This window comes from Cellvibrio sp. UBA7671 (genome assembly GCA_002483145.1).
In the GTDB taxonomy this organism is placed as follows: domain Bacteria; phylum Pseudomonadota; class Gammaproteobacteria; order Pseudomonadales; family Cellvibrionaceae; genus Cellvibrio; species Cellvibrio fibrivorans.
Window position 1 is genome coordinate 1 of the sequence record DLHJ01000019.1, and the last position, 230,686, is coordinate 230,686.

The 230,686-nt window shown below is 48.1% G+C and carries 185 protein-coding genes, 1 other RNA gene and 1 riboswitch; of the genes, 105 read left to right on the forward strand and 81 right to left on the reverse strand.

Translation table 11 applies throughout. The annotated features are described in order from the left end of the window. The first annotated feature begins 207 nt into the window (after window positions 1-207). Genes B4E62_RS19100 through rimI form a run of 3 tightly spaced genes read left to right on the forward strand, consistent with a single transcriptional unit; the run spans window position 208 to window position 3,028 of the window. The gene (locus B4E62_RS19100; protein WP_331353183.1) at window positions 208-1,758 is read left to right on the forward strand and encodes a 2-isopropylmalate synthase; all 1,551 of its coding nucleotides are present in this window, start codon (window positions 208-210) and stop codon (window positions 1,756-1,758) included. Between the two features lie 7 nt (window positions 1,759-1,765). After that, window positions 1,766-2,515 (forward strand): hypothetical protein, encoded by a 750-nt coding sequence (locus B4E62_RS19105; protein ID WP_331353184.1) that lies wholly within the window; start codon window positions 1,766-1,768, stop codon window positions 2,513-2,515. 27 nt (window positions 2,516-2,542) lie between these two features. After that, window positions 2,543-3,028 carry a ribosomal protein S18-alanine N-acetyltransferase gene (gene rimI / locus B4E62_RS19110; protein ID WP_331353185.1) on the forward strand — a complete coding sequence of 162 codons (486 nt, stop codon included), beginning with the start codon at window positions 2,543-2,545 and terminating at the stop codon, window positions 3,026-3,028. Between the two features lie 15 nt (window positions 3,029-3,043). On the opposite strand, the gene B4E62_RS19115 is transcribed toward rimI, so the two are convergent. Then, window positions 3,044-3,583 carry a response regulator transcription factor gene (locus B4E62_RS19115; RefSeq protein WP_331353186.1) on the reverse strand — a complete coding sequence of 180 codons (540 nt, stop codon included), beginning with the start codon at window positions 3,581-3,583 and terminating at the stop codon, window positions 3,044-3,046. Next, entirely contained in the window at window positions 3,580-4,887 is a 1,308-nt protein-coding gene (locus B4E62_RS19120; protein ID WP_331353187.1) for an ATP-binding protein, read from the reverse strand. Before B4E62_RS19120 ends, B4E62_RS19115 begins: the two co-directional genes overlap by 4 nt. A 197-nt stretch (window positions 4,888-5,084) precedes the next feature. On the opposite strand from B4E62_RS19120, the gene B4E62_RS19125 reads away from it, so the two are divergent. From B4E62_RS19125 to B4E62_RS19140, 4 genes are all read left to right on the forward strand, one after another. Then, window positions 5,085-6,443, forward strand: a complete 1,359-nt coding sequence (locus B4E62_RS19125) for an MATE family efflux transporter (RefSeq protein ID WP_310075392.1) — start codon at window positions 5,085-5,087, stop codon at window positions 6,441-6,443. Window positions 6,444-6,552: 109 nt separating this feature from the next. Next, window positions 6,553-8,130 (forward strand): peptide chain release factor 3, encoded by a 1,578-nt coding sequence (locus tag B4E62_RS19130; protein ID WP_310075390.1) that lies wholly within the window; start codon window positions 6,553-6,555, stop codon window positions 8,128-8,130. Between the two features lie 3 nt (window positions 8,131-8,133). Continuing rightward, window positions 8,134-8,463: a hypothetical protein gene (locus B4E62_RS19135; RefSeq protein ID WP_310075388.1), complete on the forward strand. Its 330-nt coding sequence runs from the start codon at window positions 8,134-8,136 to the stop codon at window positions 8,461-8,463. A 71-nt stretch (window positions 8,464-8,534) separates the two neighbouring features. Then, on the forward strand, window positions 8,535-9,095 hold the full coding sequence (locus tag B4E62_RS19140; RefSeq protein WP_310075386.1) for a hypothetical protein: 561 nt from the start codon (window positions 8,535-8,537) through the stop codon (window positions 9,093-9,095). 75 nt (window positions 9,096-9,170) lie between these two features. Here the strand turns inward: B4E62_RS19140 and B4E62_RS19145 are convergent, their stop codons facing one another. Continuing rightward, window positions 9,171-10,277 (reverse strand): TonB family protein, encoded by a 1,107-nt coding sequence (locus B4E62_RS19145; RefSeq protein WP_310075384.1) that lies wholly within the window; start codon window positions 10,275-10,277, stop codon window positions 9,171-9,173. Between the two features lie 340 nt (window positions 10,278-10,617). Between B4E62_RS19145 and B4E62_RS19150 the strand changes: the two genes are divergently transcribed. Continuing rightward, window positions 10,618-11,307: a cyclic nucleotide-binding domain-containing protein gene (locus B4E62_RS19150; protein WP_331353188.1), complete on the forward strand. Its 690-nt coding sequence runs from the start codon at window positions 10,618-10,620 to the stop codon at window positions 11,305-11,307. Window positions 11,308-11,403: 96 nt separating this feature from the next. Next, window positions 11,404-12,078, forward strand: a complete 675-nt coding sequence (locus tag B4E62_RS19155) for a flagellar brake protein (RefSeq protein ID WP_310075379.1) — start codon at window positions 11,404-11,406, stop codon at window positions 12,076-12,078. Window positions 12,079-12,142: 64 nt separating this feature from the next. Here the strand turns inward: B4E62_RS19155 and B4E62_RS19160 are convergent, their stop codons facing one another. Beyond that, window positions 12,143-13,048 carry a hypothetical protein gene (locus B4E62_RS19160; RefSeq protein WP_331353189.1) on the reverse strand — a complete coding sequence of 302 codons (906 nt, stop codon included), beginning with the start codon at window positions 13,046-13,048 and terminating at the stop codon, window positions 12,143-12,145. A 1,714-nt stretch (window positions 13,049-14,762) separates the two neighbouring features. Here B4E62_RS19160 and B4E62_RS19165 point away from each other — a divergent pair. Next, a complete protein-coding gene (locus B4E62_RS19165; protein ID WP_310075376.1) occupies window positions 14,763-15,188 on the forward strand; it encodes a biopolymer transporter ExbD in 426 nt (141 codons plus the stop codon). A 75-nt stretch (window positions 15,189-15,263) separates the two neighbouring features. Here the strand turns inward: B4E62_RS19165 and B4E62_RS19170 are convergent, their stop codons facing one another. The 8 genes from B4E62_RS19170 to B4E62_RS19205 form a co-directional block, all read right to left on the reverse strand. Then, the gene (locus tag B4E62_RS19170; protein ID WP_331353190.1) at window positions 15,264-15,788 is read right to left on the reverse strand and encodes a YbaK/EbsC family protein; all 525 of its coding nucleotides are present in this window, start codon (window positions 15,786-15,788) and stop codon (window positions 15,264-15,266) included. A gap of 337 nt (window positions 15,789-16,125) precedes the next feature. Next, on the reverse strand, window positions 16,126-17,409 hold the full coding sequence (locus tag B4E62_RS19175; RefSeq protein ID WP_310075372.1) for an aminotransferase class I/II-fold pyridoxal phosphate-dependent enzyme: 1,284 nt from the start codon (window positions 17,407-17,409) through the stop codon (window positions 16,126-16,128). A gap of 126 nt (window positions 17,410-17,535) precedes the next feature. After that, complete coding sequence (locus tag B4E62_RS19180) at window positions 17,536-19,479, reverse strand: M48 family metallopeptidase (protein ID WP_331353191.1); 1,944 nt, start codon at window positions 19,477-19,479, stop codon at window positions 17,536-17,538. 120 nt (window positions 19,480-19,599) lie between these two features. After that, window positions 19,600-20,193 (reverse strand): LemA family protein, encoded by a 594-nt coding sequence (locus tag B4E62_RS19185; protein WP_310075369.1) that lies wholly within the window; start codon window positions 20,191-20,193, stop codon window positions 19,600-19,602. Window positions 20,194-20,376: 183 nt separating this feature from the next. Beyond that, a complete protein-coding gene (locus B4E62_RS19190; protein ID WP_331353192.1) occupies window positions 20,377-20,982 on the reverse strand; it encodes a BON domain-containing protein in 606 nt (201 codons plus the stop codon). A gap of 1 nt (window position 20,983) precedes the next feature. Next, on the reverse strand, window positions 20,984-21,568 hold the full coding sequence (locus B4E62_RS19195; RefSeq protein ID WP_414633274.1) for an SIS domain-containing protein: 585 nt from the start codon (window positions 21,566-21,568) through the stop codon (window positions 20,984-20,986). Between the two features lie 77 nt (window positions 21,569-21,645). Then, complete coding sequence (locus B4E62_RS19200; RefSeq protein WP_331353193.1) at window positions 21,646-22,089, reverse strand: YraN family protein; 444 nt, start codon at window positions 22,087-22,089, stop codon at window positions 21,646-21,648. A 9-nt stretch (window positions 22,090-22,098) separates the two neighbouring features. Next, a complete protein-coding gene (locus B4E62_RS19205) occupies window positions 22,099-24,009 on the reverse strand; it encodes a penicillin-binding protein activator (protein WP_331353194.1) in 1,911 nt (636 codons plus the stop codon). Between the two features lie 87 nt (window positions 24,010-24,096). On the opposite strand from B4E62_RS19205, the gene rsmI reads away from it, so the two are divergent. Then, complete coding sequence (gene rsmI / locus B4E62_RS19210) at window positions 24,097-24,951, forward strand: 16S rRNA (cytidine(1402)-2'-O)-methyltransferase (RefSeq protein ID WP_310075363.1); 855 nt, start codon at window positions 24,097-24,099, stop codon at window positions 24,949-24,951. 174 nt (window positions 24,952-25,125) lie between these two features. Then, window positions 25,126-27,231 carry a TonB-dependent receptor family protein gene (locus B4E62_RS19215; protein ID WP_331353195.1) on the forward strand — a complete coding sequence of 702 codons (2,106 nt, stop codon included), beginning with the start codon at window positions 25,126-25,128 and terminating at the stop codon, window positions 27,229-27,231. Window positions 27,232-27,283: 52 nt separating this feature from the next. Here B4E62_RS19215 and B4E62_RS19220 read toward each other — a convergent pair whose 3' ends face one another. From B4E62_RS19220 to B4E62_RS19235, 4 genes are all read right to left on the reverse strand, one after another. Then, window positions 27,284-27,709: a DCC1-like thiol-disulfide oxidoreductase family protein gene (locus B4E62_RS19220; protein ID WP_331353196.1), complete on the reverse strand. Its 426-nt coding sequence runs from the start codon at window positions 27,707-27,709 to the stop codon at window positions 27,284-27,286. 274 nt (window positions 27,710-27,983) lie between these two features. Next, complete coding sequence (locus B4E62_RS19225) at window positions 27,984-28,700, reverse strand: tRNA (adenine(22)-N(1))-methyltransferase (RefSeq protein WP_310075356.1); 717 nt, start codon at window positions 28,698-28,700, stop codon at window positions 27,984-27,986. A gap of 72 nt (window positions 28,701-28,772) precedes the next feature. After that, a complete protein-coding gene (locus B4E62_RS19230; protein WP_331353197.1) occupies window positions 28,773-29,687 on the reverse strand; it encodes a DMT family transporter in 915 nt (304 codons plus the stop codon). 141 nt (window positions 29,688-29,828) lie between these two features. Next, window positions 29,829-32,177, reverse strand: a complete 2,349-nt coding sequence (locus tag B4E62_RS19235; protein WP_331353198.1) for a TonB-dependent receptor — start codon at window positions 32,175-32,177, stop codon at window positions 29,829-29,831. Between the two features lie 241 nt (window positions 32,178-32,418). On the opposite strand from B4E62_RS19235, the gene rnpB reads away from it, so the two are divergent. Continuing rightward, window positions 32,419-32,801, forward strand: an RNA gene (rnpB, locus tag B4E62_RS19240) — RNase P RNA component class A. Window positions 32,802-32,845: 44 nt separating this feature from the next. Here the strand turns inward: rnpB and B4E62_RS19245 are convergent. Beyond that, window positions 32,846-33,544 carry a hypothetical protein gene (locus tag B4E62_RS19245; RefSeq protein WP_331353199.1) on the reverse strand — a complete coding sequence of 233 codons (699 nt, stop codon included), beginning with the start codon at window positions 33,542-33,544 and terminating at the stop codon, window positions 32,846-32,848. Window positions 33,545-34,082: 538 nt separating this feature from the next. Here B4E62_RS19245 and mraZ point away from each other — a divergent pair. From mraZ to B4E62_RS19345, 20 genes are all read left to right on the forward strand, one after another. Beyond that, the gene (mraZ, locus tag B4E62_RS19250; protein ID WP_331353200.1) at window positions 34,083-34,529 is read left to right on the forward strand and encodes a division/cell wall cluster transcriptional repressor MraZ; all 447 of its coding nucleotides are present in this window, start codon (window positions 34,083-34,085) and stop codon (window positions 34,527-34,529) included. Window positions 34,530-34,537: 8 nt separating this feature from the next. After that, window positions 34,538-35,467 (forward strand): 16S rRNA (cytosine(1402)-N(4))-methyltransferase RsmH, encoded by a 930-nt coding sequence (gene rsmH / locus B4E62_RS19255; protein ID WP_310075344.1) that lies wholly within the window; start codon window positions 34,538-34,540, stop codon window positions 35,465-35,467. Window positions 35,468-35,547: 80 nt separating this feature from the next. Further along, on the forward strand, window positions 35,548-35,904 hold the full coding sequence (gene ftsL / locus B4E62_RS19260) for a cell division protein FtsL (RefSeq protein WP_331353201.1): 357 nt from the start codon (window positions 35,548-35,550) through the stop codon (window positions 35,902-35,904). Next, window positions 35,901-37,724, forward strand: a complete 1,824-nt coding sequence (locus B4E62_RS19265) for a peptidoglycan D,D-transpeptidase FtsI family protein (RefSeq protein ID WP_331353202.1) — start codon at window positions 35,901-35,903, stop codon at window positions 37,722-37,724. Before ftsL ends, B4E62_RS19265 begins: the two co-directional genes overlap by 4 nt. Continuing rightward, window positions 37,724-39,301 carry a UDP-N-acetylmuramoyl-L-alanyl-D-glutamate--2,6-diaminopimelate ligase gene (locus tag B4E62_RS19270; RefSeq protein WP_331353203.1) on the forward strand — a complete coding sequence of 526 codons (1,578 nt, stop codon included), beginning with the start codon at window positions 37,724-37,726 and terminating at the stop codon, window positions 39,299-39,301. The genes B4E62_RS19265 and B4E62_RS19270 overlap by 1 nt, the downstream gene beginning before the upstream one ends. After that, a complete protein-coding gene (locus B4E62_RS19275) occupies window positions 39,298-40,689 on the forward strand; it encodes a UDP-N-acetylmuramoyl-tripeptide--D-alanyl-D-alanine ligase (protein WP_331353204.1) in 1,392 nt (463 codons plus the stop codon). The genes B4E62_RS19270 and B4E62_RS19275 overlap by 4 nt, the downstream gene beginning before the upstream one ends. Then, the gene (gene mraY / locus B4E62_RS19280) at window positions 40,689-41,771 is read left to right on the forward strand and encodes a phospho-N-acetylmuramoyl-pentapeptide-transferase (protein WP_310075331.1); all 1,083 of its coding nucleotides are present in this window, start codon (window positions 40,689-40,691) and stop codon (window positions 41,769-41,771) included. The genes B4E62_RS19275 and mraY overlap by 1 nt, the downstream gene beginning before the upstream one ends. A 74-nt stretch (window positions 41,772-41,845) precedes the next feature. After that, window positions 41,846-43,186: a UDP-N-acetylmuramoyl-L-alanine--D-glutamate ligase gene (murD, locus tag B4E62_RS19285; protein WP_331353479.1), complete on the forward strand. Its 1,341-nt coding sequence runs from the start codon at window positions 41,846-41,848 to the stop codon at window positions 43,184-43,186. Then, window positions 43,183-44,382: a putative lipid II flippase FtsW gene (ftsW, locus tag B4E62_RS19290; protein WP_331353205.1), complete on the forward strand. Its 1,200-nt coding sequence runs from the start codon at window positions 43,183-43,185 to the stop codon at window positions 44,380-44,382. Before murD ends, ftsW begins: the two co-directional genes overlap by 4 nt. Beyond that, the gene (murG, locus tag B4E62_RS19295; protein ID WP_331353206.1) at window positions 44,379-45,485 is read left to right on the forward strand and encodes an undecaprenyldiphospho-muramoylpentapeptide beta-N-acetylglucosaminyltransferase; all 1,107 of its coding nucleotides are present in this window, start codon (window positions 44,379-44,381) and stop codon (window positions 45,483-45,485) included. Before ftsW ends, murG begins: the two co-directional genes overlap by 4 nt. A 37-nt stretch (window positions 45,486-45,522) precedes the next feature. Further along, on the forward strand, window positions 45,523-46,911 hold the full coding sequence (gene murC / locus B4E62_RS19300; RefSeq protein ID WP_331353480.1) for a UDP-N-acetylmuramate--L-alanine ligase: 1,389 nt from the start codon (window positions 45,523-45,525) through the stop codon (window positions 46,909-46,911). Window positions 46,912-46,925: 14 nt separating this feature from the next. Next, window positions 46,926-47,897, forward strand: a complete 972-nt coding sequence (locus B4E62_RS19305) for a D-alanine--D-alanine ligase (protein ID WP_331353207.1) — start codon at window positions 46,926-46,928, stop codon at window positions 47,895-47,897. Between the two features lie 25 nt (window positions 47,898-47,922). Continuing rightward, a complete protein-coding gene (locus B4E62_RS19310) occupies window positions 47,923-49,032 on the forward strand; it encodes a cell division protein FtsQ/DivIB (protein ID WP_310075319.1) in 1,110 nt (369 codons plus the stop codon). Between the two features lie 56 nt (window positions 49,033-49,088). Continuing rightward, window positions 49,089-50,327 (forward strand): cell division protein FtsA, encoded by a 1,239-nt coding sequence (gene ftsA / locus B4E62_RS19315; protein ID WP_310075316.1) that lies wholly within the window; start codon window positions 49,089-49,091, stop codon window positions 50,325-50,327. A gap of 50 nt (window positions 50,328-50,377) precedes the next feature. Then, on the forward strand, window positions 50,378-51,559 hold the full coding sequence (gene ftsZ, locus B4E62_RS19320) for a cell division protein FtsZ (protein WP_331353208.1): 1,182 nt from the start codon (window positions 50,378-50,380) through the stop codon (window positions 51,557-51,559). Between the two features lie 132 nt (window positions 51,560-51,691). Beyond that, the gene (gene lpxC, locus B4E62_RS19325; protein WP_331353209.1) at window positions 51,692-52,603 is read left to right on the forward strand and encodes a UDP-3-O-acyl-N-acetylglucosamine deacetylase; all 912 of its coding nucleotides are present in this window, start codon (window positions 51,692-51,694) and stop codon (window positions 52,601-52,603) included. Between the two features lie 334 nt (window positions 52,604-52,937). Continuing rightward, complete coding sequence (locus tag B4E62_RS19330) at window positions 52,938-53,867, forward strand: peptidoglycan DD-metalloendopeptidase family protein (RefSeq protein WP_310075305.1); 930 nt, start codon at window positions 52,938-52,940, stop codon at window positions 53,865-53,867. A 155-nt stretch (window positions 53,868-54,022) separates the two neighbouring features. After that, on the forward strand, window positions 54,023-56,755 hold the full coding sequence (gene secA, locus B4E62_RS19335) for a preprotein translocase subunit SecA (RefSeq protein ID WP_331353210.1): 2,733 nt from the start codon (window positions 54,023-54,025) through the stop codon (window positions 56,753-56,755). 96 nt (window positions 56,756-56,851) lie between these two features. Next, a complete protein-coding gene (gene argJ / locus B4E62_RS19340; RefSeq protein WP_331353211.1) occupies window positions 56,852-58,072 on the forward strand; it encodes a bifunctional glutamate N-acetyltransferase/amino-acid acetyltransferase ArgJ in 1,221 nt (406 codons plus the stop codon). 16 nt (window positions 58,073-58,088) lie between these two features. Next, complete coding sequence (locus B4E62_RS19345) at window positions 58,089-59,042, forward strand: Nudix family hydrolase (protein ID WP_331353212.1); 954 nt, start codon at window positions 58,089-58,091, stop codon at window positions 59,040-59,042. 28 nt (window positions 59,043-59,070) lie between these two features. On the opposite strand, the gene yacG is transcribed toward B4E62_RS19345, so the two are convergent. The 5 genes from yacG to pilB are packed head-to-tail and all read right to left on the reverse strand — an operon-like array spanning window position 59,071 to window position 63,830. Beyond that, on the reverse strand, window positions 59,071-59,283 hold the full coding sequence (gene yacG / locus B4E62_RS19350) for a DNA gyrase inhibitor YacG (protein WP_331353213.1): 213 nt from the start codon (window positions 59,281-59,283) through the stop codon (window positions 59,071-59,073). A gap of 6 nt (window positions 59,284-59,289) precedes the next feature. Next, entirely contained in the window at window positions 59,290-59,904 is a 615-nt protein-coding gene (gene coaE, locus B4E62_RS19355) for a dephospho-CoA kinase (protein ID WP_331353214.1), read from the reverse strand. An 11-nt stretch (window positions 59,905-59,915) separates the two neighbouring features. Continuing rightward, window positions 59,916-60,812 (reverse strand): A24 family peptidase, encoded by an 897-nt coding sequence (locus B4E62_RS19360; protein WP_331353215.1) that lies wholly within the window; start codon window positions 60,810-60,812, stop codon window positions 59,916-59,918. A 2-nt stretch (window positions 60,813-60,814) separates the two neighbouring features. Beyond that, on the reverse strand, window positions 60,815-62,101 hold the full coding sequence (locus B4E62_RS19365) for a type II secretion system F family protein (protein ID WP_331353216.1): 1,287 nt from the start codon (window positions 62,099-62,101) through the stop codon (window positions 60,815-60,817). A gap of 4 nt (window positions 62,102-62,105) precedes the next feature. After that, window positions 62,106-63,830 carry a type IV-A pilus assembly ATPase PilB gene (gene pilB / locus B4E62_RS19370; RefSeq protein ID WP_331353217.1) on the reverse strand — a complete coding sequence of 575 codons (1,725 nt, stop codon included), beginning with the start codon at window positions 63,828-63,830 and terminating at the stop codon, window positions 62,106-62,108. Between the two features lie 316 nt (window positions 63,831-64,146). Between pilB and B4E62_RS19375 the strand changes: the two genes are divergently transcribed. The 3 genes from B4E62_RS19375 to B4E62_RS19385 all read left to right on the forward strand — a co-directional run bounded on the left by B4E62_RS19375 (window position 64,147) and on the right by B4E62_RS19385 (window position 66,218). Beyond that, entirely contained in the window at window positions 64,147-64,680 is a 534-nt protein-coding gene (locus B4E62_RS19375; RefSeq protein WP_331353218.1) for a pilin, read from the forward strand. A gap of 78 nt (window positions 64,681-64,758) precedes the next feature. Further along, a complete protein-coding gene (gene tfpZ, locus B4E62_RS19380) occupies window positions 64,759-65,508 on the forward strand; it encodes a TfpX/TfpZ family type IV pilin accessory protein (RefSeq protein ID WP_331353219.1) in 750 nt (249 codons plus the stop codon). 179 nt (window positions 65,509-65,687) lie between these two features. Continuing rightward, the gene (locus tag B4E62_RS19385; RefSeq protein ID WP_331353220.1) at window positions 65,688-66,218 is read left to right on the forward strand and encodes a pilin; all 531 of its coding nucleotides are present in this window, start codon (window positions 65,688-65,690) and stop codon (window positions 66,216-66,218) included. Between the two features lie 20 nt (window positions 66,219-66,238). Here the strand turns inward: B4E62_RS19385 and nadC are convergent, their stop codons facing one another. Further along, complete coding sequence (gene nadC, locus B4E62_RS19390; RefSeq protein ID WP_331353221.1) at window positions 66,239-67,093, reverse strand: carboxylating nicotinate-nucleotide diphosphorylase; 855 nt, start codon at window positions 67,091-67,093, stop codon at window positions 66,239-66,241. Between the two features lie 217 nt (window positions 67,094-67,310). Here nadC and B4E62_RS19395 point away from each other — a divergent pair, with 217 nt between their 5' ends. Further along, entirely contained in the window at window positions 67,311-69,848 is a 2,538-nt protein-coding gene (locus B4E62_RS19395; RefSeq protein WP_331353222.1) for a DUF1631 domain-containing protein, read from the forward strand. A 62-nt stretch (window positions 69,849-69,910) separates the two neighbouring features. Here B4E62_RS19395 and uca read toward each other — a convergent pair whose 3' ends face one another. From uca to B4E62_RS19425, 6 genes are all read right to left on the reverse strand, one after another. Next, on the reverse strand, window positions 69,911-73,516 hold the full coding sequence (gene uca / locus B4E62_RS19400; RefSeq protein WP_331353223.1) for an urea carboxylase: 3,606 nt from the start codon (window positions 73,514-73,516) through the stop codon (window positions 69,911-69,913). Between the two features lie 73 nt (window positions 73,517-73,589). Further along, window positions 73,590-74,231, reverse strand: a complete 642-nt coding sequence (locus tag B4E62_RS19405) for an urea amidolyase associated protein UAAP2 (protein WP_331353224.1) — start codon at window positions 74,229-74,231, stop codon at window positions 73,590-73,592. A 27-nt stretch (window positions 74,232-74,258) separates the two neighbouring features. Further along, entirely contained in the window at window positions 74,259-74,993 is a 735-nt protein-coding gene (locus tag B4E62_RS19410; protein ID WP_310075266.1) for an urea amidolyase associated protein UAAP1, read from the reverse strand. 3 nt (window positions 74,994-74,996) lie between these two features. Then, entirely contained in the window at window positions 74,997-75,773 is a 777-nt protein-coding gene (locus B4E62_RS19415) for an ABC transporter ATP-binding protein (RefSeq protein ID WP_310075407.1), read from the reverse strand. Window positions 75,774-75,841: 68 nt separating this feature from the next. Next, the gene (locus B4E62_RS19420; RefSeq protein WP_310075265.1) at window positions 75,842-76,663 is read right to left on the reverse strand and encodes an ABC transporter permease; all 822 of its coding nucleotides are present in this window, start codon (window positions 76,661-76,663) and stop codon (window positions 75,842-75,844) included. A 129-nt stretch (window positions 76,664-76,792) separates the two neighbouring features. Next, the gene (locus tag B4E62_RS19425) at window positions 76,793-77,851 is read right to left on the reverse strand and encodes a putative urea ABC transporter substrate-binding protein (RefSeq protein WP_310075263.1); all 1,059 of its coding nucleotides are present in this window, start codon (window positions 77,849-77,851) and stop codon (window positions 76,793-76,795) included. A 70-nt stretch (window positions 77,852-77,921) separates the two neighbouring features. Further along, window positions 77,922-78,062, reverse strand: a riboswitch (guanidine-I (ykkC/yxkD leader). 526 nt (window positions 78,063-78,588) lie between these two features. On the opposite strand from B4E62_RS19425, the gene B4E62_RS19430 reads away from it, so the two are divergent. Continuing rightward, on the forward strand, window positions 78,589-81,018 hold the full coding sequence (locus tag B4E62_RS19430) for a DUF1631 family protein (protein WP_331353225.1): 2,430 nt from the start codon (window positions 78,589-78,591) through the stop codon (window positions 81,016-81,018). Further along, window positions 81,015-81,377, forward strand: coding sequence for a PilZ domain-containing protein (locus B4E62_RS19435; RefSeq protein ID WP_310075260.1), 363 nt, complete (start codon window positions 81,015-81,017; stop codon window positions 81,375-81,377). Before B4E62_RS19430 ends, B4E62_RS19435 begins: the two co-directional genes overlap by 4 nt. Window positions 81,378-81,398: 21 nt before the next feature. On the opposite strand, the gene B4E62_RS19440 is transcribed toward B4E62_RS19435, so the two are convergent. Then, the gene (locus B4E62_RS19440; RefSeq protein WP_331353226.1) at window positions 81,399-82,457 is read right to left on the reverse strand and encodes a phospholipase A; all 1,059 of its coding nucleotides are present in this window, start codon (window positions 82,455-82,457) and stop codon (window positions 81,399-81,401) included. Window positions 82,458-82,521: 64 nt separating this feature from the next. Next, the gene (locus B4E62_RS19445) at window positions 82,522-83,490 is read right to left on the reverse strand and encodes a hypothetical protein (RefSeq protein WP_310075254.1); all 969 of its coding nucleotides are present in this window, start codon (window positions 83,488-83,490) and stop codon (window positions 82,522-82,524) included. Between the two features lie 248 nt (window positions 83,491-83,738). Between B4E62_RS19445 and B4E62_RS19450 the strand changes: the two genes are divergently transcribed. From B4E62_RS19450 to B4E62_RS19475, 6 genes are all read left to right on the forward strand, one after another. Beyond that, window positions 83,739-85,229, forward strand: a complete 1,491-nt coding sequence (locus B4E62_RS19450; RefSeq protein ID WP_331353227.1) for a tryptophan halogenase family protein — start codon at window positions 83,739-83,741, stop codon at window positions 85,227-85,229. A 210-nt stretch (window positions 85,230-85,439) separates the two neighbouring features. Beyond that, the gene (locus B4E62_RS19455; protein WP_331353228.1) at window positions 85,440-87,863 is read left to right on the forward strand and encodes a glycoside hydrolase family 95 protein; all 2,424 of its coding nucleotides are present in this window, start codon (window positions 85,440-85,442) and stop codon (window positions 87,861-87,863) included. Between the two features lie 55 nt (window positions 87,864-87,918). Further along, complete coding sequence (locus tag B4E62_RS19460; RefSeq protein WP_331353229.1) at window positions 87,919-90,882, forward strand: TonB-dependent receptor; 2,964 nt, start codon at window positions 87,919-87,921, stop codon at window positions 90,880-90,882. 81 nt (window positions 90,883-90,963) lie between these two features. Further along, window positions 90,964-92,697, forward strand: a complete 1,734-nt coding sequence (locus tag B4E62_RS19465) for a DUF5597 domain-containing protein (protein WP_331353230.1) — start codon at window positions 90,964-90,966, stop codon at window positions 92,695-92,697. Window positions 92,698-92,841: 144 nt separating this feature from the next. Next, on the forward strand, window positions 92,842-95,826 hold the full coding sequence (locus tag B4E62_RS19470; RefSeq protein ID WP_331353231.1) for a TIM-barrel domain-containing protein: 2,985 nt from the start codon (window positions 92,842-92,844) through the stop codon (window positions 95,824-95,826). Window positions 95,827-96,209: 383 nt separating this feature from the next. Then, complete coding sequence (locus B4E62_RS19475) at window positions 96,210-97,115, forward strand: RluA family pseudouridine synthase (RefSeq protein WP_310075243.1); 906 nt, start codon at window positions 96,210-96,212, stop codon at window positions 97,113-97,115. 98 nt (window positions 97,116-97,213) lie between these two features. Here B4E62_RS19475 and B4E62_RS19480 read toward each other — a convergent pair whose 3' ends face one another. Continuing rightward, window positions 97,214-98,896 carry a carbohydrate-binding protein gene (locus B4E62_RS19480; protein WP_331353232.1) on the reverse strand — a complete coding sequence of 561 codons (1,683 nt, stop codon included), beginning with the start codon at window positions 98,894-98,896 and terminating at the stop codon, window positions 97,214-97,216. 359 nt (window positions 98,897-99,255) lie between these two features. Further along, window positions 99,256-99,792 carry a pyridoxamine 5'-phosphate oxidase family protein gene (locus B4E62_RS19485; RefSeq protein WP_331353233.1) on the reverse strand — a complete coding sequence of 179 codons (537 nt, stop codon included), beginning with the start codon at window positions 99,790-99,792 and terminating at the stop codon, window positions 99,256-99,258. A 206-nt stretch (window positions 99,793-99,998) separates the two neighbouring features. Between B4E62_RS19485 and B4E62_RS19490 the strand changes: the two genes are divergently transcribed. The 9 genes from B4E62_RS19490 (at window position 99,999) to B4E62_RS19530 (ending at window position 110,239) form a co-directional block, all read left to right on the forward strand. Then, a complete protein-coding gene (locus B4E62_RS19490) occupies window positions 99,999-100,178 on the forward strand; it encodes a DUF6435 family protein (RefSeq protein ID WP_310075234.1) in 180 nt (59 codons plus the stop codon). A 297-nt stretch (window positions 100,179-100,475) separates the two neighbouring features. Continuing rightward, window positions 100,476-100,916 carry a BON domain-containing protein gene (locus B4E62_RS19495; RefSeq protein WP_331353234.1) on the forward strand — a complete coding sequence of 147 codons (441 nt, stop codon included), beginning with the start codon at window positions 100,476-100,478 and terminating at the stop codon, window positions 100,914-100,916. 17 nt (window positions 100,917-100,933) lie between these two features. Continuing rightward, a complete protein-coding gene (locus B4E62_RS19500) occupies window positions 100,934-101,464 on the forward strand; it encodes a hypothetical protein (RefSeq protein ID WP_310075230.1) in 531 nt (176 codons plus the stop codon). Window positions 101,465-101,581: 117 nt separating this feature from the next. Next, entirely contained in the window at window positions 101,582-102,334 is a 753-nt protein-coding gene (locus B4E62_RS19505; RefSeq protein ID WP_331353235.1) for a DUF72 domain-containing protein, read from the forward strand. A gap of 148 nt (window positions 102,335-102,482) precedes the next feature. Next, entirely contained in the window at window positions 102,483-103,475 is a 993-nt protein-coding gene (locus tag B4E62_RS19510; RefSeq protein WP_331353236.1) for an LLM class flavin-dependent oxidoreductase, read from the forward strand. A gap of 244 nt (window positions 103,476-103,719) precedes the next feature. After that, on the forward strand, window positions 103,720-105,402 hold the full coding sequence (locus tag B4E62_RS19515) for a carbohydrate-binding protein (protein WP_310075224.1): 1,683 nt from the start codon (window positions 103,720-103,722) through the stop codon (window positions 105,400-105,402). A 534-nt stretch (window positions 105,403-105,936) separates the two neighbouring features. Next, the gene (locus B4E62_RS19520) at window positions 105,937-107,568 is read left to right on the forward strand and encodes a methyl-accepting chemotaxis protein (RefSeq protein ID WP_310075222.1); all 1,632 of its coding nucleotides are present in this window, start codon (window positions 105,937-105,939) and stop codon (window positions 107,566-107,568) included. A gap of 17 nt (window positions 107,569-107,585) precedes the next feature. Continuing rightward, a complete protein-coding gene (locus B4E62_RS19525) occupies window positions 107,586-108,281 on the forward strand; it encodes a response regulator transcription factor (protein ID WP_331353237.1) in 696 nt (231 codons plus the stop codon). A gap of 275 nt (window positions 108,282-108,556) precedes the next feature. Then, window positions 108,557-110,239 carry a methyl-accepting chemotaxis protein gene (locus B4E62_RS19530; RefSeq protein WP_331353238.1) on the forward strand — a complete coding sequence of 561 codons (1,683 nt, stop codon included), beginning with the start codon at window positions 108,557-108,559 and terminating at the stop codon, window positions 110,237-110,239. Between the two features lie 118 nt (window positions 110,240-110,357). On the opposite strand, the gene B4E62_RS19535 is transcribed toward B4E62_RS19530, so the two are convergent. From B4E62_RS19535 to B4E62_RS19545, 3 genes are all read right to left on the reverse strand, one after another. After that, a complete protein-coding gene (locus tag B4E62_RS19535) occupies window positions 110,358-111,452 on the reverse strand; it encodes an NADH:flavin oxidoreductase/NADH oxidase (protein ID WP_331353239.1) in 1,095 nt (364 codons plus the stop codon). 191 nt (window positions 111,453-111,643) lie between these two features. Continuing rightward, window positions 111,644-112,543: a LysR family transcriptional regulator gene (locus B4E62_RS19540; RefSeq protein ID WP_310075213.1), complete on the reverse strand. Its 900-nt coding sequence runs from the start codon at window positions 112,541-112,543 to the stop codon at window positions 111,644-111,646. Between the two features lie 15 nt (window positions 112,544-112,558). Further along, on the reverse strand, window positions 112,559-113,710 hold the full coding sequence (locus tag B4E62_RS19545; protein ID WP_331353240.1) for an L-lactate dehydrogenase: 1,152 nt from the start codon (window positions 113,708-113,710) through the stop codon (window positions 112,559-112,561). 193 nt (window positions 113,711-113,903) lie between these two features. On the opposite strand from B4E62_RS19545, the gene fucP reads away from it, so the two are divergent. The 11 genes from fucP to B4E62_RS19600 all read left to right on the forward strand — a co-directional run bounded on the left by fucP (window position 113,904) and on the right by B4E62_RS19600 (window position 128,143). Next, on the forward strand, window positions 113,904-115,172 hold the full coding sequence (gene fucP, locus B4E62_RS19550) for an L-fucose:H+ symporter permease (RefSeq protein ID WP_331353241.1): 1,269 nt from the start codon (window positions 113,904-113,906) through the stop codon (window positions 115,170-115,172). Further along, window positions 115,169-116,014: an amidohydrolase family protein gene (locus tag B4E62_RS19555; RefSeq protein ID WP_331353242.1), complete on the forward strand. Its 846-nt coding sequence runs from the start codon at window positions 115,169-115,171 to the stop codon at window positions 116,012-116,014. Before fucP ends, B4E62_RS19555 begins: the two co-directional genes overlap by 4 nt. 140 nt (window positions 116,015-116,154) lie before the next feature. Next, on the forward strand, window positions 116,155-116,961 hold the full coding sequence (locus B4E62_RS19560; RefSeq protein ID WP_310075202.1) for an IclR family transcriptional regulator: 807 nt from the start codon (window positions 116,155-116,157) through the stop codon (window positions 116,959-116,961). Window positions 116,962-117,248: 287 nt separating this feature from the next. Then, window positions 117,249-118,247 (forward strand): aldo/keto reductase, encoded by a 999-nt coding sequence (locus B4E62_RS19565; RefSeq protein ID WP_331353243.1) that lies wholly within the window; start codon window positions 117,249-117,251, stop codon window positions 118,245-118,247. A gap of 37 nt (window positions 118,248-118,284) precedes the next feature. Beyond that, window positions 118,285-118,632 (forward strand): UxaA family hydrolase, encoded by a 348-nt coding sequence (locus B4E62_RS19570; RefSeq protein ID WP_310075197.1) that lies wholly within the window; start codon window positions 118,285-118,287, stop codon window positions 118,630-118,632. Next, window positions 118,629-119,846, forward strand: a complete 1,218-nt coding sequence (locus B4E62_RS19575; RefSeq protein ID WP_331353244.1) for a UxaA family hydrolase — start codon at window positions 118,629-118,631, stop codon at window positions 119,844-119,846. Before B4E62_RS19570 ends, B4E62_RS19575 begins: the two co-directional genes overlap by 4 nt. A 10-nt stretch (window positions 119,847-119,856) precedes the next feature. Then, window positions 119,857-120,585, forward strand: coding sequence for an SDR family oxidoreductase (locus B4E62_RS19580; protein ID WP_331353245.1), 729 nt, complete (start codon window positions 119,857-119,859; stop codon window positions 120,583-120,585). A 15-nt stretch (window positions 120,586-120,600) separates the two neighbouring features. After that, window positions 120,601-121,449 carry a fumarylacetoacetate hydrolase family protein gene (locus B4E62_RS19585; protein ID WP_331353246.1) on the forward strand — a complete coding sequence of 283 codons (849 nt, stop codon included), beginning with the start codon at window positions 120,601-120,603 and terminating at the stop codon, window positions 121,447-121,449. 203 nt (window positions 121,450-121,652) lie between these two features. After that, a complete protein-coding gene (locus tag B4E62_RS19590; protein ID WP_331353247.1) occupies window positions 121,653-124,862 on the forward strand; it encodes a glycoside hydrolase family 3 N-terminal domain-containing protein in 3,210 nt (1,069 codons plus the stop codon). 118 nt (window positions 124,863-124,980) lie between these two features. Then, window positions 124,981-127,455: a glycoside hydrolase family 95 protein gene (locus tag B4E62_RS19595; RefSeq protein ID WP_331353248.1), complete on the forward strand. Its 2,475-nt coding sequence runs from the start codon at window positions 124,981-124,983 to the stop codon at window positions 127,453-127,455. Between the two features lie 70 nt (window positions 127,456-127,525). After that, window positions 127,526-128,143: a DUF3617 domain-containing protein gene (locus tag B4E62_RS19600; protein WP_331353249.1), complete on the forward strand. Its 618-nt coding sequence runs from the start codon at window positions 127,526-127,528 to the stop codon at window positions 128,141-128,143. Window positions 128,144-128,196: 53 nt separating this feature from the next. Here B4E62_RS19600 and chrA read toward each other — a convergent pair whose 3' ends face one another. Next, on the reverse strand, window positions 128,197-129,540 hold the full coding sequence (gene chrA / locus B4E62_RS19605; RefSeq protein ID WP_310075179.1) for a chromate efflux transporter: 1,344 nt from the start codon (window positions 129,538-129,540) through the stop codon (window positions 128,197-128,199). A gap of 186 nt (window positions 129,541-129,726) precedes the next feature. On the opposite strand from chrA, the gene B4E62_RS19610 reads away from it, so the two are divergent. Further along, window positions 129,727-131,454 (forward strand): phosphate ABC transporter substrate-binding/OmpA family protein, encoded by a 1,728-nt coding sequence (locus B4E62_RS19610; protein WP_331353250.1) that lies wholly within the window; start codon window positions 129,727-129,729, stop codon window positions 131,452-131,454. A gap of 88 nt (window positions 131,455-131,542) precedes the next feature. Here B4E62_RS19610 and B4E62_RS19615 read toward each other — a convergent pair whose 3' ends face one another. The 5 genes from B4E62_RS19615 to purE form a co-directional block, all read right to left on the reverse strand. Continuing rightward, complete coding sequence (locus B4E62_RS19615) at window positions 131,543-133,048, reverse strand: methyl-accepting chemotaxis protein (protein WP_331353251.1); 1,506 nt, start codon at window positions 133,046-133,048, stop codon at window positions 131,543-131,545. Between the two features lie 266 nt (window positions 133,049-133,314). Continuing rightward, the gene (locus tag B4E62_RS19620; RefSeq protein ID WP_310075170.1) at window positions 133,315-133,689 is read right to left on the reverse strand and encodes a hypothetical protein; all 375 of its coding nucleotides are present in this window, start codon (window positions 133,687-133,689) and stop codon (window positions 133,315-133,317) included. A 23-nt stretch (window positions 133,690-133,712) separates the two neighbouring features. Then, on the reverse strand, window positions 133,713-134,393 hold the full coding sequence (locus B4E62_RS19625) for a glutathione S-transferase family protein (RefSeq protein WP_310075167.1): 681 nt from the start codon (window positions 134,391-134,393) through the stop codon (window positions 133,713-133,715). Window positions 134,394-134,527: 134 nt separating this feature from the next. After that, entirely contained in the window at window positions 134,528-135,604 is a 1,077-nt protein-coding gene (gene purK, locus B4E62_RS19630) for a 5-(carboxyamino)imidazole ribonucleotide synthase (RefSeq protein ID WP_331353252.1), read from the reverse strand. Window positions 135,605-135,657: 53 nt separating this feature from the next. Next, a complete protein-coding gene (gene purE, locus B4E62_RS19635) occupies window positions 135,658-136,149 on the reverse strand; it encodes a 5-(carboxyamino)imidazole ribonucleotide mutase (RefSeq protein WP_331353253.1) in 492 nt (163 codons plus the stop codon). A 326-nt stretch (window positions 136,150-136,475) separates the two neighbouring features. Between purE and B4E62_RS19640 the strand changes: the two genes are divergently transcribed. Continuing rightward, complete coding sequence (locus B4E62_RS19640; protein WP_331353254.1) at window positions 136,476-137,162, forward strand: hypothetical protein; 687 nt, start codon at window positions 136,476-136,478, stop codon at window positions 137,160-137,162. A gap of 67 nt (window positions 137,163-137,229) precedes the next feature. After that, window positions 137,230-138,144 carry a hypothetical protein gene (locus B4E62_RS19645; protein ID WP_331353255.1) on the forward strand — a complete coding sequence of 305 codons (915 nt, stop codon included), beginning with the start codon at window positions 137,230-137,232 and terminating at the stop codon, window positions 138,142-138,144. A gap of 307 nt (window positions 138,145-138,451) precedes the next feature. Here the strand turns inward: B4E62_RS19645 and cysD are convergent, their stop codons facing one another. Together cysD and B4E62_RS19655 are read right to left on the reverse strand one after the other, a co-directional pair. Then, window positions 138,452-139,372: a sulfate adenylyltransferase subunit CysD gene (cysD, locus tag B4E62_RS19650; protein WP_331353256.1), complete on the reverse strand. Its 921-nt coding sequence runs from the start codon at window positions 139,370-139,372 to the stop codon at window positions 138,452-138,454. Window positions 139,373-139,408: 36 nt separating this feature from the next. Then, on the reverse strand, window positions 139,409-140,344 hold the full coding sequence (locus B4E62_RS19655) for a sodium-dependent bicarbonate transport family permease (protein ID WP_331353257.1): 936 nt from the start codon (window positions 140,342-140,344) through the stop codon (window positions 139,409-139,411). 126 nt (window positions 140,345-140,470) lie between these two features. On the opposite strand from B4E62_RS19655, the gene B4E62_RS19660 reads away from it, so the two are divergent. Then, a complete protein-coding gene (locus tag B4E62_RS19660) occupies window positions 140,471-141,430 on the forward strand; it encodes a LysR family transcriptional regulator (RefSeq protein ID WP_310075141.1) in 960 nt (319 codons plus the stop codon). Here the strand turns inward: B4E62_RS19660 and B4E62_RS19665 are convergent. The 3 genes from B4E62_RS19665 to B4E62_RS19675 are packed head-to-tail and all read right to left on the reverse strand — an operon-like array spanning window position 141,413 to window position 143,656. Next, window positions 141,413-142,285, reverse strand: coding sequence for an endonuclease/exonuclease/phosphatase family protein (locus B4E62_RS19665; protein ID WP_310075139.1), 873 nt, complete (start codon window positions 142,283-142,285; stop codon window positions 141,413-141,415). The genes B4E62_RS19660 and B4E62_RS19665 overlap by 18 nt on opposite strands. Next, window positions 142,282-142,599 carry a DUF2007 domain-containing protein gene (locus B4E62_RS19670; RefSeq protein ID WP_310075137.1) on the reverse strand — a complete coding sequence of 106 codons (318 nt, stop codon included), beginning with the start codon at window positions 142,597-142,599 and terminating at the stop codon, window positions 142,282-142,284. The genes B4E62_RS19665 and B4E62_RS19670 overlap by 4 nt, the downstream gene beginning before the upstream one ends. Before the next feature lie 22 nt (window positions 142,600-142,621). Further along, entirely contained in the window at window positions 142,622-143,656 is a 1,035-nt protein-coding gene (locus B4E62_RS19675; RefSeq protein WP_310075136.1) for an FAD:protein FMN transferase, read from the reverse strand. A 90-nt stretch (window positions 143,657-143,746) separates the two neighbouring features. Here B4E62_RS19675 and dauA point away from each other — a divergent pair, with 90 nt between their 5' ends. Beyond that, the gene (dauA, locus tag B4E62_RS19680; protein ID WP_310075134.1) at window positions 143,747-145,567 is read left to right on the forward strand and encodes a C4-dicarboxylic acid transporter DauA; all 1,821 of its coding nucleotides are present in this window, start codon (window positions 143,747-143,749) and stop codon (window positions 145,565-145,567) included. Here dauA and eptB read toward each other — a convergent pair. From eptB to B4E62_RS19700, 4 genes are all read right to left on the reverse strand, one after another. Continuing rightward, window positions 145,523-147,229, reverse strand: a complete 1,707-nt coding sequence (eptB, locus tag B4E62_RS19685) for a kdo(2)-lipid A phosphoethanolamine 7''-transferase (RefSeq protein WP_331353258.1) — start codon at window positions 147,227-147,229, stop codon at window positions 145,523-145,525. The two genes, dauA and eptB, sit on opposite strands and share 45 nt — an antisense overlap. A gap of 124 nt (window positions 147,230-147,353) precedes the next feature. After that, complete coding sequence (rdgC, locus tag B4E62_RS19690; protein WP_331353259.1) at window positions 147,354-148,271, reverse strand: recombination-associated protein RdgC; 918 nt, start codon at window positions 148,269-148,271, stop codon at window positions 147,354-147,356. A 198-nt stretch (window positions 148,272-148,469) separates the two neighbouring features. Then, entirely contained in the window at window positions 148,470-149,090 is a 621-nt protein-coding gene (locus tag B4E62_RS19695; RefSeq protein ID WP_310075128.1) for an FKBP-type peptidyl-prolyl cis-trans isomerase, read from the reverse strand. Between the two features lie 45 nt (window positions 149,091-149,135). After that, a complete protein-coding gene (locus B4E62_RS19700; protein ID WP_331353260.1) occupies window positions 149,136-150,236 on the reverse strand; it encodes an AI-2E family transporter in 1,101 nt (366 codons plus the stop codon). 156 nt (window positions 150,237-150,392) lie between these two features. On the opposite strand from B4E62_RS19700, the gene B4E62_RS19705 reads away from it, so the two are divergent. Next, on the forward strand, window positions 150,393-151,316 hold the full coding sequence (locus B4E62_RS19705; RefSeq protein ID WP_310075125.1) for a transporter substrate-binding domain-containing protein: 924 nt from the start codon (window positions 150,393-150,395) through the stop codon (window positions 151,314-151,316). Between the two features lie 43 nt (window positions 151,317-151,359). Here the strand turns inward: B4E62_RS19705 and B4E62_RS21435 are convergent, their stop codons facing one another. The 4 genes from B4E62_RS21435 to B4E62_RS19720 all read right to left on the reverse strand — a co-directional run bounded on the left by B4E62_RS21435 (window position 151,360) and on the right by B4E62_RS19720 (window position 156,231). Further along, a complete protein-coding gene (locus B4E62_RS21435; protein WP_310075122.1) occupies window positions 151,360-151,530 on the reverse strand; it encodes a FeoB-associated Cys-rich membrane protein in 171 nt (56 codons plus the stop codon). 20 nt (window positions 151,531-151,550) lie between these two features. Then, the gene (feoB, locus tag B4E62_RS19710) at window positions 151,551-153,410 is read right to left on the reverse strand and encodes a ferrous iron transporter B (RefSeq protein ID WP_331353261.1); all 1,860 of its coding nucleotides are present in this window, start codon (window positions 153,408-153,410) and stop codon (window positions 151,551-151,553) included. A 12-nt stretch (window positions 153,411-153,422) separates the two neighbouring features. Then, on the reverse strand, window positions 153,423-153,725 hold the full coding sequence (locus B4E62_RS19715) for a FeoA family protein (RefSeq protein ID WP_310075118.1): 303 nt from the start codon (window positions 153,723-153,725) through the stop codon (window positions 153,423-153,425). A 109-nt stretch (window positions 153,726-153,834) separates the two neighbouring features. After that, the gene (locus tag B4E62_RS19720) at window positions 153,835-156,231 is read right to left on the reverse strand and encodes a fatty acid cis/trans isomerase (RefSeq protein WP_331353262.1); all 2,397 of its coding nucleotides are present in this window, start codon (window positions 156,229-156,231) and stop codon (window positions 153,835-153,837) included. A 172-nt stretch (window positions 156,232-156,403) separates the two neighbouring features. Between B4E62_RS19720 and B4E62_RS19725 the strand changes: the two genes are divergently transcribed. The 9 genes from B4E62_RS19725 to nagB all read left to right on the forward strand — a co-directional run bounded on the left by B4E62_RS19725 (window position 156,404) and on the right by nagB (window position 168,626). After that, window positions 156,404-157,243, forward strand: coding sequence for a DUF3014 domain-containing protein (locus tag B4E62_RS19725; RefSeq protein WP_331353263.1), 840 nt, complete (start codon window positions 156,404-156,406; stop codon window positions 157,241-157,243). A 367-nt stretch (window positions 157,244-157,610) separates the two neighbouring features. Then, window positions 157,611-160,319, forward strand: coding sequence for a TonB-dependent receptor (locus B4E62_RS19730; RefSeq protein ID WP_331353264.1), 2,709 nt, complete (start codon window positions 157,611-157,613; stop codon window positions 160,317-160,319). A gap of 118 nt (window positions 160,320-160,437) precedes the next feature. Next, the gene (locus B4E62_RS19735; RefSeq protein WP_331353265.1) at window positions 160,438-161,937 is read left to right on the forward strand and encodes a tryptophan halogenase family protein; all 1,500 of its coding nucleotides are present in this window, start codon (window positions 160,438-160,440) and stop codon (window positions 161,935-161,937) included. An 87-nt stretch (window positions 161,938-162,024) separates the two neighbouring features. After that, window positions 162,025-162,705, forward strand: a complete 681-nt coding sequence (locus B4E62_RS19740; protein WP_331353481.1) for a DUF6445 family protein — start codon at window positions 162,025-162,027, stop codon at window positions 162,703-162,705. Window positions 162,706-163,198: 493 nt separating this feature from the next. Continuing rightward, window positions 163,199-164,125 (forward strand): N-acetylglucosamine kinase, encoded by a 927-nt coding sequence (nagK, locus tag B4E62_RS19745; protein ID WP_310075105.1) that lies wholly within the window; start codon window positions 163,199-163,201, stop codon window positions 164,123-164,125. Between the two features lie 15 nt (window positions 164,126-164,140). Then, the gene (gene nagP / locus B4E62_RS19750; RefSeq protein WP_331353266.1) at window positions 164,141-165,445 is read left to right on the forward strand and encodes an N-acetylglucosamine MFS transporter NagP; all 1,305 of its coding nucleotides are present in this window, start codon (window positions 164,141-164,143) and stop codon (window positions 165,443-165,445) included. 45 nt (window positions 165,446-165,490) lie between these two features. Continuing rightward, window positions 165,491-166,579 carry an acyltransferase family protein gene (locus B4E62_RS19755; RefSeq protein ID WP_331353267.1) on the forward strand — a complete coding sequence of 363 codons (1,089 nt, stop codon included), beginning with the start codon at window positions 165,491-165,493 and terminating at the stop codon, window positions 166,577-166,579. A gap of 46 nt (window positions 166,580-166,625) precedes the next feature. Next, window positions 166,626-167,783 carry an N-acetylglucosamine-6-phosphate deacetylase gene (nagA, locus tag B4E62_RS19760; protein ID WP_331353268.1) on the forward strand — a complete coding sequence of 386 codons (1,158 nt, stop codon included), beginning with the start codon at window positions 166,626-166,628 and terminating at the stop codon, window positions 167,781-167,783. 48 nt (window positions 167,784-167,831) lie between these two features. Further along, a complete protein-coding gene (gene nagB, locus B4E62_RS19765; RefSeq protein ID WP_331353269.1) occupies window positions 167,832-168,626 on the forward strand; it encodes a glucosamine-6-phosphate deaminase in 795 nt (264 codons plus the stop codon). A gap of 82 nt (window positions 168,627-168,708) precedes the next feature. Here the strand turns inward: nagB and B4E62_RS19770 are convergent, their stop codons facing one another. Next, entirely contained in the window at window positions 168,709-169,761 is a 1,053-nt protein-coding gene (locus B4E62_RS19770) for a LacI family DNA-binding transcriptional regulator (protein ID WP_310075095.1), read from the reverse strand. Between the two features lie 288 nt (window positions 169,762-170,049). Between B4E62_RS19770 and B4E62_RS19775 the strand changes: the two genes are divergently transcribed. Further along, window positions 170,050-170,889 (forward strand): GTP-binding protein, encoded by an 840-nt coding sequence (locus B4E62_RS19775; protein ID WP_331353270.1) that lies wholly within the window; start codon window positions 170,050-170,052, stop codon window positions 170,887-170,889. 165 nt (window positions 170,890-171,054) lie between these two features. After that, on the forward strand, window positions 171,055-175,599 hold the full coding sequence (locus B4E62_RS19780) for a two-component regulator propeller domain-containing protein (RefSeq protein WP_331353271.1): 4,545 nt from the start codon (window positions 171,055-171,057) through the stop codon (window positions 175,597-175,599). Window positions 175,600-175,626: 27 nt separating this feature from the next. On the opposite strand, the gene B4E62_RS19785 is transcribed toward B4E62_RS19780, so the two are convergent. Then, window positions 175,627-175,938 (reverse strand): DUF1244 domain-containing protein, encoded by a 312-nt coding sequence (locus B4E62_RS19785; protein ID WP_310075091.1) that lies wholly within the window; start codon window positions 175,936-175,938, stop codon window positions 175,627-175,629. A gap of 275 nt (window positions 175,939-176,213) precedes the next feature. On the opposite strand from B4E62_RS19785, the gene motA reads away from it, so the two are divergent. Together motA and motB are read left to right on the forward strand one after the other, a co-directional pair. Then, window positions 176,214-177,071, forward strand: coding sequence for a flagellar motor stator protein MotA (motA, locus tag B4E62_RS19790; protein WP_310075089.1), 858 nt, complete (start codon window positions 176,214-176,216; stop codon window positions 177,069-177,071). 12 nt (window positions 177,072-177,083) lie between these two features. Beyond that, entirely contained in the window at window positions 177,084-178,085 is a 1,002-nt protein-coding gene (motB, locus tag B4E62_RS19795) for a flagellar motor protein MotB (RefSeq protein ID WP_331353272.1), read from the forward strand. A 94-nt stretch (window positions 178,086-178,179) separates the two neighbouring features. On the opposite strand, the gene ybaL is transcribed toward motB, so the two are convergent. After that, entirely contained in the window at window positions 178,180-179,889 is a 1,710-nt protein-coding gene (gene ybaL, locus B4E62_RS19800; protein WP_331353273.1) for a YbaL family putative K(+) efflux transporter, read from the reverse strand. 223 nt (window positions 179,890-180,112) lie between these two features. On the opposite strand from ybaL, the gene B4E62_RS19805 reads away from it, so the two are divergent. The 3 genes from B4E62_RS19805 to B4E62_RS19815 all read left to right on the forward strand — a co-directional run bounded on the left by B4E62_RS19805 (window position 180,113) and on the right by B4E62_RS19815 (window position 182,797). Continuing rightward, window positions 180,113-180,625, forward strand: coding sequence for a DUF1993 domain-containing protein (locus B4E62_RS19805; RefSeq protein WP_331353274.1), 513 nt, complete (start codon window positions 180,113-180,115; stop codon window positions 180,623-180,625). Between the two features lie 70 nt (window positions 180,626-180,695). After that, the gene (locus tag B4E62_RS19810) at window positions 180,696-182,351 is read left to right on the forward strand and encodes an NINE protein (RefSeq protein ID WP_331353275.1); all 1,656 of its coding nucleotides are present in this window, start codon (window positions 180,696-180,698) and stop codon (window positions 182,349-182,351) included. Then, window positions 182,351-182,797: a hypothetical protein gene (locus tag B4E62_RS19815; RefSeq protein WP_331353276.1), complete on the forward strand. Its 447-nt coding sequence runs from the start codon at window positions 182,351-182,353 to the stop codon at window positions 182,795-182,797. Before B4E62_RS19810 ends, B4E62_RS19815 begins: the two co-directional genes overlap by 1 nt. Before the next feature lie 39 nt (window positions 182,798-182,836). Here B4E62_RS19815 and B4E62_RS19820 read toward each other — a convergent pair whose 3' ends face one another. From B4E62_RS19820 to B4E62_RS19835, 4 genes are all read right to left on the reverse strand, one after another. Continuing rightward, window positions 182,837-184,924 (reverse strand): VWA domain-containing protein, encoded by a 2,088-nt coding sequence (locus tag B4E62_RS19820; protein ID WP_331353277.1) that lies wholly within the window; start codon window positions 184,922-184,924, stop codon window positions 182,837-182,839. Next, on the reverse strand, window positions 184,921-185,478 hold the full coding sequence (locus B4E62_RS19825; RefSeq protein WP_331353278.1) for an RNA polymerase sigma factor: 558 nt from the start codon (window positions 185,476-185,478) through the stop codon (window positions 184,921-184,923). The genes B4E62_RS19820 and B4E62_RS19825 overlap by 4 nt, the downstream gene beginning before the upstream one ends. A gap of 90 nt (window positions 185,479-185,568) precedes the next feature. Beyond that, window positions 185,569-186,885 (reverse strand): NAD(P)/FAD-dependent oxidoreductase, encoded by a 1,317-nt coding sequence (locus B4E62_RS19830; RefSeq protein WP_331353279.1) that lies wholly within the window; start codon window positions 186,883-186,885, stop codon window positions 185,569-185,571. 19 nt (window positions 186,886-186,904) lie between these two features. Further along, window positions 186,905-187,309, reverse strand: a complete 405-nt coding sequence (locus B4E62_RS19835) for a hypothetical protein (RefSeq protein ID WP_331353280.1) — start codon at window positions 187,307-187,309, stop codon at window positions 186,905-186,907. A gap of 319 nt (window positions 187,310-187,628) precedes the next feature. Between B4E62_RS19835 and B4E62_RS19840 the strand changes: the two genes are divergently transcribed. Then, window positions 187,629-188,240: a hypothetical protein gene (locus B4E62_RS19840; protein WP_331353281.1), complete on the forward strand. Its 612-nt coding sequence runs from the start codon at window positions 187,629-187,631 to the stop codon at window positions 188,238-188,240. A 102-nt stretch (window positions 188,241-188,342) separates the two neighbouring features. Here B4E62_RS19840 and B4E62_RS19845 read toward each other — a convergent pair whose 3' ends face one another. The 4 genes from B4E62_RS19845 to B4E62_RS19860 form a co-directional block, all read right to left on the reverse strand. Beyond that, a complete protein-coding gene (locus B4E62_RS19845) occupies window positions 188,343-190,355 on the reverse strand; it encodes a DUF3488 and transglutaminase-like domain-containing protein (RefSeq protein ID WP_331353282.1) in 2,013 nt (670 codons plus the stop codon). Continuing rightward, window positions 190,345-191,334 carry a DUF58 domain-containing protein gene (locus tag B4E62_RS19850; RefSeq protein WP_331353283.1) on the reverse strand — a complete coding sequence of 330 codons (990 nt, stop codon included), beginning with the start codon at window positions 191,332-191,334 and terminating at the stop codon, window positions 190,345-190,347. The genes B4E62_RS19845 and B4E62_RS19850 overlap by 11 nt, the downstream gene beginning before the upstream one ends. 3 nt (window positions 191,335-191,337) lie before the next feature. Further along, window positions 191,338-192,252 (reverse strand): AAA family ATPase, encoded by a 915-nt coding sequence (locus B4E62_RS19855; RefSeq protein WP_310075065.1) that lies wholly within the window; start codon window positions 192,250-192,252, stop codon window positions 191,338-191,340. Between the two features lie 108 nt (window positions 192,253-192,360). Continuing rightward, window positions 192,361-193,338, reverse strand: a complete 978-nt coding sequence (locus tag B4E62_RS19860) for a GGDEF domain-containing protein (RefSeq protein WP_331353284.1) — start codon at window positions 193,336-193,338, stop codon at window positions 192,361-192,363. Between the two features lie 198 nt (window positions 193,339-193,536). Between B4E62_RS19860 and B4E62_RS19865 the strand changes: the two genes are divergently transcribed. Beyond that, the gene (locus B4E62_RS19865; RefSeq protein WP_310075062.1) at window positions 193,537-194,379 is read left to right on the forward strand and encodes a TatD family hydrolase; all 843 of its coding nucleotides are present in this window, start codon (window positions 193,537-193,539) and stop codon (window positions 194,377-194,379) included. On the opposite strand, the gene B4E62_RS19870 is transcribed toward B4E62_RS19865, so the two are convergent. Together B4E62_RS19870 and B4E62_RS19875 are read right to left on the reverse strand one after the other, a co-directional pair. Further along, the gene (locus B4E62_RS19870) at window positions 194,362-195,693 is read right to left on the reverse strand and encodes a GGDEF domain-containing protein (RefSeq protein WP_331353285.1); all 1,332 of its coding nucleotides are present in this window, start codon (window positions 195,691-195,693) and stop codon (window positions 194,362-194,364) included. The two genes, B4E62_RS19865 and B4E62_RS19870, sit on opposite strands and share 18 nt — an antisense overlap. 154 nt (window positions 195,694-195,847) lie before the next feature. Further along, window positions 195,848-196,978 (reverse strand): glycoside hydrolase family 18 protein, encoded by a 1,131-nt coding sequence (locus B4E62_RS19875; protein ID WP_331353286.1) that lies wholly within the window; start codon window positions 196,976-196,978, stop codon window positions 195,848-195,850. 253 nt (window positions 196,979-197,231) lie between these two features. Between B4E62_RS19875 and B4E62_RS19880 the strand changes: the two genes are divergently transcribed. Next, entirely contained in the window at window positions 197,232-197,594 is a 363-nt protein-coding gene (locus B4E62_RS19880) for a SufE family protein (protein ID WP_331353287.1), read from the forward strand. A gap of 13 nt (window positions 197,595-197,607) precedes the next feature. On the opposite strand, the gene tcdA is transcribed toward B4E62_RS19880, so the two are convergent. Then, complete coding sequence (tcdA, locus tag B4E62_RS19885; RefSeq protein WP_331353288.1) at window positions 197,608-198,432, reverse strand: tRNA cyclic N6-threonylcarbamoyladenosine(37) synthase TcdA; 825 nt, start codon at window positions 198,430-198,432, stop codon at window positions 197,608-197,610. Between the two features lie 158 nt (window positions 198,433-198,590). Between tcdA and B4E62_RS19890 the strand changes: the two genes are divergently transcribed. From B4E62_RS19890 to B4E62_RS19920, 7 genes are all read left to right on the forward strand, one after another. After that, on the forward strand, window positions 198,591-199,214 hold the full coding sequence (locus B4E62_RS19890; RefSeq protein ID WP_310075050.1) for a response regulator transcription factor: 624 nt from the start codon (window positions 198,591-198,593) through the stop codon (window positions 199,212-199,214). A 318-nt stretch (window positions 199,215-199,532) separates the two neighbouring features. Then, on the forward strand, window positions 199,533-200,375 hold the full coding sequence (locus B4E62_RS19895; RefSeq protein ID WP_331353289.1) for a protein-glutamate O-methyltransferase CheR: 843 nt from the start codon (window positions 199,533-199,535) through the stop codon (window positions 200,373-200,375). A gap of 84 nt (window positions 200,376-200,459) precedes the next feature. Next, window positions 200,460-201,734 carry an EAL domain-containing response regulator gene (locus tag B4E62_RS19900; RefSeq protein ID WP_331353290.1) on the forward strand — a complete coding sequence of 425 codons (1,275 nt, stop codon included), beginning with the start codon at window positions 200,460-200,462 and terminating at the stop codon, window positions 201,732-201,734. After that, complete coding sequence (locus B4E62_RS19905; RefSeq protein WP_331353291.1) at window positions 201,713-204,784, forward strand: ATP-binding protein; 3,072 nt, start codon at window positions 201,713-201,715, stop codon at window positions 204,782-204,784. The genes B4E62_RS19900 and B4E62_RS19905 overlap by 22 nt, the downstream gene beginning before the upstream one ends. Before the next feature lie 37 nt (window positions 204,785-204,821). Beyond that, window positions 204,822-205,106 carry a hypothetical protein gene (locus B4E62_RS19910; RefSeq protein ID WP_310075041.1) on the forward strand — a complete coding sequence of 95 codons (285 nt, stop codon included), beginning with the start codon at window positions 204,822-204,824 and terminating at the stop codon, window positions 205,104-205,106. Window positions 205,107-205,109: 3 nt separating this feature from the next. Further along, window positions 205,110-206,285, forward strand: a complete 1,176-nt coding sequence (locus tag B4E62_RS19915; RefSeq protein WP_310075039.1) for a low temperature requirement protein A — start codon at window positions 205,110-205,112, stop codon at window positions 206,283-206,285. Between the two features lie 169 nt (window positions 206,286-206,454). Beyond that, complete coding sequence (locus tag B4E62_RS19920) at window positions 206,455-207,114, forward strand: hypothetical protein (protein ID WP_331353292.1); 660 nt, start codon at window positions 206,455-206,457, stop codon at window positions 207,112-207,114. A 79-nt stretch (window positions 207,115-207,193) separates the two neighbouring features. Here B4E62_RS19920 and B4E62_RS19925 read toward each other — a convergent pair whose 3' ends face one another. From B4E62_RS19925 to B4E62_RS19945, 5 genes are all read right to left on the reverse strand, one after another. After that, complete coding sequence (locus B4E62_RS19925) at window positions 207,194-208,051, reverse strand: YciI family protein (RefSeq protein ID WP_331353293.1); 858 nt, start codon at window positions 208,049-208,051, stop codon at window positions 207,194-207,196. 92 nt (window positions 208,052-208,143) lie between these two features. Further along, the gene (locus tag B4E62_RS19930) at window positions 208,144-209,424 is read right to left on the reverse strand and encodes a DUF445 domain-containing protein (RefSeq protein WP_310075034.1); all 1,281 of its coding nucleotides are present in this window, start codon (window positions 209,422-209,424) and stop codon (window positions 208,144-208,146) included. Window positions 209,425-209,450: 26 nt separating this feature from the next. Beyond that, window positions 209,451-210,341, reverse strand: a complete 891-nt coding sequence (locus B4E62_RS19935) for a DMT family transporter (RefSeq protein WP_331353294.1) — start codon at window positions 210,339-210,341, stop codon at window positions 209,451-209,453. Window positions 210,342-210,393: 52 nt separating this feature from the next. Continuing rightward, window positions 210,394-211,005: a YigZ family protein gene (locus B4E62_RS19940; RefSeq protein ID WP_331353295.1), complete on the reverse strand. Its 612-nt coding sequence runs from the start codon at window positions 211,003-211,005 to the stop codon at window positions 210,394-210,396. A 333-nt stretch (window positions 211,006-211,338) separates the two neighbouring features. Then, complete coding sequence (locus B4E62_RS19945) at window positions 211,339-212,406, reverse strand: class I SAM-dependent methyltransferase (RefSeq protein ID WP_331353296.1); 1,068 nt, start codon at window positions 212,404-212,406, stop codon at window positions 211,339-211,341. Between the two features lie 202 nt (window positions 212,407-212,608). On the opposite strand from B4E62_RS19945, the gene B4E62_RS19950 reads away from it, so the two are divergent. The 4 genes from B4E62_RS19950 (at window position 212,609) to B4E62_RS19965 (ending at window position 217,072) form a co-directional block, all read left to right on the forward strand. Continuing rightward, complete coding sequence (locus B4E62_RS19950; protein WP_331353297.1) at window positions 212,609-213,634, forward strand: GlxA family transcriptional regulator; 1,026 nt, start codon at window positions 212,609-212,611, stop codon at window positions 213,632-213,634. 164 nt (window positions 213,635-213,798) lie between these two features. Then, window positions 213,799-214,635, forward strand: a complete 837-nt coding sequence (locus B4E62_RS19955) for an alpha/beta hydrolase family protein (protein ID WP_331353298.1) — start codon at window positions 213,799-213,801, stop codon at window positions 214,633-214,635. A gap of 255 nt (window positions 214,636-214,890) precedes the next feature. After that, entirely contained in the window at window positions 214,891-216,180 is a 1,290-nt protein-coding gene (locus tag B4E62_RS19960; protein ID WP_331353299.1) for a cation:proton antiporter, read from the forward strand. 94 nt (window positions 216,181-216,274) lie between these two features. Beyond that, window positions 216,275-217,072 carry an EcsC family protein gene (locus B4E62_RS19965; protein ID WP_331353300.1) on the forward strand — a complete coding sequence of 266 codons (798 nt, stop codon included), beginning with the start codon at window positions 216,275-216,277 and terminating at the stop codon, window positions 217,070-217,072. 51 nt (window positions 217,073-217,123) lie between these two features. Here B4E62_RS19965 and B4E62_RS19970 read toward each other — a convergent pair whose 3' ends face one another. Both B4E62_RS19970 and B4E62_RS19975 read right to left on the reverse strand, forming a co-directional pair. Beyond that, window positions 217,124-217,528, reverse strand: a complete 405-nt coding sequence (locus B4E62_RS19970; RefSeq protein WP_331353301.1) for an MAPEG family protein — start codon at window positions 217,526-217,528, stop codon at window positions 217,124-217,126. 121 nt (window positions 217,529-217,649) lie between these two features. Then, entirely contained in the window at window positions 217,650-217,916 is a 267-nt protein-coding gene (locus B4E62_RS19975; RefSeq protein ID WP_331353302.1) for a DksA/TraR family C4-type zinc finger protein, read from the reverse strand. Between the two features lie 266 nt (window positions 217,917-218,182). Here B4E62_RS19975 and B4E62_RS19980 point away from each other — a divergent pair, with 266 nt between their 5' ends. Together B4E62_RS19980 and B4E62_RS19985 are read left to right on the forward strand one after the other, a co-directional pair. Further along, window positions 218,183-218,467: a hypothetical protein gene (locus tag B4E62_RS19980; protein ID WP_310075019.1), complete on the forward strand. Its 285-nt coding sequence runs from the start codon at window positions 218,183-218,185 to the stop codon at window positions 218,465-218,467. A 97-nt stretch (window positions 218,468-218,564) separates the two neighbouring features. After that, the gene (locus tag B4E62_RS19985; protein ID WP_310075017.1) at window positions 218,565-219,464 is read left to right on the forward strand and encodes a YihY/virulence factor BrkB family protein; all 900 of its coding nucleotides are present in this window, start codon (window positions 218,565-218,567) and stop codon (window positions 219,462-219,464) included. A gap of 14 nt (window positions 219,465-219,478) precedes the next feature. On the opposite strand, the gene B4E62_RS19990 is transcribed toward B4E62_RS19985, so the two are convergent. After that, window positions 219,479-221,494: a hypothetical protein gene (locus B4E62_RS19990; protein ID WP_331353303.1), complete on the reverse strand. Its 2,016-nt coding sequence runs from the start codon at window positions 221,492-221,494 to the stop codon at window positions 219,479-219,481. A gap of 402 nt (window positions 221,495-221,896) precedes the next feature. On the opposite strand from B4E62_RS19990, the gene B4E62_RS19995 reads away from it, so the two are divergent. Continuing rightward, window positions 221,897-222,949 (forward strand): M23 family metallopeptidase, encoded by a 1,053-nt coding sequence (locus B4E62_RS19995; RefSeq protein WP_310075013.1) that lies wholly within the window; start codon window positions 221,897-221,899, stop codon window positions 222,947-222,949. Window positions 222,950-223,012: 63 nt separating this feature from the next. Here B4E62_RS19995 and B4E62_RS20000 read toward each other — a convergent pair whose 3' ends face one another. After that, window positions 223,013-225,199 (reverse strand): sensor domain-containing phosphodiesterase, encoded by a 2,187-nt coding sequence (locus tag B4E62_RS20000; RefSeq protein WP_331353304.1) that lies wholly within the window; start codon window positions 225,197-225,199, stop codon window positions 223,013-223,015. Window positions 225,200-225,545: 346 nt separating this feature from the next. After that, entirely contained in the window at window positions 225,546-225,932 is a 387-nt protein-coding gene (rnk, locus tag B4E62_RS20005) for a nucleoside diphosphate kinase regulator (protein ID WP_331353305.1), read from the reverse strand. Window positions 225,933-226,216: 284 nt separating this feature from the next. Between rnk and B4E62_RS20010 the strand changes: the two genes are divergently transcribed. Then, on the forward strand, window positions 226,217-226,636 hold the full coding sequence (locus tag B4E62_RS20010) for a cupin domain-containing protein (RefSeq protein WP_331353306.1): 420 nt from the start codon (window positions 226,217-226,219) through the stop codon (window positions 226,634-226,636). A 201-nt stretch (window positions 226,637-226,837) separates the two neighbouring features. On the opposite strand, the gene B4E62_RS20015 is transcribed toward B4E62_RS20010, so the two are convergent. Both B4E62_RS20015 and B4E62_RS20020 read right to left on the reverse strand, forming a co-directional pair. Beyond that, window positions 226,838-228,016 (reverse strand): lytic polysaccharide monooxygenase auxiliary activity family 9 protein, encoded by a 1,179-nt coding sequence (locus B4E62_RS20015; RefSeq protein WP_331353307.1) that lies wholly within the window; start codon window positions 228,014-228,016, stop codon window positions 226,838-226,840. 291 nt (window positions 228,017-228,307) lie between these two features. Beyond that, the gene (locus tag B4E62_RS20020) at window positions 228,308-230,314 is read right to left on the reverse strand and encodes a TonB-dependent receptor (protein ID WP_331353308.1); all 2,007 of its coding nucleotides are present in this window, start codon (window positions 230,312-230,314) and stop codon (window positions 228,308-228,310) included. Between the last annotated feature and the right edge of the window lie 372 nt (window positions 230,315-230,686).

Sequence of the window (230,686 nt, forward strand, 5' to 3'; positions counted from 1 at the left end):
TCAGGTAACTGCAGGGCGTTTTTTTTGATCCGCCGTTTTGTTACGCAATCTTTTTATAGCTTCAGCATCAGGCGCAGAGATTCCAACCTCTCTCATTGCGCTTTTAGGGGCTGCAGAATCACGCTGCCTTAATTACCCGAAGACTTAGTGCTTGTTCTTTCCTATATTGATTTATAATTAATCAGATTTTCCTTCTGGCAAAACTATATGACACAGAAAGATAAACTCGTCATTTTTGATACCACTTTGCGTGACGGAGAGCAAAGTCCCGGTGCATCTATGACCCGCGATGAAAAAGTGCGTATCGCAAAGATGCTGGAAAAAATGCACGTCGATGTTATTGAGGCAGGTTTTGCAATTGCGAGCCAAGGAGATTTTGAGTCGGTTCGTGCTGTGGCAGAAGTTATTAAAGATTCAACTGTGTGCAGTTTGGCGCGTGCGATAAAGGGCGATATTGAGCGCGCTGGCGAAGCAATAAAACCTGCAAACGCTGGCCGTATCCACACTTTTATTGCAACATCACCGATTCATATGAAATACAAGCTGCAAATGGAGCCTCCCAAAGTATTGGAGCAGGCGGTGGCGGCGATTAAATTAGCACGGCAATTTACCGATGATGTTGAATTCTCCCTCGAAGATGCCAGCCGTTCCGAATTCGATTTTATGTGTCGCATCATTGAGTCGGTAATTGATGCAGGCGCTCGCACAATCAATTTACCGGATACTGTCGGCTACGGGGAACCAGGTGAATATGGATTCTTATTTCGCCGTTTAATTGAAGCTATCCCTAACTCGGATAAAGCTATTTTTTCCACTCATTGCCATAATGATCTTGGCCTTGCCGTTGCTAATTCACTCTCTGCTGTTATGCATGGTGCAAGACAAGTTGAATGCACGATTAATGGTCTGGGTGAGCGCGCTGGCAACGCTGCGCTTGAAGAAATTGTCATGGCGGTTAAAACGCGCACGGATTTAGTGCCCGTTGAAACCTGTATCGATATCAGTCACATAGTGCCTACATCGCGCTTGGTTTCCAGTATTACAGGCTTTCCTGTCCAACCCAATAAAGCCATTGTTGGCGCTAATGCATTTGCACATGAGTCAGGTATTCATCAAGATGGTATTTTAAAACACCGTGAAACTTATGAAATCATGCGTGCAGAAGATGTGGGTTGGAATACCAATAAACTGGTGCTGGGAAAGCACTCCGGGCGAGCGGCGGTAAAAGCGCGTTTTGAAGCACTGGGGATTAGCTTTGCAGACAATGATGCGCTCAATGCTGCGTTCGTAAAATTCAAAGACCTCGCTGATAAAAAACATGAAATTTTTGATGAAGATTTGCAGGCGTTGGTCAGCGATACCCAAGCACATACCCTGGTTGATGTTTATGAATTAGGTGAGATGGAGGTGGTTTGTAAAACAGGCCAGAGCCCTCGCGCGAAAGTGGAAGTAAAAATACGGGGTAAATCTGTCAGTGCGGATGCTATAGGTTCTGGTCCGGTTGACGCTACATTTAAAGCGATAGAAAGTTTGGTAAATAGCGGCTCACATTTACAGCTTTATTCAGTCAATGCTATTACCCAGGGAACTGATTCACTTGGCGATGTCACTGTGCGCCTGGAACATGATGGCCAAATTGTTAACGGTGTTGGTGCTGATACTGATATTGTTACTGCATCGGCAAAGGCATATTTGCACGCACTTAATTTGTTAAGCGCTCATGCCGCCAAAGCCCATCCACAACACGACGGAATCTGATCTGGTTATGAATGAATTGCAGCGGCAAGCCTATTTATCGGCGCTCGGCATAGAAAATTATGCCCCGCGCTGGCTCATGCCTTCTGGCCCTGTTTCAGTTGCCTGTGTGCTACCAGTGTTTGATATTCCTGTTGCTGCAACTCCTGCGTCTTTGGAGGCTGTAACAATAGAAACTAGGATCGAAAGTAAACCCTCTGCACCGAATGTATTAACGGCAATGGCCGATTTGGGCGAGCAAAAAAAGGCGCCTCTGGCAATCAATGCTGCAGTGATTCTGCAGCAATTGGAAGAAAAAAAAGCGCCGGTTGTACAACCTTTTTCACTGAGTGTTTATCGCCCCCAGCCTGGTTTTTTAATTATAGATTCGCGTAACACGAAGCTGGCATTGCCTACTGAGGTTCTGCTTAATAATCTTTTACGTGTGCATCTAAAGGCAGTACAGCCTGCGCTTGGCGAAGAGGTCTTGCGTTGGCCGATGATTGAGAACCGGTTTGTATCGCGCACTGAGGATGATGCGCGCAATGAATTGCAGACTTGGCTTGCGGTAGAAAATGAATTGCGCCCTATTCATAACCTATGGTTGATGGGCGAAAGTGCTGCGCGCTATTGGTTGGATGCAAGTAGCGATTGGGCGGCAATATGTTGGACAGCGCAACCTATCAAGGATATGTCTTTGCAAGCATTGATCTTGCCGAGCCTTAATCAGCTGCTGCAAAACCCTTCACAAAAATCCAGATTATGGGCTTGTCTGCCGTAGTTTTGCTTTTACACCGAAATTAAAACAATGACCGAAGAACTTTCCCTCGCGTGCGAAACCCACACTGGCTTGGCATTGCAATTCCGTTTAATCACGGCGGAGGATATTCCGCACGTAATGGCGCTTGAGCGTATCGCTCATTCTCACCCTTGGCGACAATCCAGTTTTGAAGACTGCTTAAACGGTCGGCAAAAATGTTGGTTGGCAGAACATAAGGGAATTTTGGTGGGTTATGTGGTTGTTACTCATGGTGGCGGCGATGCTGAGTTGCTGAATATTTCAGTTGCACCGGCTTATCAGCGCAAAGGAATAGGTCAGTGCTTATTGGCTCATGCTGTGAATTGCGTTAAAGCAAAAGCGGATATGTTGTTTTTGGAGGTGCGTATGTCTAATCGCAAGGCAATTGCACTTTATGAAAGAGAGGATTTTTTCGAAGTTGGTCAGCGCAAAAATTATTATCCTACTGTTAATGGCCATGAAGATGCACTTTTAATGGCGCGGCAGCTTTTGTAAAAACATCCACGGAATTTATTGCTTCACAGGACGCTTATGAAGTTTGCGTTGTAGTGTGCGGCGATGCATACCCAATGCCCTTGCTGTTGCGGAGATATTGCCATCATTTTCCTGCAGTATTTTTTGAATGTGCTCCCACTCCAAACGGTCAATTGAGAGCGGTGTATAAGTTGGCTCAATAGCGGATTGCTGTTTTTGCTCTCCAAACGCAGCAAGGATTTCATCGGCATCTGCGGGCTTGCATAAATAATTTACTGCACCTAATTTTACCGCTTCGACGGCGGTTGAAATACTCGAATACCCGGTCAGCATTACTATCGCCAGTTCCGGTTGACGCAATTTTAATTCATGTATTAGTTGCAGGCCTGAATCACTACCTAATTTCAAATCGACAATAGCCCGTGCAAAATCAACACTGCTAGCTAGTTGTAGCGCCTGGGTTGCATTGCTTGCTGATATTGTTGAAAAACCGCGTCTATGCAGTACGCGCTCAAGCATGCCCGCCAGGGTTTGGTCATCATCTACAATTAAAAAATCCGTGGTCGTTGCGCTCATATTGCGAGTGGCTCTGTCGGTGATACAAGTGTGATAGGTAATTCGAGACGTGTAATAGTGCCACGCGGTACGCGATTATGGAGCGATACAGTTCCGCCGTAGCGATTAATCGTAGCCTGCGTCAACAGCAAACCAATACCGAGTCCTTTGGTTTTAGTTGAGATAAATGATTTACCCAAATGAGCAGTCACTTCTTCGGCAATTCCCGCACCGCTATCTTTAATAGTCCACAGCATATTTTGTGCAGTCCAGTGGATATCAATTTCGATATCTTGCGGACTGGCATCGGCCGCGTTATTCAATAGATTGATAATTGCCTGGGCAATAGTTGGATGAAATTGCACAATCATTTCCGGTTGATCAGGTGCAATATTAATTGTAGCGATGACATCGGGGCGCATAATTTTCCAGCGCTCGATTAAGGTGTTGCAGTAGTTGCTGATATTGTCGCTGGGTAATTGCCCGTCTTTGGTTTGCTCCGCAGTGGCAACCAATTCGCGCAAGGTGTTGGCACATTGGTTGACCTGTTCCTGCAATAATTGCAAATCTTTTTGCAGTGGATCAACGTTTTTGTATTCGGTGCGCAACTCACTGAGCAAGAGTTTCATTGTCGATAAAGGCGTGCCCAGTTCATGGGCAGTTCCCGCCGCAAGTGTAGCTACAGCCATTACTTGCTCATCGCGCAATTGGTCTTCGCGCCAGCGATTTAATTGCGCTTCTTGTGCGCGCAGGTCGCGCGCCATTTTCACAATAAAGTAAGTAATCAGACAGGCGCTGATAAAAAAATTCAGCCACATACCGAGCACATGCAAATTGATTGAGTGGTCGGCTTGGTGGTGATGGGGAGAGAGGATGGGCAAGGGGATGTGGAAAAATAGTAGCAGCGAATAACTCATAACACTTAAACCGGCAATGGCGAGTGTATAGCGGCCACTTAAGGTTGCTGCACAAATACAGATAGGTACTAAAAAATAGGAAACAAATGGATTGTTGGCGCCGCCGCTAAAGTAAAACACCGCAGTTAAACAGGCTAAATCTACCAGTAGCTGGATAAAAAACTCCATCTGGGTGACGGCTAATGGTTTGCGCAAACGCACAAACGTGAGCAGGTTGACACTCGTCAGAATAACCAGTGCAGTGAGAATTTCAGTAAACGGCAAGTTGACCGTACCATCCCACAAAAAGATAACGGCGGCGATACCGAGGCAAATCAAAATCAAGGTGCGGATAATCACCCAATAACCCAAATGCTGCGCGTGGCCAGCCAAGGTGAAGGGCGCATTGATCATAGTCTTTTGAGGCATTGGAGTCCGGGTAAGCAGTGGCTGGAGAGGTGGATTATAGCGAACTGATGCCGCGCAAACTGCTTTAGCGGGAAATCGGTGGTGCGACACTTTGTCGCGCTTCACTCTGCTCAAAGCGGAGCCGCGCATAGGGACTGGTGTATACTGCACGCCATTTTTTGATCGCCTTTTCTTGGTTACAACAGCCGGCAGCGTTTATGACAACCCCCTTACCAGCAACCCTTACCGAAGGACGGGTCTCTGAACAGCTAAAAACCCTGGCTTTGCCTCTGGTCTGGGGGCTGATGGCGACCATGTCGCTCAATGCGATAGAAACCTTTTTCATCGCCCAATTGGGGCGCGAACCCCTGGCCGCCCTGAGCTTTACCTTTCCGATTATTATGGTGCTCACCAGTCTGGGTATTGGTCTGGGGGCTGGCACATCATCGGCTGTCGCCCGCGCAATTGGCGAGGGCGATTCCAGCAAGGCGCGGCGGCTTGCTACCGACGCCATGAGCCTCACGTTCATCATCTCGGCGAGTGTGTGCTTATTGGGATGGATCACACTTGAACCCCTGTTTCTCGCGCTGGGCGCTACACCGGATTTGATTCCGCTGATTCGCTCCTACATGTCCATTTGGTATTTCAGTGCGCCCTGTTTGATGGTGCCTATGGTGTGCCTATCGGCGCTCCGGGCAATGGGCATGAGCCAGGTGCAGGGCTATTTGATGGGGGGCGCTGCACTGCTCAATGTGCTGCTCGATCCTATTTTGATTTTCGGTTTGTTCGGTTTTCCAGCATTGGGTCTACAAGGCGCAGCGTTAGCCACACTGTTTACTCGTGCGTTAATGCTGGTAGTTGCCCTTTATATTTTGCATGCGCGTGTGCACATGTTAGTCAATCCATTTTTGCCTTGGGAAAAGCTAAAGAAATCCTGGATGACAATTGTTGAAGTGGGCGTACCCGCCATGGTCGCCAACGTCATTATCCCTTTTGCCAGTGCGATTGTGGTGGCGATGGTCGCTGCCTATGGTACCGATGCGGTAGCAGCACTGGGAATTGCAATGCGTATCGAACCTCTGGCGCTGATAGTTTTCTATGCGCTTTCCGGTGTGGTAGGGCCGTTTTTCGGGCAGAACTTCGGTGCAGGAAAACTGGACCGTTTATATGAAGCCCTGCGCGTGCTCACGGTTTTTTGTTTGGTTTTTGGTGTGATATTAGCGGTCGTACTTGGCTTTTTAGGGGCAGAAATTGCGGGGTTATTTGGCGATCACGCCGAAGTGGTTACCATTACCGCAACCTATCTTATGATTGTGCCGATCAGCTACGGCGCCTATGGTTTGGTGATGGCGGTCAACGCGGCTTTCAATGGTTTGGGGCGCCCTTGGCCAGCGATGCTGATATCTGCCGGCCGCGTGCTTTATGTGTATTTACCGCTGGCTTGGCTTGGACAACATTGGTGGGGCATGACGGGGCTTTTTGTCGCGACTGCACTCGCCAATCTTTTGCTGGGCCTATGGGCGTGGCTGTGGCTAAGAAAACATATCCACCAGCAAGCAGCTTCTGCTGAGCCATAGCACGCTGAGAATTCTCCGCCGAAGCTTCCCACCAAGGGATAACTCACAGGGTATAATTCCCGCACTTCTTTTGTATCTTTTTATTTTTCTCTTTTGACGCGATATTTTTATGATTAATTTAACTGCTGAACTCGCCAAGCGTCGCACCTTTGCGATTATTTCCCACCCGGATGCCGGTAAAACCACGGTGACGGAAAAATTATTGCTGTGGGGCAATGCCATTCAATTAGCGGGCTCGGTTAAAGGCAAGCGCGGTCCCCATGCCAAATCGGATTGGATGACCATGGAGCAGGAACGCGGTATTTCCGTGACCTCCTCGGTGATGCAGTTTCCCTACAAGGATCGCATCGTCAATTTGCTTGATACCCCCGGCCACGAAGATTTCTCGGAAGATACTTATCGCACACTTACCGCAGTAGATTCTGTGTTGATGATGATCGACGGCGCGAAAGGTGTAGAGGATCGCACGATTAAATTGATGGAAGTCTGCCGCCTGCGCGACACTCCAATTTTAACCTTCATCAATAAAATGGATCGCGAAAGCCGCGATGCCGTTGAGCTACTTGATGAAATTGAAAACGTGTTAAAAATTACCGCAGCGCCAATCAATTGGCCGTTAGGTAGCGGTAAAGAATTTGTCGGCGTTTATAATTTTTATACCGATGTGATTCATGTTTATCAGCAGGGGATGGGTCACACGATTCCCGACGATATCCAAATCAAAGGCCTCGATAGTGCAGAAGCCACAAAATTGCTCGGTGCCTATGCGCAGGATGTGCGCGACCAAATTGAATTTGTACGCGGCGCAACGAACCAATTTGATTTGGAGGAATACCTCGCTGGCCGTATGACGCCGGTATTTTTTGGTACTGCGCTGGGCAACTTTGGTGTGCGTGAAATGCTGGATGGTTTTGTTGAATGGGCTCCGACACCGCGCGCGCGCGCCACTCATGAACGATTGGTTGAACCGGGCGAAGAAAAATTCAGCGGTTTTATTTTTAAGATTCAAGCCAACATGGATCCCAAACATCGCGACCGCATAGCGTTTATGCGTATCTGCTCCGGCACTTATTCGCAAGGCATGAAGATGAAGCATGTGCGTCTGGGCAAGGATGTGAAAATTGCCGATGCAGTGACGTTTATGGCGGGTGACCGCAGTGCTGTTGATGAGGCTATTGCAGGCGATATTATCGGGTTGCACAACCACGGTACCATTCAAATCGGCGATACTTTCACTGAAGGCGAAAATTTGAAGTTCACTGGTATTCCGCACTTTGCACCGGAATTATTCCGCCGCATCCGCTTGAAAGATCCACTTAAAATGAAACAGCTGCAAAAAGGTTTGCAGCAGTTATCGGAAGAGGGTTCCACGCAAGTATTTTTTCCCATTAACAATAACGATATCGTTGTGGGCGCAGTGGGCGTTCTGCAATTTGAGGTGGTCGCCTATCGTTTGAAAGATGAATATAAAGTGGAAGCAGTTTATGAACCGGTCAACGTCACCACCGCGCGCTGGTGCGATTGTATTGATCCGAAAAAGCTGGAAGAGTTTAATCGCAAATGTGCTGAAAATTTGGCATTGGATGGCGGTGGCCACCTCACCTATCTCGCGCCGTCACGGGTAAATTTATCCCTTACCCAAGAGCGGCATCCTGATGTGGTCTTCCGCGCGACTCGCGAGCACTAATAGATGCTCGTTTTTTTTATCACCTTGGCCGTATTCCTGAGTGTTATAGGGGTATTGCTGTGGGTAAAAACTCCGCGTTACCAGATGACCAGGGAAGACTTGGTCGAGCTGTTGCAAAAGGTATTGGTGGGGCAGGCCAGCGAAAATGATTGGGCGATTTTTTTGTCCTCGTCGTTTCGCCATTGCCCGGAGCTAGAACCCTTTCGCGATGCCTGTGCAGCGATTGATGAAAAAGAATATCTTGGCCATACGCGCACTGGTTTTTTACTGAGTGAAAGTGGTTTAACTCAAATTCGTTGGATTTTGGCGAAGGTTGAGGCACTGGACTGCTAAGCTGGATGTTAGGCGCCCTTCGCTCGGTTATACTCAGACCATTACTATTATCAACTAAAACAGGCGCAACTTTGACAGCAGCTTCCGACAATAAGGATCTTATTTGGGATCTGGATGCATTTAACCAGCGCCAGCGTGCGGTGGATTTTGTTATGGGGTTTGAAAATAAACTCTGTGTCTATTCCAGCTCAGTGGAACAGCTCTATACAAACTACAATATTTTCTTTCCCAAGGAAGAAGATCGAAAGTTGGTGATTTTGCCGAATCCCTATATGCCGCACGATACCTTCAATGGTATCCCCCCCAATGCAGTTACACCCACCGGGATGGAAATTATTCCCGGCATTTACCAATCGCGTCCCTGTTTGTTTTTGCGTATTCCCTTTCGAAGTGGCACCGTTAAATATCGTGCTGTACCACTGCAAATGGGCTTGAATATTGTTCGTCAAAAACTCCCGCCGCATAAACCCTTTCTACCGGTGTTAATGAAAGGGGATTTGCGTGAATTGGATGCCTCAACCCCTTGCTTGCACTTACATGCCATCCATCTGGATCGTTTGGCAGAGCACTCAACCTTGGAGCGCAGTGGAATCCATAAGGTGATAGAGCAGCGCTTGCGTCAACTGGGCTAGTGATTTGATTTCAGTTGCAATAAAAAAGCCACCGCAGAGGGTGGCCTTTTTATTGGTATCAAGATGGTGCAGATTTTATTTCGGCAGGGTCCAACGCATAGGTACCGTAAACTCAAATCGCGAGCCCGCTATTTCTGCCGGTAAAGCGGGGAAAGGTGCTGAGCGTTTTATCGCTTCAAGGGCTTCTTTATTTAGCATATCAAACTTGCTGGTTTCCAAAATGTTGGTGCTGAGAACAGTGCCTTCACGATCGATAACGATAGCAACACGCACGCTCCCTTCCTGATCTCGATCCAATGCGCGTTGCGGATATTTGGTTTTGCCGCGGATTTTTTTGATGACATCAGATACATAAAACTGACGAGCCAACAGACTTTGTGCCGTTAGTGCCGGGCCTTCTTCCTCTTCTTCCTCAACTTTTGCAGCAGCAACCGCCACTGGTTTAGCAGGTGTGCTAGCAGCGGCGGCTGTAACAGGCGCAGGCTTTTCTGCTTGTGGCGCAGGAACTGGAATATCCAAGGCTGGTTTTTCAAGCGCGGGAACCTCCAATTTTGGCAGCTCGGTTTTTGCTATCGTTGCCACCTCGACTTTCGCGTTGACTGAAGATTTGGATGATGAAGCTGCTGCTGTTTTTACTTCGACTTGAGCGCCAGTCCAGGTTTTAACCTCTGCTGTGCGCGCAGCCGCTGGTGATATCGCGCTGAAGCGGCTACGTAAACCTGCATCAACATCGCCCACTTTAAGAAGGCTATCGCGGTAATCGGATGAGAGTGGAATTTTGCCAATCCAGGTTGATAACAGCATAGAAAAAAAGGCGTTGTCATCAATGTTGCCCAGCAGCACACCATTCACTGCAATATCGACGCCCTTGCCGGGATTATTAATAAAGCTGATGAAATCATCTTTTAGAAAACGGCCTTTAAACAAACCATCAAACTTCACCATGTTATCGGCTTGTGCAGTGAGCGCATCCGCTTTGCTGTTGACGGCCATGCCTTCAATCCACATGCGGCTGAAGCGGCGAGTCGTTAACCCATCAGGTGCCACTATTTTCAGTTCCATGCGCATCGGCTGGACATTATTCATAAGAGTATCGGGATCATTGCTGAGCGACTCAGAGTAGAGTGCGCCGATAAACACTTCCCGGCCTAATTCCTGATGTACGCCAATACCATTGAGCATGGGTTCAGCGCGAGTGAGTTGGCATAACATTAATAGCGAGATACAGGTGAGAACTCGGAATAGATGGTTGAAGCGCATAGTCTTACTACTCTCTATCTTTAGGGACTTTGTGGTTTTGGTTTGGTTTATCGTCCAGTGGTGTAGGCTGAATCTTATACGTTGTACGGGGATATAATATAGAAAAAAAGTGTTAGAGCGTACTTCAGAGATAATTTGACTATAGTTGTTATATAAATTTTCGGTAGTATCATGCCTATCCAAGGAGTTTTACGGCAGGATTAGTCACTCTGGTTTGATTCGTAGTGAATTAATGATAAAAAACATATATACATACGGGTAGATGATGGAAACGAAACCTCTGCACAAGGTACCGCGAGATACACTCGATCATTTATTATCGGGTATCCCCTTCTTCAAAGCAGTAAGGCAGCAGGATCTAAAACAGTTTGAGTTGTTACTGCAAGCCTCGCGGGTTGTCTCTTACCTACCTGGCGAAATTGTTTTGCAAAAAGGTGATACCGGTAATTGGCTCTATTTCTTGCTTAAAGGGAAACTGGCAGTTTATGTCGATCAGGCGTTACAAGGCGACCTTGTTAATTATGTTACGCCAGGTGAAGTGTTCGGTGATTTGGCACAGTTAATGGGACAGGCGCGAACGGCAACCGTAATTGCTGATGCTGCGGCAAAAGAATCTATGGTGCTGGCGTTGGATTTTAATGTGTTTGGCCCATTAAATTCAGTGAGCCCAATATCTCGGCAAACCAAACTTTCCTATTACCGCAATACTGCGCATAACTTGCGATGGAAGCTCGAAGTTTACCGGTCCCAGCATTTACAGCATGAGTTGGCCAATAAACATCGGCAAATAAAGCTGTATCTTGGTCCTAAAGATACGCATGAGGAGTTGGTGTCACTCCATGAGCAATCCCAGGCATTGGCATTGTTGCTGTTAGAGTGGAATAAAGAATTTGGTGTATTGTCTGCCGACACGCTCAATCAAAACCAGCATATCGTCGAACGTGAATCCTAGGCGTATTGATTGATCGCCCCCCGCCCTTGCGGCAAGAGTTTTTTCTACTGCTACACTTACTAAAATAACATTCCAATAATTAGTGTAGTAGCGGCAATGAAATTTGAAGAGCTAAAACTCACCTATGGCTACCCATTACAGTTGCAAACTGCCACCTTGGCAGGGCAACCGGAGCGCTTTTCCTGTCGATTAATTGGTTGTTTACCTGGACGCAGTATTTTGCTGTCAGTGCCCAAGCAGGCAGGTAAGCTGATCAAGTTCAGGGCAGGGCAAAAAATTGTAGTCCGCTTAATGATCGATAATGGGATTGGCATTTTTGCCGGTATTGTTGAGAGCCAAACACAAGATCCCTATCCCATATTACATCTCAGTTATCCTGAAACAGTGACCTTCAAAGGCATTCGTGGTGCAACACGCGTTGCTGTTCGCGAAAAAATTGAAGTCACCAATATCAGTGTGGAAAGTAAAATTAAAGCCTCTGGATTTATCTCGGACATGAGTATAAGCGGCACCCGGATAGAGTTGAGTGATGATATTGCTGAAATTGGCGATATTCTTGAGCTAAGGGCACAGGTAGATATACGCGATGTGAAAAGAGACCTGATATTAACGGGTGTGATTCGGTCGCGTGTTGATCCGACAGATAATCTCGGTGAAGGAGTATTGGTTAGCTACGGATTGGAGTTTACAAGTCAAACTGATGAGCATCGACTGGTAATGTACGCCTATGTATTTAACCAAATCGCGCTGCAGGAAAACTCAGTCCCATAATTGTTGTTTGAGTATCCAATAAAAAAGGCACCCGAAGGTGCCTTTTTTATTGGGGCGATAGCAATTAAGCAGCGGCTACAGGAGCAGCAGCTTTTGGCTTGCGACCACGTTTAGCTGGTGCAGCACCGGCTGGCTTTTTAGCAGCAACTTTTTTCACAGCTGGTTTTTTGGCTGCCACAGCTTTCTTGGCTACTGGCTTTTTAGCTACAGCTTTTTTCGCAGCTGGTTTCTTAGCTACAGCTTTCTTCGCTGCTGGTTTTTTGGCAACTACAGCTTTCTTGGCGGCAGGCTTCTTAGCTGCAACTTTAGCTTTAGCTGCAGTTTTCTTGGCTGCAGCTTTAGCTTTAGCTGCGGCTTTCTTGGCAGCAACTTTAGCTTTAGCAGCAGCTTTCTTGGCTGCGGCTTTATTTTTCAAAGCAGCTTTCTTTGCAGCCGCTTTTGCTTTAACAGCTTGCTTCTTCGCAGCTATTTTCGCTTTAGCAGCAGCTTTCTTAGCAGCTAACTTGGCTTTAGCAGCAGCTTTTTTCTCAGCTACTTTACTTTTTGCAGCAGCTTTCTTAGCTGATGCTTTCAAGCGCTTGGCAACAGCCGCTTCTGCTTTTGCAACTGCTTTGTCGTGAGCGGCAGCAAGTTTAGCAGCAGCTTTTGCAGCGGCAGCTTCTTTCTTGGCAGAGGCAACAGCCGCTTTAGCAGCAGTAGCATCTTTCTTTGCTGCAGCAACAGCAGCTTTAGCTGCAGAAACTTGCTTAGCTGAGCCTGGGGTTTTCTTTTTAGCAGCAGCGGCCAATTTGCTTTGCGCGGCTTTCAATGCAGCAGTTGCTTTAGCAGCATCTTTTGCCAAACCAGCAACAGCTTTACCGGCATCAGCCGCTTGAGCTGCGCGAGCTTTTGCCAGTTGTGCTTTCAGTTGAGCCAATTGCTGTTCCAAACTTGCAACAGTATTAACAGCGGTTTGTTTACGTGCAGCCATGGTGTGCTTCCTTTATAGTTTTCGACAAGTCGATAAATGGATTAAAAAGTACAACATGTATAAGTTAAAACTTTATTAAAAAAATTCAAGTTTTTTGCGTTAAATAGTCAATAAAAATGCGTTTTTTTGATGATTTTTAGTAAAAAAATGTGTTTTTGTGAATTTTTCGGAAAGTTTTTCTATGAGTTACTCTCTGCGTTAGAAAAAACAAGCCATGCATCACTCGCTCTTTTTTGCCCTTTCAATGTCCAAAATTTATTTGGTTGCGATATTTTCAATCCATTTTTCAGGTTGTGTTTAGGTTGTGAATGGTTGTTTTGGTTTTGTCTGAAACTCTTTCCGGGTCTCGTTAACGGTTGATTTAACGCATATCAATAATTCAAAGCCGGCGATTTTAGAAAATATAATAGTGATTACCGTCGTTTTTAGTCGCTCAATTGGTTTCCCTAACGCAGAGTATTGCCCTGTGCCCAATTCTGTTTTAGCGAGAGAGGATCTTTTGCGTATTGTTTTCGACGGTTTGTGTTGGCTGGATGGCGACAAAAAACAGCTGTTATGTAGAACAATACCCCACTCAACAGTATTTAGGATTGTTTAGGTGTGAGTGCGGGATGCTAGAGAAGCATTTACACCCATTTGCGTGCTAATTTTTCGTATAACCGCAATTGATCGAGGAGCAAGGTAAAAATGTTGTCGGATAGGCCACTTATGGCTAATAAGGCTTCAAGTCGTGCTCACGTGAGCGGAAGAAATTGCCGATGTTAATGCTGCGTGTCAATTTTTAATGATCAGGATTGGTGTTTATCAATCTTTCTGCATCTGTAAATTGTGTTGCATGAGGGTATCGCCTGCATTGACGGAGGATCGGTAATTTTATTTATCGCATGATGGGTTGAGTCCCTATGTTCGGCGCGGCGCCAGGAATAAGCCGGATTTTATTTGTTCTTTAAAGCAGTCGATGATTGAGTGATATACACGACTAATTCCAATTTTTTGACGCGGGCGAATAGGCACCTTGCAGCTAAAGGAAATATTGTCGTGCTTGGTGATTTACTTTTCTTCGCAGTAAAAGCCTTAGTTGCTCCTCTGGTTTATCTACTGGACGTGAGTGCACTTAATGATGGGAGAAAAGTCAGGGTTAATGTTGAATGCCGGTATACAAAATATCTTTTTATGTTGAGCGTGTTGCTCAATTGCTCATGGAGCTGTTCTTGGTTTCCAGGGAGTAATATTGGAGCGAGTTGTTGGTTTGGATCAATCGCTTCAACGACAAGCAATGCATAAAATTGGTCGCAGTGGCGACGCAGGTTTGTATCGCAATCGGTGACGTGAATAAGTCTGGCGGTATCGTGTTTAGGTGTTACGCATCCGCTTATTTGGGTTTTGTATTGGAGTTATGTTTTTAGAGGTATGCCTGCGTGGCTACGCCGAAGGCATTCAGTGATTGGATTCAATCAGATTAGCTTGCAACGGATCAGCTGGATTCGTGCTTTGGTCCCGGCACATGACTGATTTTTGACACATGCGGAAAGATTTTGATGGGGCTTATGGTCTGGTCAATAATTGAGCATGCATTCTGGGTTGCCTGAATATTTCGCGTAAATTCCCAAAAGGGACAGGTAAAGGGTTGGTTTTTGTTTTGCCAAAACTGCTAGAATTGGCGTTTTACCACAGACTTACTATAACGTTCCAAATAACACGAGGAGTACCCGCAGTGAGCCGCAGACATAAAAGCCGTGCCGTCGATGATACTAACGAGATTGACTTGACGCCGATGCTCGACGTGGTTTTCATCATGTTGATTTTCTTTATCGTGACCGCATCCTTTGTGAAAGAGGCTGGTATCAACCCCAACGTGCCGGAGCCGAACAATAACCCTCCACCAGAAGATGCCGAACCTAACATCCTGGTGCGCATCTCTGCAGACGATCAGATTTGGCTGATGGAGAAAGAAGGCGAGCGTCGCGTTGATGGTCGTGCTATTCGCTCAAATATCGAGCGTCTGCGTGCCGAGTTCCCCAAAGCTGCAGTGATTATCCAGGCAAGTGGTCGTGCTAATACCAGCACTTATGTCACCGTTGCAGATGCTGCGCGCGAAGCCAAAGCGCCTAACGTTGTTCTCGTGCCGACCGACAATTAATTAATCGGTACTTGGAAATAAAAAAACCGCCTTGGAAACATGGCGGTTTTTTTATGTCTGTGATTTGGTGGATGGTTATAGTTCGTATTCGTGGCGGATGTACTTTTTGGGCAGTGTGCTGTGCCGTGGACGTTCGGCGCTAAAGTGATCGTGGAGTTTGTCTTGCATGAGCTGGGCGAAGTCAGGTTGCTTTAAGCGGATCAGATGGCGGTGATCGCCAGCTTCTATATAAACTTCCTCAACCCCCATCAATTCTTCGTCCCATATCACATCTATACCGTATGCTTCACCTAATGCAGGTATAGCGCCTTCAGCGCAGTCTTTGAAGATTTCAGTTAGTTCCTCTTCTTCAACCAGCTCCATGTGCCGATCAAAAATTTGGTTCAGTGTGTGGCGGAGGATTTTATTGCGTGTGGGTAAGACACAAAGCGTGTAATGAAAATCTTCATCGCGTAACAGAACGCCTTTGGCAAGGCAGTGGTCGTCAATGCGTGCGACACGTGCGGTGTTGTATGAACCTTCGCAGTAGTCATGTTCCAGCAGCGTGAAGTCGATTTGTTTTGCTTTTAGATATTTTTCTACAGTTGCAGCAACACCCATACAAATATCTCCTGTGGCGAAATGCGCAGAGAAAGGGTTAAACACTATTTGTTGGTTATGGCATCCATCACCGCTATCAAATACGTAAGCAATCCATAAATAGTTAAAAGGATGGTTGATAAAACGTTTAGCAATTAACTTCTTGCTAATTGGAGTATAGGAAGGATTTTTACGAGCGGGGCAAGCGTTTTGGAATTAATCCTGATTTGTTAGAACGCTTTGTTGTGAGGCGGTAGCTCTAACTTTTTATTGGTAGTGAGGTTCTGCTTGTATATGCGCAATAAAACAAAAAGCCGCTATAAAAGCGGCTTTTTGTTATGTGGTATCTAATGTTTTATTAGCTGAGGCTCGCGAGCTGTTGTTTTACTGATGCCAGTTTTACGCAGGTCACGAATACTTCCATCGCACCAACGACTTCCGATACGGTAGGTACTGAAGGTGCGATACGAATATTACGATCTTCAGGGTCTTTACCATAGGGATAGGTAGCGCCTGCGGGCGTTAATTTCACACCTGCTTCTGCTGCAAGGCGAACGGTTTCTTTTGCACAATTTTTGCGAGTATCAAAAGAAACGAAGTAGCCACCAACTGGTTTTTCCCATGCGCCTAAATCGGTGCCTTCGAATGCTTTGCTCAATGCTGTGAGTACTGCATCAAAACGTGGATTCAAAAGTGCGGCGTGTTTGCCCATGTGTGCCATTAATGCTTCTTTGTTTGGCAGCAAACGGGTGTGGCGAATTTGGTTTACTTTGTCCGGGCCGATAGTGCAGCTGTTCAAAAACTTTTTGAAGCCAGCGAGGTTCGCAGCGCTAGCAGCAACAAAGGCGACACCAGACCCCGCATGAGTAATTTTTGAAGTCGATGCAAATTGCACAACTGAGTCTTCAGTGCCGTTGCGACGTGTTGCTTCGAGAATACTGGCAAGCTGCGGCGCATTGGCGGTTAAGTCGTGGACTGAATAAGCGTTATCCCAGAATACGCGGAAGTTAGCGCTGGCGATTTGGCCGAGTTTGGCGATACGCTCAACGGTTTCGTCGCTGTAGACCACACCCGTTGGGTTGGAGTACTTGGGAACACACCACATACCCTTGATGGATTTGTCCGCTTTGAGCAATGTTTCAACCGCGTCCATATCCGGGCCAGTTGAGGTCATCGGCACATTGATCATCTTGATGCCGAGTTGCTCGCACACGGTGTAGTGACGGTCATAACCGGGAACCGGGCAGATGAATTTAACTTCACCTTCGTTTTTCCAAGCGCTTGACGCATCTTTGAGACCGAACTGATGAGCTGTCAGCATCATCTGGAACATCAGGGTCAGACTAGAGCTCCCGCCTACCAACACGTTGGCTGGCTCAACACCCATGATGTTGGCGCCCAGTTGTTTGGCTTCGGGCAGGCCGTCGAGGCCGCCGTAGTTGCGGGTGTCGGTGCCGTCAGCGGCGATGTAGTTGCCCTTGAGCAGGCCATCAAGCTCATCCGACAGATTTAATTGCTCTGCCGAAGGCTTGCCACGGGTCAGGTCAAGATTGAGTTTTTTGGCGAGGATAGCCTGATATTGTTCAGTCAGTTGGCTTTCCCATTCGCGCAGTTGCGCTACAGATGCGTTATCCAGTTGCAAGGTGATTACCTCATGGTGGTTGGCGGGATTCGTCTTAAGTTAGCAAGCTAAAGTTGGGCGCATTATACCCGCTCGCACTCCAATTGTTGTAGACAGTTTGGTGTAACTGCAGGCTTGGCAGGATGATTAGTTGCGCATCTCGGTGATGAGCGGGGGAATAGGGCAGTCGAGGCTATCGGCGATAGCGCGGAAGAGTTCGGCTTCGGCAATACTCAACTGGCCATCGTGCAATACACATTCACTCAGGGCTTTCAGCAGTTGGGGTTTTTGCAACGGCTTGGTGAGGTTAAGTTGTTCCAGCGCTTTATCGGCGTCGGCCAATTTAATGCTCGCGCGCGGCAATAATGTGAGCGTGGAAAAGTTCAGTACCTTTTGCGCTTGCGCAAATGCTGCCGCTGCATCCTGCTCGGTGCGAGCACCGGCATAGGCCAGCAGCGATAATAATAATTCACACTCTGCGCGCATTTCGCTGAGTTGGCGATTGCGCACCAGCTTAATATTGGTAACCGTATTGTGCAGCACGATACGATAGATTGCCCATTCCATCAGGCTGACTTTTTGATCGGCACTGATCAATACATTCAGGCAGCGTATAAATGCTGCATGTTGATCTGGCGATAATTGTTTGAGTGCAGCCAGGCATAATTCAATTACCGGCAAGCGCAGGTTTGCATCCAGGTCGGCAGCGGTAGTAATAATATTATTCAGGTCATCCAGATCCGCAGCGGTTAGATGTTCGCTGAGGAGCGCGAGTTGTTGACTGCGTAAATCGCATTGGCGATCCAGCAACAATCCAAACACCAATCCGCGCGCACTAGCGGGTACTTGTGCTGCTTCTTTTAATAGTGGCGGGATTTCGGCGATACGATCGCGTGCGTAAATAACGTGCGGCTGTGTTGGCCGAGCGATTTGGTTTAAGGTCGCATCAATATCAACGGCAACGCGAGTTGTTGCATCCTTATAGGTTGTTGCTCCTTCACTAAAGCCCATCGCACCGGTGTCGTCATGTGAAGTCTTCCTTCTTATATAAGTCGTTTCTGCAAACTCTCCATCCCAATTGGGCTGAATACGTTTAATCCTGTCTTCCAGTGGTGGATGGGTCGCCATCAAGTTGAAAAAGGATTTTACGCCCTGCCCAAAATACATGTGGCTGAACTCGGCAGCATGTTCATTCTGCAATTGCGAGCCATAACTACTACCGCCAATTTTTTTCAGCGCACCGGCGATACCATCCGGGTTGCGGGTAAATTGTACTGCTGAGGCATCGGCAAGAAATTCCCTCTGGCGGCTTACGGCGGCTTTGATCAAATTGCCAAAAAATATTCCGCTGTAACCAATTATTAACAACCCAAGGCCCAATCCCATAATCGCTGCAGGAGAATTATCTTTACTGGAGCGCCGAATGTTGCGGTTGCTTGCGCTGCGAATTAAGAACTCGCCAATCAAACCGATGACTAAAATGCCGTGCAAGAGAGCAATCAAGCGCATATTGATGCGCATATCACCATGAAAAATATGGCTGAACTCATGGGCGATCACCCCTTGTAACTCATCGCGATTCAATGTGTGTATGCAGCCGCGTGTAATACCGATGATCGCGTCCTGGGGGTGATAACCTGCGGCAAAGGCATTAATTGCATCGTCTTCAATTAAATATACCGGTGGAACAGCGGCGCCGGATGCAATTGCCATTTCTTCAACAACATTCAGTATTTTACGCTCGTCAGGATCGACAGTATTGCCGGATAACAAACGGCCGCCCATTGCCTCTGCAATACTTTTGCCGCCCGCGCGCAATTGGAAAAAGCGAAATAAACTTCCGAGCAGCACAACACTGCTAACCCCCAGAGCGATCAAGATAAAAGTTTCCAGGCTCAGTGCGTTAATAATTCCCTGCCACAAACCGACGGTTTCCCCTACATCGGCAGAATAGTGTTCTTGCGTAAAATAAGCGAATGCTGCAAATAACAATGTGGTAATGACAACAAGGGAAAGTACTGCAAGTATTAACAGCAGGATCAGATGATTGGTATTGCGCCTCGCGCGATCCTGATGCTCAAAGAAATTCATGCGCAACCTGTCAATAAAAAGTGAGCTAGTGCTCTATATAAAGAAGGAAGATGTAATGGCAGCGACCAGCGTTAAAAGTCTTCCTTCTATATATAGAAGGAAGACTTTAGTTGTGCATGGTTAAAACTGTACTTTGGGTGCAGCCTGAATCTCGGCACTATCGGCAAACACCAATAAACTGGCGTCGTCGACATGGCCAAAACTTTTTGCAAACACAACCGGAGGGAAGCTTTGTTTGTAGGTGTTGTAGGCGGTGACCGCATCGTTAAACGCCTGACGCGCGAACGCGACTTTATTTTCGGTACTGGTCAGCTCTTCGGAAACCTGCATCATATTTTGTGAGGCTTTCAAATCCGGATAGGCTTCCATCACGACATTCAGACGGCCCATCGCGCTGGTTAATAAACTTTCGGCGCCCGCGAGCTCATTCATGGCGACCGCACTACCGGGATTTGCGGCGGCAGCTTGTAAACCATTCATCGCCTGATTGCGCGCATTGATGACCGCTTCCAATGTTTCGCGCTCATGTTTGATATAGCCCTTGGCGGTCTCAACCAGGTTAGGGATCAAGTCATAGCGGCGTTTTAACTGTACTTCAATTTGCGAAAACGCATTTTCAAAACGATTTTTCAACGCTACTAACTGGTTGTAAATCCCGATCACGTAAAACACCAGTGCAGCAATAATCACGAGAAGAATGATGGTAGAGATCATGGGTGTTTCCTTTGCATGGGGATGAAATAACGCTTTCGCCGTTTTATCCAAGTGATGTTTATAAAACCGGATCTGCGGTGCGCATGATACTAGCAGGATGTACAGAGAATGCCAGAGGCTGCGCTGGCTGGGTGACAATCGTCAATAAAGAAGGGACAAAAGGTGTTGCGGTAAAAACAGTGCTTAATCGATGTATTCAAATACCTTAACCACTTGCTTTACACCATCCGTATTTTTGGCAACGTTGGTGATGCGATCGGCTTCGTATCGCGACACCAATCCCATTAAAAATACAGTTTGCGCCTCGGTAATAATCAGAATGCGGCGGCTTTGGATGCTGCTGGCGACCAGTTTGGTTTTAATTTTGGTAGTAATCCAACTGTCTCTACTGCGCGCTTGAAATCCAGTAGGAGCACCTAAGGTCAGCTCGTTGTGCACTTGCCGCACTGAATTTATTTTTCCGACGGTGTCGCCTGCGAGGTTGCGGAGTTGTTCGTTCGGCACCTGACCCGTTAAGAGCACCAAGCCATTAAAACTATCGATATTGATGTGTGCAACTTCAAGTTGTTCGCTGGCTTTATTGAGGTTGACGCGCGCAAAAGTTTCCAGTTGTTGGTCATTAATTTTAGTTCCGAGTGTGCGTTTGTTGGTGCTGATCTGGATCGGCTCACTCGTGGTAACACTAATAATTTTGGCGCAGCTGCTTAGCAGCATTAAGGCGATGACTACAATTGCCAACACTTTGCCCATGTGAATAAGATCGGGGGTGAGAGTGCGGGCAATAAACATTTTAAAAGCCTCCAAACAATTGCTGATCGATTAAATCGCATAGGCAAAAAATGCTGAGCAGATGAACCTCGTGGATACGGGGTTTGGCCACGGAAGGCACGCGAAGTTCCAGGTCGCGGTTGTCGAGCAAGGCAGCAACATCGCCGCCATCGCCCGCGGTGAGTGCAATAACTTGCATTTCCTTATCATGTGCGGCGCTAATGGCCTGCAATAAATTGCTTGCTTTACCCGTGCTGGTGAGGAGTAGCAAAACGTCTCCCGGTTGGCCGAGCGAGCGAATTTGTTTAGCGTAAACATCATTAAAGCTGTAGTCGCTACCAATCGCAGTTTGGGTGGTGAAATCAGCGCCCAGATTAAATGACGGCAAACTCGGGCGTTCCTGTTCAAAGCGATTGATCAAGCTGGCGGTAAATATTTGCGCTTGTGCAGCGGAAATTCCGTTGCCGCAGGTGAGGATTTTTTTCTCGCTTAGTAGCGCGTGGACAATCAGTTGGCTGGCTTGCGCAATTAGTGGCGCAAGTTCTTCACCCGCGTGCATTTTTGCTTCGATACTTTCATGAAACAGGGTGATAACGCGTTGATCCATAGCAATTCTACTTGTGATGATGTTGTGTGGTGATGCAGGTTCCATGCGGAGTCAATAATTGCTGACGCAACTGCAGCTCAAGCCCCGAATGCATTTTGAATCCATTGAATGGGTGGGGCAGTACCGGTTTGATCTAATGCTATCACATCAAAACGACAGGCGACTTTATCAAACAGCCGCTGCTCTTGTAAAAAACGGGTGGCGGTGCGAATAATTTTTTGTTGCTTGCGGTAATCCACGGTTTCAATTGCAGGGGCAAAACGCTTGTTGGTACGGAGGCGCACTTCAACAAACACAAAGCAGGTCCCGCGCGCAGTTTTTTGCAGCATGATCAGATCAATTTCACCGAGTTTGCAGCGATAATTTTTAGTGCGAGTCACCAATCCTTGCTGCTGTAAAAATGCTTCCGCTTGTGCTTCGGCTTGCGCACCCATACTAATGGTGTTGTGCGCGCTAATGGTGTTGTGTGCATGGCCATCGCTACTAGCCGCAACTGCATCATCCTTGTCGCGTTTAAACATAGTCAATCCTTAATATTGAACATCATTTTCGTTGATTACCATCGGCAGCGGTTGCGCTTCACCATTGCGAAATCTCACCCAGATTTGCTCGCGCTCGATGCGTCTGTCACTCAGCATATGCAGCGCACCTGTAGCGCCGTAAATGCGCATATCGGGCACTTGCTCCAGTTGCGGCAAACGCGCGTAAAGACGAAATGCATCGGCGCCCAGCGCATGTAAGCGGCCGTAAACCGCAGCGGATTTTGTGTGCTGTGCAACTGCTTGTTTTTCGCGGCTGGTGGTGTCGAACAGCCACGGCATAGTGTTAAAGCGAATGCCATTTAAATCACGATCCGCTTTCGGATTGGGTTGGCCAGAATAGACCTGGCTAGTGGAGTACACCGGAATTTTTCCGGCGTAGTGAAAGGCAAATGTCGGTTTTATTTGACGCGCTTGCGCGGGATCGGCAATTAAAAAAATCATATCCACATCGCCACGGCTACGTGGCGATGACTGCAGCGGGATGCCCAATAATTCTTGCATTTCGCGGGTGCGTATTTGGCTTTGCTCAATCAACATCGCATCTTTTACCAAACCGGAATAATTCACGCCGGTTTGAAATTGTGTGCGGTTGACCACTGCACCGCCGAGCTTTTCCCACTCATCGGCAAAGGCGCGCGCACTGCGCTCGCTCCACTCTTGCGTTGGAATAATCACCATCGCCTGGCGATGTCCCTCCAAAAATGCCTGGCGCGCAACCTGGCGCGCTTCATCTTCAACGGCTAAACCAAATTGATAAAAACCTTTAAGCGGTTCTGCGGGGGGAGTGTCCGGATAATTGAGCGATAGCACTGGCACTTCCAGTGAAGGCATCAAACTTATTTCGGTGACTTTTTCTTTATCGATAGGGCCAATGACCAAATCGGCACCATCGGCGATAGCTTGTTGGTAGGCTGTAATTGCATCGCCGCTGCTATCGTATTGGCGCACTTCAGGGGTATTCCGACCATTGCTCAATGCTTCGTAATAAGCCGCAAAAAAACCATCACGCACAGCTTCGCCTGCTTCAGCGAGTTTGCCTTGCATTGGCAGTAGCAGCGCCACTTGTTGCGGTTGTTGTTCAATCAAACTTTGCAATAGACGCAAATCGCTCGGCAAGTTGTCATGTGCGGGATGTTGCCGCCACACGCCCAACCATTGCTGTAATTGTTCGCGCTGTTGCTCTAAATCGATTTGGTTGTTTTTGTTGATGGCAGCGAGGCTGTACCAACCGCGCGCTGCCTGGCCGTTTTCATCCTGACTGAGTTGCTGTAATTCAGCAAAAGGGATGCTCATCAAATTCTGCCAGAGCACTTCCTGATTAGCCTGGCGTTGGTTTTTATTGTCGATCAATCCACTCAGTTGAATCCGCTCGGCCACGCTATTTTGCGCTTCGCCCAGAAGTGCAAATACCTGGGCGCGCTTTTCGCGCAGCGACACTTCGGTCTGTGGCTCCATGTTTGACCATTGTTGTTCGAGGCGCGGCTTGGTTAGAATGCCGTGCGCTAAAAAGTTGGAGCCCTGATGCAGGGCGACGGTGCTGAGCAGGTCGGTGTGTTTGATGTAATCCTGATCGGGCAGTGCATCGGAGTTCATATCGACCAGCAAATCCCGCGCGCGATTGTATTGGCGTGCATCGATATAGGCTTGCACCGCCTCCAACAGCAAACTCTCTCGCTCGGGCGACTGCAATTGATTTGCCTGATTTAGCAGCTTGGCGGCGCTTGGCTTGGCTGCTTGGGTTTTGACAGCGGTGGATTTGCGCTTCTCGGACTGGGGTGGATTGCTACTGCAGCTCGCCAGACTCAAGGTCAGTGTTGCGATCATCAGCGTGGCTAGGGTATTGGTTGATAAGTTGCGCGACTTGGTCGATAAAGTGCACAAAAAAGGCCGTATCGGCATGAAAACCTCGGTGAAAACCTGCAGTGAATATTCAACATCCAAAGCCGTAAACCTGGCGTGGATTCTACCCCTTTTCCGGAGTTCGGTATGACAACAGTAGCCTCCAACCAAGGCATTCTTTATGTCGTGGCGACCCCGATTGGCAATTTGGGCGATATGGTACCGCGAGCGGTGGAAACACTACAAACGGTAGCGGTAATCGCCGCTGAAGATACGCGACACAGTTCCCGTCTGTTGGCCCATTTCGATATCAAAACCCCCTGCATCGCTTACCACGACCACAGTGATGAGACGCGCGTTGAGCAGCTTATTGCCCGCATACAAGCCGGCGATTCAGTCGCCCTGATTTCCGATGCGGGCACCCCGCTGGTATCCGATCCCGGCTATCGCTTGGTGCGCTCTGCTCGCCAAGCGGGTGTTAAAGTCGTTCCTATTCCTGGCGCCTGCGCGATGATCGCCGCTTTAAGTGCTGCCGGTTTGCCGTCTGACCGTTTTGCGTTTGAAGGTTTTTTGCCCGCCAAACAAGTCGCCCGCTGCACCCAGTTACAGTCGCTGGCTGCTGACCCGCGCACACTGATTTTTTACGAAGCCCCCCACCGTATTTTGGAAACCCTGCAAGACATGGCGCAGGTGTTTGGCGCGGAGCGCGAAGTGGTGATGGCACGCGAGCTGACCAAAACCTTTGAGACGATAAAAGGCAGTAACGTCAGTGAGTTGGCGGCATGGGTTGAGAGCGATAGCAACCAGCAGCGCGGAGAAATTGTGCTCTTGGTCCATGGCGCGCCCAAGCCTGAAAACGAAGCCATGACGCCCGAGCACATGCATATCATGAAAGTGTTGCTGGATGAATTGCCGGTAAAACAAGCGGCGGCAATAGGCGCAAAACTCACCGGTTTGAAAAAGAATTTTCTGTACGATTGGGCGTTGCAGCAGGCTGAGTAGTCTTGCCGTGGTTGGCAGATTAGCGCTTATTTTGATGTAAGTTTGATGTAAATTATTCCTGTTTGTTATAGTGGCGCATCTGAAAAAGCATGACACACGTATTTGATTGCCATAATCGGCTGTATTCAGCTGTGTTTATGCGACTGTTAACCACTGGAACCCAAGGAACTTCACATGCGTCATTCCGTCACTCCCGCTGCTCGCGCAGCCCGTTTTTTACCTAATCCACTCGCCGTTGCTATGACACTTGCTTTGGGTGGTGCTGCTTTGCCTGCCACCGCCGAAGCAGAGGCCAAGGTGCTGCCGAAGGTGGTGGTTGTGGGTACAGAAGAGGGTGATAGCGAGCGTCAGCCAGGCGCAGTTGCGATTGTCACTGAAGAGGAGCTGCAGATTCGTCAACCCCGTTCAACAGAAGAGGCCTTGCGTTCAGTGCCCGGTGTGGCCATCAAGCCTGAAGAAGAAAGTGCGATTGTTGCCAACATTGGTATACGTGGCTTGAGCTCTGCCGATTATAAAACCCTGATTCTCGAAGATGGTGTGCCCATTGCACCCGGTTTGTTTGTGGGCAATGGTCGTTACTACAACCCACGCATCCAGCGCATGGAAACAATTGAAGTCCTCAAAGGTGCCGCTTCTTTGCGATACGGCCCCAGTACTATTGGCGGTGTGATCAACTACATCACCAAGCAACCTGAAGATGGTGTTCAGCTTGAGGCGCGCGCTGGCTCATTCAACAGCCGCGAGGCAACACTGGAAGTCGGTGGTTCAACGCCGTCGCAAGAAGCGCAGTTTGGCGCTTTCATCACCCATGCCAGCAGCGATGGATTTATGGACAAGGGTTATGACATGACTGACGTTATGATCAAAACGGGCATGGCGTTGGGCGACAATCAGTGGCTGAGCCTGAAGTTCAGCGATTACGACAGCGAGGCCAATATCTCCTACCGCGGGGTGTTTTTGCAGGCTTACAAAGATGGCGCCGACTACAATCCTGCGCCGGACGATTATTTTATCAGTGGCCGTCGCTCACTGGATTTGAACCACGAGTGGGACATCAGCGCTACCGCCAAGCTGACTACGTTGGTGTACGGGAGCGAAACCTATCGCGACTACTGGCGCTATGCCACCAACAATGCTGCATCTGCGGCAGCCGGCCGCTGGGTTTACACCGATAGTTTGAACGGCAACAACCGCAGCTTTGATCGTTTTGGTTTCGATAGCCGCCTCAAGCTGCAGCATCAATTGTTTGGTCTGGCGAACGAGGCGGAAATTGGTGTGCGGGCAATGAATGAATCCATGGATGACGTGACTGTCGCTGCCACTCGCGCTACTCCGCGCACTGGCACCATCAGCAGGGATGCGGTTGAATCCGCAGATAGTCTCGCTTTGTATGCGCAAAACCGGTTTGCCGTGTCTGACCGTTTTGCCGTGACCGCAGGCTTGCGTGCCGAGAGTTACGAACAAACCAGCAAAAACAAACGCGCTGCCACCAATAATGAGGCTGACACCTCCAACACCGAGATACTGCCTGGGCTGGGTGCTACCTATCAGATCAATCCTGCGCTGCAAGGTTTTGCAAGCGTCTACAAAGCCTTTTCGCCCGCGCTCAATAGCGATGCACTTAACGGCTTGGAAGATCAGCAGCTCGACGCCGAGCGTTCGGTGAATATCGAGGCGGGTGTTCGTGGCGCGCGCGCGCAGTTGACCTACGAGTTGACTTTCTTCCGCATGGATTTTGACAATCAGATTATCCCGGCTAACTCAAACAGTCAGTTTCAGCGTACCAATGGTGGTGAGACGCTTCATCAAGGCCTTGAAGCGGCATTAGGTTGGGAGTTGGGCGCTGGTTTTACCCTCAAATCCAGCGCCACCTACATTCCAGATGCGGAGTTTGTGGGCGCGCGCCGCGATGCGAATGGCAACATCACTACACCCGATGGCAATCGCGTGACCTATGTTCCTGAGTGGGTGACCAACCTGAGCCTGGAGTACAAAACCGGCAAGTTGCGCACCGCGCTCAGTGTGCATCATACGGGTGAGCAATATACGGACGTGCTTAACACCAAGCCTATCACTGAGAGTACATCCGGCTTTTTCACCGGCCAAATCGATGGCTACACGCTGCTGGATTTGAACGCGATCTACGAGTTCAGCAAGGATTTGAGCCTGAGCGCCAGCGCCAAGAACCTGACCGATGAGCAGTACATCGCCAGCTTGCGTCAGGGCATTTACGTAGGTACTGAGCGCAGCATTGATGTGGGGGTGAAACTCAAGTTCTAACAACCGCTTACCGGTGCTGTCTAATAATCCCGCTCTGTGCGGGATTATTTTTTTATGAAACCGACGTTTTAGAATTTTTTTTCAAGTTTTCAATACGGCGGATGCCAAGCAATTTCAGCAAAAGTGTACGAAAGGCTTTGCCGATTGGGTAGAAGATTTTAGAACCCACTTGGGTACTGAACACATAATAATTAATGCGATTAAAAACTCCGGAAGGTGTGCTGAGTAGCGTAAGCATATGAATTGCATCTGACCCATAATAGATGGCGTCTTTAAATTTCAGCACCATTCCCTGATCGATATCCAGCCCCAAGCGGGTTATCTCATCCATCAGCTCACCTGGCTGCCGTGCATCAACCAAATGCAAATTGCCAACCGCTGCGCGTATGCGAATATATTTACAGTAGGTTTTGCATACGGGGCATTCGCCGTCGTATACCAGCCATACGTCTTCTTTGGGATTTACGTCTGGAGTCATATTTGTTGCCATTTTGATTTACATTTTGCTATTGCAACATCAGAGCAAACTTAAGAAGTCTTTAATGCCTGAATTGGAAAGACATCGCTCGCGAGTATATATACCACTAATACTTCGGCTATGACTAATATCAATTAATGGATTTTTATCTAACAAAATAATGTTGGCGCGGGCAGCAACCTGATGAGAAAAATCTTTTTGGGGTGTGTGGTGTGTGGTGTGTGGTGTGTGGTGTGTGGTGTGTGAGGGGGGGGAGTACTGTTTGGTGTTTTGGCTATAGATAAAATGATTGTGCAGTTATAGTGCTATAGGCATCAATAATATGCTGCACTTCAGCTTTACGACTTAATTGAGCCCTCTTGTAGTGATCCATTGTTTTCTTTAGGTAATCAGCGGCGATTTTTGCTTGTTCAGGTGTATTGCTTTGCCAGATGAGGCTGCCGAAGGGATTTATTTTTGAACCGGAGTTTTTTGCTGTTGAGACTAATAAAATTTCATAAAAGCGTTTGTTTTCAACAATCAATGTTTCATTTAGTAAGCTGCAGTCAAGTTGGATGAGTTGTTGTCTTAGCGTGAATTGATGTTGTACGGGGCAAAGTAAAAAATCGATATCTGATGCAGGATTTTTTTGATAAATCGCGCGAACTAACTCCGTCATTAAATCGCCGCCAACTCCTGCAATTATCACGAGATGTTTTCCGCTGAATTGTTGTAAGGGAAGGGCTGTTACGTCTATACAGTGCGCTTGCCATTGAGTGTGCGGGTCAGGCTTTTTTGGAAAAAACTGTTTCAGTTTATGTTCCAGTTCATGCATAAGATCGGGAACTATATCCACAAAATGAATGTTAGGTGCTGCGTGCCGCGAAAGCAGTGCAGCGCCTAACAAACCATGGTCGCAGCAGCAATCCCAAATGTGATCGTATTGCTTGGTTACCATGAGTTCAATGTGTTGCAGGCGTTTGCCAAGTTTGATTTTTTTGCTGGTACTCATTTGTTAGGAGGTCTTTTTTTAAGTGTTCCAGCACCATTTAACAGGTTAACCTGGCGGAGTTGGTCCGGGTTTCTAGTGGGATTTGAACGCAATAATTAGGCCTGAGGCCGCCACAATCGCCATACCGATCAAGCTCATGCTGTCGGGGATGGTGTCGAAAATAATCCAGCCCAACAATCCAGCCCAAAGCAGTTGCAAATAGGTAGTGGGAGCTAACATGGATGCGGGCGCATGCCGATAGGCAAGGGTAAACAAGTAGTGTCCCAAGCCGCCGCTAACCCCCATGCTCAGCAGTAAAATCACCTCTAGCTCACTTGGAGCTTCATTTTCCCAGAACCAGGGCAGGGCGATGCCAAAGATAATCGAGCCAAGCAGCGCGGTGTAAAACAGCAAGGCGATGGCTTTTTCGGTGCTGGCTAGCAAGCGCGATAACAGCTGATAGGTCGCGTTGGCTGCCGCTGCACCCAGCGCAAACATAATGCCTACAGCATCCAGTCCACCCCCGGGGCGGGCAATCAGCAGCACGCCGATAAAGCCAGTGACGATCGCCGCCCAGCCCCAGCCGCCAATTTTTTCACCCAGCATGGAGCCGGCGAGTAACGCTACCAGCGTGGGCGCGAGAAAGTTGATCGCCGTGGTTTCTGCCAGCGGCATGCGATGTAATGCCATACCCATACAGAGCGATGCGATAGTCAATACCACCGCGCGCGCGACCACTAATCCGGTGCGCTGGGTGTAAACCAGCTGAGCTGAATGGCGCGGGGCGAGGATCATCACCATCAGCAAAAAATGGACGATATAGCGCATCGCTACCACAAAGGGAACGTTGTAATGGGTGGTCAGGTATTTGGTGGTGCTGTCCATGCAGGCGAAGAGAAATAAGCCGGCGGCGGCGAGGAGGAATCCTTTAAGGGCATTGTGTTGCAGCAGGGTTATGGTGTGCGGGGCGTTTTTCGGTGCAGGTTGCCCAGCGGGTGAATCGCTCATTACTGTTAATCCGATAGGTGAAGCAAAAATAAGTCATATTAATGGTAGCAGCAATGTGGGTGAAGGATTAACGCGAGAAGTCAAAAAGACAAACCCCAGCACTGGGCTGGGGTTTATTTAGGCGTTTGTTACTCTCGCGGATTAAAAGCGAATGGTTCCCTGTAGGGCTATATTTCTTGGGCGTTCGTAGAAGGCGTAATAACCTGTGCCGCTCGATACTGTAGTCGCTACTGGTAAACCGTTGGCATAGGTAACTACCGATTCGTCCGTCAGGTTTTTGCCGATCAATGCCAATTCCCACATGTCATCGTTACCGCTCAGCGCAATACGAGCATTAATTTTGGTGTAGGACGGCTGCTCAAACTTGGGATCCAATGACGGTGTGGTCAGGTACTCAGTGCTATAAATGACGTCCAATGTGTTAACTAATTTGAGGCCATTGCTGAAGTTCAAGGTGTAATCTATGCCCATATTGCCCTGAATTTCCGGGGTGAATTCACGGCGTTTGCCGGTGGCATCACACACAGTTGGGTTGTTTGGGTTGCGCTCGGATGCAGGTTGACCAAAGTAGCATTGCGAGTTGGGGAAATCGGTGTATTCAAAATCGATGTAGGCTGCGCCACCGCGCAACATAACGTTATCAATGACTGCCCAGCGGCCATCAACCTCAAGGCCTTGCACTACAGCTTCACCCGCATTGGTCACGTTGAAGCTGAGGCTGCCATCGAACTGGCTGGTTTGCATATCTTCGAATTCGGAGCGGAAAGCTGCGACATTCAACTCTGCGGCGCCATCAGCCAATACAAGCTTGGCGCCTGCCTCGAAGTTTCTGACCTTTTCCTCTTCAAATTCCCAAGTGCCCTCAATATTCGGGTAAATACCATCCAATGCATTAGGCGCGGCGTTGGCACGGACATCAAAACCACCGGATTTAAACCCTGTGGTGTAACTGAGGTAGACCATGTCGGTACCCCAGAAATCGTGTTGGAATGTGATAAGTGGCGTAAAGCCGGATTCATCTCGATCACCTTTAACTGCATGAGGATCGATCTTGAATTGGCTCCAGATCAGGTTGTAAGGCTGTGCTGTCGTGCCCTGAGGTAGCGTCACGCCAGTATTGCTAACGTGATACTGGTGACGACTAGCTTCTTTGGTTTCCTGGGTATAGCGAGCTCCCACGATCAATCGCGACAAATCGGTGAAATTCCATGTCCCCTGGGCGAATATTGCGCCCAGATCCGTATCTTGTTCGAAGTCGCGCTGGGTTGACGCACCGCGCAGTAAATTGGCGGCTTGGGCCCCGAGTAGTGAGGAGAAAGCGGTGGCGATAAAGCTGTCAGTGGGAACGCGCACTGCATCATGGAATTTCAGCGAGCTGCTCTGGAAAAACACGCCTCCGAGATAGCTGATAGTTTCATCTTCTGGTGATGCGATACGCAGTTCCTGACTGACCTGGCTGTAATCTTCGTCTGAAAGGATGTTAAAGCCGGACGCACCGGTAAAATCACAATCGCACAACTCTTGATAGGTGTAGGCGTTGTAGCCGGTAACCGAGGTAATTGTGTGCTCGCCCAGTTCCCGCTCGATGTTGAGTGTGATGTTTTCAGTATCGTTATAGCTGTAGTCGCCGTTCGATTGGCGCTTCCAATCGTGGGTCGTATCAAGTTGATAGGCGCCTTGGGTGAAGAACGATAAGGCATTCGCGTAAGATCCACCTACCGGTTTAACAACTTCAATGTTGCGCCCATTGCTGTCGAAAGATCCATCTTCCATCTTGAGGGTAATGTCCCACAGGTCGCTCGGTTGCCACTGCAAGGTCGCACGGATCACACGATTTTTATCACCGGATTCATCGCGATCCAGCGTGGTGTTCTCCATGTAGCCATCGAGGCTGCTTTGCAAAATGGCAAGGCGGCCACCGACGGTATCGCTGATTGGGCCTGACAATATCAAGCGCACATCCTGCTCGCCGTGTTCCGGCTCATAGAGCGCACTGAGTTTTCCTTCCAGCTCATCACCCGGTTTGGCGGTGGTAATGCTGATCGCACCTGCAGTAGAGTTTTTGCCGAAGATAATACTTTGCGGGCCGCGCAGGACTTCTACGCGTTCGATATCCAAAAAGGGCGCGCGCGACAATTGCGCACGACCATAATGAATACCGTCGATAAATTGTGCCGCAGACTGCTCAAACCCCTGGTTTACACCGGAGCTGATGCCGCGGATAGCAATGTTGGTGCCTATACCGGTCTGGGTCATATTGAAGCTGGGGATGTAGTCCGCCATGGTTTCGATATTCGTGATACCGGCAGATTCGATTTTCTCCCCCCCTAGTGCATTCACCGACAATGGAACATCGCGCAGGCTTTGCGGACGTTTTTGAGCGGTTACCATCACCTCTTCAAGTGCTGGGCTATCATCTTGGGCGATTGCAGGTGCAGTCAGAGATAAAGCTATAGCCGCTGCGAGAAGGTTGTGCTTGTGCGCTTTCACGGGAGAGTCTCCTTGGCTTTTATTGTGAAATTTGTGCGTGAAGAGTATTTATTGCCCAAAGTTGGGCAATAAATACTTGTTAATTAATAGCTTAAAGTGGCAAAAATACCAGTTAATGAAAAGCTTTGCTCCAAAGTGGGAATAAGGCTGCCACTTTTGGTGACGAAGTTCGCAAAAAAAGTGTTTTTTGTTCAAAGGCTGAACTTGCGCTTGTTGATTCTGGCGAGTAATGTGCGACCTCGGAGTCGGCCCGACAGTCGCTCTGGTGTTAACTGAATAGCTCTCTTGAGTGTTATCTGGTGCATCGGGGAGGAAAGTCCGGGCTCCATAGGGCAGAGTGCCAGGTAACGCCTGGGAGGCGCGAGCCTACGGAAAGTGCAACAGAGAGTAGACCGCCTAAGCGTTCGCAAGAATGCCGGTAAGGGTGAAAGGGTGCGGTAAGAGCGCACCGCGCAACTGGCAACAGGCTGCGGCATGGTAAACCCCACTCGGAGCAAGACCAAATAGGAATCCATTGGTGCGGCCCGCATCGGATTCGGGTAGGTTGCTTGAGGCTAGCGGTGACGCTAGTCCCAGATGAATGACTGTCCACGACAGAACCCGGCTTATAGGCTGACTCCGTTTTTATCCATTCTTTGCATTGATTATGTTTTTTTATCGCACCTTGCCTAAGGTGTGATGCATCGCAAACTGACTGTCTTTATCTGTTTAATCCTCAACAAAGTTAGCCCCAGAACCAGCATTAAGATGCTTGATGGTTCGGGCAGTTTCGTATCAATACTAAGCTTGTAGTAGTAAGTTGCAGAGCTCCACGACCCAAGGATAATTGAACCAACATTTTGACTGGTTAAATCAAATGTATGTTTGTACCCCGAAATAGGAGCGCCAAAGTCTCCTGTAATACCTAAGGGTATAATTGTCTCGCGTCTGATCAGGTTACCTTGTGGTGTGAAAAGGAAAGCAAATTGCTCGTCCCCGTTAAAGTTCTCTGCCTCAAATCCGAAGCTCAATACGGGTTGCGTAAATGTGATTGCGATGGCGCTATAAATTGCGTTTTCTTCAGGATAGTTTGCCGGGTCATTAAGGGTATCCTGTAAATTGCCAAGGCCATAAGTATCAGATTTGCCATTGATTGAGCCAAAGTACTGGGAGTAATTTCCCAAAAACTCGGTGTTTGCCTGATTCACAATGAGTGGGCTCATAATAGCTTGCTTGTTTTGCTCTTTGCTTACCCAATGCAGTATTGCTGAGCTGCCAAAGCTGTTGGTGATGTTCTCGCCAGTCTTCAAGTCATTGGCATTAATAAATCCACCGAAAGCGTTGGCGGCGAATATGATTGAGAGCAAGAAAATGAGTGTCTTGTTCATTATAAAAACTTCCTAGTTTGATGAAGGCTTATTGTCCCACGGGGATAGCTTCAGATTCTGTTGCATCGATCATACATATCGATCATTTTCGGTGCAATGAGGCGGGACTTGCATTAAAAGTGCCCTCTAGGTTAGGCTGCCTGCTTTGGCATGTACCGCTACTTTTTTAGGTACGATGCTCCTAAATTCCAGCCTTTTACTGCTCGCAGATCCTGATTTGTGCTTTCTTGCCTGCTGTATAGATCTAATCCTTATATAAATCCCTAATTTTCACTGCAAAATAATTCCAAACTTAATGTTTTACATTAAGTTTGGTTTCTATCATTTTGTTTTTGTTGTTTAAGTTGGTTTTTGTGGGCGTTTGCTTTTGTATTTTCCCTTCTTGTTTGCCGACGTTTGCCGATTTTTCCCGTGATTTTATGCGCCTTTTGGCAATTGCTTGCTTGACTTTGCATCCCCCCGATTTATAGTGGGCGTCGTGGGGAAATGTGGGTAATTGTGGATTTTTGTGGAAAATAAACCCGGCAAGTGGTGAAACGTGTCCGATTTAACAGGTAGTCATTCGATCAGCATGGACCCTAAGGGTCGCATGGCGATTCCAGCGCGCATCCGCGACTCGCTGGCAGCGTCTGGTGCTGCGCGTCTATGGGTGACTGCTCACATGTATGAACGCTGCTTGCTGGTTTATTCCGAAGCCGAATGGCAGCCAGTACTTGCCAAGGTTCAAGCACTTCCCGCCGGTAATGAGCATGTTCGCCGGATTCAGCGCCGTTTTATCGGGCAGGCAGTGAATCTTGAGATGGATGCGAACGGCCGTGTTCTGGTTCCCCCCACCCTGCGCGAATTTGCGCATCTGGATAAAAAACTCATGTTGGTTGGTCTGGGTAATAAGTTGGAGCTGTGGGATGAAGACAGCTGGAACGCCCTGATGGATCAGCCGGCTGAAGGCGATATGCCAGCCGACTTACAAAACCTCTCTTTCTAGGTGCCGGCGTGGCTGACTCACAACATATAACCGTGCTCTTGAATGAGGCGGTCGCGGCGCTAGTTACCGATACATCGGGCTTTTATGTAGATGGCACCTTCGGGCGCGGCGGTCACAGTGCACTGATTATGAAGCAGTTATCTGTCGATGGTCGGCTTCTCGGAATCGATAAAGATTTGGCTGCGATAGCCACTGCCAATGCCCGCTTTGCGGATGATGACCGTTTTTCCATTGCCCATGGCTCTTTCGCAGAGCTGGCGCAGTTAGTTGCTGAGCGCGATATGACCGGGAAAGTCGCTGGTGTATTGCTGGATTTGGGGGTGTCGTCACCACAGTTGGACGAGGCCGAGCGCGGTTTCAGCTTTATGCAGGATGGCCCACTCGATATGCGAATGGATCAGACCCGCGGCCAAAGTGCGGCGGAGTGGGTTAATACTGCAAGTGAAGACGATATCACCTGGGTGTTTAAAGAGTATGGAGAGGAGCGTTTTGCCAAGCGGATGGCGCGAGCCATTATCGCCGAGCGCCAAAAGACTCCATTCACGCGCACCAAGCATTTGGCGGAAGTGATTAAAGAGGCGAATCCAGCGTGGGAAAAAGGTAAGCATCCCGCAACGCGCGCCTTCCAGGCAATTCGTATTCAGGTCAACAGCGAGTTGATCGATCTTGATTCGGTGTTGGAGCAGGCTCTCGCCGTTCTCGCTCCCGGTGGTCGCTTGGTAGTAATTAGCTTTCACTCGCTGGAGGATCGTGCGGTCAAGCGCTTTATTCGTCGTCAGGAGTTGGGAGATCCTGTACCCAAAGGCCTGCCGATTCGCGATGACCAATTAAATAAACGTATGCGCTCGCTCGGCAAGGCGATCAAAGCGAGCGACGAAGAGGTGAATGCCAACGTGCGCTCGCGCAGCGCCGTTATGCGTGTGGCGGAGAAGTTGTAAATCCCGGTTTTGCGTCACTAGCGGTAACCCGATCTACCAGTACGAGATCACTCGATAAATTTATAAACTCCAGGGATTCCATGAACAGAAGTCACCCATCACAACCAAAGCCGCTATCACCAGGTGTCATCTTGGTTGTGGCGTTTTTGTGGGTGGCAACAGTAGCGTCTGCGATAGGGGTGGTCGCCACGACACAAGTAGTCCGTCGCGATGTAAACAGCCTTGAAACCCTGCGTCGTGAAGCATCCCAACTGCAAGTGCAGTGGGGGCAATATCTGCTCGAACAAAGTACCTGGGCGGCCTATGGCCGTGTAGAAAATGCAGCAGTTTCTGAACTCAATATGATGGCACCAACGCCGGAAGAGATGGTGATGATCTCCGGTAACCATGTGATTGAAAAGCACAGCCAGGCAGAGCCTGCGGCAGGTGGACAATGAATCGCCCCTCGGCATTCGAGCCGCGTACTGCGCGCCCACCAGTGCAGCCTGCACGCAAGCCGCTGAAGGTTGCGCGCTGGCGCTTCTATGGTGTCGGCATTCTGTTGGTGCTGTTGGTGATGGTGCTAATTGGTCATGTTGCCAGCCTGCAAGTTTTACCCAATGCCGATAAAGGCTACGAATTCCTGCAGGATCAAGGTGAGTCACGCACCCTGCGCACGGAAGTTATCCCTGCGTATCGCGGCGTGATTACCGATCGCAATGGCGATCCGCTAGCGGTGAGCACGCCGGTATCCACGCTCTGGGCAAATCCCAAAGTGTTATTGCAAGCCCCGCATCGCTGGGGTGAATTGGCGCAGGCGCTAAAGCTCAATAAAGCCGAATTGGAAACACGCCTTGCACGCTACGGTACAAAAGAATTTATGTACTTGCAGCGTCAAATGTCTCCCGAAGCCGCGCAAGCGGTTTTGGTATTAGATATCCCCGGTGTTTACGAGCAAATTGAATACCATCGTTATTACCCCGCTGCAGAAGTTGCTGCGCATTTAGTCGGAATGACGGATGTGGATGATCGCGGTCAGGAAGGGATGGAGCTAGCTTACGATGCATGGCTCACCGGTGAGAACGGCGCGAAAGAAGTTGTGAAAGACTTACGTGGCCGCACCGTAAAAGAGTTGCGTCTGGTGAAAGCGGCGCGTCCGGGGCAAAACCTCACACTCAGCATTGATCTGCGTTTGCAATATCTCGCTCATCGCGAATTAAAAAAAGCAGTGGAAGATGCTGGTGCAGTTGCCGGTTCGATCGTGATTCTGGATGTGCTCACTGGCGAAGTGCTCGCCATTTCCAATTTACCCTCTTATAACCCGAATGATCGCACCCGCGCGCGCGGTGCTGGTTTGCGCAATCGCGCGATTACTGATTTGTATGAGCCGGGTTCTACAGTGAAACCCTGGGTAATTCTCGCTGCGCTGGAAAGTGGCAAATTTAAATCGGAAGATATTATTGATACCAACCCCGGTTACTTTATGGTTGGTAGTAAGCCAATCAAAGATCATCAAAACTATGGCGCGATGGATTTGGCAATGGCAATTGCAAAATCATCCAACATTGCGATGACTAAAATTTCCTTTGCATTAGATACCAATACCGTGCGCGACATGTATGAACGCCTGGGTGTTGGCCAACCTATAGGTACCGGGTTTCCCGGCGAATCTGCCGGGCATTTACCTGTGTTGAAGCCCGCGCAAAAAATTGAGCGCGCCAATTTTTCTTATGGCTATGCGCTCAGCAGCACGGTGCTGCAAACCGTGCAAGCGTATGGAGTGATAGCAACTGGCGGTGTTAAGCGTCCGGTTTCATTATTGCGCGTGGATACACCGCCGGACGGCCAGCGTGTTGTTGAGCAAAAATACACCAACCAGGTAAAAGAAATGCTTAAGCGCGTGGTATCTGCTGAAGGTACTGGTAGTAGAGCGCGTGCGATTTCCTATTCGGTAGCGGGAAAAACCGGCACTGCTTACAAGGCTGTAAATGGGAAATATTCCAGCTTACAAATTAGTTCGTTTATAGGCATGGCGCCGGTCGATAATCCGCGCATTGTGGCTATGGTCGTGATCGACGAACCCAAGGGCGGCGGCATTATGGGAAACGGTGGTATTGTTGCGGCGCCCGCATTCTCCAAAGTAGCGGAAGATGCGCTGCGTATGTTGCAAGTTCCGCCCGACAATATTCGCGGTGCAGATGATAAAGCCTTAACTGCAGAGCCTGCGATTAAAGCTGCACCTAAAAATCCTGTTCATGACGAGAGGTCAGAAACCTGATGGCCACTCATTATCAAACTCACAGTGTTGCGCTTGCCGATCTATTACCCGACCTGGTTCTGGATAAAGCGGCCAGTATTATGGTGCGCAATTTATGTCTCGATACCCGCCAATTAAAAACAGGTGATGCATTTATAGCGTTGGCGGGAATTAAGGTTGATGGCCGTAATTTTATTGCTAAAGCGATTGAGTTGGGCGCCGCAGCAATTTTGGTTGAGGCTGATAAAAACTGGCAGGGTACTGCGTGGATAGGCGCGGTGCCCGTTATTGCAATCGATAATTTGCCTTCCCGTGTGAGCGAAATTGCCGGTCACTTTTTCGGTGAGCCGAGCAAAAAAATTCAATTGATTGGTATTACTGGCACTAACGGTAAAACCACGTGCAGTCTGCTGGCAGCACAATTGCTTGCACGGTTGCAAAAAAAATCGGCCGTTGTTGGGACTATCGGTTACGGTTTGCTGGATACCTCGGTAATCGCACCGCTTGCGCAACAAATCGGCTTGCTCACATCAACAGGTCTAACAACGCCTGACCCAATTACGTTGCAGCGTATTTTGAGCGAATTGGTTGGTGGTGGTGCTGCTTCGATTGCGATTGAAGTGTCATCACACAGTTTGCAACAAAAGCGTGTTGCTGGTTTACATTTTACCAGTGCGATTTTTACCAATCTCACCCAGGATCACTTGGATTACCACGGTGATCTAAACAGCTACGGCAATGCAAAAGCGCAGCTATTGCAAATGCCGCAGTTGAAAACAGCCATTATTAATCTTGATGATGATTGGGCAAGTAGTTTGGTGAAAAAAGCCCCGACCAATGTAAACATCATTAGTTACTCAACCGAAAAAATAGCCGACGTTTACGCAACAAATGGTGAACTGCATGCACAAGGTGTGCGTGCACATTTGCATACTCCCTGGGGTGAAGCCGATATAGATTCGCCATTATTGGGGCAATTTAATCTTAGTAATTTGCTTGCCGTGATTGCTGCTTTGGGAGCACAAGGATTTAAGTTAGAACAATTGTTGCCACTAATTGCGCAATTAGAACCTGCTCCTGGCCGCATGCAGTTAGTCACGGTCGATCAATCTGCGCAAGAAATTCAAGTCATTGTCGACTATGCCCATACGCCGGATGCGCTCGAAAATACCTTGAATGCAATTCATCAACACAAAGCCGGCCGCGTGTGGACTGTGTTTGGATGTGGTGGTGATCGCGATAGAAGCAAGCGCCCGCAAATGGGAAAAATCGCTGAGCGCTTGAGTGATTATGTAATCGTCACGAATGACAATCCACGTTCAGAAGAGCCTTCAAGTATTGCGGCAGAAATTGTGCGCGGTATGAATCACCCAAGCGGTTGTTTGGTGATTGCCGATCGCGCTCAGGCAATTGATTTTGCCGTACAACAAGCCAAGGCGGGCGACATAGTGTTAATTGCGGGTAAAGGTCACGAGGATTACCAAATTTTCGCAACCCAAACCCTTCCCTTCAGCGATAGCAAACACGCGCGCTTGTCGTTGCAACGCCGTATCGCCAAACATGAAAATGACAATCAGTCACCCGAGGCTCACTCATGATCAAGCCTCTTACTTTAAAGTGGGTTGAAGAATTTATTGCTACCAATAAACCCTTGCGTGCAGTTACTGCACAGCTGAAACAGGGCGATGTGGAATTTACCCGTGTGAATACTGATTCGCGCACCCTGGCAGAAGGCGAATTATTTATTGCCCTGCGCGGTGAGCGTTTTGATGCGCACGATTTTATCAATGATGCTGTTGCGAAAAAACCTTGTGCCCTGGTGGTTGAGCGGTTTTTCCCCGACATCAAATTGCCGCAATTAGTTGTCAGCGATTCGTTGCTGGTACTTGGCCAGATTGCAGCGCTCAATCGCAGTTTATTCTTACGTCCGATTATTGCGATTACGGGTAGCAGTGGCAAAACCACCGTTAAAACCTTGCTCTCCGGCATTCTTGCCGAGTGCGGTTCAACGCACGCGACCAAAGGTAATTTTAATAATCATATTGGTGTGCCTTTAACGCTGTTGCAGTTGGAAGCGCATCATGAATTTGCGGTGATTGAAATGGGCGCGAGTGGCCCGGGCGAAATTGAGTACCTTTGCTCACTCGCCAAGCCGCAAATTGCGATGGTGAATAATGTGATGGCTGCGCATATCCAGGGCTTTGGTTCCTTGCAAGGTGTGGCGCGTGCAAAAGGTGAAATTTATGCAGCACTGCCGACTACCGGTACTGCAGTCGTCAATATCGATGATCGTTTTGCCCCGGATTGGTTGGCGACCTTAACCAATCGTCGAATTATTCGTGTTTCCTTTCAAAATCGCGACGCTGATTGTTTTGCGCAGGATATTGAACCTAGTGCTAACAGCATTGAGTTTTCTATTAATTTGCATGGTGCATCTACGCAGGTCAGCGTCAATGCACAAGGTGAGCATAACGTGCGCAATGCGTTAATGGCTGCTGCCTGTGCGTCGGCCGTGGGCGCAAATTTGCAACAAATTAAACAAGGCTTGGCGAGTTTTGCTCCCGTTGCCGGCCGCATGAGTCGTCACATTGGCTTCAATGAAGCGCAAATTATCGATGATAGTTACAACGCTAACCCAGGTTCAGTGCGTGCCGCTATAGATGTGCTCGCGCAAAAATCACAAGGTATTTTGGTGTTGGGTGATTTGGGTGAGTTGGGACCGGAAGCGCCGCAGTTACACACTGAATTAGGTGAGTATGCCCGTGCAAAAAAAATCGCCAACGTATTTACCGTAGGCAAGCTCAGTGAAAATGCCTCGCGCGCGTTTGGTAAAGGCGCGCTGCATTTTGCCGATCAATCGAGCTTGGTCGAACATCTGAAAAAAATTGCCAATAAGGATACCACTTTACTTATAAAAGGCTCGCGCAGCGCCGCTATGGATCTAGTTGTGCGCCAGCTCTGTGATTCAGCGGGGGGCTCACACTAATGCTGTACTGGCTATCAGAATACTTACAAGAATATCTGCGCAGCTTTGCAGTGTTTCAATATTTAACCGTGCGCGCCATTTTAGGTGTGCTTACCGCATTAGGTATTTCGTTATTACTCGGCCCTTGGTTCATTCGCCGGTTAACCGAATTACGTATCGGCCAATCGGTTCGCAACGACGGTCCGCAATCCCATTTGAGTAAATCCGGCACACCGACCATGGGTGGTGCATTAATTTTATCGGCCATTTTTATCAGCACCTTGTTGTGGGCTGATTTATCCAACCGTTATGTGTGGGTTGTGTTGATTGTCACTGCGATTTTTGGTGCGGTAGGTTGGGTCGATGATTATCGCAAAGTCGCAAAGCGCGATTCACGTGGATTGCCAGCGCGTTGGAAATATTTTTGGCAATCCATAGCCGGTTTTGGCGCGGCGATATTCTTGTATTACACCGCGCAGAGTCCAGCGGAAACTCAATTGTTTATTCCCTTCTTCAAAAATGTCGCGCTCGATTTAGGTTTGTTCTACATCGTCTTCACCTATTTCGTGATCGTTGGTACCAGCAATGCGGTTAATTTAACCGATGGCTTGGACGGCCTTGCGATTATGCCAAGTGTGATGGTGGCCGGTGCTTTGGCATTGATCGCCTACCTTTCGGGTCATTCACAATTTTCACAATATTTGAATATTGCCTACATCCCCGGTGCGGGTGAATTAGTGGTGTTTTGCTGTGCATTAGTGGGTGCCGGTCTGGGATTTTTATGGTTCAACACTTACCCCGCCCAAGTATTTATGGGTGATGTAGGCGCGCTGGCATTAGGTGCTGCATTGGGTTTGATCGCAGTAATCGTTCGCCACGAAATCGTACTATTTATTATGGGCGGTATTTTTGTACTGGAAACCGTGTCAGTGATTTTGCAGGTAGCTTCATTCAAATTAACCGGTCGCCGTATTTTTCGCATGGCGCCTATTCATCATCACTTTGAATTAAAAGGTTGGCCGGAGCCGCGTGTGATTGTGCGTTTTTGGATTATCACCTTGGTGCTGGTGTTGATTGGCCTGGCGACATTAAAGCTGCGTTAGATAAAGCCTGATGAAGGCCGTGAAATTTATTAACTGTTAAACAAGAATGCGAGAGAGAAAACACAGTGAGCCAAATGATTGCCACCAGTAAAGTAAAAGCGATTATCGGCACCGGTATCACCGGGTTGTCGGTGGCGCGCTTTTTGGCGGCACAAGGGCAGGCGTTTGTGTTGATGGATACGCGCAGCAATCCGCCCAATCTTGAAAAAGTCAAACACGAGTTTCCCGGTGCCACCATTATTTGTGGTGAATTGGATCTGCACACCTTGTTGGCATGCGATGAAATTATTGTCAGCCCCGGTGTGGCAATTGCAACTCCGGCAATTGAGCAAGCCAAAGCTGCGGGCATTTCTGTTGTTGGTGATATCGAATTATTTGTGCGCGCGGCGAAAGCACCGATTGTCGCGATTACTGGGTCCAATGCCAAAAGTACAGTTACAACGCTAGTGGGTGAGATGGCTAAGGTGGCAGGCATGAATGTTGCCGTGGGCGGCAACTTGGGTACACCAGCACTGGAGTTGCTAAATGATGCAGTTGAACTTTATGTAATGGAATTATCCAGTTTCCAATTGGAGACGGTTACTAAGCTCAATGCCAAAGTGGCCACCATTTTAAATCTCAGTGCTGATCATCTGGATCGTTACGAAAACATGCGCGCTTACATTCTTGCGAAGTTGCGCGTGTATTTTGGTGCTGAGCATATTGTGGTAAATCGCAAAGACATTCTGACCCATCCACCTTTGGCTGCGGGTGTTAAACCTGTTTATTTTGGTGGTAATGCCGACTTTGGCAGCTTCGGTTTGATTCAAGATAGTGATGGTGAATTTCTCGCAAAAAATCTTACGCCATTAATGGCAACAAAAGAATTGAAAATTCGTGGTCGCCATAATGTCGATAACGCGCTTGCCGCCTTGGCATTGGGGGATGCAGCAGGCATTCCTATGGATGCCATGCTTGCCACCTTGAAATCGTTTAGTGGTTTGCGTCACCGCTGCGAATATGTCGCAGAAAAAAATGCAGTGGAATTTTATAACGATTCCAAAGGCACCAACATAGGCGCAACCCTTGCAGCTATCCAGGGCTTGGCGCGCGACCCACAACAATTAATCGTTATCTTGGGTGGCGAAGGTAAAGGGCAGGATTTTACTGAGTTGACGCCTGCCTTGCGCTCAATTAATAGCAAAGTCGTTTTAATTGGTCGCGATGCACCGATTATTGCCGAGGCTATTGGTGATGCGGCGAGAATTATTTATGCCGATTCAATGCAAGATGCGGTCAACAAAGCCTTCACAGCTGCAAAATCTGGCGATGCAGTGTTGTTGTCTCCCGCTTGCGCCAGTTTCGATATGTTTAAAAACTATGAAGATCGTGGTGAAAAATTCTGCCTCGCCGTGCAGGAGTTAGTTGCATCATGATTAACGCGACCACCCATTTCAATCAATTGCCCCTGAGCCAACGTATCGATTGGCCGTTGTTGTGCTTATGGTTAGCACTTATGTCAATTGGTTTGATTATGGTGGCTTCCGCTTCAGTTTCTTTTGCGGCGCTGACCTATAACGATGCCTGGTTTTTTGCCAAACGCCACGCGGTGTATATGTTGCTCGGTATCGTGCTAGCGATGTTTGTGGTGTGTGTACCAATGAGTGTATGGCAGCGTTATTCAGGACATTTTTTATTACTCACTTTTTTCTTGCTGGTAATTGTATTGATTCCCGGTATTGGTAAAAAAGTGAATGGAAGCCAGCGCTGGTTCAGTCTTGGTGTGATATCCATTCAAGTGTCTGAGATCGCCAAATTTTGTGCAGTGGTATTTTTTGCCAGTTTCTTTGCGCGCCGTTATCAAGAATTACATTTTGGCTGGCAAGGTTTTCTGAAGCCCTTAATGGTTGTCGGTGTATTTGTGGGCTTATTGTTGTTGGAGCCAGACTTTGGTAGCTCGGTAGTCTTGAGTGCAACCGTATTCGCCATGATGTTTATTGCCGGTGTGCGCATGCTGCACTTCCTGCTATTAATTGTTATCGGTGTCGGTGGCTTGGCAGCTGTTGCTGTACTTTCCCCTTACCGTATGCAGCGTTTGATTACCTTCCTTGACCCTTGGGCTGACCAATTTAATACCGGCTACCAACTCACCCAGTCGCTGATTGGTTTTGGCCGGGGTGAATGGTTTGGGCTGGGCTTGGGTAATAGTTTGCAAAAGCTGTTCTTTTTACCTGAAGCGCACACCGATTTTATTTTTGCAATTATCGCGGAAGAATTTGGTCTGATTGGTGCGATTGTTTTATTGGGCATATTCGCTGCGTTGATCCTGCGTATTTTTAATGTGGCTAAACAAAATTTAGCCGCTGGAAAAATGTTCCCGGCTTTAGCCACATTTGGTATTGCGATTTTGTTTTCGTTCCAGGTCTTTATCAATATGGGCGTTTCCTCAGGGTTACTCCCGACAAAAGGTCTGACCTTGCCTTTTATTAGTTACGGTGGCAGTAGCTTGTTAATTTGTTGCGTGTTAATGGCATTTGTAATGCGCGTCCAATGGGAACTTGCTGGATATGTTCCTGCCGTGCCGGAAGTTGCAAAAACTCCCCGTAGAAGTTTGGTGGAGGCGGCGACATGAATACCCCTGCCGCAAAAAATCTCTCGGTGTTAATCATGGCCGGTGGTACCGGTGGCCATGTGTTTCCCGCATTGGCTGTAGCCGAGGAATTGCGCACGCGCGGTGCAACGATCAATTGGTTAGGAACTGGGCGCGGAATAGAAAATCGTTTGGTTCCTGCAGCAAATATCAAATTGCATCTTATTAAAGTAGAGGGTGTGCGCGGTCGCGGTCTGATCGGACTAGTAAAGGCACCATTCCTGATTATGTATGCATTGCTGCAAGCCTTGGGTGTCATGCGCCAGATTAAACCGGATGTAGTCTTAGGTTTTGGTGGCTTTGCATCTGGCCCTGGTGGGTTAGCAGCAAAATTATCCGGTATACCTTTGGTTATTCATGAGCAAAATGCAGTAGCAGGAACAACCAATCGTTTGCTTACAAAGGTTGCAAATAAAGTGCTCGCTGCATTTCCTAATGCTTTTGGTGATGCTGGTAGTGAGCAGGTTGTCGGCAATCCGGTGCGTGAACAGATCAAAAATCTTTCTGCCGTACAAGATCGGTACGCTGAAAAGGCGCAACAAAAGCTGCCGTTACAACTGTTAGTTGTTGGCGGCAGTTTGGGTGCAAAAGCGATCAACGAGTTGGTGCCGAAAGCGTTGGCAGAACTGCCGCTCGATGCACGTCCACAAGTCTGGCATCAAACTGGTAAAGGTCATGCGGAAGCGACGACGGCTCTATATATGCAGCATCAAGTCAATGCCAAAGTCACCGAGTTTATTGATGACATGGCGGCTGCTTATGCCTGGGCTGATGTAGTGATTTGCCGTGCAGGTGCGTTAACTGTATCGGAATTAATGATGGCTGGTGTTGCCTCTATATTAATTCCATTGCCGAGTGCGATTGATGATCACCAGACATTTAATGCAAAAAATTTAACCGAAGCCGGTGCTGGTATCGCGCTGGTGCAAAAAGATTTAACGGCAGCAAAATTAGCTGCTTTGTTGTTAACCGAATTAGCTGACCGCAATCACTTGATGTCGATGGCGGAAAAAGCGCAGCAATTGGCCAAGCCTGATGCTGCTGTGCAAGTGGCTGATATTTGTGAGGAGGTAGCCCGTGGATAAATCTACACACACGTCCATAGGTCATTGTGTTCCAGAAATGCGCCGTATTCGCCGTATTCATTTTATTGGAATTGGCGGTGCAGGTATGAGTGGCATCGCTGAAGTGTTGTTGAATCAGGGCTATGAAATTTCCGGTTCTGATATTAAAGCGTCCAGCGTTACCGAGCGTTTGGTCAGTAAGGGCGCGACGGTATTTATTGGCCATTCAGCAGATAATGTTCGCGGTGCGGATGTCGTGGTGAATTCCAGCGCAGTGAATGCGAGCAATCCGGAAATGCTGGGGGCGCGCGAATTGCGTATCCCAATCGTGCGCCGCGCGGAAATGCTGGGCGAGTTGATGCGCTATCGCCACGGTATTGCAGTAGCGGGCACCCATGGCAAAACCACCACTACCAGTTTGCTCGCATCAATTCTTGCGGCGGCAAAACAGGATCCAACGTTTATTATTGGCGGCTTGGTCAATAGCACAGGTACCAATGCACAATTAGGTGCGAGCCGTTATTTGGTTGCTGAAGCCGATGAAAGCGACGCATCGTTTTTGCATTTACAGCCAATGGTCGCAATTGTTACTAATATCGACGCTGACCATATGGAAACCTATGGTGGCGATTTTTCCAAGTTGAAAAAAACCTTTATCGAATTTTTACACAACCTGCCGTTTTACGGCTTGGCAGTACTCTGCGGCGAAGACCCCGTGATTCGCGACATTATTCCGGAAGTGTCGCGCCCGATTCTGACTTACGGTTTTGGCGATCATTGCGATTTCCGGGCGATCAATATCAAGCAAGACAAAATGCATTCCGAGTTTGATGTGCTTCGTCCAGGGCACGACAAACCATTGCATATCCGCATCAATATTCCTGGCATTCACAATGTATTGAATGCAACGGCGGTAATTGCAGTAGCAACCGATGAAGGTATTAGTGACGAAGCAATTCAATCTGGCCTTGAAAACTTTCAAGGTGTTGGCCGCCGCTTTCAAGTCTACGGTAATTTTCCGGTGGGCGACGGCGAAGCAATGTTGGTCGATGATTACGGCCATCACCCACGTGAAGTGGCTGCCGTTATTAAAGCGGTGCGCGATGGTTGGCCGGAGCGTCGCTTGGTAATGATTTATCAGCCACACAGGTACACGCGTACGCGCGATCTGTATGAAGATTTTGTTGAAGTACTTTCGACGGCGGATGCGCTGATTATGTTGGAAGTCTATAGCGCAGGTGAAGATGCGATTCCCGGGGCTGACAGTCGCCATCTCTGCCGTAGTATTCGTGCGCGCGGTGTTATCGAACCCATTTTCGTGGAAACGGTTGATGGCGTTCCGGCAATAGTGAAAGACATAGTGCGCGCGGGTGACATAGTGATCACACAAGGCGCAGGTAATGTGGGTGTTCTCTCCCCTGAATTAGCAAAACGACAATTGCGTTAGAGGTTAATCAAGTGATGCAAGCAGTAACTCTGCCGATCAGTGAAACATTGAAAAAACAATTGGGCCGCGTAGGTGTGCTCTTTGGTGGTTTGTCGGCTGAACGTGAAATTTCCCTGCAAAGCGGTGCGGCGGTTATCGCTGCTTTAGTTGAAGCGGGTGTTGAACATGTTGCTATTGATGTGGGCGATAACATTATTGCAGATATTAAGGCTGCAAATATTGATCGCGCGTTTCTGATTTTGCATGGCCCTGGTGGTGAAGATGGCCGTATTCAGGCGCTGCTCGAATTTTTAAATATTCCTTACACCGGCAGTGATGTTGCTTCATCGGCGTTGGCGATGGATAAGTTGCGTACTAAACAATTGTGGCGCGGCGTAGATATCAATGGGGTGCAAGGTTTACCTACACCGGAATTTGCGGTACTAACCCAGGGTTCTGATTTTGCAAAAGTACTGGCAACTCTGGGCGGTGAAGTCATGGTGAAACCGGCCAATGAAGGTTCAAGCATTGGCATGTCTCGGGTGAATAATGCTTCAGATCTGGAGCTTGCGTTTCAAAAAGCCGCGCAATACCAAGGCAGTGTGTTGGTGGAACGCTTGATTGTGGGAGCTGAATACACAGTTGCGATTTTGGATGGTGAGGCTCTGCCACCGATTAAGTTGGAAACTGATCACACGTTTTATGATTTCAATGCGAAATATATTGCCGACGATACTCGCTACCTTTGCCCCTGTGGTTTGCCTGCTGAAAAAGAACAGGAATTAAAAACGCTCGCACTTAATGCTTTTACTACGGTGGGTTGTCGCGGATGGGGGCGCGTCGATGTGATGGCAGATGCGCAGCAAAACTTTTATCTGTTAGAGGTCAATACCGCACCGGGTATGACCAGCCACAGTTTGGTCCCTATGGCAGCAAAAGCGATTGGGTTGTCATTTGCAGAGTTGGTGCTCACCGTTTTGCGCGCAAGCCTCGCGGTGAAAGTATAAATGCGCAGTGGCTATGTGAATAAACATGCGTGATATGAAAGGCGAGCGCATCGAACCGAGGATTGGTAACGAGCGAGACGATGCCGAGGTGGCAAAATCGACGCGCCGCAATCGCGCCGCTGAAACTGCGCGCGATAGTCGCAGTGAATCTGTAGCGACCAGCCGAATAGTGCGCGATGTGTTACTGGATAGTCCATCATCGCGTTATGTTCCACCGGATTTGCCGGTTGCCCCACAAGATGGAACGGTAAAACGTGAGCGCGGTTATACCAAGGCATCACCTCAAGGGCGCAGGGAGCGTGAAACGAGACAAAAAACAGGGCGCGCTGAAAAGAAGTTTTGGCAAAAATGGAACTTCTCTTGGGTCAATCGCAAATTAGGTGCAGTTATTTTTGTGATTGGGCTGTGTTTCGGGATTTATTGGGTCAGTGGTCCCGTTGCCAAAGTATTTGAGCGGCCAATTAAAAGTGTAGTTGTGGAAGGCGATTTTAATTTCATCACCAAACAGCGTGCGACTGAGCTGATCGGCAATGAAATCGATGGCGATTTTTTGCAGTTGGATTTGATGCAGCTGAAAAATGCGTTGCTAGGTGATCCCTGGGTAGAAAAAGTGACGTTGAATCGTCGCTGGCCGGATACCTTGGTCGTTAAGATTTCTGAACAAAAGCCAATTGCCCGCTGGGGTGATGGATTTTTAAATCAGCGTGGAGAAATTGTCCTTGTTGATGAAGCAAGCAAACTTTCCGGCTTGCCTTGGTTGCAAGGAAGTGAAGCCGATGCACCGGAAATTTTGCAGCAATATCAGGATTTATCCCAACTTTTGCGTTCACGTGGGTTGGAAGTTATCGCATTAAAGTGCGATAACAAAAAATCATGGCGATTAACGATAAAAAATCACGTAGAAATTGCACTTGGACGCGATCAAGTGATGGAAAAAATGCGTAGATTTGTTACTGTATACGACACGCATTTAAGTAATGTTTGGTTGGATGTAAAAGCAATAGATTTACGATACACAAATGGAGTTGCAGTGCGTTGGGTAGCTGACTCGGCAACGGCAAAAAAGTACATAAAAAGCCAAGCTCAAGTAAAGCTACCTAGTCCAGCGGCTCCGAATACTCCACAGATTAATTGAACAAGAAAATCGCCAGTTGCTTGAATTGGCTCACTACTGGCAAATGAGGTTTATGAATGGCAAACGCTAGCGACAACAAAATGATTGTAGGCCTGGATATAGGCACATCCAAGGTTGTCGCTATCGTTGGCGCGATCACCCCGGAAGGACAATTGGAAATTGTTGGAATTGGTTCGCACCGTTCTAATGGTTTGAAAAAAGGCGTGGTTGTGAATATTGAATCGACCGTGCTGTCGATCCAACGTGCTATCGAAGAAGCAGAATTGATGGCAGGTTGCCAAATTCACTCGGTTTATGCGGGTATCGCCGGTAGCCATATTCGCAGTTTGAACTCACACGGTATTGTGGCGATTCGCGATCGCGAAGTATTTTCCCAGGACTTGGAACGCGTAATTGATGCGGCGCAAGCAGTGGCAATCCCCGCGGACCAAAAAATCCTGCACATTTTGCCGCAAGAGTTTTTGATTGATGACCAGGATGGCGTAAAAGAACCCTTGGGTATGTCAGGTGTGCGCCTGGAGGCCAAAGTGCATTTGGTCACTTGCGCGGTGAATGCGGCACAAAATATTGAAAAGTGTATTCGTCGCTGCGGACTGGAAGTGGAAGACATCATTCTTGAGCAGTTGGCTTCCAGCTATTCGGTGTTAACCGATGACGAAAAAGAATTAGGCGTGTGTGTAGTGGATATCGGCGGTGGTACCACCGATATCGCCATTTTTAAAGACGGTGCAATTCGTCACACTGGCGTTATCCCGATTGCAGGCGATCAAGTGACCAATGACATCGCCATGGCATTGCGCACTCCAACACCTAACGCAGAAGAAATCAAAATTAAGTATGCCTGTGCGCTCGCGAAATTAACCAGCCCGGATGAGACCATCAAAGTGCCAAGTGTTGGTGATCGTCAACCGCGCGATTTGTCCCGTCAGGCGCTCGCTGAAGTTGTTGAGCCGCGCTACGACGAATTATTTACGCTGATCCAAGCAGAGCTGCGTCGCAGTGGTTATGAAGATTTAATTGCGGCGGGGATTGTATTGACTGGTGGGACTTCCAAAATGGAAGGTGTTATCGAGTTAGCAGAAGAAATTTTTCATATGCCCGTTAGGCTCGGTGCCCCACAGAACATTCGCGGTTTATCCGATATCGTAAACAATCCCATTTATTCGACGGGTGTAGGTTTGTTGATTTACGCCATGAAGCAACAACAGGGTAGTAGCCGCTCATCGACTACGACCAAAGAATCGCAAGGTTCAATTTTTAGCAAGATCAAAAAAATATTCCAGAGCAATTTTTAACCAAATTTTATTTCACAGATTGAGTCAAGGGAAACAAAAGGGGTGTGGCCATGTTTGAATTAGTTGATAGCATTCATCAGAACGCAGTAATCAAAGTGATCGGTGTTGGTGGTGGCGGCGGAAACGCGGTCAAACACATGATCGCCAGTAAAATTGAAGGCGTAGAATTTATTTGCGCCAACACCGATTCGCAAGCATTGAAAGATATAGATGCGCGCACCGTATTGCAGCTTGGCAATTCCATGACCAAAGGTCTGGGGGCTGGCGCTAATCCGGAAATCGGTCGTCAAGCCGCGATGGAAGATCGCGAGCGCATCGCTGAAGTATTGCGCGGCGCAGATATGGTATTTATCGCCGCCGGTATGGGTGGTGGTACAGGTACGGGCGCTGCGCCAGTTGTTGCTGAAGTCGCGCGTGACTTGGGCATTTTGACTGTTGCGGTGGTGACCAAGCCTTTCCCATTCGAAGGCCGCAAGCGCATGGTAATTGCGGATGCCGGTATTAAAGAGCTGAGCGAACGTGTTGACTCGCTGATTACAATTCCTAACGAAAAATTGTTGTCAGTTTTGGGAAAATCAACCAGCTTACTCGACGCTTTCAAAGCGGCAAACAATGTATTGCTCGGTGCAGTACAGGGTATTGCAGACCTGATTATTCGCCCGGGTATGATCAACGTAGACTTTGCTGACGTAAGAACAGTTATGTCGGAAATGGGTATGGCGATGATGGGTACCGGTCGTGCGACTGGTGAAAATCGTGCACGCGAAGCAGCTGAAGCGGCGATTCGCAGTCCATTGCTGGAAGATGTGAACCTGCAAGGCGCGCGCGGTATTCTGGTTAACATTACCGCTGGTATTGATCTGTCTTTGGGTGAGTACTCTGAAGTGGGCAGCATCATTGAAGAATTTGCTTCAGGTGATGCGACTGTGGTCGTGGGCACGGTTATCGATCCTGAAATGACTAACGAGCTGCGCGTTACTGTGGTTGCAACGGGTTTGGGGATTGCAAAAGCGGCTGCGGCGGCGAAGGAAGTAAAACCAGCGCCAACCAAAGTGATCGACAATACCCGTCGTCCGGCAACTCCACCCGTAGATTATGCAGCGCTTGATCGCCCTGCACATCTGCGTGCTAACGCGCATTCATCCAACGCGGCTGCTTTGGCTGCACCTTTGGGTGATAAGGAATTGGAATATCTTGATATTCCTGCTTTCCTGCGTCGTCAGGCGGATTAATCGGCTTTTGGCTATAGGGGAGATTGCCAGTTTTAACTGGTTGGTAGTTTCCCTGATTGGTAACATGCCCATGAAAATCAAGCCGTACCTGCTGTGCGGTGTTGAAACGGTAAGACGAGTAAGGGGTAGAAAATGATCAAACAGCGCACGCTTAAAAATGCGATACGTACTACCGGTGTCGGTTTGCATACAGGGGATCAGATCCATCTGACCCTTTTGCCAGCCCCCGTTGATACGGGCATAGTCTTTCGCCGTGTGGATTTGAATCCGCCGGTAGAGATCAAAGCAACCGCGAAAAATGTAGGAGAAACGACACTTTCTACCTGCCTGATCAAAGATGACGTCCGTGTTTCAACTGTTGAACACTTGATGTCGGCTATGGCCGGGTTGGGTATTGATAATGCGATTGTCGAATTAAATGCGCCTGAAATTCCGATCATGGATGGCAGCGCCGGTCCCTTTGTGTTTTTGATTCAATCTGCCGGTGTCCAGGAACAGAATGCGCCTAAAAAATTCGTCCGCATTAAAAAGGAAGTATCCTTGAGGGATGGCGACAAGTTCGCCAGTTTTATCCCTTTTGATGGCTTCAAAGTGTCTTTTTCTATCGAGTTTGATCATCCCGTATTTAAAGATCGTCGCCCGCAAACTGAACTTGAGTTCTCCAGCTCGACCTTTGTGAAAGACATCAGCCGTGCACGCACCTTTGGGTTTATGCATGAGATTGAATATTTGCGCTCCAAAGGCTTGGCTCGTGGCGGCAGTATGGATAACGCGATTGTGGTGGATCAATACAAGATTCTTAACGAGGATGGCCTGCGTTTTGAAGACGAGTTTGTGAAGCACAAGGTGCTGGATGCCATCGGCGATTTATACATGCTGGGTAATAGTTTGATCTGCGAATACAAGGCGCATAAGTCGGGGCATTCATTAAATAATCGGGCATTGCGATTGCTAATTGAGCAGCCGGATGCCTGGGAGTTGGTCACATTTGAGGAAAACCAGCAATTACCTATTACTTATATGCAGCCCATAGCGGCAGCTTGATTCCATTTGGCGCAGTGTTCGTTTTGTGAACGCTGCCTAAATTTCTACTTGTTAAAACCTTCCTATCTGTGCGATATTTCGGACATGCACTCGTTTGGGTGTGTTGCAAGGAATTTCCGCACTGCCATATTTCCTTCGTGAAATTTGTGTAACTGGCTGTTTTAAAACACTTTTTATTAGCAGCTCAATAACCTGAAAGTGTTTTTATTGGATGTCAAACTGCGTCTCGCCTGGAAGTGAGCCGCGATCTGAAAGTCGAAATTTTTATCGAAAATCCTATCGGGTAAAGCCCGAAGCGAACGGTTTTTTAACCTATAAAAAAGTAGATTTCTGAATGAAGATTATTATCGTCAACAAAGATCATGCGCAGGCTCGCAGTTTTACCCTGGGTGGGTGGACTCGTGCGTTCCTGTCCGTATGTCTGCTGGGGATTCCCACCTTTGTTGGCGCTTGGGGTTATAGCTGGCTGGTATCTGACGAGCGCGATGGCTTCTTTAATACTGACACCAAAGCTTGGATGGATATTCTTTCTGCACGTGAATCTGAAATTGAACAGGAGCGTGAAGCCTCCGAAGCACAGATAGCGGCGCTGACGAGTAAGATGGGAGAATTGCAGGCGCGCTTGATGCGGCTTGATGCCCTTGGTGAAAAGCTCACCTCGGCTGCCAACCTGGAGCAGGGGGAATTTGATTTCAGCCAAGTCCCTGCACTTGGTGGCCCCTCCAAAGCGAGTCCGGATACTCTTTACGCCACCCCCGATTTTTTTGCTGCAATAGATCAGCTATCCCAACAAGTCGACAGCCGCGAGCAACAACTCAATACCATAGAAGCATTGCTTACCAACCGCAGCTTACAGCAGGAGACTTTGGTTTCCGGTGCGCCTGTTGCCAATGCATGGGTTTCGTCGCGCTATGGTTATCGCAAAGATCCCTTCACGGGCAAGACCGAGTTTCATTCGGGGATAGATTTCACTGCTCGCAAAGGCAGTAAAGTCAGTACGGTTGCCGCAGGTATTGTCAATTGGTCCGGCCGCCATCCTGAATATGGCAACATGGTTGAGATCAAACACGGCGATGGTTTGGTTACCCGCTATGCGCATAACACCTCTAATCTTGTTAAGGCAGGTGACGTCGTAAAAAAAGGGCAAGTGATTGCCCTGTCGGGGTCGACCGGGCGATCGACAGCACCCCATGTCCACTTTGAAGTTTATAAAAATGGCCGCGTGGTCGATCCTGCCAGTTATATCCGCCGCACCAACCGCTAAGTTTTTCCCTCCAGCTGACAGCAGATTTCACACTTGCTTTAGTTAGCACCTTCCTATTTACTTGCCAGCCTTGCCTTCAGGCACATTCAGGTTGTTTTGCCTGTATTCGCTGAGCAAAATTTATTCAGTCTATTGGATTTTCACGGTATTAAAAAATGATCGGTAAGTTAATCAAAGCAGTTTTTGGTTCAAAAAATGAGCGTGAATTAAAGCGCATGAATAAAGTTGTGATGCGTATTAATGCACTTGAGCCGGATATGCAAAAGCTCAGTGATGAGCAGCTCAAGGCAAAGACAGCAGAATTTCGCGAACGTTATCAAAAGGGTGAAACCCTCGACCAATTGTTGCCGGAAGCGTTTGCAACCGTGCGTGAAGCAGGACGCCGTGTGTTAGGTATGCGTCATTTTGATGTGCAGATGATTGGTGGTATGACTTTGCACGAAGGCCGCATTGCAGAGATGCGTACCGGTGAAGGTAAAACCTTGGTGTCTACACTGCCGAGTTATCTTCATGCTTTGGCAGGTAAAGGTGTACACATTGTTACCGTGAACGATTACCTCGCAAGCCGTGACGCCAACTGGATGATGCCGCTCTATGAATTCTTGGGAATGACGGTTGGTGTCATTCAATCCATGCAGCCACAAGCGGTTAAGCGAGCTGCGTATGCTGCTGATGTTACTTACGGCACCAACAATGAATATGGTTTTGATTATCTACGCGATAACATGGCGTTGAGTAAGCGCGATAAGGTTCAGCGCGATCTTAATTTCGCTGTGATCGACGAAGTGGATTCGATTCTTATTGATGAAGCGAGAACACCGCTGATTATTTCCGGCGCAGCAGAAAATAGTGCGGAAATGTATAAGCGTGTTAATCAGTTAGTATTAAAACTGAAACGCCAGATTGATAACGGTGAAGACGGTGATCGTCGCGTTATTACTGACCCAGGCCATTTTAGTGTTGATGAAAAATCGCGTCAGGTTGAACTAACGGAAGATGGCCATCAAAAAGTAGAAGATTTATTGATTCAAGCGGGCTTGTTACAGCCCGATCAAAATCTTTATGCGGCGAATAATCTGTCGCTATTGCATCATGTTAACTCTGCTCTGCGCGCTCATGCACTTTTCCATCTGAATGTGGAATACATCGTTCAGGAAGGACAGGTGGTATTAATTGATGAGCACACTGGTCGTACCATGCCCGGTCGTCGCTTGTCGGAAGGTCTTCATCAGGCGATTGAAGCCAAAGAAGGCGTTGCGATTCAAAGTGAGAGCCAGACTCTTGCATCAACTACATTCCAAAACTACTTCCGTCTCTATCCAACCTTGTCCGGTATGACCGGTACCGCAGATACCGAAGCTTATGAATTCCGTGAAATTTATGGCTTGGATGTGGTGGTAATTCCTACAAACAAAACTGTATTGCGTTTGGATATGAACGATAAGGTTTTCCTGTCGCTCGAAGAAAAATATCTCGCAATTGTTGAAGATATTAAATTGTTCCAAGCGAAAAATGCCCCCATTTTGGTGGGTACCGCATCGATTGAAACTTCAGAAGAAATGTCGCGTCGTTTGACTGCTGCAGGCATTAAACATCAAGTGCTCAATGCAAAATTCCATGCACAGGAAGCTGAAATTATTGCGCAGGCTGGTCGCCCAGCGACTGTGACAATTGCAACGAACATGGCTGGTCGCGGTACTGATATTGTATTGGGTGGACGTTGGGAATCTGATGTGGCCAAGCTTGAAAACCCAACACCAGAGCAGATTGAGGCTGTTAAAGCTGAGTGGAAAATTCGCCATGAAACTGTGCTGGCTGCCGGTGGTTTACACATTATCGGTACTGAGCGTCATGAATCGCGCCGCATAGACAACCAGTTGCGCGGTCGTGCCGGTCGTCAGGGTGACCCCGGTCTTACGCGTTTTTATTTGTCACTGGAAGATAATTTAATGCGTATCTTTGCCTCCGAGCGCGTGCGTAATTTTATGCAAGCATTGGGTATGGAAAAGGGTGAGGCAATCGAGCATCGCATGGTGAATAACGCTATCGAAAAAGCCCAGCGTAAAGTTGAAGGCCGCAACTTTGATATTCGTAAACAACTGCTTGAATTTGATGATGTAGCTAACGATCAGCGTCAAATTATTTATCATCAGCGCAATGAATTATTGGATGCCGACTCAATCCGCGAAACCATCACTGCAGTTCGCGAAGAAGTGGTAGATGATTTGGTGAATGGATTTATTCCGCCACAATCCATTGAAGATCAATGGGACGTTCCTGGTTTGGAAAAGCAAATTGAAACCGACTTTGGTTTGCGCTTGCCTATTGCCAAATGGTTGGAAGAAGACACTCGTTTGCATGAAGAAACTTTGCGCAAGAAAATTCTGTCAGAAATACAGGGTGTCTATGATGCGAAATGTGAGCGTGTTGGCGAGATAATGCTGGAAATTGAAAAGCAGGTTATGCTGCAAGTGCTTGACAATGCGTGGAAAGATCACCTCGCTACTATGGATCATCTGCGTCAGGGGATTAACTTGCGTTCGTATGCGCAAAAAAATCCAAAGCAAGAATACAAACGTGAGGCGTTCGAACTTTTCCAAAGTTTATTGATGACTGTGAAGCGAGAGACTGTCCATTTGATGGCGCGTGTTGAGCCGATTTCGCGCGAACAAATGGAAGAGATGGAGAATCAGCGTCGCGAAGAATTGGCACGTCAAAAAATGCAGTTGCGCCACGATGAGCTTTCTGCGCTTGGGCAGCCAGAGGAGCCACAAGCAGCAGCTCCTCGTGCGCAAGTGGTGCGCGAAGGGCGTAAGATCGGGCGCAATGATCCCTGTCCTTGTGGCTCTGGTAAAAAATACAAAAGTTGTCACGGTTCTTTAGAATAATGTTTACTGCCAGAGCCTCGCAATTGCGAGGCTCTGTGTATTTAAGTCGTGTTGATCGAAACAACCTGGTCATGAACAAATATCGAGATTCATATTATGGCAGTTGGTGAATATCCTTTTCCGCACATGCATCCTGTAAAGGGTGTGAAGTTAACCGCTGTGAGTGCGGGTATCAAAAAAGTGGGGCGTCGCGATGTGGTTTTATTTGAACTCGCTGAAGGCAGTGCTGTTGCCGGAGTGTTCACTAAAAATGCATTTTGCGCAGCGCCGGTTACGGTATGCAGGGAGCACCTTGCTGCTGCGCCGATTCGCTTTTTAGTTATTAATTCAGGTAACGCTAACGCCTGTACTGGTGAGCAAGGCCTGCTTGATGCAAAGGCCACTTGTGCTGCGATTGCACAGTTAAAAGGTGTTAAACCTGAGCAGGTGCTGCCGTTTTCAACCGGCGTTATCGGTGAGCCGTTGCCAGTGCAAAAAATTATTGCTGTAGTGCCAGAGGCGTTGGAAAAAGCGAATGAAAATGGCTGGGATGACGCCGGCGCAGGTATTATGACTACTGATACCCGCCCCAAAGGTTTCAGCCAGCAATTTGAATATCAGGGCAAGATTATTACAGTAAACGGCATATCTAAAGGTGCCGGTATGATTAAACCCAATATGGCAACTATGCTGGGTTATATCGCAACTGATGCAAAAGTCTCACAAGCGTTGTTGCAAGAATTAGCGCGTGAAGCCGCTGATAAATCATTCAATCGCATCACAATTGATGGTGATACATCTACTAACGACTCGTGTATTTTAATGGCCACAGGTCAAGTGGATCTGCCTGAGATCAATCAAGCAAGCGGTGAATTTTATGAAAAATTGCGCGACGTTATTATTGCTGCACACATCCATCTTGCCAAAAGTATTGTGAGTGATGGTGAAGGTGCAACCAAATTCGTAACTGTTGCAGTCAGTGGTGGCGCCAATCGCGATGAGTGTCTGGATGTTGCCTACGCCGTGGCGCATTCACCGCTGATTAAAACTGCGCTCTTTGCTTCTGATCCTAACTGGGGGCGCATTGTGGCGGCAATTGGTTATGCTGGTGTTCCGGGTTTGGATGCAACAAAGGTTCGTGTTCACCTAAACGATACGCTGATTGTTGAGCATGGTGGCCGTGCAAAAACCTATACAGAAGAGCAAGGGCAGGCAGTAATGAGCCAGCCTGATATCGCAATTAATATCAATTTGGGCCGTGGTGAGTTTGCAGAAACGGTATGGACTACTGACCTCTCATATGAATATGTTCGCATTAATGCTGACTATCGCTCTTAGTTTTTTGTAGATTATCGTGGCTAAATTAGTTCGTGTTGCTGTCGGAGTTATCGTTAATGCCGACGGCAAAATTCTTATAGCCAAACGCCCGTTGAGCGCTCACCAAGGTGGCTTGTGGGAGTTTCCTGGCGGTAAGGTTGATGCGGGTGAGACCATCGAGCGCGCACTTGTGCGTGAGTTGTACGAAGAGCTCGCGATTGATGTGCTTGCCAGTCAACCATTGATTCATATTCGCCACCATTACCCTGATAAATCCGTTCTGCTTGATGTCCATAAAATCACCCAATTTCTGGGCACTCCTGTCGGCAACGAAGGTCAACCAATCCAGTGGGTTGATGCTAAAGAGCTGAACAAATTTGCGTTTCCTGCAGCTAATCGACCCATTATTTCAGCAATTAATTTGCCGGAAAAATATGCGATTACGGGGGCTTATCTTAATAGCGTTGATTTTATGGTGCGCCTGAATCGCGTTTTGGCGATGGACCTTCGTATAGTGCAATTCCGTGTTGCTGATTTTTGTGTGAATACGCATAAATCCTTATTGGATGAAGCAATTCACGCGGTCAACCAATCAAATGCACGTTTGGTAATTAATAGTTCGCTTGCGGAATTTAATCACCTAGCTCATTCCCTTGCGGAAAAAAAATTAGGATTACATCTCAATCGCCATCATGCGGCAGAAATTAATGCGCGCCCGGTTGGGCAGGACGTATTGTTTGGTGTTTCTTGCCACAACGCTGAAGAGATTGTGCATGCGCAAAATATTGGAGCTGATTATTTACTTTTATCGCCCGTATTACCGACAGATTCACATCCATCTGCCAAGTTGCTTGGGTGGGAGTCATTTTCTGCTTTGGTCGAGCTAGCCAATATTCCGGTTTATGCGTTGGGCGGTGTAGGTGAAGAGCATATAAAAACTGCCCAGTCTTGCGGCGCACAAGGTGTGGCTGGCATCAGCGCCTGGTGGTGATTTCCAATGCAATCACAAGCAAAATCTGTTAATGATTTGTCTCATCCTCTGAATTGGTATCCAGATTGTCCCCCGCAATTCGGTGGCTTTCACTGGCCCATTCACCTAAATCAATCAAACGGCAACGGTCGCTGCAAAATGGTCGGTGCGGAAATTCGTCATTCCATAGCACTGTATTTTTGCACGTAGGGCAAGCGAGTTTGAGTGACGTTAAATCAGAGTTCAGTGTGGTATTTTGCATAAATAATCAGTTCGTTTTTGCAGTGGATTGCGCTAATTCGAGATAAAGCAGGTGGAGTTTTTCAACCTGGGCATCCAGCTCATCAATACTGCCATGGTTTTGGATAAAGTCAGTCGCCCGCGCGCAGCGCTCCTGCCGCGAGAGTTGGGTTTGCATAATGGCCTTTATCTGCGCTTCATTGCTTTTATCGCGGTGGCTTGCGCGTTCAAGTTGGTGTTGTTCACTGGTGTCGATTACCAATATGCGGTCAACTAACTGAAATTGCTGCGTTTCCAGCAGTAACGGCGATGCAAGAATGGCGTAAGCAGTCATTGCCCCTGCGAGCTGCCTGCGAATCTCTGTATTAATTATCGGGTGGAGTAGCGATTCAAGCCATCGTTTTTCAGTGGGATTAGAAAAGATAATTTCACGCAGTTTACTGCGTTGCAGATTGCCTGTTGAATCCAGAATGTCAGGTCCAAAATGTGCAGCAATTTGTGTTAATGCCGGTGAGCCCGGCTCAACTATTTCGCGTGCAACTACATCTGCATCGACAACCAGTATGCCGCGCTCAACAAATCGCTTGCTGGCTTCTGACTTACCACTCCCAATGCCGCCAGTAAGTCCAATAATCAGAGGCATTTTTTTACAGCCTAATGTGTTACAAAAAGTTTTAAGTAGGATTGGTTTATGGTGTCACCCCAGATAAATGCAATCCAGCCAGCAATAGCTAGGTAGGGGCCAAAGGGGATGGGAATATTTTTATCTCGGCCGCGGATAACAATCATGCTGATACCAATAACGGCACCAACCAGAGACGATAACAAAATAATTTGCGGCAACATTTGCCAGCCCATCCAGGCTCCGAGCGCGGCAAGTAATTTAAAGTCGCCGTAGCCCATTCCCTCTTTGCCGGTTAGAAGTTTAAAAACTTTATAGACTGACCAGAGTGCCAAATAACCCGCTATCGCGCCCCAGACAGCGCTGGGCAGGTCGGTAAATGTACCAAAACTATTTGCTATCATGCCGAGCCAGAGCAGCGGAAGCGTTATGTCGTCGGGTAACAGATAGGTATCAAAATCAATCATGGTCAACGCTATAAGCGACCACGTAAATATCAACGCGGCCATTCCACTCCAATTAACACCAACACAATAAATAACCGCGACAGACAGCAAGCCGGTTGCCAATTCGATTATAGGGTAGCGAGCGGAGATCCCTGCTTTGCAGTTGGAGCATTTACCGCGTAAGAACAAATAGCTAATAACTGGAATATTTTCCCAAGGTTTAATCTTGTGACCGCAGTGAGGACAGCGGGAAACAGGAACCATCAAATTAAATGGTTCCTGTTTTGAATCGTTTGCGGGAAGGGCGGCTATGTCGCCATCATTAGTTATAAAATCACGACATTGGTTTTGCCAATCGCGTTCCATCATTTTTGGCAGGCGATAAATAACAACGTTTAAAAAGCTGCCGACGAGTAAGCCAAGAACTAAGGTGCAAGCCAAACCCAATAGTGGATAGACTTGCAGAGCTGAAAAAAATGTCACGTTTATACAACCTGACCAATCTGAAATATGGGCATGTACATTGCGATCATTAGACCGCCTACAAGTACACCCAACACTGACATGATTATAGGTTCGAGTAATGATGTGAGGCTGTCCACCATGTTATCAACCGCTTCCTCATAATAAATGGCAACTTTGTCTAGCATTGCATCAAGAGCCCCCGACTCCTCTCCGATTGCAGCCATTTGAATTAGTAAAGTTGGGAAAATGGCTTTTGCTTTAAGAGCGGTGTTTAACTGTATGCCGGTTGAAACATCGTCGCGTACTTTTATTATTGCATCCGAATAGATTCTATTGCCGGCCGCACCGGCAACCGATGTCAGTGCATCAATCAGTGGGACGCCTGCAGCAAATGTTGTAGCTAATGTGCGAGCAAATCGTGCCATGACTGAAAGATATAGAATTTGGCCTACGATAGGAAATTTCAGCATATATTTATCAACTGCGTATGCAAAACTGGCTGATCGTTTAATTCCCTCCTTGAATGCAAATACGGATGCAATTATTCCTATTAAAACCATGAACCAATAAGCTTGAGCAAGCTCTGATAAGTGCAATACAAATAGTGTGAATGCGGGAAGCTCTGCTCCGAAGCTGCTAAAAGTCGCAGCAAATTGAGGTACTACTTTGACCAATAAAATTCCAGTTACAATGATGGCCACAGCGACAACAGCAATGGGGTATGTCATTGCTTTTTTGATTTTACCTTTCAGTGCTTCCGTTTTTTCTTTATAAGTCGCGATGCGATCCAGCATGGTTTCCAGCGCACCTGACTGCTCTCCTGCATCGACAAGATTGCAAAAAAGATCATCGAAGTATTTGGGGTGTTCCCTTAGTGAGTTTGCAAAGCCTCCGCCAGCGGCAACACTATCGCGGATCTGTAATACAAGCTTGCGCAAATTAGGGTTCTCTAGCCCATCGGCAACAATATCGAAAGCTTGGACCAGAGGCACACCTGCTTTCATCATAGTTGCCATTTGGCGAGAAAAAATAGCTATATCTGCAGGCTTGATTGCCTTGCCACTAGATCCGAATAAAGGCTTCGCCTTTTTCGACACGGATCGTGTAGTGATCCCTTGTTTAGCCAACAGGGTTTTTACAATAGTCGGGCTGCCACCGTTAATTTCGCCCTGAATCTTATTCCCTTTCTTATCTACACCTTTATACACATAGGTATTGGTTGTTGGGATTTGTTTTGCCTTTGCTACTGCGGCTTTCGATTTTGCTGCAGACGAGCTGGCTGATTTTGTTGTAGATGCTAATGCCATGGAATTAATCCTTGGTGACTCGGTTGGCCTCTTCGAGGCTGGTTAATCCCATTGCGGTCTTGCGCAATGCGGATACCCTAAGATTATTAAAGCCAGCTTCCTTAGCAGCACGCGCAATTTGAAGTGAATTGCCTCCTTCCATTATAAGGTTGGCAATCAGGGGGGTGATGCGAACCACTTCATATACGCCCACTCGCCCTTTATAGCCACCATTGCATTTTTCACAACCAGCAGGGTGAAAGAGCTGGAATTCTGCGCGCGGAATACCTATTTCGTCAAATCCCTCCTGAGTGAGAATGTCTGCCGGAATATCAGTTGCAGGCTTTTTACACGCGGGGCACAAACGGCGTGCGAGTCGTTGGGCAATAATAAGGCTTACGCTGGTAGCCACGTTAAATGCAGGTACGCCCATGTTAAGCAAGCGAGTCAACGTCTCTGGTGCTGAGTTGGTGTGTAGGGTGGACAGCACTAAGTGACCAGTTTGCGATGCTTTAATTGCAATCTCAGCTGTTTCCAAGTCGCGAATCTCGCCGACCATGATGATATCCGGGTCTTGCCGCAAGAATGAGCGCAGCGCTTCTGCAAACGTAAGGCCCACGCGAGCATTCATTTGTACCTGGTTAACGCCCTCCAAGTTAATTTCCACAGGATCTTCTGCCGTTGAAATATTTACCTCGGCGGTATTAAGAATATTTAGGCCGGTATAAAGCGATACGGTTTTACCGCTACCCGTTGGCCCTGTAACCAGAATCATACCCTGCGATTGCGCCAGTGCATCCATGTAGAGTTTTTTCTGGTCATCTTCATATCCAAGAGCATCAATCCCCAGTTTCGCTGAGCTTGGGTCAAGGATACGCAGTACAATTTTTTCGCCAAACAGTGTTGGCAGAGTGTTTACACGGAAGTCGATCGCACGTGTTTTGGACACTTTCAATTTAATACGTCCATCTTGTGGTAGGCGCCGCTCGGAAATATCCATTTGCGACATTACCTTCAAGCGTGCTGCCATTCTAAATGCCAGATTCACAGGTGGGCGTGACATTTCATGCAGAACTCCATCAGTTCTAAATCGGATGCGATAACTTTTCTCGTAGGGCTCGAAATGAATATCGGAAGCTCCACCTTTTATTGCATCCAATAGAACTTTGTTAATGTACTTAACAATAGGAGCTTCATCTGCCTCATTTGTATCGTCTGCAGTGGGTGCTGTATCTATAGCCTGTACATTTAGGTCATCAAGGTCATCATCCAGTCCACCTAATGCATCGCCTAATGTCTCTTCTTGGGCATTGAGATATTTATCTATTGCTATGCGTAATTTGTCGGCCTCTACCAGGACAGCTTCTGTGTTAATGCCGGTATTGAATTTAATTTCATCCAAAGCATGCAAGTCGGTTGGGTCTGTCACTGCAAGAAACAAGCGGTTGCCGCGTCTTGCTATGGGCAGTGTGTGGTGCTTGCGTATTAACTTGTCATCTACCAGTTTTTGAGGAAGCAAATCTTTGTTGAGGGCATCCAAGTCGAAGACAGGTGAACCGAACTCCTCAGATGCAACCCGAGCAAGTGTGCGGGCATCAACAATGCCGTTGTTGACCAAATGCATAGCCAGTGGAATTTTGTCCCTTTTGGCTTGCGCTGCTGCGTTGTTTGCGAGCTCTGCCTCAAGAATATTGTCGGCAACAAGTCTGCGTGCAAGCCCGTTTAGCGTTGTGTGGGTCGGTGTGTTCATCTGTGTTTGCCAGTAAGTCATTTATGAGGTTAATGGTTATAACTACCATTCATAGTACATTAACTTTAGCAACTTAGTAGTGGCCGTGGTGATTGAGTGAATCGAATCCCAGATGAAGTAGGTGCGTGACCAAAAATGTCACATACTGCCTATTTGTGTGGGTGGTTTTCTTGATCCGTTTAGCTCGCCATGATGAAAGTAGGCATTATCATCAGCTAAACATAGAAGCGCGCCTGGTTCTTGCTGGCTGGCATAGCTATTGCTTTAAAGTACTCGTGTTCTGTTAATTTTCTCGTTAATCTTTTGGAGTTTTAGTATGAAAAAGTCATTGCAGAAAGGTTTTACTTTGATTGAATTGATGATTGTAGTAGCGATTATCGGTATTCTGGCTGCAGTTGCGTTGCCTGCATATCAAGATTACACCGTACGTACCCGTATCGTAGAAGGTTTGAATTTGTTTGCCGGTGCAAAACAAATGGTAGGTGAAGTAGCAACTATGGCAGATCTTGATGTTGCTGTTGATACCTGGAATGCACAGGCATCGGCTACCGGTGCAAACAGTAAATATGTAACTTCTGTGATTGGTGTTGACACTACTGGCGTGTTCACTGTCACCTACAATGCTGCAGCTGTGGGTTTGGCTGCGGGTGCAAATACTTTGGTAATGACACCATCTGTCAGAACTACAAATGGTAACCCAATTGCTTTAGCTGCTGCATTAGCTGCAGGTACTCCGGGTTCTTTGGACTGGGCTTGTGGTTCAGCTACTACCGCTGCAGCAACTGCGCGTAACATGCCTGTTGCAGCAGGGACCGTTTTGGCACGTTTTGCGCCTGCTGAATGCAGATAATTCTTAGTGATTTGGCACGAAAAGGCGCTTCGGCGCCTTTTTTGTTGTGCGTAATTATCGTAGTCCGGTGAGTACTAGATGAAGCTGCGTCTTATTGCCTCATTAATACATTTTGGCCTATCGGCATTAGTTGCTATGGTTTTTAGTGGTGTTGTATTTGGTTTGTGGTATCCCAATCAGCTTGATATCGCTACGGGTGTTACATCAATTTTTTTGTTGGTGTTGGGAGTTGATGTGGTGCTCGGGCCATTGCTTACCTTAATTGTGTTTAATCCTCTCAAAAAAGAATTGAAGCGAGACCTTTTTATTATTGTCATGATTCAGTTGGCAGCACTTTTTTATGGTGTGCGGTCTGTTTACCAGGGCCGACCAATTTATGTGGCATTCAATATCGATCGGTTTGATTTGGTTCAGGCCAGCGATATAACGCCAAAAAGTTTCGCTGATGCCAAGCTGGAACAATTTAAGTCAGTGCCCCGGTGGGGGGCCGAGCTTGTTTTTGCCAGGCGTCCAGATGATCCTGATGAAAGGCGGGAGTTGTTGTTTGGTGCATTAAGTGGCGGTGCGGATCTCGCCTATATCCCCAAATATTATGACAGCTACAGTAATAATGCTGCTTTCGTAAGTGCAAAAATTCGGGAACTCAATGAATTGATCGGCTTCAATCCCGATAGTAAAGCGCAGGTTGAGCGCCTTATAGAAAAGTACCCGCCAGCTGAGTTCGGTTATCTCCCGCTGAGAGCTTCAAGGCAGGATATGACTCTGATCTTGAATAAGAAAACGGCAGCAATTGTTGAATATGTCAGCTTAAAGCCATGGGATTATTAGTGTGAATGGCGTATTCGTTTTTTGCTTAAAATCGACGTAAATTGTCATGTTTACAGTGTCGATGATGGTAAAAAATTGCGGTATAACTGAATTCGCCAGTTATTATCCTACTCTGTATTACTGGCAAGTTTATTGCTCTATTTAGAGATATTGTCGTTGATTGATACGGGAAGGCAAACATGAAAAAGCAGTTAGGTTTTACTCTCATAGAGCTAATGATTGTTGTTTCAATTGTGGGTATTTTAGCTGCTATCGCGCTCCCTGCTTATCAGGATTACACAGTGAGAGGTCGGGTTTCTGAAGGGATGAATTTGGTTTCTGCCGCTCAAAAATATGTGTCCGGTGGGGTGGCAACAATTAATGATTTAGGGACAGCTGCTAATAGTTGGAACGCACAAAGTGGTGGCCTTGGAGCTACCAGCAAATATGTTTCTCAGTTGCTTATTGACCCTGTATCAGGAGAAATAACAATTACCTTCAACAGTGCCACCGTTGGTTTAATACCCGCAAATGCCAGTTTGATATATACGCCATATGTGCGGTCAGGAGCCGGCGCTGCGACGGATTTTGCAACTGCAATATCTACCGGGGTGTCTGGAAGTATTGACTGGTCTTGCTCCTCAGACAGTAACAACACGTCTGTTGCTAGAGGTATGCCTTCTGTTCTGGGGACTTTACCCTCGAAATATGTTTCGAGCGAGTGCCGCTAGTAAGCATATTGTTGATGGAATTAAGTAATCCTCATCGACAAATCCACCGCCCGGCAATGCTTCGTCAATCCACCAATAGAAATATAATCCACCCCAGTCTCTGCTGTCGGAATTAATGTTTGCTCATTAATATTTCCCGAAGCTTCCAGCTTTGCGCGACCAGCATTAATCGCTACTGCTTTTTTCATATCATCATTACTGAAATTATCCAACATGATGATATCCACTTTCGCTGCCAGTGCTTGATCTAACTCAGCAAAGTTTTCCACTTCCACTTCAACTGGTTTGCCTGGCGCAATAGCCCGTGCAGCAGCGACGGCCTTGTCAATTCCACCGCAGGCAGCGATGTGATTCTCTTTGATCAAGAATGCGTCATATAAACCAATACGATGATTATGGCAGCCGCCGCAGGCAACTGCATATTTTTGTGCGGTGCGCAGGCCAGGGATGGTTTTGCGGGTATCGAGCAGTTTCACCCCGGTGTGGGCGACTTGATCCGAGTATTGTTTGCTGATGGTTGCGGTGCCGGAGAGAGTTTGCACAAAATTCAGTGCGGTGCGCTCCCCGGTGAGAAGGCTGCGGGCGCTACCTTGTAAGGTAAATAACAGGCTATTGGCTGCTGCGTTTTGGCCATCTTCTACATACCAAATGATCTGAACCCGCGGATCCAGCTGGCGAAATACCTCTTCAACCCAGGCTTTACCGCAAAAAATACACTGTTCACGGGTGATTATGTTTGCTTTGGCGGTTTGCTCAGTGGGAATTAATTGGGCGGTGATATCGCCCGGGCCTATGTCTTCAGCAAGGGCTATTGTTACGCTTTTGGCGATATTTTCAGCTAGATTTGGTAGGTTTTTGCTATATATAGGATTCATGTTGTATGTCGAATAATTGAACATTGTGAGGTGGAAAATCGGCAGTTTTGGCGCTGAACTCTTCGGCTAATTCCAAAATCTACTTAGAAAACCATAAGATGATGCGTTGGTTATAGCCTTTTGTGATATGGCTCTCGATCTTATCATTTGCCTACTTGATGTGTCTTTCCCTTAGTTATACTTCAACTACGCAAGTTTTTACTAATGGTAATCCGCCATGTCCGAACATATGAAATCCGACCCCAAAAAGGTTGTTCACTTAAATGTAGAGCGCAATTCCGCTGCTAATTCGCAAGTGGCACTTGCTCGTTTGCCTGCCGCTATGCACACCCTGCGTGATAAGGCGCGGCAGCAGTTGCAATTATTTCTACGTGAATTGTTCGATAAAGTCGATGATGCCATGTTTGAATTGGCCGACAAAGCTAACAATAACCACGATCAAAATATCTTTTTTGACTCAATGCGCGAGGTGCGCATCCGTCGTCGTGCGATGGAGACTTCATTTTTCCGCAGCATTGATATCAGCTTTGCCCAGTTACTTGATCCAAGTGCTTATCGCGATGAAAAGCCATCCGGTGAAAAATCGGTCTCGCTGGACGATTTGTCATTGGTTAAGAATGATGAACTGGAAGAGATGGTTGCGGTTGATGGCATGGTCAACAAAGCCAATGAACAATTTGCTGAGCCTATCCAACATTTGACCCTGCGTATTGATCATCTGGTTCCCACCAAGGTTTATCAAAAGAATAACCCTCTGGGCGTTGATGTGATTTGCAATGCATTTACCGATGCAACTAAAGCGTTAAATGTCGATGTAAAAGCCAAGTTGGTATTGTTCAAGCTGTTCGACAATATTGTGATGACCAAGCTGGGCAAACTATTTGAAGTGCTCAACCAAACCTTGATTGATGCCAATATTTTGCCTTCATTGAAACAAGATGTGCGCGTCAAAAAGCCCTCAACTAGCCCAACTGCTGATCACTATGGCCAAGGCATCAGTGCGCACTATGGTTTGGGTGTGCAAAAAGCGGGGGGCGAGACCGGCGGATTGGTGCAAAGTTATGACGACCAAACCAACCAGGTTTTGCATCAGCTGCGCGACCTGTTGGGAGCCAACCGCAGTGCGCCGCGCGTGCAATTACCCGGTGAAGAAATTACTACCCAGGACTTGATCAAGATCCTGTCGCTGGCTCAACAGCAAAATACAGTTAATGCTCCCGTTACCAGCGGAGCGCCAGCTAGCTTGCGCAATTTACTGAGTGATTTGCTGCGCAACGAAACCCACACTGCTGCCGCGATTAATCAAGTTGATGATGATGTCATCAATTTGGTAAGTATGATGTTCGAATTTATTTTGGATGACCGTAACCTCGCGGCACCAATGAAAGCCTTGATTGGCCGTTTACAAATTCCGATGGTTAAAGTGGCGATTGCCGATAAAACTTTCTTCAGCAAAGGTGGCCACCCGGCACGTCGTTTGTTGAATGAAATGGCAATGGCCTGTCTGGGATGGCAGGAATCCAGCGAAGAAAATCAACGCAAAGACAGTCTCTTTAACAAAATGGAAGAAACTGTGCGTTCGATCCTGACTGATTTTGATACCGATATGAGTATCTTTGAACGATTGCTGGTCGATTTTCGCTCGTTCCTTGATAAAGAAAAGCGTCGTGCACAAATTCTTGAGCAGCGCACTATTGATGCGGAAGATGGCAAGGCTAAATCTGAACGCGCACGCGCGCAGGTTGATGCAGAATTAAATCGCATTTGTGCCGGTAAGGAGTTGCCTCTGGCGGTCACTAAGTTGCTGCGTGAAGCTTGGGCGAATGTGATGTTTATTACCTCACTCAAACAAGGTGTGGAGAGTGATGAGTGGCGCAACTGTTCTGCAACAGCACAGCAGCTCGTTTGGAGTGTTACAGCGGCGATGGATAAAGATAATCGCCAACGCTTATTAAAGTTGGTACCCGAGCTGTTGCAAAAATTGCGCACCGGTTTGGAAAGTATTTCGTTCAGTCCGTTTGAAACCACCAATTTGTTTAAACAACTTGAAGGCGTTCATTTGGCGCGCTTACGCGGCGAAGTAAAACCTTCGGTTGAGGCTGCGCCATCCGTATCCGCAGCAGATTTGGCAGCCAAGGCCAGTGAAATGGCGGCGAAAAATGCCAACATGAAGGCGGCCATGGTGGAGGCGCAAATGCGTGCGCAACAAGCAGCGAATGCTGCGGCGCAAGCTAAAAAGGTACAAAATGCGGCACCCGCGCCGGTTATTGAGAATGTAGCGGAAGTTGTCGAAGCTGCGTATGAACCAGTAGTCGAAACCGCAGACGTTAAACCAGCTGACCAAGCGATAATTGAGCCGGTTGCTGATACTGTAGCTGAAGTTGTTGCGGTGGCAGAAGTTGCAACGGCTGCAGAAGCAGAACAACTTTTTGTGGTAGAAGAAACCATCAGCGAAAGCGTTCAGGCAGATCCGCAACATTTAGCCTTGGTCAATAATATTACCCAGGGCACCTGGTTTGAAATGCAAGGTGAGGCCGGTGAAAAATACCGCTGCCGTTTGGCTGCCATTATTCGCTCGGTAGGTAAATATATCTTTGTAAACCGCTCAGGTATGAAAGTCGCAGAAGAAAGCCGTGAAAGCTTGGCGGTTGCACTGCAGACCAAGCGTCTGACAATTTTAGATGACGGTATGTTGTTTGACCGTGCACTTGAAGCAGTAATTGGGACTTTGCGTGAGCAGCGCACCTTAAGTTAGTTTTCTCCTCAGATGTTTAACCCGGCCTTGCGCCGGGTTTTTTTATTTGGAGTGACGAAAAGTTATATTGCTTCCAAAACCACCAATGTTTGTCCTGCCTGCACGCGTGCTCCATCTGCTTTTAACAGATGTGTTACTTTGCCCGCGCTACTTGCCGTTATATTGATTTCCATTTTCATGGATTCCAGAATCAATAACACATCTCCTGCTTTCACTGTTTGCCCCACTTGTACCTGCGTTTGCCAGACACTGCCGGAGACCGAGCTGTCAACGCGGATTGCATCCTCTGGCAATTCTGCTTCTTCATTTTCGTCGACAATTTCTTCCTGTGCATAATTGAATTGTCCGTTGGCGTGCCAGAGAGCCAATTCCTCTTCAAATGCCTGCTCGCGTTGCGCGGTAAATGTAGTGATGGAATCCAGATGGGCGGCAATAAATTCTTGGTATTCACTTAAACTGAAATGACTTTCTTCAATTTTGATGGGATAACGACCCTGTGGAAAATCGCGACGAATTTTTTGTAGTTCGTTTGCACTGACTTCATAAAAACGGATTTGGTCAAAGAAATTTAATAACCAGGGTTGTTTAAATTCCTTGGTTTGGCGATAGCGATTCCACATTTGCAAGGTGCGCCCGACAAATTGGTAGCCACCAGGGCCTTCCATACCGTAAACACATAAATAAGAACCGCCAATCCCAACCGAGTTTTCAGCCGTCCAAGTGCGTGCAGGATTATATTTGGTGGTGACCAAACGATGGCGCGGGTCAATTGGAGTGGCAACAGGCGCACCCAAATACACATCGCCCAGACCCATCACTAGATAGGAGGCACTGAAGAGAATATTTTTTACATCGGCGATAGAATTCAAACCATTAATGCGGCGAATAAATTCCAGATTGCTGGGGCACCAGGGTGCGTTGGAGCGCACTGACTGCATATATTTTTGGATCGCAAATTGGCAGGCTTCGTCATCCCAGCTCAAAGGAACATGCACTATACGTGAAGGAACGCTTAGCTGTGCAAGTTGCAAAATCAATTCGCGTTCACCGCGTTCAAGATGTGCCAACAGATTTTCGAGTGATAATTGCTGACTGTCATAGTGTACTTGTAGCGAACGAATTCCCGGTGTCAGTTCGCGTAAACCATACAAGGCATTTTGTTGTAACCATTGCATAAGTGCGTGGGCGCGAAAACGCAATTTAATATCCAGTTCCAGCGCGCCGTATTCGACCAATAAAAAATGGTCACCTGCAGCGCGGTACACAATATTTTCACCAAACTCGGCAGCGGCCAAGGTTTTTACAATGGGTGATGTTAATTCGCTTTCACTCCAAGTATGCGCAATCTTTTCCAGCGTTCGCAACGATTGGTTTTGTGTTTTTTCAATCGCTACTGCATCGTCAATCGATACGGGTAGGAAACGAATTTTATCGCCCGCTCGTACTTGCCCGAGTTTCCATAAATCCGCGCTGATAACTGTTGCCGGGCAAACAAAACCGCCGAGTGAAGGGCCGTCTGGCCCTAGGATCACTGGCATATCGCCGGTAAAATCAACTGTGCCAAACGCGTAAGCATTATCGTGAATATTTGATGGGTGCATTCCTGCCTCACCGCCGGAGCTACGCGCCCACTCTGGTTTGGGTCCAATCAGGCGCACACCGGTGCGACTGGAGTTGTAATGTACTTCCCAGTCGGTATTAAAAAATATGCTTATGTCATTGGCGGTAAAAAAATCCGGGGCGCCATGGGGGCCGTATATAACACGCAACTGCCAAAGGTTATTAATCTGCGGCTTTAATTCGTCGTTGATTGTTACAGGAGCAATTGTCGCATTGCAGTTGTTTGCATCTAGTGCGAGCACATCGCCGGCACGCAATGCGCGGCCATTGTGGCCGCCGAATTGGCCGAGCGTGAAGGTAGATTTTGAATTTAAATAACCCGGGCACTGAATTCCGCCGGCAATTGCTAAGTAGGTGCGAGCGCCCTTATCGGTGATGCGCCCGAGTTGCAATTGTTGCCCTGCAGCTACTGAAATAATTTCATAAATCGCAATCGCATTGCCGTCGAGTTTTGCATCAATCGCTGCGCCGGTTAAAACTATTTTTGTTGCGCAGCCAAATTTTAATGTGGGACCTTGCAAGGTAATTTCCAGCCCCGCTGCTGTTTCATCGTTGTTGAGCAGGCGATTGCCCAAACGGAATGAGTAGCTATCAAAGGGGCCGGAAGTAGGTACGCCTACATGCCAATAACCGGAGCGGCCGGGATAATCCTGAATGGTGGTTTGGGTTCCGCCCTGAATCACGTCGATACGTGCAGGTTGATACACAAAGCTATTTAAATAGCGCGTAGTCATCCTACCTTCCAACAAAATTGGATCTTGCAGGAGTGCGCGTAAATAACCGACATTGGTTTCAATGCCATAGAGATAAGTGTTCGCCAGTGCGTTTGATAATTGGCTTAGCGCCTTTTCACGATCAGCACCACGCACAATAATTTTAGCGAGCATTGGATCAAAAAAAGCAGGTACCTCAATACCACTGTCAATCCAGTGGTCGATCCGCAGATTGCTGTGTAATTCAGGGAATGACACTTTGCTGAGCAAGCCCGCACAGGGTTGGAAATTCAGTGCAGGATCTTCTGCATACACACGCACTTGAATGGCGTGTCCGGCGGGAGAAAGTTGGTCGCGCAATGACTTGATGTTGCCGAGGTCGCCCGCTGCCTGGCGTAACATCCACTCAACTAAATCGACACCGTAAACTTCTTCGGTAACGCCGTGCTCTACTTGTAAGCGTGTATTGACTTCGAGGAAATAAAATTTTTCGTCAATGGAATCGTAAATAAATTCTACCGTACCCGCATTGCGATAGCTGACCGACGCCAACAGCTGCTCCGCAGTTTTTTGCATGGCTTTGCGTTGTGGCTCGGGTAAGTTGGGTGCGGGGCATTCCTCAACAACTTTTTGGTTGCGTCTTTGACTTGAGCAATCGCGCTCTCCAATCGCAACAGCAGTTCCTTTGCCATCGCCAAATACTTGTACTTCAATATGGCGAGCAGCGGCAATAAACTTTTCCAGAAACACACCATCATCGGCAAAGTTATTTTTGCCCAAGCGTTTTACTGAATCAAAAGCGGCGATGAGTTCGGCTTCGCTATTGCACAATTGCATGCCAATACCACCGCCACCGGCGGTACTTTTAAGCATTATTGGGTAACCAATATTTGCTGCAGCAGCTATTGCCTCGTCGAGGTCTTTTAATAAATCAGTGCCGGGGCAGAGGGGTACATTGGCTGCCTGTGCCAATTCGCGTGCTTTATGCTTTAAACCAAAGGTAATCATTTGTTCCGCAGTAGGGCCGATAAACACTAAACCTGCTGCTTCGCACTCCGCAACAAAGCTGGAGTTTTCGCTTAGAAAACCGTAGCCGGGGTGAATCGCCTGTGCACCGGTTTGCTGTGCAATCGCGATAATTTTTTTGCGATCAAGATAGGTTTGTGCGGCCGCACCTTCGCCTAAAGAAAACGATTCGTCGGCAATGCGCACGTGTAATGAGTCTGCATCAGATTCGGCATAGACAGCGACGGATTTTATATTGAGTTTTTTTAAGGTGCGAATAATGCGTGTTGCGATGGCGCCGCGATTGGCAATTAACACTTTGGTAAACATGTTCTGCTCCGGCAGGTCGTCCTGCTGGGATTAATTTACAACAGTGGCCGTCCACTGAGGATATTGAATTTAATTAATTCCAAACGATAACTTCAATCGGCGTTGGGTTATAACCATTGCACGGGTTGTTTAATTGCGGGCAATTGGAGATCAGCATCACGATATCCATTTTCGCTTTCAGCTCAACATATTTTCCGGGTGCAGAAATGCCATCTTCAAAGGTGAGTCCACCATCTGCGGTGACGGGAACATTCATAAAGAAGTTTATGTTGTGGATGATGTCACGTTTGCTAATACCAAATTCGGGATGTTCTGCAATTGCGAGCATCCAGCTGTCGCGGCAGGCGTGCATGCAGCGCTTTTCCAAACTGTAGCGAACGGTATTGCTTTCTGTTGCGCAGGCACCACCGAGGGTGTCGTGGCGGCCGCAGGTATCGGCGACGATTTCCAGTAATTCGCGATTGGCATTGGACATTAATTTAGTGCCCGCCGATAAATACAAATTGCCCTGGCTGCGGATAGTATCCATCGCGCTGTAGCGCTCGCTTGGATCTTTGGCGTTATAAAATAAAACGTCAGCGGCTTGATTGCCTTTTAAATCGACAATACGAAAAGTTTGCCCTTGTTTTATTTCGCCGAGAAAATAATCGCCTGCGGGCACATAGTGTGTAGAGAACGCAGTTTCAGGGTGTAGGTTGCTTTGGATATGTGACATGTCTTCCTCAACTATTTCGCAGCTAAACTATTTTGCAGACAGGTAATAAAGCGCGTTGTTTTGAAAACCGCGCTGGTTTTCTTCGCGGAAGTTTTTACAGTAGTCATCGTCGCTGACTGGTTCTGCTTCCCCTAATTCAATTTCCACTGAAGTAAACGGATAGGTTTTCGATTTATTTAATGGATGTGGACAGGCGTGCATAATAACCATGGTGTCCATTTCAAAACGCAAGGTGACACTGTTGCCAGCCGATTGGTTTTTAGTGTCGAGCCGGATATTGCCATGATCATCTGCGATGACTTTGCTAAACCAGTTGATATTGGACGCCATATCGGCGCGCCCCAAACCGTATTTTGCAAGTTCAACTAAAAAGGCGTCATAGCCATTTTGTTTCCACTGATTGCGATGGGTTTGGTAATCGCGTTTCCCCCACTGCTTTTCGATCAGTTCGGCAGTGCTATTGCCGCAAATAGTATCGTGCCAATTACCTTCGCCGTTCGCGGAATAGTCTTCAACAATCGAAGCAAAAATTCTGCCCATATCAGAATACAAGCAATTGCCGCGTTGCAATTTAAACGTGTGTTGGCATTTGAGTGTGTCGGGCGCGTTGTAGCGTTCCAATAAATTGCGCGGGTTGTAAAACAGCATGCCAACGTTGGCGCCGCCTTCGATGTCAGTAATTTTCATCAGGCTGCCGCGGCGCAACTCCAGTGACCAGTGGCCGTTGCCGGGCAGGGTAGTGGTGTACAACATCTTACTCATGAGTTAAAAATCCTGTGATTCTTGGGCAATCGTTTGTAATTCATAAGGCACTTCACTTTTGCGACGGGTAACCGGTAGGTCATAGGTAATATTTGCACCGTAAGCACCAGGGGCTTGATTGTCGCGCCGCAATTTGTCGAACACCCACAGGCGTGTGCCTAAATAAAATCCTTCGCTTAAATCGTGCGTCACCATAAACACGGTGAGCTGGTGTTCGCGCCAGAGTTCCAAAATTAATTGATGCATGTCGGCGCGAATACCCGGGTCGAGTGCACCGAAGGGTTCGTCGAGTAATAAAATGCGCGGCTGGCGGATAAGCGCTTGGGCGATGGCTAACCGCTGTTTCATGCCGCCCGATAACTCATGCGGATAACGATTTATTGCGTGGGTTAATCCAACCGATTCCAGCAGCGCTTTGGCTTCATCAACAACTTTGCGTTTTTTACTGCCGAATAATTTCCCCAATATTGGGGAGTGCTCAAATTCGCGCGCGATAATCACGTTTTCTAACACGGTGAGATGAGGGAACACGGAGTATTGCTGAAACACTATGCCGCGCGATTGATCGGGTTCGCTGCGAATCGATTTCCCATCCAACAGTAATTCACCGGACGTGGGCGACTCCATGCCCAACAACATTTTTAAAAAGGTACTTTTGCCGCAGCCGGAAGTGCCCACCATGGTAATAAATTCACCGGCTTTTACGCTCACATTCATGCGTTCCAACACCACGTTGTCGCCGTATTTTTTCCACAGGTTTTTTGCCTGAATCATGGGCATAGCTTTGGCTCTTTTTTCATCTATGTATTTTTTATCAAAAGGGATAATGGTCATTGGGTGGCCGCCTGTCACTTTGTTGTTGCTTGATAGTGCCAGGGGAAACATGTGGTGCTGAGCTTGACGAGTAACCAATCCACTAAAAAGGCGAGTAAGGTAATCCAGGCAACATAGGGCAGGATCACATCCATGGACATATAACGGCGTACCAGAAATATGCGATAACCCAGACCGTCGGTAGAAGCAATTGCTTCTGCGGCAATTAAAAATAACCATCCGGCACCGAGCGATAAACGCACGGCATTAATCAAACGTGGCAGCAATTGCGGAATTAATACGCGCACCAAGATTTGCCAGGTAGATGCGCCTAGGGTTTGTGCTTTAACTAATTGTTCAAGCGGAATTTCCTGGGTGCAGCGCTGAATATCGCGCGCGATAAATGGCGCAACGCCGATCACAATCAACGCCACTTTGGATAATTCACCCAAACCAAAGACGATAAATAACACCGGCAAAAGCGCCATGGGCGGAACCAGTGAAATAATGGTTAACAGCGGCGCTATGGGCGAATAGATGGTGGGAATCGCGCCGGTTAATATGCCGATAGTGAAGCCTAAAATAGCGGCGATAAAAATGCCGAGCGTTAAGCGATACAAACTGCTGAGCGTATCTTGCCAAAATAAATATTCACCACTGCGTTTACTCGGTTCAAACGCGAGGTTGCCAATTGCATCGCCCATTTGTGCAAAGCTGGGTAGCAGTTTGTCGTTGGCATTTTCGGCGAGGCGTGCATCGGAAGCGATCAAATAAACAACGAGCAGCAGAGCAAACGGCAGAATCCCCAGTAAAAGTTTGAGCGGTTTTGAGGGCGTTAGATTAATTAATCGTTTCATGGGCATCTTCTTTATAGTGTGGTCGTCACTCCCGCGCACGCGGGAGTCCAGCTTTCAATTTGATTACGCGGTGTGTGGATCCCCGTTTGCGCGAGGATGACGACTCACTGATTAATCAGTGTCAGACAATTAAAGTTTTTTATCTGCTGCCATTTGCATATAAGTCGCATCAAAACGCAGCTTCACGTTTTTCTTATCACCGTACACACCTTTAGGGCCTTCTACGCCGATGTATTTAGCATCGGGTGCACCCTCACCTAACAGGCCGTGATCAAACGAAAACTCAGCAACTTTCTGCATGGTTTTTAACAGTTCTTCGCTATTGATAAGAGCAAGAGCTGAAGCGGGTGTGTAAAACATTTTTGTGCTGGCGAGTTGCGATTCAAAACCGGCGAGGTCAGTCCCTGAGGCAACAGCCATAGCGGTTTTGGCAGCAGCAGCGGCTTTGTCTGATCCGCTCATTACGCCCATAATTTCGTACCAGGCGCCAACAAGGGCTTTACCGAGTGCAGGATTCTTTTTCAGGGTTTCGGTGTTCACTATCATCAAATCCATAATTTCACCAGGAATTTGTGATGAGTCGAAAACTTTGGTGCTGTTAGGTTGTGCGAGGATTTCGCTTAGCAGTGGATTCCAAGTGGTAACCGCGGTGACATCTTTAGTGCCGTACACGGCGACCATATCGGCGTCAGAGGTGTTAACGACTTTGACATCGGACTCTTTCAAACCGACAGTTTCCAAACCGCGCGCAAGCAGGTAATGAGATACGCTCAGTTCAACCAGATTGACTTGCTGGCCTTTAATGTCTTTCAGCGTTTTACCACCTTTGAGTACAACGCCATCGTTACCGTTGGAGAAGTCGCCGACGATCAATGCGGTTGAATCTACACCGCCAGCAGCGGGGATGGTGAGCGCATCCATGTTTGTCATTACACAGCCATCAAATTGGCCTGCGGTGTATTGGTTAATGGATTCGACGTAATCGTTGATTTGCACAACTTCAATTTCGATGCCGTATTTTTTTGCCCATTTATCGACAATTTTTTGTTCGGCCCCGTAGCCCCACGGCATCCAACCAACATAGATGGACCAGCAGACTTTGAATGGTTCAGCAGCGCTGGCACAAGCGGCGGAGAGGGAGAGTGTAATGGCCAGTAATACTTTTTTAAGGCGGGATTGACGCAACATGAATAACCTCCAGCGGTTTTGGTGACATCGGCGCAAGCAAATGGGAGCACTCTGGCGATTAGGCCATTCCATCTCCCGGGCTTTTATCCCGCCGTGTAACCTCAAGACAGTTGCGGGCGTTTAGCCTTTTGCCTGCCTTGGGAGGTCGGAAGCTCTCGGACCAGACATCGCTTGATAAAATCAAGTGACCGGAACCCTAGCCTCCTATTAACAAATTGTGTGTACAGATTTGTTGAATAGCTAAAACCACCCAGAGTGCGAATCAGTTATTACGGGGGGGCTATCGCAATATGAGTGCCAATTTTTTAATTGCCTGATTTTGAAAGGGATTTGGGAGTTTCATGGAGGGAAGTTATGCCTATATGTGTTCCATGGTGGGGCGCGATACTGTGCGTGCTGGATTATTTTGGTGCGCCGGGCGTGCGGTTGCTCAAGGAACATTTATCCAAATATTGAAAAATCAGGATTTACTTATCTTTCGAACGGCTGGAAAGGCATCTTTGCGGCGATTTGCGTAGATCGTGCTATTTTTAATCTAACTGTGAGCCAATAGTCTTATTGGCTGGAAGAAATCTCACAAGCTGTTAAGATTGTCGCTCAGGACAACCTATATAGAAGATTCACTCATCTAGTCTCTAGGTTCGCAGGCACTGATTCCAAGCGCGGTTAGCGCAAAACCAGCTTGGTAATAATAGGCGCTAGGGAATATGAAATTCATGGAAAAACACGGAATAATTATGCATAACTCAGGCTTACCTGGTTCTGATATTAATAAGTCTTCTCCGTATTCTGCGGTAGCCATGTCAGAGCAATTGGTCATTCAATATTTAAAACATTGCCGCGATTTAACGCGCGGTTTTGCGTACCGTGTTTTCCCTAATTTTTGGCGGCAGTGGTGTAAGCAGGTTCTGGAAGTTGCTGAACAGGCTAAATCTAATAAAGACCAGATAGCCCTCTATGAAACCCAAAATTTACTTGCAGCTGTACAGCAAGCGGCTGAACAAGAGTTTTGCCAGCATCTGGCCAACGGTTTTGTAAAATTCAAGAATAAATCCCTTAATACCCTGACGGGCGAAGAGCGTTTTAGCGGCGATATTCTTTCGTTGGTGGAACATTCAGACCTTGAAGAAACCATCGCTATTACCTCTATTACGCATCGCGCCGACAATTTTTTTGCCGAGCAGCTCTGGGCATTGCAGCAGCGTTTGGCGCTGTTAAATGATGGCGAAAAGATTGATGAGCGCGCCAACCCTGCCAGCCCGGTACAATTTTGTGAATCGCTGCGCAAGCTGCTCGCCAATCTGGATATTGATGTCAAAACCAAAATCATCGGCTACAAGTTGTTCGATCAAGACGTGATTGGCATGCTCGATGGGCTATACGATGAGCTGAATGATTACCTGATCCGCCAAAACCTGTTGCCCAATCTCCGCTTTGTTCCCGCCAGTGACAAGCCGGCTGACCACAAAACGGATGAGGCGATGCAGGATGATCCCTTCGAGCGCAACGACGGGCCAGTTGACGAGCAGCAACAAGTCGAAGAAGAACAGCAGCATCAGCGCCGTGCGAGCGATAAATTGCTCAGTGGTGCGCTCAACCCCAATGATATCCAGTACCAAAACAGCCTGTTGAACGCGATCCGCCTGTTGCAAACCCATGTAACCCAGGCATTGCCTGCAATCCAGGCTGCACATTTCAATCCTCAAGCGGTGGTTGCTGGTCAGGCGGCGAATAGCCCGGTGATCAACCCCAATGGAGCAGTTGTCGCTACCCCTGCTGTGCCTACAGCGTCACCCGCTAATTTACAGGTCTACACCCAAAATCAATTGGTGAGTGTGCTGGAACAGATGCAAACCCAGGCCTTTAGTGTGACCCAGCAGGTGCTGGCTAACCATGAGTCGGGCCCTGTGCCTATTGCACCGCAAATGGTGGCCGAGGTTGGCCGCAAGATGATGGAGCAGATCGCCAGCGAAAACGAAAATGGCGCAGTAGAAGCGGGTGATATGCAGACCATTGACTTGGTCGGTATGTTGTTTGAGTACATGCTGTCTGATGATCACTTGCCCGATTCTGTCAAAGCATTGCTCAGTTATTTGCATACGCCGTTTCTGAAAATCGCCTTTATCGACAAGGGTTTTTTTGAGCAACCTGAGCACCCCGCGCGCGTGCTGCTCAACAGTCTTGCCGAAGCCGGTGTGCGCTGGGTGAGTAATGATGGCAGCGACCAATACGATATCTTTACCAAGATCAAAACCACGGTGTTTCGCCTGCTGCAGGAATTCAAGAATGATGTGCGCATCTTTGCCGAATTGCTGATTGAGTTTAATGCCTATACCCACAATGTGGCGCGTCGCCAGGAATTGATGGAGCGTCGCGCGCTGGAAAAAGCCCAAGGCGAAGAAAAACTGCGCGAAGCGAAGATCCAGGTGAATAACGAGGTGCGAGGCCGCACCGATAATCGCGATATGCCCTCGGCGATATTGCTGTTGTTGTTGCAACCCTGGTCGGACTACCTGTCGTTTGTGCTGCTGCGCTACGGCGATAAATCCGACAGTTGGAAGCGCGCCCTGCAAGTGATCGACGATTTGCTCTGGACGCTGGAGCCCAAAACCAAGCAGCCGGACAAAGTAAAACAAATGGAGCTGCAGGATGGGCTGCTCGCCGCCCTTGAGCGTGGTTTTGAAACCATCGGTTATGAGCAGGCCAAAGGTCGCAAGCTTTTGGATGCGGTTGTCTCGCTCCAGCGCATGGCGCTGTTGAGCCGCAAAGCCGAGCCTGCCCCAGCGCCCATGCGCACCAAGTTGGAATCGTTGGCGGCAGAAAAAGCCGGACATATGGTGGCGCAGTTGCAGCCGGTGTTGCCGGAAGAGGCCAAGATTGTTGATAGCTTGAAGATGGTGGAGTTTGGTACCTGGTTTGAATTTGATGGTGGCAAGCGCCTGAAAGTGGCCTGGTACAATAAAAAGACCCAACACTACATGTTGGTCGATCAGCAGGGGCGCAAAGTGTCGCTCGCGGCTGGCCTCCAATTGGCGCGCGATATGCTCGCGGGCCGCGCCCGGATTATCGCGGGCAGCACCAAACCGTTTTTCGAGCGCGCCTTGGAAAACATCTATCACACCCTCAATGAACGAGCCGATACTCTTAAAACCGGTAATACATCATGACCCACAACTGCTCACGTGAACACGACAGGGAGTTGGAGCGCCATACAATCAATGGCGATGTAGATGTGTACGATAACCTGCGCGACCAATACATCGGTCGCTTGGTCAATATTCACACGCAGGGATTAATGATTGTAGGTGACGTCGCCATGGAGGAAGATCGCCTTTACACTCTGGATTTGCATGTGCCGGAGCCTGTTAATGGACAGATGGTGATCCAACTGGGTGCTGACTGCCTCTGGGCGCGCGATGCAGATTTGTCGGGTAAACACTGGACCGGATTTTCGATTATCGATGTATCACCGCAGGCGACCGAGTCTATCCGCACCCTTGTTGATTTGTTGGGCGAAGCCTATTAGCCTTGCCCTTTGCGGTATCAGCTAAAACAAGTCGGTAAACACAATACCCAGTGCAAACACTTCCATATCGGTGTTGTAATCAATCAGACTATGGCCATAGCCGTTAAAGTATTTCAGCTGGCCGCGCAAATTGGAGCTGATCGGAAAACTCCAGCCCAGCTCCAGCGCCCCCTTGTTATCGGCATGTAAATTGTTGCGCAGCATAATGCTGTAGATGTCATCGCTGTGTTGATAGGCACTGTTAAGTTCAAAATTCCCCATGTAATCAGTGATGTCTGGATTGTCGTCTCCATCAGGATCACCTGGAAATTCTTGCTCTGGCTCAGGAATGCGGTACCAGGGACTGAGCGCGAACGCAAAATTGCCGCGTTCAAATACCGTGTTCAGCATTACCCGATTCCAGCTGCGCGATAGCAACCCACCTTGACCATTGGATTGATGGTTCAGCACAACCTCGTTCAGCGCATTGCGAAACCCCAATATTTCCCAATCATTGGAAAAGCTCAGAATCAATTCGGGTTGGTGGTCAGTTTCGCGAAAGGGGGCTGAATCCTTATCGCTATACACCTGCCAAAGTGAATGGTTGGTGTAGCCGAGGTAAAGATGGCCATTGTCGCCAAACAGGTCTTCACGCAGCAGAATCTTGATGCTGAGTTGGAAGTCCACCTCCGTCTTGCTCAGGTCAAGCAGCGGTGATTCATCCTCCCTTTGGTAAGGACCGGTGTTGGGGTGTTCGGTAAAGCTTAAGGGGAACAAATAGTTGCGTTTATGCGGGGTAAGCACAAAACGGCTGGAGCGGTTGAGCGCCTCCAGAGTCAGGCGCTTTTGTAGTACCCAGTTGGTTTCTTCCTTCTCGTCCGCTACCGGCGTTTCAATTACTCGCTGGCGCTGCTCGTGCAGCAGCAGGCAGGCCTGTTTTAATTCCGCTACCGTCATGGATTCTGCAGCACCCACCACTGAGGCTTGCAAGCAGTGGTTCATTGCTTCGGTGCTGAGTTCAATAGTTGGGGCTGTGGTATCGGCAGCGAGTGCAGACAAAGGGATAGAGGCAAATACCCCGATTAACCAGAGTTGACGCATAGAGGTTCCCTAAAATAGACAGAGCCCATTGTAGGGAGTGAGACCCAAGAGGCAAGTACTTTGATTAGTAGGATTGCACCCAGACTTCGATATCCTGCTCATGCCATTGGGTAAGGAGTTGCACACCTTCATCTACAACCTTCAAATACACATCGATAATATCGGTTGCCAGGCTGAACAGGCGGCTACTGTCGGTGTTGATTTGATGTGCATTTACCACATCGCTCTCCACCATCGACAATAAAAACTCCAGCTTAATCTCATAGCTTTTGAGTTGGCCAAGCAGACTCAGATCGCTGTCCAGCAGGCCTTCAAGGCGCTTGGTCTGATGGCGCAGTTTCTCGTTGTTTACCCGTGTGCATTGGATAACGTAGCGCAGTTTGCTGGCGAAATCTTTGTCGCAGTAGCCGAGTGCCGAGGCGTAAGTCGCCAGCGCACGGATACGGCCAATCTGCTCCGCCACTGCCGGCATCAGGCGCGTCGCAAAATGCAGCACCTCGAGGTATTTAAAGCGGTTGGGATAGAGGGTTTCATCGGCGTGGATAACCTTGGGTTCGACCATCTCCGGCATGGATTGGGAGGTAGGTTGTTCCAGTTGTTTACCCAGCGCTGCCACCATGCTCAGCAACTGTTCGATCAGATGGCAATGCAGTTCGTAGTTATCGATCACCGCATCTTCCTGCCAATCGCGGCTAATTGTCAGCCAGGCATTGCTCAGATTTTCCTGATCACGCGGGCTAAGCAGGGCAGAGCTGCGAGAGGAAAATGCCTGCAGCAACTCCAGCCGACGCTCCAATTGCACCTGCAAATGCGCCAGCTCGTCCCGGAACTGTTGGTTGCCTCCAAGGGTGCCCATGGTCATACCGCGATGGCGCTGTACTGCCTTGATCATATGGATCAGCTGCTTCGCGAGCGTCAATGCATCCAATCGTTGGTGATAAAGGTCGCAGAAGTGTGCAAATTGGCTTGAGCCTTTGCTGCGAGATGGTGCAATCGGGGTTGCCCCCTGTCTGTTGATGGTGCTTGCTGCCATTCTTTGCTTTACTCCAAATACCTGAAAACGCGGGATTGAATGCAGTTGATGCGCTTATCTGGCGCGCTCTAATACTTTGCCCGTTATTGACTTAAGACTACAGCAACAGCTATGCCAGACCATCCTGATGCATGGTGCGTAGGCAGCCAAGCTCCATTAATATATGATTAATGAGACTAGTGGCTCTGGCGTGGGGCCAAGATCCATTCCTTCATAACAATGATAACAATGCCGCAATGGGAGTTTTGATGACGACTAATCCTGTAAAAAAAATCCTGATTGTTGGTGGTGGCACTGCGGGCTGGATGACCGCCGCCTATTTGGCGCGTTGGCTTGAAAAGGTCGATATCCAAGTCACGCTGATTGAATCCGAACTCATTGGCACTATCGGCGTGGGCGAGGCAACTGTCCCCGGCATCCATCAGTTCATTAAGGATCTTGCAATTAAAGAAAGTGAGTTTATCAAGGCAACCAATGCGACATTTAAGTTGGGTATTGAGTTCGATCAGTGGGCGGGAATAGATACCCGTTTTTTCCATCCGTTTGCCGGCTATGGAGTTGAAATTGAAGATCGCCCTTTTTATAAAACCTGGTGGTGGGCAAAAAATCAGGGCTATTCAGAGGGGTTAGATAAATTTTGCCTGTGCACTCAACTGGCACAAGCGGGCAAATTTGCGCAACCCAGCTTTGACGAAAAAAGCCGTTTGGCCTGGTACAACTACGCTTACCATTTTGATGCTTCATTATTCGCGAAATTTCTACGCCGCTATGCAGAACAAAGAAATGTGCAGCGCATTGAGGGCAAAATCAATCACGTCCAATTGGATGGAGCCAGCGGATTTATCCAGTCTGTATCGATGGAGTCAGGGCTGGTAGTCGAGGCCGATTTATTTGTGGATTGCACGGGAATGCCAGCACTGCTGATAGGCAAAACACTCGGTGTTGGCTACGAAGATTGGAGCCACTGGCTGCCGTGTGACAGCGCCCTCGCAGTGCAAACCAAAAGTGTGGTGGAGCCTGATCCCTTTACTCGTTCATCGGCGCGCACGGCTGGGTGGCAGTGGCATATTCCGCTGCAACATCGCGTTGGTAATGGGTACGTTTATTCCAGCCAGTTTATTTCCCATGAGCAAGCGCGCGAAGAGTTGCTGAATAATTTAACTGGCGAGCGAGTGACTGAGCCAAAACTGATTCGTTTCACCACGGGAATGCGCAAGGATTTTTGGTCCAAAAATTGTGTCGCGATTGGTTTATCGAGTGGTTTTTTAGAGCCGCTTGAATCGACCAGCATTTCGTTGATCCAAACCGGCATCAACAAAATGACGGGCTTCATGGTGAACTTTGAAATTGATGAAAAACACGTTGCCGAGGCTAATCGCCTGAATCGTTTGGAATACGAGCGCATTCGGGATTTTATTATCCTGCATTACAAACTAAATGGCCGATCCAATCCGTTTTGGCAGCATGTCAGGGCGATGCCAATACCTGCAAGCCTGGAAGGAAAAATGTCACTGTTCCGCGCATCTGGCGATATCAAAATGTTGGAGCAGGAGTCGTTTAAAGAGGATAGCTGGGTGAGCATGTATTACGGTTTCGGGGTGCAGCCCCATGCACCGGCGTCATTAACTGACCCCGAAAGAATCCAGATGATCATGAATAAAATGAAAATCGCCGTTGCAAAGGGGGTGCAGCTCGCCCCCTCTCATGCGGAATTTATCCAAACTATTGGCACGCCATAAATCGGCACGGCATCGCCGATACCCATTCCCACCTGTTTCCTGCATCGGACACTAGTCTCAATTGCCATTGGCAAGTGACGCCTTAATCATGGTTGTTTCCTTTTGTAGCAGGTGTTTTGCGCTATTCGATGTCATAGGTAATAAATCTTGCACGTATAAAAACATTGGCTTAACATTGGTCGTAATAGTCATATATACCATATTAAAACCATGACAAGCCCTTGCAGAACTACAACAATTCGCGAGCGTATCCGCTCCACTTTGGGGCACGGCATTTATGCTGTGGCGATTATGCTGTGCCTGTTTGTTTCACAGTGGGTATCTGCGGCCGCGCCTTTATCGATCTGGTTTGACCAGCCCGCCAGCGATTGGGAAAAAGAAGGCTTGCCGATTGGCAATGGCGCTATGGGCGCAGTCATAGCCGGTGGCGTGCAGCGCGACCTTATTCAATTCAATGAAAAGACCTTGTGGACTGGCGGGCCGGGTGCAGAGGGTTATGATTTTGGCTGGCCGGAACAGCCCCAAACAGCAGCCTTGAATCAGGTCAGAAAAACCATCGCCACTGATGGTGCTATAGCGCCGGAAGCTGCGGCTAAATTAATGGGGCGCAAAGTCACGGCCTACGGCGACTATCAAACCTTCGGCGATCTGGTTTTAGACTTTGCTAGAAATGACAGCGATGTCACTCATTACAAGCGCGAGCTATCGCTTGCCGATGCACAAGTTACGGTGGCCTATGTGCAGGGCGGTGTGAATTACAAGCGCGAGTATTTGGCGAGTTATCCCGCCAGTGTGATTGCGATAAAACTCAGCGCCGATCAACCGGGAAAAATATCTTTCACTGCTGGTGTCAGCACACCAGACAATCGATCGCTTATCACCCATGTTAATCAAGGTCGCATTACTGCTGCAGGTAAATTAAATAGCAACGGTTTGCAGTTTGAAGCGCAAATACAACTGCTTAATCAAGGCGGCGTGCTGGAAGTCATCGACAACAAAAAGATTCGCATTACTGATGCCGATTCGGTGGTGATTTTGTTGGCCGCGGGCACAGACTATCAACAGCAATATCCCCGGTATCGCGGTGCACATCCCCACACACAATTACAACAGCGTGTAGATGCAGCAGCGGCAAAAGAATTTACGCAATTGCAAACCGAGCATCGCGCTGATTACCAATCCTTATTTAACCGTGTGAAGCTAACCATTGGTCAAGCAGCGATTGAGCAGCCAACGCCAGTGTTGCTCTCGCAGTATAAAAAAGGCAATGCAAGTCTTGATCGCACACTTGAAGCGACTTATTTCCAATTTGGCCGCTATTTATTAATTGCCTCATCGCGCGCCGGTTCATTGCCAGCGAATTTGCAAGGCGTGTGGAATAACTCGATTACGCCGCCCTGGAATGACGACTACCACGTCAATATCAATTTGCAAATGAATTACTGGTTGGCAGAAACCACCAATCTTCCTGAATTGATGACACCCTATTTTGATTTTGTTGATAGCCTGGTTGAGCCCGGAAAAATCGCCGCACAAAAAATTGCCGGTGTCGATAAGGGTTGGATACTGTTTTTAAATACTAATATTTGGGGCTTTACCGGTGTGATTGAATGGCCTACGGCCTTTTGGCAACCGGAAGCTTCCGCTTGGTTGGCGCAACATTATTACGAACACTACTTATTTTCGGGCGATGAAAAATTCCTGCGTGAGCGCGCTTATCCGCTTATGAAAAGCGCCGCTGAATTTTGGTTGGCATTTTTAATAAAAGACCCGCGCGATGGAAAATTAATTGTCTCTCCAAGTTTCTCGCCAGAGCAAGGCAACTTCACCAACGGCGCCGCTATGAGCCAACAAATTGTATTTGATTTGTTACGCAATACCCGCGACGCAGCTGAAGTGCTGGGAGATAAAAAATTCACCCAACAAGTGGCAAAAAAACTAGCGCAACTCGACGCTGGTATCCGCATTGGTTCATGGGGGCAGTTGCAGGAATGGAAAGAAGATATCGACGATCCTAAAAACGATCACCGCCATATCTCTCATTTATTTGCATTGCATCCCGGCAACCAAATTAATGTCCATAAAAATCCTGAGTTATTGCAAGCGGTACGCAGCACACTGAACGCGCGAGGCGATGGCGGTACCGGTTGGTCGCAAGCCTGGAAAGTAAATATGTGGGCGCGCGCACTCGATGGCAATCGCGCGCACAAAGTACTGGGTGAGCAATTGCAGCGCAGCACGCTCAGCAATTTGTGGGACAACCATCCTCCCTTCCAAATAGACGGCAACTTTGGCGCAACCGCAGGCATTGCAGAAATGCTGTTGCAAAGCCACAACGGTGAATTGCATTTGTTGCCCGCATTGCCAGCGGCTTGGCCAACTGGATCAGTCTCTGGTTTGCGCGCACGTGGCGGTATTACCGTTGATATGAGTTGGGCAGATGGGCAACTAATTTCAGCACGAATTCACACTGTTAAAAGTGGAAAAATGTATTTAAGAACCGGGGTTTTGTCAGAAAAATATTCTCTGGCATTAGCGCAGGGTGGTACCGCCGTCGCACTAAAACGCAAAGGTACAAGTGGAAGTTTTACCGCGCAGGGAGGAAGCACATATCTCTTAAACGTTCGTCAATAGAAAACAGCGGGAGATAGCTTTAGGGGTAGTTCAATTATTCTAACTGGAGAACATCATGACAACTAACAATAAACATGTAATTAAAAAACCGTTCCTGAAAAAACAATTGCCAATGTACATCAAAATGGCATCGAGCCTTTCGCTCGTTGTTGGTGCAATGGGTATAGGCTCCCATGCTTTCGCACAAGAGCCGGCAGCCGATGAGCAAGTTGAAGAAGTAATCGTCAGTGGGCAGCGTGCGAGTATTCAATCAGCGCAAGACATTAAGAAAAACTCTTCCACTATTGTAGATTCTATTGTTTCAGAAGATATAGGTAAATTACCGGATCGCAGCGTAACTGAGGCACTTCAACGTGTTCCAGGTGTAACTGTAGGTCGCTACACTAACAATGATGCCGAGCATCCTGCTGCTGAAGGTAGTGGTGTTGCTGTGCGTGGTTTGTCGCAAGTTCGTGCAGAATTAAATGGTCGCGATGTGTTCTCTGCTGCTAGTGGCCGTGGTCTTAGCTTTGAAGATGTTCCAGCCGAATTGATGTATGCGGTTGATACTTATAAAAGCCCTTCCGCCGATATGATCGAAGGTGGTTTGGGTGGTACGGTAAACCTGCGCACTCGTATGCCATTTGATGCCGATGGCCAATTGGTGAGTGTGTCTGCCAAGGGTAACTACGGCGATCAAATTAAAGAGACCAACGGCGAATATTCCGGGTTGTACAGCAATCGTTGGGAAACCGGTGTTGGTGAATTTGGTGTTTTGATTAATGCATCAACTTCTGATTTATCGAGTCGTTCTGATCAGGTGTATACACGAGCATTTTTGCCGCGCGAAATTAATGGCGATGATGTGTGGGTTTCCAAAGGAGTGGACTGGCGCCGCAACGACTACGAAAGTACACGTCAAGGCGGATACCTCGCATTGCAGTGGGCGCCAAATGATGAAACAGAACTTTATTTCACCGTGTTCCAAAGTAAACACGACACAACTTACGATGAAAACGCCTATTTCCTCGAAGGTGCCAACGGTGATCAAGCCTTGTTTCCCACAGCTGAAGATGATTGGGAGTATGACGCCAACGGTGCATTACAGTCTGGTACTGTAACTGTTTCCAATCCTGCACAATGGGGCCTGGATTTTGGCACCAGTACACGTTGGGCAAATAACGTTTCAGAAACCACCGACTATTCGAGCGGTATTAAGTGGAGTCCGGATGACAATTGGAAATTTTCTGCCGATCTTCAATATGTAAAAGCGGATGCAACAGTCGACGATTTTACCCTGGGTTTGAAAGTGATTCCGGAAGAAGGGTACATGGCTGGTATTGGTACTGAGACACCATCTATCCAGTTAGATCCGGAGTTCATGGCTGATTATTCCAATTACAGCTTGGGTCAGGAAATGACTCACTTCGAGCGCAATGAAGCTGAAGCAAAAACGGCACGGTTCGATGCTGAATACAATTTCGATGATTCGGTTATTAAATCGGTAAAAGCGGGTGTGAGATACTCGGACAAATCTGCGGATAATATCAACACAGATTACGATTGGAACACGCGTTACGCCACTTGGTTTACCAAGCTTGATTGGAGTGGCTATGATAAAAATTCGTTGCCAAAAGTCACTGCTGATGAAGCGTCAAAATATTTGAATCTCTATTCGTTCGATAACTTCCAGCGTGGAGATGTCGCGGTTCCTGCGGCGGGTTATTTGTACTCAAGCGCAGCAGTTAAAGATTTTATGGCAACCACAAATGCGATTAATGGTGACCGCGCTACTACTTGCGCTGTGTATCAATCCTGGATTTGTGATGCCATTTATCCTGATGCAAATCGTTTGACGGATCCTCAGTATCGCAACCAACAGAGCGAAACCAGCTTTGCTGCCTACATGATGGCTAACTTTGGTTTCGATGATTTAGCAATGCCAATTGATGGTAATCTTGGTGTGCGTGTAGTTGAGGTTGACAACGAAGCTGATGGTTACGAAGGTTGGAATAGACTGGAAGGCGCGCCTCCGGGGGTGGGTTTTGAAAGCAAGGTTAATCCCTATCATGTGCAACATAGCCGCAGTTACGTATTGCCTAGTTTGAACCTTAGATTAAAAGCCACAGATGATTTCTTTATTCGCTTTGCTGCATCCGAGGCTATGTGGGCTCCCAGCTTTGCTGAGCTTCAAGCAAAACGAATTATCACCAATAGTAAGAAAGACGGCGTAAACAATATCGCCACTATTAATGACGTGAAGTTTGCTCAAGATCAATTCAGTAACCCTGACTTAACGCCAATGAAAGCCACCCAGTTTGATCTTACTGCGGAGTGGTACTTCGATGATAACGGCGGTATGGCACATGCGGCGTTGTTCAGTAAGCAAATTGACGATTTCTTCCGCCGCGACAATGTGGTGTCAGATGTCGAAAACCCCAATGGGGTTGTGGTTCCTGTGAACTCAACCAAGCTGACTAATATTGGGTCGGGGGACATCAAGGGTGCTGAAATTGGGGTCAGTAAATTCTTTGACTTCTTGCCCGCACCGTTCGATGGTTTGGGTATTCAAACCAGTTACACCTACATTGATAGCGAGGCAAAAATCCCCGCGAGTGCTGATGGTGTGAGCCCAATCGATACGGATCGCTCGCGTTATGGTCAGATGCCTCTCGATCAACTTTCTAAAAATGCCTATAACATTGTGGGTATGTATGAGAAAGACGGTTTCTCTGCGCGGTTAGCTTACACTTGGCGTAGTGAATACTTGATTACTTGGGGTGGTAACGGGTTTGATCCAGACTTCAACTTCGGTAGCAGCGGTAAGGCTCGCCTGCCAGTCTACAACGATGACTACGGTCAATTGGATGCGTCCGTTAGCTACACCTTCCTCGACAATTACACAGTAACTGCTGAAGCTTCAAATCTCTTGAAGGAAAAAACAGTGGGTATTATCGATCAGAATGGTGCTGGCGATCATGTCGCATACTCCTATGCACAAGATGCCCGCTTTGCAGTTGGTATCCGTGCCAAGTTTTAATTAGTGTGTGTTTAACCTTGCCCCCATCGGGGCAAGGTTTTTTGTTTTTGTCCTATATGAAATTTACCCTGGTGAGGTTTTATGAACGTTGGCATTTCACATTATTGGTGCGCATTGAAACGTTTTTTTGCGTTTACCTTAATTCTATCTGCGCCGATTGTATCGTTGCCAGTTTTCGCTGAAGCTTTGCCCGAACTCGTCACCAAAAATGGTCGCCACGCTTTATTGGTGGATGGGGCACCCTATTTAATGCTTGGAGCACAAACCAATAACTCCAGCAATTATCCCGCGGCATTAAAAGATGTCTGGCCGTCGGTTGAAAAAATGCATGCCAATACCTTGAGTATTCCCGTCGCTTGGGAACAAATCGAACCGGTTGAAGGCCAATTCGATTTCTCTTTTGTCGATGTATTGCTAAAACAAGCGCGCGAGCGCGATGTAAAAGTGGTGCTGCTCTGGTTTGCGACTTGGAAAAACAACGCTCCTCACTATGCACCGGCATGGGTGAAGTTGGATAACAAACGTTTTCCGCGTGTAGTGAAACAAGATGGCGATACGCTCAATTCAATGTCGCCGCTGGGTAAGAACACCTTGGAGGCGGATAAAAAAGCCTTTGTTGAATTAATGAAGCATTTAAAGAAAACCGATAAAGACCATACCGTCATTATTGTGCAGGTAGAAAACGAAGTGGGTACCTATGGCGCCGTGCGCGATTACTCCGCTGTTGCCCAACAGCAATTCAACTCCCCCGTGCCTGCTGATTTGATTGAAAAGCTGAAATTAAAATCCGGTAGTTGGGCGCAAGTGTTTGGTAAAGATGCCGACGAATTTTTTCACGCCTACTACATCGCCAAATATTGCAATGAAATTGCCGAAGCAGGTAAGGCGGTAAAAAATCTGCCGATGTATGTGAACGTGGCATTGCGCAATCCCTTTAATCCCGGTTTGCCTGGGCAGTATTCCAGTGGTGGAGGCACCGATAACGTGCTGCATATTTGGAAAGCGGCAGCGCCAGCGATTGATTTAATCGCCCCGGATATTTATTTCCGCGATCACAAAACAGTTAGCAAAGTATTGGATTTGTATGCACGCCCCGACAACGCATTATTTGTTGCCGAGATTGGTAATGATCAACCTTTTGCGCGCTATTTCTATCCCACCTTGGGCAAAGGCGGAATTGGTTTCTCGCCTTTCGGCATGGATAATACTGGCTATACCAATTATCCACTCGGTGCAAAAGAATATAACGATGAGGTGATCGAATATTTTGCCCAGCACTATCGCGCTATTGCACCGGGCATGCGCCCATGGGCAAAGCTGTTATTTGAAAATAACAGCTGGGGTTTAGCCGAACCACTGGATACCACTGGCGATACACAAAAAATCTGGAATGCAGAAGCAACTCCCGCTGAAAAAGAACAACACAGCAAGGACCGCGCTGCAGCACTCACCCAATTGGTTGATGCAGGATTATGGGATATAGAAGTGACCTATGGTCGCCCCATGTTTTGGATTGCGCCACCCGAAGGAAATACCCCGGCGGCTGGCGGCGCACTGGTTGTGAAGTTGAGTGATAACGAATATTTGGTTACAGCACACAAAGCACGTGTGGAATTTAAACCATCAGCAGAATTGGTTGGTAAAAAATATATGATCGAACGCGTGGAAGAAGGCCACTTCTCAACCATTCCTGATGAAAAAGGTGAGTGGAGGATGGATCGTGTTTGGAATGGCGATCAAACCGACTGGGGTATGAATTTCAGTGATCGCGCGGTTACGTTGAGGGTCAAAATGGCTGCGTATACAACGAATTAAAAAACCAGGGCGAAGAGAAAAGGGCGCGGCAAGCAGCGCCCCTACAAATTGCACCCGTAGAGGCGCTGCTTGCCCCGCCCTGTTTTTCGTCCTGTCTCTATAAAATATTCAAATTTTTAAAATCGTAAAACGAGGAAAACAAAAATGCTATCTGCATTAAAACGGCTTTCACACAAAGCCATGATCAAGCATTGCATTATCGGTGTTGCATCGGTCGCGCTTTTGCAAGCTTGTTCCAAACAGTCAGGCAATGAATCAACATCCAACACTACAGCGCCTACCCAACAAGTTAAAGCCTTGGCGCAAGTTGAAAAAACTGCAGAAGGTGTAGTGATTACGCTTGCAGAAGGTGCAGTAAAAAAGGTGCGTTTGCAGGTAATGAGCGAAAAAATTATTCGTGTGACTGCATTGCCCGGAACGGATTTTTCGGTATTGCCCGAATCCATTCAGGTTGTTGCCAAACCAATAACTGCAGTTCCGTTTACGGTTGATGAGACAGGTGAAAAGCTCGTCCTAAAAACGGCGCAAGTCGCTGCTGAAGTTTCGTTAATCGATGGCACTGTGAGTTTCCGCGATGCAAAAGGTAATCTGTTATTACAAGAAGAAAATCGCGGTACTTTTTCACCGGTGACTGCAGATCCGATCAAGCCGGATGCGGACTCTTTTGCAATCCGCCAGGAATTTAACCGCGACACCGATGAAGGCTTTTTTGGTTTGGGTCAACACCAAAATGGTCAAGTGAATTACGCGGGTGAAAACGTGGAACTTACCACCTACAATCTGGTGATTTCAATTCCTTATGTCGTTTCCAGCCGCAACTATGGTGTGCTCTGGGATAACAACTCTGTCACCCGTTTTGGCGACCCACGCGAAACCCAGCCATTAAATGTTTCACTGAAATTGTATGATGCAGAAGGTAAAGAAGGTGGTTTGACTGCGCGCTATTACGATGGCAATGAGTTAAAACTCACTCGCGTGGAAGCCGATTTGAATTATCAATTCTTCAGCGACAACAGTGTGCGTGAGGTGCCATTCCCGGATGAAGTGAAAGATGCAAAAAATCTGCGCATCGAGTGGGAAGGCAGCATTCAAAGCGATGAGTCAGGCACTCATCATTTCAAAATGTACAACTCCGGTTACGCAAAATTATTTGTCGATGGCCAGCTGGCGCTGGATCGCTGGCGTTTGAACTGGAACCCCTGGTACCACACCTACAAAATGGATATGAAGGCGGGCGAGAAAAAAGCCGTTAAAGTGGATTGGACGGTGAGTGGCGGTTTCTTCCGCTTAACGCACCTGGATCCTATGCCAGTGGAAGAGCAAAAAGAATTGTCACTGACGTCTGATACGGGCAAAGCCATTGATTACTATTTTGTAGTCGGCAACAACAAAGATGAAGTCGTGGGTGGTTACCGCGAATTAACGGGCAAAGCCGTCATGTTGCCAAAATGGGTTTATGGTTTCTGGCAAAGCCGCGAGCGCTATAAAAATCAGGACGAAATCGTCAACACCTTTAAATACTATCGCGAGAAAAAAATCCCGATTGATAACATCGTGTTGGATTGGTCTTACTGGCCAGAAAATGCCTGGGGCAGCCACGATTTTGATCCGGCACACTTTCCTGATCCAAAAGCCATGACCGATAAAATCCACGCAATGAACGGCAATATTATGATTTCCGTGTGGCCTAAATTTTACCCCACCACCGAAACTTATAAAGAATTGAATGCAAAAGGTTACATGTTCAATAAGAACATTGAAGAAGGTAATCTGGACTGGATTGGAAAAGGTTATTTGAATGCGTTTTACGATCCTTACCCAAAAGAAGCGCAGGAAATTTTCTGGAAGCAAATCAACGAGAAAATTAAATCCAAAGGTTTTGATGCATGGTGGTTGGATGCGGCTGAGCCGGATATCCACTCGAATTTGTCATTCACCAAACGCAAAGAATTAATGAGCCGTGAAGGTGGAATTGCATCGGGTGCAGAGAATTTCAACTCTTACGCAATTCCCAATGCATCGGCGGTATATAACGGCGAGCGCGCAACCAGCCCGGAGAAACGTTCATTTATTTTGACTCGCTCAGGTTTTGGCGGCATCCAGCGTACCGGCGCAGCCATTTGGAGTGGTGACACTTCATCGGATTGGAATAATTTGAAAGACCAAATTGCCGCAGGTGTCAGCACCGGTATTGCCGGTATGCCTAACTGGAGTTTTGATATCGGTGGTTTTACACCGGAAGATAAATATCGTTGGGGCAATAAAAATGGTGGCGAAGCACTGAAAGTGCAGGACTTAAGACCTGAATTGGTTGCTGATTGGCAAGAGCTGAACGTGCGTTGGTTCCAATTCGGCGCTTTCGTGCCACTGTTCCGTTCACACGGCCAGTATCCTTACCGCGAAATTTTCAGTCTCGCCGATGAGGGTACCGAGGTATACAACACACTCGAATCCTACATTAAATTGCGCTATCGATTGATGCCTTACATTTACACATTAGCGGGCGATACTTATCACAAAAACGGAACTATTATGCGTCCGCTGGTGATGGATTTCCCGAACGACAAAACGGGTTGGAATATCAATACGCAATACATGTTTGGCCCTGCATTTTTAGTTAACCCTGTATATGAAAACAAAGCGCGCAGTCGCGATGTGTATTTGCCTGCAGGTGCAGACTGGTTCAATTTTTACACCGGTGAGAAATTTATCGGCGGTCAAACCATTAAAGCCGACGCACCTTTCACGCAAATGCCCTTGTTTGTTAAAGCCGGTTCAATTGTTCCCACCGGCGCCGCCATTCAACATGTCGACGAAGGTTTGAATACACCATTAACGCTGAATGTTTACGCAGGTGCAAACGGCAACTTCGAAATTTATGAAGACGATGGCCGCTCAACCAAATACGAATCGGGTGAGTGGGCGCGCATTCCAGTTAGCTACGACGATGCAACGGGCACTGTCACCGTCGGAGACCGCGTCGGCGGTTTCACTGGTATGGCCAATGAACGCAAGATCAGTGTTCGCTTTATCAGTGGCGTCAATAAAGATGCTGCAAATTTTGATGTAGGTGTGCAAGAGACAATTACCTATGCAGGTAAATCAGTTACGGTGAAATTAACAAAATAATTCCTTAGTTTCTTCGCGAAATAAATGGCGTTAAAACAAAAAGCCCGGTCATTGCAAAATGGTCGGGCTTTTTGTTTTTGGATGATAAGGGCGCAGCAAGCGGCGCCCCTACACACAGCATCGCACCAGTAGGGGCGCTGCTTGCTGCGCCCTATTTGGGATATCAATTATCTTTCGCAGCGGATAATAGTAGAAAGCCGTCACAGAAATGTTAATTAGCTATAGGATGCAATTGGGTGTTATTCTGGCGACCTACTGAATATTTTTCCTGCCTCGTCTGAGCCTTCATCTCAGCTCTTCCGACTATGGTCAAGCATTCTTGACCATCCTTTTTAAGCTTGTTACGCGCCGCGCCCAAAGAGCTTAAATTCAGAGCGAACGCTATGTCGGAAAAATTGCACGTTAGTGAGCCTGCGGGTCTTATGGTGTTTCTCAGTACGCAACTGCAGGGTTGGGCGCGCAGTAAAATTAAGCAGCGGTTACAAAGCGGTTGCGTCAGTGTCAATGGCACTACCATTACACAGCATGATTACGCGCTTCAAAACGGTGATCTGGTTGAAGTAGGAGCAACTGCCAAGGCAGCTAGTAGCTCACCCTCACAATTGGAAATTTTGTATTCTGATCGCGATATTATCGCCATCAATAAACCTGCTGGTTTGTTGTCGGTAGGCAATGCGAAAGAAACTCAGCAGCATGCTCTGGCCATTTTGCGCAATCAATTATCGCGCCGCACGCACGCCGTAAAGTTGTGGCCGGTAAACCGGATTGATCGCGATACTTCAGGGGTTTTATTATTCGCCACTTCACGCGAAATGCGCGAAGCCGTAATGGATAAATGGGATCAAGCCGAGAAAACCTATTTGGCGATTGTAGAAGGTTGCCCAGACCCGGCGCAGGGAACAATCGATCAACCCTTACGTTTGGATGAAGTGGAATACCGCGTTCACGTAGGTGCGCATCCAGATGCAAAACCCGCCATCACCCATTTCAAAACAGAACGCACCAACACCACACGCACGCTTTTGCAGGTTCAAATAGACACTGGGCGACAGCATCAAATCCGCGCGCATTTATCCTGGCTGGGTTATCCCGTAGTCGGTGATGAACGCTACGGCACCAACGGCGATCGCATGGGTTTACATGCGTTGCGGTTAAAAATAATTCATCCAAAAACCGGCAAAGAATTAGTGTTTGAAACACCTGCTCCTGCGGATTTTTTTGCGTTGATGAATCAAAATTCTTCTACTACGAGAGGAAAAAAATTAACTAAACCGGTTTCTAGAAGGTGAAATAAATCTGTTGTTTATTAATCGATTCGTTGAGCCGCTATTAACTAAAAATGCCCGGCCGCTGTAAAGCGACCGGGCATTTGCATTCTCACAGTCGATCAGTCTTTCGCCACATCTATCTTGCCCGCACCTGCATAAGTTGGCACCAGGATTGGCAATACCGATGCGCTATTAATCGTGTACTGATAAAAATTGCGTGGATTAAATGCCAAACCGTTGTCTACGTGTAATATCCATTCTGCGTTTGGGTTAAACAATTTCACAATATTGTCATTGGTAAATGTCACCTTGGCACTTTGCTCGCTGTCTTCACTGACTACGTAAAGCTCTCCGCTATCCACATAAATATTATTCGCTTCCAGATACAACTCTGCTTCCGGGCCAGCTAATGCGATGTAGGAAATCTGGCGGCTGGGGCCAGTGCGGTCGTTGAAAAAATAATTATTGTAGACATGTGCCTTACCAAAACGTACGCGGGGATGGCGTTGATAGGTATTTTCAAAATAATTGTGGTGATAAGTCACGTGCAGGCGCCCTGAATCCTGAACGGCATTACTATCAACGTGCCCTAACAGCATGGTCTTGTTGTAGTGATAAAAATGGTTCCAGGAAACTGTCACCCAATCGCCACCGCGTTTTACATCCACAGCACCATCAATGCGTCCCGCGAGCGTGGAGTTAGGGGCACTGTAAATAAAGGTGTTGTGGTCTACCCACACATGGTGAGAAAAACATTCAACCGTTACACCATCGGCATCGGGGTTTGAACCTGCGTCATACACATCGCGGAAAGTTAAATTGCGAATAACGACATTGGATACATAAGTGTTACTCGTGTTGTACGCTTCAAGGCATCCGGTAGTGCCGCCGACACGGAAACCTATTTGCCGCAAAATCGCAGTATTGCCAACACCAACAATTGTTTTGTTGGACGCTACATTAAATTTTACGTACCCCGTCGGTGGTTGAATCGTGCCTTCTACCTGAATCACATAAGGCTCGCTCGCCGTAATATAGGTTTGCAGTTGCTCAAAGGTCGTTACCCTCACAACCGCACCGCCCGCACCGCCCGTTGTTGTTGGAACACCCAACGCTGGAACGGTAGCAAAACCTGTCAATGAAAAATCAGGTGTTTCACTAATCGGTATGCTGGATGCGGAGCTACTGGAAACTGACTGCACCGACGAGCGCGATGAACTCAATATTGGAGTGGAAGAATTACTACTCGGCGAACTGCTGGAAACACGGCTGGACGATTGCACAGACGCAACAGAAGAGGGAGCTGATGAATTGGGTACTGAGGATGCAGCTCCGCAATTGCCCGCCACTGCATTTCCACCGACGGTCAAAGAATCAATATTGGCAATTTCTTGCGAACCCGTTGCGCGCAATCGCAGCTGGTTTGCACCTGCCATTAAATTGATATTTTTGGTCACCGTGCTCCATGTTGATAGCGACGCAGTACGCGGAAATGACAAGCTGCCCGATGAGCCATTCACTGTTAAGCCCGCACTGGTTGATCCCACATTCGCATAACGAAAACTAATGGAATAACTACCGCTCGCAGGTACATTTATCTGGTAATTAATTCCCTGCCCGCCGGAGTTATTGATATCGACATAACCGGCACCGGTGTAACCGTTGTTAGCGGTGCTGATAATGCCGTCGTAACTGCAAAATCCCGGATCATTTTCCTGGATGGTGACGGCAGCGGAGACAAGCGATGAAATAGATGTGGAAGCCAGTGCCAGAACAGCAGCTGACGCAATTTTAGTAAACATAAAAAATCCTCGGCAATTAGTTATTGTTTATTGACCGAATATTTTTTGCAGTTTCTTATTATTAATTTAAACAGCAGCGCAGGAATGGCAGATTCGTCACTCCTGTTGCGCGTAGATAGTATAGTTTGAAAACTGGGCTGTAGAAAAATAAAACGCGATTTGGCGAAATAAATCACTTTTACGGTTTACACAATATTAAAAATTATCTTTTAATTAAATTGAGTTAGAAGGGCGAGTGGACAAATGAATTTCACATGTTGACAAGTGTCCGGGAATTGATCGCAAATTAAGTTGAGTTCAATGCCATTTTCTAACCAGGCATTAATCCCCGCAAGTACGGTTGTGTGTCCACCTTGCTTTTACATTTTTACTTTCCCTTCGATAGAATCATCCAGTGTTTTACCTATCAACGCGCCAATAGCCATTTTAATTCCCGCCACAGCAAAACCATGTTTGATATCCCAGTAATAGCCTTCGGTTGGCGTCACTTTGATAACAGAGATACGCGGATCATTTTCGCCTTCAGTAAACCAGGTTTTAAATATCGGCTTCCATAATTCTTTAATTCTGTTTTCATCGCGTGAAGCAGTGGCAGTGCCTTTAATGACTAAAAAGTCAGAATGAGCCGAGCCTTGAAAATGCAAAGTAACACTGGGGTTTATCGCAATTTCCTGATCTTTGTGGCTGTCATTTGCACTCAGGAACCAAATATTGCCCTCGTCGTCCACCTCTTGCACTCCCATAGGGCGCGTTCCACAAGATTCTGCAACTGCAATAGCAGTGCTGAAAAAGCAACTCTCTGCCTTATCAATAATCTGTTTTATTTTCTCAACAGCGGCAACGCCGCTCAGGTCTTCATGGTTATGTTCGGTTTGGTTTTCATTAATTGAATTCATAATAATCTCGCATGGGTAATGTTAGAAACGTCAGGCGCTGCTCTTACAGCGTGGTTCTCACCAGCTTAAATGATGCGAACCTGACGAACTGTTCGGTAAGCAACCTAGCGAGGTTTTTTTGGGAGGAGGACTAGTGAGTGGGTAGATTGAACCAAAACCTGTTGGCAACCGTAATAGCTGACTAAAGAAATTAACGGATAATTACTATGTTTTCCTTTTTCAAAAAAGATCCGCTTAAAGAGCTCAATAAACAATATCTGCAAAAATTAGAAGAGGCCATGTATGCACAGCGCAATGGCGATATCAGGTCTTATTCGATGCTCACGAGTGAGGCGGAGGATATTTTGAAGAAGATCGAAACTATGGAGAAACCAACAGAAAAGTAATTTGCACCATGAAAATGAGAGTATCAATTCTCACCTATGTGGGAAGATTTTCATTTAGAGACCATGCACAAAAATCCTCAGGTCGCCCATCTCGTATCGCAATGCTTAAGCATCTCGACTGTCTCTTAAAGTGATGTGCTTGACTACTCCTCCCCCAAACCAGCTCTATATCGTTTTAAATTCTTAATAGAAAATTAGCTCCAATGTGTGCTACCAAACAATCAAATGAAATTTCTCGGCATAGACTGCGCACAGCAGGTTGCGAATTGGCGGCCACTTATTAACTACCGGAGAGAAATGATGCGAACATCAATAAAACTTTTAGGATTTACTCTTGTGCTTGGTAGCGCAACAGCGATAGCGGCAAATGGCGTTCTCCATAGCTCGTCTTCCTCTATGTCGTCAGCGACATCATCTGCTATGAAACCAGCTTTGGCAAAAGATGCTGATAATACGGATTTGAACACTCGTGACAAAAGTGGCGATACGCTGACCCCACAAAATCAGTCGAACTCCGAGTCAGACCTTAAAGTTCTCGCGGCGGTGCGCAGTGCAATCGTAGAAGACGACAATCTTTCGACTGCCGCTCACAATGTAAAAATTATGGTGGCGAATGGCGCGGTTACATTGCGCGGTCCAGTAAAGAATACAAGTGAAAAAGCAAGGGTAGAGGGACTCGCGCGTAAAGTTGCGGGAGTTGTAAGTATTGATAACCGATTAGATATTGACACTAAGTAAACCTTTGGAGATTTATTATGAAAAACGCTGTTTATTGTATTGCCCAAACTCGCGAACAAGCTGAAACCATCGTCCATAGTTTAAAAGATGCTGGTTTTCCTAATACGCAAATTTCTGTACTTTTCGCCGATAAATCAGGTACACGCGATTTCTCTCATGAACAAAATACGAAAATGCCTGAGGGAGCGACCACAGGTGGTATTGCGGGAATGGGGGCAGGTGCCGCTCTGGGTTGGTTGGCTGGCATTGGTAGCTTGGCCATTCCTGGTGTAGGTCCTTTCATTGCTGCGGGCCCCATAATGGCTGCGCTCGGAGGAGCTGCTGTCGGTGGCGCAACGGGTGGGATGATAGGTGGTTTAATCGGCATGGGCATTCCTGAATATGAAGCCAAATTATATGATGGCAAAATTCAAGGCGGTAATTCCCTGATCTCGGTTCACACCGAAAATTCTGACCAGGTTGACGCTGTGAAAGAGATTTATAAGCGTGCCGGTGCTGAAGATATTCATTCCACGTCAGAAGGCAGTGCACCGCATAAAGCGGCTTAATAGTAATTTGTCCTAAAAAAGCGCGACTTTCCTCGCGCTTTTTTATTGGCAGCCTCGCACGGAAAAATTTTGGCGGGAGATGACCAGCGATTATGCACCAGCCTGGTTTGAGGTGATATGAAAGCGAATGAATCACCAATTTACATTGGAACCAGTGGTATTGCATTGCCCGGTAACAAAACCAGTTTCCCCGAACAATTTCGTTCAGGTACCCGGTTGCAATATTACAGCTCAATATTTAATTCGTTGGAAGTGAATAGCTCGTTTTATAAGCTTCCTCAGGCCAAAACATTTTCTAAATGGGGTGGCGAAGTTACGGACAACTTTATTTTCAGTGTAAAGCTATCAAAATCGATAACGCATGCAAAGCAATTGAATTTTGAGGTCGCTGATATCGCTAATTTTATCTCCGCAACAAAAGAATTGAACGGGCATAAAGGCGCGCTATTAATTCAATTTCCGGCAAGCATAACCATAGCTTATGCGGAGAAGGTACTAAGCATTCTGCACCATTTAACATCGATAACAACGCTGCCTTTTTGGCAATTAGCGGTCGAGGTTCGCCATAACAGTTGGTATACAAATGACTTCTATACTGCGCTGCAAAAATATCAAGCATCGCTCGTATTTCATGATATGCCTAGCGTTAAAACCCCCTTGGATCACACTGCAACTGACGTTATCTATTTACGTTTCCATGGGCCATCAGGGAACTACACCGGTTCCTATGATTACCAAATAATTGAAGCGTATGCACAAAGGATTCGACAGTGGCACATCGGTGGGAAAACGATATTTGTCTACTTCAACAATACCATAGGCGATGCGTACAATAATGCGCTTACACTTCAGAGGTTGTTGAATCTATAAGCCCTGGATTACATTAAGTACAACAATCAATTTATGTCATATTCACAGAGTGCAAACGGTAAAGAATTACTAAACTACCTTCGCACAAACCCATCACCTGATCTTTTACCCGTAAAATACATCCCTATCCATAGGATGAGGTTGTGCTATGTCTGTTGAATTCTCTCTGCTTGAACTCGCGTCTGTGCGAATCGATGAAACTCCCTGTGACAGCTTTACGCATGCCGTGGCTTATGCCAAGGCGGCGGATGCCTTGGGGTTTAAGCGGTTTTGGTTGGCGGAGCATCATAATATGCAGGGTATTGCCAGTTCAGCGACGGCGGTGTTGATTGGGCATATTGCGGGGAATACGCGGCAGCTGCGCGTGGGTTCCGGCGGGATTATGTTGCCCAACCATTCGCCGCTGATAGTGGCGGAACAATTTGGCACGCTTGCATCGCTTTATGGCGACCGTATCGACTTGGGGTTGGGGCGCGCGCCAGGGACTGACCCGGTTACCAGCCGTGCATTAAAACGCGATGATACTGCTGCGGAAAATTTTGCGCAGGAAGTGCAAGTGATCCAACAATTATTGCAGCCGAGTTCACCGCAACAGCGGTTGCGCGCTGTGCCGGGTGAAGGTACGCAAGTGCCAATCTGGATTTTAGGTTCCAGCCTTTACAGTGCGGGGCTTGCGGCACAATTGGGATTGCCTTATTCATTCGCCGGGCATTTTGCGCCCTCCTATATGCGTGCTGCACTTAAACGGTATCGCGCAGAATTTCGCCCATCAGCATATTTGGATAAACCCTATTTTATGTTGGGATTGCCGGTTATTTGGGGCGAGACAAATGAGCGGGCGATGTTTAATGCATCCACCGGATTTCAGAGGATTGTGGCGTTGTTTCGCGGTGAGCCTATGTGGTTGCGGCCGCCGGTTGATATTGCGCAAATAGATTGGTCCGCTGGCGAAAAAAATAATGTGGAGGAATTTTTAGCGCTCGCACAAATTGGTGATGAACTTCAAATTTTGGATGGCTTGCAGCAATTGCGCGATGAACTCGCCATCGATGAATTTATGTTTACGATCGATGTGTATGACCGCGACTTGCGCATTAAAACTTTATCCACTCTCGCGCGCCTTAAAGAACATCTGCGTTAATAGAAAATCCCATCTGAATTAAACACTAATAAAATCATTATGATAGGTCAGGTGTGCCACTTTTTAACACGCCTGGCACTCCCGCTGTTCCCAGTCACTTTATCGCCCAACTGAAACTGACTAGCAAATCATTCTCCATCGGGGCTAGGCTCCCGCACTCGCGTATTGCTGTTACATAACGTTGCGCGTGTTTCCCATACTAATAATGAATTCAACCTTTCCCTATGATCATCGGAGAATCTCCATGCACCCCTGCTTAAAACGTCCTTCACTATTATTGCCTTTTATTTTATTGGGCAGCCTTAACTACGCAGCCATTTGTGCGGCTGCACCTTATCAAGCCGAGGATTACGCGGCTGCCTTTGATACCACCACCGGCAATACGGGCAATGTGTATCGCACCGGTAATGTGGATATTCAAGCGACCACCGATACTGGTGGCGGTTTTAATGTGGGTTGGATTGAACCCACCGAGTGGCTCAGCTTTAACAATTTAGTTATTCCCGCAACGGGCGATTATTTAATAAGTGCACGTGTTGCGAGCGCGAGTGGTGGCACCTTGTCGCTGGATTTAAATGGCGGTTCTATTCCATTGGGCGCGCTCGCCATAACTGGCACTGGCGGTTGGCAAACCTGGAAGACTTTTTCCAAAGTGGTGAAAATAAATGCGGGCACTTATAGCCTGGGTGTTTATGCTACCACCGGCGGATGGAATTTAAATTGGGTTGATGTGGTGTCTTGCCAGCAAACCGATTGCGGTCATGCCATTCCAGGGCGTGTAGAAGCCGAGCGCTACAATAGTTTTCTGGATACAACGGCGGGCAATACCGGCGGCCAATTGCGCACGGACAATGTAGATATTGAACTCACTACAGATTCAGGCGGCGGCTACAACGTGGGTTGGATTGACGCGGGTGAATATTTGCGTTACCGAGTGAATGTGAGTATGAAGGGCCGCTATAAAATGACGGCGCGGGTTGCATCGCCCAACAGCGGCACCTATTTCAAATTAAAACTCAACGGCAGCGACCTTGGCAGCCGCATTAATGTTCCTACTACCGGCAATTGGCAAACCTGGCAGAATGTAAGTGTCGAGGTATCGCTCGACCAAGGCGCGCATGAATTGGAAGCCTATTTTGAAACCGGCAATTTCAATCTGAATTATGTGGATTTTGAATACCTTGGCCCCAACGATAATTCCAGCAGTAGTTCAAGCAGTAGTTCCAGCAGCGCCGGAACTTTAAAAGTAATGACCTACAACGTGCGCACTACACCCGCCGGTGATGTGGGCGAACGCTTTTGGGATAACCGCAAAGCTGAGTTGATTACCGCCATTAAAACCCAATTGCCGCAAGTGATTGGGTTTCAGGAGGCCACCACTGAGCAGCACGATTATATTAAAGGCAGCCTCGGCGGTAATTGGTCTTCATCGCCACAGCGCCAAATTATTTATCGCAATGATGCGTTTGATCTAGTGCAAGGCGGCATTATTGAATTGGTGGCCGATGTCTGGGGCAGACGTACCAGTGAATGGATAAAGTTGCGCAGAAAATCTGACAGCCGCGAATTTTTGTTTTTGAATAATCACTGGGGTGTTGATGGTAATTCGCAACAAGGTTCTGCAAATATTTTGCGTGATACCCTACCAAGCTTGAACCAGAGTTGGTCGCTGCCAACTATTTTATTGGGCGATTTAAATGCAGCGCCGGGTAGTGGCCCGATCAATACGCTGATGAACCAAACACAACTCATCAGCCTATTTACCGGTAACACGTTTAATGGTTGGAATCCAACGCCTAACGTGCAATTGGATTATATTTTTGCCAGCAAGTTTACGCTGTCTGGCTGCAACCTGATTACCTATCGCGAAGGCACTACGCCACCATCGGATCACTATCCGATTTTCTGTGAGGTGAAGTTTTTGTAAGGCGACGTATTTATATGTCTGTATCCATACAAAGTTGACCTTACAGTTACTTGAGTTGACACCTACAATTTTTCAGACGATTTAATTGATCCCGGCTTTTACAGGCCGGGATTTTTTTCATAGGCAGGCCCTGATTCGTGATCTGGAATTTCTTATGGTGCGTATCGGGTTGCTTATAGATCTGATGTGCAAAAATAATGAGTTGATTGCGAATCTTTCTTACTGGCGTTCATGCGCCGTCATGCATTTTTTATCAGTGTCCCACTTCTTTCTATATAACCATTTTGTCGCGCCTTGAAAATTACCGAGCAATTTTTGTTGGTGGCTTGGTGATTGCTCATTTTTTAACGCGAAATCAAATTAAAAACTCGCAGAATGGTTTCTTGTTGCTATGGTTACTGATACGGAATTCATTGCGCAGACTTGGTTTTTATCAGGCGATTTGTTGCAAATGAACGATCTTCTCCTGAACTGCCAGGTTAAAGGATTAGTAATACTAAATATCCTCTAACGAACTACGGGTCCAATTGCTCTATGAAAGTTATTAATCGCTTGTATATCGGCTTCGTTTTATTGTTGCTACTGATGATTTTAACTACCGTGATGGGGGTTCTTAAAATCAGAAAAGCAGACCAGATACTTACGACTGTCGCCGAACAAACCTCTGTTGAGCAACGTCAGGCGATTAATTTTCGCGGCAGCGTACATGATCGTGCCATATCCATTCGCGACGCGGTACTTGAAGGTAATTTGACCGCCAGCCAAAAACACTTGGGCGATATCGTCAAGCTCGATAAATTTTATCAAGACTCAGCGGTTTTGCTTGACCGGCTGTACAGCTCCAAACAAGGCAACAATCCTGAAGAGCAGCGATTATTGGCTGCGATCAAAACTATCGAAAAACAAACCTTGGAAATTACAGCTCAATGTATCCGCTTACTGAATGCGAATGATTATGATCAGGCGCGGAGCTTTTTGTTGTCGGATGTTTCCCCTTCTTACGCGGAATGGTTAAAGCGTATTAATGCGCTGATTGATCTTCAGGAAAAAGAAATTCAGCAAAGTGTTAAATCAGTGCGTGATGAAACCCATAGTTTTCAATTGTTTATGATGATTGTAACCGCTTTTTCGCTGGTGATCGGCGCTGCCTTTTCTGTGCTGACGGTAAAAAGATTGTTACAAATTCTCGGCGGAGAACCTGAACAAGCAGCTGAAATCATTAATCAAATTGCCGATGGTGATCTGCGCTTAACCGTTGAAGCATCTGCGCCCAACAGCATTATGAGCGCCTTGCATAAGCTTAATAGCCAGCTGAATCAAATGACGGCTAGTACAACAAAAGCAGCAGCAGATCTGATGTCTGCCTCTACGGATTTGCTTAACACATCAAAGCAAAACGAAAAATTAATTGGCCAGCAAAAACATGAAACCGAACAAGGTGCTTCGGCTATACAGCAAATGGCCAATAGCGTAATCGATGTGGCGCATCACACAAATCAGGCGGCGATTTTAGCGCAAACAGCCATGAAGGAATTTACAGCGGGCCAGCAGGAAGTTGATAAAACGCAACAAACTATTTCGCAGTTGGCGAGTAAAGTGGGTGAGGCTGCTGTGGTCATTGATAATCTGTCGGAAGGCAGCCGTGAAATTGGTTCGGTGTTAGACGTGATACAAGGTATCGCAGAGCAAACCAATTTGCTCGCATTAAATGCAGCCATTGAAGCGGCGCGCGCGGGCGAGCAAGGACGGGGTTTTGCGGTGGTTGCCGATGAGGTGCGTAGCCTCGCTGGTCGCACCCAACAGTCAACACGTCAGATACAAGAAGTTATCAAGCGAATGCAGGATGGTTCGCAAAAAGCAGTAGAAGTAATGAAGCAGGGGCAGGAGCAGGCCAGCCTGAGTGTTGATCAGGCGCATCGCGCTGGTGATGCATTGAAAGCAATTAACTCCTCGGTGACACGCATTAATGATATGAATACACAAATCGCCGCGACTGCTGAAGAGCAATCTGTAGTAGCTGCTGACATCAACAAAAACTTCGATCGTATTACGCATTCTGCCAATTTGGCGGAGCAGGAAGCACGCAAGATTACCCAGTCAAGCAATGCATTAGATGGTTTAGCGACTATACTGGGCTCTGCAGTAAAACAATTTAAAGTCAGTTAAATGGAAGGTTTACTCACTTGCTCGCCGTCGCCATCGTTGAAGATGATAAATCTGTCGCACAACTGGTCAGCTTATGGCTCGCGCCTTACGGTTACGAGTGTCATTGTTTTGAGTCGAGTGAGGCGTTTTTGGCTTCCAATTGGCAAGCGCAAGGAATATCGCTGCTGTTAGTCGATTGGCAGTTACCGGGCATCAGTGGTATTCAACTGACCAAGCAGTTGATCAATGAACCCGATTGCCCGGCGATTATCTTCGTTACCAGCTTCGGGCGGGCGGACGATATTGCGCAGGCTTTGCATTTGGGGGCAGACGATTTTGTCACTAAACCGGTGAATAAAAGTGTGTTGCTTGCTCGCATAAGAGCGGTAATGCGTCGTCGGGGTAAAGACCTCAATGCGTTGAGTCCCGGGCTTGAAGTTACCTTGCTTCCCTCGTCGTTGGAGATAATCATTCGCAATGGTGGCCGTTGTCGCCTTTCACCCTCTCAATTTCGAACGCTTGAATTTCTGCTACGCCACGAAGGGCAAGTGGTAAGTCGCGAGGTTTTGAGCGAGGCCATTTGGGGGGCGGCCGAACCAAGTCAGCAGGGCAGGGCGTTGGATCTGTTAATAAGCCGACTCCGCCTCAAGTTAGAAACTCTTCCTGATAACCCTGTGTCAATTGTCAGTCACTACGGCTTGGGTTACGCCTGCCATCGTGGTGTCGCGCATTAATTCTGACGATTGAACTGATTTATTTCTGACAATGTATCCAATTGTATTGCGCGAAGGTGATTTTTCTTGCGCGCTTTATTGTATACAAAACTCCTCCCTCTACACTCTCAACTGAGAGCATCTAAGATCATTAAATTCTTGAACGTATCTTCGTGAATAAGTAACTCGACGTAGATACTGCCCAATCTTTTATTCTATCTGGAAGAAGAATTTAATAACTCACATAACAGTAAAGTTTGTATCGCTGTTAATTATTAATACAGGAATGATTCACAATGAAAACCTTTCACAAGCTTGCATTGATTGCTTTATTGCCCTGTATATTTTTGATATTTCTCGGCTATCGTTCCATTTCGGTACTCGATGCGGAACACGCCAGTATCACCACAATTTATAAAGATCGTGTTATTCCGCTGCGAGACTTAAAATTAGTAGCCGATGCTTATGCGGTTGCAGTGATCGATACAGTGAACAAACTCAATGCAGGATTGGTGCATCCTGATAGCGCCAGTAAATCGTTAATGCAAGCCAAAATAGATGTGGAAAAACTGTGGAGTGGCTACAAAAAAACCTATCTAACGCGAGAAGAAACGTTCCTCATGGAAGCAGTGGATCGCTTGTTGCCTGCTGGCAATATTGAAATAGACCGTGTGCTTGCAAAAATCGGAAATCTGAACGGAGAAGCGGCAGGACAGTTTAATGAGTTTGATGGGGAACTATACTCCGCCATAGATCCTATTAGCGAAGGTTTGACCAAGCTAATCGAATTGCAATTGACTATTGTAGATGAAGAATTCCAGCGATCCGAGAAAGCGCTAAGAACTACAGAACTCATAACGATATTACTCACATTGATAAGCATTGTTGCCAGTATTAGCTTGGGTGCTACGATTGCCAAACAGTTAGTGCGTCGTATTGGCGGTGAGCCTGATGAGGTTGCCTTGAACGTGCAGAAAGTTGCTGATGGATGGCTTGTGTTAAATCTCGCCTATCAGCCACCGGCAAATAGCATTATGCGTGCAGTGTTGGATATGAGTAAGAAGCTTCAGGAAACAGTACACGAAATCAGACGTTCATCGACAGAGCTTCAGGAAGCTTCGCACGAATTAGCCGAAAGTAGTCGTCGCACCGCAGAGGAGTTGGATATCCAACAGCAGCAGACACAGCAAGTAGCAGCGGCGATGAATGAAATGACGGCGACCGTAGCTGAGGTCGCCTTAAATGCGCAAAATGCGTCAAACGCAACACACTCAGCTGATGAGCAAACCAGGATTGGCGAAGCCGCCGTTCTTCGCTCTATTCAAGCTGTTTTGGATTTATCTAATGAAGTAGAACAAACGTCAGGCGTTATTACTCAACTGGCGATAGACAGTAGTGAAATAGGAAAAGTGTTGGAAGTCATTCGCAGCATTGCTGCACAGACCAACTTGCTTGCGTTAAATGCCGCAATTGAAGCTGCACGTGCCGGAGAGCAAGGTCGAGGGTTTGCGGTGGTAGCTGATGAGGTTCGCACATTAGCAAGCCGGACGCATAGCTCTACTCAAGAAATTCAGGCTATGATCAGTAAAATACAAACTGGTATTAGCAATGCTGTAACTGTAATGGAAACTAGCCGAGGCGAAGCGGCAGAGACTGTAGGGCATGTAAAACACACGCAACAAATACTGGCTGATATAAAACAGTCTGTTTCACAAATTAACGGAATGAATTTACAAATTGCGACAGCAGCGGAAGAGCAAAGCATGGTGGCGGAAGATATCAATAGAAATGTGGTCAGCATTAACAACGTTACTGACGTTGCCGTTAGTGCAATTGGGCAAGTCGAAAATTATGCTCAAACATTGGCTGTAGTTTCTCAGCATCTGCATCAACGTGTAAACTTTTTCAAGCTGGAAGGGCAACCGAAAGAAAAAAGAGTATTCGAAACATTTTCACGAACCAGAATGGTAAGTGTGTGAAATATAGTTCGCCGCTTGTAATTTAAAAATTGATATTCAACCTGCCGCAATAATCCCGCTGATGTTCAATCAGCGGGATTTTATTTTCTATCTTGCAAATATAAATGTTACAACTCGATCAGGTTCTGTAGCGCTCAAGCCAATGCGCATAAGGTGCAGGTAAAACCCAGGAGGGCTTGTCCACGCCTAATTCTTTCGCCGCAAAATAGGGCCAGTGTGGATTCGCCAAATGCGGGCGACCAATCATCACTAAATCCAATTGTTTATTGGCAATGGCGTGTTCCGCTAATTGTGGCGTACTGAAACCCCAGGCAGATGACACTGGCAAGTCTGCTTCATTACGAACTTTCTCTGCGATGGGTGCGAGGAACGCCGGTGCCCAAGGGATGTTTGCATCGGGGGTGGAAAAGCCGACACTTACGCTCAGCATATCCAAACCATTTTTGCGCAACTGTTTGGTGACTTCGATGGATTCTGCGAGTGTTTCTTCATCGCGACCATCATATTCAATTACACCGAAACGCGCCGTCAGTGGCAAATTTTCTGGCCAAACGCTGCGGACGGCGGCGAGTGTTTCCAATAAAAAGCGGCTGCGGTTTTCGAGGCTACCACCGTATTCGTCGGTGCGTTTGTTGGCGTGCGTTGAGAAAAAACTTTGCGCTAAATAGCCGTGCGCAAAATGCAATTCCAGCCATTCAAAACCAGCGTCACGGGCGCGTTTTGCCGCTGCAGCAAAATCCGCGCATACGCGTTTGATATCGACGATGCTCATCTCGCGCGGTGTTTTATCCAGATCGCCACCGAAGGCGACGGGCGACGGAGAAATGGTTTCCCAGCTGCGCGGATCATTTGCGGGAATGTGATCGTCGCCTTCCCATGGGCGGTTGGCGCTGGCTTTGCGGCCGGCGTGTGCAATCTGGATTCCGGGAACAGCGCCAGCTTTTTTAATTGCACTGGCGATTTGGGCGAGACTTCCGGCGTGCTCATCACTCCACAAGCCGAGGCAGCCGGGAGAGATACGGCCCTCAGGCGATACTGCTGTTGCTTCAACAATCACCAAGCCCGCACCACCGCGCGCAATGCTGGTGTAGTGTGCAAGATGCCAGTCGTTGCTGAGGCCGTCGGTCGCCATATATTGGCACATTGGCGGCACGGCGATGCGGTTGCGCAATTCAACACTCTTTAATTTAAAGCGGGTAAATAACTCAGACATGTGTGTCTCCAAAAAAGCAGGCGTTGCTGCAAGTGTTCGTCGAATCAAATTCGTGAGTGCAGAGTAACCGCTCTTCAGGTATATAAAAATTTCTATTTTCTTATGATTGCCATCATGAAATTTTATATCTGGAGTTGATGATCAATGATGAGTGATTAATAGGTGGCCGATGGGAGATAAAAAGTGGCGGGTTAATCAGTAATAAATAATTCAAACAACAGGTCGCGAATCCAGCGCTGCGCTGGGTCTTTGTGGGTTCGCTCATGCCATGCCGCGACCAGTGCAAAACCCTCAACCGGAAGTGGTGTTTCTTGTGTTGCCAGTCCGTCGAGGTGTTCAACTAAACGTTTGGGTACGACGGAAATCAAATCGCTGGCGCGGACGATATTGGTCATCACCAAAAAGGATTTTACCGAGAGCATTACTTGTCGTTCGCGCCCGATTTTTGCCAAGGCTTCGTCGGTTGCGCCGCTGAAGCAACCGCCGTTGTAAGAGAAAAGTGCGTGTTCGAGGCGGCAGAATTCGTCGAGCGATAAAGATGTTTGCGCAGCGGGATGTCCGTCGCGCATCACGCACACATATTCTTCGTCGAATAGGCGGCGCGCATGCAAATCGGGTGGGCTATTCGCCGGGCTTAACAACACTAATTGGATATCGCCGCGTTCCAGTTGCGAATGCAAATTTTCGTTTTCAATCGGCAAGAGCGCCACGCGGATATTCGGAGCGCGCTTTTTCAATTCCAACACAAAAGGCACGGCGACCGCTTGTAAGGCATAGTCGGTCGCGGCGATGGATAGCGTCATGGTTGCGGTGAGCGGATCAAACTCGGTGGGTGTGAGCAGTACAGCGATTTCTGCCAGCACTTGTTTGACGGGCGCCGCTAATTCCAGTGCGCGCTCGGTGGGCACAACGCCGCGCTGTGAGCGCACAAACAGCGGATCATTAAAGCTTTCACGCAAGCGCGTCAGCATGCCACTCATCGCCGGTTGCGTGAGCGAGAGCCGCTCTGCTGCGCGGGTTACGCTGCGCTCATCCAAGAGGGCATCCAGCGCTTTCAATAAATTGAGATCGATATTTTTTATATCGCGCATGCTGCCACGCCCTGTTTATGTCTGGTGATTTTCCAGCATGCTAGCACTTATATCTTCCACGCGCGTACAGCCCGATAAGGCCATCGCCACGCGCATTTCTTTTGCAAAAATATCGATCACTTCTTTCACGCCGCGTTTTTGTCGTGCTGCCAATGCGTAAACCCAGGGGCGGCCGATCATCACCATTTTGGCGCCCAGCGCCATGGCGCGGACGATATCCAAGCCCGAGCGCACGCCAGAATCAAGGATCAGGCTGAGGTCATCGCCTATGGCATCGGCGATGCGCGGGAGGGCTTTGATTGAGGAGAGTGCACCGTCCAGCTGGCGACCGCCGTGGTTGGAGACGATCAACCCATCGCAGCCGATAGCTGCGGCTTGTTTGGCGTCGTCGGCGTCGAGAATACCTTTGATGATGAAGTGACCATCCCACTCAGCGCGGATGCGGTCGATATCGGCCCAGGTGACGGTGGGGTCAAAGTTGGCGCCCAGCCAACTCCAGAATTCGTCGATACCGGCTTTGTCACCGAGGATCGGGGTGATGTTGCCAAGTGAATGGGGGCGACCGAGCAGGCCGACATCCCAAGCCCAGTGTGGTTTGGTAAGCACTTGGCCAACGCGGGTCAGTTTGCGCTGCAACAGGCTGCCGCCCGATAAACCCGAGCGCATATCGCGGTAGCGGGTGGCGGGCACGGGCATATCGACGGTGAATAGAAGCGTGTTGGTGCCTGCGGCTTTGGCGCGCGCGAGCATTTCGCGCAGAAAGCCGCGGTCGCGGACCATATACAACTGGAACCAGAAGGGGTTGTTAACACCGGCGCGCACTTCATCAATCGAGCAGGCCGATACGGTCGATAAACAAAAGGGGATACCGGCTTCTTCTGCCGCCTGCGCTGCTTGTACTTCGCCGCGCCGTGCATTTAAACCAGCGATACCAACGGGCGATAGACCCAACGGTAGTGAAAACGTTTGGCCAAACAGCGTAGTTTTGGTTGATATGCTGGATATATCGCGCAATACCCGCTGACGTATGGCGATCTGTTGCAGGTCAGATTGGTTATTGTGCAGGGTTGCCTCGCTAAAGGCGCCACCGTCTATATACTCAAAGAGGAAATGCGGTAAACGTTTGCGGGCGAGGGTGCGATAGTCGTCGATATTAGCGAGGATCATGGCGATTAACCTAGTGTAAAAAAATGTTATAGTTTGATTGACTCTATGTTAGCATCTTTTATGTATAAACCATTTTTTATATGCAATCTAAGTTGTGTGGGAATGGTGTATTGCTAAAGTAACTAAAAAAGTTGCTATAAGCCTGATCAATAACAGGCACTCTCCATCCTAATAATGACAATGTGGAGTCTTGATGAACAATAACGATAAATCCGTAAACCTGTTGTTGCCACTGATCCTGATCATCAGCCTATTCTTCTTGTGGGGTATGGCAAACAACCTCAACGATATCCTGATCACCCAGTTCAAAAAGGTATTTACCCTGTCGGATTTCAAAGCTGGCTTGGTGCAGTCTGCCTTTTATACTGGTTATTTTGTGTTCTCGATTCCTGCTGCCCTTTGGATGAAACGCTTCGGCTACAAAGCGGCGGTGGTCTTTGGCTTGCTGCTCTATGCGGCTGGGGCCTTTCTGTTTTATCCCGCCGCCGCCCAGCGCGAATATGTGCTGTTTCTCGGCGCGCTCTTTGTGATTGCCAGCGGCCTGGCATTTCTGGAGACCTCGGCTAATCCGTTGATTGTCGCTATGGGCGACCCCGCGACCGCCGAGCGGCGCCTGAACTTTGCCCAGTCATTTAACCCTTTTGGTTGTATTGCGGGGATTATGATCGGGCGCGAGTTTATCCTCTCCGGCAACGAGCCGACGACGGAAGAGTTGGCGGCGATGAGTGCTGAGCAGCTGGAGCATTTTTACCAGTTTGAATCCCATGCAGTGCAGGGGCCTTATCTGGTGATTGGCTTGTTGGTGCTGGCTTGGGCGCTGCTGGTATTGATCGTCAAGTTTCCGCGTATCGCCACGCAACCCGCTATCGATGAAACCGGCAGTTGGGCGGATTACAAAACCCTGCTGCGCAATGGCGAGTTTATGTTTGGAGTGGCCGCGCAGTTCTTTTATGTGGGCGCGCAGGTGTGCATTTGGAGTTTCCTGATCCGCTATGGGCAGGAGGCGGTGCCGGGCACTGGCGAGAAAACCCTCGCAAATTATCTGATGGGCTCACTGGTGGTGTTTATGGTTGGCCGTTTTGTCGCGACGGCGCTCATGGGTCGTTTCCGCGCTGCCTGGTTGATGTGGCTGTATGCGCTCGCCAATATCGCCCTCTGCACCTATGCGATGCTGGTTCCCGGGCACACCGGATTGCTGGCGCTCGCAGCGACCAGCTTTTTTATGTCGCTGATGTTTCCCACTATTTTTGCTTTAAGCATTAAAAACCTGGGGGGACGTGCCAAAGCCGGGTCATCGCTGGTGATCATGGCGATTATCGGCGGTGCCGTACTCACGGCGGTGATGGGGCTGGTATCGGATCTGACCAGTATTCATTCCGCCGTGGGCGTTCCGCTGGTGTGTTTTGCGGTGATTGCGCTCTATGCACGCAGCCGCGATAAAGCAGAGGTGGTCGCCAAGTGATCGACGCGCACCAACATATCTGGCAACTCGGCGAGCATGATTGCTGTTGGCCGACGCCGGATTTGGTTGCGATCTACCGCAATTTTGGTGTGGAGGATGTGCTGCCGCTGGCCAGGTTTGCGGGGGTGACGGGTTCAGTGTTGGTGCAATCGCAAGAGAGCGATGCGGATACCGATTATTTATTGGCGGTGGCGGAGCAATCCGATTTTGTCAAAGCCGTTGTCGGTTGGGTGGATTTGGCGGCGGAGTCGGCGTCTGCACGTATCGCCCATTTGGCAGGGCATCCCAAATTGCGTGGTTTGCGCCCCATGTTGCAATCCCTTCCAGACGATGACTGGATCTTGCGCCCGGAACTGGAACTAGCGATCGCGGCGATGAAAGGGCACAAATTGAGCTTCGATGCACTGGTCTACACCCGTCATTTGCCACATTTGGAGCAATTTGCGCGGCGCCATCCGGATCTGCCAATAGTGATCGATCATGCTGCCAAGCCAGCGGTTATCGCTACTGATCGTCCTGCCGACGACTGGCGTAATGCCATCGCCAGCATCGCAAGATTACCGAATGTACATTGCAAAATTTCAGGCCTGCCGGCTGAATCGGGCAAAGACCAGGGGCAGGCAGAACTGGCCCCTTATATTCAATATTTACTCACGGTATTCGGAGCTGAGCGATTGATGTGGGGGAGCGACTGGCCTGTCATTGGTTTGGCGCCAAACAAGCAGCTCACTATCTATAAAAATTGGCTTAATCTTGTCCAGCATGCACTTACAGGATGCAAACTGGGCGAAATTGAAAGTGTTTTCATAGGTACAAGTTTGCGTTTTTATCGAATTGCGTAAAGTGGAACGCCTGATGTGGGAGTGTGTGAGTAGAATCCTGTGACAACAAGGACAAAGTTTAGCCTTAGGTTGCATCCTGACTTGACCTGAGCGCTATAAGCCAATAATGGACACGGGGAAACAATAACGAGAAAAATACTATGACTTCTATTATGACTAAAGAACTCGACAGCGCTTTTTTGGAAAACGGTGACGACGCCGAACGTAAATATCGTGCCCCTGCCTTGGAGAAAGGCTTGGACATTCTTGAATTGCTCGCGCGCAATTCGTCGCCCATGACGACCTCGCAAATGGCCGCTGCACTCGGGCGTTCAGTAAGCGAACTCTTCCGCATGGTGCTCGCGCTCGAATATCGCGGATTCATCACCCAGATGCCCGATGGTCGCGACGGCTACATGCTCACCAACAAACTCTTCACGCTCGGCATCTCCCAAGGCACGGCCAAAACCCTGCTCGAAGTCGCCTTGCCGGTGATGAAAGAGCTGACCCGGGAGCTGGGGCAATCCTGCCATTTGGTGGTGCCCTCAGGCGACCAAATTGTGGTGGTCGCCCGCCTTGAAAGCCCGATGGATCTCGGTTTTTCAGTGCGTGTTGGCTATCGCCGCCGCCTGATAGATACCAACTCCGGTGCCTTGCTCTACGGTTTCGCCACGCCCGATGTACAAGCTGGTTGGCTGCCGCTGCTGTCGGCAACGGTGGATCTGGAGCGCATCGAGCGCTTCCTCGCCAAGGCGCGCAAAGGGGTGGATCAGGGCTATATCCAACTCGCCAGTGATTTTGTCGATGGCGTGACTGATTTCTGTGTACCGATCATTGGTGTCCACGGTGCGGCAGCGGTATTGATCATTCCTTTTATCCATATCAAATCCCAGGCGATCAGCACTGAGCGGGTGTTGGAGCGTTTGCTGCAGGCCTCGGATAAGATCTCGCAAGGGCTTATCGATTAACCATCTCACAAGCTGTTAAAAAGCCGACTCCTGCAGTCGGCTTTTTTATGGGGGTTAAAAAGATGGTGGAAGGATTGTTAGCTGAGAGCATATCTTTTTAGAAAAAGTCTAAATAACTATATGTGCTTTTCAGTTGCGTTCGGCTAGAATGTTTTTTATTGGCGATTGATGTTTCAAACATAAAAAGCCAAGCAAAAAACGATCGTAAAAATCTAATTATAAAAAGAGGTTGTGTGGGCAGGTTCAATCTTCTTCCGACGCGTGCTTTTGGCCGCAGCAATCTCCCTATGTCCTTATTGGGTTTTGGCGCTGCCCCCATCGGCAACCTATATCACCCCTTAACCGATGCCCAAGCGAACAGCGCAGTGCAATCGGCACTTGATTCCGGCATCCGCTATTTCGACACGGCACCCCATTACGGTTTTGGCCTGAGCGAGACCCGCTTGGGCGCCGCACTCGCCAAGACAGCGGTGACTGAGCCTGTAATCGTCTCAACTAAAGTAGGGCGGCTGTTAGTGCCCAGTACATCCAAAGCTTCGATGCGCCATGGTTTTGCCGATGCTCCGCCACTGGAGCCGCAATTTGATTACAGCTACGACGGCGTGATGCGCTCGTTTGATGCCAGCCTCAAACGCTTGCAGCGCACCCACGTTGATGTATTGCTCGCCCATGATCTAGGGCCGCTGACTCACGGCGCTGACCACCCAGCGCGTTTTCGCGAATTTATGGAGGGTGGTTACCGCGCCATGAGCGAATTGAAGGCGGCAGGGCAGGTGGCCGCGATTGGCTTGGGTACCAACGAATGGCAAATCTGCGAGGCGGCGTTAAAACACGGCGATTTTGATGGCTTCTTATTGGCTGGTCGCTACACCTTGCTAGAGCAAGGCGCCTGCGAAACGTTCCTGCCTTTGTGTGCAAGGCGCGGCGCGTCTGTCATTCTCGGTGGCCCGTTTAATTCCGGAATTTTGGCAACCGGAGTGAAAGGTGCCGATATCGCCAGCGGTAAAATTCCGCTGCATTACAACTACGAAGCGGCGCCGCAAACCATTATTGATCGCGTCGCACAAATTGAATCTGTGTGTGAAGAATTTGCTGTACCACTTGCCGCTGCTGCACTGCAATTTCCGGCTGCGCATCCACAAATTTGTTCGGTATTGGCTGGTCTGGCGAGTGAAGCGCAAGTGCAGCAATCACTTGTCTGGATGAATACACCAATTCCCGAAGAGCTCTGGCAACGGTTGCGCGAGTGTGAGTTATTGCATCCGGCCGCACCCATACCAGCTTAATTTCGTTAACTGCTATTTTATTTTTTCAGGATTAGGTATGACGCAAACTGCTGATCCAGTTGCACAGCAAAAACCTGCACTCGCACCGGTGATATTGCTCCATCCGGAAGACAATATTTTGGTGTGCGTGAAGCAGATCCACAGCGGCGATGCGTTATCAATTGATGGGGAAGTTATTACCAGTCAAATTGACATCGCTGTCGGACACAAAATTGCGCGCACCGCATTAAGCGCCGGCGATAAAGTTTATCGCTACGGCGCACCTATCGGCTCAATGACCGATGCCGTCGCAAAAGGTGAACACGTGCATATGCACAATATGAAAAGTGATTACATTCCCAGTCACACCCGCAGCCGTCAAAACAAAGACAGGAGTGAATCATGAATGATGCCGTAAGTTTTTCTGGCTGGCAGCGCGCCGATGGCCGCAAAGGTATTCGCAATGTGATTGTGGTGGCCTATTTGGTTGAATGTGCGCATCACGTTACGCGCAGGATTGTAAATCTCGCTGACAATATGGATGTGCATCTCATTGGCTTTCCCGGCTGTTATCCCAATCAATACGCCTATGAAATGATGCGCGCGGTTTGTACTCATCCCAACGTCGGCGGTGCGTTGTTGGTATCGCTCGGCTGCGAAAGTATGAATCGCGAAAAATTGTTGAGTGAAATTCGCGCGAGTGGTCGCCCTGCAGAATTATTGGTTATTCAGGAGGCGGGCGGCACCAAAAGCACAATTGAATTAGGTTTGGCTGCGGTAAAACGTTTGCAAAGCGAAGCCGCAAAAGTTGCGCGCGTGCCTATGTATTTAAACGAATTAATTGTGGGGACAATTTGTGGTGGCTCGGATGGCACTAGTGGTATCAGTGCTAACCCAGCAGTCGGCCGTTGTTTTGATGCGTTGGTTGCCGCCGATGCGATTTGCATTTTTGAAGAGACCGGTGAATTAATTGGCTGCGAAACCATTATGGCGGATCGTGCGATTACTCCGGAATTGGGCGAAGAAATTGAAGCCTGCGTTGCCAAAGCGGAACACTATTATCGCGTGATGGGTTTCGGCAGTTTTGCACCGGGCAATGCCGATGGCGGATTGACGACACTCGAAGAAAAATCCATGGGTGCTTATTCAAAATCGGGTTCATCGCCTATTAGTGGTTTGATTAAACCCGGTGATATTCCACCCGCCGGTGGTTTGTATTTGTTGGATGTAGTACCCGACGGCGAACCGCGTTTTGGTTTCCCCAATATTTCTGACAACGCGGAAATTATCGAATTAATTGCTTGCGGTTCGCATGTAATTTTATTTACTACCGGTCGTGGCTCTGTTGTCGGTTCAGCTATTTCGCCGGTGATAAAAGTCTGCGCCAATCCGGAAACCTATCGTCGCCTGGCGGGTGATATGGATGTGAATGCCGGGCGCATTTTGGAAGGCGAAGCAACACTGGATGAAGTGGGTGAAGAGATTCTGCAAAATGTTATCGATGTTGCTTCGGGTAAGCGCAGTGTGTCGGAAGAGCTTGGGCATCAGGAATTTATTTTAACCTATAAAGCCTTTGAGCCGATTGGCCCGAGTTGTTTGCCGGTGAGACAAATCCAGTGAGACAAAAAATATGAAACGTCTTGAAGGTAAAACCGCATTAATCACCGCCGCCGCCCAAGGTATTGGTCGTGCTAGCGCCGAATTATTTGTCGCTGAAGGCGCGCGTGTTATTGCAACGGATATCAATATTGCCGCGTTGAGTGAACTGACGGGCTGCGAAACCCGCAAGCTGGACGTATTGAATAGCGAAGAAGTTATTGCGCTCAGCAAAGACATCGGTGATATCGATATTTTATTTAACTGCGCCGGTTATGTGCACAGCGGAACCATTTTGGAATGCGATGAAAAAGACTGGAATTTTTCATTCGATTTAAACGTAAGTTCCATGTACCGCATGATCCGCACTTTTTTGCCGGGCATGATCGAAAGGGGGGGCGGGTCTATTATCAATATGTCATCCGTCGCCAGTTCGATTAAAGGTGCCCCCAATCGTTTTGCGTATGGCATGACCAAAGCGGCTGTAATTGGTATGACTAAAGCTGTCGCCGCCGATTTTGTCACACAAGGCGTTCGCTGCAATGCAATCTGCCCCGGCACCGTACAAACACCATCGCTTGAGCAGCGCTTGCATGCAACTGGTGATTACGAAACAGCTTATAAAAATTTTGTCGCTCGCCAACCCATGGGGCGTTTAGGCACCGCGCGTGAAATGGCAGAGCTGGCGCTTTATCTGGCGAGCGACGCATCGGCATTTACCACCGGCACTATCAATATAATTGATGGTGGTTGGAGCAATTAATTTGGAATCATATTTATGAAATTACTTCGTTATGGCAATGCAGGACATGAGCGCCCAGGGATTTTGGACAGCAATGGCAAGGTGCGCGAATTGGGTTCAGTGGTTTCCGATATTAACGGCAAAACCCTGAGTGAAGAATCGCTAAAAAAAATTGCGAGTCTGGATATCAATTCATTGCCTTTAGTGAATGAGCCTGTGCGCTTTGGTGCCTGTGTTAATAATGTCGGGAAATTTATTTGCATCGGTTTAAATTATGCCGATCACGCCGCCGAGTCAGGTGTTGCTGTACCCGCGGAACCGGTGGTTTTTATGAAGGCCACCAGTGCGATCACTGGTCCGAACGACAATATTATAAAACCGCGTAACTCCACCAAACTCGATTGGGAAGTGGAGTTAGGCATCGTCATCGGTAAGCACGCGAGCTATGTTGAGCTGGATGAGGCGATGGATTATATCGCTGGTTATTGCGTAATTAACGATGTATCGGAACGCAACTTTCAATTGGAGCGCCCGGGTGGTCAGTGGGATAAAGGTAAAGGCTGCGACAGCTTCGGCCCAATCGGCCCTTATTTGGTAACCAGAGATGAAATTGCTGATCCGCTTAATTTGAATTTATGGCTAAAAGTAAACGGCAAAACTTTCCAGAATGGTTCCACCGATCAAATGGTATTTGGCCCACAATTTTTAGTGCACTACCTCTCCCAATTTATGAGTTTGCAACCCGGCGATGTTATTAGCACAGGTACACCACCCGGTGTTGGTCTCGGGCAAAAACCACCAATCTATTTGAATGAAGGTGATGTGGTGGAATTAGGTATTGAAGGGATGGGTGTACAGAAGCAGGTTGTTGTTAACGCGAAATAATTTTTCCGAAGTACTTGTAGGTTGCTGGTGAGGAACGAACCGCAACACGACCATCTTGCCGCTCCGACCAAAAGCCCAACGGAGCATTGAACCGGGTTTTGGCTTGGTGTTGGGCATGGTCACGTTGCGGTTCGCAGACTCAGCCTGCGCGGCCCGCACCAACCTACACTTACAGCTCATAAAAATTAAAGAGAACATCCCCAATGAAAAATCTCAAAAAATTAGCCGTACTTGGCCTTATTGCTTCCGCAATATTTTCCGCAAATTATTCCACCTACGCCGAACAAAAAACCAATATCAAGCTCTGGCCAAAAGCCGAATCGCCAATAAAAGATTCGGCCGAATTCAATGCAAAAATTGAAAGCATTCTGCAAAATATGACGCTCGAAGAAAAAGTCGGGCAGATCATGCAGGCAGAAATTCAGACCGTTACGCCGGATGATATTAAAAAATACCATTTGGGTTCGGTATTAAACGGTGGCGGTTCCATGCCGAATCGCATCGACAATGCAACACCAAAAGACTGGGTGGAGTTTCTCGACGCACTCTATATCGCCTCTATGGACACCAGCGATGGCAAGCAGGCCATCCCGATTTTCTGGGGCACCGATGCAGTTCACGGCCACAACAATTTAACCGGCGCCACACTCTTTCCGCACAACATTGGTTTGGGTGCAATGCACAATGCTGATTTGATTCGTCAAATCGGCGCTGCAACAGCAAAAGAAGTGCGCGCAACTGGTACTGAATGGGTATTCGCACCCACGCTCGCTGTTGCACAAAATGATCGTTGGGGGCGCACCTACGAAAGTTATTCAGAAGATCCAAAACTGGTCGCCGATTACGCAACAGCGATGGTTGAAGGTTTGCAAGGTAAGCCGAATACCAAAGAGTTTTTAGCAGAGGACCGTGTGATTGCCACCGCTAAACATTTTCTTGCCGACGGTGGCACAGAAGGTGGCGATGACCAAGGCAACGCGCGTGTTACAGAAAAAGAATTAGTTAAGATTCACAACGCCGGTTATGTGCCCGCGCTGGATGCTGGTGTACAAACCGTGATGGCCAGTTTCAGTGAATGGAACGGCGAAAAAATGCATGGCAATAAATATTTGCTCACCGATGTATTAAAAAATCGCATGGGTTTTGATGGTTTAGTCGTAGGCGATTGGAATGGCCACGGCCAGGTTCCCGGTTGCACTAATGATTCCTGCCCGCAAGCGATTAACGCCGGTATCGATTTGCTTATGGTGACCTACGATTGGAAAGCCATGATTGAAAACACGCTTAAGCAAGTAAAGTCTGGCGAAATTTCGCAAGCGCGTTTGGATGACGCAGTGCGCCGAATCCTGCGCGTAAAAATGCGTGCAGGCCTGTGGGATAAAAAACCTTCTGAGCGTGCGTTTGCGGCTGATCAATCTGTCGTAGGTAGTGCAGAGCATCGCGAGATTGCACGCCAAGCTGTGCGTGAAAGTTTGGTGTTATTGAAAAATACCAACAAGGTATTACCGATTAATCCATCCAAAACTATTTTGGTGGCCGGTGATGGTGCGGATAATATCGGCAAACAAGCTGGTGGTTGGAGTGTGTGGTGGCAAGGTGTTACTGATGCAAAAGAAAACTTTCGCTTTCCCGGTGCTACCTCCATTTATAGCGGCATAAAAACCGCAGTCGATGCGGCAGGTGGAAAAACACTTTTATCAGTTGATGGTACTTTCACGCAAAAGCCGGATGCGGCCATTGTTGTGTTTGGTGAAAATCCTTATGCCGAAGGCAGTGGAGATCGCGACACGCTTGAATTTGAACCTGCGAAAAAGAAAAGCCTCGCGCTGTTAAAAAAATTGCAAGCACAAGGTATTCCGGTGGTGTCGGTATTTCTATCTGGTCGCCCTATGTGGATTAACCCAGAGTTAAATGCGTCAGATGCATTTGTTGCCGCCTGGTTGCCGGGTTCAGAAGGTGCAGGCGTGGCAGATGTATTGATTGCGAAAGCGGACGGTAAACCCAATTTCGATTTCAAAGGCACCTTGTCTTTCTCCTGGCCAAAATTGCCATTGCAAGATGTATTAAATAAGCATCATAAAAATTACGATCCATTATTTAAATTGGGTTACGGGCTCACCTATAAATCCGTCAAAACTGGCCCGAAAAATTTACCGGAACAAGTTGTTGGCGTTGCAAGCGATGAACCGCAAGACATAAACCTTTACGTACGTCGCCCGCTTGAACCTTGGCATGTTTTTATCGAAAACTATGAGCGTCAACAAATCCTTAGCGGTGCTTTTGCTGCTTTGCCGAAGGGCGATGTCAAAGTACAAACTATTGATAAAGATGTGCAGGAAGACGCGCTGGCATTTGCTTGGAAAGATACATGGCGCGCTGGCATGACATTGGAATCTGGCGAGCCGTTAGATTTAACCGCCCATATGGACACGGGCGTGCTGACGTTGGATATTAAAATTGACGAACTCGCCAAAGGCGGTGTGTCTTTCAAAATGGAATGCCAAAAAGAAGGCTGCGATCGTGTAGTGCCTTTCACTATGGCCGCGCGCGATTTGGTCGGCAAAGGATGGAAAAAAATCTATGTGCCGCTGAGTTGCTTTAAACAAGAGCAAGATAATTTCTCGGCGACGACTATGCCTTTTGCATTGGAAGTGGGTGGTGCAGGTGAAGTTGCTGTCGCCAATGTACAACTCTTAATTCAAACACCTAAAGACGTAACGCTCGCCACCTGCCCGGATTACAAAACTGTATCGGTTACGCCGGGCATGTTAAATGAATGGTGGTCAATCGACTGGTGGTTGCCGCGTCACGAACAGAAACTGGCTGATGCTAAAGCAATAAAAGCGAAAGGTGGAAAAATCGATTTACTGTTTATTGGCGATTCCATTACCCAGGGTTGGGAAAAAGAAGGTGCGGCTGTGTGGGAAAAACACTACGCAAAACGTAATGCTTTTGCGATAGGTTTTGGCGGCGATCGTACCGAGAATGTGCTCTGGCGTTTTCAGCACGGTGCATTGGAAAATATGTCGCCCAAGTTGGTAGTCATGATGATCGGCACCAACAACACCGGTCATCGCCATGAAAATCCGGCAACTACGGCAGCAGGAATTAAAAACTTGCTAAATGAATTGCAACAGCGTTTACCTCAATCAAAAGTGCTGTTATTGGCTGTGTTTCCGCGCGATGAGAAGCCCGATGGTCAGTTGCGCCAGATCAATAACGGTGTAAATACGATCATTAAAGATTATGCTGATAACAAGAAAATATTTTTTGCGGATATTAACTCCGTATTTTTAACCAAAGAGGGTGTATTGCCAGAGGTGATTATGCCGGATCTTTTGCATCCGAATGAGAAAGGCTATGAGCTGTGGGCAAAAGCACTGGAACCCCATCTGCAGAAGCTCTTAAAGTAAGTATTGAAATCGGCGCCTGGTGCGCCGATTTTTTTAAGTTAAGTAATTGTTTTCGACAGACGCTTTGCTTTCCTATAAAAACACCATTAGAACTAAATAAAAACGGAGTGTTTGTGCAATGAGAATCCTGATTACTATTCTATTACTAATGTGCGCGAGCATTAGCGTGAGCGCTAATCAATCCCATAAACTGTGGTATGCCCAACCCGCTGCGGTGTGGGAAGAGGCATTGCCCTTGGGAAATGGGCGGCTGGGCGCCATGGTGTATGGCAATCCTGCGAATGACACAATTCAATTAAATGAAAATACTTTTTGGGCTGGCGGCCCGCACAACAATCTCAATCCGGCGGCATTAGAATCCCTGCCGGAGATTCGTCGATTAATTGCAACGGGTGATTACCCCGCTGCTGAAGCGCTGGCTGCAAAAACCATTACCAGTCAGGGCGCCCATGGCATGCCCTATCAAACAGCAGGTAATTTACAACTGGAATTCCCTGGTCACAGTCAGTATCAACAATATTATCGCGAACTCGATATTGGCAACGCTCTGGCCACTACACGCTATCAAGTGAAGGATGTGGTGTTTACACGTGAAGTGTTCAGCTCTTTTGTCGATCAAGTTGTTGTGGTGAAGTTGAGTGCGAGCAAAACAGGGCAACTCAATTTCAGTGCACATCTATCTCATCCTTCCCAAGCTGTTTTTTCGCAAGAGGATGCAAATACCTTGGCGATGCAAGTGCAATCCAAAGATCACGAAGGCATCAAAGGGCAAGTCAAGCTCGCATCGCTATTAAATGTGAGTGCAAGTGGTGGCAAGCTTACGCAGCGCGATAATCGTATTCAGGTTGCCAATGCAGATTCCGTGGTGATACTGATTTCCATGGCAACCAATTTTGTTAAATATAATGATATCAGTGCAAATGCCTTGGAGCGTTCACGTCAGTATCTTGCACAAGCAAAACGGAATTTTGAAAATAATCAATTTGCTGTCCGTAAAACAGCGCACAGCAATTTTTATCAACAGTATTTCAATCGCGTGAGCCTTAATTTGGGTAAAAGCGAGTTTGCGCAGGAACCCACGGATCAACGCATCCGTTTATTTGCCAATCGCCATGATCCGGAGTTAGCCAGTCTCTATTTCCAATTTGGGCGCTACTTATTAATTTCTTCATCGCAACCGGGTGGCCAGCCAGCTAATCTTCAAGGCTTATGGAATCATCGGCAAGATCCGCCCTGGGATAGCAAATACACACTCAACATTAATGCTGAAATGAATTACTGGCCCGCAGAGGTCACTAACTTAAGTGAGTTACATGAGCCGCTGATCACCATGACCAAAGAGTTGGCGATAACCGGACAGGAGAGCGCTAAAACCATGTATGGCGCACGTGGTTGGATGGCACACCATAATACGGATATTTGGCGCATCACCGGCGGTGTGGATCACACTTGGGGTTCATGGCCAACAAGCAATGCCTGGCTGAGCCAACACCTGTGGGAAAAATATTTATACACGGGTGATAAAAAATACTTGGCCGATGTCTACCCGGTGATGAAATCAGCCGTCACTTTTTTCGAAGATTTTTTAATTGAATCACCCAACAAAAAATGGCTGATTGTTTCACCTTCAATGTCACCGGAAAATGCACCCAAGGCGACGGGCACAAAAATCGCGGCGGGCGTGACTATGGATAATCAACTTTTGTTTGATCTATATAGCAATACCATCGCTGCCGCAAAAATTCTGGGTGAAGATAAAGCGCAAATTCCGGTTTGGGAAAAAACGCTCGCGCGTTTACCGCCAATGCAAATTGGTAAATACCATCAACTACAGGAGTGGCTGGAGGACTGGGATGATCCGCAGGATCAGCATCGCCATGTCTCGCATTTGTATGGGCTTTATCCCAGCAATCAAATATCGCCCATTCGTTCGCCGGAATTATTCAGTGCAGCGCGGGTGAGTATGGAGCAACGCGGTGATCCATCTACCGGTTGGTCGATGAATTGGAAAATCAATTTATGGGCCCGTTTGTTGGATGGTGATCGCGCATTTAAATTAATGTGCGACCAAATTAAACCTGCATTAACACTGGACGGTAGTGTGAATGAAAGTGGCGGTACTTATCCCAATATGTTTGATGCACATCCTCCATTCCAGATCGATGGCAATTTTGGTTTTACTTCGGGTATGGCTGAAATGCTGGCGCAAAGCTATGACGGCGCAGTGCACTTGTTACCGGCATTGCCGCAGGCCTGGCCTGAAGGTGAAGTAAAAGGTTTGGTGATGCGCGGCGGTTTTGTAGTGGATATGCGCTGGGCTGAGGGTCAGATTAGGGAATTAAAAATACATTCACGTCTCGGCGGTAATTTGCGTTTGCGCACCCATTCCCTTCTTCCAGCGGTAAACAATTTCAAGGTGAAAAAAATTACGGGTAACGGAAAAAATCCCAATCCTTATTATCAACAGGCTCAGATCAAAAAACCGCTAAAAAACACCACCAAAGCAATGCCGCAGCTATCGCTTGCAAATGCCTATTTGGTTGATGTTACTACGGAAGCGGGGCACGATTACGTTTGGGGCGCAAGTCAATAGGCCGATTAATGCTATATTCATCAACTCGGGTGTATAAGCAAAAACTTACCTCAATCAAGGAGACAGTATTATGAACAAGCTATTGTTAGGTTTTGTCGCCGTTATCGGTACCACAGTTTTATCATCGCAAGCTGAGCCAATCAAAGTTGATATGAAAGCGGGGTTGTGGGAAAACAATATGACTTGGGATGCAGATAGCGCCAAGGAAATGCAGGCCATGCAAACCGATCAAATGAAAGCAGCTATGGAGCAAATGAAAGAGCAATTCGCCAATATGCCGCCGGAGCAGCGTAAACAAATGGAGGCGATAATGGCGCAATCGGGTATGGAAATCAAAGATGACGGAGTTAGTTTCAAGAATGATCAGGTGCAGGTATCGCCATCGGGGACTAACGTAAAAAGTTGCATCACTCAAGCGGAAATTGATCGTGGTGAGTTGCCGGATGATGTCGATGGCTGCAAATCTACTATTACAAAAATCAGCGCCACCCGGTTCAAATCTACCTATGTGTGTTCAGGTGAAGAACAAGCCAGGGGTGAGAGTGAGGTGAATTTTCACTCACCTAAACATTATTCTGGCACAGGAACCATGGTGCATATGATGAACGGGGAAAAGCGCACCATGAATTTTAAAATGGAAGGTAAGTGGTTGGGCAGTGATTGTGGTGATATCAAACCAGCACAATAGCTGGAACATAGCGGTAAATTTTTAAAACTTGGGCGCGATTGGCGCCCTTGTTTTTATCCAACTACAAATTTCACCGCAATACCCAGTAAGGCACAAATCCCCAATACTTTCATGATGCTCAGCTTCCAATAAAATAATAAAGCACTGGCAAGAATGCCTATCGTTAATGCGATCCAATCTATTTGCAATAGCCAACCTGATTCCGTTCCCTCAGGCCAGAGCGTGTGATAAGCAAAAAATAATGCGAGGTTAATGATCACACCCACGATTGCAGCAGTAATTGCTGTTAACGGGGCAGTGAAATGCAAATTGCTTTGGGTGGACTCCACTAGCGGGCCACCAGCGAGAATAAAAATAAACGAAGGTAAAAATGTAAACCAGGTCACCAGTGTTGCAGCAATCGCGCCTGCTAAAAATAATTGCTCGGCGCCGAGAAATTGCTGGGTATAGGCACCCACAAATCCTACAAACGCGACCACCATAATTAATGGCCCGGGGGTGGTTTCGCCGAGCGCCAAACCATCCATCATTTGCGCCGGTGTCAACCATTGGTAATTAACCACTGCACCTTGGTAAACATAAGGTAGAACGGCATAGGCACCGCCAAACGTCAGCAGTGCAGCGGTGGTGAAAAACCAGGCCATTTGGGTAAAGCCGTGTTGCCAACCGAAACTGGTGCCGAGCAATAGCATGGGCAATATCCACAGTAGTAATCCGCATGCAATCACTAATATCAAGCGTGCCGTGCGAAATTTTGCATGCGCGGGTGTGGGTGTTGCATCATCGATAATCGCGGCGCCGTAATTTTTCTGGTTCGCCTGGTGTTTGGCGCTGGCATTAAATAATTGCGGTGCAAATTTTCCACCTAACCAGCCAATAATCCCTGCTGCCAGCACAATCAATGGAAAGGGTAGGTGCAGGGCAAAAATGGCAATAAAGGCGGCAAATGCGATACCCCATAACCAATTATTTTTTAAACTGCGTGAACCAATGCGATGTGCCGCCTGCACCACAATGGCAGCTACCGCCGGTTTAATGCCGTAGAAAATTCCGGCAATGAATGTGAGATGTCCATAGGCAATATAAAGCCAGGAAAGCAAAATTAAAATAAATAACGAGGGTAAAACAAACAGCACACCGGCAATGATTCCACCCCAGGTGCGATGCATTAGCCAGCCGATATAAGTGGCGAGTTGTTGCGCCTCTGGCCCCGGCAGAAGCATGCAGTAATTAAGCGCATGCAAAAAACGTTTCTCGGAAATCCAGCGGCGCTGTTCCACTAATTCCTGATGCATGATGGCGATTTGTCCGGCAGGGCCACCAAAACTGATAAAGCCTAGTTTGAGCCAGAATTTTAACGCTTGCCAGAGGCTGACCGGGGGGGGAGGTGTATTCATGCGGATGCCTTGTTATAACTTTTTCGATAGGGTACATCATAACAAGCAATTGGATTGCTCAACAGTAAGACGCAAGTGGGATGTAATCCTCTTGTCACAAAGTCGTCATATAGTGCACCGCTTCAGAGGTCGGTAGATATTTCCCTCGTCTATCGACTATTCGACAATGAAAACCAGAGAGCCTTTATGTCCCCCAAATCCCACAAGCATATGCATTACAACGTGGCCTTGGTCGATAAATTATGGAATTTAAAACGGCTGTGCGAAGCTCACTTAAAAATGCACATTCCGTTGAATATGGTACTGAAGGATGAAGAATATCGCGCTGAGTTGTTAGAAAAAGCCCTGACTGCAAATGATGATGAATTAACCAAACTGGTGTGGGATGTGCGCCAGATGGAAGATTCAATAGTAACCGCAACTCACACTGGTGATGAGTTTTCACCCAAAAAGAAAACACGCGGCACCATTAAACTCAGTTTTATTGCAGCAGTAGCGTGCTCGTTATTGCTGCTCTTGAGTGGATATTTATTGCGCTCATTTTTACCGCTTGATGCGGGCGAAGTGTTTGTGTTGCAGGCGATTACTGAAACGCGGGTGAAGTCCGCTGTTAAGCCTCAGCAACAAGTTTATGTTCCCGGTAGCCCGGTGATACGTGCGAGCAAGCCGCTGTTCCGTGTGCATGGTTCCAATACCGTTGGTGAAAAATTAACACCGCGGTTGGTGGAGTCTTATTTGATGGCGCGTGGCGCTACGGATATTAAAACCGAGCAAGGTAAAGCACCCACTGAAAAAGCGGTCAGTGCACAGCTTAATGGCCGCATCGAATTTATCGAAATCCATGCTCATGGTTCCAGTACGGCGTTTACCGATTTACTGCAGGGCAGTGCGGAGTTGGGTATGTCGTCGCGCCGTATTAAAGAGCAGGAACGCGAGCTATTACTGGGTAAAAGTGGTGACCTGACTGAGCCTGGCAGTGAGCATATTATCGGGTTGGATGGTCTGGCCATTATTACCAATACGCAAAATTCGATTAGCCAACTCTCGATTCCACAATTGGTGAAAATATTTTCCGGCGAAGTGACTAACTGGTCTGAACTGGGAGGTAAAGACTTGCCTATCACTCTTTATGCGCGCGACGAAAACTCCGGTACCTGGGATTCAATTAAAAGTATGGTGCTTGACCCCGCCAAGGTAACGCTTGCGCTCACAGCCAAACGTTTTGAGTCCAGTACTGAGTTGTCGGATTTAGTGGCAAAAGATGAAGGCGCTATAGGTTTTATCGGCTTGCCCTATGTGCGCCGCGCAAAATTATTGGCAATTTCCACCACCAAAACATCCAAAGCGATTTTACCCACGCACTTTACCGTGAGCACAGAAGACTACCCACTCGCACGCCGTTTGTATTTTTATCTGCCGCAAAAAAATATCAATACCGATGCGGAAGAGTTTGTGAAGTTCAGTGCAACCGAGCGCGGCCAAAGTATCGTGGAAGATATAGGCCTGGTATCGCAAAATATTAAAACTGGCCAGCCGTTCAATAATAATTTTTACCCTGAAGAGATGCGCAGCCTGACGGCGCGCTCGCAGCGCTTGTCGATTAACTTTCGCTTTAAAGATGGCAGCGACGAATTGGATACCAAGAGTATTTCTGACCTTGATCGCCTGGTGAAGTACGTAGAAATCAACTCCCCCAAACGTGTGCAGCTCTTTGGTTTTTCTGATAGCGAGGGTGACAAGGCGCAAAATGTTGAGTTGTCGTTGCGCCGAGCCAAAGTAGTTGAGCAGCATTTAATTGCGCGCGGGATTTATCCGTTGGTAGCGCGCGGTATGGGCGAGGAGGCACCGCTGGCGAGCAGTAAATCGGAAGAGGGGCGTCGCATGAATCGCCGTGTAGAAGTGTGGATTTTATAATTGCCGGTGACACGTTCTGCTCATGAAGAGTCCGTCCCATAAAAAAGCCCCGCCCAATAGTATTGGGTGGGGCTTTTTTATTTAGCGGTTAACGCACTTTAAAAAATTCCATCATCTGCTGCAATTGCAAGGCTTGGCTGGTGAGTTCTTCGGCCGTGGAATAAAGCTCTTCCGCGGAAGAAGAATTTTGTTGGGTGGCGATACTGATTTGCGAAATCGCGATGGTAATTTGGTTGGCGCCCATGGTTTGTTCATCGCTTGCGGCAGAAATTTCTTGCACTAAATCAGCAGTCTTTTTAATGGCGGGGACTATTTCATCCAATAGCTGCCCTGCGCTTTCCGCGAGTTTTACTGAGCCTCCTGCAAGTTCCCCAATTTCTTTCGCTGCGGTTTGGCTGCGACCAGCGAGTTTGCGCACTTCACTGGCGACTACTGCAAAGCCGCGCCCGTGTTCACCGGCGCGCCCGGCTTCAATTGCTGCATTGAGCGCAAGTAAATTAGTTTGGTAGGCAATATCATCAATCACACTGATTTTTTGCGCAATTTTACGCATAGCTTCTACGGTGTTTTTTACTGCGCTGCCGCCATCATTTGCTTCGCGCGCGCTTTTGCTGGCAAGGCTATCGGTGACTTTGGCGTTATCGCTATTTTGTCCAATAGAGGCGGTAATTTCTTCCATTGAGGCGCTGGTCTCTTCAATGCTCGCGGCTTGCTGTGTTGCCGCCTGGCTAAGCGACTGCGCTGTCGCACTTAATTCTTCTGATGCGGAAGAAAGTGAATCGGCAGTGGAGCGTACATCGCCAATAATTTCCGATAATTTTGTAACCATTTGGCGGATGGCAAACAGGATACTGCTTTGGTCTTTGGGATTAAGATCCACTTTTACCGAGAGATCACCTTCGGCAATGCGATAAATTACATCGGCAGTGTAATTGGGTTCACCACCCAATTGCCGCAGTAAACTGCGCGTGATGACAAAGCTGAGTAATATCGCGATCAAAATAGCGGAGCCGATAATAATGCTATTGAGCCTAAGCGTGTCGTGATAGCGTTTGGTGGAGCGTTCGTATTCTTGTTTAGCTACGGTCACCTGCAATTTATTGAGTTCCGTAAATACTTCGTTGAGTGGGTCGAAGATCGGGTAAATTCCAGTTTGGGTAAAACCGTTGATTGCTTCTACATTATTGCTGCTGTACCACTTCTGTAAATCGGCCAATTGTTGATGCGTTCTATCGATTAGCGGAGCGGCCTTTTTAATAAGTGCTTTTTCTTCATCAATCAAAAAAGTAGTTAGATAATATTCCCAGAGTTTATCCGTATTGGGTAAAACCTCTTGGGTAATTTTTAGTGCTTCTTGCGTAGTCATTATGCCCTTGACGGTTTTCTGTGGGACATCGACCAGAATGAGCGCAAAGTTATCAATCACCTCTTTCAGATCGCGCATAGGTTCAACACGATCCACATAAACGGTGTGCATGCCCTGGTTTGCATCGCTCATGCCTTTAATACCCATGGCACCGATGAGGATCATAAATGCCAGCAGTATGCCTGCGAGCATAGCGAGGCGCAGTGCGACTTTCATATTGTTGAACATGGAGAAACTCCTTGATGCGAGATCGGGCACCGGGAGCCAACAATTATTGGACGATAATTTTTATAGAAAATGATCCAAAAAAGGCTTCCGACGTAGCGGTTGCTGCTATGAACCTTAGTAAGCAAGGAGATGTTTGTCAAAAATGGTAATGACTTTAAGCGACCTCGCACCATAACTGAGCATCCCTCTGGAGTGGGAGGAGGCTGCGGCAGTGGGGTGGACTGTGGTGAGGTGAGTTTTTCGGGAATGAGAGCAGTGGCAGGTGGTTATTTTTGCGCGAGTAACCAGAGCTTTGCACTCTCGACGTCGTGAAACAATTTGCCATAGCTGACTGAACGATTAGCGAGTACGTTGTATACGAATTCGGTGGTCTCACGGGTGCGCGGGTTGTTATCTACCCAGGCAAATTGATATTTGGTTGTAATCCCGAGTTTTTTAAACATCGCCGGGTGGTCAAATGCTTCGAGCGTGGTTACAGAGTCGAGCAGGTATTGCTCACCAAGCACCCGGTAACATTGATATTGCTCACAGGCCGCGACCACTTGCTGCCAGAAATACAACGCGTTCTCGTAATTGCCGATGCCTTTCACCTTTACGTGAAGGTAGTTTTCATGCGGAGTGACATTAATTTCCAATTTCATTAGTGCGAATACTCTGTTTGGGACTAGTGGCGAAAATCGGCAAGTAAACTTCCTGCAGCGAGAATTTCCTGCTCGTGTTCTGGTTCACGCCAGGTTTCTGCCAGGCCGCTTGCATACCATTCCTGCATGGCTGGCAGATTCAATAAGCGCACAAGGTACTCTTGCGCAGCGCCAGTTAATGACAGGCCATAGGTTTGGAACCGAAAAGCAACCGGCGCAAAAAAAGCATCGACAGCGGTAAATTTTTCGCCGGCTAAAAATGCCCCTCCAAATTTACGCAGGCCTTCATTCCAGAGTTCATCAATGCGTGCGATATCTTTTTGCAGTGCAGGGGAAATTGTGTGTAGCTGAATACGATGGCCACAGCTCATGCTGCAATTGTTGCGCAGGGCTTGAAAGCCCGAGTGCATTTCTGCGCTGGCGGAACGTGCCCAGGCGCGCGCGGTTTTATCGGCTGGCCAGACCTGTGGATAAGCCTCAGCGAGATACTCGGCTATAGCGAGGGAATCCCAAATATGTATTTCGCTATCTTGCAAGCAAGGTACTTTGCCCGATGGCGAAAATGCTCGGTATGCCGTCCAATTACTGTCTGGGTCAAACGGATGTAATTGTTCGTTGAAAGGGATATTCAATGTGCGCATCAACACCCAGGGGCGCAGTGACCAAGAAGAGTAATTTTTGTTGGCGATATGCAAAGTGAACATCGTATGGCTCCTTGTAAGATACACGCGGAAAGATGACAGAACCTATCACACTTCCCGCTATGCAAGATGCAAACATTAACCAAGACTTACAAAAAAACCAGAGTTTTTCGGGCTCTGGTTTGTGCGCGAGTGTTTTACAGTGTGGCGAGCCCGTTCAGGCTCCAGTCGATGGCTTCGCGGTAGTGGTGCTCTGGCAGTAAATCACCAAGCAACACCAATGTCTCGCGGATTTCGGTGATGTTGTTGCTGACAATATTGATATGCCCAACCTTGCGGCCTGCGCGCACCTCTTTGCCGTACCAGTAGGTGCGTGCACAGGGCAGATCGCGCCAAGCGGGATTATAGTCAGTGCCGATGAGATTGATCATCACATTCTGGCCAATTATTTGCGGCAACGGTGTCCCCATGCCAGCAACGGCACGCAGGTGATATTCAAACTGGCTGATGCTGGCGCCAGCTTGCGTCCAGTGACCTGAGTTGTGTACGCGCGGGGCTAATTCGTTAATTAGCAACTGATCGCCAACGCGGAAAGTTTCCATCGCCATAACGCCGACATAATCGAGCGCATTTAGAATTTTACCGAGCATCATCTCTGCTTGTGCCTGCAGCGGTTGTAGGCGAGCGAGCGGTGCAATCGAGGCGTAGAGAATTCCGCTGAGGTGCAGATTCAACGTGAGCGGATAAAACACGCATTCGCCTTGGTGGTTGCGCACACCGACCAATGATACTTCTTCATCAAAATTGATGGCTTGTTCGGCGATGGCTTCGCCCTGCCAATCATCGGGTACTTCATCTTCATCGGTGCGCAGCCAGTGTTGACCGCGGCCGTCATAGCCACCGGTGCGACGTTTAAGCAGTACGCGTTCGCCGAGTTGGTCGCGCAATTCGTTGGCGGTGATGTCATTGGCCACATTGCGCCAGGGAGCAGTCGCAATACCGAGTGAATCGATCAATTCTTTTTGGGTTTTGCGATCGGCCAAGCGGCCAAAGATATTCTGGTTGATGAAGCGCGGGTGTTGGGCAAGGGCGTGAGTCACCAGTGTTTCCGGCCACTGCTCGCGTTCGGCGGTAACCAGGTCATTGGGAGAAAGTGCAGGTGCTGTACCTTCATTAATATCCACTGGGCACACATCCAGAGCCAATGGCATACCGGCGTGCTTGAGCATCGCACCTAATTGGCCTGCACCTAATACCCAAATTCGTTGACTCATGCCTAACCTCGAAACGCGCTTACTAAATGCAAAGGGAAATGACTGATCGCGACTTATTGATCACGAGGGTCTGGATTATCCAATACTGCTTGGGTCTGGTCGTGGCGGAACTGGTCGATTTTGGTCGCCAGCTTAGGATCAGTCACTGCCAGAATCTGGCAGGCAAGCAAACCGGCGTTAAACGCACCAGCCACACCAATCGCCAAGGTACCCACGGCGATGCCTTTGGGCATCTGCACTATAGAATAGAGGCTATCCAAGCCACTGAGCGCTTTGCTTTGCACCGGTACGCCCAGCACTGGCAAGCGGGTGTGTGCTGCAACCATACCCGGCAAATGCGCCGCGCCGCCAGCACCGGCGATAATCACTGCATAGCCATTATCTACCGCCGTTTCCGCGAATTCAGTGAGTTTCTGCGGGGTGCGATGGGCAGAAACCACCTCGGTGTGATACTCCACTCCCATCTGCTCCAGTATCTCTACTGCCGCCTGCATGGTGGCCCAATCGCTCTTGGAACCCATAATCACCGCAACTTTTCTTGCCATAGCGCTTGCCCGAATGCTTGAAACTCAATAAGTGTAAGCCCAGAAAATGGGCCGGAAACGGAAAAAAGGCGCGCATATTAGCACATGATGTTCCATACAGGGATTCCCGAGCGGATGCGCAGTTTTTGGTCTACCAGATAGTAAAATTATTGGCGCTAAATTCATCTTCGCGATAATATGGCCGCCCCTGATGAATAGCGTTCATTTTGGGCGGGATCTGGAGTGGCTTTTGGCAAGCATGCTTTTCAGCGTGTCGTTAGGGTTGCCGGTTTACGCTGAACAAATATGGATCAGGGAATACATAATCATTACCAGGAGCAGTAAACGTGAAATATCTATCTGTGTTGTTATCCGTCTGTGTACTTTTTGTGACTGGCTGCGCCAGTCTTCCGCCACAACAGGCTGTCGATTTAAACCTCAATACCATTCCGAAGCAGCAAAAAATTGGTGTCTATGTGTCGCCAATTCCTAAAATTAGCACTTCATTTCCTGGCGCAGGTTGCCTTTTATGTTTGGGCGCTGCATCTCTTGCTAATTCATCATTAACCAAACAGGTCGAGACATTTCAAGCTGAGGAGTTAGCAAAAACCTCTGCCAGCGTCATTGCGCAATTGAAAGCCAAGGGTTACGAGGTGGTCACTATCAGCAGCCTAATCCCGGAGAAAAAATTGCCCAAAGTAAAACCGGTTGCAGGTTCGACGATCAGTAAAAATTATGCGGCATACAAAACCCAGTTTGGTGTAGATCAGTTGTTAGTGGTGAACTTCTTTAACGTTGGTGTTGTTCGTCAATATTCAAGCTATGTTCCTGTTGGTGCGCCTCAGGCCGCTGTTTCGGCGCAGTTTTATATGATCGACTTAGCTAATAACTCCTACAGTTTGTTTGCGCCAATCAATATCCTAAAAGCCGCTGACGGTGAGTGGGATGCACCGCCGAACTTTCCTGGAATCACTAATGCGTTTTATCAAGCTGAAGAAGAAGCAGTAGATCTCCTTCGCAAACCATTTAACTAATTGACCCATAACAACTCGGCAAATTTATTGCCGAGTTGTTATAACGATAATAAAAAGGGAGGTTGTTATGTTACGAAGCCTATTGCTGATCGCGTTCTTACTATCTGTTGCTTCCATGGCAAGTGCGAAAGCAGAGAAAAATATACCGGTATTGGATGAAGCGCTCTTTAATGTCAGCTTTGATCCAACCAATCCTATTACATTTGTTGGAAAAAAGTCATTAAATGGTAATGGCCAGGGAGCAGGAGGCATGATGTATCCGGCCGATACGGCGGGTGTATTTTTAGTCTCCATACTTGCACACGCAGCCGTATCAGGTTCGGTGGAAAAGTCCAGGTTAAATAAAGAACAAGAAGAGGCTAACAAAGTTCTTGAGCCTTTTAGTCAACATATTGCCGTTGTTAATACTGATTATTTGTCGAACGAATTGCGCCTAAAAATATCCTCCAGTCCTCTCGAAAAATTTACGTTTTTACACGGGGATAATCAATCTGAGAACAGTAAGTGGCAAATTAAAGTCACCCCTGTTTTTTTGATGACACAGAGTAAAAGCAGTTTTTTGTTGTATAACAAAATGACATTTCTAGATCGGGAATTGCTATATTCAAAAAAGAAAAAGGTGCAAAAGAAACTCAAAAAAGGCGCACTTAATCCCTACGAAAAACTGGTTGTGATTGTGTCAGATCCGGTATTGGAAGAGGATGCAACTAATTATTGGTTGCGCGATGATGCAAAATTATTCCGCGAGTCAGCTAAATCACTTTATGTGGAATCGTTTCAGCTTGGTGTGGGGCGTCAATTTGGCAGCCTGGAATCTGCACAAACCAAGCAGGTAACTATTAAATATCTTGAGGATGGTGTGAAAAAAATCGAGCGTGGGTATGTTATTTCCCAGACTTGTAAGCGCACTTTGTTTGAGTCGCTTGCGGGTGAAATAAAATCCGTACCTAATCTTGAGTTTGCTACTTGTACAACTGGGTAATTGGTGAGTGCAGAGGTATTTGGTATTTTTTAACCCGCTTTTTTCCAGGATGAATCGGCAGGAGCACTGGAAACAGTGCTCCATAACGATAGCATTGTAGACAACTCAGATTCGCAACCCAAGTCAACTCCCAAGCCTAAAATAAAAATTTCTTTGAAAACGCTTGCATTGACTCTGTCAGACTTTTCACCAGCTCAGCAGTAGAGCGATCGCGAGGAACGAATTTTTTGGGCAATGCGGGTGGCAGGTAAGGTTGTAGTTGGCTTATGCCTGTATTTTTCGTGAGTTAAGAGACATTCGGAATCCTCTAAAAATACCCTTCACGTTTTTTCTTCTCCATCGACCCAACTTGGTCTTTATCCAGCATGCGCCCTTCGCGTTCGCTGGTTTTGCTTTCGATTAATTCCTGAATCACATCTTGTAGGCTGGTGGCATCACTGAGTACCGCGCCCGTTTGTGGATAGCAACCCAGCGTCCGGCAGCGCAGTGGGCGGATTGCTAAACTGGCGCGTTCGGTTTCGCTCAAAAATGGCAGCATGCGCTCGTCGTCCAGAATTAAATATTGGCCGCCGTCATCGCTGATCCAACTCATGCGTGGGGCGGACAAGTAGAGTGAGACCAATTCAATATTTTCGTTGAGGATGTATTGCCAAATATCCAACTCTGTCCAGTTGGAAAGCGGGAATACGCGTACCGATTCGCCCTTGTCGATTTTGGTGTTGTAGATGTTCCACAATTCAGGGCGTTGATTTTTAGGGTCCCAGCCTTGATGTGAATCGCGCACCGAGAATACGCGCTCTTTCGCGCGCGATTTTTCTTCATCGCGCCGCGCGCCACCCAATGCGGCATCAAACTGATGCTGTTTCATTGCCTGTTTTAAGGCTTGTGTTTTCATCAAGTCGTTGTATTTCACCGAGCCAGAGGTGATGGGATGAATGCCCATCGCCAGTGCTTCTTCATTGGTGTGTACCAAAATTTTGAGTTTATGTTTTGCTGCCATCGCATCGCGAAAGCGCGCCATCTCGGCAAATTCCCAGGTTGTATCAACGTGCAGGAGTGTGAATGGAACAGGCGCGGGATAAAACGCTTTGCGTGCGAGGTGCAGCATCACGGTTGAATCCTTGCCAATCGAATAAAAAAAGCAGGGGTTTTCAAAGCTGGCTGCCACTTCGCGGATGATATAAATCGCTTCGGCTTCCAATTGTTGCAAATGCGTTTGACTGTACATAAATGCTCCGCGAATCATTGTGATAAGTAGAAGAAGTTAGATGCTGATCCACGTGAGCATCTGGTAGTAAACCGGAATCCCCACCAGCACATTCAACGGAAATGTCACACCCAGCGCTGCAAAAATTGCGAGCCCGATATCGGCTTCTTTGATTGCGGCTTGGATTGCAGCAGGAGCGGCTATGTAGGAGGCGCTAGCGGTGAGCGCAGCCAGGATGAGTGTGCTGCCTTCAGGTAAACCTAACGCAATGCCTGCGGCAATACCTATCACCGCCAACGCAAAAGGCGCGACAAGAGCGAAGCTGATCAAGCGCCAATGATGTTTAGGAAAAGGATGCAGATGTTGCGAGGCGCACACGCCCATCTCCAATAAAAATAACGCGAGCAAGGCTTTAAACGCGCCGAGAAATAATGGGGCTATATCTTTGCTCGCGTCTGGCCCGTAGAGGTAGCCAATAATCACACCGCCGGCGAGCAAAACCACTCCGCGACTGGTGAGCGCTTCGTGCCAAATTCCCTTCATGCCGCCGGTGCTGCCCGTGGCTTTTTTGTATAACAAAATCGCGACCACAATCGCCGGCAATTCTAATAGCACTAGGTACAAAGTGGTTTGTGGGGCAATGGTTAGGTTGTTGGCTTCCGCAAACGCCAGTGCCACCGCAAAGGTACCCGCACTCGCTGAACCATAATGGGCGGCGATGCTGGCGCTGTTGGCGGCGTTGAGCAGGATGAATTTGCGCAGCAGCGGGTAGAGCAGTAGTGGTATCGCAATCCCCAGCAGAATGACCGTAATAACTTCCGGCAGTAAGTGCCAGCTTACTTGGCCATGCAGTGCTAGCCCGCCTTTGAGGCCGAGGGTGAGCATCAGCAGAATGCTCAGGGTATCGTAAGCTGCCTTGGGGACTTTGAGATCGGACTTGGCTAAACCGGCCAGTACGCCGAGTAAGAAAAACATAATAACGATATCGGGCATGCTTATTTCCAGATGAATGATGTACCTGGCGGCCATTGTGGCGATGGGCATTGATAGAAGATAATTAATGTTTATGTTTTTTAATATTTACGATTATCTATAAGTATTCCTAAGCAAGGGTACCCTATGAATATCCGCCATCTGACCTTCCGCCTGTTGCAGGTCTATATCGCTGTGGTGCGCACGGGTTCTATCTCCCAGGCGGCAGCGCAATTACATCTCACCCAGCCCACGGTTTCGCTGCAAATCAAACGCCTCACCGAAGCGGTGGGAGAGTTGTTGCTGGAGGTGCGCGATGGTCAGTATCAGCCGACCTTTGTAGGTAAAGAGCTGTATCACGCCGCGCTTGATGCACTCACGCGCTTTGATGATTTCAATGGTTTTTTAAGTGATGCCGCGCAGGGCACTAAAGGGCATTTCAGTATTGGGGTTGTGACTACTGCACAATATGTTTTGCCGCGTCTGCTCAGCCCCTATGCACAACAGTATCCGGCGGTGGATGTGACTTTTAACATCGGTAACCGCAGCAGCGTTTTGCAGCGGTTCCAAAATCAGATGGACGATTTGTACTTATTTAGCCATCCGCCGACCGGCGATCATGTGGTCAGTGGCCGATTCTTGCGTAATCCGCTGGTGCTGATTGCACCGATTCACCATTGGGCAGCGCAAAAAACACAAATTGATTTTTCCGAATTAATCGACGAGCGTTTTTTAATGCGCGAACCCGGCAGTGCGACGCGTATGGTGTTTGAAAATTTTTTGCGCGAACAGAATTTACAGCTGCATAAAACGTTGCAGATTGAAAGCAATGAAGTGATCCGGATGAGTGTGGAAACCGGGCTGGGGTTGGCGGTGTTATCGGAGCATACATTGGCGCAAACGCTGTCACAGTCCAACGCAAAAGTCGCCGTCATCAATGTGCGCGATTTTCCGTTGAACAGTCACTGGTATGTGGTGCGTCATGGCGATAGACGTTTGCCTATCGCCGCACATCATTTTATTGAGTTTATGAATGCCCATTTACCGGAATGGGTGGAAGAAAAATATATCCGAAATGAATTGGCGGTGCTACTGGGCACTCACTGATGCATCTGCCGGTGCTGCGGAGGTGTCGATGTTGACTATGACGGGATAGTGATCTGATGGATAAATATTATTGTAGATGGTGGTATCGACTTGATGGCTTTGTACTTTGGTGGATTTCTTCACAAAAATAAAATCGATTTTATTGTTTGGCTCTTTGTTTTCACCAAAACCATTAAATGTTTTTCCACCACCGACTGCCGGTGTAATGGAAGTTTTTTCTGCATCTGCCAAAACCTGGGTGATGATATCGTAGGTCGCAGATGGCGCGGTGAGATTAAAATCGCCGGTGACCGCAATAGGTGATGCTGCATCTAATTTTGCAATCTCACCAAGCAGCAATTTTGCACCTTCTTGTCGTGCGGTTTCGCCCTCATTGTCTAAATGGATATTAAAAACATGCAGAAATTGTTTAGATTGCGCATCGAGTAATTTGGCGATGCTCAGTGTGCGGCGATAGGTTGCATCCCATCCGAGTGATGGTTTGAGTGGTGTTTGCGACAGCCAGAGTGTTTGTTGGGCTTGCAGTGAAAAGCGTGCCGTGCGGAATAAAATCGCTGTGGTTTCACCTTTGTCGCGGCCATCATCGCGGCCGACCCCCATCCAAGAATAATCATCCAGCATTTCAACCAAATCTTCCACTTGGAACAGTTCAGCCTCTTGTAAACCAATCACATCAGGGTTGTGGGTTTTGATCAGGTGCGCGACAAAATATTTACGCTTTTTCCAGTTGTGTGGATTTTCCGGGGCCTCACACAAGCCGCAACGGATGTTGTAACTCATCACGGTAGCAGAAGTGTTTGCAAGCGCGCTGGATGTTAACCCCAGCAATAAAAAAAACAGGATAAATTGTTTCATTGCGCCATCTCCGTTTTGTCAGTTTGGCAATTCCAGCAGGTTTCAAATGCTGCATCATTATTTTCGTTACAGCTTCGGCATATCCATTCAGGTGCATTGGGTGCACTCAGTGCATTGGCAATAATCTGAATCGCATGATCGTAATCGGCATCGTCAACTACCCACAATTCTGGCCAGGTATCAAAGGGTGCTATTTCACCAATTGCGCTGGACGCAAATTCATTTTTCCACACCACACGAATTCCCGCCTGTTCAAGGATGTTGTGTGCATTACCGACCAGAAAACGGTTTTCGTGGGTGTAGATGAGTTTCATGTTGTGTCCATCCAATATGTTGTTAAGGGTTTTTAAAACTCACATCTTTCATTTCATTCATAGCGTTACTTTGTGACTCAATTAATTCATCGCCCTGTTGGTCGATAAACAGCACAGCGAGATTATTGTCATTGGCGACTTGTAAACCTTCTTTGCTGCCCAGGCATAGCAGCGCGGTAGACCAAGCGTCGGCAAAGGTAGGATCTTGATGCAAAATCGCGACAGAAACTGTGTTGTGCTCGACGGGTTTGCCGGTGCGTGCATCAAGAATGTGGCTATAGCGTTTGCCGTTGCTATCGAAGTAATGGCGATAAGTGCCGGATGCCATTAAAGACATAGGTACACCAGTATCAAAGCTGGCAATTTTGTGCATTTTGCGCTCATTTGGAAGTGGTTTTTCCAGTGCAATTTTCCAGGGTTCTCCATCCGGTTTTTTGCCACTGATTTTTAACTCGCCCCCAATTTCAACCAAATAATTTTTGACGCTGAGTTGTTCAAGGATTTTCACAATGCGACTTACCGCATAACCCTGGCCAATCGAGGAGACATCAATTCGCAATGCAGGAATCTGTTTGCGCAGGTGAGTTGCATCAACGGTTTCCAAATTGTCTAACCCAATGATTGCCATAGTTTGTGCAAGATCGGCGTCGCTCGGTGGGCTGAATACTTCTTTTTTAAATCCCCACAAATCGAACAGGGGTTTGACGGTGAGATCGTAACAGCCGTTGCTGGCGCGATGTACTTTGCGCGCTTCTTCAACCAGTGCGACTAATTCTGCTTCGGCTGGCAATACCTCGGTGGTTTGCGCTGCGTTAAATGCTTCGATGACTGAATCATCGCGGTAGTTAGATAGGGATTTATCCATGCGCGCAAATTCATCGGTTACGGCTTTTTCGATTGCGGACAATTCGGCAGTGGAATCAGCAGGCAATTCAAAGGTGAGATGGTAGGTAGTGCCCTGGGCAAAACCTTCAATTTTTGACAGCTCAGGGGTCTTGCTACAGGCGAGGGTAAGTGCGCAGAGTGCGCCAATCATGCTGCGGTACATCAAGCTCATGTTGTGTCTCTCAAGTCAACGTAAATGATCCAGAACAATTTGGGCAGCATTATAGCCCGCTATACTTTGAATACACCGGGTTTGTGTTGAATGGCCTCATTTTTGAGTCCATACAAGGATGTCTGGTGTGGATACTGCTTGGTATTTCGCTCTATCGATATTTTTATTGAGGTGTATATGCCCCATCGCGCACATTTATTTTCCCTACGCATTGCTCATGCTTTTCGTGAAGCCTGCTTTTCGGAAACTTATGGTGCAGCGCGTTTTACCCGCGATTTATTAGCGGGCATTACCGTTGGCATTATTGCCATTCCATTGGCAATGGCGCTCGCCATTGCCAGCGGTGTAGCGCCGCAATACGGGCTGTACACCGCTATCATCGCCGGTTTTTTAATTCCGTTGCTGGGTGGCTCGCGTTTTAGTATCTCCGGTCCTACCGCCGCCTTTGTCGTTATTCTTTATCCCATTGCACAAAAATACGGTTTGGGAGGATTGTTGGTCGCCAGTGTGATGGCCGGTGGAATTTTGGTGGTGATGGCGCTGCTGCGGTTGGGGCGTTTGATTGAATATATTCCTGAAGCGGTCACGCTGGGGTTTACCGCCGGTATTGCGGTAGTGATTGCGACTTTACAAATCAAAGATTTTTTCGGTTTGCAATTCGATTCAATGCCTGAACATTATTTGGAAAAACTCTGGCTGCTAGTGCAAAACCTGCCCGATTTCTATTGGCCGAGTTTTGTTGTCGCCGCTGCTACACTTGTCATCATGTTGTTGTGGCCGTTATTAAAGTTGCCTGTCCCGCCGCACCTGCCCGCACTTATTGTCGGTACTTTGGTCGCTTTGGTTTTTAATCAATCCGGCTTTTCTGTCGATACCATTGGCTCGCGTTTTTCCTACACGTTGGCTGATGGCACAACCGGGTTTGGTATTCCACCGCAGTTGCCACAATTTGAATGGCCCTGGCTACAGGCCGGTGCACAGGGTGAAGCGATTCAGTGGAATTCGCGTGTGGTGCAGGATTTACTCGCCGCTGCATTTGCGATTGCGATGCTTGGAGCAATTGAATCCTTGTTGTGTGCGGTGGTGTTGGATGGTATGTCCGGCAAGCGTCACAGTGCGAATAGTGAATTATTGGGGCAGGGTATCGCCAATATAATCACTCCATTTTTTGGCGGTATTACCGCGACTGCGGCGCTCGCCCGCTCGGCGGCCAGTATTAAGGCCGGTGCGGAATCACCAGTAGCAGGAATGATTCATGCGTTGGTGGTATTGCTTGGGCTGGTTGCACTTGCGCCGCTACTCGCTTATTTGCCTATGCCTGCAATGGCTGCCTTACTGGTAATGGTCGCCTGGGGAATGAGTGAAGCGCATAAAGCCGTACATTTAATTAAAACCGCACCACGCGGGGATATTTGGGTATTTATCACTTGTTTTGCGTTGACCGTTTTATTCGATATGGTGATAGCGATTACTGCGGGTATCGTATTGGCTGCGCTCTTGTTTATGAAAGAAATCGCCGCCATGACCCATGTGGATGATGTGACTGTTGATGAAAACGCTACCGATGAGACAAAGCAGTTACCAGAAAATTGGCGCGCGTTCAGTATTAGCGGGCCATTATTTTTTGCGGCGGCTGATCGAGTTTTTGGAGAGCTTTCAACGCTCTGTACGGTGCAACAACATATTATTCTTTCCTTAAAAGAGGTGTCACTGCTGGATGCTGGCGGATTGTCTGCGCTGAATAAATTAATTGCCAAATGCGAAAAAAATAATACCGAATTAATCCTGACCGATATTCCCAAGCAGCCGCTCAGTACCCTCGCGCACGCTAATATCAAACCGATTAAAGGCGTGCTGCGATTTTATCTAACGCTGGGTGAAGCGCGTCGGGTGGTTGTCGAAGGCCATTGACGTTGGGTTATCGCTACACCAATTATTTTGCGCTTTTATGCCACCATCAGGCGATGAGTAGCCCATGCAACCTAACAGGCTATCGAAAATTTGTTCGTGATGCGGGTTAAAATTATTTTTTTCACGCTTCTGTAAATTCGCAAAGAGTTGTTGGTGGTGTGGGTGCGCAATAAACTTATCAGATGCCCAGACAATAAAAGGGACGCGGAATTGTTCGGGCGGCGCCATCTCTTTGGGGGTGGCATGGAAGTGACGGTTTTCATCGATGGATTCGCCATGGTCGGGAATGTAAAATACCAACGCATTTTTATCGCGCAGTTTATCGAACACATTTTTCAGCATGTAATCAATATACAGTACCGAATTATCAAAGGAGTTTACCAATTGTTGTTTGGTACAGTTATCGTCTATATCTATGCATTCCGGGGTAAAACGCGCAAATTCGCGTGTATAGCGCTGGCTATACATATGATGTGAGCCTTTGGTATGTAGCACTACCAAGTGTTTTCCCTGTTGGTATTTGTTAATGGATTTTTCCATTTGATCAACCAATAACATATCGTCAATCGGGCGTTTGCCGTGAGCATATTCCGAGGCAATAATTTCACGGATCTCATAACTGTTGGCATCCACGCTGGAATAAAACCAGGCCTCGCTTTGCATCCCAAATAATTCCGAGGTGAAACCCAGTTTGCGCATCACGGCAAACACATTGCGCTCTTTGAGCGTGCGTTGGTCATCGTCTTCTGTGCCGTTTTCACGCACAAACATACAGCGCAAGGATAATTTTGTGGCGGTATCGCAGGAGGTGCCGCGCAGCGCGATCAGGTTAGGTTCCTGCGACAAAAACGGCGTGGTATCGCGCTCATAACCCAATAAACCCATGTGATCCCAACGGGTGGTTTCACCAATCACAAACACCACAAATAAATTATCGATGGCCGGTGTTGGTTGGTAAGTGAAATGGCTGCTCGGGTCATAGAGTTGTTTTGCGCTGGTATCTTCTTTGCCGAGTTGATGTGCATAAATCGCGAGGCTGGCGATCCAGTTGGTGGGCAAATAGGAGTGTGCAATTACACCGCCGATGCTCGCGGTGTATTGATTATTTTTGCGCGCCTGGTCCTTGGTGAGCTTGACAATGGTATCTATGCTGACATTGAGCACCAGTAGCATACCGACAGCGGGCACCAGCTTTTTGGCAAATACTCCAACACCATTCCACTGATTGCTATAGACATCTTTTAGCAGGCGGGTGCACCAGAGCCATAAGCATGGCATTAGTCCGACCAGCAGAAACCACAAGAAAAATTCGTGCCCGAGCGCTTCGCCGTTTAAATCAGTGTCCAGCGTCAGCGTTGAAACAATCACACCATAGCCAATGATTACATTGAAAAATGTCATGTAATAGCTGGCTGCAGCTGATGCAAGGAGTGTAAAACTCGCGAGCGTTTTATAGGCGATTTGGCCAAACAGGCTGAAAAAGCTGATGAGCAAATAGCAAAAAGCAAAGAGCGCAATGGCTGACAGCAAGGCAGAAATCACCTCCAGCCAGCCGCCGGATATGCCATTGCGAATCAGGCAGGCGCTATTGAGGATTACACCAATATAAACACTGAGCGCCAGCGACACTTGCCGCTGGCTCAAAACAGTTAGGGAGCGCATTATTATTATCCACAAGGGTAAATGTATCTTTCGCTTTACTATCGGGCTTCTGGTTGAAGCACCATTCCCTTGTGAGACTAACAGACCTTACTTAAGGTTTTCTTATTAGTATTTTGTCCGTAACTCAATGGTCGAGACGCGAATCATCTTCGCCGCCGAATGCAGCCAATAGTGCCTGAATAAAGTTCTTTAATTCAAGTGCCATAATCGCAAAGTCAGCGTCAAATTGTTCCGCTTTGCTTTCCGGATTGCGCTCGTTGGCCTTCTCGCTGATAACATCTTCAAATTTCAGACGTTTAACGGCCACCTGGTCGTCAATCACGCAACTGATCGCCTCTTTCCATACCAGTGCGATCTTGCTCACGTGCATACCACTTTCTAAATGGTTGCGAATCTCGGTTGCAGTGAGATCTTGTTTTTTGCAGCGGATGACCCGGCCATCTTTTGCAGCTTGCAGCTCTACTTCCTCGCCCAATTCAAACTGGTGCGGGGCTTGGCTTTCGCGCAACCAATGGGTCATCACTTGAGTGGGAATATTTTTTGGGGCGATAGGCAAACAGCGCAAACTGCCTAGTGCTTCACGCAGTTTACTCAGCAAATCTTCTGCGCGTTTCGCTGACGACGAATTCACCACAATCATATTTTCTTGTGGGGCGATATAGGCATAATCCAGCGATGAGCGGGTGAAGGCGCGCGGTAAGAGCGAAAAAATAATTTCATCTTTTAATGTATCGCGCTCCTTGCGTCCAATTGGACGGGATTCCGCCTCGCTTAGTGCCAGCACTTTTTCTTCCAACTGTTCTTTGATCACACCACCGGGCAGGATTTTTTCCTGCTTCTTGGCGCAAATCATGATGTAGCCGTTGGTTACATGGATAAATTCGCTGCCGTGACGCCCAAGCGGAAATTCAAAACCGTAACGCATCGGGTCCAGACTGCCGCAGGGGTTAAAACAAAATTCGGCGAGCTTTTCATTTAATTCTTCAGCAGAAATAGTCCACTGCTCGGTGAGGCGATACAAACGTAAATTTTTAAACCACATGGAAAATCCAACAACAGAAAAGGTTTTTATTTAGGGATGGAAAATTACTGGACGGTTGCGATGAAGCATGGGGTTCGGTGTGATCTTTGAGACCGTATGCGGCAAGGATGCCGCATCCGAGCCCCCAAGGATGGGTTCACGGCGTGTCGAAAAAGGTCACACCGGAGCCCATGCTGGTGGTCATTTCAAACTGAGGAATTAACCAACAATATCAATCAACTCAACATCAAAAATCAACGTCGAGAAAGGCGCAATGCTCGCACCTGCACCGCGCTCACCGTAGGCGAGATTGTGCGGTACATACAAACGCCATTTGGAACCAACAGGCATCAACTGCAGGGCTTCAGTCCAGCCGGCGATAACACCGTTGACCGGGAAATCAATTGGCTGGCCGCGTTTAACAGAACTGTCAAACACAGTGCCATCAATCAATGTACCGTGGTAATGGGTTTTTACTTTTGAGGTCGCGGTTGGAATCGCACCGGTACCCTGAGTGATCACTTCATATTGCAAACCTGAAGCCGTCACGGTGATACCGGCTTTTTTAGCATTCTCTGCCAGAAAAGCTTCGCCAGCACCTGCTAAAGCCTTGTGCTTTTCTGCTTCTTTGGCTTGCATGCGGGTATTGATCTCTTCAAATGCCGCTTGCATCTGATCATTGCTATAGGGCATATCCACACCGTTGAGCGCATCCATCACTCCCTGCGCAACTGCAGCGGCTGATACACCTTCAAAAGGATTGCTTGCCAGTTGGTCGCCCATTTGACGGCCAATGCCGTAGCTGACGAGCTCTTCAGTGGTCTTGTATTGGTTAGACATAAAATCAATTTCCAAGGGATAAATAAGGCCGCGCAGTCTAGCAGATCAGGCAGCAGAATCCTTACCGGAATCGGCTTCTGGTTGTCCCTCTTCGTCTTCACTGGGCACCATTACATGCACCTCACGAATAAAAATTCCCCAGAAGGCGATAAACAGCGCGGCGACCAAAGGTCCTATCACAAAGCCATTAATACCAAACAGCGCCAAGCCACCGAGGGTGGACAACAGCACTACGTAGTCGGGCAGTTTAGTATCGCGTCCCACCAGGATCGGGCGCAGGATATTATCGACCAGGCCAATTACGCCCGCGCCGAAGGCGACCAAAATTAAGCCTTTAACGTTATCGCCGGTGGCAAAAAGATAGATAGAGACAGGAACCCATACAATGGCTGGTCCCACAGCGGGAATTAGCGACAGTACCGCCATTACCACCCCCCAGAGCAGCGCACCGGGAATTCCCAGTACCCAAAAAATCAAACCGCCCAGCGTTCCCTGGATTGCTGCAATCACCAGGTTGCCCTTGATGGTGGCGCGAGTGACCTCGCCAAACTTTGCAAACAGCATACGCTCGCGTGCATCGCCCAAAGGCAGGGCGCGGATCAACAGCTCCAGCAAGTAATTACCATCGCGCAGCAGGAAAAAAGTCAGGTACAACATCAGGCAGATGTTCAACAGCAAACTGAAGGTGTTTTGACCAATACTCAGTGCATTTTGAGCCAACCACTTGCCACCACTCATGGTTACACTCAAAGCGCCTTCTTTAACTTTGGCAAAGTCAATGCCGACGCGATCCAGTGCCTGCTGTACTGCCGGAAACGCAGTGCGTATCTGCTCAATATAATGGGTGGGATCCACCTCACCTGATTCCAGTTTTTTGTAGTAATCAGCACCTTCTGCCACTACCGAACTTACCAGCACAGTGACCGGCAATACCACTACCAAAATACAAGCGGCTAAGGTCAGTAGTGCGCTGGTATTGGTGCGCCCCTTGAAGCGCTTGAGCAGGCGCGCTTGCATTGGGTAAAAAATTACCGTGATTGCACAAGCCCAAAAAATCGTGCCGAAAAAGGGTTTTAAGATCATCAAAAAACCGACGGTGACGATTAATAAAAATAGTAAAAATGTACGGGTTTCCAATTTTTGCATGGAAGTAATCCTTAACGAAGCTAGGGGATGGCATCGCGCCGACTATACGGGAGCGGGTGGTGAGTGTCATCCCTCGGCGCGTAATGCACTCTATTCGGCAGGATGATGGGTTTTATTCTATCCTTCGTAAATGTTGATTTGGTCGGTGAGCCCACTATGCCCAAGCCGTTGTTTGATCGTTGGCAGTCGCCTTTACGCACAAGATTGCCGCTCTGGTGTCTGGTGCTGGTCGCTGTGCAGCTATTGATGGCACCCGTCCGCGCGGAGCAAATCCGTATTCCGGTCAAGGTGCAGGCTACCGCATTTGAGCAACCGAGTGACTATTTCACTACGTTGCTGGTGATGGCACTGGAAGCCAGTAAAGCCGATAACGAAGAGATTGATATTATTTTCTCCCCGCGCGATTACTCGCAAGCGCGCTGGATCAATATGTTGCAGAGCGATAAAAGCAACTTTGTGATCTGGACTATGACCGATAAACAACGCGAGCAACAATTGCGCCCTATTCGCATCCCGCTATTTAAAGGATTATTCAGTTATCGCGTATTGTTAATCCGAAAACAGGAACAGGCGCGTTTTGATCATGTGAAAGATGTCGGTGATTTGGCAAAGCTGCTCGGTGGGCAGGGCACCCATTGGCCGGACACCTTGATTCTACAAGCCAACGGGTTGCGTTTGACTACTGCAGAGACAACGGAATCGCTATTTCGGATGATCAATGCCAAACGCTTCGATTATTTTCCGCGCGGTATTTCCGAGGCCTGGTTTGAACTGCTCCAACGTCAGGAAACCAATTTAGTCGTAGAAGAAAATTTGTTGCTCTACTATCCAACGGATATTTATTTTTTTGTTAACAAAAATAATGAACCTTTGGCGCAGCGTATAGAAAAAGGCATGGAGGTATTAATCGATAATGGCAAATTTGACCAATTTTTTTATAATCACCCGCGCGTTAGTTCCGGATTGGAGCGATTAAAAAACCGGCGCATTGTCGAATTAAGAAATCCTTACTTGCCAGCGGAAACCCCCGTGAATAATCCACGCTATTGGATTAATTTATCGACGTTGCAGGCAGATTAATTATTTGGCTCACACTATGAGCCGAATAGTAGTTTTAATCGGCTCAATGTTGTGTTTTTTCGGTGGGATTCGCGCAGCTCGATTCACTCGTCTTGGCGCAGCCGCCACAACCACCACAGGCGGCGGATTTTTTTGCTGAGGGAAATAGCCAGCGGCGCACTAAAAAAATCACCGCTGTGATTACACAAATCCCGACAATCACTTCTTGCCACATAATGATTCCCCGTCTACCGGTTAACCCACGATTGCGCTGGCGATTTGATAAGTCGCCCAAGCAGCAAAATAAGCCAATGCAAATAAATAGATGGTGAAGAAGGTGGTTGCTTTGATGGAGTTGGTTTCGCGCTTTACCACTGCGATGGTGGAAATACATTGGGGCGCATATACAAACCACGCGAGGTACGCATAGGCAACCGGCAGTGACCAACTTGCAGCGAGCGCAGAGCCGAGTGCGACATCAATCGATTCTTCACCTACCGCATAAACGGTTGCCAGTGCACTTACGGCAACTTCGCGCGCGCCCATGGCAGGGATCAGCGCAATACACATCTGCCAGTTAAAGCCGAGTGGGGCAAACAGTGGTTGCATAAAGTGGCCGAGTTGACCGGCGAAGCTGTAGTCGATTGCGGGTAGCGTTGCATCGGCCGGTGCGCCGGGAAAGGTCGCCAAAAACCAGAGCACAATCGAGAGCGCGAGAATGATGGTGCCCACGCGGCGAATAAAAATCCACGCGCGTTCACGCAAGCCCATCAGTAGGTGATAGGCCATCGGCCAGCGGTAAGTGGGTAATTCGAGCAGCAGCGGAAATTCTTCGCGGCCGCTGGCGCGGCGGCGCATTATCCACGCGATCAATGCGGCGCTGGCGACACCCGCGAAATAGAGCGCAAACAGGGTAAGGCCTTGCAGATTAAAAAAGCCCCATACGGTTTGCTCGGGAATAAACGCGGCGATGATCAATGCATAAACCGGCAAGCGCGCCGAGCAGGTCATCAGTGGTGCAACCATGATAGTGATAAAACGCTCGCGTGGATCAGCGATAGTGCGGGTCGCCATAATGCCCGGCACTGCGCAGGCGAAGCTGGATAAAAGCGGGATGAACGAGCGGCCGGATAAACCCAAACCGCGCATTGGGCGATCGAGCAAAAACGCGGCGCGCGTGAGGTAGCCGGTGTCTTCCAGCACAAGAATAAAAAAGAAGAGGATGATAATTTGCGGCAGGAATACCAGTACTCCGCCAACCCCAGCGATAAGTCCATCGACAATAAAGTCTTTGAGAACGCCATCAGGTAAAACCGCGCCGACTAATCCCCCAAGTCCGCTGAAGCCCGCATCAATTAAATCCACCACGGGCGATGCCCAGGCAAATACCGCTTGGAATATCACTAATAAAATGCTGAACAGCACCACCAAACCGAGTAGTGGATGCATTACCAGCGAGTCCAGACGATCCTGCCAGCGTGGCAAATGCGCCGGTTGGATCACGTGTTGGCTGATGATGCTTTCGATTTCGGCGTAGAGCGCCTCTACCGATTCCTGACGGTCGCTGAGCGCGAGTACTTGCTCGCCTGCGGGTGTTGCTGGTTGTTGCGCGTAGCCATCCAGCACCTTCCGCAGCTCAGCTACACCTTGGCTGTTAACTGCGACGGTTTCGATAATGGGGATGCCGATAGCTTGAGCGAGGGCAGCAGTATTGATGCTAATGCCACGGCGCTTGGCTTCATCCATCTGGTTGAGCGCCAGAATCATCGGGCGGTTCAGGCTTTTGAGTTCCATCACCAAACGCAAACCCAAACGAAGGTTGCAGGCATCGATCACGGCGATCAGTAAGTCCGGGCGGCGTTCACCGGGGAGTTGCCCGAGGATTACATCGCGCGCGACCTGCTCATCGGGCGAAGTTACAAACAAGCTGTAGGTGCCAGGTAAGTCCAGCAGTTCGGCGGGTTTGGCCAAACCGGTCACCATACCGGAGCGGCGCTCAACGGTAACGCCAGGGTAGTTGGCAACCTTGGCGCGCGCGCCAGTCAGACGATTAAATAAAGAGGTTTTGCCGCAATTGGGGTTGCCAATCAAGGCGAAGCGAATGGGGGTGGACATGTTGCTACCTGGTTAAAGGCTGGGATTGTCGATTGGCTCGACACAAATTTTGGCGGCTTCAGCGCGACGCAAGGCGAATTTGGTGCCGTTGACTTGTACAGCGAGTGGATCAGAGCCCAACAGGCCAAAGCCGATGACTTTTAAAGGGGCACCGGGCAAAAAGCCCAGCTCTTTCAAGCGCAGGCTGACACGCTCATCCTGGGTGCCGAACAGTGGCTGCTCGATCAAACCAGTGACGCGCACTGTCGCGCCTTTGCGGCATTGATCCAGACGGAGTGTAGCGGGCAGCGTATTGGCAAACACGGCAGTATTCATAGTAAACACATCTTGAATGTAAATGAGAGTGATTATTAGGAAGGATACTGTATTTGCCTCCAAGCCGCAATTTGCGCTTGGTGGTTTTGTGTACTTTCTTTGTGCTTGCCTAGCGATTCTCCAGCCGGTTGTAGTCCAGCAGAGCTGCCTCCTCCGGTTCGCTCAGGTGGTAAAGCTGGTGGACTTTATCGCTAAACGCCCAGAATTGCGGATTGCTGCGGCGTACAGCGTATTTGTCTTTTAATGCGCGATAGCTTTCTTCGGAGTCGAGTTGTTGAAATTGGGTAATAAATGCGTCGATTTCGGTTTCTTTAATCCGCAAAAAGCTATTGGGGTAGGCGCCAATAATACCGCGAGTGATAGTGAGGTTGTCCTCCGCGGGAATGCGTCGTTTGTCCTCGCCAAACAGTGACGACAAGTTGGAGTAGGCACTGTTTTGTACCAGCGTAAATAAACCCACATTCGGAATGTGAATGACAGTGGTCTGGGGTAAAAAACTGATTGCAGTTCCGCGTATGCTCTGTAGTTTTTCGTAGAGCGCCAGTTTGCTGGCAGGCAACTTTTTCGTGCTGATATTGTGATGCGACTGACTTGCCTGACCCAAGTAAGCTCGCAGTTTTTGGTATAGCTCCTGTTGCGGATTATTGGTGAGGTAGCGGATATTGTTCGGTGCATCCACTTGCTTGATGTACAAATCCACATAGGTTTGCAAATGGGATTCGGCGTCGCGGTACCAGTAATTCATCAGCGGTTGTTGATCTTTTTCCGGCAGCATCCCCACAAAATTCATTTCACCTTCAATGCGTAAAAAATCCATATACAAGCGGCTTAACAACTGATGCGATACGTTGCCATACACGTCAAACCCCGCCACTAATAAATAGTGAATGCGTTCCAGTAGCGGGTAGCCTATTATCCAAGCCGTTTTCGGCGCTTTGCCAATCATTCCTTTATGCACACTCGCACTGTCGCTGTGGCGAAAAATTGTCAGCGCCGCATTAGGGTTTTTACCCTTGCCACCATCCCAAATTTCGTTCAACTCCAATCCGCCTTCAGCAGCAATTTTTTTACTCACAAACGCCGCTTTAGCTGCGAGATATTCTTTTTGCAATTCTGAGTATTTTAGCCAGTTGCTCATCGGTAGTAGAGTGTTGCCCGCTTCGGCGGGGAGCCGCAGGTGTTTGCTATTTTCCGCAAGGAACTTTGCATTGCCTTCGGTACTTTGATTTTCCGGTGCAAAAAAGAAAACCCAGAAATGATCCTGAATGACATTGAGCGCAACCTGCCCGCGACACACTGGGCCTTTAATAAAATTCATGATGGTGAATTGCGCTTCATCGAGCATAAAACGGTAGCGCGCGTTAATCGGTAGTTCGGCAAAAGTGACAAACGGGTTGGCCGATATATCTGGTGCATATTCGGGTAAGGTGGATACCTCGTATGCGAAAGCAGGATCAGACGAGAGAAATAGTTGCTGCCATTTTTTCATGCGCGCGGGCGTGAGCGAATAAGACATATGGGTTTTGGCTATCACACTCGATGGGTCTTGCCACAGGCGGTAGTAGACGCGGCTCACACCTGGGTCATCAAATGGGCGAGCCGTGCTGATTCTCGCTAATGGTTTTCCTGGCGGTGTGCTGGAGCGCACCAGCCGAAAATAGAGGTGAGGTGATTCGGAAAAAAATATCTGCGCTAAAAATACATGTTCATAAATATAGCGGCTGACGAGTTGCTGTTTAAGGCTGCCAGCATTAAAAAATGTTTCCCACTCTTCAACCTGTTTTTGTACCACTGCGGGTATCGCTGTTGCAGTGCCCACGGCAGCGCCTTGAGCCAGCCACTCCATAGTGGTGTTGTGCTCGCTGCTACTTAGCCCCGGCAAGCCATAAGGCATGCCCCAGAGTGGTTTGCTTTCAGTAAAGCTGGCGAGACTTTCTATCGGGGCGCAGTGATGCGCGTGGTCGATATTAAAATCAAAGCTTGCCGGCAGGATTGTCGTGGCTGGAAGTGGATGCGCTTTTTTTAACTCCAGCATTTGCGCCATCACCCCCGCATTAATATTCGCGGCGGGGATGTTTTTACGTTCATTCAAAACCGGATGAAATCCTTTGTCGCGCCACTGTGCTGTAGTGTTGGCATCTTCAAACAAGCGCGTGAGCGATGCGCCGAGTAGTCGCGTACCGTCGTAAACCTTGCTCGGGTTGGCTCCGCGCAGCAGCCCTTCATATGCTTCAAGCTTGAGTTGGCAGGGCGCATCGTAGCAACCGTGGCAAACAACACAGCGCTGCTCAATAATCGGTTTGGTATCTTTGTAATAGGTTAATGTTGCCCGAGGCAGGGTATCGGTAATTTCGCGCGGCGTGGCTTTGCCGTAGCGCCGATCCCATTGCGAGCTTGTGATGCTTGTGCAGCCAAGAGTAACAAGTAGCATCAGTCCGAGAGAGCTGCGTGTTAAATACTTGAGTGGTTGGATAAGCGTGATGAGCAGAGAGTGCTGACGAAGCATAATTGTCCCTGGATTGACTGCACATGAGTTTCCCAGTCTAGCTCGCGGTAATAAATTGGGGAACTGGCACCGGTCAAGGCTGTCCCCCTATAGAGGATTAGGCCATAATCCTGCTGTCTGTTAACTATTAACAACAGTTGCCATAAAAAATCGCCACATAAAGGGTATTGCTATGAGTGATGACTACCAACCGCGCAAAAATTCATCCACCACTATGATTGTTATTGTGGTGTTGGCATTGATTGCTGCTGCGGCTGCTTTCTTCTTTTTACGCGACGATGCCCCAATCGCATCACAAACGGTTACCACGCCAGTAGCGGTTGCCCCACAAGCGGTGGCTATCAGCAGCGCAGCTGCAGCGCCCATTGTTGAGTACGAACCACCGCAGCCGGTGATTGAGGTGGAGCCGCTGCCGGGCTTAAATGACAGCGACGCCAGCATAATTGCCGCATTGCAGCAATTGCGTGGCGAAGGTCTGTTGCAATTATTGGTACCGCAAGAAGTGCTGCGTAAATTTGTGCTGGCGGTAAATAATGTGGCTGAAGGTAAGGTTATCCATGAATACCGCCCGGTAGTATCGCCACCACCACCCTTTATTGCAGACACTTTTTCGGTGATGGTCGAAGGTACCGCAGTTGACCAGGAACGTGTTTCCCCCAACAACTTCCAGCGTTACGAACCCTATGTCACCACCTTAGCCTTAATCGATAGCGACGCAGCTGTTGCTGTGTATCGCCGCTTTTACCCACTGTTAGAGGAAGCATTTCGCGAATTGGGTTTGAAAAAGCCTAATTTTCACAGCGTGATGATTGCGGCCATCGATAACATCCTCGCCGCTCCCGATGTACAGGGCGATTTGTTGTTAGTGCGCCCCAAAGTGTTTTACCAATTCGCTGATCCTGCGCTTGAAACTATGCCTCAAACGCACAAATTAATGCTGCGCATGGGCCCCGAAAACGCGCGCAGTGTGAAGGCCAGCTTGCGCCAATTGCGGGCTCGTTTAGTGAACTAATGGTTCATGTTTGTGCATTATTGATTTCTGCTCCCTCCACTATAAAAAGCCGCATTGAGCGGCTTTTTTATTGTCTGCAATTTCGAGTGTGTATTTTCGTAATAACTTTGCTTTAACCGAGAAAAATATATTTTTGATCCTTTCTGTCGCCTAAATTATCTAATTGGCTGATTTGTAACAAATTTATTGAGAAATCCCCCTGTTTTCCGTCGGCAACAGAACTTTACATTGCCTTACAAAGATGTTGACAACGTTGTCCTGCGGGGATAGTGTTGGCTCATCGACAACGTTGTCTTGTGTCCCCAGTTGTTGAAAAGTTAGTTCATTATTAAATACACACAAATTGCCAAGTCACGGGAGAATAACCATGCGTAACAAGTTAAGTGATGCGATCAAACTGGCCAATAAGAGTGCACTGATGCTCGGTTCAGTAGCAGCTGTCGCCATGATGGGTTTTGTTGGTACTGCACATGCACAAGATGCAGGCGCAGAGCCAGAAGAAGTGTTGGTAACCGGTATTCGTGGTGCATTGAAAAATGCAGTTGATATCAAACGTAACTCTACCGCTGTTGTAGATGCTGTTTCAGCTGAAGATGTGGGCAAGTTCCCTGATTCTGACATAGGCGAGTCACTTGGCCGCGTCCCAGGTGTAACTGTTGGCCGTGCATTTGGCCAAGGTGCATCAGTATCTATTCGTGGTGCCGCACCACAAATGACGTTGACCCAATTAAATGGTCAGAACGTTGCTTCTACTGGTTGGTATGATCAACAAGCTATCGATCGTAGCTTCAACTACTCATTGCTTCCATCACAATTGGTGGATGGCATGGAAGTTTACAAATCATCGCGAGCTGATCTTAATGAAGGGGGCATCGGTGGTACCGTTGTCGTTAAAACTCGCAAACCATTGGATATGGAGGCCAACACTGTCTATGTGGGTGCTAAGGCACGCACTGGCACTATTAGCGATGAAATCTCTCCAGAAGTATCTGGTTTGTATAGCTGGAAAAATGATTCAGAATCTTTTGGTATTTTGGTTGCTGGAGCAACTGAAGAATTCGACTACGTACGTCGTGGTACCGAAGCAGATTACCGTTGGTGGGATGACGTTTCTCCAACCACTTTCATCCAGGAGCGTGAACGTACCGCATTGGATGTAACTACACAGTGGGCTCCCACAGACGAATTGACCTTTGGATTGCACTATTTGTCTTTGGATCTCAAGGCAAACAATACTAATACCAGTACTTATATTTTTTCTGGTTTGGATCAGTCTGCTGCTAACTACACTTGCTCGGAAAAAAATGCGGCTGGTGTATGTACAGTGAGTACGACCAAAAAACCTGTTCGCGGTAACTTAACTGCTGGTTGGGCGAGTGGCGCATTGGGAACCGAGACCTTCAACCAAACTTGGGGTCGTGTTGCGAGCATGGACTCTGAAACCTTTGATTTGAATGCTGAATACGCTGCTGATTCATTCAAAGTAACCGCTAGCGCAGGTAGTACCAAAGCTGGTGGCGGTACTGACTTAACGACCAATTTTTCGCACTTTGCTAGCCTGGGTGACTACAACATGGCGTTGTGGGCAGGTAGCATCGATGCCTCCGGTAAGAAAATTAAGATCAATGCTACATCTGATCTGAACATGACTTTGGCCAACTACCGTGACAAATCTGCTGCAGAAGCCTGGGCTGTAAAAAGAGGTCCAAACTCAGACGAAGAGAGCTATGCACAAGTTGACTTCGAATTTGATCTGGGCCTTGGTGCCATCAAGTCGTTCAAAACCGGTGTCCGTACTACCGACCACGATGTAGAGAAATCTTCTGATGCGGCGGTGTTTGGTAATGCAACTCCTCAAACTCTAAACGATACTTCTATGTTCTATCGCGGCACCTTTGAAGTGGGTTCACATGGTTTCAAAGCGCCAAAACCTGTACTGGGTGCAATGGTTAAAGCAACCTTGGCAGATGTAACTGGCTGGAAAGAAGAGCGTGCTGGCTACGCTGCGCTGAATGAACAAAATGATGCGCTGTACGGTATGTTTACTTTTGAAGCTGATGCCGTTAAAGGTGACTTTGGATTGCGTTATATCAGCAGTGATATAACTGGTACGTCATATGCGTTGGATGGTACTCCGCTGGCTGCTGGCGATCTAGGTCAAAATCTCTATTACAGCACCAACAAAACATCTGTTGGTGAAGATTATGATGATGTGTTGCCAAGCTTGAACGTAACCTTTGATCTGACTGATGACTTGGTGTTGCGTACTACCGCTTCACAGGCAATCAGCCGTGCAAATTACAACGATATGTTCACCAATGCGAGCCAAACTGGTTATCAGGATGGCATTCCAGGTAACGAACGTCTGACCACAGGTAATGTTGGTTTAAAACCAATGAAAGCTTCTCAGGCGGATCTTGGTGTGGAGTACTACTACGGTGACGGTAACATGTTGTCTGCGACTTATTTCGTTAAGTCAATCAATAACTTTGTTACTAGTGATATTGAAATCAATAGATCTGTTGGTTTGGTGAGTCCTGATAGTAAAGTGGACAACTGGGAAGTAGTTACCCTTAAGAACTCTGGTGGCGGTGAAATTGATGGTATAGAGCTGCAGTTGACCCATGCGTTTGATAATGGCTTCGGTATGGCTGCAAGCTACACTTACGTAAATGCTAATGCGCCACTGGAAAGTTATACGGATCGTCTTGGCGTATTCACTGAATCTTCTAAAGACAGTGTGAACTTGGTTGGTTACTGGGAAAACGATGTGTACTCGGCGCGTGCTGCTTATAACTGGCGTTCAGAGTATATGATTCGTGAAACTGGTTACTATGGCAACCGTATGCATGATGACTTCGGTTCACTGGATTTGAGCTTGGGCTGGAATGTATCTGATAGCATCAGTGTGAGTTTTGAGGCTACCAACATTCTTGAAGAAGATGATGTTCAGTATGGTGGAGCCGAATTTTGGGCCGCAGATTCTGGCACCAAGCGCCCGCTGTTGGAAGGCTTCCCGGCTTGGTCATTTGAAGGTGAAGCAACTTATATGTTGGGTGTAAGCTTCAAGCTATAAGTGCTAATTAGCTGAGTAGTTCAAAAAAGCCCAGCTTAAGCTGGGCTTTTTTGTTTAAAAATAATGGGTACAATTTTTATTTGGTAAGCCAGTGATGAAAATTAAACGCGTGGCAATTGTGGGTGGTGGCACTGCGGGTTGGCTGGCGGCGAATCACCTGGGGGTGGAACTTAGTCGCGACCCTGAAATTGAAATCACCCTGATTGAATCAAAAGATATTCCTATCATCGGCGTAGGTGAGGGGACGGTTCCGCAAATCAAAGCGACCTTGAAGCGCTTCGGCATAGCGGAAATCGATTTGTTATCCACTTGCGATGCAACTTTTAAGCAGGGAATTAAATTTGCACATTGGATGGATGCGCAAAAGCATGGCGCCGATAATTTTTATTATCATCCTTTCAGCTCACCTTATCCCTCGGGTTTTGATGTCACTAATTACTGGCTAAATAATAAATCAGCATTTGAGTTTTCAAAGCTATCCGAGATTTATTCGGTAGCTGAAATGAATCGCTCCCCCAAACAAAAGTCATCGCCACCTTATATGGGCTTGGTGGATTATGCCTATCATTTCAACGCGCTTAAATTTGCGGATTTATTAGCTAAAAACGCGCGTGAAAAATTTGCCGTCAAACATATATTTGAAACTATTTCCCAAGTTTTGCTCAATGCAGATGGCAGCATTAAAGGATTTGTTTATGCATCTGGTAGCGAAGAAGAATTTGATTTTTTTATCGATTGCACCGGATTTTCATCGCTATTGATTGGTGAAACATTAGGTGTACCTTTCCTGGATAAATCGGCGCAGATTTTAACTGATACGGCGCTTGCTATTCAGGAGCCTATCGCCGAGAGCAATGAAATTCTGCCTTATACATTAGCAACCGCACACAAAGCGGGATGGATTTGGGATATCCCCTTGACTCATCGCAGAGGTGTGGGTTTTGTCTATTCATCCCGACATATGACAGAGAGCGAGGCTGTTGGAACTTTCTCAACCTTTTTCGGGCGAGACTTGGAAGATGCCAACCTTAGAAAAATACCTATGACAATTGGTTATCGGGAATCTTTTTGGAAAAAGAATTGCGTCGCTTTGGGCCTGGCGCAGGGATTTGTAGAGCCGTTAGAGGCCACATCCATATTAGTCACTGATTTTGCTGCATTGCTGGTGGCCAGAAATTTTCCAAAGATGATAAATGATATTCCTATTGTGTCTGAGTACTGCAATAAAGCGGTGCGCTATACCTGGGAGCGGGTAATTGATTTTGTACAGCTACACTATTTGATTTCAGACCGCCGTGACTCGCAATTTTGGATTGATAACACTGAAAATTCAGTAATGTCTGATGTGCTGCGGGAAAGGCTTGAGTTATGGAAAATCGGCGTACCTAAAAAGACAGATTTTTTCAGTTCGTTTGATATTTTTGGTGTAGAAAACCACTTGTTTGTTCTCTACGGGATGGATTATCCAACAAGGCCTGGTGTGCTTGGTGCTAATGAAGAATCTAGATCAAAGGAACTGGTGCGTGCTGTCCAGGATAAATCATTGCAGATGGGTAATTCTTTGATGTCGCATCGTGCTTGGTTAAGTGAGCTAAAACAAGCGCTTGCGTCCCGCTAGTACTTGTCGGTACCAGTTAATTAAATGATGTGAATTGGTTGAACCAAATTAGTGAGACCGCTAATGATGATTAATGAAAGCCTGACTATGCAGACACTGTCTGTGGGCAATGAAAAAAACAAAGTCATTTATTTTGATGATTTTTTAGTGGAGCCGTCACGGCTTGTTGAATTTGCCAGTGGCGCGGTCTTTTCACCTTATGCCGCAGCGGTACAGCGCAAAGGGTATCCCGGTGTGCGAACTCCGGCGCCCGCTGATTTTGCCAATCAGTTTAAAAACATGGTTGGTGAAATAATAAAGAGTGAATTTGGCATTCCGGCTGAAACTCAAGTAACTGCGCTACAAAATGCCCTGTGTTTGATGACTGTACCCGAGATGGAACTGGGGCCACTTCAGCGGATTCCCCATTTTGATGCAAGTAATCCTTATTTTTTTGCCACGCTGCTTTATCTTTGCGGTGAAGGACATGGAGGAACAGGATTTTATCGACACAACAGTACGGGCTATGAATCTATTACGCCTGAACGATGCGATCCCTATCTCGATGTTTCCTATGAAGAGCTGAATAGAAAAAAACCTGAGCGCCGTTATTTTTCTGAATCAGATGAGTTTTTTACCAAGATAGGATTTATTCCTGCACAATTTAATCGCTTGGTTATTTATCCTGGTTGCTTATTACATTCGGCCAATATTTTATCGAGTGTCAGTATTAATTCTGATCCAAAGACGGGCAGGTTAACGGCGAACAATTTTTTTAGTTTTGATTAAACGTGACTGCAGCATTAATTGCCTAATGAGTTTTTCATTGGTGAATGCGTTGTGTAATCTCCAAAAAATGCGTTGTGAATATTGTTAGTCTGGTTCAATAGCTGCTGTATTTTGCATGCTGCATTATGGGCGGCTGCGCCCCATTCCCCCCATTTAACTCATCTGCCGCGTTCTATTTCCCTGTATTTTAAAGGTTTTCCTTTTGACTATAAAAAAGTCAAAATTTTCTTTGACAACGTTGTCTGGTCGGCGTAATCTAATCCTGTCCGATGATGACATCTGGGTCTGATAACTCTCCTTATTAGGCTCAGTATCATGGGGCATGAGTTCTCTAGAGCTGTAGTAGTGGTCTTGTGGTTAGTGTCCTGCGGGGCACTAACCTTTTTTAACTGTCTGTTATGATCGCAAGCCAATTGGGAACATTCGAATTTTTAAGTATCCGGCGCTGCATCAGTTAGGCCGGGTATTTGCTCTAAAAATAAAGAGGTAGATCATGGCAAAGATGCCACTCGGCGAACAAACCTTGTATATAGGGATTGATGGCGGCGGTACTAAATGTCGCGCCAGTATCATGACCGCAGATTTACAGGTGCTGGGTACTGGTGTCGGTGGTCCTGCTAACCCTTTCCAAGGCGTACAACAAGCCAAAGATTCTATTCGCACTGCTGCCGAGCTGGCATTGATTGATGCTGGTTTACCTCCTTCAGCAATGACTGAACTAATTGCTGGCGCTGGCCTTGCCGGTGTCAATGTTCCAAGTCTTTACGAAGTGATGTCGGCTTGGGAGCACCCTTTCAAAGAAATGCATCTCACCACTGATCTTCATATTGCCTGCCTCGGCGCCCACAACCGCGATGAAGGTGCGGTGATGATTTGTGGCACGGGTTCCTGTGGCTATTCTTATGTAGGTGATAAATCGCTCTTTATCGGCGGTCATGGTTTCCCCATTGGCGACAAAGGCAGTGGTGCCTGGATGGGATTAGAGGCAATTCAAGCGATTTTGTTGGCCTCTGATGACTTGGGACCAAAGACCAGTTTGAGCGAATCTATTGGTGAATTCCTGCAAGCATCCGGTGTGATGATCGTAGACCGTATGTTTGGTGCCAAGCAGGGCGACTACGCCAAATTTGCTATTTTTGTGGTGGATGCAGCCGATGCCGGCGATGCTGTTGCAGTCAGTATCGCAAAAGAAGGAGCTGCCTACATGAGTGCAGTCGCGCGCAAGTTATGGGCGACTCAACCTGGCCGCATGTCAATTATCGGTGGTCTTGCTCCGCGTCTGATTCCCTGGATGGAACAGGATATGGCCAACAATCTTTCCCCCGCTTTATACCAACCGGAATTTGGCGCCGTGTATTTCGCCAAACAGCGTTTCAAGCTAGCCAATAATAACCAGAGTGTTTTAACCACTGCCATCTAACGCGAGAATTTGACCATGAGTAACGACGCTATTGCTGTCCCGGCACCGGGCGCAAATTCAAAGAGTTCATTTCTTCCTTTGGCAATGATTGCCGGGATGTTTTTTATTTTCGGATTTGTCACCTGGCTTAATGGCTCGTTGATGCCTTATTTGGAAGTGGTTTTGGCGTTAACCCCATTTCAAGCTTCATTTATTCTGTTTTCTTTTTATATTGCGGTAACGGTTTTTTCGCTGCCATCCTCCTGGATAATTCGTAAAGTCGGTTACAAGAATGGTATGGCAATTGGCCTGGCTACCATGGCTTCAGCTGCACTGATTTATATCCCTGCTGCAAAAACTCACTGGTTCGGTATGTTTTTGATTGGGCAGTTCATGATGGGTGCCGGACAAACGCTGGTGCAAACAGCAGTGAATCCTTACGTAGTAAAAATGGGGCCTGAAGAGTCTGCGGCGCGCCGTATCAGCATCATGGGTATTCTCAATAAATCGGCGGGCATTGTTGCACCTATTGTATTTACTGCGTTGATTTTGGGGGGGATGACTGGGCACCCAACGACAACACCAACGCCCGAAGAAATTGAGCAGATGGCAAGTAATTTGGTATTGCCGTACATCTACATGGCCTTAGTGATTGGTGCTGTGGCATTTTTGGTAAAATTTTCTTCGTTACCTGAATTGGAATCTGAAGACGATAGTTCAGAAAAATTACCGTTGCGTGGTGCGCTGCAATTTCCAAATCTGGTATTGGGCGTGATGGCGTTATTTCTCTATGTTGGTGTAGAAGTAATTGCTGGTGATACGATTGGCGCTTACGGCCGTAGCATCGGGTTTAGCAATTTCTCTATCCTTACGTCAATCACTATGACCTGTATGGTGATTGGTTACATACTGGGTATTTTATTAATTCCGCGTGTTATTTCTCAGCAAAATATGTTGCTGGTGTCTGCTGCGCTTGGTGTATTTATCAGCCTGTGTATTGTATTCGGCAGCAACGAATCTACTTCTATTTCTTCACTGTTTGCCTTTCTCGGCGCGCCTGCAATCCCTAACACTATTTTGTGTATCGCATTACTGGGTTTGGCGAATGCCATCGTATGGCCGGCAATTTGGCCTTTGGCATTAAGCGGTTTGGGTAAATACACCGCAACGGGTTCTGCGTTGCTGATTATGGCAATTGCGGGTGGTGCGGTTGTACCTGTGATTATGGGCGCATTATCAACGGTTATTGACCGCCAAACGGCTTATATTGTGATGACACCCTGCTATTTGTTTATCCTCTTTTATGCAGCTAAAGGATACAAACTGCGTAGTTGGAAATAAGGTCTAAATATCAGTAACACGACTACATGATTTGCGAGGTATCCGATGGTCAAGCAGCGTTTTCTAGCGTTGGATGTAATGCGTGGTTTGACCCTCGCGTTGATGATTCTGGTAAACACTCCCGGTTCCTGGGAGTTTGTTTACGCGCCCTTGCTGCATGCAAGTTGGCATGGTGCGACGCCCACCGATTTTGTATTTCCTTTCTTTATGTTCATCGTTGGCTCGGCAATGTATTTTGCTGTGCGTGGCTTGAACACACTCGGTTTTGCTGCAAAATCCAAAAAAATCCTGCGCCGTGTTGCGCTGCTGTTTTTAATAGGTGTGCTGCTCGCTGCATACCCGTTTACCGAAAGCCTTGAGCAATGGCGAGTGATGGGCGTATTGCAACGCATCGCTGTTGCCTACGGTTTTGCTGCATTTATTATTTTGTATTTTGGTTTTACCGGGCGAGTCGTTATTAGCGCAATTTTATTGGTCGGGTACTGGGGTTTGTTAAACTTATCCGCCGACCCATACAGTCTTGAGCACAACATCGTGCGTCAATTTGATTTGAGTGTGTTGGGTGCAAGCCACCTGTGGCAGGGAAAAGGTATGCCCTTTGACCCAGAGGGTATCCTGAGTACCTTTCCATCGATAGTGAATGTGATTATCGGTTTTGAAGCCACACGGGTATTACTCGCGAGTGAAGACAAAGAAAAAGCACTGAGTAAATTGTTTGTATCTGCACTGGCATTGATTGGTTTGGCGTTATTGTGGAATACCGTTTTCCCGATCAATAAATCCTTGTGGACCAGCCCATTTGTATTGCTGACCTGTGGTGTTGCGATTTTGATGCTGATTTTATTGGTGAAGCTTGAGCAGTCGGCGGCAACCAACGCCATCAAACCTGTGTATCACTTCTTTGAAATTATCGGAAAGAATCCACTCTTTATTTATGTGCTGTCGGGTGTGTTGGCAACTACTATGTATTTAATACCGATTGGCAATGAATCACTCTACACCGCACTTTATGCGGCCTTCCGCAGTGTGACTGACCCTTATTTTGCATCGCTAGTGTTTGCAATGTTGCAAGTGGCGATTTTGTGGCTTGTTGCCTGGGTATTGCACAAACGCAATATTATTATCAGTTTGTAACGTTTGTCGCTGTCAGTGCGGCGAGCGATTTTTGACAGGTGTTGTTATGAAACAGGCGTTAGTGGGCGCGCGCATTTTTACCGGTGAAGACTTCCTGGAAAATTATGCGGTAGTGGTCGCAGGCGAACAGATTGCAGCGCTGGTTCCCGTCGCTGAACTGGATGAATCTATTCCGCAAATTTTATTGGACGGCGGTGTGATTGCGCCGGGCTTTATCGATTTACAAGTCAATGGCGGTGGCGGTGCGTTTTTTACTAACGATACCAGCGTCAGCGCAATCGCGACCATGTTGAATGGTCATCGCCCTACAGGCACCACCTCGTTATTACCTACTTTGATTAGCGATACCCGTGAAGTACACCAGGCTGGTGTTAAAGCCGTTGCCGATGCTGTTGCCGCCGGAATGAAAGGTGTGCTCGGAGTTCACGTTGAAGGTCCGTTTTTTGATATGGCGCGACGCGGTGCGCACAACGAACGCTACATTCGCGAAATGGAACAGGCTGATATCGATTGGTTAGTTGCCTCGGTAAAAGGCCAGCACGATTTTAAAGTCATGCTCACGCTTGCGCCCGAACATGCGGCGCCTGGTCAAATTAAACAATTAACCTCAGCTGGTGTAGTTGTCTGTGCTGGTCATACCGATGCGCATTACGAATCGGTAGTGAGTGCACTCAAAGAAGGCCTCTCCGGATTTACCCATTTATACAATGCGATGCGCCCAACTACTGGCCGCGAGCCAGGCGTTGTGGGAGCTGCACTGGAAGATGCAAACAGTTGGTGCGGAATTATTATCGATACCTACCACGTGCATGCCGCTTCTGCACGTATTGCTTGCGCCGCAAAACCCAAAGGCAAAATGTACTTAGTGACGGATGCTATGTCGACTGTCGGCTCGCCCGAAAAATCTTTCCAGATTTACGGCGAAACTATTTATGAAAAAGATGGCTGTTTGGTAAACGCAGAAGGGCGTTTGGCAGGCAGTGCAATCGGCATGATTGACGCAGTGCGCTTGAATACCGAATGGGTTGGCATGGAGTTGAGTGAGAGCTTGCGTATGGCGGCGCTATACCCTGCCGAATTTATGCAGGTGGATAAGTATCTCGGTCGAATTCAATCAGGTTTCCGTGCGGATTTAGTGCATTTTACGGATGATTATCGTGTAACCCATACTTGGGTTGCCGGTGATTTTTTGCGGCATAGTTAGTTTTAAATTGTTAATTTTTTCGGTCAATACCACTCACTGGAGTGTTCAATGAAAGTTGTTATTTTGAAAGATGCTGCTGCAGTTGCTAAATACGGCGCGAACATTTTTATTAAACAAATCAGCCGTAAACCTGATTCGGTAATGGGTTTGGCAACTGGCTCAACGCCCGTGGCGCTTTACAAAGAATTAATTGACGCTTACAAAAGTGGGCAGGTTTCATTTAAAAAAGTGAGCAGTTTTAACCTGGATGAATATTTGGGCTTGAACCCAACTCATCCGCAAAGTTATCGCTACTTTATGAATCAACAATTGTTCGATCATATTGATATCGATAGAGCCTCTACCTTTGTTCCGCCGGGTGATGCAGAAGATCCATTTACTGCCTGCGCACTTTATGAAACTGCAATCAAACAAAAAGGCGGTATTGATATTCAATTATTGGGTATCGGGCGCAATGGCCATATAGGTTTTAACGAGCCGTCTTCATCCTTGATGTCGCGCACGCGCATCAAAACCCTTACCCGTGCCACCATTGATGATAACGCGCGTTTTTTTGGCCCCGATGAATACCAGCCGCATTTATCCATCACCATGGGTATAGGCACTATTCTCGAATCGAAAAAAGTCGTGTTGTTGGCAACAGGTGAAAACAAAGCTGAAGCAATTAAAGCTACTGTAGAAGGCCCACTCACAGCGGCATGTCCGGCCTCTGCGTTGCAGTTGCATGAGCAGGTAGTCTTGGTGATTGATGAAGCGGCTGCATCATTGTTATCGGATGTGGAGTTATACAAGCATATTGAAATCGAAAATCAGAAATTGTTGGAGCGACTGGGTCGCGCGTGATTTTTATTGTCACCGATTAAAAATAAAAAGGCCGACTTGATTGCAAGTCGGCCTTTTTTATAGAGCTGAGTTGCTATTGTCGTCAACGTTTTGATGGAGCAGGGCAAGTGGAATCGCGCACAATTAATTGCGGATAAAAACCTTCGCTCTCTACATCGCGATGCGCGCGAATGGTATCAATCAACAATCCGGTGGCGCGCTCTGCGATGGTGGTGTTGGGTTGTTGCGCGGTGGTTAAATTTGGCCAGGCTTGGCGGGAGAAGGGGCTATCTTCAAAGCCGACAATGGATAATTGTTGCGGCACATCCACGCCTTGGATGCGCGCCGCAAACAAAGTACCAGCCGCGATTTCGTCGTTACAGGCGAACACCGCTGTTGGTTTTAAATTGGATGAGAGCAATTGGCGGGTGCGTTTTACCCCGGATTCAAACGAGTATTCACCGGGCAGGATTAATTTTTTATCGAGCGTAATTTTATTGGCTTTGAGTGCAGCCTTGTAACCTTCCAAACGTTCGCCGCTGGATTTATGCGCTTCTTCACCTCCTAAGAAGGCGATGGCTTTGTGGCCGAGGTCGATCAGGTATTGGGTAATTTTGTACGCGGCGGTGCGGTCATCGATAAAAATGCAGGGCCCTTTTTTATCTGGCGCCTGTGAGCCAGACAGGATGCGTACAAACGGTATTTTGCGTTTGCCCAGCGCCGATAATACTTCCGGCATTTCCGACATCGGCGGTGTCAACACCAGCCCGCCCACCTGGCTACGATCCACCATGTTGAGCACTTCATCAATAATGTCATCGGCCTTGGAGTTGCAGGGGTGGATAACCAACTCATAGCCCTGGCGACGGCATTCCCCCAGAATCCCCTTCTGCATATCGATCACATAGTTGCTGTTGGGGTTGTCGTAAATAAAACCAATCGATGAGGCTGCACCGCGCAGTAAGCGCGCCGATAAGTTGGGTTGGTAATTCAGCGCCTTGACTGCCTGCATTACCTTGTCTTGCAGCTCCTGGCCGACAGTTCCTTCTTTATTGATCACACGCGATACGGTCTTAAAGGAGACTCCGGCCAACTTGGCTACATCTTTAATCGTGGCTTTGGATTTGGGTGCGTGTTTATCGACACTGGTTTTCATAGGTTTTTAGGCTTATCAGGCAATTGATTATCAGGCAGACCCCTACAGGGCTGGTTGCTAGGGTAGAGCTTAGGCCATCCAAGCGCAATGATTTCGCTGCCGCCGCATTTTATTTGTTTCCGCTGGCGTCAAGAGCCGTAACGGTGGCGCAAGGTTTTGTAAAGAGTTTTGCGGCGGGGAAATCCCCAATGGCAACATGGTCTAGAGTTAAGGATGGGTCAAGCTGTTGCAGGGATTCCCGTCGGCAATTAAAAATAGATCACAACAATAAAATAATGAGGTATCGCTATGAACAGACTCTTTGCATTCCCCAGTCTCTTGCTCTTGTTAATACCCCTTGCACTACCCGCACTGGCGCAGCACAAATTGGAGCAGGCGTGGCTGACTCCCGACTTACCCACCCCGGAATCAGTGCTTTATGTATTGGGGAATGATGAACCTTATTTGTTTGTTTCCCTGATCGACGGTCAGGGTGATGGCGTTGATGGCAAGGGCGGAATTGCCAAATTGTCTACTGAAGGGGAGGTCATTGATAAGGAGTGGTTCTCAGGCCTTAATGCTCCAAAAGGGATGGCGATCTACCAGAACCGGTTGTATGTGGCCGACCTTACCGACTTGGTGGTGATCGATATTAAAAAACAGGCGCTGGTTAAAAAGATTCCCATCGCCGGGTCAGTTTTTTTAAATGATGTCACCGCGAATTCCAGTGGTGTGGTGTTTGTATCTGATACCCGCACTAATAAAGTCCATCGCATTGAAAACGACGAGCCAAGCCTGTATCTGGAAAATATGACCAGCGCGAATGGGTTGAAAGTGTTTGGTTCTAGTTTGATTGTTGGTGCTGGCCCGGAATTATTATTGGTGGGACCGGATAAAAAGCCGCTGACTCTGGCAAAGGGTTTTGCCCAGGGGATCGATGGTATAGAGATGACCGAACGCGGTGAATTTATCGTCTCCTGCTGGGCAGGGTTGGTGTACTACGTTTACAGCGATGGCAAGATTGAGTTGTTGATCGATTCCCAAGCCGAAAAAATCAATACGGCCGATATTGGCTTTGACCCAAACACCAAGCGGGTTTTTGTACCCAACTTTTTTAAAAATTCGGTCACTGCCTATCAGTTGAAATAGGGGTGGGCATGCGCTCAGGCCGGTTGCCTCAATCTGCCTGAGCGGTTTAACTGTTACTTCGTTCCCTTCGCTCCTTCCGGATAGCTGCTAAAATTGGAGTTCGCCAGATAAATTAAGCTGGTTTTGGTTTGTCCACCCTATATCAGTATCCCGCTGGAGCTGACGATGGCGCTTGCCCCACTGCTTAAATTATTGATAGTCAGCTGTTTATTTGTGCCGCTTTTTACACTCGCCCAGACCGCACCTCGTCCACTGGATAGCCCGCCGCTACACTATTCCTTCAGCCATATATTGCCGGATCAAGTTGCCGCTATAGGCTACATCAGCACCGTTGCGCAGGATTCAGAGGGTTTTATGTGGTTCGGTGGCGCCAACGGCCTTGCGCGTTACGACGGTTACAATCTGGTTATTTACCGCCGCGACGATATCGATGAACACAGTTTAAGCAACAACTACGTCAACGATATTCATCTCGACCGCGATGGCAATCTATGGATTGCAACCCGTAAAGGCATCAATCGTTACGATGCGCAGCTAAATCGTTTCACCCGCTACAGCGTCGCCAGTACCCCCGAATTGCTCAGTGCTGATGACATTATGTCAATTGAAGAAACCGATGATGGCCGCTTTTGGTTGGCCAGCCGCGGTGGTCTTTACAGCTATACACCCAGCAACAACCAATTCCAGCTTCACACCCTGGAAGATAAGGCTTCTACGGCTGGCGAGGGTTTGCTTTGGGCGGTCGTTAAAGACCAGCAAGGTAATTTATGGGTCGGCCATCAGGATCGCGGTATCTCTCGCTTTAATCCGGCTACGGGAGAAATGCGCCGCTACGCGCAAGCGCAAGGGCTGACTTCTGCGGATATTCGCGAGCTCTATGTCGATTCTGCCAATAACCTGTGGGCGGGCAGTTATGGTGCGGGCCTGTTTATGCTGGATGACAAGCGCGAGCACTTTGTTGCACTTGAACACGATACCCAGGAAAAAAGCGCAATGGTCATGGCGGTGCTGGAAGATCGCCAAAAAAATCTATGGGTGGGCGATGGCAGTGCCGTTTATGTCCGCGCACCCGGCGCACAAACTTTTGCCCGTTTTACCTATGACGAAACCAATCAGGCATCGCCCGGCAACTATGTGGTGAACACACTCTTTGAGGATGCAGCAGGCGATATTTGGCTCGGTTATTTTCCCTCGGGTGTCGATGTGATTGATCGCCAGGCCTCGATTTTCCACAACTACAGCCATAGCCCCAATGACCCTAATACGGTAACTGGCGGCGGTGTACTTTCGGGCTTAAAAGACGCGCAAGGAAATTTGTGGATTGGCTCCGGCTACGGCCTGAATTATTTTGATCCCAGCACTCAACAGTTCACACGCTATGTTTACGATCCTGAAAATTTGACGGGTATTGGTGGCAACACTGTGTTGTCGATGGTTTTGGGAGCCGACAGGGAATTATGGTTGGGAATCTATTCGGGTGGGCTTAACCGGTTAGATATAAGCACCGGGAAATTTACCCGTTACATGCCTAATCCTGACAGCGCCAACGCGATTCGCGGCCGCGAGGGCTGGTCGGTCATTCGCGATCAGCAGGGGCATATCTGGGTTGCGACCGAGGAGGGATTGAATCGCTACGATCCCACTACTGATTCTTTCCGCTATTTTGTACCTCCACCTGAGCACCTCGACGGTGACAAAGCACTTTATGCCCGGGTGGTTTATCAAGACCGGCAGGGACGTATTTGGGTTGGCGGTATTCGGGGTCTATTTTTATTTGATCCTGCTACCGAAACTTTCACGCGCTACCGCCATATAGATAATGATCCAACCAGTTTGAGCGCGGATTTTGTTTTTGCTATGTATGAAGATAGCCGCGGTAATTTCTGGGTGGGCACCGACGGCGGCGGGATCAATTTGTTTGATCGCACCACAGGTAAATTCACCGCCTACACCAGCCGCGATGGCCTTGCCGATGATGTGGTCGCCGGTATTGTGGAAGACCCGCAAGGTTACTTGTGGTTAGGGACCCAAAAAGGTATTGCCCGCTTTGATGTTGATAAAAAACAATTCCGCAATTTTGATAAGCGCCACGGCTTAAACGACAATTTGTTTAACCGCAATTCACCCGTGGTAATGAATTCGGGCGAATTGTTTTTTGGTAACAGTAAAGGCTTTGTCGTGTTTGACCCAGCCGCAATTTCTACCAATAATTATTCGCCGCCCATCGTATTTACCAACTTACTCATTCTCAATAAACCGGTCATGGTAAACGCAAAGGGTTCGCCCCTCACTGCGTCGATTAACCATATCGATGAAATCAGGCTTTCGCATGAAGACGCGGTGGTTACGCTGGAGTTTTCTGCACTCAATTTCCAAATGACTGAAGAAAACCAATACGCCTACCGCCTGTTAGGTTTTGATGGCGATTGGATTTTTGCTGGGACAAAACGTACGGCTACTTACACCAACCTTGACCCGGGCTATTACGTATTTGAAGTTAAGGCGAGTAACAACGATGGAGTGTGGAGCGATAAACAAGCGCGCCTCGCGATCCATATTGCGCCGCCGTTTTGGTTAACCTGGTGGGCATATCTGGGCTACTTGCTGATAACTTGTTTGCTGTTTTACTGGTTTGTGCGTATCCAACAATTAAAATTGCGCTATGAACAACAACAAGTTGAACAAGAGCGATCACTGGTGCGTCGCCTGCAGCAGGTTGATAAATTAAAAGATGAATTTCTCGCCAATACCTCGCACGAATTGCGCACACCACTCAACGGCATTATTGGATTGGCGGAGTCGTTGCTGGATGGATTAAATGGCCCTTTACCTGCACATACGCGCTACAGTTTGCGCTTGATTGCGGCTAGCGGAAAACGGCTTGCAGCGCTCGTGGACGATATTCTTGATTTCGCCAAATTAAAAAATCAGGGTGTGGTATTGCACAAAAAAGCGGTGGACTTGCGTGTGCTGGTCGATATTGTTATCACCCTCTCACGTCCATTGGTAGGTGATAAGCCGCTCACCTTACACAATCACGTGCCGGAAAATTTACCTGCTGCCTATGCAGATGAAGATCGGCTGCTGCAAATTTTGCACAACCTCATCGGCAACGCAGTGAAGTTTACTCATGAGGGCAGCATTAATATTTATGCAGAAGTAAACGAAAAAGAAGATCAAATTTTGGTGCAAATTGCTGACAGTGGAATAGGCATAGCCGCAGAACACTTAACAACTATTTTTCAACCTTTTCAGCAGGTAGATGGCCGTGCAGAACGTGTCTACGGTGGGACAGGTTTGGGATTATCCATCACCAAACAATTGGTAGAGCTGCATGGTGGAACCATTAGTGTTCAATCCAATGCCGGTCAGGGTTCGGTATTCTGTTTTAGTTTGCCTCTGTCGCTGGAACTTCCTGCACAGTCTGCAGTTGACGATACTGCACATGAACTGGCGGTTGATTTTGTTGAAACGCCCACACAGCAATTAAATGAATCCCGGGCGGCTCGTACTGGCAAGACATTCCAGGGACACATACTGGTGGTGGACGATGATTCGGTAAATCGCTTGGTGCTAGTGAACCATCTCGCGCTGCGCAACTACCGTGTTACCGAAGCTGCCAGTGGTGAAGAGGCTATCGCACTGGTAGAAGAACATGGCGATATTGATCTTGTACTGCTCGATATCATGATGCCGAAAATGTCTGGCTATGAAACCTGCAAACGCTTGCGCGAGTCTTATAGAACCTATGAGTTACCAATTATTTTTCTCACTGCCCGCAGCCAGACCCAGGATTTGGTGATGGGTTTTGAGGTGGGCGCGAATGACTATTTAATTAAACCGATCTCCAAAGAGGAATTACTGGCGCGCGTCGACATGCATCTGCAGTTGTACAGTGCGACGCAGTATTTGGATCGCAAAGTGGCTGAGCGCACTGAAGAATTGCGCGCAAAAAATGAAGGCTTGAAACAGGCGCAACAAGAACTACAAAGCGCGTACCAGAAATTGGAAGAGGCAAGTTTGTCAGACCCGCTTACCGGGTTGCACAATCGTCGCTTTCTGAGCAAATCCATGCCTTCTGATATTTCGCTGGTGGAGCGCGAATACCAAAATTGGTTGTTCGCGAATCAAACCAATGGCGATGATGAAATCCATTGGCCACTACCCAAAGACCACGATTTAATTTTTATGTTACTCGATGTGGATTATTTCAAATGGGTCAATGACAGTTACGGCCACAGTGCGGGTGATAAAGTGTTGGAACAATTGAGCCGCCTGTTGGAAGATGTGTTGCGCGATTCCGATTATCTTGTGCGGTGGGGGGGGGAAGAATTTTTAATTGTCGCGCGTTTTTGTTCGCGTGCAGAAGCACCGGAAATGGCCGAGCGAATCCGCCAAGCGGTCGCGCATTACACCTTTGATCTAGGCAATGGACAGCAGCTGCAAAAAACCTGTTCGATCGGTTATGCGGTTTATCCATTTTATCCGCAAGTGCCCAATACCTTGAGCTGGGAACAAGTGGTGGATACGGCGGATCGCGCGCTCTACGCCGCAAAAAATGCCGGACGCGATTGCTGGGTAGGTATCGCCAGTAAACCGGGGGTGGTGCTGGATATGAACCCTGCTGTCGATAAAAACCTCAATCTCTTGCTCGCCAAAGGTGCAATTGAAATTGAGGCTTCAGTAGATAAAACGCAGGTTAAATTTTAACTATGGTTTTATTTTTCTCGTCGCTTGTTATTTGTCATGCTGTGTTTGTTGAAATTGTTGTAACTGCGCAGGGTTAGCATCAGTCTGGTATTTTTCTTTCCATTCAGCGTAAGGCATACCGTAAATACGCGTGCGCGCATCTTCATAATCCAGTTCGATGTTGTCTGCCTTGGCCGCCGCTACATACCATTTGCTCAAGCAATTGCGACAGAAACCCGCGAGATTCATCAGGTCAATATTTTGCACATCCTTGCGGCTGTCCAAATGCTCCAGCAAACGGCGAAACGCAGCAGCTTCCAATGCTTGTTGGTTGGCAGGCGAGAGTTCATTAATTTTCATAAGTTAACCTTTAGCTTCTGGATTAGTGGCCGATTAAGTGGCGTGCGCCAGTGTGGGTGATCGTCAGTGGCAGGTCAATTGCAGCTAATTCATCGGCGTTGCTTGAACCTCAAATCAACCTGCCTATACTCAAACCGTGCTGGCCGCATTGTCGTATTTGTCATGTTTGTTTTGTGAGCGTTTTTGCCGCCGTCTTTTTGCCGTATTAATGCAGGGCTGTTGCTGTGCCGGGGCCGTTGCTACCTTGAGGCCGTTTTTATGTTGGGGGTAAGTGCGTGAATATAATTCTAGGGATTATTATCGTCCTGGGCTGTGTAATTGGTGGTTTTGCCATCCATGGTGGTAACCCCATGGCGTTGATGTCGCCGATTGAGGTACTGATTATTTGTGGTGCCTCGTTTGGTGCGATGGTGATCGGCAACCCGCTCTCGGTCACAATGGGCGTAATCAAATCGGCCGGGGCACTCATGACCCCATCCAAATTTAATAAAACCTTTTATCTGGAAATTCTGACCCTGCTGTACGACATCCTCAATAAAACCCGCCGTGAGGGGTTGATGGCAATTGAAGGCGATATTGAGGAGCCAGATACCAGCCCCTTGTTCGCCAACTACCCGGAAATTCTGAAAGACCACCACATAGTGGAATTTATCTGCGATTACCTGCGCATTATGGTGGCGGGCAACATGGCACCCCATGAGCTTGAGTCGCTTATGGAGCAGGAATTGGATGGGCATCATCAAGAGGCCGCTGTCATTCCCGGAGCCATACAAAATGCGGCGGATGGTTTGCCAGGCTTTGGTATTGTTGCCGCAGTGCTGGGGGTAATCATTACCATGGGCAAGATTGGCGGGCCACCTGGTGAAATCGGGGCGGCGGTGGCAGCGGCCTTGGTGGGAACCCTGTTGGGGATTCTGTTTGCCTACGGGTTTATTGCACCCTTTGCCTCTTACCTCGGCGGCAAGAACCGCGACGAATCGCGTGCCTATGAATGTGTTAAAGCCGTTCTGGTTGCCTCTATGAATGGTGTGCCGCCGCAAGTTGCTGTGGAATTTGGTCGCAAAGTACTGTTCCACAGCGTTCGCCCCAGCTTTAAAGAGTTGGAAGAACAATATCGCGCCAGCAAGAAGTAAGGGCAGAGGTTTATGGAAAAGGGCGCGAATCAGCAACCCATCATTATCAAAAAGAAGAAGGCGCATGGCCATGGCCACCATGGTGGCTCCTGGAAAGTAGCGCTTGCTGATTTTATGACTGCACTAATGGCGTTCTTTTTGTTGATGTGGCTGTTAGGCAGTACGTCTTCAGAAGAACAGAAGGCGATTGCGGCGCATTTTAAAGATCCGGGCAGTAAATATGTGGTGGGCGAGGGGGGGGCTGATCTCGGTCTAATCACTCAAGACAAACCTTTGGAGCAAACCGAATCAGATGACCCCAATGATGAAACTGCCAATGATCAGGAGGCTACCAAAGATCTGACGGAAGAAGAATTGCAAAAAGAGTTGGAGCGTATTGAAACGCAACAACTGGAAGAGTTGAAAAAACAATTGGAAACTGAAATCAATGCGCTTGATTCGGTCTTCCAGCAAATCAAGGACCAAATCCTGATCGACTTTACCGCGCTGGGTTTGCGAATCCAGATTGTCGATAAAGACCAGCGCCCTATGTTCGATGTCGGCAGTGCCAACTTACAACAGTGGTCATCCGATGTGCTGAATGCATTGGCACCGATTTTGGATAAAGTGCAAAACAAAATCAGCGTCACTGGTCATACCGATGCAACCCCTTATGGCGTAGGTGCAACCTATACCAACTGGGAATTGTCCGCCGACCGCGCTAATGCCGCGCGCCGCGCGTTGTTGGAAGGTAGCTATCCGGAAGGCAAGGTTGCTACAGTGCAAGGTATGGGTTCAGCTGCACCTTTGGTGGTGGATAAACCAGGCGAGCCGATCAACCGTCGGATTGCGATCATTGTGCTGAAAAAAGCAGTTGCTGATGCGTTGGGCAGCGGTGCGGGAATTGATAGCAGCCAGTTGATGAAAAGCGGTGATACGTTTGCCAAGCCTCCTGTGCAATCGCAGCCGGCCGGACCGAAAATTCTTTCACCCACGGAAGTGGATGACGCTATTGATGCGGCCAATGCACAATAATCCAACTAATTCCTGATGCGAAAAAAGGGGCTGGATAACCAGCCCCTTTTTTTATGCACTTGTTTTATCGCAACTTACTAACAGTAATTGCGCGTTAGCTTTTGCCCATCCGTTGCAGCACATGTTCTGCCATACCACCGGCCAATTGTTGTTCGCTTAAAAATATCCGTCCGATATTTTCTTTCACCCAGAGTTCGGCTTCCTCTTCGTTGTGGGTGCGAATCACAGTTTCAATTTTTGGGTTCAACTTGCGCGCAATGTCCACCATTTGGCGCACATGGAAGGTGTTGGAGGTTGCTGCGACCAATATGCCTGCCTTGGCGATATGCGCTTGGATGAGCACATTCGCGTCAGATGCATCGCCGCACACTGCTGGAATGTTTTTCGCGCGCAACTCTTCAACAATTGCGCGATTCGCTTCAGTAACAACGTAAGGTATTTGCTTCTCGTCGAGTATTTTGGCAATACGACGACCCACTCGACCATAACCCACCAGCACCACCTGGCCTGAAAGATATGCCTCGTCGGTACTCATCGGCAGTACTGCCAATGGGTCATCGCGTACCTCCAGTTTTCGTGCAAAAGCGGAATGCTTAAGCGCCCACTTACGCAGCGGTTCCAGCAGCGTAAACATGAGCGAGTTGAGTGCGATGGACACCAGAGCGCCGGCGAGGATTAGGTTTTGTGCTTGAATATCCATCAACCCTAGACTGATACTCAATCCAGCCAAAATAAACGAAAACTCACCTATCTGCGCCAAGCTCGCACCGACAATCAACGCCGTATTCAGCGGGTAGCGGAACACCAGTACCAGTGCTACAGCGGCGATGGTTTTCCCAAACATAATAATGGCTACGACGGCGAGCACTTTTAGCGGCTCGTCGAGCAAAATGTTTGGATCAAACAGCATACCGACCGACACAAAAAACAATACGGCAAATGCATCGCGTAGGGGTAGTGAATCATCGGCGGCGCGGTGGCTGAATTCCGATTCGCGCAGCATCATGCCCGCAAAGAAAGCACCCAGTGCGAAGGACACATCGAACAACAGCGCCGAACCATAGGCGACCCCTACAGCAGTGGCGATAACACACAAACTGAACAACTCGCGCGAACCGGTACCGGCCACCCACCAGAGCAATTTAGGCAACAAGCGTTTACCGACCACCAGCATAAATGCTACAAACGCGGCAACCTTACCCAGTGTAATCAACAGCGTGACGGCGATGTGCTGGTCATTGGTGGCCGGGGCGTGGCCATCGGCGGCGGGAATAGTTCCCATGATGCCCGCAACGACTGGCAGGAGTACCAACACCAGTACCATCACCAGATCTTCCACCACCAGCCAGCCTACCGCGATACGGCCATTAAGCGTTTCAATTTGCCCGCGCGCTTCGAGCGCTTTGAGCAGCACCACCGTACTGGCACAGGAAAGCGATAAACCAAACACCAGGCATTGCGCCAGATCCCAGCCCCAGCAATAGCCTGCACCGGCGCCGAGCAGAGTGGCAATGGTGATCTGTAGCATCGCACCCGGTACGGCGATACGTTTGACAGCCATCAGGTCGCCCACCGAAAAATGCAGGCCAACACCAAACATCAGCAGCATCACGCCAATTTCCGCGAGCTGGGCAGTGAGTGCCATGTCGGCGACAAAACCGGGAGTTGAGGGGCCGATAATAATACCGGCCACGAGGTAGCCGATGAGCGGTGGTAAGCGCAGGCGCGCGGCGACGAACCCCAGGATCATCGCCAGGCCGAGGCCGGCCGCAATAGTTGTGATTAGGCTAATGTCATGTGGCATAAGCAGCTAAGTCCTTGATGAATGAGGGTTAACTATATTGGCAGGTGGCAAAAAAGTGTAATCATTGGGTCCATATTTACCTTTTATATATGGCTATTTTACCCCGCCGGGATTGAATAGCCGCTGGCGCAGCCCCAAATCGCCCAAGTCCCAAATGATCTGTTCATGCAATGAACACTGATTATCCAGATCAGTCTACCCAAGGTATTCACAGGAGAATTCCATGTTTTACGAACTTACTGTTGTGCAATTCAGCAAGACCCTCAATAACCTCAACGCAATTCTCGATAAGGGAGCGGCCTATGCCGAAGCGAAAAAATTTGATGTATCTGTGCTGTTGAATTCGCGCCTCGCCCCTGATCAATTCAATCTGATTCGCCAGGTACAAATCGCTTGCGATACGGCCAAGTTGGGCGTCGCGCGTCTGACGGGCAAAGTTGAATCAGCCCCTGTCCATGCTGATACCGAAACCACCTTGCCAGAGTTGAAGGCGCGCATCCAGGCAGTGCTGGATTATTTAGCCGGTTTTAAACCCGAGGATTTTGCTGGTGCCGCCGAGCGCCATATCAGCCAGCCACGCTGGGAAGGCAAATATCTCACCGGTACCGAGTTTGCGATCCAGCATGCGATCCCGAATATTTATTTCCATGTTACTACTGCTTACGCGATCCTGCGTCACAACGGTGTTGATGTGGGCAAGAAGGATTATCTTGGAAGCATGCCTTACAAAAGCTAATATGGCGCATCAATAATTAACTCATGCGCTGTGCGAGCGGCGCATGGGTTTTATAAAAGGATGCGTAAGGATGTCTGATACTCGATTGGATGTATATTTGCTCGGTGAACCGCAACCGGGTATAGATAGACCAACTCTGGTGCGCAATCTCGCCACCACCTTCAAAAAAGATGTTCCGGTCATTGAAAAAATGCTGCGCAGACCGCGTAGTTTGCTCAAAGCCAATGTCGATGCGGCAACTGCCGCGAAATACCAAAGCGCAATCAAAAAAGCTGGTGGCCAATGTGAATTGGTAAACCACGGCGAACAATTATTTCCGAGTGAAGCATTGAGCCCGGTAGCCGCACGCGCGCCACTGAGTGTTGCGCCTATCGAACCTACTGCGCTCACACCTGCAGTCGATGATCAGGCACCTGCGGCAGATAACATCCCACACGGCAACGCTCACTACCAATCTCCTTACAGTGCTCCCACTACCAACAGCGAGTCCACGGATTATTTTTGCTATAAGTGTGGGCGGGGCATCGCACCTGGTTTGGCGCAGTGCCCGTACTGCCGCGCTCCTCAGGTCCAGTTGCATCGCAAAGAAAAAGCGACTGCGGGTGTGCTCGCATTTTTCCTCGGCGGTTTAGGTGTGCACCGTTTTTATTTGGGGCAGTGGTGGGGAATTTTTTATCTGCTGTTCTGGGGCACATTGATTCCCAGCATTGTTTCGCTGATTGAAGCTTTTGTATTTTGGTTTACGCCCAATGAGCGTTGGAACCAAAAATACGGGCAGGTGCCCGCACGCGGTGCCGGTATGGCAGTGGCGTTAGTTATCGGCGCGATTTTGATGGTAGCCATTGTCGGTATTCTCGCCGCAGTCGCCTTACCCGCCTATCAGGATTACACCACGCGCAGCAAAGTGCAGGCTGCATTACCGTTGATCAATGAAACCCGACAAAAAGTCACTGCTGTCATTAAACAGAAAAATTTTTTACCGAGTGAAAATGTGTTGGCGGGTTTGCCAGAAACGATCAACAATGAATTTGTTACCTCTATTGAATTAATTGAGGATGCAAAAATGGTTGTCAGTTTTCGCATCCCGCATTTAATTCAGAATGGCACCAATACGATTATTTGGACTCCAGAAATAAAAGGAGATGATGTGGTGTGGACCTGCCTTGAGGGTTCACTGAGCGATAAATACCGCATGCCCGAGTGTCGTGGTGGTAGTGGCGCGGTTGAGTCTTCGCGGTCGCAGAGTGCCGATAAAACGTCATTGAATGCGCGCATGTACAGCGATGATAAAACCATATCCTTGATGGTGCCGAATGATTGGAAAGGTAATCGTAAATTAAATGAAGAGGCGATCCTCGGTGTTGCCAATACCTATGATGAGGTTTATGCCATTGTTATTCGCGAATCCAAAACGGATTTTGAATCATCAGTAACATTGGATGATTATTTGCAGCTGGTGGTAAAAAATACGGAATCATCAGCAGAAAATTTTCGCGAAATTAGTACTGTTCAATCGCTTAATATAAAAGGCCTTTCCGCAAGGCAGCAGGTAATAGCTGCTTCAGTAAATCGCCTAAAAGTGACCTATCTTTTAACGGGCCTGGAAGACGATACCCATTTTTACCTTATTTATGCCTGGACTATGGATTCCCGCTTTGAAAAAAATCGCGCTTTACTGAAAAAGGTGAGTGAGAGTTTTACGGTTCATGCGGGAGTTAATCAATAATGACGAACCCTTATGAAGTGCCGCAAGCGGTTCTGGAGAATGAAGTTATTCCGCTGCGCAAGAAAACCGGGTGGAAGGTGTTTTTTTGGATATTTATGCCCTTGGCGTGTTTATCTTTTTGGTCCGTTATTGCTGATGCTGAATCCAGTAATATTGATAAGTTAGGCGAGGTGATTGTCTATAGTTTGATAGGGTCAGGACTGTTTGGTTTTTCATACAATAAAAAAATATTCACGATGCAGTTTTGGCGATATTTTATTCCTGTCGCTATCGGATGGGATATTTATACCTTAGTGAGTCAGGACTGGTCAGTATTTTCTGAAAGCGAGATGGCAGTGTACATATTTATTGGTATAACCTTGGTTTGTTTGGGATTGATGCTGTTTTTTCAGTATTTTGGTTTGTATAAATATGCATATCAATCACAGGAAATTTGGGACAAATAACGAATGGCTCCCGATTGGGAGCCACAGGCGGTTTCCAAACTACAACTCCTTCGCAATCTTCGCCTTTCTTACCAACTGCACAAACTCAGTGCGATAACCAAATTCATCTTTGCCTTTGTTTGCTTGCGCCAGTTCAATCACCTTGTCGTAGGTGAAATTACCAGCGTAGTTACTACCGCGTAGCAGCTGTGCAAAACCGGCAACAGCGATAGAGAAATTCACTTCTTGTTGATAGCCAGCATGCGCGTCAAGCAATACGTTTTTCTCGATAGGTGTTTCAATCAGTTTTGATTGGGTTTCGCTTGGTAATTTATAGCGCAAGCGCAAGAAAGCATATTCACCATTTTTACCAATATCAGGTTTATTTTCCTTTTGATAGCGGCTGTTTTCCAATAAGCCACTCTCTGCTCCGACGGGTGTGATTTCATAAATAGCAGTCACACGTTGGCCTGCGCCAATTTCACCGGCATCCACTTTGTCGTTGCTAAAATCTTCGCGGTTGAGAGCGCGGGTTTCGTAGCCTATCAGGCGATATTCCTTAACGGTGTTGGGGTTAAATTCCACCTGGATTTTCACATCCTTGGCGATCGGGAATAAATTGGAGGTAGCCTCTGTCACCAATACTTTTTGCGCTTCGCTGAGTGTATCGATATAAGCGGCGGTACCATTGCCGTTTTGCGCCAAGGTTTGCATCATTTCATCCTGATAATTGCCCTGGCCAAAACCGAGTACAGATAAATAAATCCCTTTATCGCGTTTGCGCTCCACAAAATCCTGCAGTGCTTCATCGCCGGTTTGGCCGACATTAAAGTCGCCATCGGTTGCGAGGATAATGCGGTTGACACCTTTCGCATTAAAATTCGCTTCCGCCAATTGATAGGCGAGGGCGATACCTTCGGCACCAGCAGTGCTACCACCGGCTTGCAAATTATTTAATGCAGCGAGAATTTTATTTTTCTCTTTTGCTTTAGTTGGCTCCAACACTGTACCCGCGGCACCGGCGTAAACCACAATCGAAATGGTGTCGTCAGGTTTGAGGGTATCCAACAATAAACTCATGGATTGTTTTACCAGCGGCAATTTGCTGGGCTCATCCATAGAGCCGGATACATCCAATAAAAACACCAGATTGGATTGCGGAATGTCACTCGCTGCCAATTGATAACCTTGAATACCGATATGTATTAATTTGTTGCCCGCTTTCCAGGGCGAATCCATCACGCTGGTATAAGTTGCAAAGGGTGTTTTGCGATCTTTAGGTAATGGGTAGGCATAATCAAAATAATTAATCATCTCCTCACTGCGCACCGCATCTTTTTCCGGCAACTGGCCGTTGTTGAGCATGCGCCGTACAAAACTATAAGAAGCGGTATCCACATCGATAGAAAAAGTAGAGACAGGATTTTCGCTCGCCGCGATAACGGCATTCTCATTGAAATCTTCAAATCGGTCGCGGAATTCTTGTGGAGGTTGGGTAACAATTATTTCTTTCACCCTTGGCGCAGGTGCACTCAGTGCCATGGGTTGAGCTTCGGATTTCATCTTTTGTACAACACTCATGTCCATTTTTTGCGCAGCTAATTTAGTTTGTTCTTTGCGCTCTACGGCTACCGCCGCTTCCATTTCTTGGTATTCAACTGCATCTTCAGCGATGGTCATGTCAGCAAGGATTTTTTTATCTTCACTAATAATTGCGTTCGCTGGTTCTTGCACATTTAGTGGGACACTTTTACGGAGTGATTGCTCGGCAATGCGCGTAGCCAATTCCTGTTGATCGGAATTGATCATCAAGTTCTGCATAAAGGTTAGTCCCGCTAGCACCGCAAGGCTGGAGGCGGCGATACCGGAAATCAATGCTGGTTTTTGCCAGAAAGGGCGACTATCAAAACCGTTGTTGTTCATCGTATTGTTCATAGATTTGTCCCCGTGATGGTTGGTGTCACGGGTAAGACGCAAGCGCTCTAAAAATCCTTGGAGAACAGTGGATTTTTTTTCTGCACTTTGTTGTGCAGCGAATGCGGCCATGGCGGCAGCCATATGACGCGCTTTGGTATCGGCATCCGGCTTGGGTGGCTGCTCTTGCAAGAGTTGTTGCAAGTCATCGTCGTTTATATCTTGTCTATTCATAATGAAAGCTCCCAGCTTCCGTCGGATTGTTGTTGCAGAAGCTGAAGTTGTTTGCGAATTTCGTGGAGCCGCCAGGAGACGGTAGATTCTTTCAGTTGCAGAACGGTGGCGGCCTCGGCATGGCTAAGGCCTTCGCCATGTACCAGTAGTACCGTCTCTTTAAAACCCTCGGCCATCTGGTCGAGCAGGCGCAGTAGCTGCTGTAGATAAATGCGGTTCTCGGCGGTTTGGTCTGGCGTCCGCTCCGGCTCTATCCAGTCGTCGATGTTGTCGTGCATGTGGCGGTTCTGACTCTTGTACCAATCCTTGGCGCAATTGATAACTAATCGGTACAGCCAGCTGCTAAAGGCCGCCTCAAAGCGGAATTGGCCGAGGCTCTGCGCGAGTTTGATGCACGCCTGCTGGGTTATGTCTTCGGCATCGGCCTTATTGCCACACCAGCGGTAGGCGAAACGGTAGACGGTGTCGTAGTTGGAAGTTAACACCTGCTCAAAGGCATTTTGATCGCCTGCTTGAGCGGCCTTGATGAGTGCATAGGATTCTGGCGCTACCATGCGGCGATACTCATGTAGTCGCCGGAGCGACGATAGGGGTGTGTTATTTCTTGGACGAGCGGCCGTGCGGAATCCTTGGCTGGTTTCTTCTTATTTATCCATCATTCCACCGGACGGTGCTTGCCAATTGATTTTGGGCACCAGTTCGCGGCGCTTTTGCAAGGCGCAAATTTGTTTAAATAACCAGAGTCGCCAGCGTACAGCAAAGCTCGGGGTCAGCTTGCCGGCCAGAATGGAATTGATGGCTTGCGGCAAACGCAGCGTCGGGCGCGGGGACATAAATACCTCGCAGGCCTCGTTGTCATAGTAAGCATCGATCAACTGGCGCATATAGCCGATCCTGCTTTTCATCGCGTTGGTATAGCTGACGTACAAGCGCGCCTCGGCCAGCGCCGATGATGGTTTTGTTATCAGATCGGCGATTTTATCGGCCGCAAGCAGGCCGGATTCGAGCGCCAGGTAAACGCCCGACGAAAACACAGGATCAATAAAACTTGCCGCATCACCGGCGAGTAAGCAGCGATCCCGGCCAAATTCGTTATGGGAGAAGCTGTAATCCGACTCAATACGATAGTCACCAGCAGCGGTCGCAGTTGCCAATGCCTGACTCAAGAAAGGAGATTCACTGACCTTGCGCCAGAACAGTGATTCCCAGGATTCACCGGCCTGCCTGCCACTATGTTTCTGCAACACTACGCCGACAGAGGTGGTGGTGGGGGAGATGGGAATCACCCAGAACCAGGCGTCGCTCAAGCGCATTACGATGATGTCGCCAGCAGTATCGCCTTGATCGCGCGTCATGTTTTCAAAATGGTTGAACACAGCCATGCGTCCGGGGTAGGGCAAGGAGGATTTCTCCAACTTCATCGCCCGCCCCATCACACAATGCCTGCCACTGGCATCAATCACCCAATCAGCGGTAAGGGTTGATGTATTACCCTCGTGCTCCGTTTCAATATGCCATTGCTCCCCATTACGGGAAACTGAGACAACGCGCGTTTCTTCCTGAACCTGCGCCCCCAGTTGCTGGGCATGGCGCAGAAGAATCTCATCGAAACGGGCGCGCTCGACTTGATAGGCCATGTCCAGACCGGGAATCCAGCCCTTGGCAAACACATTTCGAACCGTGCGTGAGCGATCTGCCAGGGTAAATTGTGCACCACGTTTCTCAATGAAGCCGGCTGTGGCGATCTTCTCCCACACGCCAATTTTTTTCAGTATTGAGTTACCGTTCGGCAGAAGTGATTCGCCGATATGAAAGCGAGGGAATTTCTCGCGCTCCACTACCAGAGCATCAATTCCCCTTTGAGCCAAGCGGGAGGCGGCCACACTTCCAGCGGGACCGCCACCAATGATCACCACCTTATGTTGGGCTGTTGACGAGGCTAAAGCAGGCAGTGAAGACATATGGCAACCGTTACACTGCTTAATTGAGTGCACTCAACTGCATATTCTTGCTGATGTCCCCTGCAACATTCTTCACCCAGCTCAGGTAATTGCGATGGATGTAGCGCTTGCCGTCCTTCTCTTTATATTTCAGGTTTTCGCTGGATACGTACTCGATACGAACTTGTTTGAGGTCGTGATAAATCGCGATACGTGCAACATGGGAACGAAGATTGAGGGTTGCATCAATCTTGCCATTGCTCTCGCCGCTTACAACCCAACCGCGTGTTACCAACGCGCGCTTTATATCGCTGGTGACTTGGAACTCGGTCAGACCTGCGGGTACAGCAACAGGATCCGGGTTGACCAGTTCAGGTGCGGCTTGTGCAGACAGTGCAAACATGACCGCGATTGATGTAATGACAGACCAGAATAGACGTTTCATAGATAACTCCTTGTGAGTTTTAGGGGGGCTAACGAGACCGGCGAGAGTATAAGCATCGACTTTCATTAAATCGAGCTTGTCATGTCGCAGTTGGGCGACAAATCTGCCGCAATTTTTGGATTGAAACCAATAATGCGGCAGTTTTATGTCGAATTTCTTTACGGTTTGTCTCTCGTAATGTGACACGCCTATCGTTATTTTGTTGATTTTAGTGACATTTTTTTAGTGGTGTGAATTTTGCTGATTATGGCGACAATTGGGCGCAACAGATGAAAGCCTCAGATGCGCCCCTATAGCCGAGTAAACTCAGGGTAATCTTATGTCTCTTAAATCTATCTACACCTCATGTCTGGTTGCCGTGCTTGGAGCCCTTAGCGCCGGTGCTAGCGCCAATCTTATCGTGAATGGCGGTTTTGAAGACAATAATGTGGCTGCCGGTAATTGGGCCTATTTTTCTTCTGCCAGTGTCAACGGTTGGGATGGGGACAATATTGAAATTTGGGATAGCTTTGGTGGCGTGGTTGCCCCTGAAGGTACCCAGCACGCAGAGCTGAATGCCCATCCCTTCGACGGCAGCGTCTTCTCGATTTACCAAAGTTTTGCCACCGTTGTTGGCCAAACTTATGATGTTTCGTTCTTCTACAGTGCGCGTGTCAACGCCAACGAGCAGTTTTCATTTAGTGCTGGCAGCCTCGCAGCAGTGCTGAATGACCATGTTGTGGGTAGTTGGAAGCAGTACACAGGTAGCTTCGTTGCCAGCAGTGCATTGAGTACTATTACGTTTACTACTTATGACGCTGGCACTTTAGGCAACTTTTTAGATGGTGTTGTGGTCACTGCGAAAGCGAGTGTAGTGGAGTCCAATCCATTAGTGATGCTGCTGGTTGGTCTTGCCGGTTTGATTTTGATCAGAAGAAAAAATCACGCGTGATAATTTGCTGAATAAATCCCTCAGAATTTAAAACCCCAAGGTTTGCTCTAGTGAGCCTTGGGGTTTTGTGTTTTGGCGATCTTGTTTACTGCTAAATGATGATTAGCGCGGAAATTGTTTGACCGCTTGCTGCAGTTGCGGCAATTGTTCAGGGCGATTTTGATAGGCCACTTGTTCAAATAACTGTGCGATTTGGGTTAAGCCATTTTTCAGCTGCGGTTCGCTGTAGAGCACACGGTGGATAAAATCACCGAGAGTTTCACCGGTTTTGCGCCGGTAGCCGAGCTGTGCCAATTTCTGTTCCAGCTTTTTGACTGCTTTTGTTTCCGGACGCAATAGCGCGCCCTTTTGATTGCGTAATAGCGCCCAAGCAAACAGCCCCGCGCCGACCAAGCCCAAACCAATCAGCCAGAGGGTGATGCGCCAGGTTTCAGTGCCGCCCAGCAGGCGCGACAACAAGCCCTCTTGCGCCTCGCTATCGTAGTTCAACACCCAGCGCTGCCAGGTATAGGTGGCGGCGTCCCAGCGCAGCTGCAGGTTGTATAGCAATTTAGAGGATCGCCAAGCGTTGGCGACTAGTTGCTGATCACTTTCCCCCAAGGCCTCGTTCATGCCCTGTTGGATGCGGTTGGGCGCAACGGCGGCAGTGGGGTCGATCATTTGCCAGCCTGTGCCCTCGATCCAGACTTCCGTCCAGGCGTGGGCATCCGATTGGCTGACCAGCAGGTAGTTCTCCACCGGATTCCAGCGTCCACCCTGATAACCCACAACCACTCGCGCCGGTATGCCTGCCGCGCGCAACAAAAACGCAAAGGCACTGGAAAAGTGTTCGCAGAAGCCGCGTTTGGTCGTCAGTAAAAACTCATCAACAGAATGTTGGCCGAGCAGTGGGGGCTGCAAGGTGTAGGTAAATTCGCGGTTAAACAGTGCCAGGGCCTGGGCGATAATTTGCGCATCGCCGAGGTTTTGACTGCGCCAGCTTTCAGCCAGAGCGCGAGTTTGCGGATTGCTATCGCGCGGCAGGCGAGTGTAGTTGTCACGTTGCAGCTTGTTGAGCTGGGGCGGTTCCGGCCATTCAATTTGCAGCGCCGAGCTGACCTGATAGCGCATCCGCTGGGCGACAGGGATGCGGTTCATCAGCAGAGAGTCGGCGGTGATACGAATCGAGTTGCTGGTATTTTCTACCCTTTGTGCGGTCATCAAACTGAATAGCCAGGGTTGGCCATGAGGTTCAACGATGATGCTGTAGTCGGTCAGTTCGCGCTTGATAGCCTTATCGTCGTTTGGAGCGCGCGACTGCACTCCCCAGGTATCACGCATACGCCAGGTGCGACCGTCAAAAGTATCCAATACCAAACCGCGCCAATAGAGCTGGTTGACGGGCGGTGGTTGGTCGGCGAATCCGACCCGGAAGGCAGGTGAGCGATCAAGCGCAAGATTGCCTAAATCGCCGGGTGAAAGGCTGTCGCTAAAACCGGTTTTGGCCGCCTGTTGGTTGGGGATCGCCCAGAGCGGGCCGAGGCGTGGAATCACCACAAATAGCACCAGCATGATCGGCAGCGCATGCAGCAGTATCATGCCGCCGCGTTTGAAGCGCATGCCAGTGGATTGCGCATGGGTGAGATAGAGCGAACGCCAGCTGGCGAGCAGCAATACGACACAGAGGAGCGCGTAAGCGGCGGCCTGCGGGGTTTGGCTAAACAGGAATTGGGTGGCGGTGATGATAAAGCCGATAAACAACAGCAGTTGTGCGTCGCGCCCGGAATTCACCTCTAGCAGCTTCAGCGAAAAGGCACAAACCAGCAAACCTACCATGGTTTCGGTGCCGGTTTTACCGGCATAGCTGGCGAATAAACCGCCAGCACAGATCAATGCCAGCAGGGTTTTGACCAAGCTGCCGGGCGTGCCCCAGCGGCCGCGAAACATCTGCGTGCGCCAGAAGGCTGTAATCGCCCACACCAGCCAGAGCCAGAAAGGCAGGTTGAACAACAGTGGCAGGATCAGCATAGCCTGCATGACCAATAGCCAGGCCAGTTTATCGCGCGCCAGATACTCCGCTTGTTTGGGGGGCTTGCCGGAGGGGGTGAGACGGGGGCGCCATGGCTTAGCGAGCATGTTTGGCCTCGCGCGGCAGGTTAAATTCTCCCAGTGCAGTAAGCACGGCTTGTTGGTGATGCTCACCTAATGCCGGTGCAAGATTGAGCCCCGGCAGACGTAAACCATAGGGAATCTGCCGCCGCTCGTAGTCCAGTGCCCAGTAACACAGGCCGGACAGCCGCAGTTCTTGCGGATGGTTCAGGCTGTCCCAATCGAGCCATTTTTCGGCGGACAAATAGGCCTCGTATTCTTTGGTAAACAGGCCTTTGTCTTGTGCAAATTGCTTCCAGGCGATGTGTTTGATGGGATCGCCCGCCTGGTAATCGCGCAGGCCGCTAAAGTCATCACCGCCGCGCTGGCTGGTACCACCTTCTTCGCGGCCGTTGCTCGCTTGGGCATGGGGTTCATCGGTGAAGATTGGCGCGGGGTAGATAAGTGCGCTGGCGTCCAGGTTGAGCCAGGTCCAGCAGCGGATAATCCCGAGCGGAAAGCGGCTCTGCACCAGCAATCGCCCCGGCCGTAAGTAGCCGCGCTGCACACTTTGCGCCCGCACTATCACCTGCTGCGGCTCATTGTGGTCGAGGGTGATCACCTGAGTTTCACCTCCCGGCCAGCGCAGTTCCAGATTGTCACATCCGGCTTTGTTGATGCAGTTCAGTTCCAAAACAAAGGCTGCCGGGTCACCGGCAAATGCCGGACGCGCACCCACAAAACGGATGCTAATGCCGGCGAGGTTGGCAAAAGCGTGGAGGATGCTGACCACAAAAATACTGACCAGCAGGTAGCTCAACGCCAGGATCAGGTTGTTCTGGTAATTGGTACCGAGCAGCCAAATTACGAAGGTGATGGCCGTGTAGAGCAAGCCGGTCAGGTTGGGAAACGTGTAGAGATTTTTGCGGTTGAGATGCACCTGTCGCGCACGCGGGGAGCGCTGGTCGATCCAGCGATAAAAGCGGGTTTCCCAAGCGTTGCGCAGAGAGGTGATAAGGCTGGTCATGGCTTAGCCCAACACATTCACGCTGTCGCGCAGATGTTTCACCAGCGGTTCCGAATCCTGACTGTGGCCGCGCCCGCGTACCCGATGGCCGACTACTGCGGGCAATACGGTCTGTACATCTTCCGGTACCAAATATTCGCGGTTGTGGATCAGCGCCCAAGCCTTAGCCGCACGCAAGAGCGCGAGTGCACCACGCGGCGATAAACCGTAGGCGAACTGTGTATCGCTGCGGGTAAAAGCGACCAGCCGCTGCACATAATCGAGCAGTGAATCGCTGGCTTTGACCTGGTGTACCGCCGCTTGGATTGCTGAAAGTTGTTCGTGGGTGACAATGGGAGTGAGTTGGCGGATACGCGCGCGTGGATCAACACCTTCAAACAGCATTCGCTCGGATGCCGGGCTGGGATAGCCGAGCGAGATACGCATTAAAAAACGGTCGAGTTGTGATTCCGGCAGTGGAAATGTCCCGCTTTGCGATAATGGGTTTTGCGTCGCTATCACGAAAAAGGGTTTAGGCAGTGGGCGGCTTTTTCCTTCGATGGTGACTTGCCCTTCCTCCATTGCTTCGAGCAAAGCACTCTGGGTTTTGGGTGAACTGCGGTTGATTTCATCGGCCAACAACACTTGGGTAAACACCGGACCGGGATGAAATTTAAACACCCCTTGCTCACGCTCAAAAATCGCCACCCCGAGAATATCAGCAGGCAGTAAATCGCTGGTGAATTGCACCCGTTCAAACTTCAAACCCAAAACTTTGGCGAGGCAGTGGGCGAGGGTGGTTTTGCCCATGCCGGGCAGGTCCTCAATTAACAGATGGCCTTCGGCGAACAGGCAGGCGAGGGACAAACGCACCTGTTGATCTTTACCTAAAACGATTTGGTCGACTTGCTGAATAATGTTGCTGATCAGTGACTGCATGGATAACCCTGATAATCAATTGGCCAGATGGGAGCATAGCGCAGCGGGATATTTGATGGGGATAAAGAATCGCAAAGCTGGCGCCAGTTCACGCGCGCTGCCGGGTGTCTACTCGGCAGCAACCACGCAATTGCGCCCCTGCTGTTTGGCTTGATAAACCGCTTTGTCGGCGCGTATAAACCAATCTTCCGGGGTTTCATTGATGTGTAATTGCGCGCAGCCAAACGACGCCGTGAGTGCACCGTCGGGATCATTGAGTTCCATCTCAATTTGCACGCGCAGCTGTTCCGCAATCACCAATGCATCGGCGAGGTGTGTGTTGCGCGCAAGCACCACAAACTCCTCTCCGCCAAAACGGAAAACCCTATCTGTTTTGCGTACGCGCCGTGTCAACAAGTGGGCCAGATCAACCAATACGTCATCACCAGTGGTATGGCCGAATTTGTCATTCACCATTTTGAAGAAATCCAAATCCAGAATAATCAACGTCGCGGGGGTTTGGTTGCGCGCGCAGTCTGCAATACTCAGACGCATCTCTTCATCCATCGCGCGGCGGTTACCGAGTTGGGTGAGTGCATCCTGATTGGCATAACCTTGCAGCAACAATTGTTGTTTGTGGGTCAGGAGTGCGAAAACGTAGGCCATGCTGCCGCACATCAGCAGCGAGGCAACCATGGCAAAGGCTTCCGTGGTGGTATTGAGTTTTATTGCAATAGGCAGGACTGCGGCGATGGTCAGTCCATTGGCAATCAGTGCGGCTGTTGCGTTAAGCAGAAAGAAATTGGCAATCAGCGATGGGAACAGCCAGAACACATAGATGGGTTCATTGAGATGGGCAACTGCAACCGCGCCTGAGGAATAGAGCAGGGCGGTAATATTGGAAACCAGTTGTGTCGCCTGGCCGAGTTTATAAGTGTAGATAGCACTACCTAGTGCAGCCATTACAATGGCTAAGTCCACCGCCGCGTTGGCAATCTCGCCGTTAAGGTAGCGAATCACACAAAAGGGCGCGATAACCAAGCTTGCGAGTATGGCAAACAGATATACCATCCCACGTTGGAACTTGTTCTTTGAGTCAGTCAGCATAATTGCCGGCAGATTCTCCCGTGTAGATATTGTCGCGCTGCTTAACCTGCATCGCTTTTTACAGCTCACAGCATAGTCGCCAAATCGTAGTTTTGCCCACTTCATTGCGGAAGAATTTGGTGTTACCACATTAGCTACACTACCCTGCGAGCTGGTTTTTAGCTGATTTTCAGGTATTGGATAGGTAAATGAATCACTATGTCCTGTTTCGATAATCGCTTTTTTGACAGTCATTGTCATTTCGATTTTGTAGAATTCAATGCTGACCGCGCCGCGCTTTGGCGAGCCTGCAATGCGGAGGGAATTACGCAGCTGTTAATACCCGGGGTCACACCAGATCAGTGGCAAACCGCCGCGCAGTTATGTGTGCAATATGCTGGATTATGTTATGCAGCAGGTATTCATCCGCATTGGATCGTACAGCAGCCCTGGTTTCCAACTGATACCAATAATCTGTTGGACAAGTCTGTGCGAGAAAAAATAACAGCACTCATCCTGCAAGAATTTAATCTTTCTACAAATGTGTGTGCCGCGCGCTGCGTCGCCGTGGGCGAGAGTGGTCTGGACAAGATGATCGCAACCCCCTTTGACTTGCAACAAGAATTACTCACAATCCACATTGATGTCGCCAGACAAATACATAAACCGCTGATTGTTCACTGCGTTCGGGCGCACAATGAAATGATTGCATTACTTAAAAAACACAAACCGGTAGCGGGTGGTGTGATTCATGCGTTTAGCGGCAGTTATGAAGTGGCACAGCAGTATGTGGACTTGGGCTTTTATCTTGGTATTGGCGGCACTATCACTTATGAACGCGCGCAAAAAACCCGCGCTGCTGCTGCAAAAATTCCACTGGAGTTTTTAGTGTTGGAGACAGATGCTCCGGATATGCCTCTGCATGGCAGCCAGGGGCAACGCAATAGTCCGGAATATCTTCCACAGATAGCGCAAGTGCTCGCGGATTTGCACGATGTAGCTGTGGATGAGATTGCCGCGGTCACCTACCGCAATACGATGCGTTTATTTCACCGCAGTTAATATCGCCGGGGCCTGGGTAGAAGCGCGTACACAATTGCGCCCTTGTGCTTTGGCCACATAGAGCGCTTTATCGGCACGCGCAATAAAATCGGTCGGTGATTCTTGCGCTAATATTTGCGCAACGCCAAAACTGGCGGTGACATGCAATGCTTTGGGCCAATCATTTTCTTCAATACAAAGGCGCAATTTTTCTGCCAGACCGCAGGCATTTTCCAATGTGGTATCGGGGCAGGCCAGGACAAATTCTTCTCCACCCCAGCGCGCGAGTAAATCGTGTGTGCGGGTATTTGCACTCAGTACTTGTGCAAAGGCCAATAAGACCTGGTCGCCAATATTGTGGCCATAGGTATCGTTGATTTTTTTAAAGTGATCGATATCAATAAAAATCAGCGATAGCAAATGAGTTGCATCAGCACTCCAGCTTTGGTTAAACACCGGCACTAAACCATCACGGTTTAATACACCGGTCAAAGGGTCGCGGGTTAATCGCTCCTCCAGTTGCTGATGCTCCTGGTTGAGTAACCGATTAAGGTCTTCCAATTGTTGCTGGCGCTGTCTATTAGTCTGCAGTTCTATTTTTGCTTTCTTCAATGTACTGACAAAAAATGCCAGCGCCGTTAATGTCCACAGGCTCAAGAGGATTAAATAGAGTGTGCGATCGTGAATGTATTTTCCGCTGATCTCGATGCGCTCGATAATCATTTGGTATTTACCCGGTTTAACGTGTTCGCCAGTTGATACCTGCACACCGCGCACTTCATTAAATTCCGGCCCCCAATATTCCGGTGGGATTTTCCCTTGGCTGAGCCACCAAGTGGGTACTTGCATATGACTCATTTTGATAATTTGCGGATAGCGCTTGTGCGTGTCAAATAATTCAATGGCGTTATATTTGAGTGAGTTGGTGTCTTCCTGGCGTGAATATGCCGGATTAAAATTAATTAACTGGAAACGCACGCCAAATGTTTGCGGCGTGGAATATTTTGCCCAGAGTTTAATCTGTTCGTAATTGCTTAAATCCCTGCCTATGCCATTTTTGTCAGAAAGACTAAAGCTGATTTCACAATAGGGCCATTGATAATCAGAGGCGATAATTTCGCAATTGAGAATAAATTTTTCACCATCCCGTTGCAGTGTTGAGATGGATTTTCCACCGTTGCCACGGTCATCGATAGAATCGATGAACAGGTCTGACTCTTGCCCGAGCACCAATACTTTTTCCGGGCCATAGGCCTGAAAGGCAAGGGCAAGCAGGGTGATAACAATGAGTAATCCAAGCAGCCTTGCTTTTAAAATATCGTGCTGGATAGTCATGATAGGTGTTATAGATTCGTTAATTTTTGTAAGTAAAACACAAATTTTGCTCGGCTGACAGCAGCTTGTGTAACTCTTCTTCCGCTTATAACTTTTGGTGAAGTTTTACCGCAAACTCATACAAAAGTTTGCAGTAAAACAGCGCACTTAAAGTTTATTTGACTGTATTGGTCAGATTTTTATAAATCGTATCCAGTAATCCGTCTTTATCCGTATCGTGTGGTAATTGCCAAAACATCATGCCGCCCAGTTTGTGCTGTTTAACGTAACGCGCTTTTTCCGCGAGCGAGCGTTTATCGTCAAAGGTCGCAAATATTTTTTTGCTAGGACTATAGAAACTTGGCGCTTTGGCGATATCGTCCCACGAGTATAAATAACCGTCAGCTTGGCTAAAGCGGGTGGCGAACTCTTTGTAGTCGGCTCCATCGATATGCACACCGGGTTGATATAAACCCTTATTGGTTGCGTTAACTTGTTCCCACATACGCGCATAAAAAGCAGTCCCGATAATAATTTTTTCTGGCGCAACCCCTTTGCGCAATAAAAACTGTACAGCGTTATCGGTGGAGTCTTTTTGTTGTGGTGTGGAATAGAGTGCGGTGTGGTGGCCGGTATGCGGTGTTGCACCATTCACTATGTCGTAGCTCATCAGGTTGACGTTATCCAGCAGCGGCATAATTGCATCCCAATCCACTGCGGTTTCTAAAAAACTATCAAAGCCGCCCGCAGCAAAACTCAATTCATAGCGGCTGCCAAATACTGCGCGCAATTCCTGGATTAACGCCGTGAAGTTTGCGCGATCATAGGTTGCATACTTATGGCCTGGAAAACCGGCAATCGTCGGATATTCCCAATCCAGATCAATGCCATCGGCTTGGTATTCTTCAATAATCGCGAGTGTAGATTGCGCAAACACTTTGTGGTTTTCTACAGTGTTAAAAATATCGGAACAGGTTTCGCAGCCACCCCAGCCGCCGAGTGACAGCATCACTTTTAATTGTGGATATTGTTTTTTGAGTGCTACTAAACGCTGCAGCGCTTGTTTGTCTTTATCTGAATCAAAACTGAGTTGATTGCCGTTCAAGTGCAAAAAGCTGTAGATAATATGGGTGAGTTGGCCAACGTTGTAACGCTGCAAATCTGAACCGTCACCCATATAGTAGGCAATTATTTTGGGTGAGGCTGGTGTGGTTCCAGTCTGTGGTTGCGCAGTCTGTGGTGAACTACAGGCGCCGAGTGCAAAGGCTAAAAATGTTGCACTGACAGCGGATAAAAATGATTTCATATACATCCCTCGGTGGATAAATCGGGTATTTATCATTCGCGAGAGCTGGGTGGGAGTGGTGATCTTACTTTGCCGTCGTGCAGCAATTATTGTGTGGTTATATTCTAACCGCAGAATTGCGGCATAAGTGTCGCGTGTAGGTAAAGATTCTTAAAGTTTGCACTTGCCTCTATAATCGCTTTCCCTCCTGTGTTTTGAGAATTCCTGTGTGATTAGCCGCGATGACCTTGGTACTGTAAAGTTACCTGAACTAATGGCTGTATCTAATTGGCAGCAGCAGTACAAGTTAATTATCCAATGGGGCAAGTTGGTTCGCCCCAAACCGGATATCCGCTTGCCTGCCAACCTGATTAAAGGCTGCGAGTTGCCTGTTTGGCTGGTGCATAAGCGGAAAGGTGAACACCATTATTTCGAGTTCGATTCCGACAGCAGTGTGATGAATGGGTTGGCGGTGCTGTTGTTGGTGCAATTAAACGGAAAAACAGCTGCGCAGATTGATGGTGAGAATCTTGTCCAATCGTTGCGGGATTTGGGTTTGGAGAAACATCTCACACCGTCGCGCAATAATGGTTTCAGTCGCATCATCTTGCGCGCGCTAGCCTTTGTGGATACTTAACACCTGCAGTGATTTAATCCATCGTTTTTTTCTGTTTATCCCCCAGCTGTTTATCAAGGTAGCGTTCAATCGCCCGCGTTGCAGCGATAAAACCAAAGGTTCCCGTTACCATTAGGCTGGAACCAAAACCGCCCGCGCAATCCAGTTTCACGCCGTCGGCCAGCGCCTGTTTGTCCATGCATACTGAACCATCTGGTTGCGGGTAGACCATCTGCTCGGTGGAGTAGACCGCATCAACACGGAATTTACGGTTTTTATCGCGCGCAAAATTGTGGTGGCGATAAAGCTGCGTGCGCACTTTGGCGAGCATGGGGTCGCTGATGCTGCGCCCCAAATCATCCACCGTTACCGCTTGCGGGTTGCGTTTACCACCCGAGGAGCCAATGGTAATCAGGCGCACTTTGATCGCCAGGCAATAAGCGACTAGGCGAGCTTTTAAATGCGCTGCGTCAATTGCATCGATCACTACATGGTGTTGTTTACCGATCAGGGTTTTCATATTGTCCTGATCGATAAAATCCTCAATCGAATGAATTACCAGCTCGGGGTTGATATCGCGCAAGCGCTCGGTAATCACCTGGTTTTTTGGGCGCCCGAGGTTGGATTTAAGCGCGTGCGATTGGCGATTGGTATTGGTGACACAGACTTCATCCATCTCGATCAGGGTTAATTCACCCACCCCCGAGCGCGCCAATGCTTCGGCTACCCAGGTGCCTACGCCGCCCAATCCAATCACCACAAAATGGGCATTGGTGAGGGCTTGCAGTGCGTCGTGCCCATACAGGCGCGCAAGGCCACCAAAGCGCAGTAAATAGTCGGGAGAGACTGGTCTGTTCATAAGCGGCTCATTTAAGAAAAAGAGGCTGGTGCAAGGGGCGGCTTTTTAGCGGAGATACCGCGTGAACGCAAGCCTTGCCAGCCGGTAAATTTGGCGCCTTCTGCTACACTCATCAGGTAGCAGCCTATCCATAAAATGAGTTTACTGACGAGTGCTTCATGACTAGAACGGCTATAGCGACGGCGTATTTGATTGACGACGATAGCATCACCCTGGAATTAATGAGCGGCATTGTAGAATCTACCGGCGTAGAACCTGTGTGTTTCAGCAGCGCCGAAGCCTTTCTGGATGCTTATTCCCCGCGCCCCTGCGAATGTGTGATCACCGATATGCGTATGCCCGGTGTAAGTGGTTTGCAACTGCACAAGGTCTTGCAACAACGCTACGCCGTGCCGCCACCACTGATTATCGTCACCGGTTATGCGGAGGTGAGCGCTGCGGTAGAGGCCATGAAGCAGGGCGCTTTTGATTTTGTTGAAAAGCCCATCAATGGCCACCAGTTTCTGGAGAAGTTGCAAGCCGCTCTCTCACTCAGCCGCCAGCTGCATCAGCAGCGGCTACATTTGGCCACACGCGAAGCGCGCATCGCACTGCTCACCCCTAAAGAGCAGGAAGTTTTGCAGGCAGTGCTCGACGGGTTGCCCAGCAAAGATATCGCCGGAAAGCTCAACCTGAGTGTGCGCACGGTAGAAAACCATCGCGCGCGTATTATGGAAAAACTGCGCGTTAATTCGGCGATGGAATTAATGCGTGATTTTATGATGCCGGTGGCGAGCCGTTAGTTTAATTTCAAAAAAAACCTGTATTTTCAAACGCTTAATCTCCCTTTTACAGGTGGGTCACGTTCCGTTCTCACCTTGGTTAATACCCCCTCTAGGTTTGCCTGACACTAGACTCACCACTCCAGGTACTGTCCCACTAGGTGTTATCCCTCACGCCACCTGAGTATTTTTACTCTCACGACTTTTTTGCCAAACCGGCACACTGGGAACCAATGAAGGTGACTCGCCTCAGGGCAAAGCACCGCACTGTGAGATCAAGGATCTTTTCAATAATCGGCACCTTTGCCAATCATGATGAACCCAGTAACGACCAGGATTATGAGTACACATTCCAACATCAGCCCATTTGCTTTCCATAAAATCCGCGATTACGTGTATCGCACTGCGGGTATCATTATTGGCGCCGATAAAACGGCGATGGTAACTGGCCGCCTGTGGCGCCGTCTGGAATTGTTGGGGCACAAAGATTACGAAACCTATTTCGCTTACGTTTCCAGCCCTGCCGGTGCACAAGAGCGCAGCACTATGTTGGATTTGCTCACCACGAACGAAACCTATTTTTTCCGCGAGCCAGCGCATTTTAATTTTTTGCGCGATGAAATTATTCCGCAGCAGGGTTACAACAAAATGCGCGTCTGGTGTGCCGCCGCTTCTACTGGTGAAGAGCCGCACAGTATTGCAATGGTATTGGCTGACACTCTGGGTAAATGCGATTGGGATATTTTGGCTACCGATATTTCCGGCAAGGTATTGGAGCATGCACGCACTGGCGTGTATCGCGCTGAGCGTATCAACCATATCCCGACCGATTATTTAAAAAATTATTGCCGTCGCGGTATTGGTGAATATGAAGGTATGTTGGCAGTAGTGCCCTCACTGCGCTCACGCATCACCTTTGAACAGCATAATCTCCTGCATCCGCGTGAAACCAATGAACAGTTTGATGTGATTTTTTTGCGCAATGTACTGATTTATTTTGATAGTGAAACTAAACAAAAAGTAATTGAACATATGTTGCAATCACTTCGCCCTGGTGGGTGGTTAATTTTGGGCCACTGCGAAAGTTTGCAGGGGTTGAAAGTCGATATTAAAGCGGTTAGCCCATCGATTTATCGCAAGCCTGCTGCAGCTGTACCTGCGTTCAAGCGCGTGGCGAGTTAAGGCATGCCAGGTAGCGCGCAACCCGGTGCTGTTAACCTGTGTAAATTTGCTATTCTTCCGCATCTCGGAGCCAGTGAGCGACATATGATTTCACTTAATACATCGGCCAGCCAAAACCCTTCACTCAATTTGCACGGCAATATTGTGCAGCAAGGGGTAATGGTAGTAGACGATAGCAGCATGCACAGGTACAGCGCGCATATGTGTTTGCGCGCTTTTGGTGTCAGTCAGGTGTACGAAGCGGCCAATGGAAAATTAGCGCTGGATCAACTCGCGCAGCTCGAACAAATCCCTGCGGTGATGTTGCTGGATTTGGAAATGCCGGTTATGGACGGCATCGAAGTATTGCAACAACTCGCGCAATTGCCGCACAAACCTGCAGTCGTCTTAGCCAGCAGCTCCGATGAAGTGCTCATCAGCGCAGTTGCCACCATGGCGGAAGCCTTGGGTATTAATTTGCTCGGTGCTTTTCGCAAACCGGTCAACCCGGTTGAATTGGCCGATGCACTCAACAGTTATAACACCGGTATTTGCCCGCCCGACCAGGAGCGCCCGCCGATAGAAACTGATGTTGAACAATTAAAAACGGCGTTGGACCGCGCTAAAATCCAGGTGTATTACCAGCCCAAAATGGATCTTGAAACTATGAAGATAGCGGGCGTGGAAGCGCTGGCGCGCTGGAAAAACCTGCAAGGCGATTGGATTCCACCCGGCGTGTTTATTCCCATGGCGGAAGAGCACGGTTTGATTGGCGATTTGACTCTCTCTGTGCTCGACCAGGTGTTGCAAGACATGAATGGCTGGTGGGAGCTGGGGCAATATATTCCCGTGGCAATTAACCTCTCAGCGAAATCTCTCGCCGAATTTAATCTCGCGAACGAAATTATCCAGCGCGTAATTCGTCAGGGCATACCTGCGCACTTTATTACCTTTGAAATTACCGAGAGCGCATTGGTGGTCGATTTGCCTTCGGCGTTAGCCACCATCAGCCGTTTGCGTTTGAAAGGTTTTGGTATTTCCATCGATGATTACGGCACCGGTTTTTCGTCCATGCAGCAGCTGTCGCGTTTCCCGTTTTCTGAATTGAAAATTGATCGCTCGTTTATTCAGGGCGCTCCGGCGCGGCAATATATCCGCAATATTTTGAAATCGGCCATCGAAATGGGGCAGCGTTTGGGAATTACTACCGTTGCAGAAGGTGTGGAGACAGAAGCCGAGCTACACTTGCTCAAAAGCCTGGGTTGTAAACAGGCGCAGGGCTTCCTGCTGGCACGCCCCATGCCTGGGCGCGAGCTGATGGGCTGGGTCGAACAGGATTTGCAACGTAAAAACACCATATGCCAAACAAGTCTCGGGTAAACAAATACTTTCATTTTTTCTCGCTGGTTAATCCCACCCTGTTGTCAGCAGCACTCGCTATAGTGCTGCTGTTTTTTTTTACTAGCCTCGCATTGCGTCATATCCATTCCAGTCAGGAGCGGATTGTGCGCGCGCATCTGCAAACTTCACTCAACTCCTTCACCGAGTTGATTCAGCTCTGGCAACAACAAAATCTCGCCGCCATCCATATGTTGGCTAACTCGACCCAAGGCAAAACCCTGCTGAAACAGGTGCTGCTGGAGCAGGGCGATAAGGCTGCTACCCATGATGCGCTGCGCGAATGGTTGTATCCGGTATTGATGGTGATGGGCTTTGATGGCTTTTCAGTGATTAATCACGAGCGTGTATTGGTTGCTGCCAGTACGAAAGCTTATCGCAAACAACCGGTGTTATTGCCTGAGACCATTGAGGTGCTTGATAAAGCGCTTGCCAAGCGTCCGGCTATTTCGCGCCCGGTAGCGGCAGTACTCCCTATCGATGGGCCGCGCGGCCTGCAACCGGCGGGCACACTTATGCAAAACATGTGTGTGCTGTTCGAATCAGAGGTCACAGCGCCCGGCTATTTTTGTTTGCGCTTCAATACCCAATCGAGTTTTTTTCCGATTTTTTTTAAAGGGCGCACCGGTCGTTCAGGCGAAATTTACGCTATCGACAACCGTGGCCGCTTTGTTACGCCCGCGCGTTTTGCGCCAACACAAATGGATAATTCAAGCACCGAAGCGCAACAACAAGCGGCGCGTATTGGGGCCGAAGTTCGGCGTCCCCTCGCTCGCGGTGAGCAGGGGCCATTGACCGATATGGTGGATTTTTTAATTAATCGTGAAGCCGGACTAATCAAAGTGGGTTATCAGGATTATCGCGGTATTTCTGTAGCCGGAGCAGGCCGCTGGATTGATGAAATGGAATTGGGTGTGATCATCGAACAGGATGTGGAAGAGGCGATGGGGCCTTATCTCGCCTCGCGCAATATTATTATCGGCTTGAGTGTCGCGGCCAATTTATTAATTGTGGTGTTGACCATCACCGCGATTCTCAATCGTCGCAGTGCATTGATGCGTGAAGGGCGTTTCCGCTCGCTGTTGGATAATTTACCGGCAGCGACACACATGACCTCCATTGATCACCAGTTGATTATGGTCAACCCGGCGTTTTGCAGCTTGCTTAAACTGGATGAAAGCGATTTGCTCGGGCGCGATATACATGACGTACCCGCACCCAACTGGCTCAAGCCACTCCTTCAAGCCGAGGAAAACGTCGGCGCTGATTCCTATTGGAATGATGTTGTCTCTGAATTGCGCCACCCCGACGGCAATCCGCGTTACTACCGCATAGTGCGTTTCCCGATCATCCATACCAAGGGGCAAGAGCCGCAGGCGATTACCTGCATTTGGGTCGATGTTACCGAGCGGATAGTGGCCAATCAGCGCATGGAAGAGGTCAACCAAAATCTGGAACAAATGATCAATGAGCGTACCCACGAACTCATGTCCGCTAAAGATGAAGCGCTGGCTGCATCACAAACAAAAGCGGAATTCCTGGCCAATATGAGCCATGAAATTCGCACGCCGCTCAATGCGATTATCGGTCTCGCGCATATTGCCCTGGCCAGTAAGCCCGAACCCAAGCAGCGCACTTATTTGGAAAAAATGCGCGACTCAGGTGAGCATCTGCTGCAAATTATTAATGATATTTTGAATTTCTCGCGCATGGAGGCGGGCAAACTTTCGCTCGATCACAGTGAATTCTCTATCGATCAACTCGTGGATAAAACAGTTGATCTGGTGTGGGATAAAGCAGCGGCAAAAGGCCTGCAAGTGAATGTGGAAATTGATGCGCAAATTCCCAAGGTGCTGTTGGGTGATTCCCTCCGGCTCGGCCAAATCCTTATTAATTTTTGCGCAAACGCCGTGAAATTTACCGATCACGGCAGCATCAGTATTCGTGTAACCAAAGTGCGTGATTGGCAAGAGCGCGTCGAGTTATTATTTGAAGTGGAAGATACCGGGATTGGGATTGATGCTGAAAAAGTGCAAAATTTATTTCAGCCATTCCAGCAAGTAGATTCCTCCAGCACGCGCCGTTTTGAAGGCACAGGTTTGGGGTTGTCGATTTGTAAAAATCTGGCGGATTTGATGCAGGCGCGCATCGATGTCAAAAGTACCGAAGGGCAGGGCAGTTGTTTCCGCTTGCGCGTGCAGTTGGAAAAAAATAATCGCGCACCCGCGCCCAATATCCTGCAAGCAGATCCCAGCCCCAAAAAATTGGCGCCCATCCACTGCAGCATTCTGGTGGTGGAAGATAATTTGCTCAACCAGGAAATTATTTTATCGCTGTTGGAGTCTATGGAAGCAACGGCTATTTGTGTCGGCTCGGGGCCAGAAGCCATCGCTATTATCCAACAGCAGGCATTTGATCTGGTATTGATGGACATTCAATTGCCGGGTATGGACGGTGTTGAAACCACCGCGCGCATCCGCGAATTGCCGGTGGGTAAACATCTCCCCATTATTGCGGTAACTGCGAATGCGTTGCCGGGCGATAGAGAGGCCTATCTCGCCGCGGGCTTGGATGATTATTTATCCAAACCGATTGAGCCTGCGCAATTGCATAGTGTATTGGAGCAGTGGGGGCATGCCTGCCGCGTGGCCGATGATCTGGTGCCCAAAGCCAGCAGTTTTGAATTTTTGCACAATGGTGGAATCGACACGGCGCGCGCGCTGCATAATTTAATGGACAATGAGACGCTCTATCGCCGTTTGCTCGAACGGTTTGCGCGTGAGCGCGCCACATTTCCAGCACAATTGACTGGGCTGCTGGAAAACAACCCTGCAGAGGCGCTCAATCAGGTGCACTCACTTAAATCCCTCGCCGGTAGTTTGGGTATGAGCCAACTGGAAATTATTTGTTTTAATCTGGAGCAACATTTGCATAATGGTGAGTGGCAGCAAGAATTGGTTGATAAGCTGGGTGTTGAACTCACCGCTATGGTGGAGTTGGTCTCGCTGGGTTTAAATCTGCAACATAATTAATAATGATTGTTAACGTCATTTTTCAGTAGGAGTCGCTATGCACACACTTATGGTTTTGGTCGGTGGCTTTGTGTTGTTATTTTTTTGCCAGCTAGTCGCGCGGGTATTTGCTGGTGCGGGGGTAAAACCTATGGCTAAAGCAGAGCTGCTTTTTATTCCGCTCTGGTTTGTTATAGCTGCCATCAATATGTGGATCGGTATCAACCACGCCGGTTACACCTTTATGCAAGAGTTGCCCATCTTCCTGCTGGTGTTTGGTGTTCCTGCTGCGGCCGCGCTGCTGACCTGGTGGCGGCTCACGCATTTGCAAAAAGGAAAATAATTGATGTTGTCTTTACTCCGCGCGCGCGGTCGTGACCCGGGTGGTAGTAACCAGAGTGGCAAGGTCACTATGGTTGAACTGTTTTTCGATTTGGTGTTTGTATTTGCCATCACCCAAATCTCCCATTCACTGCTTGCACATTTAACGCTCGACGGCGCGATCAAACATTTTTTGCTCTTGCTCGCCGTCTGGTGGGTTTGGATTTACACCTCTTGGGTCACCAACTGGTTAGACCCTGAACGTCTGCCAGTACGTTTATGTTTATTTGCATTGATGCTTGCGGGCTTGTTGATGTCTGCCTCTATCCCCGATGCGTTTGGCGAGCGCGGATTATTATTTGCCTGTGCTTATGTGTGTATGCAAGTGGGACGCACAGCATTTTTCCTCTACGCGATCCGCAACAGCGCGCGCAATTTTGTGCGCAGTTTCCAGCGCATTTTTATCTGGTTGTGCCTCTCGGCGGTGTTCTGGCTCGCTGGTGGATTTGCGGAAGGGCAGCCGCGTTTTATCCTCTGGTGCATTGCTTTTTTTATTGAATTTATTTCGCCCGCTGCACTTTTTTGGGTGCCGGGTTTGGGGCGTGCAAGTACAACGGATTGGGATGTGGAAGGCAACCACATGGCTGAGCGCTGCGCCTTGTTTGTGATTATTGCGCTGGGTGAATCGTTGCTGGTGACGGGGGCAACCTTTGCGGATCAAGAGTGGACCGCCAATGTTATCGCCGCATTTTTGGTGGCGGTGGTTGGTTCAATTGCGCTCTGGTGGATTTATTTTGATTCAGGTTTGCAACGTGCTCATCACCGCATCCTTCATTCTGCTGACCCCGGCAGCCAAGCGCGCCTCGCTTACACTTATATGCATGCGCCGATTGTAGCGGGCATTATAGTCTGCGCGGTTGCCGACGAGCTGGTGCTTGCCCATCCCGACCATGCATCTCCAGCAGGGGTGGCGGCAATTATCGGCGGCCCTGCGCTGTATCTATTGGGCTGCATGTTATTTAAATGGGTGACCAATGACCGCCGGACACCGCCCTTGTCACACATGGTTGGTTTGCTGTTGCTGCTTGCTGCCATTCCGCTCGCCACCCATCACCATTTTTCTGCATTGGGATTGAGTGCGGTCACTACCGGGATTCTGGTTGTGGTAGCAATATGGGAGACAATGGCGCTAAAAGATTAAATTTTCGTTCCGATAAAAATTATATTGTCTTTTATGGCAGGGCTTTTTGTAAAAAGTCGTTGCGAATCACAAGATCAATAAAATTTTTCTGTTAGCGTGAGGCCTGTTTTGGGTTATTCCTGCGATACAGTGATTCGCAATCTCTTCACAAAAATGATCGGAGGTTATTATGGGCGCCATATTTTATCGCATCGTAAAACAAATAAAAAAATTTGCACTTCCGACGGTAATCGCGTTGGTACTGACAGGAACAAACTCCGCCAATGCAGTTGTTATTGATTTTGACGACATTCAATATGTACCTGCTGATGAAATGTTCCCTCATTTTTCTGATAACCCGCTCACCGACCAGTACCTCGACAAAGGTTTATTGATTGACGGTGGTTTTCTGGTAGGTGAATCCCTTCCCGATGGTAGCAATGACAACCAACTGCTCGGCAGTAACTTTTTACTGCTCAGGTTTGTCGGTAACTTGCCAACCTACGTCAGTATGTATGTCAGCGCGGCACATGAGCAGGCAGTATTTCTCAATGCCTTTGGCGAAGGTGGTTGGCTCGCACAAAAACAAACATCAGGTTATGCAGGTCCCTACAATGAAACACCTTATATCGATAATCAGTTAGTGAGTTTTTATGCACCCGAGGGGATTTCTTTTATTACACTGGAAGCCTTTTATGGATTAAGAACGGGCGCTGTGGTGGATAATTTATTTTACGACTATTCCACATCGGTTCCTGAACCATCACTATTCATATTGTTGATAAGCGGCTTGTTAATGATTGCACTGAGTTCTGTTATTCATAGGCAATGCAAACTGGTTGAAAAATAATCCTGGTTGAAAAAAACCGGCAGGAAATTGGCGCAGATAGTGCGCACCAATGTCCTGCCGGTTTTATTTTTTGCATTGGTTATTGCGCGGGTTCTTCACCCGGCAACATCACCATCCAACCCACACCAAATTGGTCAGTGACCTGCCCGTAGAGCGGCGACCAAAAGGTTTTCATCAGCGGCATATCCACTTTTCCACCGTTGCTCTCAAGTGCGGCAAAAATGCGGCGAGCTTCATCTTCATCAGGAACATTCAGTGCCAGGCGAAATCCGCTGAATTTCTCCACATCATTGCAACCATCAGATGCCATTACCCGCACATTGCCGAGGCTAAATTCAGCGTGCATGACTTTATTTTCAAAACCGTCTTGAAGCATTCCCTCAGGAACAGCATCAGGGCTCTCGTTAAAACGTATCAGGAATTTAACATCCGCACTTAAATGTTGTTTATAAAACGCCAGGGCTTCATCGCAGCGGCCAGAGAAAAATAAGTAGTTGTTCACTTCTACTTTTTGCATGGCTAATGCATGGCGCAATGCAGCATCTTTTTCTCGTGATGCGCCATCGGGGTCAGCAACCGCAAAATCCTCGATCTCATAAAAGGTGCGGATCTCGATATCCGACTCTTCCTCTTCCATCGGATTAGGGCATTTCTTCACCCACTCAACGGCCTCTTCCATGGATTTCACATTCCAAATCCAATAACCGGCAATTAATTCATTTGTTTCAGTAAAGGGGCCAGTCGTCACTACCCGCTTGTCGCCGCTAAAGCGCACACGCAAGCCTTGGCTGCTGGGCTTAAGCCCGTCGCCCGATTCCATAATGCCGGCTTTTACCAGCTCCTCATTAAAATTCATCATCGCTGACATCAGCGCCTCAGTTGGCATTTTTCCCGCTTCAGAACCGGGCGATGCTTTTACTATGACCATGACTTTCATTGTGGTATCTCCTATATAAACCAATATTTAGGGTGGGTTTTGTTACTTGCTACCCAATAGTCGAACGGCGTTTGGGGAAATCGACAGCGGGATTAAAATAAAAACTGAAAAAGTTCCTGCGCATGGGATATCAAATAAAGCAGACAACCTATACATCCACCCACGATGGTGCCGTTGATGCGTATATATTGCAGATCTTTGCCTATATTCAATTCAATCTGGCGTGACATTTCTTTGCTATCCCAGCCTTTCACCGTATCCCGGATATGTGCCGTTAGGAATAGCGCAAAATCTGGAGCCATTTTTTTTGCTGCGTCTTCCATATGCTGATTAAGGGATTGGCGTAAATTTGCATCGTGCGCCAGGGTTTCTCCTAACCATTGACCGGCAGCACTGATTTTTTGATGCAGCACGGAATTCTTATCTGCACAGTCGCGTTTGAGCCAGTCTTTTAAATCGCGCCAGAGTTCACCCATATAGGTATTAAAGGTTTCATCATTTTTTAAGTAGCGTTTGATTTCTTCTGCCTTTTCAAAAAACTCGGGATCTGTTTTCAAACGTGTAATAAAATCTTTTGTGTAGCCATCAAATTTAATGCGCAGTTGATGGTCAGGGTTCTCGTTAATCTCATTCAATAAGCGGCTTGCTGCTTTAATTGCAATGTCAGCACCGGTGCGACCAACCCAACCTGAAGGCATAATTTTTTCTGCAACCGGGTGTTCATCTTTAAGCCAGTCAACAATTCCTTCGGCGATAAAGGTCTGCGTCTCGTTCTCGGCTAAAATTGATGCAAACTGATTAATCCCTTCGTTAAGCAGGGCCTGGTGGCGATTATTTTTAGTCATGACGTCTAGGAGCATGCCAGCGGATTGGGATAAATCGATTTTGTCCAGCATCGCATGAATCGCTTTGGTCATGAATTTTTGCACAGCTGCGTCTTCGATAAAATCGAGCATGCCCGCGGTTATTTTGACTAAATAGGTACCCAGTTTTTTGGTGTTGTCGGCGGCACACAACCAGTCTGCCGCTTTTTGTGCAGGATCGTGTTTTTGAATGAGCGCAACAATGGACTCCACATCCAGAAATTTTTCTCGCACAAACAGCGCGAGATTATCTGCAATTTTATCCTTATTTTTTGGAATAATTTCGGTGTGCGCAGAGACAATTGGAATGGGTACGCGTTTGAACAGCGCCACTACCGCAAACCAGTCTGCCAGCGCGCCCACCATAGCCGCTTCAGATATCGCCCTCATTAATCCGACCCACCATCGCTCGGCAGGCAAAAATAACGTACTAATAAAAGTGAGCGCGGCAAACGCCAGAAAATACATAGCAAGGCGTTTGGATTTTTGCAGTTCGATTTCTTTAGTCATTTACTGATCACTCCCTTACAACACTGCTATTTTCTGGTGGCGAGGGTAACACCGCTAATCACCAGTAAAGCTCCGAGTAGCTGCACCAGTGTAATGGGCTCATGCAATATCAGGGCGCCAAGAAATAAGGTAATCACCGGGCCAATGCTACCAAGAATTGCCGCACGGCCACTGCCAATGACACTAATGCCCTTATTCATTAAAAAACTGGGAATAACCGTACAAAAGAACGCGAGGACTATTGCTAAAACATATACCGGTTGCGGTTGCTTAAGATTAGCAACTCCTTCCAGCGTTAAACTGTGCAGTATCACACCTACGCAAGCGGATAACATGGCGTAAGCCGTGAAACGGCTGGCACCAACTTTGGGAATCGTATCGCCCGCCAGGACGACAAATAAAGCGAAAAAAATGGTACTCAGGATAACCAGGCTCGTACCCAGCAAAGTGTAGTTCCATTCGCTGGTTAAGCGTAAATCCTGGATAAATACCAACAACATGCCTGCATAAGCCAGTGCCAATGCAATTTTTGTTTTAGGTGTTATTTTTTCCTTTTTCCAAAATGCCAACATCAATAACACCAGTGTTGGATAGATGTACAAAATCAATCGCTCCAAGCCCGCCGAGATATATTGCAGCCCCATAAAATCGAGCAGGCTGGAGACGTAATAACTCAACAACCCCAGCCCGATAATTTTCCAGCCATCACCTTTTGCGAGTGGTGTGAGTTGTTGGGTTTGCAACCAGAGCGCAACCGCTGCATAAAATGGAATTGCAAATAACATACGCAATGCCAGCAATGGCGTAGCGGTGATTCCATATTGATACGCGAGCTTGATGACAATCCCCTTTGCAGCAAAACAAAAGGTGCCGACAAGAATGCAAATAATACCGATGATCGCAGGAGGATATTTCATGGCGGGGTTCAAGGTGGTGGATGCGACATCATAAAGGCGGTGTGGTAACTACTCAATCATCAATATGAACAAGCGCATCGCCAGCTGTTTCATTAATGACTTGTTGCGTAAATAACTCTGCTTGCGCAGCGGCGAGGCTGATTTGCAAAGTGACTTGCATGGCATAGTCCACATGTAAAACCTGCCCTTGATACGTATTCACTAGATGGCGAATTTTGGTTTCCTTGGCGAAATCCACAGTGATATGAATGTGTATGCAGGGGGTCACTTCTACTAACTGCGCGCAATTCACTGCTGCAGATACTGCGCCCGAATACGCACGCACCAATCCCCCCGCACCTAATTTCACTCCGCCAAAATAACGCACTACCACGGCAAGCGAATTGCCCAACTCGCGTTCAGTCAATACATGCAACATAGGTTTTCCCGCTGTACCGGAAGGTTCACCATCATCGCTAAATGCTTGTGTCTGCGGCTGGCGGGTATTTCCGATTACATATGTCCAGCACACATGGGCCGCATCGGGATATTGTTTTCGGTAGCCATCAACATGCACCATCGCTTCATCACGCGAAGTAACAGGGTGTAGAAAGGTTAAAAATTCACTGTTTTTTTCTTCAGTGGTTGCTGCGATAGGTGCGGCGAGAATGGTGTAGATGGACATGGAGTCGCTCAGGGTGAAAACGAAAGTGGGAATTATAGTGCAAGTTACACTGCGAATTCGATTTCTGTGAGCGCTGGGATCTAAAGCAAGTGGGATGAATGAATGGTTTGTGTAGTTAGTGTACGCGGCGGATATCTGGAGCAAGTCGCCATCACTGCTTAATGATGGTGTGAATAAAGTTGGTTCAGGCTCGATTTGAAACGGCATGAGTAATATACCGGCAGGCATGCTGCCGACATCTCACCCATGCATATCGTGGATGCTATTACACGGGTCAGGTGAATTATGCTTTAGGCGCATCAAGTTTTTTATGGTTAGTAAAATAGATAAACATTAGATCTGCGCTTCAAAAATTAAATTAAACGGAGTCTCCGCTGCGCGCCGAAAATGTGTGAAACCCGCTTTACGAAACACGTCTGCCAAGCGTGCTTCACCCGCTTGTGCGCCCAGCACCATCTTTCCACCTTCGGAAATGGCATGAGCGCAACAAACGGTTGTTGAGCTCGCGTAATAGGCGCGGGAAATAGGGGAAAGGTTTTGTTCAATTCGATCATGCGCAAAGGGTTCGACTAACATCACTGTGCCGCCGGGTGCCAATGTTTGCGCGGCATATTTTACGGCTGCAACCGGGTCACCCATATCGTGCAGGCAATCAAAAAAACAAATGAGATCATATCGGTGATTGGGGTAGGACACGGCGGTGGCGATATCAAAATTCACTTGCTCAGCAATATCCGCAATGCGCGCATTTTGTTGTGCGGTGTGGATCGACTCTGCGTGTGCATCAAAGCCATAAAAGCGTGAATTGGGAAAGGCTTGTGCCATTAAAATACTGGAATGACCGTGGCCGCATCCGATATCGGCAACAGCAATGCCTGCGTGCAGTTTATCGACTATCCCATTGAGTGCAGGCAGCCAATTTGCAACTAAATTCCCGCGATAACCATTGCGATAAAATGCTGCAACGCCGCAGTGCAAACTGCCGTGATGGTCACCCCATGCTACACCTGTTCCAGTGCGAAATGCGTGCAGGGTTTTTTCTTCATCAAACCAAAGCGACGCCGCCGCGCTCCATGCATGGGGAATAAATACCGGGCTGTTTTCATCGGCCAACACCAGCGTCTGTTCTGGGGTGAGTTCGTAACAATCGCTCAGCGCGTGATAATCCACATAACCGCCCGCCGCTTGCGAATTTAACCATTCGCGCACGTAGCGTTCAGCACAACTCGAGCGTGAGGCGACTTCGCTGGCGCTGAGCGGGCCAGCGCCAGCCATAGCTTGATAAAGGCCGAGCTTGCTGCCAATACTGATCATCGCGCCGCCATAAGATGCTGAAAGATCGTTGACCGCGCGCATGACAAAAGCTTCCAGTTTTGCAGGATTAATTGCAGTTGCATTCATGATATTGATTCCTTGAGTGATAGGTTTAAAGCTGCCGCTCATGATCAATGTAATCGGGTATAGGCTGAAGAGGTGGAATCACCTAAAATCGGTTCGTTTATGCCATTGGGTGACAGATTTGTATTGCAGTGTGGGGGCCCCGCTCGTCAGGTTATGTAGGGGCGCGGCTTGCTGCGCCCTATAAATAAAAAAGGATCGCAGAATGAGTAATGATGCAGCGCGCAGAGGAAATTCCTATCACGTCAGTTTACTGGCTGTGCCCGATGCAGTGGTGTCCACGCTGGCGGGTATTTACGATGTGATGAATTCGGTTGCGGTCATGGGCATTAATTCTACTGCATCATCTGCGGTGTTTCAGGTAGAAATTGTAGGCGAGGTGGTGGGGCCGCTGGATTTGGTGAGCGGTGTTCCCATTCAGGTGCAGCGCGCAATTACTGGTATCACGACAACCGATATTATTATCGTCCCCTCATTTTTATTGCGCGCCGATTGCTGGGAGCAAAACCGTTATCCGCAATCCATTCAATGGCTGCGCACAATGCATGAGCGCGGTGCAATTATTTGCTCAGCCTGCTCAGGGATTTTTTTATTGGCCGAAACGGGATTGTTTGACGGCAAAGAAGCCACGGTACATTTCAATTACGCCGCTATTTTTGCGGCGACTTATCCCGCAGTCACGATCCATCCAGAACGTGTACTGGTAATTTCCGGCCTGCGCGAAGAATTAATTTGTTCCGGTGCGTCTATGAGTTGGCACGATCTGGTGCTGTATTTAATTGCACGTTTTGCTGGCGCAACTACCGCACAGGAAGTTGCGCGTTTATTCGCATTGCAATGGCATCAAGATGGTCTTACACCCTACATGATTTTTGAAGGCAAGCTCGATCACGGCGATGCGGAAATCTATAGTGCACAGCAGTGGTTAAGCACACATTTTTCAGTGGTTAATGCGGTTGACGAAATGATCAAACAATCGCGCCTTGCCGAGCGCACCTTCAAACGTCGTTTTGCCGCCGCTACCGGCATCACACCTATCGCTTATGTGCAACGCCTGCGTATCGAAGACGCCAAGCGTCGGCTTGAGCGAACCAATACATCTATTGATGAGATTAGTTGGAGAGTGGGCTATGAAGACGCTGCATTTTTCCGGCGTTTATTCAAGCGCACTACGGGTATGGCGCCGAGTGCTTATCGCAAACGGTTTTGTATTCCGGAGTTTGCGCGTTAGTCATTGAGTTGTTTGTGAATATGAATAAAACACTATGGTGAATCCAAAATCCCACTTCCTGTGTCCAAATAACTTTACGCCAGTAAAGTTATTAAGCGTTGCTTAAAACATACTGCGCGTGACGTTTTTCCATTTGGCAACAACTCAACAGGTGGGGGAAGACCATGAAATATATACTGGTGGTTACGCTTTTACTTATCCATGTTGTACGGGCACATGGAGAGAGTTTTAAAAGAGAGGAGGTCCGGTTCACCAGCAACAATGTTCAGCTATCGGGTTCTATATTCCTTCCCAAGGATAAAGAAATTTTCGCAGCAGTGGTATTTGTTCACGGCTCCGGCAAGCAGACCAGAAGTTTGTTCTGGGCAGAAAAATTTGCAGAAAATGGAATAGCGGCGCTGGTCTATGACAAGCGCGGGGTAGGAGATTCGGGTGGCAATTACGAAAGTGAACGCAGCGTGGGCGAAAAAAATATAGGTCTTTTGGCAGACGATGCTGTGTCAGCATTGGCCGTCCTATCGAAGCATCGCGCGTTAACAGATTTGCCCTTAGGTTTGGCGGGAATCAGTCAGGCCGGATGGATAATTCCTTTAGCTGCAGAAAAAAGCTCTATTCCAAAATTCATGGTGTTATGGAGTGGTCCGGTCTGTAAGGTCAGTGAGGAAGATATCTTCAGTAAATATACGGCTGACATGGATGGTAAAGAAATTCCAAGTTACGACGAGGCGATAAATTCGAGAAAACAAAAATACCGCTGGCCTGATTTCCTTGGCAAAGATTCTGATCCAAGTGATAGCCTGGCAAAACTACATATTCCGGGGTTGTGGATATTCGGTACGGGTGACGGCAGTGTGCCAGTGGACCTTTCAATAAAAAGACTCGAATTATTGCGGAAATCAGGCCATGAATACGACTATGTCGTATTTTCAGGGTTGGGCCACAACAATATGGCGGAAACTTTTTCTACCGCATCCGATTGGATTATTCGAATATCACGATAGTCAAAAAAAACCGAACGCGTGGTTCAATTTTCAGGGAAAGGAACAGCGTATTGCATATCACCAATCGGCGGTTGATGTACGGTGAGATCTTGTACATAGCCACTATTACCGTTTCTAGGGAGCTTCGAGGCTCACATAGGATGCATGTTTGATAGCAGTTTGATTGCTAAAGATAGCTTGCGCACATTGGTTATGCCTAACTTGGTGCAGAATGATGGTTCACTACATCCGAGCCCGATTAGGTAGGTCGTGTTTATGGAAAACGGAACCTGGTTTTTATTAATTGGTTTGCTCATGCTTGGCCGTGGTTTGACCTCCACGATTCTGACGCGCTCACCCTTCAGCTCCTCCATTGTTTACCTGGCAGTCGGGTTGATTGCAGGCCCCATGGTGTTAAATCTCTTTCGGTTTAATCCTGTCGAAGAAGCACCGCTGCTGGAAATACTGACAGAAGTGGCTGTATTGATTTCCCTTTTTTCGGCGGGCATTAAAATGCCGGTGCCGGTTACGGTAAAACAATGGGGCAGGCCAGTCTTGCTCGCCTGGGTAGCCATGGCCCTTACAGTAGGGTTTGTTGCTGCTTTCACTTACTTTGTCTTGAGTCTTCCGCTGGGGCTTGCGGTGTTGCTGGGAGCCATTTTGGCGCCCACGGACCCAGTGTTGGCTACGGATGTGCAATCGCGGCATCCCGGCGATAAAGATCATTTACGCTTCAACCTCACCAGTGAAGCAGGCATGAATGATGGATCTGCATTCCCGTTTGTGATGTTGGGATTAGGCTTGCTTGGCTTGCACGACTTGGGCACCTCAGGTTGGAAATGGATAACGCTGGATGTGCTGTGGGCAACCTCAGCTGCCATCGCTGTCGGTATTGTTGGCGGTATGCTTCTGGCGCAGATCGGATGGAAGTTGCGCGGGAGTGAATTTAAACACGAGATTCTTGATGATCTGGCGGGATTGGGGTTAATCGCGCTGGTCTACGGAATAAGCGTGTCGATTGATGCCTGGGGTTTTTTAGCGGTATTTTTTTCCGGGGTTGCTTTACGTCAAACTGAATTGAAGTTATCCGAGCGATATGCACGCCAGGTTAATGCAATAGAACAAAAAGATAATTCATTGACGGTTGATGCAAATGATCCTGAGCCACCAATTATCAGTGTTGAGTCGTTGGTTTTTGGTGCGCATCTTGAGCGCTTATCGGAAATGTTATTGGTGTTTTTGCTTGGGGGCATGCTGGCGTTTCAATTCTGGACTTGGCAAACCCTTGGTTTGGCATTGTTTCTATTCGTGATTGCCCGCCCGCTGAGTGTTTACATCAGCCTGGCCGGAACCAATACCAGTTGGAAACTACGCAGCATGATCGGATGGTTTGGTGTGCGCGGCATTGGTTCGATCTACTATTTGATGTATGCAATACAACATGGGCTGGATCAACATCTGGCACAACAGCTGACTCAATTTGTCCTTGTTGTGGTAACGCTGTCTATTATTGTTCACGGCATTAGCGTGAAACCCATTATGGAAAAATTTTGGCGACGTCGTTAAATTGCCTGCTAAGCCCATGACCTATTTTAATATCGCTGCGCGATCATGCGTGGATGGTTTAATGGATCGCCATAGGTAAAACACGGAGAGAATTATGCACAATAATTTTTCAGAACAAGATAGAAAAGAACTCCAGGTAGCAAAAAATCTTTTGGAAAATCCAGGCGTGGCGGCAAAGGTGACCAATTTTATCGGCACTCCTATTGAAAAAGGCCTCGCTCTATTGCCTGATAGCTGGAATAAAAATATCGGCGAAGTTACCCGTGCTGCGTTACTTAAGGCATCGCAGGCAGCTATTTTTACAATGAAAGATATCCCTGGTGAGGAGTCATCTAATATGTGGCACAAGTTGGGTGTGGCTGTGAGTGGCGGGGTGGGTGGGTTTTTTGGTATTGCAGCCATATCTATTGAATTACCTATATCCACTTCAATCATGTTGCGTTCAATTGCAGATGTTGCACGGAGTGAGGGCGAATCTATCTCGGCAATGGAAACGAAATTGGCGTGTCTAGAGGTGTTTGCTTTGGGCGGTAACAGCAGGTCTGACGATGGAACCGACAGTGGATACTATGCAGTACGAGCTACGCTTGCGAAATCTATAGCAGCGGCCTCAGAATTTATTGCAAGTAATAAATTGGCGGACGAAGGTGCTCCATTGTTACTTAAATTTATCGCAACAGTAGCGCAGCGATTTGGGATTCAAGTAACAGAAAAAGCTGCAGCTCAGGCAATACCCGCAATTGGCGCCGCCGGTGGGGCAATTATCAACACCATATTCATTGATCATTTTCAGGATATGGCAAGAGGGCACTTTATTGTGCGGAGACTTGAACGCAAGCATGGTAAGGAATTAATCGAGCGCATTTATCTTGAACTGCCAAAGCTTGAATAAATAACAGAATTATCCAGAGTTCTGCAGTAAGACCGCAACCAAATGTAAAAGTCAGCCTACTGAAAAAACAGCAATAACAACGTAAAACAAATAAAAACACGGTGCTATAGCAATGACGAACGTCAAAGAGCGTAGCTTATCCAAATTTGCCAGATAAAGAATTCCATGAAGTATGCGGCCGATTAGCACAATAATCGCTGCTTCAGCCAAGTACTTAATATCTAGCCCCGATGCAACCACGGCAAGTAATGCGGCGCTGTATACAGCCAGTGCCTCCCATGAATTCTGCTGCGCCGCCACGGCGCGAGCACCTACCCCGTGGAGTTGGGCTGCTTGTTCGCGTGGATATTGGTTGTCAAATTGGCCAAATTGTTTTTTTCGGTAGTAATGGGAAATAACAGCAAATATATAGGGTATAGCGCACAGGCAAAACAAAACGATAATAGCTATTTTCATTGATTTTATTCCCGTTATTTAGGTTTAACGTGTTTACGTATGCGCGAGATTATGAAGTAATTATTTCTGAAGGTCTTATACCACAAAGCCAGTAGTGGTTAAGTGCGGTGCGTAACCTACACTATCTCAATTGGCTATCTTTACTGCCGCGTCGGTTAATAGTGGAATAAACCGTTTCATCTTTATCGTGCTCTTCCTGACATTTCACACACAGCCGCACCCCCGGGATAATCTTGCGGCGCGCTTCGGGAATTGCCGCATTGCACTCCTCACAATGCGTCAGGCTCTCGCCTTCAGGAAGACGGCTGCGAGCTAACTTTACTGCGTCTTCAATGCTCGCATCTATTTGATCTTGTACTGCACCATCAGGTGCCCAGCCGCTGGCCATAGCGTCGATCCTCATCGGTAATCCGATAATTGTTCAATTGGTATCGTTTAAGAATAGCCAAAAAGTAAAGCTATAAGATTTTGGCCTTGGTTAAAGTGGAAAGTTCACTGTTGGTTCATGCAACGGTGAGCACTGCACTTGCACTGAAAACTTCCCAACTGAAACAGCAAATCCGTTAAGCTAGGTGCTGCTTGCATCCGCAATCCAGTAGGTTTATTTACATCACAGACTACTGCGCTCTGGAATTTCACCGCTGAGAACTAATTATGAATTTGGATAAATCCAAAAAACGCATCGCCAAAAGAGCCAAAATGGGGTTTCAGGGTTACCCTAAAATTTCATTGACCTACTATGGCAAAACCAGTGCGCATGCTGATGAGGTGGTCGTTGAATTTGTACTGGAAGAGGGTGCTGATATTCAAGTTGAGCGGTTTTCCAGCAAGACCGATGCGCGCGAAGATGAGGTGATTCAATCAGCACTGGTGAAGATGATAGAGCGGTCTGAAGCTAAAACCGTAGTGCAAGGCGAGGGCGTAAGCATATCTGGTTAATGTGGTTAGCGGTCTTGTGTGTAAGCGTACATACAAAGTGAAAAGGGATATGGACAATAAGTCGACTTGGCGTTAATCCCTAAACAAGGATCTCCACATGACGCTATTTGAGAAACTCAACGCATTGGCGTACATTTTTCGCGACACTTTTAATCAATGGTTAGATCGGGAACCGTTTAGAAATAGTGCTGCCATTTCGTTTTGTACTATTTTTTCACTGCCGGGGTTGTTGGTGATTATTATTAATCTGGCTGGCTATTTTTATGGTGAAGAGGCAGTAACCCGGCGCATCAGTGGCGAAATCGGGAGTATGATCGGCCGCGATACGGCTAAAGATATTGAGGCGATTATTGCCAATGCCAGTGTGCATCAGGATTTTACCTTCGCGTCACTGGTTGGTATAGCTACATTGATTTTTGGTGCTACTGGTGTGTTTTATCAACTACAGCAAACGCTCAATATGATTTGGGAGGTTAAGCCACAGCCTAAACGTAAAATAGTAAAAATGGTTCTGGATCGGATGTTCTCATTCGGCCTGGTCCTCGCTGTTGGCTTTTTATTATTGGTCTCCTTGGTGTTGTCAGCGCTGCTTTCAATCGTGAGTAGTTGGGTTGCCTATTATTTTTCCGAAGCTTTTAATATTCTATTTCGTATTCTTGATTTTTCTTTGTCACTCAGTGTGGTGACTTTTTTATTTGCCGCTATTTTTAAATTCCTCCCTGATGCAAAAATCCCTTGGTGCGATGTGTGGGTAGGTGCCTTGGTCACTGCATTGCTCTTTGTAATCGCCAAATTTGCGCTCGGGTTTTATTTCGGTCACAGCAATCCCGCCTCTGCTTACGGAGCAGCAGGGACGATTATCTTGCTGATGTTATGGGTGTCCTACGCGGCATTAATCCTATTGTTTGGTGCTGAATTTACCCGCATTTATGCAGATCGACGTGGCGCACGCATTAAGCCGTTGGAGTTTGCAGTTTCTACTGCTGATTCGAAGTAATCGGTTCACGTCAATTAGTGAGTGATTTTTAGCTTTTTCATGTTCTCAAGTAAACTGGATATTTCGTGGTCAATCACATCACTGCTGCTCAGTAGCAAGTGCATACGCTCTTCGTATTCGTTTATGGCATTGTCCAGAACTATTGCGCCTGGACCATGCAAGTCTAACAACGGATATGCTTTACGCATTTCAGCAATAAAGTTATTGAAAGTTTTTCGATTTTCTTCTGCCTGTGATGCGTATTGAATATCGATATTCGATAGGGAGCTTTTTACTGTTTCAACCCATAAATTGGTCTCGTGGGCGAAGTTTTTAGTAGATTTATGTGCTTCAATATGTTTAATGCATTCATCTGCGGCTTTTACTAAACCTTGCAAACTTGTTTCCAATATGGGATATCCGTCTTGCTCTGGGATATTGAGATGCATAAGGTGAATTTTACTGAAAATAAATAGAGTGCCTTCATCTAAATGGATCAATGACTCTGTCATAGACGGCGATTTTACTAGGTCTATTGTCGAGTCATTGAATAGGTCACCAGGAAAATATTCGTCCTTGCCTAATTCGGAATGGATGGAAAATCCAATTGGAGCATTAAAGTCTTTGATGAATTGCAGTATCTGTTTGCTTATGGAAGATAATGTCTCACATTTCATTAGTTCCAATATTAAGCGGTTAATGGCATGAAGTTGTTGATAATGGGCAATTGTTTGTTCCAGTTCTTTAGTTAGCATGGTCAATTCTTCACTGGTATATTCATTATCAGTTTTGTCCAGGTGTTCAGCGGCAGATTCAATACGTTCCTGAAGTTGGCTGTAAAGGTGGTCAACTTCGCTCTCCAATGTATCAATGCAGCCTTGGCATTCTTTTACTATCCGTTCCAAACGCAATATTTCTTTTGCTTTTTCCTCTCGAACTTCAATTGTGTCATCGGGATTAACTGAATTTTTTAAAATTTGTATCTCATGCTCCATCTTGAGAATAAGATCGCGTTGTATCCGGTTATTTTCTCTGAGTTGCTTTACTTCTGCGATAATATTTTTTTGATCAGATGGCATTGCCATTTCATCTGAATTTGTGATTGATTCCCCGTTGTTAAGCGAGTTTCCTTTTTCGTCAATCCTGGCATCTCTTAACATAATGGCATAATTGGTTGCCTGATTTTTTGCTTCTTTTAGTTCTTTTTTTAGACTGCCAATATAATTGTCTGATTTCATCAGTTCTACTTCAAGCATGTTCATGTAGTTATCCATTTTTTCCTTTATTTCAGCGGAAAAATTGGTTTTGTAGGTTTTTAACTCCCGGATCATGTCGATTGCAATGCGATTATTTTCGCTTGGTGCGGCGGCAGGATTAGCTATAGGGGAAAGCTGCTTCAGTTGTTCGAGCATATATTGCAAATTGTTAATGGTTTGTTGGCTTTCCAGTTGGTACTGTTTGAGTTTTCTCTCCGATTTAAGTAAGCGTTCAACTTTTTCTTGAAGTTGAGCGTTTTTTTCGTGGATGCCTTTAAGTGAATCGAGTCGGTCTTGCATCAATCTTAACCGGTTATCTTTAATTTCCTGGCGTTGTGTGTCTTTTTTGTCTTGCCAGCGCACAATATCCGCGAGTTTTCTTTCAAATAGCCCCCAGCCAGCATGAGTAATCCCCCGCTCCTCAAAGACCTCTTTTTCAGCCGTTAAATAAAGACTGCGCAGAGCTGCGACACGTGCGCTGAAGGAGTGGTTGGAATCAAGATGCGGGAGATGTGAGCCGGTATTTTTCCCATAACGTTGTAGAGAATCAGATAGAGATAACTCAAAATACTCCACAATGGACTGTTGGTGTTCTGCCTTTTTGTCCGCATAGAATTTGGCTTTCTCACTCTCTGCTGTTTTTTGCTCTGATTTTACTTCCTTGTATTTTTCAATCAGTCGTTTTAACAGGGCTTTTTGCTTAAAGTTGTAACGGATGGAGAAAAATAGAGCGATAATAAGCACAAGGCTTATTTCGCCAAGTAAGAGGGTGGTAAATGAGATAACTGTTTCCACGCTGATACCCTACGGATGAAATGTTTCGTAATGCGCCGGTTTACCCGGTGGGACATTGCTAAACGATGTTATCTAATTGGTAATAATAGCCTTGAAAGAATATAGGGATCTGTTTGTAAACGCGCTTAGGTCATCAAAATCAAATTTTTGTCACTTGTTTAAACATATTTGTGACAAATTCACATATCCCCAGTGGAAAAATTCCTTCCCGGCAAATGGCTTACACAAAACTCCGCGTTTAGCGACTATTTCCGGTTTTTAAATTCCGTACAATGGCCTCCATAGCCTCGTAATAACGCGCTCAACAGCACTGATCTATCTCGAATTGAAAAGGGTTTCATTCAGGTTGATAAGTGTTGAACCACTCACTCATATTTTTTAATTTTATAAGGATGTTTGAAAATGAAAGCGATTCGTTATGTTACCCACGCTCTGTTATTTGCCTCTGTCACGTTAGGTTCTATCACTGCACACTCGTATGATTTTCCACTGCGTGCGGATGATCTTAATCTCAATCATCGTTACTCAACTGGTGCTCACTGGTCTGGTGGTACCCAGGAAAAAGGTTTTGATATTGGCGCAGTACGTCATATTGGCAACAACAAATGGCATCACCTGAAAAGTGATGATGCCGATGGAACTGTCAATTCAAATTACCTCATTTACGGTGCAAAAATCCGTGCTATGGCGGCAGGGACTGTTGTTGGTTGCTGGCGTAACTCACCGCAAAACACTGCGGGCAGCAAATTGCAGAAGGTGTTGGATGGATACATCGCCCTCGGTGGAAACCACGTGTGGATTTTGCAAGATGATGGTGTGTACGCTCTCTATGCTCACGCCCAACCAGGCACTGTGCCCGCTGCAATTTGCCCGCACAATGCCACTTATCTGACCAACCCGGAAAAATCCAATCCCTGGACCCAGGACGGAAGAGTTACTAATGGAGTGCGTGTTCAAGCTGGCCAGGTTTTAGGTGTGGTCGGCAATAGCGGCAACTCAACCGGGCCACATTTACATGTGCACATGGAGAAAAGCGGCGATCCTGTAACGATTAAATTCGATCATGGCCAAACCACGTCTTATGCTAATAACACCGCATCAGTAAATGGCCCCTGGACATTGTTAAATGGCAACGCACTACCTGCCGGCAAGGTGTTGGTGTGGGCTCCACATTCAGTAGGTTATTGGACTGTGAACAATATTCCTGATGAGCGCTTTCAAGCCTGGTTTAACCATTTCGTCGATTCCGGTGTGATGCTGGATACCGTGCCCTGCACCGATGGTGGCCAGATCTATAACACCACCTGGATTCCTGCGAGCGGCTCGTGGTATGCGCATGCAGGTATGTCGCTGACTGATTTCAATAGCAAATCCACTTACTATGCCAACAAAGGTTACACCAGAACCGGTTGGTGGTACTGCGGTGCGAATTACACCGGTATTTGGAGGAAGTAATTTTTAAATTCGGAAATTTCTTCACAAAAGTCCCGCGCTCAAAATGGCGGGGCTTTTGTATTTTTATGCAATTGCGCGCGCTGAATTTCCAATGCCCAGCAGCAATTCAAATTGCGGTGCTGACATAGGTTTGCCAAAAAAATATCCCTGTCCTTCATCGCATTTTTCATTGCGCAGGTAATTGTATTCTGCTTCTCCTTCAATGCCTTCAGCGATGGTCTCCAAATCAAAACTCTTTGCCATGTCGATAATTGCGCGAATCACTGATGCATCGCGCTTGGATGTCAAAATGCCGCGCACAAATGATTGATCAATTTTAATGCGGGAAAGCGGATAGGACTTCAACAGGCTGAGTGAGGCGTAACCTGTTCCGAAATCATCAAACGCGATACCTACACCGTGCGCGTGCAAGCGCTGCAAAATTTCCAGCACAATATCGTCGTTGTCGAGCACAATATTTTCGGTGACTTCCAACTCTAAAGCTTCTGCGGGTAATCCGTGGCGCGTCAGGATTTCTATCACTTCAGTGGCTAAATCCCCTACACGGAATTGCGCGCTGCACAGGTTTACGCCGATGCGAAAGCGCGGCGCTCCACTGCGGCGCCAGTAAGCGGCTTGCGCGCAGGCTTCATTGAGAATCCACGCGCCGACAGTTGCTGCCAAGGGGCCACCTTCCAGTGCGGGTAAAAAAGCAGCGGGAGACAATATTCCCCGCTCCGGGTGGTGCCAGCGGATCAAGGCTTCGGCGCCGGTGATGGAACCATCGACCATGCTGATTTGCGGTTGATAGAACATGACAAATTCCCCTTTATCAACTGCACGATGTAATTCGAGCCCGTACAGGCGCCGCGCCGTCGCTTCCATCCGCAGTGCAGGGACAAACATAAATACGCGTCCGCGTCCGGTGCTCTTTGCTTTGAACAATGCCAGATCCGCATTGCCCACCAATTCCAACGCTTCTTGCGCTTGAGTGGGGGCAAGTGCCAAGCCGCAGCTCGCGGCAACGCGAACTTCATTTCCATCGATAGTAATGGGTTGAGTGATCGCATGAATCATCGCATCTGCCCGCTGCACTGCTGCGTGTGAATCGGTCACGCCTGCTAACAGGATGGCGAATTCATCGCCACCAATGCGCGCCACCAAATCATTGTTGGTTGCCAATTGCTTTAATCGATTGGCGACTTCGCACAAGATGGCATCGCCCAAGGTATGGCCAAGGGTATCGTTCACATCCTTGAATCCATCGAGATCGATCATCAATACTGTTGCCGGGGCGGGGCTGAGCAGAACTTCTTCTACCGAGCGATAAAATTTTCCGCGATTGGCAAGACCTGTAAGCCCATCAATATTAGCTTGCTGACGCAACTCTTCTTCTTCGCGCTGCTGCGATGTCAGGTCTTTAAGAATGGCTTCAAATTTCATATGGCCTGCATCGCGCCAGCCAAACAGTGAAAAACCAATACGAAACTCGCTATCGTCGTAACGCAACCCGGTAGCTTCCAGCGGTACGTCAATGTGGTCGAGTGAACCGGCTTCGATTGCATGCCCGATAAGCTCGCGGAAGTTAGCGCGCTCACGTTCGGGCAAGAGTAGGTCAAATTGCAGCGCTCTTTTATCGCGCAGCTGGTAGCCATGTGCACTGGCTGCCGCCTGGTTCCATTCGATAATCTGTAAGTGTTCATCAAACCAGACGACGGGTGTGGAAGAATGGCCTGCGTATTCTTCAAAGGGCGGTCTGGTTCGTTCGGTTGATACTTCAATACGCCGCAATTCCAAACGGTCAGCGGCCATTTTCGCCAGCTCCTGCAAGCGTTGGCGATCCTCTTGTGAGAAATCGTTATGAGGTCTGTCATCAATCACACAGAGCGCACCCAGTGCTAGCCCTTCGGGTGAGAACAGAGGCACTCCAGCATAAAAGCGCAAATTGGTGTCGCCAGTCACCAAAGGATTGTCGTGGAAGCGCTCGTCGAGGGTTGCATCGGGCACTACCATCACATCGGCTTGGGTAATCGCATGAGCGCAAAATGAAACATCGCGGCGCATATCCACTTTACCCACACCGACACTTGCGGCAAAAAAAACATGGTCACTGCCAATCATATTGACTGCTGCAACCGGCATATCAAACATACGCGATGCAATATGGACAACGGGATCAAGGCTTTGCAGCATTTGCTCTTCATCGAGTCCGTAGCCTGCTAATGCTTTCAATCGTTCGGATTCGTTCGGAAATATCGCCGGGCACTTCATCAGCGCATCCTCATATTTGTTTTGCTTTAGCGGAGTAGTTTTGCCATTTCAGTATAGAAAAGGAAAGATCGCGGCGTAAAAATGTGGCTGGAGGCGCCATGATTTTGAAACAGTAGTTAGTCTGATTCGAAATAAAAAGTGATAATTTCTGTTTGAGATTGAAAATTAAAAGATGAAAATATAGAACGCGATATCATTAGAGCATTTTTTCTGGATATCGCGATTTGCGGGGAGTTGCCATTACAGGGGATTACGTGCAGCTTGAAGTGTCCGGATTCGAATGGGTGATCGCGCGTAGATACCTCTAGCGCGCTGGTATAATTAAATCCGATAGTTTTTTGTTGATCTATACCGGGTGCTGTACCGCGATAACTTTCAACCGCCGGACTTTTCCTTGCGGTACTGGCCAATCAATATTGCCGCCAATACGCAAACCAATTAATGCACTGCCTACCGGCGATAAAATCGATATTTTCATTTGCGTAACATTAGCTTCGTTTGGGTACACCAGACTAATAGTTTTCTCTTCGTTTGAATCCAAGTCAACAAATGTAACTGTTGAACCCATCGCTACAGCATCGGCTGGAATATCTTTTTCTGGCACTATGTCAGCGCGGCTCAGTTCAACATCTAATGCTTCTGCTTCGGGGGTGTTGTGCTGTTCAATTAACTTCGTAAGTTGTAAATAATCTGGTTGTGAAACGATGAGTGAATTTGCTTTTTTGGTACGCACGGATTTCTCCAAAAATAAAACATGTACACGCTGGGGATACATCAGCGAGAAAGAAGAGTGTTTAAGAGATTTTGATGGTGGGCGATTAAGCAGTAAAAAGCTTAATCGCCACAAACGACAAAGGCGCGAATGGAATTGCATTCCTGCGCGCGAGGTGGCGTACTATGATGGGAAATATTTTTGCAGTCGGTCATTGTTAAACCATAGCACTTCGCTTGTTTATCTTGCAAGCTTATTGTTGGTCGGTGTTTAATTCGAGCGTAAAAAATTATGCGGAGCCAGTAATGGATGTTCAACCACCCAAACCGATTTTTCTTAAACCCGGCGAAGGGCGCGCCTATCCGATGGGTAGAATCTCCGCGCTTTTCAAAGCAGATGGCGAAGAAACTGCTGGACGCTATTCCATTTCCGAGTGGTGGTTAGATCCTCACACTCAAGGGCCTGGGGCACACAGTCATGATGAAGACGATATTTTTTACGTTATCGAAGGTGTAGTGAGTTTTCTGATGGGCGATGAGTGGACTCATGCCGGGCAAGGGTCTTTTATTTTAATTCCGGCAGGCGTAACTCACGATTTTGAAAATCGCAGCGATGCAAAAGCAGGTGTGCTTAATTTTTCTGTGCCGGGTAATTTTGAACAAGCGATGCCAGATATTGCGGCCTGGTTTAAAGAGCATCCTGCTGGAGATACGGGAAATATTTAAAGTAGGTGTCGGCCATCTATATCCACGTTTATTAAAATATATCGTCAGCTTTATTTGAACTTGCTGCCAAGGGTTTGTTGCCAAATTTTTTGGATGGCCCAATATCAATCAGCGCCATTATTTTTATTTCACAAAATTGTATTCAGCCAATAGAAAACGGCAGCCGAGGCTGCCGTTTTTCACTTCACATCAAACTATTTTTTATTGACAGCTGCGCACCAGTGTCCAGGCGTTAGTCCACGCCCAGCCAGTGCCTGGTGCATAGGCACCGCCTTGTGAACACCAGCCGCCCACGGTGCATTGATACTCATTGCCAGCGTTAACGACTTTGGCGCCGGTTGCATAGGTAGCCCCATTCACGTATGCAGGCGATGTGCAGTTACCGGTTGATACGGAAGAGGCAACTGATGAGCGCGAGCTGCTGGCCACAACAGCGGATGACACGCTAGAGGTGCCGCCTTCGCTACAAGCACCCAAATCCAACCAATAGTTGTATTGGCCAGAGGTGAGCGCCGGGTCATTGCCTTGTGTCCAATAGTTTGCCTGATAGCGCTTGCTGTTGTGCTGCACTTGCTGCGGTTTGTTGTAGACAGTTGCGGCATTCCAGGTGGGCAAACCGGCACAGGTATTGTTGGAAATACTGGAGGTAGTTCCAGTTGATGAACTGGTCACCGCAACAGACGATGGTGCGGATGATGAGGCTACAGGGACGGAGCTGTTAGAGGTGCCGTACACAACATCAATACATTGATAGAAGGCTTCCGGTGCATCTGTTACCGGATCGCGCTGCCAAATGCTGTACACAATATGGCGGCCAGTACGTGCGGGCAAATTAACCATGTGCGTGGATGTGGCTTCGCGATCAGCTGGGCCTGATTGATGGATTTGTTCCAGATCAGACCACTTCAACGGAGTTGTCGCCGGGTTAAAACCCTGCTTGGTAATGTAATAGCGGAAATATTTTGTCTTATGTTGTGCAGTGTTGGTCCACACAAACGCACGTGTGCCTGCGCTGACGGTGGTTACGCCCCAATCGCCACGCGCGAGGTTTAATCCGTTCATGCTGCCAATATTTGCGCTGCAGAGTTTGCCATCGGGAATCAAGCCTTGGTGATTGTCATTAGCGCCGCCAATGCCGATGGATTGGGGTTCATATTGACTTGAATTGCCTGCCGCCGCAGCTGCTTGGCACGCGGGTGAGCTGCCACCACCTTGTGCAGACGTACACAGGAACGCACGGCTTTTAGGGCTGGAAACATAACCGTGGGCGCTGGCTTCAATTGCGCCGAGCAAGGTTGCTGCTCCCAGCACAGCCGATAAACTAAATGTATTAAATGCTTTAATACATGAAACAGCGGGTTGATTATTGATTATTTTCACTTTCAATCTCCATCTCTGATCAAGGTTGTTGGAATTGTTCAAAAACCAATAAATGTTTTTGAGCGAATAAAAATGCACTGCGCAGTTGCGATTCAAATTTCTATTCGGAGGTCGAGTCTACGACCCTTACAACAAAATTCCAGTACGACTTTTCGCCAATGTGGTGTTTTTGCGTTCGACTTTACGCTGGAGAATAACGCACAGGTACGAAGGGTGATTGAGGCGTCAAGTGCGCTTGAGCGGATTCAGATTGGTGTGAGTTGCAGGTAAATGCGGGCAGTGCCGGTGAGATTAAAATTGCCAGGTCAATTTGGCGAAAATGCTGCGTTCAATTTCTCCTGCATTAATATTATCGGCTTTGTTGAATTCGCGGTGACTGCTGTCTGTCAGGTTTTGTCCGGTGATATTCAAACGCAGGGTTTTGCTTAGCTGGGTGCCGAGATTAATATCGAGGCGCAGGTAGCTGTCCACTTTGCTTGCAGGTAATTCATCGACATAAATAGCGGTAGTATCCAGTGTCCAGTTGTCGTTAATATTCCAGAAGATTTTTAACCCTGCCTGATGTTCTGGCGCTAATTTTTCTGCCTCTTCTTGTGTTGGATCAAGCGCCCTGAGTGACAGCTGTAAGTAGCTGTAATTGGCCGCGATTTTTAAATTGGGATTAACTGCCCAATTGATTGCGGTTTCAATTCCCTCTGATGTCCCCTGCATGTTATTGGTAAATATAAAGGGAATAAAAATATGGGGTGGATCAATTCCATTGTTTACTAGCTGCACATTTTCCGGGTCGGCCATGGTTGTGCTGAGTGAGTCATAATCATTGTGAAATGCGGCCACATCGACTGATATTGCGGGCGCTAATTGCTGGCGATAACCTAATTCATAAGCCGTGAGTTTTTCTGATTTAAAATCGTCATTGGGAACAAAAGCAGCGCGCACATTGGCCGCAGTGGCAAGTGTGCTAGTTAAGTCTTCTTCGATGGGAGTTGGTGTGCGCACTGCGCGAGACACTGAAGCCCAGAGCGTTTGGTTTTGGCCGGGGTGCCATTGCAAGCGTGCGTTGGGTTGGAATTCAAAACCGGAGAATTCATTGTGTTCAAATTTAGCGCCCAGGGTTAAAAACCAGGCTTCCGGTGCAAGCGTAATTTTATCTTGCACAAAAGCGCTATAGAGGCTGTTGCGGCGTTTCTGTGGAGTGAAGGCGGTATTGTTATCACCTTGTTCATCATCGGTGAGATAGCGATACCCGGCGCCAAGAATAATGTCGTGTGCTGACAGGGGGGCAAAATTGTATTGTGCGTCGAGGTCGTAAGTGATGCGCTCATCAATAAAATTAAAAGGCTCGTCGCGTTTGGCCCAATCAACATAAGTTTGAATGCTCAGCCGTGAGCCATCATGATGTTTGTCGGTCCAACGTCCTAAAAGATTGATCCCGTCATAGCGAATAATTTGTTGTTTGATTGGCATGTAAGGTGCGATTAATGAAAAGTGTGGACGCCGTTGTTCGGTATCGGTGCGATAGGCATCGCCTTGCAGGGTAAATTCATCGCTCCAGTCAGCGCGAAAACCGGTGCGGAATCCATCCCATTCATCGTAGGTGTCTTGTTGTTTATCACTGCCCGCAGGAGGCGGTGCGCGCGATGCGTCCTGTTTGAAAACATTGGCATAAACACGATAGGAACCATTGCTGCCGAAGCGGCCGCCCTGGCGTGTGCTCAACGTTCCCTTTTCTTCATTGCCGTAAATTGCGCTGGTGAGATTGCCCGAAGTGTCGCTTGTATGTTTGGTGATGATATTGATTACGCCGTTGACGGCGTTGGCGCCCCACAGTGTTCCGCCCGGACCACGCACAACCTCGATCCGTTCAACATCTTCCAGCATCAGGTTGTGCGCTTCCCAGAGCACACCGCCAAACACCGGGTTGTATATCGTGCGTCCATCAATAAGTACCAGCAATTTATTTGCAAGGCCGTTATTAAAGCCGCGGATACTGATTGCCCAGCTGTTCGAATCGGTACGAGCGACTTGCATGCCGGGCACCATGCGCAGCGCGTCGGGAATGGAGGTGACGCCGGAGCGGATAATGTCTTCGCTGGTTACCACGTATATAGCGGCGGAGGCATCAGCTACAGCTTCCGCCTTTTTAGCGGCGCTGTGTACTTTGACTTCCAACAATTGTTCAAGCGTGAGTTCAAAATAATCAACCACAGCGAGCGCGAAGGAATCCGGGGCAAGGAGCATTGCACCCAACATAGCGGTGCGGGATATAGCATCGCGCATCAATCGGTCTGTGGGCATGGGCTTATCCTTTGACTACCAGTGTTGAAATTCAACCTGTGTTGCAAATAGGTGAAGCGGTGGGGACATAGTTGTGCTGTCGAAAGATTAGGATAGTCCACTGGCCTCAGACCCGCCGACGCATTTTCCCTGGATCGAGACGATGATCACCTTTGGGTGTTCAAGAGAGTTATTAGGCGACACATTAAGCATTGGTGCGTAGCTGATTGTGATGTAATTCAAGCCGCCCACGAATTGAACATCCCGACTTGGGGTAGAGCCAATGGGGGTTGGCGGCTATTACCAAAGGTTCATGCACAGAGTTATTCACAGCTTTTGTGGATAAAAGCGATTTTGTCGCAATTGGGAGAGAGTTGTTGAAGCGGAAGCGGA

What these genes read in the sequence shown, in the direction of transcription:
- B4E62_RS19100 (WP_331353183.1), top strand. Translation starts at nt 208, where the DNA reads ATGACACAGAAAGATAAACTCGTCATTTTTGATACCACTTTGCGTGAC.
- B4E62_RS19105 (WP_331353184.1), top strand. Translation starts at nt 1,766, where the DNA reads ATGAATGAATTGCAGCGGCAAGCCTATTTATCGGCGCTCGGCATAGAA.
- rimI (WP_331353185.1), top strand. Translation starts at nt 2,543, where the DNA reads ATGACCGAAGAACTTTCCCTCGCGTGCGAAACCCACACTGGCTTGGCA.
- B4E62_RS19115 (WP_331353186.1), bottom strand. Translation starts at nt 3,583, where the DNA reads ATGAGCGCAACGACCACGGATTTTTTAATTGTAGATGATGACCAAACC.
- B4E62_RS19120 (WP_331353187.1), bottom strand. Translation starts at nt 4,887, where the DNA reads ATGCCTCAAAAGACTATGATCAATGCGCCCTTCACCTTGGCTGGCCAC.
- B4E62_RS19125 (WP_310075392.1), top strand. Translation starts at nt 5,085, where the DNA reads ATGACAACCCCCTTACCAGCAACCCTTACCGAAGGACGGGTCTCTGAA.
- B4E62_RS19130 (WP_310075390.1), top strand. Translation starts at nt 6,553, where the DNA reads ATGATTAATTTAACTGCTGAACTCGCCAAGCGTCGCACCTTTGCGATT.
- B4E62_RS19135 (WP_310075388.1), top strand. Translation starts at nt 8,134, where the DNA reads ATGCTCGTTTTTTTTATCACCTTGGCCGTATTCCTGAGTGTTATAGGG.
- B4E62_RS19145 (WP_310075384.1), bottom strand. Translation starts at nt 10,277, where the DNA reads ATGCTCAATGGTATTGGCGTACATCAGGAATTAGGCCGGGAAGTGTTT.
- B4E62_RS19150 (WP_331353188.1), top strand. Translation starts at nt 10,618, where the DNA reads ATGATGGAAACGAAACCTCTGCACAAGGTACCGCGAGATACACTCGAT.
- B4E62_RS19155 (WP_310075379.1), top strand. Translation starts at nt 11,404, where the DNA reads ATGAAATTTGAAGAGCTAAAACTCACCTATGGCTACCCATTACAGTTG.
- B4E62_RS19160 (WP_331353189.1), bottom strand. Translation starts at nt 13,048, where the DNA reads ATGGCTGCACGTAAACAAACCGCTGTTAATACTGTTGCAAGTTTGGAA.
- B4E62_RS19170 (WP_331353190.1), bottom strand. Translation starts at nt 15,788, where the DNA reads ATGGGTGTTGCTGCAACTGTAGAAAAATATCTAAAAGCAAAACAAATC.
- B4E62_RS19180 (WP_331353191.1), bottom strand. Translation starts at nt 19,479, where the DNA reads ATGAATTTCTTTGAGCATCAGGATCGCGCGAGGCGCAATACCAATCAT.
- B4E62_RS19185 (WP_310075369.1), bottom strand. Translation starts at nt 20,193, where the DNA reads ATGATCTCTACCATCATTCTTCTCGTGATTATTGCTGCACTGGTGTTT.
- B4E62_RS19190 (WP_331353192.1), bottom strand. Translation starts at nt 20,982, where the DNA reads ATGTTTATTGCCCGCACTCTCACCCCCGATCTTATTCACATGGGCAAA.
- B4E62_RS19195 (WP_414633274.1), bottom strand. Translation starts at nt 21,568, where the DNA reads ATGGATCAACGCGTTATCACCCTGTTTCATGAAAGTATCGAAGCAAAA.
- B4E62_RS19200 (WP_331353193.1), bottom strand. Translation starts at nt 22,089, where the DNA reads ATGTTTAAACGCGACAAGGATGATGCAGTTGCGGCTAGTAGCGATGGC.
- B4E62_RS19205 (WP_331353194.1), bottom strand. Translation starts at nt 24,009, where the DNA reads ATGCCGATACGGCCTTTTTTGTGCACTTTATCGACCAAGTCGCGCAAC.
- rsmI (WP_310075363.1), top strand. Translation starts at nt 24,097, where the DNA reads ATGACAACAGTAGCCTCCAACCAAGGCATTCTTTATGTCGTGGCGACC.
- B4E62_RS19215 (WP_331353195.1), top strand. Translation starts at nt 25,126, where the DNA reads ATGCGTCATTCCGTCACTCCCGCTGCTCGCGCAGCCCGTTTTTTACCT.
- B4E62_RS19220 (WP_331353196.1), bottom strand. Translation starts at nt 27,709, where the DNA reads ATGACTCCAGACGTAAATCCCAAAGAAGACGTATGGCTGGTATACGAC.
- B4E62_RS19225 (WP_310075356.1), bottom strand. Translation starts at nt 28,700, where the DNA reads ATGAGTACCAGCAAAAAAATCAAACTTGGCAAACGCCTGCAACACATT.
- B4E62_RS19230 (WP_331353197.1), bottom strand. Translation starts at nt 29,687, where the DNA reads ATGAGCGATTCACCCGCTGGGCAACCTGCACCGAAAAACGCCCCGCAC.
- B4E62_RS19245 (WP_331353199.1), bottom strand. Translation starts at nt 33,544, where the DNA reads ATGAACAAGACACTCATTTTCTTGCTCTCAATCATATTCGCCGCCAAC.
- ftsL (WP_331353201.1), top strand. Translation starts at nt 35,548, where the DNA reads ATGAACAGAAGTCACCCATCACAACCAAAGCCGCTATCACCAGGTGTC.
- B4E62_RS19265 (WP_331353202.1), top strand. Translation starts at nt 35,901, where the DNA reads ATGAATCGCCCCTCGGCATTCGAGCCGCGTACTGCGCGCCCACCAGTG.
- B4E62_RS19270 (WP_331353203.1), top strand. Translation starts at nt 37,724, where the DNA reads ATGGCCACTCATTATCAAACTCACAGTGTTGCGCTTGCCGATCTATTA.
- B4E62_RS19275 (WP_331353204.1), top strand. Translation starts at nt 39,298, where the DNA reads ATGATCAAGCCTCTTACTTTAAAGTGGGTTGAAGAATTTATTGCTACC.
- mraY (WP_310075331.1), top strand. Translation starts at nt 40,689, where the DNA reads ATGCTGTACTGGCTATCAGAATACTTACAAGAATATCTGCGCAGCTTT.
- murD (WP_331353479.1), top strand. Translation starts at nt 41,846, where the DNA reads ATGATTGCCACCAGTAAAGTAAAAGCGATTATCGGCACCGGTATCACC.
- ftsW (WP_331353205.1), top strand. Translation starts at nt 43,183, where the DNA reads ATGATTAACGCGACCACCCATTTCAATCAATTGCCCCTGAGCCAACGT.
- murG (WP_331353206.1), top strand. Translation starts at nt 44,379, where the DNA reads ATGAATACCCCTGCCGCAAAAAATCTCTCGGTGTTAATCATGGCCGGT.
- murC (WP_331353480.1), top strand. Translation starts at nt 45,523, where the DNA reads ATGCGCCGTATTCGCCGTATTCATTTTATTGGAATTGGCGGTGCAGGT.
- B4E62_RS19305 (WP_331353207.1), top strand. Translation starts at nt 46,926, where the DNA reads ATGCAAGCAGTAACTCTGCCGATCAGTGAAACATTGAAAAAACAATTG.
- B4E62_RS19310 (WP_310075319.1), top strand. Translation starts at nt 47,923, where the DNA reads ATGCGTGATATGAAAGGCGAGCGCATCGAACCGAGGATTGGTAACGAG.
- ftsA (WP_310075316.1), top strand. Translation starts at nt 49,089, where the DNA reads ATGGCAAACGCTAGCGACAACAAAATGATTGTAGGCCTGGATATAGGC.
- ftsZ (WP_331353208.1), top strand. Translation starts at nt 50,378, where the DNA reads ATGTTTGAATTAGTTGATAGCATTCATCAGAACGCAGTAATCAAAGTG.
- lpxC (WP_331353209.1), top strand. Translation starts at nt 51,692, where the DNA reads ATGATCAAACAGCGCACGCTTAAAAATGCGATACGTACTACCGGTGTC.
- B4E62_RS19330 (WP_310075305.1), top strand. Translation starts at nt 52,938, where the DNA reads ATGAAGATTATTATCGTCAACAAAGATCATGCGCAGGCTCGCAGTTTT.
- secA (WP_331353210.1), top strand. Translation starts at nt 54,023, where the DNA reads ATGATCGGTAAGTTAATCAAAGCAGTTTTTGGTTCAAAAAATGAGCGT.
- argJ (WP_331353211.1), top strand. Translation starts at nt 56,852, where the DNA reads ATGGCAGTTGGTGAATATCCTTTTCCGCACATGCATCCTGTAAAGGGT.
- yacG (WP_331353213.1), bottom strand. Translation starts at nt 59,283, where the DNA reads ATGCAAAATACCACACTGAACTCTGATTTAACGTCACTCAAACTCGCT.
- coaE (WP_331353214.1), bottom strand. Translation starts at nt 59,904, where the DNA reads ATGCCTCTGATTATTGGACTTACTGGCGGCATTGGGAGTGGTAAGTCA.
- B4E62_RS19365 (WP_331353216.1), bottom strand. Translation starts at nt 62,101, where the DNA reads ATGGCATTAGCATCTACAACAAAATCAGCCAGCTCGTCTGCAGCAAAA.
- pilB (WP_331353217.1), bottom strand. Translation starts at nt 63,830, where the DNA reads ATGAACACACCGACCCACACAACGCTAAACGGGCTTGCACGCAGACTT.
- B4E62_RS19375 (WP_331353218.1), top strand. Translation starts at nt 64,147, where the DNA reads ATGAAAAAGTCATTGCAGAAAGGTTTTACTTTGATTGAATTGATGATT.
- tfpZ (WP_331353219.1), top strand. Translation starts at nt 64,759, where the DNA reads ATGAAGCTGCGTCTTATTGCCTCATTAATACATTTTGGCCTATCGGCA.
- B4E62_RS19385 (WP_331353220.1), top strand. Translation starts at nt 65,688, where the DNA reads ATGAAAAAGCAGTTAGGTTTTACTCTCATAGAGCTAATGATTGTTGTT.
- nadC (WP_331353221.1), bottom strand. Translation starts at nt 67,093, where the DNA reads ATGAATCCTATATATAGCAAAAACCTACCAAATCTAGCTGAAAATATC.
- B4E62_RS19395 (WP_331353222.1), top strand. Translation starts at nt 67,311, where the DNA reads ATGTCCGAACATATGAAATCCGACCCCAAAAAGGTTGTTCACTTAAAT.
- uca (WP_331353223.1), bottom strand. Translation starts at nt 73,516, where the DNA reads ATGTTTACCAAAGTGTTAATTGCCAATCGCGGCGCCATCGCAACACGC.
- B4E62_RS19405 (WP_331353224.1), bottom strand. Translation starts at nt 74,231, where the DNA reads ATGTCACATATCCAAAGCAACCTACACCCTGAAACTGCGTTCTCTACA.
- B4E62_RS19410 (WP_310075266.1), bottom strand. Translation starts at nt 74,993, where the DNA reads ATGAGTAAGATGTTGTACACCACTACCCTGCCCGGCAACGGCCACTGG.
- B4E62_RS19415 (WP_310075407.1), bottom strand. Translation starts at nt 75,773, where the DNA reads ATGCCCATGATTCAGGCAAAAAACCTGTGGAAAAAATACGGCGACAAC.
- B4E62_RS19420 (WP_310075265.1), bottom strand. Translation starts at nt 76,663, where the DNA reads ATGAAACGATTAATTAATCTAACGCCCTCAAAACCGCTCAAACTTTTA.
- B4E62_RS19425 (WP_310075263.1), bottom strand. Translation starts at nt 77,851, where the DNA reads ATGTTGCGTCAATCCCGCCTTAAAAAAGTATTACTGGCCATTACACTC.
- B4E62_RS19430 (WP_331353225.1), top strand. Translation starts at nt 78,589, where the DNA reads ATGCATAACTCAGGCTTACCTGGTTCTGATATTAATAAGTCTTCTCCG.
- B4E62_RS19435 (WP_310075260.1), top strand. Translation starts at nt 81,015, where the DNA reads ATGACCCACAACTGCTCACGTGAACACGACAGGGAGTTGGAGCGCCAT.
- B4E62_RS19440 (WP_331353226.1), bottom strand. Translation starts at nt 82,457, where the DNA reads ATGCGTCAACTCTGGTTAATCGGGGTATTTGCCTCTATCCCTTTGTCT.
- B4E62_RS19445 (WP_310075254.1), bottom strand. Translation starts at nt 83,490, where the DNA reads ATGGCAGCAAGCACCATCAACAGACAGGGGGCAACCCCGATTGCACCA.
- B4E62_RS19450 (WP_331353227.1), top strand. Translation starts at nt 83,739, where the DNA reads ATGACGACTAATCCTGTAAAAAAAATCCTGATTGTTGGTGGTGGCACT.
- B4E62_RS19455 (WP_331353228.1), top strand. Translation starts at nt 85,440, where the DNA reads ATGACAAGCCCTTGCAGAACTACAACAATTCGCGAGCGTATCCGCTCC.
- B4E62_RS19460 (WP_331353229.1), top strand. Translation starts at nt 87,919, where the DNA reads ATGACAACTAACAATAAACATGTAATTAAAAAACCGTTCCTGAAAAAA.
- B4E62_RS19465 (WP_331353230.1), top strand. Translation starts at nt 90,964, where the DNA reads ATGAACGTTGGCATTTCACATTATTGGTGCGCATTGAAACGTTTTTTT.
- B4E62_RS19470 (WP_331353231.1), top strand. Translation starts at nt 92,842, where the DNA reads ATGCTATCTGCATTAAAACGGCTTTCACACAAAGCCATGATCAAGCAT.
- B4E62_RS19475 (WP_310075243.1), top strand. Translation starts at nt 96,210, where the DNA reads ATGTCGGAAAAATTGCACGTTAGTGAGCCTGCGGGTCTTATGGTGTTT.
- B4E62_RS19480 (WP_331353232.1), bottom strand. Translation starts at nt 98,896, where the DNA reads ATGTTTACTAAAATTGCGTCAGCTGCTGTTCTGGCACTGGCTTCCACA.
- B4E62_RS19485 (WP_331353233.1), bottom strand. Translation starts at nt 99,792, where the DNA reads ATGAATTCAATTAATGAAAACCAAACCGAACATAACCATGAAGACCTG.
- B4E62_RS19490 (WP_310075234.1), top strand. Translation starts at nt 99,999, where the DNA reads ATGTTTTCCTTTTTCAAAAAAGATCCGCTTAAAGAGCTCAATAAACAA.
- B4E62_RS19495 (WP_331353234.1), top strand. Translation starts at nt 100,476, where the DNA reads ATGATGCGAACATCAATAAAACTTTTAGGATTTACTCTTGTGCTTGGT.
- B4E62_RS19500 (WP_310075230.1), top strand. Translation starts at nt 100,934, where the DNA reads ATGAAAAACGCTGTTTATTGTATTGCCCAAACTCGCGAACAAGCTGAA.
- B4E62_RS19505 (WP_331353235.1), top strand. Translation starts at nt 101,582, where the DNA reads ATGAAAGCGAATGAATCACCAATTTACATTGGAACCAGTGGTATTGCA.
- B4E62_RS19510 (WP_331353236.1), top strand. Translation starts at nt 102,483, where the DNA reads ATGTCTGTTGAATTCTCTCTGCTTGAACTCGCGTCTGTGCGAATCGAT.
- B4E62_RS19515 (WP_310075224.1), top strand. Translation starts at nt 103,720, where the DNA reads ATGCACCCCTGCTTAAAACGTCCTTCACTATTATTGCCTTTTATTTTA.
- B4E62_RS19520 (WP_310075222.1), top strand. Translation starts at nt 105,937, where the DNA reads ATGAAAGTTATTAATCGCTTGTATATCGGCTTCGTTTTATTGTTGCTA.
- B4E62_RS19530 (WP_331353238.1), top strand. Translation starts at nt 108,557, where the DNA reads ATGAAAACCTTTCACAAGCTTGCATTGATTGCTTTATTGCCCTGTATA.
- B4E62_RS19535 (WP_331353239.1), bottom strand. Translation starts at nt 111,452, where the DNA reads ATGTCTGAGTTATTTACCCGCTTTAAATTAAAGAGTGTTGAATTGCGC.
- B4E62_RS19540 (WP_310075213.1), bottom strand. Translation starts at nt 112,543, where the DNA reads ATGCGCGATATAAAAAATATCGATCTCAATTTATTGAAAGCGCTGGAT.
- B4E62_RS19545 (WP_331353240.1), bottom strand. Translation starts at nt 113,710, where the DNA reads ATGATCCTCGCTAATATCGACGACTATCGCACCCTCGCCCGCAAACGT.
- fucP (WP_331353241.1), top strand. Translation starts at nt 113,904, where the DNA reads ATGAACAATAACGATAAATCCGTAAACCTGTTGTTGCCACTGATCCTG.
- B4E62_RS19560 (WP_310075202.1), top strand. Translation starts at nt 116,155, where the DNA reads ATGACTTCTATTATGACTAAAGAACTCGACAGCGCTTTTTTGGAAAAC.
- B4E62_RS19565 (WP_331353243.1), top strand. Translation starts at nt 117,249, where the DNA reads ATGTCCTTATTGGGTTTTGGCGCTGCCCCCATCGGCAACCTATATCAC.
- B4E62_RS19570 (WP_310075197.1), top strand. Translation starts at nt 118,285, where the DNA reads ATGACGCAAACTGCTGATCCAGTTGCACAGCAAAAACCTGCACTCGCA.
- B4E62_RS19575 (WP_331353244.1), top strand. Translation starts at nt 118,629, where the DNA reads ATGAATGATGCCGTAAGTTTTTCTGGCTGGCAGCGCGCCGATGGCCGC.
- B4E62_RS19580 (WP_331353245.1), top strand. Translation starts at nt 119,857, where the DNA reads ATGAAACGTCTTGAAGGTAAAACCGCATTAATCACCGCCGCCGCCCAA.
- B4E62_RS19585 (WP_331353246.1), top strand. Translation starts at nt 120,601, where the DNA reads ATGAAATTACTTCGTTATGGCAATGCAGGACATGAGCGCCCAGGGATT.
- B4E62_RS19590 (WP_331353247.1), top strand. Translation starts at nt 121,653, where the DNA reads ATGAAAAATCTCAAAAAATTAGCCGTACTTGGCCTTATTGCTTCCGCA.
- B4E62_RS19595 (WP_331353248.1), top strand. Translation starts at nt 124,981, where the DNA reads ATGAGAATCCTGATTACTATTCTATTACTAATGTGCGCGAGCATTAGC.
- B4E62_RS19600 (WP_331353249.1), top strand. Translation starts at nt 127,526, where the DNA reads ATGAACAAGCTATTGTTAGGTTTTGTCGCCGTTATCGGTACCACAGTT.
- chrA (WP_310075179.1), bottom strand. Translation starts at nt 129,540, where the DNA reads ATGAATACACCTCCCCCCCCGGTCAGCCTCTGGCAAGCGTTAAAATTC.
- B4E62_RS19610 (WP_331353250.1), top strand. Translation starts at nt 129,727, where the DNA reads ATGTCCCCCAAATCCCACAAGCATATGCATTACAACGTGGCCTTGGTC.
- B4E62_RS19615 (WP_331353251.1), bottom strand. Translation starts at nt 133,048, where the DNA reads ATGTTCAACAATATGAAAGTCGCACTGCGCCTCGCTATGCTCGCAGGC.
- B4E62_RS19620 (WP_310075170.1), bottom strand. Translation starts at nt 133,689, where the DNA reads ATGAAATTGGAAATTAATGTCACTCCGCATGAAAACTACCTTCACGTA.
- B4E62_RS19625 (WP_310075167.1), bottom strand. Translation starts at nt 134,393, where the DNA reads ATGTTCACTTTGCATATCGCCAACAAAAATTACTCTTCTTGGTCACTG.
- purK (WP_331353252.1), bottom strand. Translation starts at nt 135,604, where the DNA reads ATGAGTCAACGAATTTGGGTATTAGGTGCAGGCCAATTAGGTGCGATG.
- purE (WP_331353253.1), bottom strand. Translation starts at nt 136,149, where the DNA reads ATGGCAAGAAAAGTTGCGGTGATTATGGGTTCCAAGAGCGATTGGGCC.
- B4E62_RS19645 (WP_331353255.1), top strand. Translation starts at nt 137,230, where the DNA reads ATGTTACGAAGCCTATTGCTGATCGCGTTCTTACTATCTGTTGCTTCC.
- cysD (WP_331353256.1), bottom strand. Translation starts at nt 139,372, where the DNA reads ATGTACAGTCAAACGCATTTGCAACAATTGGAAGCCGAAGCGATTTAT.
- B4E62_RS19655 (WP_331353257.1), bottom strand. Translation starts at nt 140,344, where the DNA reads ATGCCCGATATCGTTATTATGTTTTTCTTACTCGGCGTACTGGCCGGT.
- B4E62_RS19660 (WP_310075141.1), top strand. Translation starts at nt 140,471, where the DNA reads ATGAATATCCGCCATCTGACCTTCCGCCTGTTGCAGGTCTATATCGCT.
- B4E62_RS19665 (WP_310075139.1), bottom strand. Translation starts at nt 142,285, where the DNA reads ATGAAACAATTTATCCTGTTTTTTTTATTGCTGGGGTTAACATCCAGC.
- B4E62_RS19670 (WP_310075137.1), bottom strand. Translation starts at nt 142,599, where the DNA reads ATGAAACTCATCTACACCCACGAAAACCGTTTTCTGGTCGGTAATGCA.
- B4E62_RS19675 (WP_310075136.1), bottom strand. Translation starts at nt 143,656, where the DNA reads ATGAGCTTGATGTACCGCAGCATGATTGGCGCACTCTGCGCACTTACC.
- dauA (WP_310075134.1), top strand. Translation starts at nt 143,747, where the DNA reads ATGGCCTCATTTTTGAGTCCATACAAGGATGTCTGGTGTGGATACTGC.
- eptB (WP_331353258.1), bottom strand. Translation starts at nt 147,229, where the DNA reads ATGCGCTCCCTAACTGTTTTGAGCCAGCGGCAAGTGTCGCTGGCGCTC.
- rdgC (WP_331353259.1), bottom strand. Translation starts at nt 148,271, where the DNA reads ATGTGGTTTAAAAATTTACGTTTGTATCGCCTCACCGAGCAGTGGACT.
- B4E62_RS19695 (WP_310075128.1), bottom strand. Translation starts at nt 149,090, where the DNA reads ATGTCTAACCAATACAAGACCACTGAAGAGCTCGTCAGCTACGGCATT.
- B4E62_RS19700 (WP_331353260.1), bottom strand. Translation starts at nt 150,236, where the DNA reads ATGCAAAAATTGGAAACCCGTACATTTTTACTATTTTTATTAATCGTC.
- B4E62_RS19705 (WP_310075125.1), top strand. Translation starts at nt 150,393, where the DNA reads ATGCCCAAGCCGTTGTTTGATCGTTGGCAGTCGCCTTTACGCACAAGA.
- B4E62_RS21435 (WP_310075122.1), bottom strand. Translation starts at nt 151,530, where the DNA reads ATGTGGCAAGAAGTGATTGTCGGGATTTGTGTAATCACAGCGGTGATT.
- feoB (WP_331353261.1), bottom strand. Translation starts at nt 153,410, where the DNA reads ATGTCCACCCCCATTCGCTTCGCCTTGATTGGCAACCCCAATTGCGGC.
- B4E62_RS19715 (WP_310075118.1), bottom strand. Translation starts at nt 153,725, where the DNA reads ATGAATACTGCCGTGTTTGCCAATACGCTGCCCGCTACACTCCGTCTG.
- B4E62_RS19720 (WP_331353262.1), bottom strand. Translation starts at nt 156,231, where the DNA reads ATGCTTCGTCAGCACTCTCTGCTCATCACGCTTATCCAACCACTCAAG.
- B4E62_RS19725 (WP_331353263.1), top strand. Translation starts at nt 156,404, where the DNA reads ATGAGTGATGACTACCAACCGCGCAAAAATTCATCCACCACTATGATT.
- B4E62_RS19730 (WP_331353264.1), top strand. Translation starts at nt 157,611, where the DNA reads ATGCGTAACAAGTTAAGTGATGCGATCAAACTGGCCAATAAGAGTGCA.
- B4E62_RS19740 (WP_331353481.1), top strand. Translation starts at nt 162,025, where the DNA reads ATGCAGACACTGTCTGTGGGCAATGAAAAAAACAAAGTCATTTATTTT.
- nagK (WP_310075105.1), top strand. Translation starts at nt 163,199, where the DNA reads ATGGCAAAGATGCCACTCGGCGAACAAACCTTGTATATAGGGATTGAT.
- nagP (WP_331353266.1), top strand. Translation starts at nt 164,141, where the DNA reads ATGAGTAACGACGCTATTGCTGTCCCGGCACCGGGCGCAAATTCAAAG.
- B4E62_RS19755 (WP_331353267.1), top strand. Translation starts at nt 165,491, where the DNA reads ATGGTCAAGCAGCGTTTTCTAGCGTTGGATGTAATGCGTGGTTTGACC.
- nagA (WP_331353268.1), top strand. Translation starts at nt 166,626, where the DNA reads ATGAAACAGGCGTTAGTGGGCGCGCGCATTTTTACCGGTGAAGACTTC.
- nagB (WP_331353269.1), top strand. Translation starts at nt 167,832, where the DNA reads ATGAAAGTTGTTATTTTGAAAGATGCTGCTGCAGTTGCTAAATACGGC.
- B4E62_RS19770 (WP_310075095.1), bottom strand. Translation starts at nt 169,761, where the DNA reads ATGAAAACCAGTGTCGATAAACACGCACCCAAATCCAAAGCCACGATT.
- B4E62_RS19775 (WP_331353270.1), top strand. Translation starts at nt 170,050, where the DNA reads ATGAACAGACTCTTTGCATTCCCCAGTCTCTTGCTCTTGTTAATACCC.
- B4E62_RS19780 (WP_331353271.1), top strand. Translation starts at nt 171,055, where the DNA reads ATGGCGCTTGCCCCACTGCTTAAATTATTGATAGTCAGCTGTTTATTT.
- B4E62_RS19785 (WP_310075091.1), bottom strand. Translation starts at nt 175,938, where the DNA reads ATGAAAATTAATGAACTCTCGCCTGCCAACCAACAAGCATTGGAAGCT.
- motB (WP_331353272.1), top strand. Translation starts at nt 177,084, where the DNA reads ATGGAAAAGGGCGCGAATCAGCAACCCATCATTATCAAAAAGAAGAAG.
- ybaL (WP_331353273.1), bottom strand. Translation starts at nt 179,889, where the DNA reads ATGCCACATGACATTAGCCTAATCACAACTATTGCGGCCGGCCTCGGC.
- B4E62_RS19805 (WP_331353274.1), top strand. Translation starts at nt 180,113, where the DNA reads ATGTTTTACGAACTTACTGTTGTGCAATTCAGCAAGACCCTCAATAAC.
- B4E62_RS19810 (WP_331353275.1), top strand. Translation starts at nt 180,696, where the DNA reads ATGTCTGATACTCGATTGGATGTATATTTGCTCGGTGAACCGCAACCG.
- B4E62_RS19815 (WP_331353276.1), top strand. Translation starts at nt 182,351, where the DNA reads ATGACGAACCCTTATGAAGTGCCGCAAGCGGTTCTGGAGAATGAAGTT.
- B4E62_RS19820 (WP_331353277.1), bottom strand. Translation starts at nt 184,924, where the DNA reads ATGAATAGACAAGATATAAACGACGATGACTTGCAACAACTCTTGCAA.
- B4E62_RS19825 (WP_331353278.1), bottom strand. Translation starts at nt 185,478, where the DNA reads ATGGTAGCGCCAGAATCCTATGCACTCATCAAGGCCGCTCAAGCAGGC.
- B4E62_RS19830 (WP_331353279.1), bottom strand. Translation starts at nt 186,885, where the DNA reads ATGTCTTCACTGCCTGCTTTAGCCTCGTCAACAGCCCAACATAAGGTG.
- B4E62_RS19835 (WP_331353280.1), bottom strand. Translation starts at nt 187,309, where the DNA reads ATGAAACGTCTATTCTGGTCTGTCATTACATCAATCGCGGTCATGTTT.
- B4E62_RS19840 (WP_331353281.1), top strand. Translation starts at nt 187,629, where the DNA reads ATGTCTCTTAAATCTATCTACACCTCATGTCTGGTTGCCGTGCTTGGA.
- B4E62_RS19845 (WP_331353282.1), bottom strand. Translation starts at nt 190,355, where the DNA reads ATGCTCGCTAAGCCATGGCGCCCCCGTCTCACCCCCTCCGGCAAGCCC.
- B4E62_RS19850 (WP_331353283.1), bottom strand. Translation starts at nt 191,334, where the DNA reads ATGACCAGCCTTATCACCTCTCTGCGCAACGCTTGGGAAACCCGCTTT.
- B4E62_RS19855 (WP_310075065.1), bottom strand. Translation starts at nt 192,252, where the DNA reads ATGCAGTCACTGATCAGCAACATTATTCAGCAAGTCGACCAAATCGTT.
- B4E62_RS19860 (WP_331353284.1), bottom strand. Translation starts at nt 193,338, where the DNA reads ATGCTGACTGACTCAAAGAACAAGTTCCAACGTGGGATGGTATATCTG.
- B4E62_RS19865 (WP_310075062.1), top strand. Translation starts at nt 193,537, where the DNA reads ATGTCCTGTTTCGATAATCGCTTTTTTGACAGTCATTGTCATTTCGAT.
- B4E62_RS19870 (WP_331353285.1), bottom strand. Translation starts at nt 195,693, where the DNA reads ATGACTATCCAGCACGATATTTTAAAAGCAAGGCTGCTTGGATTACTC.
- B4E62_RS19875 (WP_331353286.1), bottom strand. Translation starts at nt 196,978, where the DNA reads ATGAAATCATTTTTATCCGCTGTCAGTGCAACATTTTTAGCCTTTGCA.
- B4E62_RS19880 (WP_331353287.1), top strand. Translation starts at nt 197,232, where the DNA reads ATGGCTGTATCTAATTGGCAGCAGCAGTACAAGTTAATTATCCAATGG.
- tcdA (WP_331353288.1), bottom strand. Translation starts at nt 198,432, where the DNA reads ATGAACAGACCAGTCTCTCCCGACTATTTACTGCGCTTTGGTGGCCTT.
- B4E62_RS19890 (WP_310075050.1), top strand. Translation starts at nt 198,591, where the DNA reads ATGACTAGAACGGCTATAGCGACGGCGTATTTGATTGACGACGATAGC.
- B4E62_RS19895 (WP_331353289.1), top strand. Translation starts at nt 199,533, where the DNA reads ATGAGTACACATTCCAACATCAGCCCATTTGCTTTCCATAAAATCCGC.
- B4E62_RS19900 (WP_331353290.1), top strand. Translation starts at nt 200,460, where the DNA reads ATGATTTCACTTAATACATCGGCCAGCCAAAACCCTTCACTCAATTTG.
- B4E62_RS19905 (WP_331353291.1), top strand. Translation starts at nt 201,713, where the DNA reads ATGCCAAACAAGTCTCGGGTAAACAAATACTTTCATTTTTTCTCGCTG.
- B4E62_RS19910 (WP_310075041.1), top strand. Translation starts at nt 204,822, where the DNA reads ATGCACACACTTATGGTTTTGGTCGGTGGCTTTGTGTTGTTATTTTTT.
- B4E62_RS19915 (WP_310075039.1), top strand. Translation starts at nt 205,110, where the DNA reads ATGTTGTCTTTACTCCGCGCGCGCGGTCGTGACCCGGGTGGTAGTAAC.
- B4E62_RS19920 (WP_331353292.1), top strand. Translation starts at nt 206,455, where the DNA reads ATGGGCGCCATATTTTATCGCATCGTAAAACAAATAAAAAAATTTGCA.
- B4E62_RS19925 (WP_331353293.1), bottom strand. Translation starts at nt 208,051, where the DNA reads ATGAAAGTCATGGTCATAGTAAAAGCATCGCCCGGTTCTGAAGCGGGA.
- B4E62_RS19930 (WP_310075034.1), bottom strand. Translation starts at nt 209,424, where the DNA reads ATGACTAAAGAAATCGAACTGCAAAAATCCAAACGCCTTGCTATGTAT.
- B4E62_RS19935 (WP_331353294.1), bottom strand. Translation starts at nt 210,341, where the DNA reads ATGAAATATCCTCCTGCGATCATCGGTATTATTTGCATTCTTGTCGGC.
- B4E62_RS19940 (WP_331353295.1), bottom strand. Translation starts at nt 211,005, where the DNA reads ATGTCCATCTACACCATTCTCGCCGCACCTATCGCAGCAACCACTGAA.
- B4E62_RS19945 (WP_331353296.1), bottom strand. Translation starts at nt 212,406, where the DNA reads ATGAATGCAACTGCAATTAATCCTGCAAAACTGGAAGCTTTTGTCATG.
- B4E62_RS19950 (WP_331353297.1), top strand. Translation starts at nt 212,609, where the DNA reads ATGAGTAATGATGCAGCGCGCAGAGGAAATTCCTATCACGTCAGTTTA.
- B4E62_RS19955 (WP_331353298.1), top strand. Translation starts at nt 213,799, where the DNA reads ATGAAATATATACTGGTGGTTACGCTTTTACTTATCCATGTTGTACGG.
- B4E62_RS19960 (WP_331353299.1), top strand. Translation starts at nt 214,891, where the DNA reads ATGGAAAACGGAACCTGGTTTTTATTAATTGGTTTGCTCATGCTTGGC.
- B4E62_RS19965 (WP_331353300.1), top strand. Translation starts at nt 216,275, where the DNA reads ATGCACAATAATTTTTCAGAACAAGATAGAAAAGAACTCCAGGTAGCA.
- B4E62_RS19970 (WP_331353301.1), bottom strand. Translation starts at nt 217,528, where the DNA reads ATGAAAATAGCTATTATCGTTTTGTTTTGCCTGTGCGCTATACCCTAT.
- B4E62_RS19975 (WP_331353302.1), bottom strand. Translation starts at nt 217,916, where the DNA reads ATGGCCAGCGGCTGGGCACCTGATGGTGCAGTACAAGATCAAATAGAT.
- B4E62_RS19980 (WP_310075019.1), top strand. Translation starts at nt 218,183, where the DNA reads ATGAATTTGGATAAATCCAAAAAACGCATCGCCAAAAGAGCCAAAATG.
- B4E62_RS19985 (WP_310075017.1), top strand. Translation starts at nt 218,565, where the DNA reads ATGACGCTATTTGAGAAACTCAACGCATTGGCGTACATTTTTCGCGAC.
- B4E62_RS19995 (WP_310075013.1), top strand. Translation starts at nt 221,897, where the DNA reads ATGAAAGCGATTCGTTATGTTACCCACGCTCTGTTATTTGCCTCTGTC.
- B4E62_RS20000 (WP_331353304.1), bottom strand. Translation starts at nt 225,199, where the DNA reads ATGAAGTGCCCGGCGATATTTCCGAACGAATCCGAACGATTGAAAGCA.
- B4E62_RS20010 (WP_331353306.1), top strand. Translation starts at nt 226,217, where the DNA reads ATGGATGTTCAACCACCCAAACCGATTTTTCTTAAACCCGGCGAAGGG.
- B4E62_RS20020 (WP_331353308.1), bottom strand. Translation starts at nt 230,314, where the DNA reads ATGCCCACAGACCGATTGATGCGCGATGCTATATCCCGCACCGCTATG.